Source organism: Roseiconus nitratireducens (assembly GCF_008629675.1).
GTDB lineage: Bacteria > Planctomycetota > Planctomycetia > Pirellulales > Pirellulaceae > Stieleria > Stieleria nitratireducens.
This window is the reverse complement of the sequence record NZ_VWOX01000001.1, coordinates 634387-814056: the sequence shown is the minus strand read 5'-3', so window position 1 is coordinate 814056 and position 179670 is coordinate 634387. Positions and strand designations below refer to the sequence as shown.

At 59.3% G+C, this 179670-nt stretch carries 120 protein-coding genes, 3 tRNA genes and 1 riboswitch (1 of these 124 only partly in view); of the genes, 71 read left to right on the top strand and 52 right to left on the bottom strand.

Annotation, left to right across the window (positions count from 1 at the left end; all coding sequences use genetic code 11):
* Positions 1-101: 101 nt before the first annotated feature.
* Both FYK55_RS02680 and FYK55_RS02675 read right to left on the bottom strand, forming a co-directional pair.
* A complete protein-coding gene (locus tag FYK55_RS02680; protein WP_150074541.1) occupies positions 102-941 on the bottom strand; it encodes an MBL fold metallo-hydrolase in 840 nt (279 codons plus the stop codon).
* A 195-nt stretch (positions 942-1136) separates the two neighbouring features.
* Positions 1137-2306 (bottom strand): hypothetical protein, encoded by a 1170-nt coding sequence (locus FYK55_RS02675; RefSeq protein ID WP_150074539.1) that lies wholly within the window; start codon positions 2304-2306, stop codon positions 1137-1139.
* A gap of 283 nt (positions 2307-2589) precedes the next feature.
* Here FYK55_RS02675 and FYK55_RS02670 point away from each other — a divergent pair, with 283 nt between their 5' ends.
* Positions 2590-3258, top strand: a complete 669-nt coding sequence (locus FYK55_RS02670) for a HEAT repeat domain-containing protein (RefSeq protein WP_235908368.1) — start codon at positions 2590-2592, stop codon at positions 3256-3258.
* Positions 3259-3356: 98 nt separating this feature from the next.
* Entirely contained in the window at positions 3357-3620 is a 264-nt protein-coding gene (locus tag FYK55_RS02665; RefSeq protein ID WP_150074536.1) for a hypothetical protein, read from the top strand.
* A gap of 125 nt (positions 3621-3745) precedes the next feature.
* On the opposite strand, the gene FYK55_RS02660 is transcribed toward FYK55_RS02665, so the two are convergent.
* On the bottom strand, positions 3746-4981 hold the full coding sequence (locus FYK55_RS02660) for a thioredoxin family protein (protein ID WP_150074535.1): 1236 nt from the start codon (positions 4979-4981) through the stop codon (positions 3746-3748).
* 1247 nt (positions 4982-6228) lie between these two features.
* Between FYK55_RS02660 and rho the strand changes: the two genes are divergently transcribed.
* The 3 genes from rho to FYK55_RS02645 all read left to right on the top strand — a co-directional run bounded on the left by rho (position 6229) and on the right by FYK55_RS02645 (position 8995).
* Complete coding sequence (gene rho / locus FYK55_RS02655; protein WP_150074533.1) at positions 6229-7527, top strand: transcription termination factor Rho; 1299 nt, start codon at positions 6229-6231, stop codon at positions 7525-7527.
* 163 nt (positions 7528-7690) lie between these two features.
* Positions 7691-7773: transfer RNA gene (locus FYK55_RS02650), tRNA-Ser, on the top strand.
* A gap of 313 nt (positions 7774-8086) precedes the next feature.
* Positions 8087-8995 carry a 3-methyl-2-oxobutanoate hydroxymethyltransferase gene (locus FYK55_RS02645; RefSeq protein WP_150074531.1) on the top strand — a complete coding sequence of 303 codons (909 nt, stop codon included), beginning with the start codon at positions 8087-8089 and terminating at the stop codon, positions 8993-8995.
* Between the two features lie 77 nt (positions 8996-9072).
* On the opposite strand, the gene FYK55_RS02640 is transcribed toward FYK55_RS02645, so the two are convergent.
* The 3 genes from FYK55_RS02640 to FYK55_RS02630 form a co-directional block, all read right to left on the bottom strand.
* Entirely contained in the window at positions 9073-12078 is a 3006-nt protein-coding gene (locus FYK55_RS02640; protein WP_150074529.1) for an FG-GAP-like repeat-containing protein, read from the bottom strand.
* Positions 12079-12432: 354 nt separating this feature from the next.
* Positions 12433-15420: a carboxypeptidase regulatory-like domain-containing protein gene (locus tag FYK55_RS02635; RefSeq protein WP_161604264.1), complete on the bottom strand. Its 2988-nt coding sequence runs from the start codon at positions 15418-15420 to the stop codon at positions 12433-12435.
* A 296-nt stretch (positions 15421-15716) separates the two neighbouring features.
* Positions 15717-17177: an RNA polymerase sigma factor RpoD/SigA gene (locus tag FYK55_RS02630; RefSeq protein WP_150074525.1), complete on the bottom strand. Its 1461-nt coding sequence runs from the start codon at positions 17175-17177 to the stop codon at positions 15717-15719.
* Positions 17178-18065: 888 nt separating this feature from the next.
* Between FYK55_RS02630 and FYK55_RS02625 the strand changes: the two genes are divergently transcribed.
* Positions 18066-18326 carry a hypothetical protein gene (locus tag FYK55_RS02625; protein ID WP_150074523.1) on the top strand — a complete coding sequence of 87 codons (261 nt, stop codon included), beginning with the start codon at positions 18066-18068 and terminating at the stop codon, positions 18324-18326.
* A 26-nt stretch (positions 18327-18352) separates the two neighbouring features.
* Here the strand turns inward: FYK55_RS02625 and FYK55_RS02620 are convergent, their stop codons facing one another.
* The 5 genes from FYK55_RS02620 to FYK55_RS02600 form a co-directional block, all read right to left on the bottom strand.
* Complete coding sequence (locus FYK55_RS02620; RefSeq protein ID WP_150074521.1) at positions 18353-19015, bottom strand: hypothetical protein; 663 nt, start codon at positions 19013-19015, stop codon at positions 18353-18355.
* Positions 19016-19039: 24 nt separating this feature from the next.
* Entirely contained in the window at positions 19040-20488 is a 1449-nt protein-coding gene (locus FYK55_RS02615) for an aldehyde dehydrogenase family protein (protein WP_150074645.1), read from the bottom strand.
* Positions 20489-20515: 27 nt separating this feature from the next.
* Entirely contained in the window at positions 20516-21361 is an 846-nt protein-coding gene (locus FYK55_RS02610) for a hypothetical protein (RefSeq protein WP_150074519.1), read from the bottom strand.
* 28 nt (positions 21362-21389) lie between these two features.
* The gene (locus FYK55_RS02605) at positions 21390-22256 is read right to left on the bottom strand and encodes a ThuA domain-containing protein (protein ID WP_161604263.1); all 867 of its coding nucleotides are present in this window, start codon (positions 22254-22256) and stop codon (positions 21390-21392) included.
* A gap of 125 nt (positions 22257-22381) precedes the next feature.
* Positions 22382-22870: a bacterioferritin gene (locus tag FYK55_RS02600; protein ID WP_150074516.1), complete on the bottom strand. Its 489-nt coding sequence runs from the start codon at positions 22868-22870 to the stop codon at positions 22382-22384.
* 206 nt (positions 22871-23076) lie between these two features.
* Here FYK55_RS02600 and FYK55_RS02595 point away from each other — a divergent pair, with 206 nt between their 5' ends.
* The 4 genes from FYK55_RS02595 to FYK55_RS02580 all read left to right on the top strand — a co-directional run bounded on the left by FYK55_RS02595 (position 23077) and on the right by FYK55_RS02580 (position 27025).
* On the top strand, positions 23077-24207 hold the full coding sequence (locus FYK55_RS02595) for an alkaline phosphatase family protein (RefSeq protein ID WP_235908367.1): 1131 nt from the start codon (positions 23077-23079) through the stop codon (positions 24205-24207).
* A gap of 279 nt (positions 24208-24486) precedes the next feature.
* Positions 24487-24720 carry a hypothetical protein gene (locus FYK55_RS02590; RefSeq protein WP_150074515.1) on the top strand — a complete coding sequence of 78 codons (234 nt, stop codon included), beginning with the start codon at positions 24487-24489 and terminating at the stop codon, positions 24718-24720.
* 244 nt (positions 24721-24964) lie between these two features.
* Positions 24965-26485 (top strand): DUF2252 family protein, encoded by a 1521-nt coding sequence (locus FYK55_RS02585; protein ID WP_150074513.1) that lies wholly within the window; start codon positions 24965-24967, stop codon positions 26483-26485.
* 39 nt (positions 26486-26524) lie between these two features.
* The gene (locus tag FYK55_RS02580; RefSeq protein WP_150074511.1) at positions 26525-27025 is read left to right on the top strand and encodes an MgtC/SapB family protein; all 501 of its coding nucleotides are present in this window, start codon (positions 26525-26527) and stop codon (positions 27023-27025) included.
* A 270-nt stretch (positions 27026-27295) separates the two neighbouring features.
* Here FYK55_RS02580 and FYK55_RS02575 read toward each other — a convergent pair whose 3' ends face one another.
* Positions 27296-29584: a glycoside hydrolase family 2 protein gene (locus FYK55_RS02575; RefSeq protein ID WP_150074509.1), complete on the bottom strand. Its 2289-nt coding sequence runs from the start codon at positions 29582-29584 to the stop codon at positions 27296-27298.
* Positions 29585-30055: 471 nt separating this feature from the next.
* Between FYK55_RS02575 and FYK55_RS28885 the strand changes: the two genes are divergently transcribed.
* The 3 genes from FYK55_RS28885 to FYK55_RS02560 all read left to right on the top strand — a co-directional run bounded on the left by FYK55_RS28885 (position 30056) and on the right by FYK55_RS02560 (position 34115).
* Positions 30056-30322, top strand: coding sequence for a DNA-directed RNA polymerase subunit alpha C-terminal domain-containing protein (locus FYK55_RS28885; protein WP_161604262.1), 267 nt, complete (start codon positions 30056-30058; stop codon positions 30320-30322).
* Between the two features lie 312 nt (positions 30323-30634).
* The gene (locus FYK55_RS02565; protein WP_150074504.1) at positions 30635-32077 is read left to right on the top strand and encodes a Gfo/Idh/MocA family protein; all 1443 of its coding nucleotides are present in this window, start codon (positions 30635-30637) and stop codon (positions 32075-32077) included.
* Positions 32078-32180: 103 nt separating this feature from the next.
* Complete coding sequence (locus FYK55_RS02560; protein ID WP_150074502.1) at positions 32181-34115, top strand: sulfatase family protein; 1935 nt, start codon at positions 32181-32183, stop codon at positions 34113-34115.
* A 293-nt stretch (positions 34116-34408) separates the two neighbouring features.
* Here the strand turns inward: FYK55_RS02560 and FYK55_RS02555 are convergent, their stop codons facing one another.
* The 3 genes from FYK55_RS02555 to FYK55_RS02545 form a co-directional block, all read right to left on the bottom strand.
* Positions 34409-35773, bottom strand: coding sequence for a Gfo/Idh/MocA family protein (locus FYK55_RS02555; protein WP_150074500.1), 1365 nt, complete (start codon positions 35771-35773; stop codon positions 34409-34411).
* Positions 35774-35956: 183 nt separating this feature from the next.
* Positions 35957-36853, bottom strand: a complete 897-nt coding sequence (locus FYK55_RS02550) for a sugar phosphate isomerase/epimerase family protein (protein ID WP_150074498.1) — start codon at positions 36851-36853, stop codon at positions 35957-35959.
* Between the two features lie 109 nt (positions 36854-36962).
* The gene (locus tag FYK55_RS02545; RefSeq protein ID WP_150074496.1) at positions 36963-37370 is read right to left on the bottom strand and encodes a hypothetical protein; all 408 of its coding nucleotides are present in this window, start codon (positions 37368-37370) and stop codon (positions 36963-36965) included.
* Positions 37371-37678: 308 nt separating this feature from the next.
* Between FYK55_RS02545 and FYK55_RS02540 the strand changes: the two genes are divergently transcribed.
* The gene (locus FYK55_RS02540; RefSeq protein WP_150074494.1) at positions 37679-38242 is read left to right on the top strand and encodes a hypothetical protein; all 564 of its coding nucleotides are present in this window, start codon (positions 37679-37681) and stop codon (positions 38240-38242) included.
* 70 nt (positions 38243-38312) lie between these two features.
* On the opposite strand, the gene FYK55_RS02535 is transcribed toward FYK55_RS02540, so the two are convergent.
* Positions 38313-39251, bottom strand: coding sequence for a LysR family transcriptional regulator (locus FYK55_RS02535; RefSeq protein WP_161604261.1), 939 nt, complete (start codon positions 39249-39251; stop codon positions 38313-38315).
* Between the two features lie 213 nt (positions 39252-39464).
* Between FYK55_RS02535 and FYK55_RS02530 the strand changes: the two genes are divergently transcribed.
* From FYK55_RS02530 to FYK55_RS02490, 9 genes are all read left to right on the top strand, one after another.
* On the top strand, positions 39465-41021 hold the full coding sequence (locus tag FYK55_RS02530) for an arylsulfatase (RefSeq protein ID WP_150074491.1): 1557 nt from the start codon (positions 39465-39467) through the stop codon (positions 41019-41021).
* 605 nt (positions 41022-41626) lie between these two features.
* Positions 41627-42586 carry an AAA family ATPase gene (locus FYK55_RS02525; RefSeq protein WP_150074489.1) on the top strand — a complete coding sequence of 320 codons (960 nt, stop codon included), beginning with the start codon at positions 41627-41629 and terminating at the stop codon, positions 42584-42586.
* A gap of 74 nt (positions 42587-42660) precedes the next feature.
* Positions 42661-43575 (top strand): DUF58 domain-containing protein, encoded by a 915-nt coding sequence (locus FYK55_RS02520; protein ID WP_150074487.1) that lies wholly within the window; start codon positions 42661-42663, stop codon positions 43573-43575.
* Position 43576: 1 nt separating this feature from the next.
* Positions 43577-44119, top strand: coding sequence for a DUF4381 domain-containing protein (locus FYK55_RS02515; protein WP_150074485.1), 543 nt, complete (start codon positions 43577-43579; stop codon positions 44117-44119).
* Positions 44106-45149 (top strand): VWA domain-containing protein, encoded by a 1044-nt coding sequence (locus tag FYK55_RS02510; protein ID WP_150074483.1) that lies wholly within the window; start codon positions 44106-44108, stop codon positions 45147-45149. Before FYK55_RS02515 ends, FYK55_RS02510 begins: the two co-directional genes overlap by 14 nt.
* Positions 45146-46084: a vWA domain-containing protein gene (locus FYK55_RS02505; protein WP_150074481.1), complete on the top strand. Its 939-nt coding sequence runs from the start codon at positions 45146-45148 to the stop codon at positions 46082-46084. Before FYK55_RS02510 ends, FYK55_RS02505 begins: the two co-directional genes overlap by 4 nt.
* Positions 46081-46692 (top strand): tetratricopeptide repeat protein, encoded by a 612-nt coding sequence (locus FYK55_RS02500; protein WP_150074479.1) that lies wholly within the window; start codon positions 46081-46083, stop codon positions 46690-46692. Before FYK55_RS02505 ends, FYK55_RS02500 begins: the two co-directional genes overlap by 4 nt.
* 86 nt (positions 46693-46778) lie before the next feature.
* Positions 46779-47939 (top strand): BatD family protein, encoded by a 1161-nt coding sequence (locus FYK55_RS02495; protein WP_161604260.1) that lies wholly within the window; start codon positions 46779-46781, stop codon positions 47937-47939.
* Positions 47940-47968: 29 nt separating this feature from the next.
* On the top strand, positions 47969-49039 hold the full coding sequence (locus FYK55_RS02490; protein ID WP_235908366.1) for a transporter: 1071 nt from the start codon (positions 47969-47971) through the stop codon (positions 49037-49039).
* Between the two features lie 166 nt (positions 49040-49205).
* Here the strand turns inward: FYK55_RS02490 and FYK55_RS02485 are convergent, their stop codons facing one another.
* Positions 49206-50318, bottom strand: coding sequence for a DUF4185 domain-containing protein (locus FYK55_RS02485; RefSeq protein ID WP_161604259.1), 1113 nt, complete (start codon positions 50316-50318; stop codon positions 49206-49208).
* Between the two features lie 118 nt (positions 50319-50436).
* Positions 50437-51843 carry a putative collagen-binding domain-containing protein gene (locus FYK55_RS02480; RefSeq protein ID WP_150074474.1) on the bottom strand — a complete coding sequence of 469 codons (1407 nt, stop codon included), beginning with the start codon at positions 51841-51843 and terminating at the stop codon, positions 50437-50439.
* Between the two features lie 298 nt (positions 51844-52141).
* Here FYK55_RS02480 and FYK55_RS02475 point away from each other — a divergent pair, with 298 nt between their 5' ends.
* The 4 genes from FYK55_RS02475 (at position 52142) to FYK55_RS02460 (ending at position 57093) form a co-directional block, all read left to right on the top strand.
* Complete coding sequence (locus FYK55_RS02475) at positions 52142-52990, top strand: hypothetical protein (protein WP_150074472.1); 849 nt, start codon at positions 52142-52144, stop codon at positions 52988-52990.
* Positions 52991-53016: 26 nt separating this feature from the next.
* Positions 53017-54576 (top strand): sulfatase family protein, encoded by a 1560-nt coding sequence (locus FYK55_RS02470; RefSeq protein WP_150074470.1) that lies wholly within the window; start codon positions 53017-53019, stop codon positions 54574-54576.
* A 370-nt stretch (positions 54577-54946) separates the two neighbouring features.
* Positions 54947-56323: an NAD-dependent succinate-semialdehyde dehydrogenase gene (locus FYK55_RS02465; RefSeq protein ID WP_150074468.1), complete on the top strand. Its 1377-nt coding sequence runs from the start codon at positions 54947-54949 to the stop codon at positions 56321-56323.
* The gene (locus FYK55_RS02460; RefSeq protein WP_150074466.1) at positions 56320-57093 is read left to right on the top strand and encodes an SDR family NAD(P)-dependent oxidoreductase; all 774 of its coding nucleotides are present in this window, start codon (positions 56320-56322) and stop codon (positions 57091-57093) included. Before FYK55_RS02465 ends, FYK55_RS02460 begins: the two co-directional genes overlap by 4 nt.
* A gap of 564 nt (positions 57094-57657) precedes the next feature.
* Here FYK55_RS02460 and FYK55_RS29575 read toward each other — a convergent pair.
* Entirely contained in the window at positions 57658-57870 is a 213-nt protein-coding gene (locus FYK55_RS29575) for a hypothetical protein (protein WP_150074465.1), read from the bottom strand.
* A gap of 90 nt (positions 57871-57960) precedes the next feature.
* Here FYK55_RS29575 and FYK55_RS02450 point away from each other — a divergent pair, with 90 nt between their 5' ends.
* The 3 genes from FYK55_RS02450 (at position 57961) to FYK55_RS02440 (ending at position 62297) form a co-directional block, all read left to right on the top strand.
* Positions 57961-59592 carry an FMN-binding glutamate synthase family protein gene (locus FYK55_RS02450; RefSeq protein WP_235908365.1) on the top strand — a complete coding sequence of 544 codons (1632 nt, stop codon included), beginning with the start codon at positions 57961-57963 and terminating at the stop codon, positions 59590-59592.
* A 9-nt stretch (positions 59593-59601) separates the two neighbouring features.
* Positions 59602-61356 (top strand): thiamine pyrophosphate-dependent enzyme, encoded by a 1755-nt coding sequence (locus tag FYK55_RS02445; protein ID WP_150074463.1) that lies wholly within the window; start codon positions 59602-59604, stop codon positions 61354-61356.
* A gap of 125 nt (positions 61357-61481) precedes the next feature.
* A complete protein-coding gene (locus FYK55_RS02440) occupies positions 61482-62297 on the top strand; it encodes a class II glutamine amidotransferase (protein ID WP_150074461.1) in 816 nt (271 codons plus the stop codon).
* Between the two features lie 297 nt (positions 62298-62594).
* On the opposite strand, the gene FYK55_RS02435 is transcribed toward FYK55_RS02440, so the two are convergent.
* The 3 genes from FYK55_RS02435 to FYK55_RS02425 all read right to left on the bottom strand — a co-directional run bounded on the left by FYK55_RS02435 (position 62595) and on the right by FYK55_RS02425 (position 65110).
* The gene (locus FYK55_RS02435; protein ID WP_150074459.1) at positions 62595-63965 is read right to left on the bottom strand and encodes a Gfo/Idh/MocA family protein; all 1371 of its coding nucleotides are present in this window, start codon (positions 63963-63965) and stop codon (positions 62595-62597) included.
* Positions 63966-64026: 61 nt separating this feature from the next.
* Positions 64027-64590: a flavodoxin family protein gene (locus FYK55_RS02430; RefSeq protein WP_150074457.1), complete on the bottom strand. Its 564-nt coding sequence runs from the start codon at positions 64588-64590 to the stop codon at positions 64027-64029.
* A gap of 70 nt (positions 64591-64660) precedes the next feature.
* Positions 64661-65110 (bottom strand): MarR family winged helix-turn-helix transcriptional regulator, encoded by a 450-nt coding sequence (locus tag FYK55_RS02425; protein WP_235908364.1) that lies wholly within the window; start codon positions 65108-65110, stop codon positions 64661-64663.
* Positions 65111-65906: 796 nt separating this feature from the next.
* Between FYK55_RS02425 and FYK55_RS02420 the strand changes: the two genes are divergently transcribed.
* The 6 genes from FYK55_RS02420 to FYK55_RS02395 all read left to right on the top strand — a co-directional run bounded on the left by FYK55_RS02420 (position 65907) and on the right by FYK55_RS02395 (position 79532).
* Positions 65907-70511, top strand: coding sequence for a PVC-type heme-binding CxxCH protein (locus tag FYK55_RS02420; protein WP_150074455.1), 4605 nt, complete (start codon positions 65907-65909; stop codon positions 70509-70511).
* A gap of 154 nt (positions 70512-70665) precedes the next feature.
* On the top strand, positions 70666-73131 hold the full coding sequence (locus FYK55_RS02415; protein WP_150074453.1) for an alpha/beta hydrolase: 2466 nt from the start codon (positions 70666-70668) through the stop codon (positions 73129-73131).
* Between the two features lie 156 nt (positions 73132-73287).
* Positions 73288-74802, top strand: a complete 1515-nt coding sequence (locus FYK55_RS02410; RefSeq protein ID WP_235908363.1) for an endo-1,4-beta-xylanase — start codon at positions 73288-73290, stop codon at positions 74800-74802.
* A 161-nt stretch (positions 74803-74963) separates the two neighbouring features.
* A riboswitch (guanidine-III (ykkC-III) riboswitch) is annotated at positions 74964-75023 on the top strand.
* A gap of 16 nt (positions 75024-75039) precedes the next feature.
* Positions 75040-75357, top strand: a complete 318-nt coding sequence (locus FYK55_RS02405) for a DMT family transporter (protein WP_150074449.1) — start codon at positions 75040-75042, stop codon at positions 75355-75357.
* Positions 75358-75719: 362 nt separating this feature from the next.
* Positions 75720-77999, top strand: a complete 2280-nt coding sequence (locus tag FYK55_RS02400; RefSeq protein WP_150074447.1) for a PSD1 and planctomycete cytochrome C domain-containing protein — start codon at positions 75720-75722, stop codon at positions 77997-77999.
* A gap of 93 nt (positions 78000-78092) precedes the next feature.
* The gene (locus FYK55_RS02395; protein WP_150074445.1) at positions 78093-79532 is read left to right on the top strand and encodes a DUF1501 domain-containing protein; all 1440 of its coding nucleotides are present in this window, start codon (positions 78093-78095) and stop codon (positions 79530-79532) included.
* Positions 79533-79695: 163 nt separating this feature from the next.
* On the opposite strand, the gene FYK55_RS02390 is transcribed toward FYK55_RS02395, so the two are convergent.
* Positions 79696-80301, bottom strand: a complete 606-nt coding sequence (locus tag FYK55_RS02390; RefSeq protein ID WP_150074443.1) for a hypothetical protein — start codon at positions 80299-80301, stop codon at positions 79696-79698.
* A gap of 353 nt (positions 80302-80654) precedes the next feature.
* Between FYK55_RS02390 and FYK55_RS02385 the strand changes: the two genes are divergently transcribed.
* The gene (locus tag FYK55_RS02385; protein ID WP_161604258.1) at positions 80655-82811 is read left to right on the top strand and encodes a carboxypeptidase regulatory-like domain-containing protein; all 2157 of its coding nucleotides are present in this window, start codon (positions 80655-80657) and stop codon (positions 82809-82811) included.
* Positions 82812-83342: 531 nt separating this feature from the next.
* Complete coding sequence (locus FYK55_RS02380; RefSeq protein WP_150074439.1) at positions 83343-86201, top strand: M16 family metallopeptidase; 2859 nt, start codon at positions 83343-83345, stop codon at positions 86199-86201.
* Between the two features lie 942 nt (positions 86202-87143).
* Here FYK55_RS02380 and FYK55_RS02370 read toward each other — a convergent pair.
* Entirely contained in the window at positions 87144-87917 is a 774-nt protein-coding gene (locus tag FYK55_RS02370) for a helix-turn-helix domain-containing protein (RefSeq protein ID WP_235908362.1), read from the bottom strand.
* Positions 87918-88075: 158 nt separating this feature from the next.
* Here FYK55_RS02370 and FYK55_RS02365 point away from each other — a divergent pair, with 158 nt between their 5' ends.
* From FYK55_RS02365 to FYK55_RS02300, 14 genes are all read left to right on the top strand, one after another.
* On the top strand, positions 88076-89557 hold the full coding sequence (locus FYK55_RS02365; RefSeq protein WP_201743589.1) for a pectate lyase family protein: 1482 nt from the start codon (positions 88076-88078) through the stop codon (positions 89555-89557).
* A 13-nt stretch (positions 89558-89570) separates the two neighbouring features.
* Positions 89571-90977, top strand: a complete 1407-nt coding sequence (locus FYK55_RS02360; RefSeq protein WP_150074635.1) for a DUF1593 domain-containing protein — start codon at positions 89571-89573, stop codon at positions 90975-90977.
* 81 nt (positions 90978-91058) lie between these two features.
* Positions 91059-92138, top strand: a complete 1080-nt coding sequence (locus tag FYK55_RS02355; protein WP_150074433.1) for a DUF1593 domain-containing protein — start codon at positions 91059-91061, stop codon at positions 92136-92138.
* On the top strand, positions 92135-93064 hold the full coding sequence (gene rbsK / locus FYK55_RS02350; protein ID WP_150074432.1) for a ribokinase: 930 nt from the start codon (positions 92135-92137) through the stop codon (positions 93062-93064). The genes FYK55_RS02355 and rbsK overlap by 4 nt, the downstream gene beginning before the upstream one ends.
* A 58-nt stretch (positions 93065-93122) precedes the next feature.
* Complete coding sequence (locus FYK55_RS02345; RefSeq protein WP_150074430.1) at positions 93123-94508, top strand: DUF1593 domain-containing protein; 1386 nt, start codon at positions 93123-93125, stop codon at positions 94506-94508.
* A gap of 371 nt (positions 94509-94879) precedes the next feature.
* Positions 94880-95962, top strand: coding sequence for a zinc-dependent alcohol dehydrogenase (locus tag FYK55_RS02340; RefSeq protein ID WP_235908360.1), 1083 nt, complete (start codon positions 94880-94882; stop codon positions 95960-95962).
* A gap of 80 nt (positions 95963-96042) precedes the next feature.
* The gene (gene rbsD, locus FYK55_RS02335) at positions 96043-96450 is read left to right on the top strand and encodes a D-ribose pyranase (protein ID WP_150074426.1); all 408 of its coding nucleotides are present in this window, start codon (positions 96043-96045) and stop codon (positions 96448-96450) included.
* A 51-nt stretch (positions 96451-96501) separates the two neighbouring features.
* Positions 96502-97497 (top strand): D-ribose ABC transporter substrate-binding protein, encoded by a 996-nt coding sequence (locus tag FYK55_RS02330; RefSeq protein ID WP_150074634.1) that lies wholly within the window; start codon positions 96502-96504, stop codon positions 97495-97497.
* A gap of 2 nt (positions 97498-97499) precedes the next feature.
* Complete coding sequence (locus FYK55_RS02325) at positions 97500-98195, top strand: DUF2291 family protein (protein WP_150074424.1); 696 nt, start codon at positions 97500-97502, stop codon at positions 98193-98195.
* Entirely contained in the window at positions 98192-99748 is a 1557-nt protein-coding gene (locus FYK55_RS02320) for a sugar ABC transporter ATP-binding protein (RefSeq protein ID WP_150074422.1), read from the top strand. The genes FYK55_RS02325 and FYK55_RS02320 overlap by 4 nt, the downstream gene beginning before the upstream one ends.
* Before the next feature lie 27 nt (positions 99749-99775).
* Positions 99776-100753, top strand: coding sequence for an ABC transporter permease (locus FYK55_RS02315; RefSeq protein ID WP_150074421.1), 978 nt, complete (start codon positions 99776-99778; stop codon positions 100751-100753).
* Between the two features lie 17 nt (positions 100754-100770).
* On the top strand, positions 100771-102222 hold the full coding sequence (locus tag FYK55_RS02310) for a nucleoside hydrolase-like domain-containing protein (protein WP_235908359.1): 1452 nt from the start codon (positions 100771-100773) through the stop codon (positions 102220-102222).
* A 1-nt stretch (position 102223) separates the two neighbouring features.
* Positions 102224-104236, top strand: coding sequence for an aceric acid hydrolase (locus tag FYK55_RS02305; protein ID WP_235908358.1), 2013 nt, complete (start codon positions 102224-102226; stop codon positions 104234-104236).
* Positions 104237-104349: 113 nt separating this feature from the next.
* Positions 104350-105606, top strand: coding sequence for a DUF1593 domain-containing protein (locus FYK55_RS02300; protein ID WP_235908376.1), 1257 nt, complete (start codon positions 104350-104352; stop codon positions 105604-105606).
* Positions 105607-106504: 898 nt separating this feature from the next.
* On the opposite strand, the gene FYK55_RS02295 is transcribed toward FYK55_RS02300, so the two are convergent.
* The 8 genes from FYK55_RS02295 to FYK55_RS02265 form a co-directional block, all read right to left on the bottom strand.
* On the bottom strand, positions 106505-107512 hold the full coding sequence (locus FYK55_RS02295) for a TIGR03067 domain-containing protein (protein ID WP_150074415.1): 1008 nt from the start codon (positions 107510-107512) through the stop codon (positions 106505-106507).
* Between the two features lie 64 nt (positions 107513-107576).
* Complete coding sequence (locus tag FYK55_RS02290; protein WP_150074413.1) at positions 107577-107762, bottom strand: hypothetical protein; 186 nt, start codon at positions 107760-107762, stop codon at positions 107577-107579.
* Positions 107759-112444, bottom strand: coding sequence for a M56 family metallopeptidase (locus FYK55_RS02285; RefSeq protein ID WP_150074412.1), 4686 nt, complete (start codon positions 112442-112444; stop codon positions 107759-107761). Before FYK55_RS02285 ends, FYK55_RS02290 begins: the two co-directional genes overlap by 4 nt.
* Positions 112441-112842, bottom strand: coding sequence for a BlaI/MecI/CopY family transcriptional regulator (locus FYK55_RS02280; protein WP_150074409.1), 402 nt, complete (start codon positions 112840-112842; stop codon positions 112441-112443). Before FYK55_RS02280 ends, FYK55_RS02285 begins: the two co-directional genes overlap by 4 nt.
* A gap of 776 nt (positions 112843-113618) precedes the next feature.
* Positions 113619-115085, bottom strand: a complete 1467-nt coding sequence (locus tag FYK55_RS02275) for an arylsulfatase B (protein WP_150074407.1) — start codon at positions 115083-115085, stop codon at positions 113619-113621.
* Positions 115086-115358: 273 nt separating this feature from the next.
* Entirely contained in the window at positions 115359-117056 is a 1698-nt protein-coding gene (locus tag FYK55_RS02270) for an aryl-sulfate sulfotransferase (protein WP_150074404.1), read from the bottom strand.
* Positions 117057-117334: 278 nt separating this feature from the next.
* The gene (locus tag FYK55_RS29965) at positions 117335-117457 is read right to left on the bottom strand and encodes a hypothetical protein (RefSeq protein WP_261344939.1); all 123 of its coding nucleotides are present in this window, start codon (positions 117455-117457) and stop codon (positions 117335-117337) included.
* Positions 117458-117676: 219 nt separating this feature from the next.
* Positions 117677-117751 (bottom strand) — tRNA-Pro (locus tag FYK55_RS02265).
* A gap of 352 nt (positions 117752-118103) precedes the next feature.
* Between FYK55_RS02265 and pyrF the strand changes: the two genes are divergently transcribed.
* From pyrF to FYK55_RS02230, 7 genes are all read left to right on the top strand, one after another.
* Positions 118104-119003, top strand: a complete 900-nt coding sequence (gene pyrF / locus FYK55_RS02260; protein ID WP_150074402.1) for an orotidine-5'-phosphate decarboxylase — start codon at positions 118104-118106, stop codon at positions 119001-119003.
* Positions 119004-119301: 298 nt separating this feature from the next.
* The gene (gene rpmI / locus FYK55_RS02255; RefSeq protein WP_150074400.1) at positions 119302-119508 is read left to right on the top strand and encodes a 50S ribosomal protein L35; all 207 of its coding nucleotides are present in this window, start codon (positions 119302-119304) and stop codon (positions 119506-119508) included.
* A gap of 312 nt (positions 119509-119820) precedes the next feature.
* On the top strand, positions 119821-120177 hold the full coding sequence (rplT, locus tag FYK55_RS02250; RefSeq protein ID WP_150074399.1) for a 50S ribosomal protein L20: 357 nt from the start codon (positions 119821-119823) through the stop codon (positions 120175-120177).
* A 10-nt stretch (positions 120178-120187) separates the two neighbouring features.
* Positions 120188-121219: a phenylalanine--tRNA ligase subunit alpha gene (gene pheS / locus FYK55_RS02245; RefSeq protein WP_150074397.1), complete on the top strand. Its 1032-nt coding sequence runs from the start codon at positions 120188-120190 to the stop codon at positions 121217-121219.
* Between the two features lie 386 nt (positions 121220-121605).
* The gene (gene pheT / locus FYK55_RS02240; RefSeq protein WP_150074395.1) at positions 121606-123684 is read left to right on the top strand and encodes a phenylalanine--tRNA ligase subunit beta; all 2079 of its coding nucleotides are present in this window, start codon (positions 121606-121608) and stop codon (positions 123682-123684) included.
* Positions 123685-123842: 158 nt separating this feature from the next.
* Positions 123843-124871: a DUF4272 domain-containing protein gene (locus FYK55_RS02235; RefSeq protein ID WP_150074393.1), complete on the top strand. Its 1029-nt coding sequence runs from the start codon at positions 123843-123845 to the stop codon at positions 124869-124871.
* A gap of 221 nt (positions 124872-125092) precedes the next feature.
* Entirely contained in the window at positions 125093-126022 is a 930-nt protein-coding gene (locus FYK55_RS02230; protein WP_150074391.1) for a CDP-alcohol phosphatidyltransferase family protein, read from the top strand.
* 69 nt (positions 126023-126091) lie between these two features.
* Here FYK55_RS02230 and FYK55_RS02225 read toward each other — a convergent pair whose 3' ends face one another.
* From FYK55_RS02225 to FYK55_RS02205, 5 genes are read right to left on the bottom strand one after another with little or no spacing between them, the layout of a single operon-like run.
* Positions 126092-126577 carry a putative molybdenum carrier protein gene (locus tag FYK55_RS02225; RefSeq protein WP_150074389.1) on the bottom strand — a complete coding sequence of 162 codons (486 nt, stop codon included), beginning with the start codon at positions 126575-126577 and terminating at the stop codon, positions 126092-126094.
* Entirely contained in the window at positions 126570-127370 is an 801-nt protein-coding gene (locus FYK55_RS02220) for an RluA family pseudouridine synthase (RefSeq protein ID WP_150074387.1), read from the bottom strand. The genes FYK55_RS02225 and FYK55_RS02220 overlap by 8 nt, the downstream gene beginning before the upstream one ends.
* Positions 127367-128656, bottom strand: a complete 1290-nt coding sequence (locus FYK55_RS02215; protein ID WP_235908357.1) for a competence/damage-inducible protein A — start codon at positions 128654-128656, stop codon at positions 127367-127369. Before FYK55_RS02215 ends, FYK55_RS02220 begins: the two co-directional genes overlap by 4 nt.
* A 9-nt stretch (positions 128657-128665) precedes the next feature.
* Complete coding sequence (locus FYK55_RS02210) at positions 128666-129199, bottom strand: DUF6702 family protein (protein ID WP_150074385.1); 534 nt, start codon at positions 129197-129199, stop codon at positions 128666-128668.
* A gap of 11 nt (positions 129200-129210) precedes the next feature.
* A complete protein-coding gene (locus tag FYK55_RS02205; protein ID WP_390621700.1) occupies positions 129211-131631 on the bottom strand; it encodes a M1 family metallopeptidase in 2421 nt (806 codons plus the stop codon).
* A 222-nt stretch (positions 131632-131853) separates the two neighbouring features.
* Between FYK55_RS02205 and eboE the strand changes: the two genes are divergently transcribed.
* Complete coding sequence (gene eboE, locus FYK55_RS02200) at positions 131854-133044, top strand: metabolite traffic protein EboE (protein ID WP_235908356.1); 1191 nt, start codon at positions 131854-131856, stop codon at positions 133042-133044.
* 146 nt (positions 133045-133190) lie between these two features.
* Here eboE and FYK55_RS02195 read toward each other — a convergent pair whose 3' ends face one another.
* Complete coding sequence (locus FYK55_RS02195; protein ID WP_150074381.1) at positions 133191-134471, bottom strand: 6-phosphofructokinase; 1281 nt, start codon at positions 134469-134471, stop codon at positions 133191-133193.
* A 455-nt stretch (positions 134472-134926) separates the two neighbouring features.
* Here FYK55_RS02195 and FYK55_RS02190 point away from each other — a divergent pair, with 455 nt between their 5' ends.
* Together FYK55_RS02190 and FYK55_RS02185 are read left to right on the top strand one after the other, a co-directional pair.
* Positions 134927-135625 carry a hypothetical protein gene (locus tag FYK55_RS02190; RefSeq protein ID WP_150074379.1) on the top strand — a complete coding sequence of 233 codons (699 nt, stop codon included), beginning with the start codon at positions 134927-134929 and terminating at the stop codon, positions 135623-135625.
* Positions 135626-135875: 250 nt separating this feature from the next.
* Positions 135876-137762, top strand: a complete 1887-nt coding sequence (locus FYK55_RS02185; RefSeq protein ID WP_150074377.1) for an alkaline phosphatase D family protein — start codon at positions 135876-135878, stop codon at positions 137760-137762.
* A 177-nt stretch (positions 137763-137939) separates the two neighbouring features.
* Here the strand turns inward: FYK55_RS02185 and gap are convergent, their stop codons facing one another.
* A complete protein-coding gene (gap, locus tag FYK55_RS02180) occupies positions 137940-138962 on the bottom strand; it encodes a type I glyceraldehyde-3-phosphate dehydrogenase (RefSeq protein WP_150074375.1) in 1023 nt (340 codons plus the stop codon).
* 196 nt (positions 138963-139158) lie between these two features.
* On the opposite strand from gap, the gene FYK55_RS02175 reads away from it, so the two are divergent.
* Complete coding sequence (locus tag FYK55_RS02175) at positions 139159-140064, top strand: class I SAM-dependent methyltransferase (protein WP_150074373.1); 906 nt, start codon at positions 139159-139161, stop codon at positions 140062-140064.
* Positions 140065-140262: 198 nt separating this feature from the next.
* Here FYK55_RS02175 and cmk read toward each other — a convergent pair whose 3' ends face one another.
* Positions 140263-140916: a (d)CMP kinase gene (cmk, locus tag FYK55_RS02170; protein ID WP_150074628.1), complete on the bottom strand. Its 654-nt coding sequence runs from the start codon at positions 140914-140916 to the stop codon at positions 140263-140265.
* 340 nt (positions 140917-141256) lie between these two features.
* Here cmk and FYK55_RS02165 point away from each other — a divergent pair, with 340 nt between their 5' ends.
* Positions 141257-142183 (top strand): DMT family transporter, encoded by a 927-nt coding sequence (locus FYK55_RS02165; RefSeq protein ID WP_150074371.1) that lies wholly within the window; start codon positions 141257-141259, stop codon positions 142181-142183.
* A gap of 229 nt (positions 142184-142412) precedes the next feature.
* Here the strand turns inward: FYK55_RS02165 and FYK55_RS02160 are convergent, their stop codons facing one another.
* The 4 genes from FYK55_RS02160 to FYK55_RS02145 form a co-directional block, all read right to left on the bottom strand.
* Positions 142413-143951, bottom strand: a complete 1539-nt coding sequence (locus FYK55_RS02160) for a sulfatase-like hydrolase/transferase (protein WP_150074369.1) — start codon at positions 143949-143951, stop codon at positions 142413-142415.
* 138 nt (positions 143952-144089) lie between these two features.
* Positions 144090-145901, bottom strand: a complete 1812-nt coding sequence (locus FYK55_RS02155; RefSeq protein WP_150074367.1) for a sulfatase family protein — start codon at positions 145899-145901, stop codon at positions 144090-144092.
* A 237-nt stretch (positions 145902-146138) separates the two neighbouring features.
* Positions 146139-146639: a hypothetical protein gene (locus FYK55_RS02150; RefSeq protein WP_150074365.1), complete on the bottom strand. Its 501-nt coding sequence runs from the start codon at positions 146637-146639 to the stop codon at positions 146139-146141.
* Between the two features lie 305 nt (positions 146640-146944).
* Positions 146945-150571 carry a hypothetical protein gene (locus FYK55_RS02145; protein WP_150074363.1) on the bottom strand — a complete coding sequence of 1209 codons (3627 nt, stop codon included), beginning with the start codon at positions 150569-150571 and terminating at the stop codon, positions 146945-146947.
* Between the two features lie 288 nt (positions 150572-150859).
* On the opposite strand from FYK55_RS02145, the gene FYK55_RS02140 reads away from it, so the two are divergent.
* The 6 genes from FYK55_RS02140 to FYK55_RS02115 all read left to right on the top strand — a co-directional run bounded on the left by FYK55_RS02140 (position 150860) and on the right by FYK55_RS02115 (position 169566).
* Positions 150860-151279, top strand: a complete 420-nt coding sequence (locus FYK55_RS02140; protein ID WP_150074361.1) for a hypothetical protein — start codon at positions 150860-150862, stop codon at positions 151277-151279.
* 112 nt (positions 151280-151391) lie between these two features.
* The gene (locus tag FYK55_RS02135; protein ID WP_150074359.1) at positions 151392-153071 is read left to right on the top strand and encodes an efflux RND transporter periplasmic adaptor subunit; all 1680 of its coding nucleotides are present in this window, start codon (positions 151392-151394) and stop codon (positions 153069-153071) included.
* A 30-nt stretch (positions 153072-153101) separates the two neighbouring features.
* Positions 153102-156329, top strand: a complete 3228-nt coding sequence (locus FYK55_RS02130; protein ID WP_150074357.1) for an efflux RND transporter permease subunit — start codon at positions 153102-153104, stop codon at positions 156327-156329.
* Positions 156330-156357: 28 nt separating this feature from the next.
* Positions 156358-156726, top strand: a complete 369-nt coding sequence (locus FYK55_RS29570; protein WP_235908355.1) for an RND transporter — start codon at positions 156358-156360, stop codon at positions 156724-156726.
* A 565-nt stretch (positions 156727-157291) separates the two neighbouring features.
* Positions 157292-167863: a Calx-beta domain-containing protein gene (locus FYK55_RS02120; protein WP_161604257.1), complete on the top strand. Its 10572-nt coding sequence runs from the start codon at positions 157292-157294 to the stop codon at positions 167861-167863.
* 176 nt (positions 167864-168039) lie between these two features.
* Positions 168040-169566: a sulfatase-like hydrolase/transferase gene (locus FYK55_RS02115; RefSeq protein WP_150074353.1), complete on the top strand. Its 1527-nt coding sequence runs from the start codon at positions 168040-168042 to the stop codon at positions 169564-169566.
* A gap of 15 nt (positions 169567-169581) precedes the next feature.
* Here FYK55_RS02115 and FYK55_RS02110 read toward each other — a convergent pair whose 3' ends face one another.
* Positions 169582-170637 (bottom strand): MauE/DoxX family redox-associated membrane protein, encoded by a 1056-nt coding sequence (locus tag FYK55_RS02110; RefSeq protein ID WP_150074351.1) that lies wholly within the window; start codon positions 170635-170637, stop codon positions 169582-169584.
* Between the two features lie 505 nt (positions 170638-171142).
* Between FYK55_RS02110 and FYK55_RS02105 the strand changes: the two genes are divergently transcribed.
* Positions 171143-171215: transfer RNA gene (locus FYK55_RS02105), tRNA-Arg, on the top strand.
* On the opposite strand, the gene FYK55_RS02100 is transcribed toward FYK55_RS02105, so the two are convergent.
* From FYK55_RS02100 to FYK55_RS02070, 7 genes are all read right to left on the bottom strand, one after another.
* The gene (locus tag FYK55_RS02100) at positions 171184-171432 is read right to left on the bottom strand and encodes a hypothetical protein (protein ID WP_150074349.1); all 249 of its coding nucleotides are present in this window, start codon (positions 171430-171432) and stop codon (positions 171184-171186) included. The genes FYK55_RS02105 and FYK55_RS02100 overlap by 32 nt on opposite strands.
* Before the next feature lie 149 nt (positions 171433-171581).
* On the bottom strand, positions 171582-172811 hold the full coding sequence (locus FYK55_RS02095; RefSeq protein ID WP_150074347.1) for a DUF1559 domain-containing protein: 1230 nt from the start codon (positions 172809-172811) through the stop codon (positions 171582-171584).
* Positions 172812-172989: 178 nt separating this feature from the next.
* On the bottom strand, positions 172990-173223 hold the full coding sequence (locus FYK55_RS02090) for a hypothetical protein (RefSeq protein ID WP_150074346.1): 234 nt from the start codon (positions 173221-173223) through the stop codon (positions 172990-172992).
* Between the two features lie 324 nt (positions 173224-173547).
* Positions 173548-175260: a Na+/H+ antiporter NhaC family protein gene (locus FYK55_RS02085; protein ID WP_150074344.1), complete on the bottom strand. Its 1713-nt coding sequence runs from the start codon at positions 175258-175260 to the stop codon at positions 173548-173550.
* A gap of 33 nt (positions 175261-175293) precedes the next feature.
* Complete coding sequence (locus FYK55_RS02080) at positions 175294-177432, bottom strand: serine hydrolase (RefSeq protein WP_150074343.1); 2139 nt, start codon at positions 177430-177432, stop codon at positions 175294-175296.
* A 73-nt stretch (positions 177433-177505) separates the two neighbouring features.
* The gene (locus tag FYK55_RS02075) at positions 177506-179158 is read right to left on the bottom strand and encodes an N-acyl-D-amino-acid deacylase family protein (protein WP_150074342.1); all 1653 of its coding nucleotides are present in this window, start codon (positions 179156-179158) and stop codon (positions 177506-177508) included.
* A 118-nt stretch (positions 179159-179276) separates the two neighbouring features.
* Positions 179277-179670 carry the 3' end of a dihydrodipicolinate synthase family protein gene (locus FYK55_RS02070; protein WP_150074340.1) on the bottom strand. Its footprint extends 704 nt past the window's final position, so only the last 394 of its 1098 coding nucleotides appear in the window; its start codon lies off the right edge, out of view — the gene reads right to left on this strand; it ends in the stop codon at positions 179277-179279.

The following is a 179670-nucleotide window of genomic DNA, read 5'->3' as shown; positions in this document are numbered from 1 at the left end:
GGGACGGGGGTCAATAGCCGGAACGGCCCTCCGGGTGCTTTGCACTATTGACCCCCGTCCCCTTTTCCAGGCACCCTCTTCAAAGCAGCTTGTTTGCCTCGCTAGATCCAGAGCTTCAAGCGGTTGTCCAACATGCCGGGCAACCCCCGGCGAGCCAGCGTTTTGACTTGCTTGTCGTGATAACGCGTGCTGAGATGGCCGCCGATGATCAACTCATTCTTAAATCGATCCTGGCGGTCACGGTAGTCGTCGATGTGCATGTGTCCGTGCTTGTGAATCTTCTCCTTGCGGTGCTCGGGCGCGACGAACGTCAATTCACTGACCAGAATCTTGGCATCAAAGAATTCCGGATTGTTGTCCAACCCGGGCGGCGACGTGTCCCCGGTGTAAGCGAACACGGGGACCCGCTTTTCCGTCGTGATTTCCGTCCCGGCAAGCTTCAGATCCCGGATCTCGTCGCCGGACAGCCCGACATATTCCGACTTCAACTTGTGGCGTCGTTGCCAAACAACGAAGCCCAACGAAGCGATGGTGTGGCGGGTCGGGACCGCCGTCACCAGGTACTCACGGCCGCAGGGAATCTCGTCGCCCGGATTCAGCCCGATCAATTCGCATGGCATCGCCCCGCGGTCCAACCGGCGAAACATCTGCAACATGTCCCAAGCGTCATCGACGGCGGAATCGGGAAGGTAGATCACCGGCGGATCCATCTTCATCATCCGCCGACGCGAAACGTAAGACGGCAGCGAAGCGATGTGGTCCAGATGGGAATGGGTAATGAACAGGGTGGGCGTCCCCATGAAGTCCCATGGCTGGGCCCCCACATCAAACAACAGTTTCAACTCATTGACCCGCCAACATGTTTGCACGGCCGCGCGCGAAAATCCCTCGATGGTTAGACCGTCGTGGTGATGGCTCAGCAGGGGAATGTTCTCAACCATGTCGCGCAAGTCGAAGTCGGCAGGCGGGGGAAGCGGGCGCAAACGCCGACAATACCCCGGCAGCGTCCTTCTTTGTAGTCCCGACACTCGCCGGAATGGTTCGCCCGAAACGCGCCGATCGGCCCCTCTGACGGATCGCCGCAACGCTTGCCAACTCGCCGCGATGGTCTCCGCCGGGTCCCTCCAACCGATCCATCACTGCGGCGAGAACAGGATCCCGTTCGGGGTAACGTCCAGTTGCAGCGACGCCTGCTTGGAAGCCAGCTCCAACAGCTGCATCAGTGTCTGGTCGACCGCCGAAAACGAAACCAACAAACCGCGATGCGGTTCCGCCGCCGGCGAAAACCGGACCGGCACTTGCACCGTTCCAGCCAGTTCTTTCAAGACCGCACCGACCGGCTTGTTTTGAACCTTCAACGTGAACGTCCGCTGGTCCTCCCGCAGCCGCTTGATCGCATTGCGGGCGCCGGCCGGAGCCGGCGCACCGCCAACGCCCTGATTGCCATCGGCCGGAACTTCCAACCCACGACGCCACACCCAACGCTGTGTCGCCGGCTTGGCGGTGACGGCAATCGCGTCCTGCAGCCATTGGACCTGCGCCTCCGGATCCGCCTGGGCGATGGACGAAGCAAATTGCTCCGGGGCGGGGACCGGCAGTGAACAGCGAATGGGCGCAGACCGCAAAGACACATCGTGCGCTGGCTCGAATTGGGCCAACACCAGATCTTCCGCCACGTCCCGTCGAATCTGCTGCCAATGCGTCTCGGGCCACAGGTCATGCGGCAGGCGGCGACGAAGTTCCTCCGGTAATCGTTCGACAGACCGGACGCCTCGGATCCGCGCCAGCGCCTCGGAGGGAGTCGTCAAATCGGGCCACTGCACGTCCACGCGAGCCGGCGTCCGGCTCCGCGATTGGGCTGCTCGACCCACGGTGGCGGAGGATTCGTTGTCAGATTCAGCAGTGTTGAGAAAGAATTTTGCCGCCAATTGGTCAACCCATTCGGCCCGCCCAATGACCACGCAGTTGTCCACGGGAAAGCAAACCGCTCCGGCAGCTTCGGCAATGGAACAGAGCGATGCGTACCGCGTCGGCCCGAGTGCACCTGGGGAAACTGCGCGGTCTGGGTTAACTTTGCGATCGATCCAATAATTGATGACACCATCGGGCGACGGATCGCTTTGGGCGACCATCCTGACCGCATCGCGCAAGGATTGGCCATCAAGCAGTCCCGTGTGGGATTCGCGTAACCGTTGCGCCATCGACTTGGAGATCGACAAGGATTGCGCGGACAGCTTGGTGGACCAGGCGAACGACAAACTGATCAATCCACAAATCAGCAATCTCGCCAGCGGGTGTGCGATCATGGCTCGGTTCCATGGTAATTGCCGACAGCAATAAGGTTGCACTGTTTTCCCCATTCTCACAGGCGACGGTCAACGGGCGGGCGAAGGGAACGCCGGGCATGCGTCCCCGCCCGCCATGCTGGTTAGTTGTGAAGCAGTCGAGTGCCAACTAGACTCGCCCGCAGTCCCGACGGCGAAGCCGCTACTTGCCAGTTTCTGCGACTCGGCGGTTGCCCCGAGATCGGTGCTGCCTAGTATACACGCGGCCCGCACCACGATTTCTCCACCTTTGACGGATGCTTCTGTGACTTCACCGCTCGTGAGAACGACACGTCTGGCCACCGCGTACCGCCGCCTGTTGGCCACGGCCGACGCGCCCCAGTACGCGGCCGAGGTCGATGAGCACTATTCGCCGGCGACACTGGCCAGCCTGCTCTGCCGAGGCGACGTGGAATTGCGTCGTGCCGCCGCGATGGCCCTGGGGTTGCTCGGAAATTCTCGTTCGATTGAGCCGCTGGGACGTGCCCTCTGCGATGTCGACCGCGGCGTGCGACTGGTCGCCGACGATTCGTTCCGCGGATTGTTGCTTCGGGATGCCGCACCCACGCATCATCAGCAACTGTTGAAGGTCATGCATTTGACGGATGGTGGTGAATTTGCTGCGGCGCTTGCCCCCGCCATGATTGTCGCCGATCAGGCACCGCGATACGCCGAAGCGCATTTCCAATTGGCTTGCTGCTGGCACGGTTTGGAAGAACCGGAAAAGGCGAGTGAAGCCTATGCAGCATGTTTGTGGCGTTGCCGTTTTCACTACACCGCCTGGCAGGGCTGGGCGCGATGCCAAATCATCGCGGGCGACTTCCGTTCCGCCGCCGCGGCGCTGCAGCGTTGCCTGGACATCAATCCGGATTTGGAATGTGCGCGGGCCCAATTGCGCGCCGTCCGGCGACGCATGCGACGCAGCGACGTCTGAACTCCATGCACCCGGTGTCGAAGAGCCCTGTGTCGAACTCCAGCGTGCCAGCGCCTCGATACTCCTTGGCTGATGCAGCTTGTTGGTGACTTGAATTCGTGAATAGCTACAACGATCTTTTCGTTGCAACGGTCGCATTCGTTTGCGCTGGCGGCTCGCTGGCGGTCAGCCTCGGGCCATGGGTCGCCCCCTATCAACTGCGATCCATTGCCCACATTCGGCAACGGTTTGGAGAGTCGGCCGCGCGGTTGACCTGGTTGGTCGTCGCCATCGTCTCATTGCTGGCCGGCCTGGCGATTGCTGGCGGAATTCGCCCCGGCTATGCACAGCCCCAACCGGGCACGATTCAAACGGCCCGCTGATCAAACGGGCCGATGACCAAACGGCCCGATGACGGAGGCTCATCGCGCTCCGGCCTCCGCGTGTCAGACCGGCAATGCGTCACGGTATTCCATGCGGACGCCGAACCCCATGGATGTCGCGGTGATCAAGCACCCGGATTTGATTCTTCGATGGCGTGATCCATGACGTCGATCGCGGCATCCAAGTAGCGTTCGAAGTGTTCTTCGAAATGCTCCATTGCGGCTTCATCGGCAAAGAAGAACATCCGGTTGTGGACCGGATCGATCACACCCCATTCGCGGCGGCCGGGAACGATCTTCTTTTGTTCGAAGAACCGCACCACATCAATTTCGTTCAGCATCGGGGTGTAGGGAACTGGATCAGCCAAAAACGTTTCCATCGCCTGCTGGTTGGCGAACAGGTACAGCTTGCCCAAGTGCACCACGCCGAACTCCGGCTTCCCTTCAACCCATTGTTCGTCGCGAATCACCGACACGGCACAGTACCCTTCGATGGCCAGTTCCGGCTTTGCCGAGGCATCGCGGTCAGCGCTGTCGTCTGCCACTGGTTCGGCCTGGGAAATGTCGCTGTTGCCGGCGAGCCCGGGTTCCGACAGCGACATGCCTTCGGTCCGGACACCGGTCAATGAGGCCGGGACACCGCCGAGGGGCGCCGACGGCATGGCGAACTGGTTGACCTGCGCCGCACCACCACCGGTGGCGCCGGATGCGGGCGTCTGCACCTGTTGAGGCAAGTCTTCTTCGGGCGTCATCGGAACTTGAGTCGGCATCCCCAGTCCGCCGGCATTGGCCGCTTGAGCCACGGCGGTCTGCGTGGCCGCAGCCTGCGCCGCGGCGACCTGGGAGGCGGAAGGATCGGCCGTCGCGTATTCGGGAGCCGACGAATCGACATCCGGAGTCGTGGCGGTGCGGGGCGGCTGCTTGCCGCCAGCCAACATCGTTTGGCCTTTCAGATACGTTTGTCGCGCCGTGGTCAACATGGCGATGAAGCGATCGGGCTGCTGCGGACTGACCGAGTGCGCCAGCGCCTTGCCGTCGGTCGTCACGATCACGTCGGTGGGAAACTTGGTGACCTTGAACATCTTGGTCAGGTTCGGATTCTCGGTGCCGTGAATCTTCACCGGAATGAAATTGTCATTGATCGACTGCACGACGGAATGACTGCGGAACGCCCCGGCTTCCAGCCGGTCACACCACACGCAATTGTCACTGTAAAAGTGCAACAGCATCAGCTTGCCTTGCTGCTTGGCTTTGGCATGGGCCTCGCGAAGCTTTCCTTCCCAGGCGATTTCGGCTTGGCACAAACCTGCGCCGGCGAGGGTGACTGTCAGGGCAACAAGTGAGATCGCGGCGTTTCGCATCCTGCGTTCCTGTATCGATCCGTGAAAAAAGGGCTGAGCAAAGGCGTCGAAGGCCGGCTATCGTTGGTTGTCGGATTTGCCGGTGGGGCGGCTTGAAGGGAAAGTACAAAATGGGCTGACTTTGACGCCAGGGCGGTCATCGGCCCCGAGCAACCGCAGCGAGCAGCCAGGCGGGCGGGAGCCCGCTTGCAGTGGGTTCCAAGGCGGGAGCCTTGGAACCAGGACGCGGCAGCCTCCCCAGCTCTCGTTCCCGGGCTCCCGCCCGGGAACGCGCGGCCGGCGTGGCTCCGCCACGCGACGGCGGTTTTTCGCCCTCCGCCGCGATTTCCCAGATCCCCTTGGCGACCGGCCGGCAGCCTCGACTTGACAGCCGCCAGGAAGCGTCTATATTTTCCGATAGTCTACGAGCGGTGATTTCACCCACAGGGTCCACCGCGAATGAAAAATTCACTGCGTCGCTCCACGACGATTCTGACGTTCGACCCGCTGGGCGAGCGAGGTGATTGCCTGACCCGCTAAGTCGCATGGCTTAACTTGGTGAGATTCCCGAGAACGGATTTCCCGCGGCGGCAGTTGCTGATCAGAACGTGTGGTGGCGAAAGAAAAAAGGAATGGTTGTCCCGAAGCAGACGTTGCTTCTTCGGACTCCCCCGCGATCTCACGCCCGCATCGAGTGCCACCGACTCGGCGAATCAGATGTGGGCCCGTTGGAACTCGCAGGAACGCCTCCGGATCGTCCCGGTGTTGCGGTTGCTTGGGTTCGTTCAGAACGAATCGGGGGGAGAGCCAGATTGGCCGCCAGAATGGCCGGTTGAGCAATACCGGCACAGGCCTTGCATAGCACCTTGGAAATGACTTCCCGGTAAGTCGTTCGGATCAAACTCCGTTGCGCTCGTCCCGATTGCTACCGAGTCCCCGTGGTGACTTGGCGGTTCCGGCCGTGTCGCCCTCCGCGTCACCATCACGCACGACCAAACGATCGAAAATCGGAACGCCCGCGGCCTGTGGCTCGCCCCACCGGCTTCGGCCCCCTGCCTTTTCGGCACATCACTCACTTAGGCTAGACCCCCGTGGAAATGTCACCGCAGTTTCGCGACCGGGTCCTTCATTTTTTTGACCTGCGGTTTCTCAACACGACTGCCGACCGAACCGCTCAGGTGACGTCCCTCGGGGCTGAACCGGTTGCGAGTCTTGCCAGCATTGGCGAGGCCCTTTGACGGAGCGTCGGCACTCTCTCTGGACAACAAATGGCGAAAAAGAAACGGTCTTCTCGTCGCGGCCCGAACTCCAACGGTCAATCCGGTGGCGGAGGCGGCAAGCAGCGGTCTCGGCGGCGACGACGTGGCGGTGGCGGACCCGGCGGAAATGGTTCGAGCCAGGAGCGCGAGCCCATGGACGTCGCCAGCGACGCGCCGATGGAAGAGTGCGACGGCATTCTGGAACTGCACCCCAACGGGTACGGCTTCCTCCGCAGCCGCGACAACAATTACTCCCGCGAACGGAGCGATCCGTTCGTTCCCGGCACCATGATCGAACGCTTCGGGCTCCGCCAGGGCGTGCACATCAAAGCCATGATGCAGCAGGCCAAACGCCAGCAGGGCCCCCGGGTCCGCGAAATCATGGACGTGGACGGCCTGTCACCGGAGGCTTACCCGGACGTCAAGACGTTCGATTCGCTGACGCCGATCAACCCCGAGGAGTGGTTGCGACTGGAGTGCGGACGTCGCCCCCTGACCAACCGCGTGATCGATCTGCTGGCGCCCCTCGGGAAAGGCCAACGCGCCTTGATCGTCGCGCCTCCGCGGAGCGGTAAAACCGTGATGCTGCAGGACATCGCCAGTGGGATCTCCACCAACCACCCTGATCTGAAATTGATCGTCCTGTTGATCGACGAACGTCCCGAGGAAGTCACCGACATGCGACGCAGCGTCGTCGGCGGGGAAGTCGTCGCCAGCAGCCTGGACATGGACGTCGAAAGTCACGTCCGGCTCAGCCAGTTGGTGATCGACCGTGCCCGACGCTTGGCCGAGATGGGTCAAGACGTCTTCCTGATGCTTGATTCCATCACACGCCTGGCCCGTGCGTTCAACAAATGGGTCGGACGCGGCGGACGCGGTGGCGCCACCATGTCCGGTGGTCTGGACATCAAAGCGATGGACATCCCCAAGAAGCTGTTCGCCACCGCACGTGCCTTCCAGGAAGGCGGTTCGCTGACCATCGTCGGGACCGCGCTGATCGACACCAACAGTCGAATGGATGAGGCGATCTTCCAGGAGTTCAAAGGCACCGGGAATATGGAATTGGTGCTCGACCGACGCCTGGCCGACCGCCGCGTGTGGCCCGCCATCGATATCAGCCAATCCGGAACGCGTCGCGAAGAATTGCTGCACGACGAGGAAACCTACGAAGCGGTGACCATGCTTCGGCGAACCCTCTCCAGCATGCATCCCTGTGATGCGATGGAACAGCTGACCAAACAGCTGGGCCGCTTCGAAAGCAACGATGAATTCATCAAGCTGATCAGCGGTGCCAAAACCGCACTTTAGGCGCTCTCCGATGGACGCCCGCGGCGAGCCTCGGTTCGCCGCCGGGAAGACCGACCCAACGGAGGCCGAATGTTGGACGCGGCCGCTGACACCGGCGGCTTGTCCGCCACGGCCGAAGATGAGTAAACTGTGCGCTGGCAGCCTGCCTGCCCGATCACCACTCGGAGGATAAGCGAATTGGTGAGCAGCCTCACTGGAACTGAGGTACCCCGTAAGGGGCTGCGGGTTCGAGTCCCGTGTCCTCCGCTGTGAATCAGACGCCCTCAAGAACCGTGTGTTTTTGGGGGCGTTTTTTCTAGCCGGCCGGCGCCACCTTGAGATTGCCACGCTCGCCGGCGCGTCGAACATGCCCCCGTCTGGCTTGCTCGACAAACGTGATATCCTTCACGATGTCACGAAGCCGGTCGATGTTCTTGCCAGTCCCCTCTGACGCCCTCGTGCGTGATTGGTGGCACTTGAAAGTTCGCTCCGCGGCGATCGTGGTCCCGGGCTTCATTGGTAGCGCACGGGAATCCTGCTGCCTCGCAGTCTCCTTGCTCTGGAACCGAAAACCAAACCGATGAAATCTGACGGAACCCCTGCCAACGCATTGCCGCCCAGAGACGCTCACAAGCGAGGACTGCACCGGACCATGACCCTCGGTGGCGCCTACGCAACGCGCAACCACACCGTCAAGCATCTGCAGGATCTGAAAGGGAAAACCGTCCTCACGGAGACGATGCCGTTTACGCCCCGCGAGGCGGCGGCGGCCGAAGAGGCGGGGATCGATACGCTGAAGGTCAAGTTTGATCCAGGCGATCCGGCTGCCGCGATTGCAATCCGAAACGCGGCGCCCCACACATTCATGACGTTCTGCATCGGCCTGACAAAGATCGCGACCCCGGCGGAAGCGGTCCGCGCCGGCTTCGACGCGATGGAGCTTGGGGCTGATGGAATCATGTGCCAGTGGGGACCAGAATTCATCCGCGCTGTCGCCGACGTGGGGATCCCTGTCGAAGCTCACGCCGGTCTCGTGCCCCGCCTGAGCACCTGGACGGGAGGCCTCAGGGCCGTGGGCAAAACCGTTGAAGAAGCCATGCGGGTCTTCCAGCAGATTCGGTCGTTCGAAGAAGCAGGAGCGTGGGCGGTTGAAGTGGAAGTTGTACCGGCCGAGCTGCTTGCGCAAATCTCCCGCCGCACCCGCCTGGTGACCTCGTCAATCGGCGCAGGCAGCGGCGGTGACATTCAATTCATGTTTGCCGAAGACATTCTGGGCAACCACGCGCCTCCCTATCCGAGACACACCAAGCAGTACCGAAACCTGTTCAAGATGGAGCAGGCACTGCAGGCGGAGCGTGTCGGAGGCTTTCGGGACTACATCGACGATGTCAAGAATGGAGGGTTTCCGGGGCCCGAACATATCGTTCAGGCACCAGCAGGGCTTGTCGATCAGTTCCTTGCCGCCGTCGATGGCGACCAAAACAAATAGATTTCACAGACCATTAGGCGATCGCGGTCAGGAAAGGTACGACAAAACTTCCGTCCGCAGCGAAATCGTTTCGCCCTTCAGCCAGACTCCAACGTCACCTGGTGCTGGTTTTCGATGATCAGCAGGCGCGCGTTGACGGGGAGTCCGCTAAAGGTCTGCGTTTTTCCAGACGGCCAGCGCACCGTCAATTCATCCACTGCCTTTGCCTGGTCCAATCCGATGTGCAGGATCGATTCGTTTCCCACCATGTAACCACCACTACTCTGCCAGACGGTTCGAACGCGACCGCCGAACTGCGCCCTGACAATTGCTCCGACCGCATCACGCTCACTTTCAACTCCCACCAGTCGCAGCTGAAGCCAATTGCCAGATTGCGAGTCGTTTTTCAAAACGGCGATGGGCCGATCCAAGTGGTTGCCCACCAGGTCCATTCGTCCATCGCGATTGAAATCGAGTTGGGCGAGCGTTCGGCCAAGCGATTTCTTTTCCCAGTATCCGCCGGCAGATTCCGGTGCCTGGGCCACGAAGCCTTTCTGATCGCGCCGGAACAGTTGAGGTCGCATTCGATACGGTTCACCGGAATCGCGATTGTCGTAGATGTGTCCGTTCAACAGGGCCAGGTCAAGCCAGCCGTCATTGTCGAAGTCGGCGGCTTGGATCCCAAAGCCGAGTGTCGGTTCGGTCGGCTTGGCCAAACGGTAACGCCTGGCCGAATCCAAAAAAATCGACTGCCGCGATTGCAAAAACAGGTTGATCGCTTCGTTGTGGAAATTGGTGATCGCCAGATCCAAGGTGCCGTTGGTATCGACGTCACCGATCGCGATTCCCATGCACGCTTGCTGGCGACCATTGATTCCCACGCTGCATCCGGCGAGGACAGCGTTCTCGACCAGGCGATAGCCACCCGTCTCGGCCCGGCTTTGGCTGGTGAAATAATGATTGACCTTTCCGTCGGCGGAGACAAACACGTCATTGCCATGGACCCCGTCAAAGTTCGCGATGACAGCGCCCAGGCTGTAGTTCGGCAGTTCCGGGATCACGGGGGAATCGCGATCGATCTCGAAAGTGCCGTCACCCCGATTGAGGAACGCCTGGTCCACGGCGGGTGAAAAATGATGCGGATGGCAGTCGGTTCTTGACCCCACGCAGGGAATGCGGAACACCTGGGGATCATCTACGTAATTGGCGGCCACGATTTCGGGCAAGTGGTCCCCGTTGAGATCCGCTGCCGCGATACTGGAGGTCCACATCCTGTCATCGGGGAGCGATTCCGACGCGTCAACAAACGTTCCGTCCCCCTGATTAAGCAACAGGCAATTGCGACCGATGTTTCCGACCAGGAGATCCGGGAAGCCGTCTTGATTCAGATCGCAAACGCACACGCCTTGGCCAAAGCCACGATCGGAGGAGCACGAAGCGTCGCTGACGGTTTGAAATTGCTCCCCGGAGATGATCTGGCGATAAAGTTCGTTGGGAGTGGATCCCTGAGATACTTCGGGGTTCCCTCCGGATTGCACGACATACAGATCGCAAAGCCCGTCCAGGTCATAGTCCAGCGCAGCCAACCCACCGCCGTTGGCTTGGTACAGGTAGAACTTGGAACTCTCCAACGGATAGTCGCTGATGAACTGAGTTTCGATCCCTAGCTGGTTGGCGACGTTTTCGAAGGTCAACGCATTGGCACCTCGCGCGTCAGGCAACTCTCCGCCCCTTTCAACCATGCAATCTTGCAATCGGTCTGCGCTGGCTGGAGCAATGATTGGGAATTCATCCAGCGAAAACCCCAACAATTTCTTCAACCGAGCGTCTCGGATTTTCGCTTCGCCGCTGGATTCTTCCCACTGTGCGATTTTCTCGCGACGCTGGGCGAACACATCTTTTGCGGCAAGGGCATTTCCCTGAAGTCCCAGGGCATACAGAGACCATCCGAGTGATTCCCAAGGGCGAATCATTTCCTGCATCCGCGACGCGATCCACTTGGCGTTCTGCACCGTCAGCGTGGCTCGATCGGATCGACGATAGAGTTCATCCAAAACCGCAATCGTTTGATGAATCGACTCAGCTTTTGAGTCTTCGCCCAAGCGGATGAGCGCCGACTCGATCTCGCGCATGGCAACGCGATCGGTGGGATCACGACGAATGGCCTCGGCAAACGAGCGAACGGCGGACCGATCTTCTCCCGCATCGCGTTGCCAAATCCCGATCGCAACCCAATACTCGGGATGCTCTTCAATTCCACCGGGCAACGAGCGATGCCATTCATGAAGAGCTTCGGAGTTGCCGGTTCGTAACGCCAGCAGTTTTCCCCGGTACGCTTCGACGGCCGGATGGGCGGGCACCGATCTGGAAACCGCCTGCACCTTCGCCAGCGCGGCGTCATGATCTTGCTTGACCGCGTCAAGGACTCGGGCCTGGCCGAGATCAAAGAGTGTGATCCCTTCGCTTGGGAGGAATTCTGAAAAGGAGACCAGTTGGAACGGGCCCGAACGCTCTAGCAAACTGTGCAATTCTTCCGGTTGCAACGGTCTCATTCGAGCCAACTGTAGAGCCTGCTGGCACGCTTCGTATCGTCTTCCCTGTGAGTTGTAGAGCTGACACAAGACCTGGGCCGCGCGAGAATCATCGATCCCCCATTCGATCGCACGAATCATGTCCGTCTCGCCCACATCGAAGCGGCCGGCGCGGACATTCCATTCGAACGCTTGCAGCAACAGGTTCAGTCGTTCGGGAATCTCCCGGCTGGCCAGCTGGCGGTGCATGTTGGCGGCAGTCGCGTCATCCCCCGTCGCGGCGTGGATCTGCGCAAGCAGTTTTAGCGTGTCGACGTCACCCGGAGACTCCAGGAGAGCTTTCTGTGCGGCTGCCCTGGCGGAGTCGAAGTCTCCCTCGCCGAAGGCTTGTTGAGCGAGAATGAAATTGTTTTCGGACGAATGCTCGGCGAATCCGCTTTCGGAAAGGCCAACGCCCTGAGACGAGTTTGATGGATTGTCCGTCGTGGGGCCGCCGGCAGGACGACAGCCACAGAAACCCAGGAACAACGCGATGGGAAGAACCCACCGTAAGCATCGTGGTGTGTCTCGCATCAATTCGAGCAATGATTCAGGCGCGATGAAAAACCCTTCCAGTGATGACGGGTGCCCGCCACAGCCCGTGCTCCGGACTCGTGATGAGATCGTCCACGATACGACGAGCACGGTCCGGGACGATGGGGCGTATCAGACCGCTGCTTCGGATCGTCGTGAAGTGAATCTCGAAGACACTCAATGGTCCTTCGGTTCATCGAACGAGAATTTTCACAAACGAGCGGCAACGATTGAGTTTATTCAATGGTTCGGATCCCATGGGCGTTCGATGAAAAACATTGCCCCACAACGCTGGAATCCCCCCGGCGGCCGATTCATCGGAACCGATAGCGACGCGACACCGCCAAGCCCCCGCTAATTCGCGGAGGCGTCTTTCTGTAGTTCGGCGACGAACGCCTCGATTTCCTCGTCCGTCATGGTAAGCCGAGTTTCGAGGAGCATCTTTTTGAAATGCGATCTTCCTTCGTCGCTGGAAGGGAATCCGATATTGTTCCCCGACTCGAAATGGTTCGACGTGGCCAGCTTGTCACCGCTGGCATCAAGAATGGCGAACCACGGAATGCCGCCACTGGCGCCATCCCGAAATTCTGACATGATCTCACGCGCCCCGGTGAAGCGATGGTCCATCTTGATCCACAGGTAATCCGCCTCCCAGTCGCGATGCTCGTTCAGGAAGTTCGACAACAGGTGGCAGGGCCCGCACCACGTAGCCGTTTCCTGAACAATCACACGTTTGTTTTCTTTCTCGGCCTGGACGAGAGCCTCCTCAAGAAGTTTTCTGGCGTCGACAGGATCACCAATGTGTGACCGCAACCACTGGACCACGGCATCCTTGGAAAGTTCTTCGTCGACCATCAGGTCGTCTCCCGACTTTTGCGCGATCAGCTTGCCATCTTGGCCGACGACGACCAGCGAAAACGCCAAGGCTCGCTGGCTTGAGTCGGCCTGCAGCTCGTGCAGCCATTGCTCGGCATCTCCGCGATCTTTCGGATCCTTGGTGGATACCACCATGGTCAAAAAATCGTCGCGAACTTTTCGATAGTCCTTGTCCTCGTAACGCAGCTGCATGAACCGGCGCAATCGTGGCGAATCCGCAGCCCCCAGAACCACGAGCAGTTTCTGTTTGGACAATTGGCAACGTGGAATGGCACGGTGGAAACGTTCGCTGACGGAACCGGCCACCCCCATGGCTTGGGCAATCCGTTCGTCCAACGTGGGAGGCACGTAAGGCTTGCGAGGGGCGGGAATCCTCATTCGTCCCATGTCGACATCTTCGCCCGGTTCAACCTTGACGCTTCCAAGGCCGGGAATCGTTCCGTCGGGTCGTGACTCCAGATTCAATTCGTACTCCCATCCGGGAACCAAACCTTCCAGCACAAACTTTCCATTCGAATCCGTGACCGCCGTGTCACCGAAGCGATTGCTCCAGGTGCGATTCTTTTCGTCGGGCACTCGGATCCCGTAGTGAATCTTGATGCTTGCTGCCGGTGCTTCAGAATCGGTTTGAAGCACGACGCCGGTCGCACGACCGGTGGGTTCCAAACGCATCTCAATCTTGTTCTGATCCGCAGCCAACACGGCAACCGCACCAAGAGTTTGATCGGCGTTCACCGCATGCACGTAGGTCGGTTCCGCCAAGCGCTCCACGGCGAACGCCCCTTCGTCGTCGGTGCCAGCCTGCCAATCGTCGCCACTGAATCGCTGTGAAGCGCCCGTCAGTCGAATCTGCGGCAGCGGGCGATTGTCTTCGTGATGTCGCGTCACGCCGATCAGCTTGACCTTCTTCTGGATTTCGGTCGTGACATCGATCGCGAGCTGATCTTGTCCGGAGATCTGAAACTCCTCAGCCTTCTCCTGGCGCGGAGGTCGAATGTCGTAGGATCCGTCCCCCAGCAGGAACTCAAACCGCCCGTCCTGGTCGGTTTCAGTCGCTTTCACGATCGTCGGACGCACATAGCGACGTGAGTTTTCGGGGTTTTTGAGGGATGCTCCGGCAATCGAATCCAAGTCGTCTCCGTATTGATAGACCAGCACACGTTCGGCCGCGATCGGATCTCCGGAGGGCTCTGCCGTCAGCCGTCCCGTCAAACGAGTCGGTTTTCGCAGCCGCAACTCAATCTTCTCGACGGGCTGCCCCGCATGAACGGCGAATCCGGGGACGGCATCTGCGACCCAATCCTCGTCGACAACCGTCACCATGTAGATTTGTTCTGGGGGAACATGCAGTTCATACGATCCATCGTCGGCGGACTCGGTTTGGTCGCGTCCCGCATCCCACCCATAGCCCGCACCCGTTGCGTGGACCGTGATCCCCGCCGCGGGATTCCCCGTTTCGTCCAATACTCGACCGCGAACCGGAACGAGTCGATCGAGCGTGACCTCTAGCGGCCCGTCGTCCGTTGCCGGATCGTAATTCGCCCGCGTTCGCGTGTAGCCTTCGGCGGTGGGCCAGATGGTGACCATCGATTTCTGCCAATTCGGCATCCACGAAAACGTCGTCGTTCCATTTTCATCGGACGTCTTCGAAAAGAAGTCAGTGAAGAAACTGAGATTCAGTTCGCGGTTCGCCGACTCCTTTCGCAGCAACCACGGGTACAGACGAACGCCTTCGATCGGCGCGCCGGAATCGTCCAACACTTTCAACGTGACCGGAGTTGCTCCCTCAAGCCGAAGTGTTTCGCCTGCGACAGGAAACTCGGGAACGGGAGTCTTCAAATCCGACTGTTGATCTCTACCCAGCGAATAGACTTCGTAGTCAAGACCGACGCCATCTTTCCACGCGACGACCGTGTTGATGCGTTCTGAACTCGGGGCGACCACCGTCACCCGACCTGCGGCATCGGTCTTCAATTCGTCCGACAAATGTGGGTAGGCGAATTGAGCGACCACACTGGCGTCCGCGACGGGTTCGGAATCGGCATCCACGATCTGCACGGTGGCTGACTTCGCCGGCTCGACTCGGATTTCAATCTCGCTGTCGACGGTCACCTTTTCCGACCGTTCGTACCGAAAAAAACCGATTTGATCGCCTTGGGGATCCTTTGCGACGACCTGCCATTGTTGAAAAGCGATCGGATTGCCAGCCACTTCGACGACAAAGCTGCCAGCATCATCTGCCTCCGTCCGCGCGGTCGCCGTCCGTGATTGCCCCGTTCGGTATTGAACCACGACGCTCGCGTGGGCAACGCCCTGCTGATGCGAATCGACCACGCGCCCGGTGAGCGACGTCGGTTTGGTCTCGCTCTCCGCACCGCCTTGACCGAACGCGGACGTTGCCCCCACCACCAGCCCAATCAGAACCATGCCAAACGCATTGCAGCGAAACAGGTGCGATCGTCGCATCACCAACCCCCCTCGGAAAAGACGCTCTTCGATAGAGCGATCCATTCTATCCCGCTTGGAGACCAGCCGCAGGCCGCGATGAGGGGACGGGGGCGCAGCGGCTGCGGGAGGGTGCGTGGAGCGACGTTCGCTTGCGCGCCGATTTCCGCCGTCTGGCGACGGCGGCTACGTGGTTTTGTCGCTCAGCCGTCTGGTGGCGGCGGCTACGAGGGCTGTCGCTCTGCCGTCTGGTGACGGCGGCTACGAGGTTTTGCGACTTTTCAGATGGAGCCGGGTCGGACGGTGTCGATCGCAGCTCAGTCGACGAACTCACCCAGTCGGCCGGACGAGTGCGCCTCGTACAGCTTGTGCAGGGCACGTTTTTCGATCTGCCGAATGCGTTCTCGAGTGACTTTGAACACGTGGGCCACCTGCTCCAGGGTGTAATCGAAGCCATCGCCGAGCCCGAATCGCATCCGGAGGATTTCCCGTTCACGCCAGCTCAAGCGTTTGTCCATCAACTCACGCAGACGGTCCCGGAGCATTTCCTGGGCAAGACGGTCCTCGGGCGATCGCTCTTCCTCACTGCCCAAGAAATCGGAAATCTTAAAATCATCCTGCTTGCCGGCCGGCGCCTGCAAACTGGTGGGAACCCGTGTCATTCGCAGGATGGTCCGAGCCTCCTGAATCGACGTTCCGGCAGCCTCGGCGGTTTCTTCCGTCGACGGCTCGCGTCCGAGCTGGTGCGTCAGTGCGGTCCGCACCTGCTGCACCCGACGAATCTCCGGGGCCATGTGAACGGGGACGCGGATGGTCCGGCTCTTGTCCGACACGGCGCGGGTGATCGCTTGACGGATCCACCACGTTGCGTAGGTGCAGAATTTGAAGCCGCGTTCGTGCTCGAATTTCTCCGCCGCCCGCATCAGGCCGGCGTTGCCCTCTTGGATCAAATCCAGGAGCGAAAGGTTGCTGTGCCGATACTTTTTAGCGATTGAGACGACCAGTCGCAGGTTGCCCTCGCACAACTCGTGCTTCGCCCGATGGTAGGCCGCGTCGGCACGCTCAATCCGCTCCATCCGACGGAAAAATCCCTGCGAGGTCTGTTGGACACTTCGCAGGATTTCGTCCCGCTGATGACGCAACGGTTGCAGCTTGCCCCCGCCGGCACGCCCCAATGCGGCCAGCTCGCGATCAATCCGCTGGAGTCGTTGCTGCAGCAGCGCGGCACTTTGCCAATGCGGGCGGAGCAGCTCCAGCCGCAGCCCGAGCTCCTCGACCAACCGCACCGCACGCCGACGACGGGCGATCAGCCGCTGCCAAATGGCACGTCGCTGCCGGCGCGATGACACGTCCATCATGGCCTGGAAATCCAGTCGGTTCTGCTCGACCAACGCTTCCAGGGTCCGCAAGTTATGGGGCATGCGTCCCAGAATCTGGTGCTTTTCCAACCGCGCACTCACCGCCACCTGCAGCGTTCGGTCAAAGCTGCGTTCCCCGCGGTGGACCTCGGTGAGCTGCTCGATGGCCGCCCGCAGGACAAAATCAAAACTCAGCAGCCCACGTCGAAAGGCCCGTCGTGACTGTTCGATCCGGCGAGCAATGCGGACCTCCTGTTGAGGGGTCAGCAGCGGAATGGCCCCGATTTGAGCCAGGTACGTTTGCAGACTGTCCTCGGTTGCCGACGCCATGCGGTCCGTCCGCGAGCCGGCTTCCTGAACCGGAGCCGCCGCCGACAAATCGAGATTCCCAGTGAAATAATCGTTGTGTGCAATCATCATCGAATCGGGGTTCAAGGCGCCCCGCCGCCGCTACAGAGGACCAAGCAATCGAAACACATGCCGCGCTGAACATCGCGACGACTTTAGAACCGAGGAAGTTGGGGCTTACGCATTCGACCACGTGATTGGTCGGCGATCAGATTCGCTCACTCGGGTGCTGCGCCACCGCCCGCGTTCGCCTGCTGCGGGCCTTGTGACTTTCCCAGCTGGAACACCTTGCGGTGCTTCCACGTTCCCGGACTGACCCCCGTGCTGCACCGTGCCCCCCCTTTCCGTTCAGTTTCCAGACGATTCCACGGTTCCCCGACCGTGAGGTCCAAGGTTACGAACCGCGAGGTCGAAGGTTACGAACCGTGAGGTCCAAGGTTCTTCAACCGCCAGGCCGGCCGCGGGGGCGAGCGCACGACATGCTACGAGTGATCGTATGCCTGCCGACGCGGCCGTCAATGTTTTGCCGCCACCATCTCCGCCGCCGTTGCTGCTTCGGACGCGGCAAGGCGAGGGCCCGAAACGCGCGACCACGGTCGGACACGCCCACGGTCAATTTCGTGGGGACAGCGTTAGGTTTACGTTTGGCTGCGGGCCGCAGTTCATTTTTTGCCCCGTGGCCAGATCCATGACGGCACACCCTTGGCTTGATCAGCCGCAGCACTTCTCGACGGCTGAGACGCCTGGACGGTTCGGTGCCGCCTGCGGCGCGGCGTTGGATCGGAAAATGAGCTGCAGGAAGCTGCACCTGGAACGAATTCCGAAGCTTTCTCTGGCGGCGGCGTCAACGGTGAGCCAGGATTCTTGTACCGAAGGCGCGGGAATTGCGGTTAAGCTGGAGGGAACCTTCGCGGTACCCGAGCAGCCCGAATTTCAACTTCTGACATGATGGAGAATGCGATGCCGAAGAAGACCTGCACGGGCATTGAATTCATTGGCGGACCATTTGATGGCCATGTGGAGGCTCTGGTCAGAAGCCCGGAGGAACTTCCGGAGTTGTTGGTGACCCACGTCAACCAGAACGTGTTTCGCCTGTTCGAGGGAGCCGATCCGGTTTCTTGCCGCTGCCCGACCAGTGTGGTGTTCTATCGACGACAACAAACCGACGACGGTTGGGTGTTTCGATTTGGCGGCGCCGTGGCACCGCGCGAATTGAAATAGCCCTCGGCGGACACCACGTCGCGACGCTATTCCTGTCTCTTCTTCCGCGTGTCTTTCCAGGCCGCGATGGCCAGGGCGGTGAAGCCGAATGCCGATGCCCATCGCACCGTCCCCGGCTCGAAGACGATGGTTGCGAAAAATACGATCATCGCCGTGAAACCGAACACCCATCGGTCCCACCCGGGAAGTGCTCCGCGGTGACGAATCATGGCAGTCGAATAGCCAAGCCAGATCAGGGCGAATGCAAAGTTCACATAGACGCCCCAGGCGGCCCGGATGCCAGTCACCCGCTGGGATTCATCCGCGGTCGCGGCCAACACCTCGGCATGACTCCAATGGTGAACATGGCCATAGCTGGCGACAATGTGCAAGCACACCAACAGCGATCCGGCCAACCAACTGGCCTGGTAGATTCGTCGGGCGACCGAACGTTGCGGCCAGCGGCGAGCCCAAGCGCCAACGAACCAGGCGGTGATCGCTAACCAGATCGGCGGGTAAACCAGCAGATCGCCGAGGGGCCAGCTTGCTGCAAGCCCCAGCCCCGCATCCTCCAAGGTTGAACCCGCAATCGCATCTCCATGAGACCCAGCCTGGAAGTTCAACGGCGCCGCCATCGCCAGATGGTGGCGAAGCCGCGACTTCCACGCTCGGACCCGCATCGCTACTTGAAAATGTCGCTGTGTGGACAAGGCTGCTCGGTCGGGTCTGCTCGGTCAAGAATGCGGGCTCAACCGGGCACCGCCGTCGCGAATCACCAGAAGCCGGCGCTCGGTCATGTCTTCGATGGCGTAGCGAATGCCCTCGCGGCCAAACCCGCTGTCCTTCACGCCGCCGTAAGGCATGTTGTCGACGCGCCACGAGGGGACATCGCCGATCACGACACCGCCGACAACCAGCTCATCCCAGGCCCGCAGCATTTTGTGCAGGTCACGGGTAAACACGCCGGCCTGCAATCCGAACACGCTGTCATTGACCTGCCGGAGTGCCTGGTCGAAATCGCGGAATGCCGACAGCACGGCGACCGGTCCGAAGGCTTCCTGAGCGCAGATCGGTTGATCTTCGGGAACGTTTTCCAGCAAGGTCGCTTGGACCATCGCTCCTTCCCGCTGTCCGCCACACAGCAACCTTCCCCCGGACGCGACCGCCGCATCGATCCAATCCTTCAGCCGCTGCCCGTCCTGGTCAGAGATGACCGGACCGATAAACGTGTCTTCTTGCTTTGGATCCCCCATCTTCAGCGCGCGAGTTTTCTCCACCAACCGTTCACGAAACTCCTCGTAGATGCGTTGATGGACCAGAATCCGTTGAACGCCGATGCAGCTTTGCCCCGATTGATAAAACGCTCCGACGATCATTCGGTCGGCAGCGTCCTCCAGGTCGGCGTCTTCGTCCACGATGCAGGCCGCATTGCCACCGAGTTCCAACACCACCTTTTTCTTGCTAGCCCGAGACTTCAAGTCCCAACCGACCTCAGGAGACCCGGTGAAACTGAGCAGTTTCAGCCGCGGATCGGTGGTGAACGAATCCGCCCCCTCGCGACGGCAGGGAAGGATCGAAAACGCTCCCGCAGGAAGATCGGTTTCCGAGAGCACTTCGCCGATCAGCAGCGCCCCCACCGGCGTGCGACTGGCCGGTTTGAGGACAAAGGGGCATCCCGCCGCGATTGCCGGTGCGACTTTGTGGGCAGCCAGGTTCAACGGAAAGTTGAACGGTGAAATGAACGAGCACGGACCGATCGGTACGCGCTGATCCATCCCCCGATATCCACGGGCCCGTGCTGAGATTTCCAGGTTCAGCACATCGCCCTCGATCCGCACCGCTTCCTCGGCGGCCAGACGAAAGGTGTCGACCAGACGAGCCACTTCGCCGCGGGCGTCTTTGATCGGTTTGCCGGCTTCGATGCACAACGCCATCGCCAGCTCGTCGGTCCGCCGCTCGAACTGATTGACGCAGTGATTCAAAATCGCCTGACGTTCATAGGGAGGCAAGCGCCGCATCGGCTCGGCGGCAGCCTCGGTCGCCGCAATGGCTTGATCGATCGCTTCGGCGTCGGCCAGGGCGACCCGCGTGGCAACCTGGCCGGTGTACTTGTCCAGGACATCCAAATCGGTGTTGGGCTGTCGAGGTTCGTTTGCCAGATAGTAAGGATGCTCAGGTTTCATGGTGCCGGTTTTCATGATGCCGGTGCCTCAGGGGGAAATCGGCGGATCCAGGGGAAACAAACAAAGCCGTTCTCGTTTGCCCTCGCTGATCGTCCAGTATCCCTTCCCGTCGGCGGTGAACCCGATCGCTTCCCCATTGCGGGCCTGCTTTTTGCCGCGGACGGCAACGCATCTCGGGGGTTCCGCGAGTGTTGCCGCCAGCGTTGACCCACGACGGCGTCGCCAAAGCCATCCACAGTCTTCGCTGCGGAGAAGAATGTGTGTGCCGTCCGCGGAAATATCTCCGGCCGAAATCGGTGAAACCGAAAGCGATGTGACCCATCGCATCGGATCACCGGTGGGGATGTCCGACTCGTTCAGTGGAACCTGGTACACCAAAGCGCCCTCATCTGCCTTGGTCACGATGTAGATGCCGCCATCGACAGGATCGACCAACAGCGTTTCCGCGTCGTGGGCCCGATCGGGATAGACCACTGAGATGCATTCCAGGTAGTCGGCGAGGATCGTCTTCGGTTCGTCGTCGGGATCGTCCTGCGAAAGCGAAGGCTCCGGTGTGCGCAGCAGGGTCACGCAATCACGTTCGCAATCGTTGTCGCCGATGTCCGCCAGATAGAGCATCGGAGGCCGACTTCCCCGCTGGCCGACCGTGGCAATGTCCTCCACATCGTCCGGCTGAACCGGCAAAACCAGCCTCGCCAACGTGTCACCGTCGGGACGAATGGCGTACACGCATTCTGCATCACCGTCGTTGTGAACCCATAACACGTCGGCCACCAACCGGCTGGCGGCACAGCCCGAGATTTCCCGCAACTTTTTCTCGTCGATGCGGCCGCAGTCGCGAATCGATCCACGCCGCGTGCTTGGCGGACCCATCTGTAAAACTCCTGGTTCGATCGCCGGATCAATCGCCGGGCTTCGGGGGCAACGCCAATGACGTTTCGCTGAGCCGGACATCGGCTCCGTTGGCGGGAACCTCCACGTCGGCGGCCCACAGGATTCCGTTGACGACCATTTTTCGAAACGGTTCGCGTTGGAAATTACGGTAGAAGTGTCCCAAGGTGGTTGCGAAAGAACGCCCCCCGTCGGCACGCTGGTGGGTCCACGCGACCGTGACCGGCTGGCCCTGAACGGACACTTCCAACAGCGGTTGGGCGGCATCAATCGTCGGGTTCAAATAGTACTCGTCATGCAGTTCATACGACGTCCAGCCACGACAAATCGGGTGCGTCTGCTGGAGTTGCCGCAGCTCCGCATCGCCGGTATGCAACCCGACATTGCTGACCCAGGTTCCGCCCAGGTAGTTCAGCCAGCGCGGTCCCAGGCGGTCGAGATCCTGCTGAAAAATGGATGAGGCCCAGTGCAAGGTCACCAGCCCAACGCCTTGTTGCATCATTGAGTCGAACGCTTCACGGTGGGGACCATCAAGCAACAGTTCCGCCGCGGGGCTGGTGTAGACGACGATCGCGTCCACGTCCTCGAGCAACGACGCTTGTTCGGGCCACTGGTCCGAGACGACCGTTTCCAGTCCTTCATTCTTGAGAGCTTCGGCCAACACACCGCCGGTGTGCAGGTACATGTGCGAACCGTACGGATGGTCGGGCTGTTTTCCGATGAACAACACCTTCGCCTTCGGCACCGCCGATGGCGTCACGTCGGCACTGGATGACCGGTCGGTGTTCTCCTGGCCGCAAACGATTCCGGCAATCAAGACCATCGCAACCGCGGCGGTCACCGGACGTTGAATGCCGAACAACTTGTGAATCCACATTGCCATGTTCCAAGGGATGGTTGCAATCGAACAGCCGACGCGGAACGCTGCGATCAGCGGACCCGCGACCAGGATTCTCGAACGGGACCCTGCGACCGATCTGTTAAAGGCATGCCGCGACCAGGTCACCCCTGTTCGTGTTCACCGGGCGCCGAAATGTGCTTGGCGATGTAGGCCGGTTCGCCCATCCGTTTCAGCAAATCCAGCTGCAGCTCCAACCAACCGATGTGTCCTTCCTCGTCCAACGCAATGCGTTCGAACAACACGCGAGAACCCAGATCCCCGGCCTCGGCCGCCTGTTTGGCGGCGGTCGTGTAGAAGCCGATCGCCTCCTGTTCGTCTGCCAGATCCAGTTGAAACATTTCCTTCAGCGAATCGGCGCGAACGGGCGTCTTTTGCAGCTTCAGCTCGGGCTGGCCTTTTAAAAAGATGATCCGGGCCAGGTATTCTTGCGAATGCCCGAGTTCCTCCTGCATCTCGTCACGCATTTTCGACGCCAGCCGATTCATGCCCCAATCGTCCAAGACCGCTGCGTGCAATTGGTACTGGTGGACCGCCGTCAGCTCCATCGACAGGGCTGATTGCAGGTTCTTCAATGTTTCTTTGCGTCCCATCGCGTCCGTCCTCGCTTGGAGAGTGTATTGATGATGTGTGTCGGACCACCTGTAAGATACCGCCAATTCCGTCAACGTGGGGCTTAGGCGGGTGTGGGAAAAGGTTGTCGTTGCTCTTGACCCCAACCCCGTGTGACGCCACCCCCGTCATCCGGCCTGCGTTAGGATGTCGGTTTCACCCGCTCCCGCTCACCATGCGTCGTGACATGCGTTCCAAGGTTATTCGTCTGATTTGTCCCCGCTTCACAAAGTTGACCATCGCCAAAGCCATTCCCCGGATCCAGTTGGCCACGTTTCTGCTGATGGGGTTGCTGCTCATCGCCGGTGCGTCGGCGGCGCAGGAAGCGGTGTCAGAGTCCGCATCGGGAAAGACTCGCGACGGCGCAGCGGTTCCGCCAAGACGCGTGTTGGTGATCGGAATCGATGGGACTCGCACCGACGCATTGCAAGCGGCGAACACGCCGCATTTGGATCGGCTGATCCAGGACGGGCAACTGTGGACCAACACCCAAATCCTGGGCGATCGTCCGACCCAAAACGATACGGTCAGCGGTCCCGGATGGACAAGTTTCTTGACGGGAGTTTGGGCCGATAAACATGGTGTCAACGACAACCGATTTGAAGGCCGGAACGTGGATGCCTACCCGCATTTCTTCGCCCGCGTTCGCCATGCCTATCCGGCGGCACGCATGGGATCGTTCGTGGACTGGAAACCGATCGACGACTACCTGGTCCGCGATGCCGACGTTCGCGTCTGCCACGAATCGCATGGTGCCTCAGAATACGAACAAAACGACGGCAAGCTGGCAACAGCCGCCGCGGCGTTCTTGCGCGATGATGATCCGCACGTGGTGATGGTCTATTTCGGCATGGCGGATGAATCTGGTCACGCCCACGGGTTTCACCCCAGCGTCCGACCCTATGTGGACGCCATCGCGCGCGTCGATGAGCGGGTCGGCCAAGTCCTCAACGCGATGCAAGAACGACCAAACTACGCCCAGGAACAGTGGTTGGTCGTGGTGTCGACCGATCACGGGGGTCAGGGCACCGGCCACGGTTCTGGGCATGAGATTCCCGCGATCCGTCAGACTTGGTTGATCGTCAGCGGTGATCGCCGATCGCCCAACCCGCCGGCCAGTTCGGTCGCGACATCCACCGAACCAAGCCCCTCTTACCTGGTCGACGTTTCCGTGACCGCTCTGGAGCACTTGGGAATTCCCCTGGATCCCGCATGGCAGTTGGACGGCAAGGCGTTGCGATTCGACTCCCCGCCGCATCCTCCTGCTGCGGACGAACCCGTGTCCCATTCCCGCAAAGCTTTGTCTGAAAACGAGTAGCGACGCTCGCCACTTGCGTGGCTTCCGCCGCGATCGCGACGGCAGCGACGCAGTGATCCGGGTGCACAGGCCTCATGGAGCGTTCCTGGCCCCATCAGCACTCTTGGCGAGCAGCATTCTTGGCGAGTGAAGCCCCAAACCGGTTCCCCATTGTGTGTACGGAGGGGGGGAATGGACCGCATGAGTGATCCGAAACCGCGGAACGGCACACAATTCGCATCCATGGCGAGAACGGTTCCAGGAAGTTGTCAGTTCCTTTCCTCTCATCTGCAAGCAATCATGGATCGATCACCAATGCAACTGAGCCCGGAAGAGATCGCGGACATTGAAAAACACAAGTATTTCTTGAGCGAAAAGGCCGGCCACGATGTGGGCTGGGATGCCGCCCGGAAGGACTGGGAGAAGCGTTTCGCCAACCAGCTTCGCGTCGATCGTCCTGAATCAAAGGCACCCGCTGCCAGCGGAATGAGCAGGTGGCTCGATCGACTGCTCGTCAAAGCAGGCATGAAATAGGCCACGAGCCGCGGCCCGGAATGCTGCCTTCCGCGGCAGCCGGTACAGGATTTGCACCCCTCGATGGATCTCATCAGCTCGACAGCGCCACATTCATTCGTGGTTGGCAGTGCAATGAGCGGCTAGGCAATAGCCGTCGGTTGAGGTGAGAAAACCTGCGGCGATAGGCGTGCGGCTCACCCAAGGTAACGCTGTCCCAGCAAGGTAACGCTGTCCAGCTCGTCATCCACCTTCGGTAGGGATCATGACCCAGCGGTCCACGACTGAGCATCGGCATCCGGATCAGTGGCAATCGCTAGCCGAGCTTTCGAAAGACGAGCTGTACGAACGCGCGAAAGAGAACCAGATTGATGGCCGATCGGGCATGACCAAGTCCGAACTCCTGGAGGCGTTGAGTCGTAGCCAACCGCACGCAGGCTCACGGCTGGGGACGTTCCGACGTCTGGCGGAGTCGGCGGCCGCGGGCGAGTTTTTGCTGACGCCACGTCAGTTGTCCGGAAATGACCGCCGGATGCACGTGCGGCAAACGTTGCGGGAAGATCACCGGGCAAGAATCACGGCGCATTCCGACGGCGCCCGAGCCAAGTTCGCGAAACTGGCAGGATCGCTGTTCTCTTTCTTTCGCGGAACCGCTCTGTTGTTCTACCGGGACATGGCCGGCGACGACGCTTGGATGCCGACGGTGCTAAACCTGGGCGACGTTCATCCCGGCAATTTCGGCGTGATGCCGAACGCTGACTTTGTTCCGATCTTCGCGGTCAACGATTTTGACGAAGCGTTCTACGCGCCGTTCACGTGGGATCTGAAACGCGGTGCAACGGGCTTCATGTTGGCCGCAGAATGCATCCGGGGATACTCTCGCAAACGGCAACGAAAGATCGCCCGTAAATTCTTGCGAGGCTACGCCTGCGGGATTCGACGGTTCGCCGATGAACGTTCGGAGATGGATCAAGAGTTCCGGCTGGATAATGCTCCAGAGTTGATCCGTGGTTTGATCGAGAATGCCCAGACGACACGCGACGAATGGCTGCGGGAGGACTACCAGGATGAGCACCGTCGTGGTTTTCGCAGTGATGAGGATTTGATCCCCGTCAGCACGCGGCGCGACGAGTTTCAACAGTTGGTTCACGACCTGGTCGGCACGATGGAGATCGACGCACCGGCACGCGCCGGCGCGATGCGGGTCAAGGACGTCGCCATCCGAAAGAATCAGGGAACGGCGTCGCTGGGACTGGATCGCTACTACGTGATGGTCGAAGGCCCGCGAGAAGACGGGACGGACGACCTGATCCTGGAATTCAAACGCGCCCGACGATCGGCGTTGGCCGATCTGGTTCCACCTTCCGATCGCCATTTCGATGTCCCCGGCGACCGCGTTAAACATGCCCAGTCATCGCAACTGGTTCGCGGTGACGTGTTCTACGGAAGCATCGAAGTCGACGGCCAAAGCTTCATGACACGTGAGCGCGCTCCGTATCGAGATGACATCGACCTGGACGATCTGTCCAAATCCGAATGGAAAGACTACGCGGGCATCTGCGGCCAGGCTCTCGCGCACGCGCATTCGCTCTCGGACGAAATCGGAGCGATCGAACACGACATCGAACCGAGGATCATTGAGGCAATGCAGCCGGTCGATCTGTTCGTCAAAGATGTCTTGCGGTTCGCTGACGAGGCCGTGCAGCGTTGTCGCAAAGACCATCGCTACTTCAGAAGCGACTACAAAGATGGTGCTTTTGAGCGTGTCGACCACGTTTACCAATAGCATCCATTCTGACATCCACCTCCCCCAACCCCGTTACCCATGTTTGAATCGCTGGACCTGGAAAGTTTTCGCACCGTCGCCATCGCCGCGGGCCTGGGATCCGTCCTGGGCGTTGAACGCGAGATCGCCGGCAAACCGGCGGGCATCCGCACGCACATTTTCGTCTGCGCCGGATCCGCCCTGATGATGGTTTTGGGCCAGGGAATCATCGATCAGTTTCAACAACAACAATCCGGTTCGGTCTTGAATGTCGATCCGATTCGGGTACTGCAGGCGATCGTGGTGGGGATCAGCTTCCTGGGCGCCGGTACCATCGTGCATGACAAGCAAGAAGGCGTGGAAGGTTTGACGACGGCAGCCAACATTTACATGACGGCCGGAATCGGCGTGGCGGTGGCGGTCGAACGCGTCGCTCTCGCTTCGGTGCTGACCGTATTTGCGGCACTCATCCTGGTCGCCGTCGGCTGGGTCGAGAACTATTTCGGCCGCGGACACTCCGATGATGACGAGCCAGAATCAGAGCGGAACGACAAGTCGTAACAGCCTCGACGGGCGGTAATTGTGGAAGCGGTCTGGCCCGGCAAGTAGTGGTCCATCTAGCAGAAAACGTCACACATTTACTACTTCACCCTCCCGTGCGCAGCAACGGGAGGGTCGAGCTGTAAGCTCGGGGAGGGTCTGTCGAAACCCTTGCCAGCCGATTAGACGGCCGATACTCCCGGAGGCAGAGTGAACTGCCTCGATGACATTTACCGATAGACGTCCGTCGTCGCACGGACGCATCAATTCGCGGCTCAATTCGCGGCGGGATCAATCTTCCAGCAGCGATCGATGCAGGTCGGCCAGCTCTTTCGCCGGGATCTTGATGACTTTGCGGTCATAGGTCATCAGTCCGTTGATTTCGCCTTCGACATCGGTGGTCTGCGTGTAGACGCCACCGGCGATTCCCTGATCTCGCAGCTCTTTCAACCGCTCCAAAGACGTCACGTAGCGCTGTTTGTACTCCGCCTCCGATTTGGGCAGCCCACCGTATCCCCAGTTGCGTCGATTCTGGTCCCACAGGTGCCCCTGGACCGGATAACCGTGCCCACCAAATTCGCCCATCACCTTGATAAAGTCATCAAAGCGCCCCTGTTTGCCCTGATCGAAGGGAAACCGTGGATGAGGGTACGCGTGGGCATCGACGATGTCGCCCACCGGCCAGAAATTCCCTCCGCTGGCGATGTTGACCAGGCGTGATGGATCGCGTTGCACGGTCCACTTCCCGACCTCCATCGTCCGGTGTTGGCCCCAAGCTTCATTGAATGGCACCCAAACCACGATCGAGGGATGGTTCTCCAGCGTGTCGATCATCTGTTCCAATTCGACCATGTACTGGTCGTGGGCATCCTGAGGCCACTCGGCATCTTGCGGATCCTGGGCCAACCGAGTCCACGCGGGTCCCTTGCCACCGCTGACCTGGTCTTGCCAAAGCATCATGCCCAGCCGATCACAGTGGTAGTAGTAGCGGCGCGGTTCGACCTTGATGTGCTTGCGGATCATGTTGAATCCGGCTTGCTTCAACCATTCGATGTCGAACAGCATCGCTTCATCGGACGGCGGCGTCAGCAGACCATCGGGCCACCATCCTTGGTCCAACGGCCCCCAGTGAAAGATCGTCTCTCCGTTCAACGTGAACCGCCAATTCCCGTCGGCGTCCTGCACCTTGCCAACCTGGCGGATCCCGGCGTAGGAACGGACGGAATCAATCGTTTCTCCGTCAGCGTTCTGGATCTTGATGTCCAGGTCATAAAGGTGCGGCACCTTCGGCGACCACAACGTCAACTGATCGCGCGGGATGCGAACGGCAAGCGTTTCGCCCACCGACCCATCGCCTTGCCAAACAACTTGGTCCCCATCGCGGACGGTCACTGCGAGACGCTGACCGGGTTCGTCACCCTGAACGTCGGCGCGAAAGTCAAATCCTCCCTCGTCCACTTGCATTGCCAGGTGGACATCGCGAATGAAACTGGCCGGCACGCTTTCCAACCAAACGGTCTGCCAGATTCCTGAGACCTGGGTGTACCAAATTCCATGGGCATCCAAGACCTGCTTGCCACGCAATTGCCAAGCCTCGGTTTCGTCCTCCACGCGCACGATCAGTTCGTTCGCCCCAGCCTTGGCAGCCGCCGTGATGTCCAGCGTGAAGGGTAGGTTGCCACCCCGGTGTTGGCCAACCGATTGACCGTTGACGAACACTTCGCAGCGGTAATCGACCGCTTCGAAATTCAGCAGCAGACGCTCACCGGGATTTGGGTCCGCTTGGAAAGTCCGCCGGTACCAGAGAGCTTCACGGGCGTCGAGTCGTCGTTGAACACCACCGAGCTTGGATTCCAACGAGAAGGGGACGAGGATCTCACCTGCCCATTCCGATGGAGCCTCCTGCTGTTTGGCCGGCGTGACTGCGTAGTCCCACATCCCGTTCAAGTTGCTCCAATCCTCGCGACGCAGTTGTGGTCGAGGGTACTCCGTCCATGCGTTCTGAGCCGTGACCTCTTCCCCCCAACGCGTCACCAATTCAGAAACGAACGGTTTTTCGCTCCGCGGGGGAGGCGGCAACGTGGGGACGTTGTCGCCATCGATCAGATGCACATCGATGAATTGGCCGCCGGTCGTTTGGCGACAATGCACGGCGATCTGATTCTTGCCGCGGCGAAGCTGGGCCTTCTTCTCGCCGGCAATTGGCAGCACCTGGTAGTCGTTGGTGTAACCGGTCACCGTCAGCACCAGCTGGCCATTGACGTACACCTCCGCCGCTTCATCGTGGTGGATCAGCAGCGCGGGATTGGTCGGTACTTCTTTCAACTCAACCGTTTTGCGAAGCCAGATGTCGTTGGTGGCCCAACGGGTTCCGATTCTCGCACCCGGCGTTCCACGCGTTCCAAACCCACCCGGCGCTTCTTTCCAATCTGAATCGTCAAAGGATTCCGCGTTCCAGTTCTCCGCCGGCTGCGTCAACGTGTATCGCCAGGAGTCAACGATCTCCTGTGCATTCCCGCAGCGGCACGGTGCCAACGCGGCAAACAAGGTGAGCAGAAAGTACAAGTTGCGGTGGGACATCTCGGTGAGCCATGGGGAGGAGGGAGCAGGAAACAGGCACCAATCAAACGTCACCTTGGTGAACGCAGGGCGTTGGCTACCCGTCTGGCGCCCTCAATCCCGGTGCGATTGCGGACGCCGGCGAGATTCCGCACAGCCGAGCACGTCAAATGATGCCATTGGTGACAGACACGGTTTTCACCTCGCGATTCAATTCCACGATCGCGACGGCTTCCAAATCTGGTCGTCATCATAGAGCTGATCGGCGCCGTAACAACGAAAGGGGCCGTCTGGCAATTGAGATTCTTTGCCAAGCGAAGACGGCAGAAAACGCGAGACGAAATGCGGGCCGCTCCCCCACGGGAACGGCCGACGTTTCAGCCACCCGCGACGATCCGGAAAAACGTTCAAAAACCTCTCCGACCCAACCTCCAAAGCTTTTACACTCTTGCCCGACCACGTTTTTTACCATTCGCAACGGAGGCAAACCCGATGGCAAAAACTCGTATCCCGCTGAACCAGGACTGGGTGAAACAGCAGCAACGCCAACAATGGCTGGATTCCGCCGTCGCCGAGTTGGACCTGGATGTCCGCACGATCAACGGGTTGGAAGAAGACGGCATCCTGTACGTGCGAGAGTTGGTTCAGTGCACTCGGCAGGATTTGATGAAGGTCACCAACTTTGGGCAGACCACGGTGACGCGCGTGGTCAAGGTGTTGGACAATCTGGGGTTGCACCTGCGCGGCGATGCGCCGTGACGACCGATCGTCGGGGCTAGATTCGATCGCGGCAGCTGCAGGTTGATGTTCAATCGTCGTCTTTCACTCGGTGAAAGTCGGGTTCATTCCCGCGGCTTTTGCCGAGCAGAAGGCGAGTTCGCCGAGCCGAGGGCGCTCAGCAGAAGACGCGTTTGCGGAGCGCCCGGCCGAAGAATCAACGGACCGTCAGGCGGGTCGTCCGGCCAATTTTTGGCAGCGACGACGCCCAGCCGATACGCTGTTGGCGGGACGTCTGTCCCCGCGGCGACCTGATCCCCGGTTCTTCTGGCCCCGTTCCCACGAGCGTTCTCCATGCCAAATCTTCCCGCCCGAACATGCTGCATCTCACGGCGTCGTTTCGCCAAGTCCATGGGCACCGCGCTGGGCGCCGCCGCCGGATTCCACTTCTTTCCCAGTCTGGCACAAAAGCGACTGGAAAAGCCCACCCTGGCCGGGATCGGCGCCGGCGGGAAAGGTCGCACCGATATCGAACAAGCGAAGAAAGCAGGTTTCGAAGTCGTTGCCCTGGTCGACGTGATCGATGCCAAGAAGCTTGACAAGATCGAAGGCCGGTTGCGTTCCATGGCCCAAGTTCGAGAAAGCTTTCCCGACGCCGCTTTCTACTCCGACTACCGAGAAATGCTCGATGAGCTCGGCGACCGAGTTGACGCCGTGACGGTGTCCACGCCCGACCACCACCACTTCCACGCCTCCGTGCTGGCCATGCAAGCCGGCAAGCACGTGTACTGTCAGAAGCCACTGAGTCACGGCATCTGGGAGGCGCGAACGATGAACGCGGTTGCCAAACAAACGGGGATGAAAACGCAGATGGGCAATCAGGCTCATGCGAACGATCACCTGCGACGCTGCGTGGAATTGATTCGATCCGGTGTGATCGGCAAGGTGAAAGAAATTCACGCCTGGACGAATCGCCCCATCTGGCCACAGGGTTTTCATTCACCTCCGCCCAAGGTGCCCACGCCGGCGGGAATCGATTGGAACCAGTGGGTCGGTCCCGCACCCTGGGTGGACTACAGCCCGCGAATCGCGCCCTTCGCGTGGCGCGGCTGGTGGGACTACGGCACCGGAGCCCTGGGCGACATGGCGTGCCACATCATGGATCTGGGCTTCTGGGCCATGAATCCGGAAGCTCCGCGTAGCGTGCGCGCCCAACAACAGGGCGCGACCGAGATTTCACCGCCCATCAATTCCATCATCACCTGGGAATTCGGACCGACGCCATACAGCGCCGCCGAGGGATTCACCTTCCAGTGGTACGATGGCTACATCGACGCCACCTTCGACCGGGATTCATGGAGCCTGAAAAAGAACGGTGACCAATACAATCATCCCGACGACGACGTCTTGGAGGGCATGAGTTTCCGCGACTACGGCAGTGTGATCGTGGGAAGTGAAGGCAAGCTGTTCTTTCACCGCGCGAAGAACAATTGGCAGTTCAAGCCGAACGTCCCCACCAGCGAAATCGACGCGATCCCGACATCGCTGCCGAGAGCCCCGCAACAAAATAGCTACCTGGAATGGTTGGCCGCGATCGAAGGCCACATCGATCAGGCGGCATCCAACTTTTCACTGGCATCGCCGATGACCGAAACCATCCTGTTGGGAGTACTCGCACAGCGATTCCCCGACACCCGGCTCTCGTGGGACGCCCAGAAGATGGAGGTGCCGGGCCGGCCTGAGCTGAACCCGTTCATCCGGCGCGAGTACCGCGACGGCTGGCAGATCCAGGTTTAGCAGTCGCGTATCAACGCCGCCTCCAAGGCCAAACGGGAACCTTGGTGGCATACGTTCAATCCCCGCCGTTTATGTCGTTGTCATCCATCCCCCCGGGTTGTTCATGAGTCTGCGATCCCGTTTCATGTGCTCGGTCATCGGTTTGTTGGTCGGATTGCTGGTGCACCCATCACCACTTCGCGGACAACCACCAGACTCTCCGAACCATCCCGACTCCGACCAACCCAACATCTTGTGGATCACGGCGGAAGATCTGAGTCCGGTGCTGGGATGTTATGGCGACGCCTTCGCAACGACGCCCCACCTGGACGCATTCGCGACGCAGAGCACACGCTACTCGCACGCGTTTGCCACCGCACCGGTCTGTTCCCCGTCGCGCGCCTGTTTGATCAACGGTTGTATCGCAACCACCCAAGGCACGCACCCGATGCGTTCGCGGTTTCCATCACCGGACGACATGAACGGCTTCCCCGCGCTGCTGCGCGACGCCGGCTACTTCACCACGAACAACGTCAAAACGGACTACAACACCGCCTCGGAAGATCGAATCATCGCCGCGTCCTGGGACGAAAACAGCAGCACCGCGCATTGGCGTCACCGCCAGCCGGGCCAACCGTTCTTCAGCGTCTTCAACCTGATGACGACCCATCAATCTCGGACCATGGTGTGGCCCTACGAACAATTTCAGGAGGAGATCCAAAGCCAGCTTTCTGGCGATCAGATTCACGACCCCCAATCGGTGCCGGTTCCGCCGTACTACCCCGATACCCCGGTCGTCCGAAAGACACTGGCACGATTCTACGACTGCATCTCCGTGCTGGACCAACAGGTTGGCACGCTGTTGGAGCAGCTTGAAGCAGATGGCCTGGCCGACGACACGGTCGTGTTCTTTTATTCCGATCACGGGTCCGGGCTGCCGCGTCACAAGCGGGCGTTGCTGGACAGCGGCATGCGGATTCCTCTGCTGATCCGTTTCCCCGACAAGCAGAGAAACTGGGCGCCCACGCGACCGGGCGAGTGGACCGACCGCCTGGTCTGCTTCCAAGATTTTGCTCCGACGGTGCTGCGTTTAGCAGGAATCCATTCGGTTCCAGATCACGTTCGCGGCTCCGCCTTCTTGAGCCTTGGCGATGATTCTGGCCCCGAGGCTGTCCCGGCGGCCCAGTTGTTCGGCCACCGGGATCGCGTGGATGAGGCGATCGACATGGCCCGTTCGGTGCGAGGGCGCGACTTCCTGTACATCCGCAACTTCATGCCTTTTCTGGGCTACCATCAACCCAGCGCCTGGGCCGACCAGGGCAGCATCCGGCACGAGTTCGAGGGGCTGTCGGAATCGGACAACGCTTCGCCCGCCCAACGACAGTACGTGCGTCCCTCGCGGCCGGTCGAGGAACTGTACGACTGCCGCCGCGATCCGCTGAATTTGCACAACCTGGCGAGTTCTGAGGAGCATCACGCTACGTTGCAAAAGATGCGTGATGCGCTGCAGCAGCACATGGTCCAGTCAGGCGACCTGGGCTTGGTGCCGGAGATCGAACTGGGCCGCCACCTCTCGTCGACGACACCCATGCAGTGGGCGCAGTCGGGCCAGGTTCCATTCGACGAGCTCTTCGCCGCAGCCTCCCTGGTCGGCACGAACGATCCGAAACCGATCGCGGCCACTCTCGCGGCAGCGGATCCGTCGCTTCGATATTGGGGTGCGATCGCCTGCGCCGCCATCAGCGATCTGCCCGCGTCGCTCCGCGGACCACTGCACGACGCATTGGACGATCCCAGCGCAGCGGTCCAGATTGCCGCGGCCGATGCGCTGGCACGTCACGGTGACTCGGGATCGGCGGGCGAAGCATTGGCCGCGCTGGTCGAAAGCTCCGACCAAACCGTCGTGCTTCATGCCGCCAGGGCAATCGAGTTGATGGCCGATCCCCGGCACCGTGAGCTGATGCAGGACCTGTTCGATCGGTTCGAGGAGGCGCCGGGCGACATGGCCTGGTTCATCCGGTTCACGACATCCGGGTACCTCAACAGGGTCCCGAACTAGCCTGCCTGGAGTTAGCAGGTGGTTCCGCAGGTGATTCGAATCACGGCGTGAAGCAGAAACCCGATCGCCGGCACAGCCAAGTTGGACACCGTCACTTTCAACCAAGAACACCGTGATCTGCAGTGCAGTGAGCGGCAAGGCGTTAGCCGCCGGTTGATGCGAGAAAACCCGCGGCTAGCGTCGTGCGGCTCATGCAAAATGTCACTATTCGGCTATGAACCGCCGCCATCAAAAGATCGCCGTTCCGGAGGTGCCACTCGGTCTTGCCGGTCGATACGGACGATCTTGTCCGTTCAGACGGTCACCCAGTCGGGCTCCCAACCGGCAACGTACTCCTTGCTCAAGTACCGGGTTGCCTCCGTTGAATTACTGATCCGCATGGCTTCGGCATCCCATTGCAAGGTTTCTCCGGGAAAGCGAATGGCCACGGTGCCCAGCAACACGGCCTCGCTGAGCGGGCCCGAGTAATCGAAGGATGACGTCGTCGTTCCCAAACCGCGGCAGGCGTCGGCCCATTGCACGTAATGATCGACGCCTTCAACGACCGGCAACGGGGATTCGCCGTCGCCCTCGGATGGAAACAAGTGTGGCATCGCCACGTGTGGAATCACCAGTGTTCCCTTCTCTCCGATCAGCAGCGAACCGGCAGAAGGCAGATCAAAGGAGCCGGGGAGATGTTCGGTCACCTCGTGCGGCGGTCGAACGCCGACCGCGTCGTACCACGTGACCGCGATGGATTCGCCGCTGGTTCGGGCGGTGCCGGGAAAGCGGTAGCGGACCGTGGCCCGATCGGTCCACGTTTCCGGCTTCAGGGGCGGCGCTTCGGCGACCAGTTCGATCGGCGCGGTCAGCTGCAGAGCCTGAAAGACCGGATCCAGCAAGTGGCATCCGAAGTCGCCGAGTTGCCCGGTTCCGTAGGCCTGCCATCCGCGCCAGTTGAACGGGTGATACAGACCCTTTTTGTACGGGCGTCGCGGTGCCACCCCCTGCCACAAGTCCCAGCGGACATGCGCCGGCACGGGATCGGAACCTTCCGGACGCAACAAGTGACGGGGCCAACGTGGCGAACCGGCTTGCCAGGTGTGTACCTCCTTGACCTTGCCGATGGCACCGTCATGGACGGCTCGCACCGCGGTTCGGTAGGCCGTGTGAGACTGAATTTGGTTGCCCATCTGCGTGATCACGCCCTGACGCTTGGCGGCAAGACGCATCTGTCGCGATTCGAAAACCGTATGGGTCAGCGGCTTCTGGCAAAACACATGTTTGCCCAACTGCATCGATGCCAACGCCACCGGGGCATGCATGAAGTCCGGTGTGGAGACAATGACCGCATCGACGTCCGCGGGTTGTGAAAGCATCTCGCGCCAATCGGCGAACCGTTTCGCTGAGGAATACTTTTCCGCGGCTCGTCCCAAATGTTGCTCGGAATCGTCGATGTCGCAGAGCGCCACCACCTGGACAACCGGGCTGGCAGCAACGCCATTCAGATCGCTCCACCCTTTGCCGCCGGTCCCGACGCTGGCAACCCGCAGCCGTTCGTTGGCTCCCCACACACGTCGGTAGCTGAGGGCCGAAAGCGACGTCGCACCTCCGGCGATGGCAAGACGTTGGATCCATCCACGTCGCGACAATGGTTGCTCAATTTCCGATGGGGACATCACAAACCTCAAGGGCTGGGAAGGGCATTGGAATTCTCACAAGTCACTTCACCCTCCCACGAGGAAGTCGCGAAGCGACCACAGCAATCCGCTCCAGCGAGAGGCGAGGCAATCCGCCCCTCGCTGCGGTCGCCCCTCCTTGGTGAAGCAAAGCTGCATGACCTCCTTGCTGAAGCGTGTGCTTCAAAGACGTTCGCGGGCCTGTTCGAGGGCCAAGCGGGACGCATTCAGATTCGCGTAGCCGCCGAACTCGATACCGCAATAGCCGTGATACCCCGCGGCGAGAACGATCTTGAGCATGCGTTCGAAATCCAATGGCATCCGATTGCCTTGGTCATCCCAGACCTGATCCTTGACGGACACGCCCTTGGCCCAGGGCATCAACTTTTCGACGCCCCGGTAGGAATCGTAGGACTCGCCTTCACGGATCCTAAAGTTGCCGAAATCCGGCAAGGTCCCGCAGCGTTCATGGGCGACCCGTTCGATGACTTGGGCCAGCCAATCGGCGTTGCTGGACAATCCGCCGTGGTTTTCCACGATCACATTGATCTGTTGTTGAGCACCAAACTCGGTCAACTGGGACAGGCCATCGGCGGCAAGCCGAACCTGCTCATCCCAGGGTCCTTCGCTGGCCGCGTTGACGCGAATCGAATGACAGCCCAGATACTTAGCCGCGTCGATCCACTTGCGGTGATTCTCCACGGTCTTGTTTCGCTGCTCGCGATTCGGATCACCGATGCGGCCCTCATGGTCGCACATCAGGATCAAACTCTTCACGCCCAGATCGTCGGCCCGTTTCTTCATTTCCGCCAGGTAGGCCTGGTCGCGAGCCTTGTCCATGAAGAACTGATTGACGTACTCGACCGCGAAGATACCGTGGTCGCTGGCGACCTTCGCGAAATCCAAATGATCGATCTCGCCGGATTTCAGTTCCCGGTTGATGGTCCATTCGGCCAACGAGATCCGGAACTTGCCGGAATCTGCTTGTTGCCCGCACAGCGAACGTGTGCCGCTCAGCGACACTGCCGCGGCGACGCCTGAAAGAAAGGTTCGTCGCCGCAAAACGGAAGGTTGATTCATCAGGCCTGCTCGTCCTGTCCGGTGGGAATCAAATCAGAAAGTCCGCACCATCATAGACGACGCGCGTCGGGCGTGCCGCCTTCCAACCACCGTTTCGTTTGACCACCGTTTAGTGCGAATGCTTGTGGCGATGCCCCGGGAAGCGGCTTTCGTAGCGATGCCGTTCTCGAAAGTAGGGGTCGTTGAGCAGATCCGGCGCTCGAAACCGACCGGTGATGTAGGGATCGTGAACGTAGTTGTCGAATCGATAGGGATCGAATTGCCCCGGCCGCGGATAGTTGTAGTAGGGGTAGCTGCCGATGCCGATGCTGATCCCCGATGACGCCGTGGGGTAAGGCGTACGGTAGCGGTTCGGCACGGCGGCGCGGGCATGTTGGTGGCCGTGGTGCCCGTGGCCGCCCAAGAATTTCCCGGCGAATTCACGGTTCAACAGCCCGTCCTTGAAGAAGATTTGTGCATTCGCCTGGGCGCAATCAAACGCAACCACGGCGACCACGATAGCGATCAGTCGGACCATTCCAAATTCTCCATTGGCATCACGAGTACTTGTCCAACGAACGCTACCTCCCTGCGGACCGCTTCGGCGTGACATTGCCCCGATAAACCGCCAGGAAGCCTTTACCCGATCGCTGAATCGGCTACAGACGCGACCACATGATTTTTTCCAATTCCATTCAATTTCGCCGCGGTTTCTGCCGCGAACCCTGACAGGTTTGCCCCGCTCGTTTTCTTCCGCAGCGCTGATAGCGATTTGATAGACTGCAAGCGAGGAGCGTGCGTGCTCCCGAACCGAAACCGATCACTCGTTGCGAAAGGGTAAAGGCCATGTGTGGAGCATTCCGATTGATGCGGACAACCTTGGGGATTGCCGCCCTGTCGATGATCTCGCTAAGCGGTTGCAATCGAGACGAAGCCGTCGACGCGATGCGGAGCGCCGAGGAAACCGCAAAGTCGACCGCCGATGCCGTCGCGCAGGGTGCCGGAGAGACCTTGAAAGAGGGCGAAGCGATGGCCAGTCAGGCGGCCGAAGAAGGCAAGAAGCAAGCCGACCAGGCCGTTGAAAAGGGCAAACAAATGGCCAGCGACCTGAGCGACAAAGCCATGGCCTTCCTGAATCCGCTGAAAGAGAAATTGAGCAACCTGGACGAACTGAAAGATTCACCGGAAAAGCTCAAGACCGCCGTCGACGACTTGATCGAAACGATTGAGAGCAAGGCGGAAGGCATCACGCTGCCGGAGTCGATGAGCAACGCGGTGGCGACGATCAAGGAGAAATTGGTTGCCTTGAAGGAATACCTGGAAGGCGAAGTCGAGCAGGCGAAGATCGACGAAAAGATTGCGGAGATCACCGACACGGTGAAGAACAAGCTGTCCATGTCCGACAAGTGACATTGGCGATCAACCGTCGCCAGACCGTTGCGGCGGATCTGGGCGAATCTGATTGTTGCGACTGATCCGTTCAATGCAGCGGATCGGACCGTCGCGCGGCAAGGTCTTGGATTGCGGCTATGACTTTGTTCGCCAACGGCGAGGCCCGATGCGTCTGGCGCTGCACGATCCCGGCATTGGTTCTCAGCGTCGGTGCATCCACCGGCAGGACAACCACGTCGCCCCGCGACAGTTCCTCGCGAATGGTTGCTGCCAGCGCAACGCTGATGCAGTTGCCGGACATCACCATTTGCTTCAGCATGGAATAGTTCTCACACTGCACCGTGGGCAAGGATGAACCTCGCTGGGAGTCCTCCTCGGAACCGACCTGCGAGAACCAGTCAATCGCCCACGCTGGCATCTTTGGTGTGACCAGAGGGAAGGATCGCAAATCGCTTCGCCCAACCGTCCCGCGACGGGCCAGCGGATGATTGGCGCGACAAAACCAGACAAACTCCTCCACCGGAAGTGGTGTGCAGGAAAGCGCGTCATCAAGATCGGCTCGTGTCATGTCCGCGACGAAGAAGTCGACCTCTCCGGACACCAACCATTCGGTCAGTTGGCCCCAGTGGTCGACGCGAACACTGATCTGGGTGGCCGGATGCTGCTCGGCCACGGCTGCCAACGCCTGCGTCACGTAGGATTCGGCCATCGCCGGACCGACTCCCACACTGACGCTGCCGATCTCAACGCCACGGAGCAAATCGACCGAGCGGTGCAAGTCTTGGACGCCGGCGATGATTCGCGCCGCGTGAGCGACGACGGCGGCACCGATCTCCGTCGGCTCCACCCCGATCGCACCACGATGAAAAAGTGGGGCGTCGATTTTGGCCTCCAATTTTTGAATGGACTTGCTGAGCGCCGACTGGCTGATTTCCAGAGCGCCGGCGGCACGTCCGAAATGGCGGTGCTCGTCAAGTGCCAACAGATTTCTCAATTCGCGTAGCTCGACCATCAGAACCCCGTGCACCGATTCGAATCCGGAATCAACCGATTCCCATGAGGAATGCCTTTTTGGAGATTTCTCCTGCGAAAAGCTTGCTCGGCTCATGGCCCTGCGTAAAGGTCCCCCATAATGACGGAGGCCCGACAAGATGTAGCCGGTCTGGTGTTTCCAACCGCGTTTGAGGGCCCTTTCAACTTTCGACTCATCAAACCAAATCGCTCGCTACGAGGTTGCAACATGTCACGATTTGCTGCGTTTCTCACCTGCCTGTGTCTCTTGCCAACGGCAAGCCTGCTCCAGGCTCAGGATAAGCCCAACATTGTGGTCATCTGGGGTGACGACATCGGTGTTCATAATATCAGTGCCTACAACCACGGGATCATGGGCTACAAAACGCCCAATATTGACAGCCTGGCGCGGGAGGGCGCGATGTTCACCGACGCCTACGCACAACAAAGTTGCACGGCCGGTCGCGCGTCCTTCATCCTGGGGCAACACCCCTTTCGAACCGGACTGCTGACCATCGGCATGCCCGGCAGCGACCACGGGATCCCCGATTGGACGCCCACCATTGCCGACCTGCTGAAGGAACAGGGCTACACAACCGGTCAGTTCGGAAAGAATCACCTGGGTGACCAGGACAAGCACCTGCCGACCAACCACGGATTCGATGAGTTCTACGGCAACCTCTATCACCTGAACGCTGAAGAAGAGCCGGAGACGTATTACTATCCCAAGGATCCCGAGTTCCGAAAGAAGTACGGCCCCCGTGGTGTGATCCACTCCTTTGCCGACGGGCGGATCGAAGACACCGGACCGTTGACACGTGAGCGGATGGAAACGATCGATGAAGAAGTCCACACCAAAGCGATGGACTTCCTGGAGCGAGGCGTCAAAGCCGATAAGCCGACGTTCGTCTGGTACAACTCCACCCGGATGCACGTCTGGACACACCTGAAGAAAGAATCGCAAGGCAAAACCGGCATCGGTTTGTACCCCGACGGGATGGTCGAACACGACGACTACGTCGGCAAGGTCCTGAAGAAGATCGACGACCTGGGCATCAAAGACAACACCATCGTGATCTACAGCACCGACAACGGTGCGGAAACTTTCTCCTGGCCCGACGGCGGAATCACTCCGTTTCATGGGGAGAAAGGAACGACCTGGGAGGGAGGCTTCCGTGTCCCGTTGCTGGTTCGGTGGCCGGGCGTGATCAAACCGGGAACCACCTACAACGACATCATCTCCCAGGAAGATTGGATGCCGACGCTGGTAGCCGCAGCGGGAGAACCCAATGTGGTCTCGAAACTGAAAGAGGGTTACACCGCCAACGGCAAGGAATTCAAGGTTCACCCGGATGGCTACAACTTCATGCCGTTCTTCAAGGGCGAGGCAAAGGAGAGCCCGCGCAACGAGATTTATTATTTCAGTCAGGGCGGAGAACTGAACGCGATCCGGGTCAAGAATTGGAAGATCCACTTTGCGATCATCAAAGGAAACATTGCAACCGGCGTGCGCGAGACTCCGGGTTGGCCGCTGATCATCAATCTCCGAGCCGACCCTTACGAAAAGATGTGGAAGGAAGGTGAATTGGGATACTTCCGCTGGTACGCCGACAACATGTGGACCTTCGTTCCGGCGCAGCAATACATCCAGAAGTTTCTCGCCACCATCCCGAACTACCCCTATCAGACCGGCTCCAGCTTGAATGCGGCGGGAATCAATTACCAATCGTTGAAGGCTCAGGAAGCCCTCAAGAAGCTTGAGACGTTGGAGTACCCACGGAACTAGGCTTTGTCTGAGAACGAGTAGCTACGCTCGCCAGAGCGTGGCTTTCTGCCGCGTGGCGCGACAGCACTGACGGTGTTACATCACGGTGTTTTTGATTGAAAGTGGCGCTGTCAAGCTAGTGGTTCATCCAGCCAGGATTAGTGACCAGCATTTCGCCACTTCACCCTCCCGCTTGCGGGAGGGTCGGAGGCGAGGCACGAGACTCCGGGGAGGGCAGAACCTGAAGCGAATGTCAGCAACGCATGGCTCAGCAATCACCCTCCCCGCGTCGTCGCAAGCTCCTCCGCGACCCTCCCGCTCGCGGGAGGGTGAACCAGAGAACGCCTGACATTGATCGCTAGATGGACCTCTGCGGAATTGCCCCAAATCTGCAGAGCAGTTGATCCGCTCGGCTTTGTCCGACAACCATGACCAAGGCCGTGCCGATCATCTCGGCACGACCTTGGTTTCGTTTTCCGAATCCGGCGTGGTTCCGATGATCCTGCGATGCGAAGCCGCGGGGATTGCCGGCCGCGGTGCGGGTTCTCATGTCAGATGATGCTACACTGCGTGTCCTTTCCGCCAGAGAGGAATGCGTTTTCACCACACACGCCAAGAGTTGAAGGATGGGGCCACGCGAATCGGTTCTGGAAATCTCCGCTCAGATGAACGCCGCCGTCATCGGACAGCAGCAGGTGGTCGATCGAATCCTGATCGCCTTGCTGGCCGACGGTCACGTTTTGATGGAAGGATTGCCCGGCACCGCAAAGACCCGGAGCGTTAAAACGCTTTCGCGTCTGGTTGAGAGCGAATTTGGACGCGTCCAGTTCACGCCGGACCTGCTGCCGTCGGACGTGACCGGTTCTGAAATCTACCGCGAGCAGACGGCCACCTTCGATTTCCAGCCGGGTCCGATTTTTGGCAACTTGATTTTGGCGGACGAGATCAATCGCGCCCCCGCCAAGGTTCAATCGTCCTTGTTGGAAGCGATGGAAGAGCGGCAAGTCACCGTCGCTTCACAAACTCACAAGCTGCCGGACCTGTTCCTGGTGATGGCCACCCAGAACCCGATCGAGCAGGAGGGCACTTACCCGCTGCCGGAAGCCCAGATGGACCGGTTCCTGTTGTACGTCCGCGTCGATTACCCCGACGGCGACGATGAATCGGCGATCCTGCGGCTGGTCCGCGGCGAGAAATCCGGGTCGGGCCCCGAAGCACCACCCCCGGTGCCCCAGGAAGTCATCTTCCAGGCGCGCAAGGAGGTCCAGGGGATCCACGTCGCCGAGGCCGCGGAGCAGTACATGGTCGACCTGGTGCTGGCGACTCGTCACCCTCAACGGTACGAAGGCGAATTGCCCAATTGGATCCGATTGGGCGCCAGCCCACGTGGCACCTTGGCCCTCGACGCGGCCGCGCGGGCGCACGCCTGGCTGCAAGGCCAAGACTTCGTTTCCCCGGACGACATTCGCGCGGTCGCCCCGGCCTGCCTGGCCCATCGCGTCCACCTGACCTATCAAGCCGAGGCGGCCGGTGTGACACGCACCGACGTGATCGACGAATTGCTCCGTCAGGTGGTCCCGGTGTAGGCGAACACCCTCCGGCGGGGTCTCCGACCGATGCCGCCGAACGCCCATTTTCAATGCAAACCGAGACGGCATCGATGACTGGCCGCGTAACCGTCCAATTCCATGAAATGCTGCTACTGAAGGCCGATGCCCGCGGCTTTTCGCTGCTACCCCGGCAACCGGTCGGTTCCCTGTTGGCCGGTCGGCACGCTTCCAGGTTGCGCGGGCGCGGGCTCAGCTTCGAAGAACTGCGGCATTACCATCAAGGAGACGACATCCGATCGATGGATTGGAAGGCAACGGCCCGTTTGCGTTCCCCACACGTCCGCGTCTATACCGAAGAGCGAGAGCGGCCGGTGTTGCTGATCGTTGACCAGCGTGAATCGATGTTCTTTGGAAGCCGTCGCGCGATGAAGTCCGTTGCCGCCGCCGAACTGGCAGCCCTGGCGGCTTGGCGGGCACTCGACGCCGGCGATCGCGTCGGTGGGCTGGTGTTCAACAATGAAGTCATCGCGGAGGTCCGTCCCCATCGCAGCCAATCCCGCGTGTTGGAATTGTTTCACGAAATCGAACGGCTCAATCACCGACTTGCCGACTCGGAACCGATCGGCGGTGAGGTGTCGATCAACGCCTCGCTGGAATCAGCCGTCCGGATCGCCAAACACGATCATCTGGTGATCCTGATCAGCGACCTGACCGGCGCCGACGAACAAACACAACGCTTGGCAACGCAATTGGCCGCACACAATGATGTCTTGGTCGCCGCAATCTATGATCCTTTGGGAATCTCGCTCAGCGGCGCCCCCGGGATGTTGGCAAGTGATCGCGGGCAAATCTGGGAGATCTCCGACCACCCCGACTTTGAAAAGGACTTTCAAACGGCGTTTCAAAATCGATTGGATACCTGGCGTGAGATCTTTCGGCGGTTACGCGTTCCCGTGATGCCCGTCTCGGCCGCCCGCCCGGTTCCCGATCAAATTCGTTTGCTGTTCGGAAGTCGTGCCCATTGAAATGAACGACGAATCAACCAGCCTGGATCGCTTGAACGACATTGTCATGCCGCCGGACGTTCCCTGGTGGCCACCGGCACCGGGATGGTACGTCGTCATGATGATCGTCCTCGCGATCGTGATTGCCCTGCTGCTGAAACAGTGGCAACGATGGCGCGGCAACGCGTACCGCCGATCCGCTCTGAAACACTTGGAAACGACACGCTCTGCGGCGGGGATTTCCGAACTGCTGCGGCGCACGGCACTGGTGATCGCGTCGCGTTCGACCGTGGCGGGTTTGACCGGATCGGATTGGCCGAACTGGTTGGCGCGCCAGTGTCCCGATCCGATGCCCGAGGGCGTGAAATCCATCTTGGCCGGCCAGGTCTACCGGAGTCACGTGTACCGGAGTTCCGACGCCGATCCGGAGGTTTCGTCCACCGAGGTCCAGCTCCGCGACTACGCGGCAGCCTGGATCCGCCACCACCGGTCACCGCAGGACCCCGACAAGTCGTCGGACGGGAATCCGACTTTGCGTCCGGGGGCCGAACATGTTGGTGTTTGAATTCCCCTGGGTGTTCCTGCTGCTTCCCCTGCCCTGGGTGCTGCGAGCGGTCTTGCCGGCGCGACAGCGGCAGCGGGTTGCGGTGCGTGTTCCGTTCGGAGACCGAATCGCGCAAGCCCAGGGGGGAAAACGCTCTTCTCGCCCGCTCAATCGAGTCAGCCACCGTCGGTGGTTGCCGGCCTTGCTTTGGCTGCTGGTTTTGACATCGCTGGCGCGTCCGCAACGGATCCAGCCACCGCTGACAAAGGAGTTCCCCACCCGCGATCTGCTGCTGCTGGTTGATTTGTCCAGTTCGATGCAACAGGAAGACTTCACCAATGCCGCGGGTCAAAAGGTCGACCGCTTGGCTGCGGTCAAAGAGGTGCTCGGCGACTTCCTGGTCAAACGCGACGGCGACCGTGTCGGGCTGGTCGTGTTCGGCGACGCCCCCTACCTGCAAGCTCCCTTCTCGACGGACCTGCAACTTTCACGACGCCTGCTGGATGAATGTCAGGTCGGGATGGCCGGCCCCCGAACGTCCCTGGGCGATGCGATCGGATTGGGAGTCAATCTGTTCGACCAGAGCGACGCACCGGCAAAGACCATCATCGCTTTGACCGATGGGAACGACACGAAGAGTCAGGTCCCACCGGTGGAAGCGGCACGCGTTGCCAACCAACGTGACATCCACATCTACACCGTCGCCATCGGAGACCCGACCACCGTTGGCGAAGACAAGTTGGACGAACAAACCCTCCGCGACGTCGCGGAGGCCGCTGACGGTGACTACTTCTTCGCGGGTGATCGCGATACGCTGCAGGGGATCTACGACAAACTGGACCAGATCGAAACGCGACAGATCAAGACGGCGAGCTATCGACCGCGAAACGATCTTTTTTACGTCCCGTTGGCCGCCGGACTGCTGCTGTCATTGGTTGGTCGCGCGATCAGTATCGTCGCTTCTCACTCAGACCAAAAACGAGAATCGGTTCGGCAACGCCAGACCGTGGAGGTCAACCCGATCACGGGCGAGTTGGAGGTCAGCGGATGAAAGAGGTCCTGGCAGATTTTCATTTCCTTCGTCCTGCCTGGCTGCTGCTGTTGCCGCTGGTGATCGGTCTGTGGTGGCTGTGGCAACGCCGTTCCGATCCGCTCCACGGTTGGCGCCGACAAATGGACGCCACGCTGCTAAACGCCCTGTCGGTGGGCCGAGACCGCTTGCACGATCGAGACGCTCGCTGGCTGTTGGTGGGTTGGATTCTGGCCACCATTGCAATCGCCGGTCCCACTTGGCGACCGGAACCCAACCCGTTTGTCGAGGACGCGCAACCGTTGATGGTGCTGCTGAAAGCCGACCAGAGCATGAATCGGACACCGCCGGAACCGAATCGGTTGGAACGCGCCCAGCTGAAAATCAAAGACCTGGCAGCGTTGCGTCGCGGCCAGCCACTGGGACTGATCGCGTACGCGGGCTCGGCCCACTTGGTGCTGCCTCCCACCCGTGACACCGAGATCGTCGCCCAGATGGCCGCGGAGATCGGTCCCTCGGTGATGCCGGTCCCCGGCGATCGATTGGACCTTGCAATCCGCAAAGCCGCCGAAGTCCTGGATGGTTCCGACGGCGACGGTTCCCTGCTGGTGATCACCGACTCGGTGGAACAGGCTCCCAACCAGGTCGCCCAGGCGGTCTCGACCGGAACGCGACGGCCGATTCTGTTTCTGGCTGTGACTGGGCAGGAATCTCCCGAAACCGACTCCATCCGGCAAGCCGCTGCAGAAATCGACGCGAGAATCCAACCGCTGACGGTCGACGACACCGACCTGGAAGCCATCCGCGATTTCGCCGAACGCCGCGCCGCCGGTGGGGTGGCGGGAGAAAGCAGCCGCTGGCAGGAAGCCGGATATTGGCTGACGCCACTGCTGGCCTTGATTGTCGCGCTCTCATTTCGCCGCGAACAGTTGCAAACGGAGGTGAAGGAAACATGACCCAAACGCTCATTGGCATCGCGCTGTTGGCGATCGTTCCTCTGGCAAGCAACACCTGGATCGATTGGTGGTTGACGCCGGATCAACAGGGTGAACGTCTGATGCGTCGCCAAGAATACGAGCTTGCGGCGGAGGCCTACACCGATCCGTATCGCCAGGGTGTGGCGTGGTTCCGCGCGGGTGAATTTGAACGCGCCGCCCAGTCCTTCGCTCGGGTTTCAACCGCAGAGGCAAAGTACAACCTGGGCAATTGCTGGGTCATGCTGGGCAAGTACGACAAGGCCGTCGATGATTACGAGCAATCACTCCGGCTGCGCCCCGACTGGAAAGAGGCTCAAGAGAATCGAGACTTGGCGGCGGCGCGGGCCAAATTGGTCGAGCAGAAAGGCGGCGACATGGGCGACCAACAGATCGGCGCCGACGAAGTGGTGTTTGACAAAGACGCGAAAAAGGGCGGCCAGGAAACGGAAGTCGCAGGTTCCGAGGCGATGTCCGACGCCGCGATCCAGGCGATTTGGCTGCGACAAGTCCAAACCAAACCCGCCGATTTCCTGAAAGCGAAATTCGCGTTTCAGAACGCCCAAAGCAACGAAGGCGGCGAAGAATGAATCGAACAGCAAGCCAACGGTTCGGTCTTTGCCTCGCGTGTTTTCTTTCGCTCGCAGCCCAGACCGCCACAGCGGAAGTCGACCTTGTGAAAACCATCGTTGACCAACCACAGGTCTGGCAGGGCCAGCGGGCCTCTTTCGTCGTCCAACTTCGTTCACCGGGCCCGTTTGCCGGGGCCGCCAGCTTTACCATTCCCCAGGTCGCCAGAACGGTGATCGTCAAGATCGGAACCCCGGTCGTTTCATCCGAGCAAATCGAGGGTGACACCTGGTTCACCCAGGACCACGAGTTTGTCTTGTTCACGCAACAATCCGGTCGCGTCGAAGTCCCCGAGTTTGAAGTCCGTTTCGGTAGCCGGGACGGATTCACCGGACCGGTCAGCGAACAAATCCAGAAAGTGCCTCCGGTGACGTTTGACGTCCAGGCGCCACCCGGTGCGGACGAACTCGGGTTCCTGGTGACCACCGATCAGATCCAGGTGAGTCAATCCTGGGATCCGCAACCGGGCAAGGCGAAAGTCGGAGACGTTTACCATCGAACCATCACTCAAAGTGCCGACCAGGTGACGGGGATGGCCCTGGCACCACCGCCCACGACGGTGCCCGACGGGTTGCGAATCTACGCAGATTCCCCCGAGGTGAGCGACCGGACGGAGCGTGGTGCGTTCAGCGGTACCCGCCGCGACCGGTTGACCTACGTGATTCAAGAACCAGGAACGCTGACGCTTCCCGCAATCAAGTACGTTTGGTGGAACCCGAAAACAAAGCAGTATGGATCCCAAACCTTGCCAGCCGCCACCTTTGAAGTCGCCCCACCACCTCCGGTGGGATCGACGCCGGCGACCCGATCCACGTTTCCCTGGCAGATTCGCATCGGATTGGCCGTTGCAGCGGCCGCGCTGTTGGTCTGGCAACGGCGACGGATTCAAATGGCCGCACGGCGGTGGTGGCAAAGATTGAACCCGCCCACGCGTGCTGCTCGGCGAGCCGTGCTCCGCGCCGCCGCGGCAAATGACCCGGTCGCAGCCGAAACCGCGTGGCTCCGTTGGCAGAACTTGCAACCCCAACCGGTGCGGACCTCCGCAACGTTGCAACAGGCCGTCAGCGAACTTCATCGCCAACGTTATGGCGGGAACGCCGCTGGCACCTGGAACGGCCAACCGCTGCAACAGGCCTTCCGCGATCACCTCACCCGCCAGGAACGTGACATCGACCAACCGGATCCGCTTCCGCAGCTGAACCATTAGCAGCGCATTGATTCTCAGATGCAGCGGTGGTGAAACGCCACGCGGACCGTCGCAAGTTCACTGATCATTCCAACCCGCACGAACAGATTCTGTTCCACAGCGTGATCATCCGGCCGTGGCAGTGGCGTGCCGAAGCCCCACAGATGCGGACTGTGACGGCGGCGTTGAATTGCTCCATGAATGACTCGGCAACGACCGACGCTAATGAGGATGCCGCATTGAGGTGCGCATCCACTTCACGGCCTGCCGTCCAGCGAGGGATCGACGTGACCCGACCATCATTTACCGCATTCGCCTTCTGCGTCGCGTTCCTGTCCGCGATGTTGCCATCGGCCAACGCACAATTCCTGTTCCTGGGAAGCGAGTCCTCCGAGGAAGACGAAATCGAGACGGATCGAGACTCCTTCACGCCGTCGACCACCGTTGTCGGCGAGGGACGATTCGTCTTTGAGTCGGCGTATTCGTTCATCGACAACCGCGACGTTTCGGAAACACACAGCTACCCCGAAATCGTCGGTCGCTATGGGATCAGCGAGAACATCGAGCTGCGTTTCGGCTGGAACTACGAAGTCGGTGGCGCCGGCAATCCGATTTCGGGCAACGTCCCGGAAGAATTCGAGGAGGGCGCCGGCCTGGAGCGGGAAAGCCGAGTGCTGTACGGAGCCAAATTCTTCCTGGCCGAACAAGAAGGTTGGATGCCTGAGAGCTCGGTGATCTTGCAAGGCTACACGCCGACCAGCGGTGAGGCGAATGACAGCAGCGTCTCGGCCAGCTATGTCTTCGGGTGGGAACTGGCCAATTCCTGGGTCTGGGATTCCGCCCTCCGCTACAGCACCGGAAGCTTGGACGAAGACGATTTCAACGTCTGGTCGCCATCAACGGTCATCAAGATTCCGATCGGCGAACGCTGGAAAGCACACGCGGAATACTTCGGGGTCTACACCGAGGGCCGGGAAAGCGAGAGCAGCCAGTACTTTTTCAGCCCCGGGATCCACTACCTGGTCACGCCAAACTTTGAAGTCGGGACTCGAGTCGGCTGGGGACTCAACAACCAAGCGCCGAACTTCTTCAGCAACGTCGGTGTGGGACTACGCTACTAGGCTTTGTCTGAAAACGATTAGCTCTGGGGTCGACCATTTCTCCCTGCTGGAGAATTGTGGCATGTCGCCTAAAGGCTCCACACCAGCGCGTTGTTGGTGTGGAGCCTTTAGGCGACATGCATTGAAACGGACGGAAGTTCGGGTCCGAGGCTCCGGGACCGCCCGGCTATTCTGGCGAATGAAGCACGAACTTACCCTGAACGGTGTTCCAGGAATCATTGGTATTCTTTCCTGTGAAGATCATCGTGAACCTGGCGCCGTCATCGCTGATCCACTTTTGCGTGAAGTTCCAAAAGAACGTTGAGACTTCGACTTGGCCGTCTCCCCAGGCGTCTTCGTAGGCGATCGTCGTCCAGGGTCCCCACGGCTGGGGCGCGTCGAAGATCCCCAGCTTTCCGGCGTGCGACTGCGAATGCTCGGTGCACAGGAGGTAGCGGTTCAACCCCGCGTTGTAGATCACGCTCACGTTCCAGCCGACCCCCTCGGGATCCTCAAACACCGGTCGCTTTTTTCCAATGTCAGGTGACCATTGGGCCGATCCGTCGGCCGCAAAACCGCTGAAGAACTCGTAGCGTTCGCGTTGCAGGATCGACTGTCGGGGGACCCGCGCCAGATGGATCCGTCCCGGTTGGTGGACATCAAATCCGTGTGCGGTCTGCGGAAGTGAATCCGGCCCCCAAGTCGGCTCAATCAGGTAGCTGTAGACGAAATCGTCTCTCGCCCCCGCGTAGTCCTGGCCAAAGTTTAGAAAGGTCGGCACCGACAAACCGTCTTCAAAGGCGAACGTCCAACCGGCGCGCTCCCAGGTCGCTGCATGATCCGTTGATTTGGCGATCGCGCAGGATTTCATGTGCCTTGCCGGTTGCCCGGCGACCCACATCCACAGCACGCCGTCGATGCAAAGCATCCCGTAACTCTTTCCATCAAATTGGGCGGGGTGCCGAGGTTGGAATCCGCCCCAGACGTTCACTCCCACGTAGCCATCCGCGTCGCCTTCGATTCTCGCCACACCCAGCTTCACACGGCCCTTGCTGTTCGACCCGCCGAATCCGCCGCCATCGCCCCAAGCGGCATACAGGTGACCATCATCTGCCCAAGTCACCGGCCAATTGTCGCTGCCGGTAGCAAGTCGGCGATGCGTCGTGAAATCGAACTCCACCCCCGCAATCACCGCACTGGGCGGGTAGGGCGGTTGCTGTGCGTCGGCGGAGCACGGAGCCAGAATTCCACTGGCGACCAGAACAAGCAAGCTGCCAATGACACACGCAATTCGTTTCATTGATGTCTCCCCGCCGAAGTAATCAAGTTGGCCAACAGGTTCACGACACAAGGTCACTCGTGATCCTTCAGAGTTCAGACTGCCGGCGACCGTCTTCCGCGCCGTCATCGCCGCCCCGCTATTCCGGTGTTTCCGCAATCAGCACGGCCGCCCAATTCCCTTTTCCGGGAGGTGCCAGTGGCGTCTTTTGCTGGCCAGGAAGCGATTGCTGCGGCCCAAATTCGCCGGTATCAATGTCGATCCACTGCGTCTGGATCACGTTGTCCGAATCGGTCAAATCCAGCGTCACCTCGCCACCGGCCGGAAAGTAAACGGCGTAGGCGCGGCCCGTATCGGCAGCGCAATAGGCTTCGTTCGCCTGACGGTCCGACAGCAGATCATTGGCCGGCTGGATGGACCAGAGCGGAACGAGTGATTCCAACTTGCGAGCGGCACGGATGCAGGCAACGGCCTTGTCACTCAGCCCCAGTCCGGATTCGGGCCGATGGAATCGCATCGAAGCAGCGCCAGCTAGCAGGTGCCGCCAGAACCGCTCGATCCCATCCTGGTCGCTGTGACCAAACTTGTTGCCGCTGGCACCGTAGGTCTTTGTCGTGTTAATCGGCCGCGGGTGCTTTGACAAGTAGTCACGCACGAAAAGAAAATTATCCCAGTGCTTTTGTCCGCTGTTGTGATTGTTCTGGGAGACGTCGACAAAGTCGTATAGCTCCGGATGGTCGAACGTTTGCTTGTGGCGATCGGCGTGCAAATTCCAGTCATCCCACATTTCGGTGACGAACACCGTCTGGTTTTCACGCTGGGCCCGCTGTTTGATGAATCGAGCCCAATACCGTCCCCACTGCTCGTCGGCACGAGTTTCGTTGTCAATGCAATACAGCACGTGCCCGTAACGCAGTGTGTGATCGAGCAACTTGTTGACGAACCGTTGCTGGTACTTCAACAAAACCTCGTTGTTGCGCTGCTGGGGCGTGGTGAAAAAGAACGGCTGCCGATTCGTCCCCGGATGATCGGGATACGCCTTCGCCAAGCCAGATTCCTGAAACGTGTAGTTGACGTTGTTGGCGGGATTGTAGGGATGGATCTGCCAACGGTCGCCGCCGTTGTCAGAGTAATCGAATCGATCCCAGATCTCGATCTGCACGTAGATCCTTCGCTTGGCCGTCTCTCGCAGCAGTCTTTCCAAGCGAACCCAATATTCGTTGTTCCACTGGTCCAGGTCATATTTGCCGTCTTCAAGTTTTCGAAAGGGATAGACCTCGAATCCCTTGTCCTTGCGATCGCTCATCGTGTTGCGGATCACGTTGCCGCCGGAATCGGCCAGCCGATCAAGTTGAGCCAACAATGGCTGTTCCGGCCACTGAAACAGGTTGTCATCGTCACTGCCGCCCAGTAGCAATACCGGTTCGCCATCATCGCTCCAGTACCACGGATTATCACTCCAGGGGCGGATACTTGGCTGCCCGAAGGCAACCGCGGCGATCAACAGCTGCAAAAGAACCGAGACGGACCCAAGAAAGCATTTCATCGGTTGCGCTCATGTGCCTGGGAGATCAGAAAACGGCTTCGAAATCCGTCAGACTTTCGGTGAACGACGGTGCCACGAATGGGAGTCGCATCCCGAGCACCGATAGCGATTCGGCTCGGAGGATTCTGAGGGATCGTTGCCTGGGGATACTCGGCTGAATTTTATCAAATGATTCGCACGAGCATTGGTGTCGGAGATGGAACACGGTGGGTGCTCGCGGACGGAATCCTTTCCGCATTTGGCTTTGGGCGAATGGTCAAGACCGCGCGGGGGAGAGGATGCGATAGACTGGGGATCGGTGAAAGCATCTTCACCTCCGCCGCCAACCGTTCCGCGCGTCAACGAATCAGGGACTCCGCCGGTCATGGTCAAACCGATCTGCGTTTTCTTTGCACCGTTTGGTGCCCTGCTGATGGTTTCCTGCATCGCGTTGATCCCCTACCGGATGCTTTCGCTGGTCGCAGACAAACTGCAGCCCACCGCTGCCGCCATTGAATTCACTTCGTTGGAAGCGTACGGCGGCCTTGGTGCGGTGCTGTTTGGTTTGGGAATGGTCAGCTTGATGGTACTCCGACGCTTGCCAACAGAACTTGCTCGCAGGCTGTTGTTAGCCGCAGCGTTGCTGATGGTGGTTGCGGCCGTGTCCAATCTCTTCGGCGACTGGCTGATGTTTTCGGCCTTCCGTGATCTCGCGACGGCCTCATCGGTCGATCCCGATGGATTCCTCGATTCGTTTGAATCAGCCAAGTACCCGATGCTTGCCGGATACGGACTGCTTTTTTTGGCGACGTTGCTGATCGTCGCTGCCGCAATCTACACGAGTGACCTCCGAACACCGCTGCCCCGACTGTCAACGCTGGCCAGCATCATCAGTTTTGTCGTCCTGCTGCTGGCCGTTTTCTGGACTCAAACGGCGGCGTCCGCCTTTGGAGACGCGATCGCCGGGGAGAGCGTCGAGCCGAGTCGATTGGCAAGCAGCGTGAGTGGAGCGCTCAATGCGGACTTCCTGATCCAAGTCTCGGTCATTGGTTTCGCGCTGGCAACGTTGATCTTGGCAGTCAAGCGTCCCCCGGCATTGGAAACCAGCCCCATCGATTCTGGTCGAAACGCCCCCGTCGATCGCGCCGGTAACGACCCGACAAACTGAATCCCTCATCCAAGCAACAAAGCACCATGAGAATTGTTCGATGCATCGCGGCGGTTTTGGTCTGCACGCAACTGCACTCGCGGACATTGGCGGCTGATCCGACAGCGCGCCCGAACGTCCTGATCTTGTACGCAGACGACCTCGGCTATGGCGACCTGTCCATCCAAAACCCGGACTCCAAGATACCGACGCCGAATTTGGATCAATTGGCTCGGTCATCAATGCGGTTTACCGACGGGCATTCCTCGTCCGGCATTTGCACGCCCAGCCGCTACGCGTTGCTGACCGGACGCTACCACTGGCGAGATTTCCATGGGATCGTTGGCCCGATGGGAGCTTCAGTGTTCCAACCGGGACGGTTGACGCTGGCGGAGTTGTTTCAGCGTCATGGGTACACGACCGCATGCATCGGCAAATGGCATTTGGGCTGGGACTGGTCGGCGATCCGCAAACCGGACGCGGAACTTCAAGGCGACGGCAAGAAAAGATTCTTCGGCCCCGAAGCGTATGACTGGAGCAAGTCGATTCCCGACGGCCCGTTGGACCATGGGTTTGACGCCTACTTTGGGGATACGGTGATCAATTTCCCGCCCTACGCTTGGATCGAGAACGATCGATTGGTCAAACCGCCGGACACCATTCTGGATACGGACCAGTGGAAACCGATCAAGGAAGGCAACTGGGAATGCCGGCCGGGCCCCATGTGTTCGGACTGGGACCCTTACCAGGTTCTGCCAACGCTGGCCGAAAAAGGTGTGCAATACATTCGTTCGCACGCGTCGGCCAAGCAGCCGTTCTTCCTGTATTTCGCATTCCCCTCTCCCCACGCGCCCATCATTCCGAACGACCGTTTTGATGGAAAGTCCCAGGCGGGAGCTTACGGCGATTGCGTGGTCGAAACCGACGACGTGGCGGGCCGGTTGTTGCGAGCACTGAAAGATGCGGGCATCGACAATGACACCATCGTCTTCTTCTCCGCCGACAACGGACCAGAACATTACGCCTATCAACGCGACGCATCGTTCGACCACTGGTCTTCCTTTCCCTTTCGCGGGCTGAAACGCGACATCTACGAAGGCGGTCACCATGTGCCTTTCTTGATCCGCTGGCCGGGAATCACCAAATCGGGGAGCGTCTCGGAAGCTCTGGTCTCCCAAATCGATCTATTTGCAACGTTTGCCGAATTCTTGTCTGCCGATCTTCCCGACGATGCAGCCGAAGATTCGCATTCGCTGATGCCCCTGCTGCACGGTCAGTCGGACTCCGTTCGCGACTCCCACGTCCACAACACCCGGCAGGGGCACTACGCGTTTCGACAGGGAAACTGGGTGTTGATCGACACCAAGTCCGGCTACACCAGTCGACGATCCGAAGCGTGGGAGAAAAAGCATCACTACCCGCCGGGAGATGACGCACGGGTCCAGCTTTACAACTTGCGGAACGACATCGGCCAGCGCGAGAATGTTGCCGACCACCACGCCGACCGGGTCGCGGAGCTTCAAACAGAACTGCAGCGAATTCGGCAACAGGGACACTCCGCACCCCGTTTGAGCGGCACGTCCGAGTCGAGGGACTCCGGACGTTAGACCATTTTTTCGATGACGGTCGTCGCTCGACGGCAGAACGCGACGCTCCGGTGGGCGTCGCTACAGGTCGTCACACAAATCCCGGCTTCGCGTCCACTGGCTGGTCTTTGACCGCCGTGGCACTTCTCGACGCAGCACAGGGGCACGCGGAAGTCCCGATCTTTCCTCGCGGCGAATCAGACGGTTGCTGACACGGCTAACCCGTCGCGATAAACGACAAGCAGCGGGAGTGGCTCAGGAATTGCTCCACTGGAAGACTGGCCGCGGAAAGCCAAGCGGAGCAGTGCCGCCTTCGAACGGCTTGCCCTGCGTACCGGCCGGCTCCCCTGGACAGCTTCCCCCACAAGACGCCGCAACCCAAAGCAATTCCATGACCATTGTCAGCATCAACCCGGCAACCAACGAAACGCTTGAAACCTTTTCCCCCATCAACAAAGACGCGGTCATGGCGGCGATCGGGTCCGCCCACGACGCCTACCAGTCCTGGCGATGCCGTTCATTTGAGGACCGTAAAGACAAACTTTTGAAATTCGCTCAGCTGCTCCGCGCCGATGCCGACACCTATGCCCGGTTGATCACACAGGATATGGGCAAACGGATCAGCGAGAGCCACTACGAGATCGAGTATTGCGCCAACATTGCCGAGTTCTACGCGAACGGTGCCGAGCGATTCCTGGCGGACCAGCCCATGGAGGTGGAAGGCACCGACGCCTACCTGCACTATGAACCGCTGGGTGTCCTGCTGGGTGTGATGCCGTGGAACTTCCCGTTTTATCAGGTGGTCCGCTTCGCGACGCCCAACATCATGGCGGGAAACACGGTGTTGATAAAGCACGCCAGCAACGTTCCGCAGTGCGCGAAAGCGCTGGAAGACCTGTTCGCCGAATGCGGGCTACCCGCGGGCGTCTACACCAATCTGTTCATCCCCTCGGAATTCGTTGAAACCATCGTGTCAGATCGACGCGTTCAAGGCGTCTCCCTGACCGGCAGCGAACCAGCCGGCGCGGCCGTCGCAGCCATCGCGGGCAAAAACCTCAAACGCAGCGTCCTGGAACTGGGCGGCAACGACCCCTTCATCGTTCTGGAAGACGCCGATCTGGAATCCACGGTCGAACAGGCTGTCAAAGGTCGCATCGTCAATGCCGGACAGTCGTGTGTTGCATCCAAACGCTTCATCGTTGTGGAAGCTGTCGCCGAATCCTTCTTGTCAGCATTCAAGGAACAAATGGCTGCGTTGAAGCTGGGGGACCCGATGGATGACGACACGACACTTGCACCCCTGTCGACGGAGCAGGCCGCCGTCAAATTGCTGGAACAGGTTCAGTCGACGATTGACGCCGGTGCGACGGTCATCCTCGGTGGCGATCGTCCGAATCGTGACGGCGCGTACTTCAACCCAACCATCCTGACCGACATCACACCAGAGATGCCAACCTACGACCAGGAGCTTTTCGGGCCGGTGGCCAGCGTCTACGTCGTGGAGGATGAAGCCGCTGCGATCAAGCTTGCCAACGATTCTTCCTTCGGGCTGGGCGGAAGCGTGTTCACATCGAACATCGACCGCGGACGTCGCGTCGCCGAACAGATTGAAACCGGCATGATGTTCATCAATCAACCGACTCGGTCTCAGGCGGAGCTACCGTTCGGGGGCATCAAACACTCCGGCTACGGACGGGAGCTCTCGCATCTCGGCATCCTGGAGTTCGTCAACAAGAAACTGATCCACGTGGGGAAGAAAGATTCATGAGCCAAACTGTTCTCATCACGGGTGCCTCATCCGGAATCGGAAAGGATCTTGCGATTCAGTTTGCCAAAGGTGGCAACGATGTCGTGCTGGTTGCTCGTAGCGAAAGCAAGCTGCAGGATCTTGCCGAACAGATCCGTCAAGACTTTCATGTCGCTGCCACCGTGATCCGCAGCGACCTCGCAACCTCCGATGGAGTGGACCAACTCTGCAATCAACTGCGGGAGCAAGCGATTCATGTCGACACCCTGGTCAACAATGCGGGCTTCGGAGCATTGGGTCGGTTTTCCGAATTGTCCATCGATCGACAGACGGCCATGTTGATGGTCAACGTCGTTGCGTTGACCCGGCTGACGCGTGCCCTCCTGCCGGCGATGATCCGCCGCGGCGAGGGTGGCATTCTGAACGTGGGCTCCATCGCCGGTTACCAGGCCGGACCGAACATGTCCGTTTACTATGCGAGCAAGGCCTATGTGCTGTCGTTTACCGAGGGACTGCGCGAAGAGCTTGCCGGAACGGGCCTGCATGTCTGCTGTCTGGCACCGGGTGCCACGGAGTCGAATTTCGGTGACGATTCCGGAATGAGCAAGCTGGACATGTTCTCGTCGGCGACCATGTCGTCCGAAGCTGTCGCCAAGGCGGGCTACGAAGGGTACTGCGATAACGAAGACATCATCATCCCCGGCTGGAAAAACCGGTTGATGGTGAAATCGACCGCCCTGCTGCCCCGATCCGCGATGCGAAAACTGGTCGGAAAGATGCAGCGAGTTTAGTTCGGCATCGACGCGTTGAGGTCCTCACGCTCTTCAGCGTGGGTGGTATTGAGCATGCTGCCGTCTGGCGACGGCAGCTACGACGCACACTCGCTGGACGCGTTTCGATCAAAAGCATCATGAGCTGCGATGCAATGAGCGGCGAGGCGCTCGCCGCCGGTCGAAGCAAGAGAACCCGCGGCTAGCGCCACGCGGCTCACAAAAAGTCGTGCTGTCCACCAATCCATAACCGAAAGAGCGTCGATTGCCGCCGGCTGGCGACGGCAGCTACGACGCACACTCGCTGGACGCGTTTCGATCAAAAGCATCATGAGCTGCGATGCAATGAGCGGCGAGGCGCTCGCCGCCGGTCGAAGCAAGAGACCCCGCGGCTGGCGCCACGCGGCTCACAGGAAGTCGTGCTGTCCACCAATCCATAATCGAAAGAGCGTCGATTGCCGCCGTCTGGCGACGGCAGCTACCTGGACGCGTTTCGATCAAAAGCACCGTGATTTGCGATGCAAGGAGCGGCGAGGCGCTAGCCGCCGGTGGAAGCAAGAGAACCCGCGGCTGGCGCCACGCGGCTCACAAAAAGTCGTGCTGTCCACCAATCAATAGTCGAAAGAGCGTGGATTGCTGCCGGCTGGCGACGGCAGCTGCGTCGGTTTCGCGAAACGCCAGGCGGCAGGTGAGCAATTTCTTGCACGTTTTGACGATCGCCGCTGCCTCGTAGTAAAACGCATCACTTGCATCCCGACGCGACCGACTCTTCGGCGCCGCCCGGGAGTCACCGTTCACGAGACCCGATGGATGGCTGCCGGAAAGCTGCACAACGGCTATCCTGAGGAAGTCGACTCCGTGATCCGATGCCGATAAGGAAGTAAGCCGATGGCCAGTGGCTTGTTACGATACGCTCCGCTCGTCTTGGTGATTGTCGCGACGTTCATTGGCGGCGTGCTGACGATGACGGTTTCACTGCACTGGCTCTGGTTTGCGATTCCGGCATTTTGCCTGGCCGTCCTGGGACTGTACGACCTGTTCCATCCCACCAGCAACCTGTTGCGAATCTACCCCTTGCTCGCCTATGGCCGATTCGCCTCCGAAGAGATCCGTCCTGAGATTCATCAATATTTCGTCGAAGACGACATCAGTGGGACGCCTCTCAGCCGCAACGATCGGCAAATGGTTTACGAGCGGGCGGCGAAGAGCCACGAGGAAAAATCTTTTGGGACCGAATTGGATGTCTACGCGGCCGGATACGAATGGTTGAACCACACGATCGCACCGAAACAGGCGAACAAGGATCAGTTTCGCGTGCGGATCGGCGGAAAGGACTGCCGACACCCGTATGACATGGCCCTGCTGAATGTTTCCTCGATGAGCTTCGGTTCGCTTAGCGCCAATGCGGTGCTGGCGCTCAACGGCGGCGCCAAACTTGGGAATTTTGCACACGCGACCGGCGAAGGCGGTCTGAGCCAATATCACTTGCGGCCCGGAGGTGACCTGGTCTGGGAGATCGGAACAGCCTACTTCGGATGCCGCACCAAAGAAGGCCGGTTTGATCCAGACCTTTTCAAAGAGAAAGCGGCCGAGCCGGCGGTAAAGTGCGTGACGATCAAACTTTCCCAGGGGGCCAAACCGGGACTCGGCGGCGTGATGCCGGCTTCAAAAATGACGGAGGAAATCGCGGATGTCCGCGGCGTCCCCGCCCACCAAAAGTGTGAATCGCCCCCCGGACACTCCGAGTTTGAGACGCCGATCGGTTTGCTAGAATTCGTTCAGAGACTACGAGATCTTTGCGATGCAAAACCTGTCGGGTTCAAGCTGTGCATCGGCCATCGCAGTGAATTCCTGGCGATCTGCAAGGCGATGTTGGAAACGAACATTTTGCCCGACTACATCATCGTCGACGGCGGTGAGGGAGGAACGGGCGCCGCGCCGTTGGAATTTGAAGATCACGTGGGTGTCCCATTGACCGAGGGGCTGCATTTCGTTCATCAGGCATTGGTCGCCTGCGGCTTGCGCGACCAAATCAGGATCGGCTGCAGCGGTAAGGTCACGTCCGCCTTTGAAATGGCCCGTCGAATCATCCAGGGGGCCGACTATTGCAATGCCGCCCGCGCGATGATGCTGGCTCTGGGATGCATCCAAGCCCAACGGTGCGAGACCAACCGCTGTCCGACCGGCATCACGACTCAGGACCCCTCACGCACACGCGGACTGAAGCCGGACGTGAAACAGCACTTGGTTCGCAACTTTCAATACGCGACGGTGATGGAGTTCAATCGGCTGATCGCCTCGATGGGCTTGCTGTCACCCGATCAGCTGCACGCCAGCATGCTGATGCGCCGAGTCGGACCGACCCGGGTGAAATCTTACGAAGATCTTTACTATCAAGCGAAACCAAACGAACTGCTCGACGGCGACGTTGACCCGTTTTGGGGCCGGGACTGGCAGGATGCCCGCAGTGATACCTTTGGCCCGCGTTCGGTACGCGAACGTCATGGCACACCAACCTGAGAATTCCTGATGTCGAAAACCGTCTCGGAACAGCTTCTTGAAATCTTGGTCGAAGCGGGGGTGTCCCAGGTCTTCGGCGTGATCGGCGATGCCCTTAACGCGTTTGCCCAGGCAATTCATCGACACGAAGCGGTGGAATGGATCGGTGTTCGCCACGAAGGCAACGGGAGCTATGCGGCTTTCGCGCAAGCCGAATTGAGCGGTGAATTGGCGGTGTGCGCCGGCACGGTCGGCCCGGGTGCCCTGCACCTGATCAACGGACTCTACAACGCGAAACGAGAACGCTGCCCGGTCATTGCGGTGACCGGGCAAGTTCCGCTGGCTCAAATCGGGACCAATTTTCACCAGGAAGTGGATCTGGAGAAAACCTATGCCGACGTTTGCGCCTACCAGGCAATCATCCGCTCCGCCGAGGAAGCTCCGCGGTTGATTTTGCGTGCGATCAAGATCGCCCTGAGTGAGCGAACCGTTTGCCGGATCGAGCTACCGGCAGACATTGCCGAAGCGCCCGCCGCGGGGGACCAATTCATTCATCCGATCATTCCCTCCCAGGCCCGTCTGGTGCCTTCGGACGACCAGGTCCAAGCGTTTGCAGACTTGGTTTCCGATCATGAAAAGATCACCATCCTGGGTGGAGCGGGGTGTCGCGAGTGCCGCGAGCAGGTTCTCACCCTGGCGAACAAACTGAAGGCACCGATCACACACTCCCTGCGGGCGTGCGACATCTTCGATCACGACTGTCCGCACGTGGCCGGTCTGACGGGGTTGATCGGTAATCCGTCAGGTTATCACGCGGTGATGAATTGCGACCTGCTGATCATGCTGGGAACCGACTTTCCCTACACGCAGTTCCTGCCGCAGGGAACGAAAACCATTCAAGTCGACACGCGGTTCCCCAATATCGGCAATCGCATCGCGGTGAACCTTGGGATCCACGCGGACGTTGGTCAGACGCTGGACAGATTACTGCCGCTGATCAAGCCGCGATCATCCAACCGATTTCACGAGAAGATTTGCGAAAACTTTGCCTCATGGCGTCAGGCGATGGCCGACGCCGGGTCACCCTCTCGCGATCACGAACCGCTGCATCCGCAGATCTTCGCTTCGATGATCGACAAGCACGCATCCGACGACGCCATCTTTGTGGTCGACACCGGCACCGCCACCGTTTGGGCCTCGCGACACATCTCGTTTCACTCCGGTCGCCGCATGATCGGATCCTTCAATCACGGTTCCATGGCCGTGGGATTGCCGGCGGCGCTCGGAGCACAGCTTCGCTACCCCGATCGCGAAGTCTGGGCCGTGGTCGGTGACGGAGCGTTCACCATGGCGATGCAGGATTGGCTGACGGTGGCCAATCGCAAGCTGCCGATCAAGATGCTGGTGTTGCACAACAACAGTTTGGCATTCGTAAAATTGGAAATGGAAGTTGCCGGCATTGTTCCAGAATCGGACGTGCTGGGCGTCGACGTGCCGGATTTGTCTCAGTACTCCCGGTGGTGCGGAGCCGATGGGATACGCGTCCAGCACGCTCGTGACGTCGAAGCGGCGATCGTGCAAGCCAAGAACTCCGATCGCCCGTTTTTGATCGATGCCGTTGTCAGTCAAGGGGAACTGATGATGCCGCCAAGTATCGGGATCGGTCAAGCCACGGGAATGGCCGAGAGCAAAATCAAGCAGACGATGATGGCCCTCAGCGGCGACAAAGAGCAGTGGAACAACGTGAAAGAGGAAATCGCAACGTATTTTGATTCGTCCGACTGACCTGCGACGATCGCCGCAACCGGGTGCTCCCCCATGCTCGAAAATGAGCATGAATCGAAATGGCAAAACCCTTCGGGCCGAAAAACCAGAAGATCCATGCCGCAAAGAAACACGAGTAACCAACCATGTGCCGTTGGCTAGCCTACCTTGGCGACCCGATCCGATTGGACAAACTGCTGTACACCGCTGAAGACGCCTTCGTGGGGCAAAGCCTGCACTCTCGCCAGTCCACCCACCCCGTCAACGGCGACGGCAGCGGCTTGGGCTGGTACAGCTGCGGTCCGCAGCCGGGTCTCTTCCGGACGACGCGTCCCGCGTGGAACAGCGGCAATCTGCGTGATCTTTCCGACCAGTTGGAAAGCCATTTATTCTTTGCCCACGTCCGGGCAACAAGCGGAACCGCCATCCAGGAATCGAATTGTCATCCGTTCCGCTATCGGGATCGGCTGTTTCAACACAACGGTGTCATCCAGGGATACGACAAGCTGAAGAAGCCGATGGACATGGCCGTGCGGGACGATCTCTATCCATTGATGGAGGGGTCCACCGACACGGAGCGTCTGTTCTATCTGGCCCTGACCTTTGGATTACTGGAGGATGTCGGCGGTGGGCTTTCGCGGATGGTGCGTTTTGTCGAAGAAACCGCAAGCAACCTCGGCATCGACAACCCCATCACGATGACGGCTGCGGTCGGCGCACCGAACGGCATTCACGCCGTTCGGTACTCGTCCGACGGGGAATCTCCGACACTGTACCACAGCCATGACCTGCACTCGCTGAGAGTGGCCGACGGTGACGTCGAAACGCTGCCCGACGCTTGCGTCCTCCTGCTCTCCGAACCCCTCGATGACGTTCCCAGTCACTGGCAGGAAGTGCCAGAATCCAGTCTGTTGACCGTGACCACCGACCACGTGGACTCAACCCCGTTCCCGCTTGAATAGCATTCCTGCCGTCGCCGTGGCGAACGGCACGACCTCCAGTCGCGAAGCGACGACAGCCCCCTGCCGTCGGCGTAAGCCGACGGGCACGGCGCCCCAAAACACCACCAGCCGCGAAGCGGCGACAGCAACGCCGTCTCACCGAGCAAAGCGACCCTACTCACCTCGCTGGCGTTCGACCCTGCTGATAAAAGGAGGGTGAAGGGTGGCATTTCGATGCTAAAGTCCGCTCCGTGAACGCTTCATTACCGTTCCTTTTGCGGAGCAAAAGGCGACATTGCAGAATGCCCTGACGCGTTGCTACATGTCGATCTCGTATCCCTTTCGGTTCTCGCGCGACAAGAACGAGTTGGCCTCGGGGTCCCCGACGATTTCACGCTTTTGCGGATCCCAATTCAGTTCGCGTCCCAGTCGGATGGCGATGTTCGCCAAGTGACACGTCTCCAGCATTCGGTTGTGAGTCCACACGTCGGAGATCGGCTGCTGGCGCGACTGCATTGCGGCAATGAAGTTAGCCGTGTGATTCTCGCTGACCGGTCCGCCGTACACCTCTTCAACCGCTCCTTCCGGCAACGGGTTGCTCTCCAAGTCTTCGACCGGTTTGCCCGACAACCTGCCGCGGTTCACAAAGAAACGTCCCTTGGTCCCTTCAAACAAGATCCCGTTGTCACCTTCGCTGGTGATCACCAGCGGGATGTCGCCGGGCATGTTCGCGTGGATCTCGAACTTCGTCGGTGTGTTGTACTGATCGTCGACGGTGGGATAACCGTCCTTGTACTCGACCGGTAGCGAATAGCTTACCGGCGTGATTTTGTTTGGCCCGGTCTCGCCGGCTCCCAGAGCCCAGGTCGCGATGTCCACGTGGTGGGCCCCCCAGTCGTTCATCTGTCCGCCGGAGTACTCGTACCAGTTCCGCCACGCGTAGTGGCAATTGGTGTAGAGCGGAACACCGCCGCCATAACCTTGGCGAATCTCCGGCAAGGCACGATACGACGCCTTGGGTGCTGGCCCCAGCCACATGTCCCAGTCGAGCCCCTCGGGAACATCAATCGCTGGGATGACCGGTGATCCGGTGGCGCCGTTGATCCCGCATGTCACCTTGCGGATGTCACCGATGCGTCCCGCGCGGATCAGCGCGATGGCCTTCAAGAAGCGATGGTCGTTCTCGGTCCGCTGCATCGTTCCGACCTGGAAGACGCGTCCGGTTTGTTTGACGATCTTTTCGATCAGCTTTCCTTCGGCGATCGTCAGCGTCAGCGGTTTCTCACAGTAAACATCCTTCCCCGCCAGCATCGCTTCGACGGAGACCTTGGTGTGCCAATGATCGGGCGTCGCGATCATGACCGCATCGATGTCATCGCGTTCCAGGACTTTGCGGTAGTCATCGTACCCGTCAGCCGCTTTGCCAGTCTTTTCCTTGAGCTTTTCGTTCGTTGCTCCAAGCACATTCGCATCAACGTCGGCGAACGCGGCAAAGTCCGCGAACTTGGTCGACTTGTTGGTGATGGTCCAACCCTGGTTTCGCAGCCCAATGGTGGCGAACACGGGGCGCTCATTCGGCGAATCCGCAGCGAGCGAAAAACGGCTCGATCCGGCAAACACCCCGGCGGCAGCAGCCGCTGAGGTCGTTCGCAGGAAATGACGCCGGTTCAAACGATTTAGGTCGGTCATGAAGAGCCTCTCGGGTAGATGTCACAAAAAGGAAATCGTTGGATTAAGTTTCAAGCTGGGGCTATTTGCCCAAGTCTTTGAATCGTTCATACGTTTGGTTCAGCGGATGCGCGTCTTCACGCCCATGGATCATCGTAGCGGTCCATTCCGACAATCGTCGTCCGAGCCGTCGACAGGCCTCCCGCTCACGTTCCTCGGCGGGCATGCCAGCGGAGATCGCTCCGTAATGGGCAGAGAATTTAACACCTGAATAGTCGGTCAAACCAAAAACAAGAAAGCCATAGTTGATCAGGATCGACATCAACGCCATGCAGGTCCATTCTTGCCCACCTCCCCACGCTCCGGCGGACGAGAAGACGCATCCGATCTTGCCATCCCGCTTCCCCCAGTTTTCGATCGGCTGCTGGTCCCACCACTGTTTCATCTGCCAACTGACACATCCATAGTTTGTCGGAGATCCGAGCGCCATTCCATCGCACCAGTCCAAATCTGAATCATCGGCCTCATCAATACTTCGCAGCCTGACTTCGGTCCGCTCCAGTTGCCTGGCGCCTTCGGCAATCAACTCTGCCATCCGCTGCGTGTTCTTGGTGTTGGAATGATACAGAACAAGGATCTTCGTCATTGTGGGATTCTCGGGGGCGTATGATCCGACCCGGCGTCAGCAAGCATTTTTCGATCGTGGTTTGAATGGATCAAGCGAATGACTTCTCGTAATCAAGCGTGCTCGCAACTCTTCGTAGCAAATGGATCAACGTCGTGGCTTCGTCCGGCGTCATGGCCCCGTACATCTCGTCCCGAATCGGCTGACCGACCTTCCAAAGTTTTCTCAACTTTCGCTTGCCACCCGTCGTCAGGGACACCGTTCTCGCCCGGGAATCGGTGGGGTGGGATCCTCGATGGACCAAGCCGTTCTTTTCCAACAACACTAGCATTGCCCGAACGGTGCTCGGGTCTGACGAAATGCGGTCGGCCAATTCTCGCTGGGTCACGGCTTGCCCCTCGGCCAAGGCCAACAACAGGACAAACTGGTCCGCTGTGACGCCGTGCTCGGCGAACTTCGCATCCGTACTGCGGTGGAGCGCCATGTAAGCGGCTCGCAACGCCAACGGCAATTGTCGTTCTTGATCCGTTGGTGCTTTCATCGACTCGTTCATTCAGTTTGCACGGAATTCCTGTTGGACGCTCCACCGCGTCCGCCGCGGTCGGCGGTTGGAACACCTCGGGAAAGGCGGGATGCAGCACGAAGCCGTGCGTCCCCGATGGAATGCCATCTCCGATGACTCCAAGTCGAGCTGCGCTGCGGCCGGTTCCTGGTCTCCCGACAGTGCGGTCAGACGACTGACGTGAAATTCCTCAATCGCCCACCAGTGTACCTGGGTGGGAACGAAACACGCACCCCCGAGTCAGCGAGTTTTCATCCGCTCTCTCGACCATGCCACGCGATTCACGTGGATCGACGCCCCCGATCCCGGCGGTCCGCCGACCGGCGGTTCGGCCGAAAATCCACTCAGCGGCTCAACGGAGACGACCCTGCCATTAACGCGAACTGATCGGAACGGAAATCGACGTCGCAGCCGCGATTGACCCGTTCGGGACGCGACGGGCACGACGTTCGCCGTCGCGTGGTCACCGTCTTGCGGATAATTTTCCGGAACTTCCAGACTCCTGTCCGGTTTATGCGTGTACGCATGAGTCTGGTTTAGGCCGGACCACGGTGCCCATGTAAAATACCTCTGCACGGTTGCGCAATTCCTCCATGGATTGGCCGCACGAACGAGCTATAACCAGCGTTGAGTCGGTCGCCGACTCCATCGATTGCTGCACTTTCCTCGGAACGCTCGGATTCCCGGTCTGCCTTTACGGCGGGCCCCGGACGTTTCGACCGATGCACCGGCAGCGACCAAGAACGACAAACCAACCGCTCCACCGGAATCCCACATGAAGGCTCTGCTGAAACCGCTCCTGGCGACCACCGTTGCCATCGCTTCGCTTCTCATTGGCCGCGCCGCGCCGGCCGAGGAATCGCAGGTCTCGGTATTGATGCTCGGCGACTCCGGCTTTCACAAGCCGTCCGAGTTTTTTCGGCACGTGGCCCCGCCGTTTCGCGAACAGGGAATCGACCTTCGCTACACCGAAAACCTGGACGACCTGAACCGCGAAAACCTTTCCAAGTATGACGGACTGCTGATCTTCGCAAACGTCGAGCGGATCACTCCGCAGGCAGAATCCGCGTTGCTCGATTTCGTCCACGAGGGTGGAGGGCTGATTCCCGTTCATTGCGCATCGTTCTGCTTTCTGAACTCTGACAAGTACATCGAACTGGTCGGTGGGCAGTTCCAAAGTCACGGATTCACCCGCTTCCAGACAAAGATTGTTGCCCCGGATCACCCGATCATGCAGGGGCTGAAGCCGGTCGACTCCATGGACGAGAGCTATCGCCACAGCCGGCTCAACCCCGACAAGACCGTGCTGGAGACTCGCAGCGACGACTCCGGTCCGGTCAGCAATCCGGATGGCGAGCCCTACACGTGGGTGCGAACCAGTGGCGAAGGACGCGTGTTTTACACGGCCTGGGGACACGATCATCGCACCTGGTCGAACATCGACTTCCAGCGTTTACTGGCACGCGGCGTCCTCTGGGCTTGTGGCCAAACGCTGACCGCGGCTTCCGCGGACGGCGAATCAAGCGATCCGATGGCACAGGCGGTGACGGCGGCGAACCGGCCGTTTTCTGCTCCTGAAATGCAGTCGCCATCCGTTGACGACGATGAATTCTCAGCAAGCGATGTCGGCGCCAAGATCCCGAACTATACGCCGGGAGCGCAGTGGGGAACGCAAGCGGAGCCGTTCTCGATGATGCAAGATCCGCTGCAAGCAGAACAGTCGATCAAAGCCTACGCGACACCGAAGGGAATGCGGCTTTCGATTTGGGCGAAAGAGTCCGGTGACAATTGGCCCGAAGAATCCACGGCCAATGCTGAGACCGCCGGCTTGAAGGGAAAACCGATTGCAATGAACTGGGACGAGAACGGCCGTCTCTGGATTTGCGAAACGGTCGACTATCCGAATGAGCTGCAAGAACAGTCGGCCGTCGGACGCGACCGGATTAAGATCTGCGAAGACACCGACAACGACGGCCAGGCAGACAAGTTCACGGTCTTTGCGGAGAACCTGAGCATTCCGTCTGCCGTTGTTTGCTACCGCGGTGGTGTGATCGTTCAGGACGGCCAAACGACGGTCTATCTAAAGGACATCGATGGGGACGGCCGAGCCGATTTTCGTCAATCGCTGATCACCGGATGGGCGATGGGCGATACGCACGGGGGCGTCAGCAACTTCCAATACGGCCCGGACAATTGGATCTGGGGAATGCAGGGCTACAACAACTCACAGCCCGTCATCAATGGTGAAGCTCAAATGCGGTTTCGCCAGGGATTCTGGCGATTCAAAGTGCGAATGGGAGCATCGGATAACACCGCGCCGGCCTTCGCGATCGACTCGCAATCCGGCAAGGTCGCAGACACTTCGTCGGACCAATTCGACAATCACACGATCCGCGTCGATGCCCTTGAATTCATGCGCGGCACCAACAACAACACCTGGGGACTCGGTTTCAGCGAAGAGGGCTACGTCTTTGGTTCAACCGCCAACGGTTGTCCAAGCGTTCATCTGCCGATCCCCAATCGCTACTACGACCAAGTATCCGGCTGGTCGCCCGAGACGCTCGGACCGATTTCGGAATCTTTCAAATTCAATCCGATCGACGATCGCATTCGACAGGTCGACTATCACGGCGGCTACACCGCGGCGTGCGGGTCCGGAATCTACACGGCCCGAAACTATCCGCAGACGTGGTGGAACCGAATTCAAATGGTTTGCGGTCCCACCGGACACCTCGTCGGTTCCTTCGTTCTGGAGAAAGATGGAGCCGGCTATCGCAGCCGAAACGCGTTCAACACCGTTGCCAGTATCGACGATTGGTCCGCACCCATCATGTCGGAGGTGGGCCCTGACGGAAACGTTTGGTTACTCGACTGGTACAATTACATCGTCCAACACAATCCCACACCCAACGGATTCCAGACCGGCAAGGGCGCCGCGTATGAGAGTGACCTGAGAGACAAGCGATTCGCCCGCGTTTATCGGCTGGTCATGGAAGATTCTGCCGACCGATCTCCGTCGCGAACGTTGCGGCTAGCCGACGCCAGTCCGGCGAAACTGGTCAAAGCGCTCGAGAGCGACAATTTCTTTTGGCGACGCGCCGCCCAGCGACTTTTGATCGAACGCGAGGCGACCGACCCGTCCACGTTGCAAGCGTTGGTCGCCCTGGTCAACGGCGAAAAGGTCGACTCGATCGGTTTGAATCCGGCCGCCATGCATGCCATCTGGACGCTGGCCGGATTGGCCGATTCCGGAAGCGAGGCTGCAAACGAGGCACTCGCACAAGCCTGTGCGTCGGGTTTCCAACACGTCTCCAGCCCCGTGCGTCACGCGGCCGTGGGCTATTGCGACAACGCGCAACTTTCTAAATCGATCGAATTGGGACTGCAAAACGATGTCGATCCAAAAGTACGTCTGACATTGCTGTTGCGGATCGCCGATGGCGACGCAAAAGATGCGATCGACGGAAAGGAACTCGCGGCGTTGGTTCCCTCCCTGCAAAACGACACGATCTTGCTTGATGCCTGGACGTCCGCGGCGTCAACGGATCCGGCCTCCGCAATCGTGGCGATGAGCGAACTGGACCAAGATTCTCTGGCCGCGATCAATGAACGGGTCGCCGTGCTGGCAGAACACCTTGCACGAAATCAGCCCACGGCCGACCAGATTGGCCAACTACTTCAAATCGCGCCGGACTCGCCGGTGGCGGTGACGGTCTGGGAAGGGCTGGCGAAGGGTTGGCCCCGGGACCTGACGATCAAGCTTTCGGATGAATCGCAGCAACGCGTCCGCGACCGTTTCTTGGCCGACCAAGCCCCCATCGAGGGCAAAGCCGCGATCTTGGCAGTTGCCGACAAATGGTCCGTCGAGAATCTGAGCGATATCGTTGTAGAGATTCAGGACCAACTGCTGACGAAGGCAATGGATTTGGACGCCGAACCGGAAGAGCGGCTTGCGGCCTGGGACCAGTCGATCCGGCTGGCCCCCGCGAGCCCCAGGATCCTGGAAGCGGTGGAAGAGTTTTTCACGCCTCAGCTTTCCCCGGAAACCGGAATTCAAGCGGTAAACGCGCTGCAAGTCGCCCGCGTGGAGGGACTGTCACAAACCCTTTTGCAGCTCAGGACGACGCTGGGCCCCAAGCTGGGAAGCCAGATCCTGACGTTGCTGCTCTCGCGAGCGGAAAGCACGGAAGATTTGCTGGACGCCATTTCCGAAGGGAAAGTTCAATTCAACGACCTGCAATTGGATCAACGCCAGGCTTTGCTGAACCATCCCACGGCATCCATCGCCGACCGCGCGCAAAAACTGATGGAAACGCGGGGAGCCATGGTGACCTCCAACCGACAGGCTCTGGTCGATGAGTGGATGCCGGTCACGGCGCAGGACGGCGACGTCACGAACGGTTTGGCCATGTTCAAGAAGCACTGTGCCGCCTGTCACATTCACGGTGAAACCGGAAACGAAATCGGCCCCAACTTGACGGGCATGTCCGTGCACCCCAAGGAAGAAATCCTGATCAATGTGCTTGATCCGTCACGCAGCGTTGAGAACAACTTCCGCACGTATCAAATCCTGACCATCGATGGAAACGTGCTGGCGGGGATGTTGGCGGGCGAGTCCGCAAATTCACTGCGGATCATCGACACGCAGGGCAAGGAAAAGCTGGTCCTTCGAGAAGACATTGAACGGCTGACGTCATCGCCCAAATCTCTGATGCCCGAGGGTTTCGAGAGCTTGATGAACAAGGGCGAAATGGCTGATCTTCTTTCGTTCTTGGCCAAGCGTGGCAAGTACGCTCCGCTTAGCATTTCCAGCGTTGCGACCATCAACAGCAGTAAGGGACTCCCGGGCTTTCGTGGTCGCCCCGGCGACAAATTCGAACTGGATTCCTACGGACGTGTGGAAATCCAGAAGGTGCCTTTCGAACTGATCGATCCTCAGGGGGATCGGATTGCCAACATCATCGGTCTGCAGCAACGTTCATCGCGAAGACCGAGCACACTTCCGGAATCGGTCCGTATCGACTGCGCCGGAAAGGTTGACACGATCCATTTGCTGGGAGGAGTCGCGTGGGCCGCCTATCCGCGTTTCAAGAACGAGTCGACCAGCATGATCGTTCGCAGACACTACACCGACGGGTCGAGTAGTGATTTTGAACTGATCAACGGTCAGCACATCGTCACGTACGAAGCCGGTGAGGACGTGGAAGAATCGACCAAGGCGATTGAGGCGAACGGCAAGCAGATTCGTTATTTGAAGATCCCCGCGGATGCCAGCAAGGAACTCAAGCAGATTGAATTCTTGAAAGGCGACGACTTTTCGATCCCGCTCGTTTTCGCCGTCACGATTGAATTTTCGGGCGACGACCACCCGACGCAGTGACACCGCCCTCGGCGGTCGCCGGGGGACGACGATCGCTAACCCGACTCGGCTTCCTTGGGTGTTGCGCCCCGCCGCCAGCCAATCGACCGCTTGTTCACTCAACCAGCAACCGCTCCGGTTTTCTTCTCCCCCGTCATCCTCGAGACCGATTCCCATGAAAGAACGCCTTGTCGTGCTTGCGTTATGCCTCGTGCAGATTGCGTGCGTCTCAGCCCAAGAAGCATCGCCGGAACAGCCACAGCGTGGTCGGCCTCGCGGCGGCTTCGGCGGTCCAATCGAACTTGGCCCAAACGACATACAAACCTACCCGGATCCGCCGGAAAACATCGTTGAAGAACGCGACGGCATCCCGCACGGCAAGCTGGAGATGATCGACTACGAGTCGAAAACCGTCGGCACGACTCGAAAGATGAACGTCTACACCCCGCCAGGTTACTCGCCCGACAAGGAGTATCCGGTTCTCTACCTGCTGCACGGGATCGGTGGTGACGAAACCGAATGGCAGCGTTTCGCTTCTCCCAACGTCATGCTGGACAACCTGATCGCAGATGACAAGGCGGTCCCAATGATCGTGGTCATGCCCAACGGCCGGGCCCAGAAGAATGACCGGGCGGAGGGCAATGTGTTCGAGTCTGCACCCGCATTCGCGGCATTCGAACAGGACTTGTTTGAAGATGTGATCCCCGCGATCGAATCTCGCTACTCGGTGCGGGAGGATCGAAAACACCGAGCCCTTGCGGGGCTCTCGATGGGAGGCGGTCAGTCACTGAATTTTGGCCTGTCGCATCTGGACAAGTTTGCCTGGATCGGCGGGTTCTCTTCGGCCCCCAACACGAAAGCCCCCGAGGAATTGGTCCCAAATCCCGCGGAAACCAAACAACAGCTTGACCTGCTCTGGTTGTCCTGCGGAAACCAGGACGGCTTGATTCGAGTCAGCCAAAGGTTGCAACGCTATCTGAAAGAAAATGAGGTGCCACACGTCTGGAACGTCGATTCACACGGGCATGATCCAACTCACTGGCGAAACAATCTGTACCATTTCGTCCAGTTGCTGTTCCAGGAGCCATCAGACGAATCGTCGGATGCCAAAGAAACTTCGGTCGAACCTAGCGAGGCGTCAGAAAAGACCGCCGACGAGGCATCGTCGAACACTCCCGAAGGCATCACGGAAGACTTCCAACCAGCCCCGACCAACCAGCCGGGCAGGGACTATCCACAAGTCAATTCGCAGGGCCGCATCAAGTTCAAAGTGGTCGCGCCGGAAGCGAACAGCGTTAGCACGACTTTTCGGGATAGCACGGAATTCGTCAAAGACGACGACGGCGCTTGGATCGGTTATTCGCGGCCACTGGACGAAGGCTTCCACTACTACGAATTGGTCATCGATGGCGCGCATGTACCAGACCCCAATAGCAAGTATTACTTTGGTGCGATGCGGTGGGGAAGCGGCATTGAGATCCCCGCGCAAGACCGCGAATTCTACGCCCTCAAGCAGGTGCCGCACGGTCAGGTCCGCGAGATCTTCTTCCATTCCGACAGCACGGATACCGAACGTCGCGCCTTCGTCTACACTCCGCCGGGTTATGACAGCGACCAGAGCAAACGCTACCCGGTTCTGTACCTGCAACACGGCTGGGGCGAAAACGAATACGGCTGGAGCGTTCAGGGACACGCCGGGCTGATCATGGATAACTTGATCGCGAAGGGACAAATCGAACCATTCCTGATCGTGATGACTTACGGGATGACCAATGAAGTGCGTTTCGGAGGTCTGCGCAATTTCGATATCAGTGATTTCGAAACGGTGCTCGTCGATGAACTGATTCCCTACGTCGACACAAACTTCCGCACGCTGGACGATCAGCCCAACCGGGCGATGGCCGGCCTGTCGATGGGCAGCATGGAAACGAAGTTGATCACGCTTCGAAACCTCGACAAGTTTTCACATATCGGGCTCTTCAGTGGCGCCACGATCGGCAAAGAAGACGTCGAAGAGACGGAGGACTTTGCAAACAAGGTGAAACTTGTTTTTGTCAGCTACGGCAGCAAGGAGGTCGACGGTGGACGCACCCGTCGCGGTGGTGACCCCGCAGCGACCGTCGAGCAGTTGAAGGAGCTTGGCATCAATGCCCACTACTACCTCAGTCCCGAGACGGCTCACGAATGGCAGACGTGGCGGCGCAGCCTGAAGGAATTCGCGCCGATGCTGTTCCGATCCGAGGACGAGCTCTCGGGAACTTGGAACGTCGATTTCGAGACGCGCATCGGCTTGCAGCGATACGCAATCAGTTTCAAACGACAGGCCGGTACGCTTTCGGCAACGGCAAAAGCAGAAGTCAATGGTCGCTCCAGAGACGTGGAGTTTCAGGAGGTCCAGTCCGATGGCGAAACCGTCTCGTTCGTGGAGAACTTGACATTCGGTGACAACCAGATCCGCATCGAGTACGAAGGCCATGTCGCTGGTGATACGATGCAGGTGTCCCGGAAGGTTGGCCAATTCGCCACCGAGCAAGGCAAGGCGACACGTGTGTCCTCCGTCGGCGAACCGAACGAGGGGAATGCAAAGGCAACCTCTGAGACCCGTTCGGATGCGCGGCAACAGGCCGCGGCCGAGGGGTGAGACGGTCGCCCCGAATCCGGTCACGATTGATGACGATGTGCGACCGTGAGGAACTGAACGACTAGGTTCTCTGGCAACAACGCACACCTTCCTTGACGCTGCTGACACGCCCCTGACGGGCGCCCTCCCCCATCCTCCGGAGATCCTCGAATGTTGATGAGAACCCTCGCATGGATGCAATGCTGCTTGCTCTGCGTGACCGTCGCCATGGCGCAGGATCGGTCCGCGAGCGATCCTCAAGAATCCCCCGAAAAGCTCGCGGGGACCTGGCATTGCCAGTTTGAGACTCCATTCGGCGTGCAAACCTACCATCTGCACTTCACGGAAGATGACCGGGGCGGCACGACGGCAAACGCGGAAGTGGAATCGGGCGACCAAACGCGGGAGGTCCAGTTCTCCGACGTCAAGCGGCGGGGCGATTCGATTTCGTTCGCCGAAGTGCGTCAGTTTGGAGAGCGCGAGTTCCGCATCGACTACCAGGCGGAACTGCAAGGAAGGGATTTGTTGGTGAGCCGTTCCTTCGGTGAACGAGGCGGTCAGGAATCCACGGCCACCCGCGAGCCACCCAAGCCGGTGCCGGCGGCCTCCACCGAACCGGTGGTCGAAGTCGAAATCGATCGTCTGATCAAGGATGCTTTCAAGGACTCTTTTCTGATCGGCATGGCCGGCGATTTGCCAACACGTTACTCCGACGCGGAATTGAAACTGGCAGCCGAACACTTCGGCTCGATCACGCCCGAGAATTGCATGAAGCCGGAGCGAATTCATCCGGCGGAGAACCGGTGGCAGTTTGAGCAGTCCGACGCGTTGGTGAATTGGGCCCGGAAGAATGGCATGACTGTTCACGGTCACACCCTGGTCTGGCACGCGCAGACTCCGAATTGGTTCTTCGAAGGAGACGACAGCGAAACGATCAAACAGCGGATGAAGAACCACATCGAAACGCTGGTCGGACACTACAAGGGCCAAGTGCAGAGCTGGGACGTCGTCAATGAGGCGATCAGCGACGGCGGCGACGCCAAGACCGCAGAGACAGAGCATTTGCGGGATTCAAACTGGTTGCGGGCACTCGGCCCCGATTTTCTCACCTTGGCGTTCAAGTACGCCCGCCAGGCAGACCCCGACGCCGTCCTGTATTACAACGATTACAACATCGAATCGGGACCGAAACACGCAAGCTCCCTGGTGCTCTTGAAGAGGCTTCTCGATCAGGGGGCTCCCATCGACGCGGTGGGCATCCAGGGTCACTGGAGAAGCGGCCGCGTTCCCTTTGACGACATCGAGAAAGCGATCACCGATTATGCGTCATTGGGTTTGAAGGTAAGCATCACCGAACTTGACGTCACCATCCGGGGTGAGTCGGGCGGCCAGTTCGGAAGGCGACGTTTTCGGAGCAGTGCCCCGCCCTCGCTGGAAGACCTGAATGCTCAAGCCGAAGACTACGCCAAGCTGTTTGCGATTTTCGAAAAGCACCAGAACGTGATCGAACGCGTCAGCTTTTGGGGGCTGAATGATCGCCGAACCTGGCGAAGGGGTCAGCACCCGCTGCTCTTCGACGCCAACAACCACCCCAAGCCAGCCTACGCAGCTATCGTCCGTGAATCCGGACCGAGTGGTGGCGACGAAGCGTCCGTTCCGTCCGGGCAAATCGAGGTGGAAGACGGCGAGTGACGACAAGGCTTGCCACTTCCAGGTATTCGGGTTTGACAAGACAGCGACCGCGGCTTCGACATCACGCCCCGGGGGTCATTTTGATGCCACGCGTGACAGGTTTCGCCGAAGTTCAAGTAGGCCTTGCCCGGGTGCCAGTTGCGGATAAGATTGGTTCATCGTAACTGCCACTCTGGCCCGGACGATGTGCGACGTACCCGGTTAAGACAAGACGACGCGTTCTACAGGAGCGTCGTCATGCCGTGGATTCTTCTTGTCATCGCAGGTCTTTTGGAAACGGGCTGGGCCATCGGTCTGAAATACACCGAAGGCTTCACGAAGCCTGTGCCCAGCGTTCTCACCATTGCCGGGATTGTCGCGAGCATGTACCTGCTCGCGCTGGCCGCGCGAACGCTTCCGATCGGCACGGCCTATGCCGTTTGGGTCGGCATCGGGACCTTCGGAGCAATGGTGTTGGGAATGTTATTCCTCGACGAGCCGGTGAACGCGGGTCGAATCTTTTTCTTGATCCTGCTGATGGTCGCCATCATCGGCTTGAAGCTTACGGCTCACTAACCGGACAGCGCCCCTTTTAATCAAAAACACCGTGATTTGCAGTGCAATGAGCGGCAAGGCGCTAGCCGCCGGTTGAGGCGAGAAAACCCGCGGCTAGCGCCACGCGGCTCACCCAAATTGGCTTGCGGTGTCCGTCGGCTTACGCCAACGGCAGCGGGCTGCCGAAGCTTCGCGACGGGAGGTTGAACGCGGGCTGGGTCTACGTCCCGAATCCAGTGCCGACGACGAATTGTCGTTAGAATGCAGGAAGTCTGTGCCCCGGAAATGTAAACCAGCATTAACGCGGTCTCCGATCTCCCAGGCAGCAAAAACGTTTGAAGGTGCTTCCGTTGACTTATCCGATTGATCCCCGCTCCACCCTCATGGCAGTTTGGGTTGGACTGTTCGGCGGGATGGCGTTCGCGCAAACGGAACCGGCCGGCCGCAAATCCGTTGACTTCGTGCGTGAGATTCAACCGATTTTGCGAGACCATTGTTACGAGTGCCACGCCGGAACCACGGAAGAAGCCGGTTTGAATCTGGGTGTCAAAGCCAAAGCCATGCGGGGAGGCGAAAGTGAGAAGGCAATCGTTGCGGGAAACGCCAAAGAGAGTCTGCTGTTCCAATTGGTATCCGGAGCCGACGAAAACCGCTTGATGCCGCCGGACGGAAACGAACCGCTCTCGGAAGAACAGATCCGTCTGCTGCGAAATTGGATCGATCAAGGCGCGACGTGGCCCGACCAGACGGACATCGTCGACCCGAAGCTGCAACGAGCCAGAAAGCATTGGGCCTTCCAACGACTCGCGCAGACGACCGTGCCCACGCCGCAGTCCAAGGACCACTGGTCACGGGGACCGATCGACCGGTTTGTGCGGCGGAAACAGCAAGACGCCGGGCTCAGTCCTTCGAAACCCGCCGATGCGCGCACACTGGTGCGACGACTGTACTTTGACCTGATCGGATTGCCCCCGGCTCCACAACAGATCGATCAATTCACCCTCGCCCACTCGAAAGACCCCGATTCGGCGGTTCGGAACCTGGTGGACCGGCTTTTGGATTCGCCTCGATATGGCGAGCGTTGGGGGCGGCACTGGTTGGACGTGGCGCGCTACGCGGATAGCGACGGGCAGGAAGCCGACATGGACCGTCCGCACGCGTACGTCTATCGCGATTTTGTGATTCAGGCGTTCAACGACAACATGCCCTACGACCAGTTTGTGCGCTGGCAGATCGCCGGTGACGAGTTCGAGCCGGAAAACGACGATGCGATCTCCGCCACCGGATTCCTAACGGCTGGACCGGCCTTCAAATTGCCCGATTCGTTCCTTGAAAGTGAACGGCTGTTGAATCGCTACAACGAGCTGGACGACGTGATTTCGACGCTGGGATCGGGACTCTTAGGAATCACGGTCGCGTGCGCCCGCTGTCACGATCACAAGTACGACGCGTTCTCGGCAAAAGAGTATTACCAATTGCTGGGCGTGTTCCACAGTGGCGATCGCGTGACCGCGAAACTGCCAAGCGGGAAAGAAGGCTTTTTCTTTCGGGACTTTGACCACAAGCGTCGCACGACCTGGTTGTTTCGCCGAAGCGATTTTTACGATCGAGAAATCGAAGTCCCAATCGGTTTCCCCGCGATGCTATCCTCCGGCGCGGACGCCGATGAATACTGGCAGAGGGCAAAGGATGCTTATGCCCAGATCGGAGAGGCAAAGAGCACCTTGCAGCGTCGTGCCCTTGCCGATTGGATTACCGACACGCAGCAAGGCGGCGGAGCGCTGCTGGCGCGAGTGTTCGTCAACCGAGTGTGGCACCATCACTTCGGCAAGGGACTCGTGGGCACGACCAGCGACTTTGGCGTTCGCGGTGACGCGCCCATCCACCCCGAGCTGTTGGAATACTTGGCCAAGGAGTTCGTTGACGGCGGATGGAATCTCAAAGCGTTGCACCGCGAAATCCTGACCAGTGCGGTTTGGCGACAGGGCAGCACACGCGAAGCGTCCGATCAACGGGGGCCGGAAATTGACTCCGCCAACCACCTGCTTTGGCGGATGACCCCACAACGGCTGGAGGCCGAAGTCATCCGCGACGCCATGCTGGCAGCCAGCGACACCCTCAACCTGCAAGCCGGCGGCCCCGGATTCAAACCTTACATTGCTCCGGAAGCCAATCTGGCGAGGAACATCAAGGGCGAAGGCTATCCCAAAGACGCCCCGGACGACGCAACCACACGGCGCCGCAGCGTTTACATGTTCCACAAGCGTCTGATTCCCTATCCCATGTTCCAGGCATTCGATCGCCCGGACCTGATGACCAGTTGTGCTGCCAGACAAAACACGACCGTGGCCCCCCAAGCCATGGTGATCTTGAACGACCGCTTTGTGCGTTCGGTGGCGCGCGACTTCGCGGAGAGGCTGGTCCAGAGCCCGCCGGATGATTCGCTTCCAGCGAAAAACGATTTGCGGCCGATGATTGAGACCGCTTTTGAGATCTCCTTCGCCCGATTGCCCACGGAAACCGAAATCGAGACTTCGATTCAATTCATCGAATCACAGACCCGGGCACGGACCGAACGGGAGACTCCCGATCCGCGACTCCAAGCGTTAACCGATTTTTGCCAGACGCTGTTCGGACTGAACGAATTCATCTACGTCGACTGACTGCGTTGGATCGACGTCCCCTCCGCATGGATCGCAGTCGCAACTGCGAATTGACCGAAAGCCAAGATTCACTTTTGATCGAGTCCACCTGACATGACGAAGAACACCCCGTTATTCCCCTGCGGTCGCATCGGGAAGGTGACCAGCCGCCGCGAGTGGCTTTGCCGAGCGGGTGCCGGGGCGGGAATGATTGGCCTGGCCAACCTGTTTTCAGAGCAGGGCCTCTTGGCCGCAACGCCGCCGGACGGTTCGTCTGATCCGGTGACTTCGCTGCGTCCGCGCCAGGGTCACTTTCCCGCCAAGGCAAAGTCGGTCATTTGGCTGTTCATGGAAGGCGCCCCCAGCGCCGTCGACATGTTCGACCGCAAGCCAGAACTGGACAAGCGAGACGGTCAGACGACGGACATCCAGGCGTTCTTTGGCAACCCGGGACCGTTGATGAAGTCGCCGTTTTCGTTCAAGCAGTATGGCGAATGCGGGCAGTGGGTCTGTGACAAGTACACCCATGTCGCCAAGCATGTCGACAAGCTGGCGTTCATCAAGTCTTGCTACAGCGAATCGAATGACCACGTGCCCGCGATCTACCAAATCAACAGCGGACTGCCTCGGCCCGGCTTTCCAACCGCCGGAGCATGGGTGACGTACGGCCTGGGGAGTGAAAACCAAAACTTGCCGGGTTACGTGGTGATGGGCAACACGCAGGGTGCCAAGGGTGGCCCGCACAACTGGGGTGCCGGCTTCCTGCCGTCAACGTTTCAAGGCGCGCTGTTCCGATCGCAGGGAGCGCCCGTGCTGAATCTGACCCGGCAACCGCAAGTCAGCAAGCAAGACCAACTCGCGCAACTTGACTTGATGGCCAAATTGAATGACGAACACCTGCGGCGGCACATGCGTGATGCCGAGTTCGCCAACCGCATGGACTCGTTCGAATTGGCGTTTCGGATGCAGAAAGAGGCCACCGACGTGGTGGACCTTTCGCGAGAGACCCGGCAAATCCACGAGCTGTACGGAATCGACAACCCGCGTTCCAAATCATTTGGTTCCAAGTGCCTGATGGCGAGGAGACTCGTCGAAAGTGGCGTGCGATTTGTGCAGGTCTACAGCGATGGTGAGTGGGACGCGCACGACAACCTGGATGAAAACCACACCCACCATTGTGCAGCCACCGACGTTCCGGTTGCCGGCCTGCTCACCGATCTGGAGCAGCGTGGACTTCTCGATTCCACGCTCGTGATCTGGGGCGGCGAATTCGGCCGCATGCCGATTTCGCAAAACGGAAAGGGACGTGATCACAATCCGAAAGGATTTCTGCAATGGATGGCCGGTGCGGGGATCAAGGGAGGTGTCAGTTACGGTGCGACGGACGAGATCGGCTACGAAGCCGTCGAGAACCGAGTCAGCGTGAACGACCTTCACGCCACGATTCTCCACCTGCTCGGACTGGACCACGAGCGGCTGACGTACTTCCACAACGGCCGCAGCTACCGGTTAACCGACGTCGCCGGCGAAGTGATTCAGGAGATCCTTTCCTAATCCCGCTGAACGCGGTGCGACGGCTCACGTGCGGGGATTCGGGCGGCTTGCCGGCCCAAACCCTCTGAATCGGCACCAGCGAGTCCCGCTCGGATGAGAATGGCAACCGGCCCCCGTCGGGACGAACGCCGACGGGAACTTTGGTCGCTTGTTGCCTGGACCGTTAGAAGTTGAAAGTCCGTACGGTCGGCGAAAAGATCAATCTGCCATCGTAGCCGCCATACTTGTCGTCCAGATGCCGATCCCCGGTTCCGAAATCCATCATCTTGGGGGTGGAGTAAAATTTGTAGCTTCCCCATTGCCAATAGGCGCGAAAGAGATCATCTCCTCCGCCTTCGCCGTAAACGAACAAGTTGGCATTGAGTCCCGTGTCGCCAGGATAGATATCATCACCTCCGCCACCCGCCAAGATGGCGACAACCAGATTCGGCTTGGCATCAAACAGCCCCTTTCCCTGAAAATTCTCTTCGAGATGGATGACCTCGCCGAAATCACCTCCGTAGATTTCAATTTGTGTCACCGCATTGAGGTCGATACTCGGAACTGGATTCTTTGAGGTCGCCGTTCTGATATTCGTTGCCGTCCCATTCACCAGCGCGATGACTGTGTCACCGTTGGGCCCCAGACCCGCTCCAAGGCTTGAATTCCCGTTGCCCTGCTCAATCGTGAGCACGCCGTTGGCGAAACTCGCGGTTTGTGCGTGGGCGGTGGATACGCTGAAAAGCGCGAGTCCCAAAACCAATGCGGGTAATGTCTTCAAAATCTTCATGTCGTCACCTTGTTCTGTTTGCGGGATACTGAAGTGCACCAGTTGCACGGACTGCCAAGCGCGACAACGACGGATCTGTTACTCGAATGTCTGGTCTCTAAGGTTGCAAAACCTCGCGGCGTCCGTATCCGCTGACCGGTAAATTGATCTCGAAATCCAGCGGAACCTACCGGATTGCAATCTTGTCGTGACGGCTACAGCTCTTCGCATGGATGCCGGGCGGCGTGTTACAATCGCCGGGTCGATTCCGACTTTGACTTATTGGGGGTAGCACAATGGTCGGCAAATGTTTTGGCACGGCGGATTCCGCCGCCGCGTCTTCCGGTTGCGTCCGGTCGGTGTTTTCAACAGGAATGGGATCCGTTCGGAATCGGTCCCTGTTTTCTCCTGGGGTCGTCGGTGCACTCGCCTTCACCGCTTTCACCATTGCGCTCGGAACACCGCTTCACGCGGCAGACGACAAACGCCAAGAAAAGCAAGAACGGACGTTGGTCGCCGGGACGGTCGTCGATGTTGGTGGGAAGCAGAGCGTCGGAGCCCGCGTTTGGTTGATCGATGGAGGCAAAGGTCTGACACTTGCCGAAGCAGCTTGCGACGCGTCGGGGCGTTTTGAACTGTCACCACAGAAATCTTCGTCCTACCTGGCCATGGTTTGCTTCTTACGTGCCGAGTCAACCGATGGAAAGGCGATGAGCCTGGCGCCGATCGGCACCGTCAAAGACGGGCAATTTGTCTTTCCCGAATCGCAATTCGAGTTGAAGTTGTCTCCGATCATTCGGCCGAAGATTGCCATCCAGAATGCCGGCGGGAAGCCGGTAAAAGACTGCCCGGTCATCCTGCAGGCCGGCTTTTTCAAACTTTTACTCAGACAAACCACCGGACCGGATGGGATTGCAACTTTCAAAATTCCCACCGCGGCAACCGTTTCGCAATTGTACGCCTGGAAAGACCGCGTCGGGTTTGCCTTTCGATCTTACACGCCCGACCCCAGAGGTAACGCTGCAAATTCGGAAGCTCCCCCAGACTTCGATCCAGAGCGAACGACATTGCGGCTTTCGGGATTTCGGAGCGTGAAAATTCGATTGGTTGACGGCGACAACCAACCGCTTGAAGGACACACTATTTACCCCTGGTTGATAAACTCGCCCGAACGAGTTTCCGCGATCAATCTGTCCCTGATGCAGCATGATTTCACATCGACGACCGATGAAGATGGAGTGGCCCAGTTCGACTGGATTCCGGACTGGCAGACGCGAATGATGACCTTTTGGAATTCCGGGCAGCCCGGATGGACACATCGGCGCGTCACCGTTGATCCGAATGCCGTCCCGGCCGGTGGCGGCATTCACGCAACTTTAAAAATCGAAAAGCTCATCCCGTTCTCCGGACGTGTCATGGATCAACAGGGGAACCCGGTTCCCGACGCGACCGTGACGCTCGCCGGAGAGCATGGCGAACGCCACTCTTCAACGCCTCGGACGGACGCTCAGGGTCGATACGAAATCAAGGTTCCGCCCAGGATGAACTTCCTGATCACGGCGAAGCAGATGTCCGGCGACAGGACCGTTGCGATCGCCGACACGATGGTCGGATTGGTGATAGACAAGCCGGTTCAAGCTCCCGACCTGGTGCTACGCAAACCGACGATTGTTTCCGGTGTCCTGAGGTCCTCGGATGGCGATCCGGTGCCGGGCGAGAGAATCATTTCTTATCACTATGGCATGACGTATTCCGAACTGCCCGCCCAGTTGCAGCAACAACTCTCCCGACCTCGCGGCCAAATGCAGCCGATCGCATTTAACGACGCCACGACCGATGAACAGGGACGGTTCGAGTTTGCTCTCGGCAACGGCAGTTACGATTTTCGCCCGCCCAACCAGAAGTCTGCCAAAAAACTGGACATCACCGATGGCGAGCCGCAATCGATTGAGCTGACGTACGAAAAAGAAGAAGCCCCCCAAAACACATTTGAGGGGCAAATCGTTCTGCCCGATGGCACGCCGGTGGAAGGGATTGTCGTCGAAGCGGTGACCGAGAACTATCGCCACGGATGGAAAACCACCACGGACAAAAACGGCGAATTCTCCGTCCAGGAATATGGTGGCCGAAAGTCAATCCGAGCGGTCACCAAGGACCAGACGCATGGGGCAATCGTGTCGGTGGCAGAGAACGAGTCGAGCCAAACCGTGACGTTGCAGCCCACCTGCGGCGCGCGTTTGACGCTGTTGGACAAGCAAGGCGATCCTGTCGCGTTCCGGATGATCAAGCTTTCCGAAACAGTCTACCGATCGCCACGTGGGAGCTTTCGGACTCGGTCATTTGGCACGGCCAAAACCGATGGCGAGGGCGTGGTCGAGTTCACCCGGTTGATCCCCAACGTCACGTACCGCTGCTACTTTGCCGATCACGAGCGTCTGGGACGTCGTCAGATTCTGGCCCGCTTCGAGGTTCAGCCCGGCGATGTCTATGAGGCCACTGCGAATGTCACCGTGGATCGGCCGGAGCCCTAGCCGCCTGTCAATCGCGACCGTTCGGCCGTGGAGCCGTCACGCCCGGATGCTGCAGAAAACGGTTGTTTCCCTGGTGAACCATAGAAACGACCCCCAGGCGAGGCGAACGGAGGGTCAAGTTTTAGAAAGGCTTGTCTACTAACACGGCAGCGCCACTTTGCGTGAGCCGCGTGTTGCTAGCCGCGGGTCTTCTCGCACCAACCGGCGGCTAGCGCCTTGCCGCTCATTGCACTGCAAATCTCGGTGGTTTGATTGAAAGTGGCGCTGTCGAGCTAAGCACTGCTTAGGCAGGTTCAGTGAGCCAGATTCGCGCTTGAAGGTCAACCAAAAGGAACACCGCGGTATCACCCTTCCACAGGAATCGGGAAACGATTGAAGGCTGCTTAAGAGCGACAAACACGACCGTAGCCGCGAAAATGTCGTCCAGTTGCTCAAGTTGCTTTCATCCGATGTCGGCCACCGGAGTGGTAATACACGGTTCCCAATTTCCGTCAAAAAAAAGAGGCAAATTTCAGGATCTCGAGACAAAACTTGAGCTTGGCGGCATCCTCCCTGTGGAGTCAAACCACAGAAACTTCGCGCACGAAACTCACGCTCGAGTCGGTGTCGCCTTTGCGATACCCTGCACGTCTTGGATATCTACTGAAGGAGAAGGTTTTGCGGATCAACAACCTCGGCACTGCAGGTGTTCTTTCCACACGCCTGATGCTTTCCATCGCATGTTTATTGACCGTTCATGCGAGACTCGCAGGCGAGATACCGGAACCGGCATACGAAATCGAGGGAGTATCGGAATACCAGTTGGACAACGGACTGAAGGTGCTTTTTGTGCCGGATTCCTCGATTCCTACCCTTACCGTCAATGTCATCATTCGCGCTGGCTCGCGTCATGAGCCGTATGGGAAAAAAGGTATCGCCCATCTCTTAGAGCACATGATGTTTAAGGGGACGGTCGCCTTTCCCGACGTCCGAAACGTCATCCGACGAAACGGTTGGTCGATGCAAGCTTCGACGTGGAATGACTTCACGAACTACGAATCAACCATGCCCGGCACACGCGAGAATTTAGAAAAAATCATCCACTTTGAGGCGGATCGCTTCGCCAATCTCCGGTTGACGCCGAGTCAGCTCACCGAGGAACTGAAGATCGTCTTGAACGAAAACACCAACGCGAAAGCGAGTCCAGAAAACGTTCTGACTGAACAGATGCTTTCTGTGGCGTTCCCTTGGCACAACTATGGCCGAGCGACGATTGGAAATCAGGGCGACCTCAGCAAGATGACGGTGGACTCTCTGGAAGCATTTCGTCGGACGTACTATCGGGCCGACAATGCAACGATTGTACTGGCAGGAAGATTCGAACCACAGTTGGCGATGGACAACATCCAGACGCACTTCGGTGGACTCAAGTACCCTGAACGCGCACCCCCAATCGAATCGACGGTTGATCCTCCACAGTCCGGTGAACGTCGAATCACGGTGAGAGGGATGGCCGGAAAACCGGTCGCAGCGATTCTTTACCACGGGCCGGCGGGAGCTCATGAAGACTTTGCCGCATTCGAGATCTTTCTCAGTGCAATGATGGACACGACACCTGGCTACCTTTGGGCGCAAGAGCGGTTTCGATCGGCTGCCCTAGTTTCACCCGAGATCCTGGGAGATGGACAGCTCTGGGGACGAATCTCAGGTTTGAAGCAACGCGGATTCGTCGAGCTGTATGGGACGATGCCGACCGATTCGGCTCCGGAACCGTTGTTGGACGAGCTTGTCGCTGCCACCGAGCACTTTGCCGAGAAAGTGACACGCGCACAAGTGCGATCAGCGAAACGCCGAGTTCTTGCCAGAATGCAGAGTCAGCTGCTTGATCTTAGAGAGTTCGCGGTTGAGCTTCGCTACTGGGAATCCCTTGGCGATTGGCGTTTGTACTTTCTGCATCGCGACCGAGTCAAAAACGTTCGCGTCGAAGATGTGCAGCGGGTCGCCAAGCGATATCTGCATCGCGACAACCGAACGGAAGGACTTTACTTTGCCCGGAGCGAGCCCGTATTGACGACAATTCAAGAGCCGCATGTACCACCGGAGTCTTTCGATGGTTTTCATCGCGAGAGCACGATTTCGGTTGGCGAATGGATTGAGCCGGAGCCGCTAGCGGTTGAAAGCCGGGTGATTCGCCGTTCGTTTCCCAACGGAGTGAAGGTAGCGTTGTTGCAAAAAAGGACACGCGGGTCGATGGTGCACGCGAGACTAACATTCCGACTCGATAGCACCGTAATGCCAGTGGTAAACACGGGCGCACTGTTGTTGCTCCCAAAGCTGATCACTTCAACGAACGCGAAAGCGGCCGCGCGCCTACGCGTCCCCGGATCGGTCGGACATGGAACTACTTTTGGCAGTACGACGGTTGATGGACTCAGCATCACCATTCGCTCACAGAAGGAGCATTTCTTGACGATGCTCAAACGACTCGATCATTTGCTTAGCGAGCCTTGTTTTACGCAGGAGGAATTTGAAACGCTCAAACGAACGAACGTCGCCTCGTTGGAGCGTCGCTCGAGACTTCCCTACCCCTCAGCCAATGAACACCTGCGCCGAATCGGAGCGAAATCGCTACAGGAGGAGTTGGACTCGCTGAAGTCTCTCAGATTCGCTGAGATTCTTGACTGTTACCAGCAATTGACCGGTAGCGTGCATGGTGAGTTTGTAGCAGTCGGTGAATTCGAGCCGGAAACAGTTATCGCGAAAGTCGCACCACCACTGGACCGTTGGCAGTCGGAACGTGAGTTTGGGCCTCCCGATTCATATCAAGTTGAACCCGAGTCCACGGAACTGCAAATTGACGGGAGTCCGTCGGCATGCATTGCGGGTGATCTCTATATCCAAGTCGGCCGGGACCACCCAGACTACGTCGCGCTGTTAGTTGCGCATCGAGTTTGGATGCTGCGTCGATTGATTCCTCGGATCAGCCAGGATGTCGGTTTGTCATACTATTACTCGAACTCCCTCCAGCCGCTGCCGGGCACGAATCAGTCCCGAGTAAGCTTGCGAGCTACCTGCGACTCAGTAAGACTCTTGGAGTTGAAACGAGCGATTGCCGATTCATTTGATTCTCTGCATTCAACCGAGATCACCGTCGACGAACTTAGTCTCGCAAAGGAGCAATTGGCGAATTCATCGCGGATGAAATTTTGGAGCGACAAATCACTGCTTTCTAGCCTCGCAGAAACAACGAGCGAAGATCGAAGCTTTATCTACGAATCTAACCTGACGCGGCGAATCAATGAGGCAGGGTTGGCCGATGTGCAACAGGCAGGCCAAAACTACTTGAATTTCGATCAAATGGTCATCGCTGTAGCTGGGGACGTCGCGCTGACAGCAGACCTAGATCAATAAGGACGCCATCTTTTCGTCATGTCGGCTGCATCACGGACGGTGTCGAGGGCGTCCCCACATGCACGTCAGTCGGATCAGGAAATCGTACCGCGAATCTTCGACATCCATCTGATGGCGGTCGCCGACACGCCTCCAGTCGCGGCCCGAAATCGACGCTCCGGTTGCATCGACCGGATGATCCAACGGAGAGCAACCCGGATTCGGTCACCGGAGCGTGCTGGCGGCATGCCAAAACTCGCGTCGGTCTACATCACCTCCGCGCCGAAGCAGAATCGCATCGTGCTGGAGGTTGGTCCACCCGAAGCGTCCAAGACGCGTCTCAATCTCGCTATGTTTACGGCAGCTAAATCCCCCTACTCATTTCTCTGTTTGCCAAGCTGCGGAGTACTCAATGATGACAATCTCTCGTTTCAAATCCTGTCACCACGACTTGAAATCAAAACGGCTCGTCGCATAGGTTTGCGGCGAGCTGTTTCTCTTTGAATTGCAACGGCTTACACGGTTTCCTCTTTCCGCGTTGACGGTTCAAACGGACCCCGCAAAAGTCGCCACTCTAGGCAGTCGTCCTTTGTAACTTGCTGGCTCGGAACCATTTAGCGAGTTCAAATCCCGTCGCCATCGTCGCCGTTTGTTACTCGGATTAGAGCCCTGATTGGGGAGCTTGACCGGGGTTTGGTCTCAACTCGATTCGCGAACCCTCGACCGCAAGATTGGTTTGGGTGAAGGTTTCGCGTTTTTTCGGTCGCTGCTGTTGACTCCACAAGAAATGGTTCGAGTCCAGTCAAACGGCTGCACCAGTCTCACTACGATCCAACGGCTAGGTGCTGCCACGATTCGAAAGCGCCAAGCAAGCAAACGGCGTTTGAATCGCGTTGCCTCCATACACGCATTCATGCCGCAGCCAGTGATGCGTCCACCTCAGATTCGGATCTATGTTCTCGGCTAATCGTCGATCGACAGCGTCTGAACGGTTGGATGGTGGGACTTGCGATAGTCCCTTGGCGAGCAGCCGCATTCCGCCTTGAAGGCCTCGTTGAATCGGCTGAGGCTTTGAAAGCCCGAATTCATGGCCACGTTCAGGATCGTATCCTCAGTCGTGACCAGCAATCGTTGTGCATGCGAGATACGGTGTTGAACGATGAACGCCGTCATCGTTGTTCCGAACGCTTTGCGGAACAGGTTCATGGCGTAATTGGGATGCACTCCGTGGGCTTCAGCGATGATTTGCGACGTCAGAGGTTCCTGATAGTTTTTCGCGATATAGCAGGCCAACTGATCGGCCCGGGACAGTCTGGACGTTGTGCCCGCGACGGCTGCGGGACTCATCCCACGGGCGAATCTCAGGAGGCGAGCCTGCACTTCTAGGCGTGCTGCGCGTTCCAGCACCGGGTCAGCACTCATCAGGTCTTCTTCCCATCTCTCAAATGCGATGCGATCCGAGCCATCCTCAGCTGAATCGGTCAAGAGCTCTCCCTCGAGAACTCGGTGCACCAGGCTGGAGTCGACGCCAGCTCGCAGGAACTCACTGAGCGGCAGCGTCACGACAAAGTAAGGAGCATCCCCGTCGAATGCCACGATCTGGTGCGGGATGGCCGCCCAGAAGATGGCGAGATTCGCTGCACGAATGGTGGTCCGGCTGCCGCCCAGGAGGTACGTCAGCGACCCGGACATCATGAAATTCATCTCAATCTCGTTGTGACGATCCGGTCGGGGCATGCGACTCGGCTTCCACCGTTCACAGGTGAACCCGTAAGGTGAGAACTCGGAGCGAGAAGTGTCGAATCGTTTCATCCCTATTAGAATACCGTGAGTTACGCATCGAAAACAGGAGGAACTGCGGTCAAGTCAGGATTACCATTCCACTCACTACCCATTTGCCGATCGCAACCATCGAGGATTTTGGAAAACATCCCCGGCGGTTCCGCGTTGGTGCTAAGTCAGAGAGAACCAAGATGATGCTCAACAACTCACGATTGCACTTTCCCCTGACGTGGATTTTCGCCATCGCCCTTTCGTTGATGGTGTCGCAACCGATTCATGCCAACGGTGTGCCAGCGTTTCCAGGTGCGGAAGGGTATGGCGCGCTGACCACCGGTGGTCGCGGCGGCCGAGTGATTGCGGTCACCAACTTGAATGCCTCGGGTCCAGGCAGCCTTCGAGCCGCGTGCGAAGCTGAGGGGCCGCGAATCGTTACCTTCACGGTTGGAGGAACGATTGATGGCGACATTAGGATCAGGAACGATCACATCACGATCGCGGGTCAGACATCTCCTGGTGACGGGATCACGATCAAAGGCAGTCTCGGCATCGACGCCAGCGATGTCGTCATTCGGTACATCCGCGTGCGGACAGACCACGAGGGTGACGCAATCGGCGGACGATACCGGAAAAGCATCATCATCGATCATGTGTCGGCCAGTTGGAGCACGGACGAGGTGTTTTCTCTGTATCACAACGAAAACGTCACGCTTCAATGGTGCATGATCACAGAAGCTTGTGCGAAGGCGGATGGATCACATCGCTTCGGAGGCATCTGGGGCAATCAGTACGGCACGTATCACCACAACCTCTTCGCTCACAACGACAGTCGCAATCCACGTTGGGCATCGGGTTGTGGGTACAACGATTACCGCAACAACGTGCTGTTCAACTGGGGCTATCAAACCGCTTACGGCGGCGAAGCGAAGCAAAAAGGTGATCGGCGCCAACCACCTGTCGAGTTTTCGACAATTAACTTGGTAGCCAACTACTACAGACCCGGGCCCGCCACACGATCCAATGTACGAGACCGCATTGCCAATCCCTCGGCCCGTGACGACGGCGATTTCGGAAGTTGGTATGTGGCGAAAAACTATGTCGACGGTTCTCCCGGAGTGACCGCCAACAATTGGTTGGGCGTTGACGGCAAATCCTTTACGAAGCTGGCATCGCCGTGGGAGGCGATGCCCATTCGTGAGCAAACTGCTAAGGATGCGTATCTGGCTGTCCTTGAACATGCAGGCTGCTCGTTGCCCAAGCGTGATTCGATCGATGCCCGCATCATTGAAGAAGTTCGCAATGGCACAGCGACCCGCGGCAATAACGGAATCATCACTACGCCGAATGAAGTGGGGGGCTGGCCCACACTGCAATCTGCGGAGGCGCCACAGGATTCGGACAACGACGGCATGCCCGACGAATGGGAAAGGAAGCACGGCTTCAATGCGAACAATGCGGGTGATAACTCGTCGGACAAAGATGGCGATGGCTACACGAACGTCGAGGAGTATCTCAACGGTACCGATCCAACTCAGTTCGTCGACTACATGAAGCCCGAAAACAACATTAACGCTCTGGAGATGTCGCGTGACAAATAGTGTGCAACTCATCATGAAGGTTCGTCTGGGACTCGTGGTGCTGGCATCGATAGTAGTCGGACAGACCGCTAATCTGATCGCTGCGGAAAAACCGCGCGTCATTGTCACCACCGACGGGGAGATCGACGACCGATGCTCGATGGTCCGGTTTCTCCTCTATGCCAACGAATGGGACGTCGAAGGCATCATCCTATCCAGCTCCCAATACCACTGGAAAGGTAAAAGTAGCTGGGCGGGCGATGGCTGGGTCCAGCCGTACCTGAATGCCTACGCAAAGGTCTATCCAAACTTGATCAAGCACGACCCGCGTTATCCCACACCCGAGCTTCTTCAGAGCCGGACTCTGCTCGGAAACGTGAAGGCAGAGGGGGAAATGGACGAGATCACCCCTGGTTCGCAGCGGATCGTCGAGGTCCTGCTGGATGAGTCAGACCCTCGTCCAATCTGGATTCAGGCGTGGGGCGGGACGAACACCATCGCACGGGCACTGAAGATGATCGAAGAGCAGCACCTTGAACGAATGGCCGAGGTGGCGAGAAAGATCCGCTTCTATTTAATCTGGGAGCAGGATGAGACTTACCAAAAGTACATTCGGCCGCGCTGGGGCAAATACGGCATCCAGACCATCATCTCCGATCAGTTCCTCGCCATGGCGTACGACAAGCAGAGAAAGGCCATACCTCGGGACATGGAGCGTTACTTTTCGGCGGAATGGATGAACCAGAATTTACTGCGGAGCCGCGGTCCTCTGCTTGCGCTATACGAAGCGCACGAAGACGGACGTTTCCGGTCTGAGGGGGATACGCCCTCGTTCCTGCACACGATCCCGAACGGACTGCGCAGCGATGAATCACCGGTATGGGGCGGCTGGGGTGGGCGATTCGTGAGGGTCCGCGAGAACACCTGGCTCGATCCTGTATCGGAGCCGGGCTACCAATATCCCGAAGGCCGGTGGTATACCGGTTCAGCATGGGGACGCAGCAGGTTGAAGAAGGAAATCCCCAACGATGCGGAACTGACCGCGTATCTCAAACCTCAGTGGCGTTGGATTGATGCCATCCAGAACGACTTTGCCGCCCGAGCAGACTGGTGCGTCAAGGATTTCCAAGCCGCCAATCACCATCCCGTGGTCATGGTTGCTGGCGAGTTGACGCGCGACGTGAAGCCAGGCGAACCGGTCGAACTCACCGTCAAAGCATCAGATCCCGACGGCGACAGATTGAACTTTCTCTGGTGGCAATACGTTGAAGCTGACTCCGCGCAGTCCGCTGTTTCCATCGCTAGCAGTGAGTCCGAGGATCAGGCAAGCTTCGTAGTTCCGAACGAGCCCGGCAAACAGATCCATATCATTCTCGAAGTGACCGACAGCGGCACGCCGTCGCTCGTTGCCTATCAACGGATCATCTGCAATATCCAATAACGTGGGGTAGGCATCCTGCCTGCCAGTTCAATTTATTCTGCAACACAAGCTGGAATTTCACGTCACAGTGAGTTTCGCATCATGAAAAGATTCCTGATCCTATTGATGTTGGTCGCAGCTGTAATGGTCGGAGTAGCAATCGCAGCGGACGAGCGGATAGCCAAGACAAATACGAATCACGTCAGCAACACGAAGCGACTCCGAGTCGTTGTCACCACCGACTTTCCCCCAATCGGAGTCGTGAAAGAGAGTGACGTCCCCAACGATCAGAAGAGCGATCCGGATGACATGCAGTCGATGGTCCGCTTTCTGCTTTACGCCAATGAGTTTGACATTGAAGCACTGATCGCCTCAGCGGGGACTTTCGCCAATATCGCCCGAAAACAGAACATCCTGGATGTGATTGATCGTTACGCACTGGTCTATGAGAACCTGACACAGCACGATCCGCTGTACCCAACTCCAGACAAATTACGCGGTGTCACATTCGAGGGACGCAGTGGCACGTGGGGGAAGAAGGGGATCGCAAACATCGGCGAGGGACAAGATAGCGAAGCGTCCGATGCCCTCATTGCAATCGTCGACAAGCCGGATTCCCGACCGGTCTACGTCAGTGTCTGGGGTGATTGCAGCGTCGTGGCGCAAGCGGTCTGGAAGGTTCAGCAAACGCGCACCCCTGCCGAGTTGACAACGTTTTTGAGCAAGCTTCGTATCCATCAGATCGCGACACAGGATGGCACTATCGACTGGCTGCGGGACAACTTCCCGCGCCTGTTCATCATTCATTCGGCGAAGACTTACCAGGGGATGTTCGGCGGTCGTGACCCGGTTTCTGATCTGTCCTGGCTGAATGAGCACGTGCGCAGGGGACACGGTCCACTGTGTGATGTGTATCCCCACGAAGGGATCGGCTGCACCGGCGTCTGCGAAGGTGACTCACCGGCGTTCCTGTGGCTCGTTAGTGCTAACCGTGGTTTGAACGATCCCGACGATCCGACTCAGGAAAGCTGGGGTGGGCAGTTCAAGAAGGATGGTGAGAAGAATCACTTCGTCGATGGTCCAGGTCCGCCGTCGATTTCCAAATGGCGCGCAGAATTCCAGAAGGAGTTTGCCGAGCGTGCTGACTGGTGCGTGAGCAATTCAGGAGCGAAGTTGAAATGAGGCCCAGCATCTGTGTCATCGGTTCGGCCAACATTGATCTGACGTTTCGCACGCCGCGATTTCCGCAGGGGGGCGAAACGCTGACGGGTCACTCCCTGCATCAGGGAATGGGTGGTAAGGGAGCGAATCAGGCGGTGGCGGCGGCCAGGCTGGGTGCGGACGTCACTTTCGTGGCCTGCGTCGGCAATGATGCGTTTGGAACCGAAGCCATTCGCCAGTATCAGGCGGATGGCATCAACACAGACTATACCCGACAGGACAACGACAACCCGACCGGCACAGCGGCCATCGTCGTCGATGATCAGGCAGAGAACTGCATCATCGTGATCCCCGGCGCAAACGCTTCATTGTCAGCTGCGGACGTGAGGAAGGCTGCGAAAGCGATCGAGCGGGCTGACGCTGTGGTCTGTCAGTTGGAGACACCACTGGATGCCACGCTGGAAGCGTTCCGCATCGGTCGGGCTGCGGGCAAGTTGACGGTCCTCACACCGGCCCCAGTCGTCCCACTTCCCGATGAACTGTTGGAACTGTGTGACGTATGCGTTCCCAACAGGACCGAGATCGAAGTTCTGGCGGGCCGAGCGGTGAACAGTCACGACGATGCGCACGCAGCGGCCAAAGTGCTAATCGCTCGCGGAGTAAAGTCGGTTGCGCTCACGATGGGAGGCGGAGGCGCATACGTCGTGGACGGCTCAGAGGCAGTGCATATTCCCGCAGTGAACGTCGACGCAGTTGACACGACGGGGGCTGGCGACGCGTTCGCTGCCGCGTTGGCTGTTTCATTGTGCGAAGGCCGATCACTCCGCGAATCTGCTCACCGAGCCAGCGTGGTCGCAGCACTGACCGTCACGCGGATTGGCACGCATGCCGCTTTTCCCCGTCGCACTGAAGTCGACAAAGTGGGACAAGCTTCCAGCTTGCCGTAACCCATAGAAACCATACTCATCGCAAGCTGGAAGCTTACGCCACGAAGGTCAAAACCCCATGAAAAACTTCACTCTCACAATTCTGACGATCGTGATTCTGTCCTCCAATTCAGCAGATTGCCATGCGGAACAACTCAAGCCGCGCGTTGTGGTTCTGACGGATGTGTCGACCTGGGAAACTGATGACAGCGAGTCCCTTGTGCGACTGATGGTCCATGCAGACCTCGTCGAGATCGAAGGACTTATATTTACAACGGGTTGGAGTCTCGACAAGACGCGTGATGACTTCATGCAGTTGATCCACAACGCCACCGATGCCTATGAAAAAGACCTGACCAATCTTGCCAAACGATCTGAGCAAACCAAACACTTGGAGGACGAAACGCGGCAGTCAATTGGTTATTGGCCTAGCCCGGAGTACCTGCGCAAGCAGACGATGTTCGGTAGCAAGAAACGTGGGGCGGAGCACATTGGCGAAGGGAACGATTCACCGGGCAGTGAATGGATCATCCAACTAGCCGATGAAGACGATGAGCGTCCTTTGTGGATCACGGTGTGGGGCGGAGGCAACACGCTGGCACAGGCGATCTGGCGAGTCAAACAGGATCGAAGCGAAGCCGAACTGAAAAGGTTCCTCAGCAAACTGCGGGTCTACACGATCACGGATCAGGATCGCGAACAGAAGACGCCATTTAGCGACAGTTCCCATCAATGGCTGCGACGTGAGTTTGAAAGAGATCTCTTCTTCATCTGGGACGAATCTGCCTGGAAGTACCAGAATGGAACCGGCAAGAAGAACTGGTCGGAGTATGAGACGCACATCCAAGGTCACGGACACCTGGGCAGCGTCTACCCGAAATACAAGTACGGTGTCGAAGGCGATACTCCCGCCTTCCTGCACCTGCTGCCCACCGGACTAAATGATCCGAACGTGCCGACTCACGGCGGCTGGGGCGGTTACTTTGCCTGGGGGAAAGGCGAAGACAACGAGACGTCCTGCTTCACCAACTGCCGCGACCCACAGTACAGCATCTGCCGCAAGCTTGAAGACCATTTCTATGCGGCCACGTTCAACAACTTCGCCGCGCGTATGGACTGGGCCAAATACGGAACGGGCAATCGGAACCCGGTCGTCGTCATCGACGGTGATGTGTCGCTGAGCATCCTGACCAGAAAGTCTCCATCGGGGACGATGGTCACACTCGATGCCTCTGGTTCGTCTGATCCCGATGGCGACCAGTTGACCTTCCACTGGTGGGTTCTGTCGGCTGCCGGGACGTACGACAAGCCAGTGGAAATCTCGGGTGGCAATTCCCGCAAAGCCACAATCACGATACCGCCCGATTCAGCCGGAAAGACATTTCATGTGATCTGCGAGGTCCGCGATGACGGCACGCACAACCTTTCTGGCTACCGCAGAATCGTGTTCGAACCTGTCGAGTGATGTCGGTGGGGTAAGTATCCTGCTTGCCGGGCTTTCGTCATCAGCATGGTTGCAATCTAGGAGTTCGCGCCGCCAGTGAGCGGCATTTCCCAGTCCTACTCACCTTATGATTCCGTGATTACTAATCAGTATTCAGGAAGATTTTCCGAAAAACTACTGTCACAATTGCAACCGTACATCCCAATTGGCGAGGGTCCGAGCCACAACGACGGACCGCAGTACCGACCGAAACGAACGAGGCTCAACACATGGCTCAAGTAACTGAAGAACGACCTGTCACGATGTCAACTCCGGGGAAAACGACTCAAGTCCGTGCCGTTTGTATGACCGCACCCGGTAAAACCGAGATGCGGACTTATCCATACCCGAAGATGGATCACGACTCGGCGATCGTGAAGGTCGACATGTCGGGGATCTGCGGCACTGACAGGCACATCTTCAAGGGCGAAGCGACTGAACTGCGCGGCAAGTCGATTTATCCGTACATCGGCGGTCACGAAGTCATCGCGACGATCGAGGAGATCGGCGATAACGCTGCTCGCGTCATGGACTATGACGGTCAAGTACTCAAGCCCGGTGACCGTGTGGCAATCGCGGTCGAAGTGAACTGTGGCGAGTGCTGGTACTGTCGCAATCAGTACAACAACAAAACCTGCGAGAACCAACTACAGGCTTACGGTCTGCATCCGAACGCTGATGTAGCACCTCACGTTCGCGGCGGCTTTGGCGAGTACATGTTTCTTCGTCCGCGGACACATCTGTTCAAGATTCCTGAAACCATGGCGACAGATGTCGCGGTTTTCGTTGAAGAGATGGCGGTAGCCTTCCATGCTTTGGCTCGCGCAAGCGTTCCATTTGCGCCGGTCAACGAGGGTTTTGGACCGGGTATGTCGGTCGCCGTGCTGGGCAACGGACCGCTGGGAATTCTTCACGGCGTAATGGCTCGGATTCAGGGTGCCGGATTGTCGATTGCCACGGATCTGTCTGATCTGCGGCTCGGCATCGCCAAGGGGTTGTACGCTGACGTAACGATCAACGCGGCTAAGGTCGACGTTGAAGAGCGGATTCAGCGCGTGAAAGACATGACGGAAGGCGTGGGGCCGGACCTCGTTATCGAATCAGCCGGGGAACCAGAAGCGTTCGTCGAAGCGCTGCGAATGGTTCGCAAAGGCGGGACCGTGATCGAAGTCGGCAACTGGGTCGACCTCGGGAAAACGGTTCCACTGGACGTGATGCGTCACATCAACTCGAAGAACCTGCACATTCATTCGGTCTTCCATTGTGGAACGAATTGGCGCCCAGTGTTGAAGGTGCTGGAGCAGCAATCAGATCGCTACGACTTCACTTCGTTAATCACACATCGATTCAGCCTAGACGAGTTGGTCAAGGACTTTGGATTGGTCACCGACTTCGATAAGTGCTGCAAGATCGAAGTCGTTCCGCATAAGAAGTGAACCCGTGGGGCAAGCATCCTGCTTGCCGTTCAGGTCCGTGTTCTTAATAGCAAGCTGGAAGCTTACGCCACGAGACGCCAATGAAACGAACCAGATTACTCAACAGTGAACTCAGCTACGCGATCAGCCGCGTCGGGCACACAGCGTCCATCACGGTGTGTGATGCCGGACTACCGATCCCGGCCGATGTGAAACGGATTGATCTGGCGATCGAGCGTGGATATCCGTCCTTCGTCAAAACGCTGGATGTGATCCTGAGCGAAATGATGGTGGAAGAAATCATCGTAGCCAGCGAAATCCATCTGAAGAACCCGGAAGTGTTTCAGGCGATGATGGACATTTGTCAGCAACATGAGATGCAGCCCGTGGTCACAGAGGTTCCGCACGAAGAGTTCAAGCGGCTGACACAAGACTCGGAGGTGATCGTCCGGACTGGCGAATGTACTCCCTATGCGAACGTGATTCTTAAGTCAGGTGTGGTATTCTGAGGCACAATAAGTGCTACCGTTAATAGATACAGAGTGAAACTCATGAATCGAATGCCAGTTTTTCCGCGAGTGATCGCTTCAATCGCGGTGCTGTTGCTTGTGGTGACTTCCGGTTGCGGCGGCAATACTTCGAATACCGGAACATCTCCAAAATCAGAAAACTTGGGCACAGGGAACAAGCCGCGTCGCGTCGCAGTGATCATCTCGACGCTGAACAATCCTTGGTTTGTCGTCCTGGGTGAGACAGCTCGTGATCGCGCCATCGAACTTGGGGACGAAGCCACGTTGTTCGATTCGCAGAATGACACGGCAAAGGAAGCCGCGCATTTCGACAACGTCATTGCTGCGGGCTACACGGCGATCATCTTCAATCCGACCGATGCCGATGGATCGATCGCCAACGTCAAACGCGCCAAAGAGGCAGGCATTCCGGTCTTCTGCATTGATCGCGAGATCAACTCCACGGATGCCGCAACGGCACAACTACTGTCAGACAACTACTCCGGCTGCGTTGAACTTGGCAAGTACTTCGTCGAATCGGTTGGCGAGGAAGGAAGCTACGTCGAACTCCTGGGACTGGTCGGAGACAACAACACGTGGAATCGGTCGAAAGGATTCCACAGCGTTGTGGATCGGTATCCGGGCCTGAAGATGGTAGCCCAACAGAGTGCGGACTTTGATCGCAACAAGGCAATGGAAGTCATGGAATCGATCCTGCAGTCTCAGGACGACCTTGACGCAGTCTTCTGCGGCAACGATGCGATGGCAATGGGGGCGTATCAGGCCCTGCTGGCAGCGGGCAAGGCGGATCAGGTCAGAGTCTTCGGCTATGACGGTTCCGACGATGTGGTGACGTCGATCAGCCAAGGGAAGATTGCTGCGACGGTGATGCAGTATCCGAAAGTGATGGCTCGAACAGCGGCAGAGTACGCGCACGAATACCTGGCAAACGGCAAGCGAGACTTTGAGCAAAAGATTCCGGTCAATGTGGACCTCGTCACGCGGGAAAACATCGGCGACTTCACCGGCTTTGGCAGGAAGGAGTAGGTGTGGCTCGCAGGCGGTTATTCCTGTACGGGGGACTCCTTATCGCCAGCGGCATTGCTTGCTGCTTCTTTCCGCTGTTTCACATCCGTCCTCTGGGTGGAGAACGATCGGCGACTGGTCATCAATCCAGAGTTGCTGATGAGTCCGCTCCTGCCAATCCAGCCGAGTTCGCGGAGAGTTTCTGGGCCGGACCACTGCGAGAAGGCGAAGTGGCTACCGACGTCACAGCTCTATGGAAAGCGTTCGAAGCAGATACTTCCAGAGCACGCAGCGAGTACGGGAACCAGGCGGGACTGGGAGGAGCGTGGTACTTTTGTGTGCGCGGGCGCGGCATCGTTGAGACTGTGGAGAAGAACTGGTTAATCCTCGCAGTCGCCGGGGATTCGCGCCACGTGCGTCTTGATCTGGGTGTCGTTGTCGACAACACCGTGCGGGAATCCCTCGGCGTAAAAGCCAGCTCCTTCGCCAACTCCCAGGATTTCAATGCGGTCTCTGCCGAGCTAAATCGCCGAGTTGAGCAGAAAGTCATTGCACCGAACCGGCCTCTGCTCAAGCCGGGTGTTGAAGTGGAGTTCGTCGGTTGCGCCAGGATTGGAGGACAATCTGATCTCGATCCAATCCGTTTGATTCCGATTCGTTTGAGTGTAATTGCCAACGGACATTCCACGGGAGCCGACGATGGGGGACCGGCCCCATGATTCGCCCTTCGACCGCAAACCAAGTCGTGTTGGCTGCGGAGGGAATCGTCAAGCGATATCCCGGCGTGCTGGCATTGAATCAGGTTGACTTTGCAATCAGGTCTGGAGAAGTCCACGGCCTGATCGGCGAAAACGGGGCCGGCAAATCGACGTTGATGCACATTCTCGCAGGAGTGGCGCAACCTGATGAGGGCATCATTCGTCTGGACGATGAACCTGTTCGTTTCGCAAATCCGCGTGAGGCGATGGATCGGGGCATCTCCCTGGTTCACCAGGAATTGAACCTCGTGCCCTGGCTGTCGGTGGCAGAGAACATCTTCCTGGGACGCGAACTGGTCTCCGGTCTGGGACTGATCCGGTCTAGCGAACAAAACCGACAATGCCGAACACTGCTTGCCGATCTGGACGCGACGATCGATCCTCGCAGCGAAGTGCACCGTCTGCGCGTGGGACAGCAACAGGTCGTTGAGATCGCCAAAGCCCTCAGTTCACGTGCCCGCGTGATCTTTATGGACGAGCCGACTTCGGCCATCAGCGATCAGGAGGTTGAATCTCTCTTCCGCCTGATCCGCTCGCTCCGAGCCGCCGGGATTTCGATCGTCTACGTCTCGCACAAGCTGGATGAACTCCTGAGGGTCAGTGATCGCATTACGGTGCTGCGTGACGGTCGACTTGTGGAGACGCTGGAGGCCGCAACGGCTGACCGGGAAACGATTGTGCGACTCATGGTTGGACGCAAACTCGAAGATCTCTACGTTCATTCCCCCGCCATTCCTGCTCGCAGCGAACGTCTGCGAGTCAACCGTCTGACGATGATTTCGAGGAAAGCACGGCGACCGGCAGTGGACGGCGTCTCCTTTTCCGTCCGTGGCGGAGAAGTCTTCGGCATCTTTGGGCTGATGGGTGCGGGCCGTACTGAACTATTGGAATCGATCTTCGGCCTCCATCCTACGCGGACGACAGGCACAGTCACGATTGACGGCCAGCCAAGCGACATTTGCTCGCCGGAGCAGGCATTGAACAGTGGCCTGGGACTGGTTCCGGAAGACCGTAAGCATCAGGGTTTGATCCTGGGAATGAGCGTGGAGCAGAACATCAGCCTGTCCAGTCTGGCGGAGATCGAGTCCGTGGGACTGCTGAATGCGCGGCGGGAACGAGAACACGCACAACGTTACGTGGAACAGTTTTCGATCAAGACGCCAACAGTCAAGCAGCCTGTCCGTACGCTCAGCGGGGGCAATCAGCAGAAGGTTGTGCTCTCAAAAGTTCTGTCGCGACAGCCGGGAGTCCTGATGCTCGATGAGCCAACACGCGGCATCGACGTCGGCGCAAAACGTGAGGTCTACTCCCTGGTCGATCGCTTGAAGCGCGAGGGGATGGCGATTGTCGTTGTGTCTTCCGAACTGCCCGAACTGCTGGGCATCGCCGATAGGGTCATGGTGATGTGCGAAGGACGTAAGACCGCTGAATTCGACTGCTCGGTCGCTAACGAGGAGGTTCTGATGCAAGCCGCTGTTCCAGGAGCGGACGCGGAGGTGGAAAGAGGGAAATGAGTTTTATGTACTGGTCGAGCACTCATCATGTCTGACAAACTTACCATCTGGCAGCATGCCAGCCGGCTTCAACCGCTGCTCGTCCTGATCCTCATGATCGTGGCGATGAGTCTGTTGTCGGATCGCTTTCTGACGGCGGCCAACGGCTGGAACATCATGCGGCAGATTTCGGTCAACGTTTGCCTGTCGATTGGCATGACGATGGTCATTCTGTCCGGGGGAATCGATTTGTCTGTAGGATCAGTGTTGGCGCTTGCCGGCGCAATCACCGCCGGATTGATCAAGTCTGCTGTGCCCATGCCGTGGCTGGGCGTCGAACTGCAATTCACCACTTGGGGAGCGATCGTCTGTGGATTGATCGTGGGCTGGTTCCTGGGCTGGTTCAACGGGCAGATGATCACTCGCCTGAAGATCCCTCCGTTCGTGGCCACACTCGGGATGCTCAGTATCGCACGCGGGCTGACCATGCTGTGGACGAAAGGATTTCCCATCACCGGCCTGGGAGAAGGATTTGCGATCCTGGGGACACGGACGGCGTTGGGAGCTCCCACTCCGGTGTGGATCGCTGCCGGGCTGGTGGGTCTGTTTGTTGTGATCACGAAAAAGACGCGACTGGGGCGTTCCATCTATGCCGTTGGCGGCAATGAACAGACAGCACGATTGTCCGGACTGAACGTGAATCGCATCAAAGTGATCGTCTATTCACTCGCGGGCGTTCTGTCGGCTGTGGCCGGGCTGATCATGACATCGCGGTTGGACTCTGCTCAACCGAACGCTGGGATGGGGTACGAGCTGGACAGCATCGCTGCGGTTGTGATTGGGGGAACATCGCTTTCCGGTGGACGTGGTTCCGTCCTGGGTACTGTCATCGGTTGTCTCATCATTGGTGTGCTCAATAGTGGATTGGTTTTATTGGATGTCTCGCCGTTCTGGCAACAGGTGGTCAAGGGGAGCGTGATCCTCGTGGCTGTCGCTATCGACCGCATGCGTGAGTCCGGCGAGTGAACTCGGAAAGATGAAACATGAAAATGTTGAATAGGACTGGACTAACAAGATTGCTCTGGAGATGTGCGTTGCTCTTCGTTTGCGGTCAGTTCGCTATCGCTTCAGCCGCAGAAAAGCCGCGCGTGTTTGTCCTCACGGACATTGAAAACGAACCTGATGATGCCATGTCGATGGTTCGCTTCCTGACTTACGCGAACCACTTCGAGATCGAAGGTCTGGCGGCCACGACGTCCATTCATCAGCAGCATCGCGTCGCGCCACAGCGAATTCGCAGCATTGTCGAGGCCTATGAAAAAGTCTGCGATCATCTGGAACGGCATGAGCCAGGCTTTCCTTCGGGTGCGTCGTTGCTCGATCGCGTCACCGAAGGACTTCCGGTGTACGGTATGAACGGGGTCGGCGATGGCAAAGACTCCCCTGCCTCCGAGATGCTGATCAGGGCGGTCGACAAAGATGACCCGCGACCTCTGTGGGTCACAGTTTGGGGCGGCCCGAACGTGCTGGCGCAGGCTCTCTGGAAAGTGCGGAAGACGCGATCGCAGGCAGATCTGAAGAGCTTCGTCTCGAAGTTGCGGGTCTACACGATTTCGGACCAGGATGACAGCGGGCCGTGGCTGCGCGAACAGTTTCCGGATTTGTTCTACATTGCCAGCCCGGGCCTTCACGCAGGGGGTGCATACCACCATGCCACCTGGAGCGGCATCAGCGGCGACTACTTTCACGGGCGCTTCGTCGGGGCCGACTTCACGCTCGTGACCAACGAATGGCTCGATGAGAACGTCCGACAAAAAGGCCAACTCGGAGCCGAGTATCCACATTGGGAATATTTGATGGAGGGCGACACACCATCGTTCCTAAATCTTATCACGAACGGCTTGAGCGATCCCGAGCATCCGGACTGGGGCGGTTGGGGAGGTCGCTATGAGTTTTACACACCGCGAATGCAGAAGTGGTTCCTGCAGGAGGAAACGCGGCCCTTCTGGACCAACGCAGCTGATGAGGTGCTAGGGATCGACAACCGCTGGCATACGGACAATCACGCCACGATCTGGCGCTGGCGCGAAGCGTACCAGAACGACTTCGCGGCACGGATGGACTGGACGATCAAGCCGTACGAGGAAGCCAACCATCCGCCAGTGCCGAAACTCGGCCACGCCGATCGGCTGACTGCAAGGCCGGGCGAGGAAGTCCAACTGAGTGCCGAAGGTTCAACTGACCCTGACGGAGACGCACTGTCCTTCAACTGGTTCTACTACGGCGAAGCAGGCTCGCTGCAGACCTCCAGCGGGACAACCGGCCAGCCCGTCGCCATCAAAAACTTCGACCACGTCAAAGCTTCGTTCATCGTTCCGTCAAAGCGCGTGATGCCGCCGGGCACGGGCACGATGCATGTCATCCTCGCGGTCACAGACCATGGAACTCCGAGATTGACGCGTTACCGCCGCGTGATCGTCGATGTGGAGAACTAGCATGTCGAAACTCATGGCACTCGCGCTGTTCATCTGTTGCTGGCTCAGCTCTGGCAAGCTCCAAGCTCAGGAGCGTTCGACAATTTCCCATCGCACCGTTGAACTCGTTCGGTTGTCAAACGTGAAATGGACGGATGGATTCTGGCAAGAACGGTTCGCGATATGTCGCGACCAGACGCTCCCCGCACTTTGGGAAATCATGAGCGGAACGAAACACAAGCCATACCTCGAGCACTTTCGGATCGCGGCTGGTTTGTCGGAGGGAAGTTACCATGGAGCACCATTCAACGATGGGGATTTCTATAAATGGATGGAAGCCGTTTGTGCCGCGCATGCGGTTGATCGCGATCCGGAATGGGACGCGAAGTTGGATGAAATCATCGAGATCATCAGTAAAGCGCAGCGGGCAGACGGCTATATTCACACGCCGGTGCTCATTGCAAATCGTAACGGAAATATGGAAGTGAAACCCTTCGGCGATCGCTTTAACTTTGAGATGTACAACATGGGCCATCTCATGACGGCTGCCTCTGTGCATCATCAGGTAACTGGTAAAGTTCAGTTTCTCACCATCGCTCGTAAAGCGGCGGACTTTCTCGATGAAGTGTTCCGCAACCCAACTCCGCAGCAAGCCGGGCACGCGATCTGCCCGTCACACTACATGGGCCTGATCGACCTGTATCGCGAGACCGGTGAACGCCGCTACCTGATTCTTGCAGAGCGGCTCATCCACATGCGAGACCGAATCGTCGATGGCAGCGATGACAATCAGGATCGAGTGCCGTTTGGGCAGCAGGATGAGGCTGTAGGGCATGCCGTCCGTGCGACATATTTGTACGCAGGGATCGCCGACCTGTATGCCGAGACCGGGGATGAGGAACTTTGGGAGTCACTGACTGCAATTTGGGACAATCTCGTCAAGAAGAAGATGTACATCACTGGCGGCTGCGGAGCGCTCTACGACGGTGCCTCGCCCGACGGATCGAAGAATCAAAGCGAGATCACGCGCGTGCATCAGGCATTCGGACGCAACTATCAGCTGCCCAACGCTACCGCCCACAATGAGACGTGCGCGAACATCGGCAACGTGCTTTGGAGCTGGCGAATGTTCCTGGCCAGCGGTGATGCGCAGCATGTCGATGTGATGGAACTCGCACTCTACAACTCCGTTTTATCGGGCGTCAGCCTGAACGGAACAGACTTCTTTTATACCAACCCGCTACGGCAGCATAATGTGGCTCCGGTTGAAATGCGCTGGTCGCGCACGCGGGTACCCTACATGACGTCGTTCTGTTGTCCGCCTAACGTCGCCCGCACAATCGCCCAAGTCGGTAGGTACGCCTACAGCCGATCGGAACGCGGCGTGTGGGTAAACATTTTCGGGAGCAATACACTCGACACCTCACTCGATGACGGCTACAGAATCAAGTTGAATCAAGCGACGGATTATCCATGGGGCGGACTTGTGAATATCACCGTCGACACTGCTCCGACGACCGAGATGTCACTGTTCGTGCGAATTCCCGGCTGGGCCTATGGCGCTAAGCTGGTTGTGAATGGCGAGCCACGCGAGGTCACGCCCGGCAGCTACGCCGAGATTCGCCGCAAGTGGAATCGCGGCGACGAAATTGAGTTGACGCTACCGATGGAGGCGCAACTGGTCGAGGCACATCCGCTTGTCGAAGAGACACGCAACCAGATCGCAGTCAAACGTGGACCGCTGGTGTACTGTCTCGAATCATCTGACTTGCCGCACGATGTGAACATACAAGACGTGGCGATCCCTTACGATGCAAGTTTCACGCCAAGGTTCGACAAGAGCCTGCTAGGCGGCGTTACCGTGCTCGAAGGGAAGGCCGAAGTTGTGGATGCGAAGCCTTGGGGTGAAGAACTTTACCGTCCCTTCAAGCCTCGCGAGTCGAAAGAGATCGACGTGAAACTGATTCCATACTTTGCTTGGGCCAACCGCGGAAAGTCAGAAATGACAGTATGGTGCCCACAGAGAGATGAATGATGCAGCAGAACTTATCGTGTCGTGTCCGCCACATTGTTCGCGGCAAGCTGGCGTTGATCTTCTTGAGTTGCGTCCTCGCTGTCACTAGTGGAACGACCAACGCACAAGAAAAAGTGAATCGCGCTGCCGAAGCGGGTGATCGCGGTGGCCTGGATGGCCAGCGGTATCGAGTCATCGTTTCGACCGACATCGGTGGAACCGATCCGGATGACTTTCAGTCAATGGTGCATCTACTGGTCTACGCAGATGTCCTGGACATCGAAGGGTTGGTCTCCTCGCCGTTTGGGCCTGGACGAAAACAGCATATTTTGGACGTCATCAAGTGCTACGAGAAAGACTACCGCAACCTGAGAACGTACTCGGAGAGTTACCCAACTCCAGGCCAACTACGGGCGATTACGAAGCAAGGTGAAACCGAATCCGCTCCCTATGCAGGCGTGCGGGAATCGACCGAAGGCTCGCGGTGGATTGTCGAGTGCGCACGTCGCGCTGATCCGCGTCCGCTACATGTGCTGGTCTGGGGAGGGATCGAAGATTTGGCGCAGGCCCTCCATGATGCTCCCGAGATCCTACCGAAGCTCCGTGTCTACTACATCGGCGGTCCCAACAAGAAGTGGGGGCCAGATGCGTATCAGTACATCGCCGATCACCATCCAAAGCTCTGGATCATTGAAGCCAATTCGACCTATCGTGGCTGGTTCAACGGTGGTGATCAGTCCGGCGAGTGGGACAACAAGGAGTTCGTGAAGCAGCACATTGCCGGCCACGGAGCGCTGGGTGAGTTCTTCAACTCGAAACTCGACGCGATCAAGATGGGTGACACGCCTTCCGTTGGCTGGCTGCTGAAGGGATCACCCGATGACCCCACGAAGCCGGGCTGGGGCGGCCAGTTCGTCCGAGCCTGGGACCGCCCCTATTCCGTGTTCAACCGCCTCACGACCGAGGATGATCAGATGGAAGTTTTCGGTGTTCTCGAACTCGTGCTCCCTTTGGGTGACGAAGCGTCAGGCAAGCCAACCGCGCAACTTACCGTCGAGAATCAGATGTTGGTCGGTCACGCACCGGGGGACGGCACAATGCGGTTCCGGTTTTGTCCGAAGGCCATTGCAACCTACCGATACGCGATCCACAGTAACGTCGCCGCGCTTGACCACAAGACGGGTGTGATAACCGCCATCGCCCCGCGACCGGAGATCGCTTGGAAACCTTCCTCGCGATTTCCCAATTGGTGGACTGACGATCCCCTGCCGGACTTCGCCACCGGCGAGCATTTCGGAGCCCAGACAGTGAGCAGGTGGCGACTCGACTATTTGCGAGACTTCGAAGAGCGCCTGAATTGTACTGCTGCTCCAAACAATGCTGCGCGATAAAGCCGCTTGAGAGCGTAGTAGTACATCACGACCGATCTACCGCCGGAATAACTCGACGAGATGAGTCATCCAACTGTATTGGCCGACGCACTAACGAGGGCCAGTGAAATCCTGTAGGGGCAAATCGATTCGTGTACTGCACGTTATATCGACGCGTGACACAGGCTTACGGGCCAAAGAGGATGATGCACCCGCAATACACATGGCCCCAGAATGACCCCGGTCACTTTCGAGCTTTCCCGGCTCCTCTGGCGTCAGAAACTCATGCCGTAGTCGCCGTAAGTGCTTTTGTGGCGATGATTAATGAGTCCGGCATCGTGCCGAGCCCTTGAGCAAAAAGTTCTATTGGCGTCCTGTCGCCCCGACTACAGCTCAAAACAGCTCGTCGCGTCGATTCGCGGCGAGCTGTTTTTCTGTCAACGGCAAGGGTTTACGCTGATTTCTTGACGTTTACTGCCAGTTCAAACCACCTTCCGAATTTGCGTCGTCTTTGACGTCCATTTCCGTAACGCGTCGAATCGAAAGCAGTTAGCGAGCTTAAATCCAATCGCCACTTACCAGAGACTTGGGCGGCAATGATCCGCGCCTACCCAAGTCGTCAACGCTGCTCAGCCCTGTGTCGGCGGGGATCGCCGAGAACCCCACTCTGTTGGCCGGGGGGCATTGGCAGCAGCGCGATGGGGGGCGATACCGGGCCGCTGCTCGCCATGATCGGCGCGACCGGCACTCGTGATTGAACTCGCTCTTCACTGCACGCTGAGAAACTGTTGCGGGAAAGCAAAATTTTACCCGACAGCAGTTAAACACACGATTTGGAGATCCTTACACAAAAAGGGAAAAGATAATTTTCCGCGTCAGTCAGTATCCATTGAATGCGGGGGCAGCCTATTGGCGACCTTCAGTGGCATTCGACTGGCTCAACCTGCCGATCCGCGAGCAGACGTGCGATGCGGAGCTTGTGCCGAGCAATAACGGATCGATTTGCGACTCCATGGGAAGATAGCGATTCCAGTCGCTGCAAGTGTTGTTGTTCAATCTCGAAGGCTCGACGCAATACTTCGTCAGCTTTCGCTTGATCTTTTTCGTGAAGCGCATGCTGCTGTTGCACGCTGAGCAACCGCAACTCACCCCCGCGTAGCTTTTCGCCGCCGACGTAGCCTTGGGAAGTCAGTTCTTTCAATCGTTCGAATCGCGCCTTTTCAAGCTTGATTTCACCTTGCAGGAGCATGGCGATTCCCGCTTCATCTCCCTGAAGCCGAAGCAGAATAAGCCGGGCATCGAACAATTCGGATCGAAGCTCGTCGATTCGCGTCTTTGAGACGTGCCCCGCTTTCGCGCCTGCTTCCATACTCAACCTTTCAGCTTCAAGTGCGGCAACGGCCTGATTGGCGAATTGCAGTGCCTTGGCACCTCCGTCTGCGATCGGTTTCGCAGCAACAGCCGTGGTTGCGGTATCGCGAGCCAAGACAAGGAATGTCAGACGAGATCCTTCAGGGGCGTTAAACTCCTTCGGAGGATCAACAGAGGAGTCGGCTGGCATGCAGAGAATCAACTCATTGCCATCGATCTTATAGATGCATCGAAGCTTCGCCCCCTTCGGTGCTTTGCCGCGAGTCTCAATCGTGACAATTTGCATCGATTTCGGATCCGTAGCTGGATCGAGCGTAAACTGATAGGTGTGATCAGGGCTGCCACCACCAGACATGGTCATGATGTCATCGGAGAAGGTGATCTGAAGATCTCCAACGCCCTCCTTAAGAAATTGTTGTTTTAGAGTCTTCCCACTGAAGACTCCATGCGAAAGCACCCATGTACCTTGCAACATCGTCGTATCTTTCGGAGCATCCTCCGCAATTGCGACGGAACATACAAACATTGAAATTGCAACTCTAAGCAGGACATTCATTGTGGTTCCTTTTCTGTTGGTTACCCGAGTGGCAGGACAGCAAGCGAGCCGAAGCGTGAGGACGTCACTTGGAATCGTCAACACGCTTCGTCGTTCGCAATGTCATCAACCAGCCAGCAATCCCGAAAATGCCGACAATACAGCCGACAACTTGGATAAAAAGAGCCGTGTCGTCGTGAGCAATCACCGCACTTCCCAACAATAAGGCAGCGGCGATGACAACAATGATGGCAGCACTGATGCTTTTCATTTCAGTCTCATTGAATTCTTTGTTTGGCTGGGGTGAGTCGGGCGTGGGCGCTGGTAGACGACCCCCGCAGAGTCTGTGTCCAAATCCAAGGGGCTGTCGCTACACGAGGAAGTCCACTGGATTGCGAGGGAATCAACGGAAGTTCTGTCGGCACCGCCGCGCAGGAAGATGCGTGGATTGCCACCGGTGACAACTCCGTACCAGAGATAAAGCTCACCGTCTTTCCTGGCTATCATCAGTTCCGATTCGCCACCGTAATCGAACTTAATCGTTCCCGACACAACGGCAGCATGTCCTTTTTGCTCAAGGAATTCCCGATACTGATTCTCGTATGTGTCCGACGTTTTGCGATAAGACTCGCCGAACTGCTTGTCGATCGCGATCGCGAAACCCGTCTGGTTCGCTTCGACCAATTTTGAATCAAGCAAATGGTGCGATGCCTCGGTTGCCTCCCACTTGCCAGTGAGTGCCTGAAAGCTATCGGTCGTCGAAGTTTCGTCAACGTGGGGTTTTGCAGATTGAATCGCCTCGCGTTGCGTTGTGGGCATGCCATTGCCACACAGCAAGCGATGTGCCGTGGATTCTTCCCACGTGACGGGGAAGGTGAGAAGTTTTGCATTGCGGTCCACGACGATCTTTGATTCTTGTCCGGGACGCTGCGTAAGCATCGCCGCGTTGTATGCGTCGCGAGACTCGGACTTGGGCCAACGGAACGGACCAATTCCCACGATCACGTCATCGACATGCAATCCGATCTCTCGCGCCGGTGAACCGAGGTCAGAAACTCGCAGTATTTTGCGTTCGCTTTCATCGCCGGAGACGGTGGCGACGATGTTCAACCAAACGGCCGCCATGCGACGAACGTGCGATTCGGGCAGCAATAAGTGAAATTGCCGAAACTGATCGTCCGTAATGACGGGGCCGAAGAAGACGATTTCTGACTTTGGGCTAAAGCTCACGCAGTACTGCAACAAATCGTCAATTGCATACCCGCCCAGAAAATCGCTGGGGACGACATACCGATGGCTCGCACCACCGATCCCGCCGGGAGTCACGAGGATGCCGTGAGACTGCAAACGCTTGAATTGTTCCGACCGTTGCAACTGTCGAAGCAACTGCTGTACTTGTTTGGCATTCTCTGCAGGCATAACCTTGCCAATGCCTTTCAGATACGCAGTTAGCTCATCGCGAGGTCGGGTCAGCAGCACCCGAAATCCGAAGTCATTGATTCGCTTTTGGGGACCTTTGGCGGTGTAGGTCGCCAGTTCGATGCCGATCAGGACAACCGCCTCGAAGTCGTCGGAGTCAGTGAGTGTTTGCCATGCGTCTCGGACATCATTGGGATCGGTTCGCTCAGCAATGATCGTTTGCTTCGCCCCGATTAACTTGTATTCGATGGGCTTGCCTTCCAATTCACGACGTGCGGGAATCGTCCACGACAACTCGCGCAGGCTTTCGGGACGCGAGGTCAAATGGACCAGACTCGGCAATGCTTCCTTCCACCTGAAATGAACGGCGTCTGCACAAGCGACATCGACATGCCGATGCTTCAAAAGCATGTCCAAGTACGCGGACTTTGCCGCCGGACGCAACGGTCGATGAACTAAGGCAAAGTCGGCTGCTGCGCTGATGTCTTTGTAGTCAGACTCGTGCAGCCTCATCAGCAGCTTGGTGGCAGCATCGGTACGAATGGAAGCGAGTGATCCGATCAGCCCACGAAGTGCGGTGGGCTCCTGCGTTTGCTCGATCGCTATTTCAATTCGTCCGAGTGCTTCATCGCCAAACCGTTCCATCAGTCGTGCGCATGAGTTGGCAGTGATTTTGCCCTCGTCTTCAATCTGCGTTCCAACGATCAACAAGTCAATTCGATCGTCGCCTCCGGTGAGTTTGAGTTTCTCGCGGATCGTCTCCTGGCGGAAAAGCGTTCCGAGCGAGTACCAGACGAAACCATGGCCCTCGCCCATGCAAACGGCCTGTGTGTGGTAAGGGCTGGAAGCGGTTTTCCAGAGGATTTTTAATCCTAGAACCGCCAGCGACGACTGCGTAAGCCGCGAGCCGCTATCCGCGGGTGTTGACGCATCGGACCGGCGGCTAGCGTCTTGCCGCTCACGGGGGAATAGCACGAATTCCCAGTCCTCATGCTTGCGTTCAAACGGTCCAGGCTCATCCGGTGGCGCTTCTTTTTGTTGCGGCAGACTCGAGTATTCCTCCCACGTTCGGCGAAGCGTGATTCGGTAGCCGAGCGAGTCGTCTGCCAGCACCGTTGGTAGTTTGTCGACATGATGAAGCTTCCATGTTGATGAACCAGCAGCAGCCACGACGCGATCTGCGAGTCTTTTGAGAGCTGCATCGCGCAACATTGGGCGGTCTTCTTTCGCAGCTGCCATCGCTGCGCGGGCGGCCACACTCTCGCGAGCATTGGCGAGTTCCTTGGTGAGGTACTCCGCCTTTTCGGCTTCTGTCTGCAAGTTCATGCCGCCGGGCATCAAGCGTCCATCGATGCCATAGCCGTTGTGATTGACCAGCCATGCGCTCTGCACAACCATCGCCTCGGTTCGCATTGTCAGCCACTGTTTGGCAAACTCAATGCGACTGGCTTGATCTTCTCGCGTGCCTCCGCCGAGTGTTGCATACACAGTGGCGGCGCCCAGTGTTTCTCGACAAACCAGATCATTTCCGATGGAAAGGACCTTTCGAAACGCTTTGGCAGCCAGATCGTTGTCCGCCGTTTCACCCTGGCCAGCGTTAAAGTTGTATGCCGCCAGCGACCCGATGCGCCACCACGCGAAGATTTGTTGCTCGCGAGTCAGACCGTCTTGCTGCAGTACTCGATTCCAATTTGCGATTTTTTGCCGTTGCCCTGCGTGTTTGATAGAGGCGCGTCCGAAAGACGGATCACTGTCATAGGCGGCTTGAAAAAGCCGCCTTGTTTCGTCCGATATCGGTCCATCGTTTATAGCTTCGTCTCCATATGGTTTCGACTCCGTGACTTTTTCTATCAATGGGGAACTTAGCAATTCCGGAAGGCTTAGCCGCTTGATCTTCATGTTGGCTGGCAGGTGTCTCGCGCGGAACACCAGAACGCGATCTGATTTCTGCTCACCTGCCGTATCGAGTTGCATTGACGCAAGCGATTCAAATTCATCGCCGAACCACGATGACTGGGGAGCGATCTGTCGACCGCCGATGCCACCGAGCGAAACCCCGTCACGTCGATCGATAGGATTGTCGATCGACCAGTTGAACCTATCGAACTGAAGTCCGCCGTTGTATCGCCGAACTGCCTGCCACTCGATTCGCAGGATCGCACCGTCGACTTCGGAGATGACGCTTCCAGCACCACCTTCAGTTCGAATCGGTACTTTCCAATCGACCGCCACTCGCCAGCTTCCTGAGTTGACATCTTCTTCCGATTTTGGGCCGGGCGTCAGAACCGCCATTTGCACCTGAAGGGTACCGGTTACGGTGTCCGTATCCTCGGTTTCCTTCGCCTGAACAAGGCCCACAATCAGCGGCGGCACGGTCATTAGCGGAATGAGCAGCGATCCCAACAGAACGGCGCCGACGCGTGTCAATCGGAGTTGCGTTCGTTGTGTCATTGTCATCAACCTTGTTACCCGAGACTCGAATTGCGAACGGTCAGTCCCCGTCGCGGTCGCTGCAATGGCTCCGGTTGGTTCAACGGCCACACACAATTCAGCCATGCGCAACAAGGCTCCGGCATACTCCATCGGTCCATGCCCGGTTGAAACCACCAGATCGTCACAGCACACTTCGCGATGGCGACTGATCCGCCGACTTAGATACCAAACAACCGGGTGAAAAAAGAAAAACGATTCAATGGTGCGTTGAAGCAATGTCGCCAGCAGGTCATAGCGTCGAATATGTGCCAGCTCATGGCTGATGATTGTGGCGAACTGTTCCGGAGTAAGCCCCGTGATGATCGAAGCTGGTATCAACACCATCGGTCGTACGACACCGACAACGGTTGGCACGGCAACTCTTTCGCATAGAGCAACAACGGGCACGATTCGCAATCCAACACGGCGTGCTTGTTCGGCCACGATGTTGAGCAGATGCGAATCATCAAGCGGCTGCGAGGTCGATCGCAATCGATGCCCGCCCCAGACGGCCAGCGTCAGCCGAATGAGAAAAACAGCTACACCAAGCAAGTAGGCTACGACAATTATCGGAGCCAGATTCGGCAGCCACGCGTGTTCATTTCGAGCGACATCGAGATCTTCAAAGACGATGTTATTTCCCTCGACGGTTGACGGTGAGTCTACCGCAACTTGAGACTTTTGCGGTTCGGCTGCTATCGTGGTTTGGACCATCGAGTTGCCCGAAAGCTCATACACTCCGGCCGGCGGTCCTGCAGGTGGACCATTGATTTGTTCCGGAGCGGACTCGGGCTCGTCTGATACAACTTCACTCGCCACGGCAACCTGCATTGGTGTGGTGACATCCACGTTGCCCATCGTCAACACAAAGCATACTGGCAAACCGGCCAGCGCGACCAAATGCAAAACGTACCGAGAACTTGCCGACGCCTTTCTCAGCAACCGATCGAGGCTCGCAACAACCAAGCCAATCAACACGCCCTGCCACAATAAATGGGCGAGCGAAAGTGCTATGACATGCGTCCAACTTCCAGCGAACCAGTGATGCCAGAGATCGTTCATTGCTGCTTCTCCCGCATCTTCTGATTGAACACGTGGCGAAGTCGCTTCAACGAGTCCGCGTCCAGGTCCGTCACGTCAAACAGATTCAGCAGAACGGCCTCGGCAGACCCATCAAACACCCGATCCACCAGGTTGCCCAGCATACTTTTTGACACAGCATCGACGGAAACCAGCGGCTCGAACCGAAACGCCTTACCCTCGACCGGATCGAGCTGCTTTAATTGCCCCTTGGCAACCATCTTTTGCAGCGTGGTAATCACGGACGTGTGAGCCAGATCGCGTCCATGCGAAGCCAACGCATCACGGATTTCGCGAGCTGTTTTCGGTGAATTGGCCCACAGCACTTTGAGCATTTGCAGCTCTAGTTCGGTCGGCTGCGGTGTCGTCGATCGGGTCATGGTCGTGCTCCCGGCTAGCCATTCTTTTTCTATCCCTGTAGAAATCTTACGCAATCGAGAACAGGGGGGTAAGTCCTATTTCTATGTTGATAGAAAAAAACTGGCCAAGGCCATAAATGTCTTGACTGTCAGCAGCAAACGCTTTACCAGAAAGCTTCTCGTGACCTGGTGCGTGTGACCGGACAAGAGCCGCTTAACGCGCGTGTGCACACAATGCAACCGCTTCGTTGTCACCTGTGTGCCAACGTATTCACGGCCAGTCCGACAGCCAACATCGGCCAGGCCCTGAGAAAGTCTACCGACGCCACGGCAGCTAGCGCGATCGCGCTGCTGAAATACCACACCGCGTTTTAGGACATAGTAGAAATCGCGAACACCGATTCGGCTTGAACGCGATTGCAGTCTGCATAAGTTGGACAATCCGGCCCCTAGTCGAGAATTGTGTGCCTGTAGGTGGAATTGAACACCTCTGCAGTCTGCGCCATCAGCATGAAATCCAGTATATGGACGGCCTAAGCTCCGTGTTGCTGGTACCGTAATTGCTCAATGAGGGCGTGTCTTTGGTCAGCGTGTGCATGCCAGTCTTGAAATCGGGGGGTCGAGATCCGGTTAGAGCTTTCTTTGCTCCGCTCGCTCTGACCTGCAATCATCAAATCCAGTGAGTTTTGCATCGCAGAGTCTCTAATCGGACACCCCCCCAAACGCAGGAAGTAAGACGACCTCCGCAACGTGCTCGTTGGCCAATCGCACCAACGAGTCTTTCAAGCCCATGGCGTTCAGGGTCGATCGGGATCGCCAAAACGTTCGTCCGTGATTGACGGACCGTGCGCATCGAGTGGGGCCGGGTCTTTATTCTCTTCGCTGGCGATGAGCGGCTTACCATGTGCCAAACCAACGCGAGTTACGTAGATCAACGCCAGCGGTTTGGCCGACTCACCTCCCAAAAAATTGAGGCGATCTTGCATGGCCGCTACCCTTTCGGGATGTGCGGAGGCCACGTTGTCTTGCTCGTAAGGGTCGGTGGCCAGGTTGTAGAGATCGACGCTGGTTGGAATGAGTGAACGCCAGATCAGTTTCCAGTCTCCCTGTCGCAACGCCCCCCGGAAAGGTTCGACATTGTAGACGACCTCGGTTCTTGGCGATGGGCTGCCATTGGCAATCGTCTCCCAGACATTCACGCCGTCCAATGGCTTGCACTTGGCAGTCGACGCACCAGCGAGTGCGGCGAACGTTGGATAGAGGTCCACCGCGTGGATGATCCCTTCCACCGCTTGCGGCTTGATCTTCCCAGGCCAGTTCGCGCATGCCACGACGCGGTTGCCCCCCTCAAACAGTGATCCCTTGCCATCGCGATAGGGACCATTATCGCAAGGGAGGACGGTCTTCGACAGGTCGGTCATCTGCCCGGCAAACATCGCGTTTTTGGTGCCGCCGTTGTCGCTATGCAGCAGAATCAGCGTGTTTTTACGGAGCCCCTTCTTCTCAAGTGCAGAAACAACCTTGCCGATCTCGTCATCGAGGCAAGCGATCATGCCCGCATAAATGCGACGCGTTGGCACCGTGATGTCTGCGAACCGCTCGATGTATTCCTGGGGGGCTTGATAAGGTGTGTGCGGCGCATTGAACGCCAGATAGAGATAAAAAGGTCGGTCGGCAGCCTGCCGGTGGATGAAGTCCACCGCGTCGGCACCGAGCAGTTGCGTGGTGTAGCCTTTCTCTTTCACCGGCTTGTTGTTGCGGAACCAATCCAGCACGCCAGCGTCACTGTGCGTGAAGTAGTCCAACTCGCCTATCATCGCGCCGTACTGATAGTCGAAACCCCGTTGCTTCGGCCAATACTTCATGTGGGCATGCCCGAGATGCCACTTGCCGATGATCGCGGTGCGGTAGCCCGCATCCTTCAGGCACTGCGGCAACAGATACTCGGTCGTGTCGAGGCCATAATCGGCGGGGCCAGGGATCACAATGGTTTGCAACCCATAGCGAAACGGATAACGCCCGGTCATCAACGCCGCACGAGTGGGCGTGCACATCGACTGAGTGTAGAACTGCGTGAGTTTCGCACCACCACTGGCGAGTGCGTCGATGTTTGGGGTTCGAACATCAGTCGCCCCGTTAAAGCCAACGTCCTTCCAGCCGAGATCGTCGGCGACGATGTGGACGATGTTTGGCCGATCCGCCGCATGAGCAACAACAGCCAAAAGAAACCATACCGCACAACAAGCCAACCAAATCTGTTTCATTCGAGTACTGATCTTTCGATACGAACGTGTCTTGTGGCACCGACAATGTGAGCACTGATCGATAACAGAACGAAACTTCGAGTATCTGCTCGTATTGCGTCAGTCGATTGCCAAGTGCGACAGGTGGACGACCGCTGAAGCCGAGAAAGCCGCTGAGAATTACGACCCGACATCACGGAGCGAGTTTAATCAAAGCGGCTAGAGCAGGCAACGCTTGACGCAGGAGCTGGAACGCTTTCGTCCGACACTCACACGACGCACCCCATCCACCCATCACGGCTGAAGTGACGAAACAGGGATACAACCAAAAATATTCCAGCCGATCTTGGGGTTGCCACCAGTCGGTTCGAGTCGCAAATCCCATACGATCTTCGCTGGCGTCGTATGTGTGTATTCTCGGCAGCGAGTCATCTGACCAATTTGCGAGCGAGTCTTCCATGAGACTTTATGGACCTGTGACGGATCGAGGATTGCTCCATAGCCGACGAGAATATTTCCTTTCTCTGGTGTCTCTGACGCGCTGCCCATTGCAATCGTGACGACCTTTTCTTCGTCCGCGGTCTCGGAAGTCCAAACCTGTTTCGCCGTCAGGGTCTTTTCGTCAAGTTCGTATTCGACCGCCCGACTCCACGTCTTCGCCAACGACGTTGGCTCATTAAATGGTCTTGCACGATAGTTTCCATTGTCGAACAAAAGAAGCGTTCCACGAGATGTGAACGTGGGAGCGTGTTGATGCCAACTCCATCGCGCATCTCCCTGCAATTGAATGAGTTTCGATTGAAGTTCTTTTGACCAGCCGGATGGCTCACCGAAAATCCAGAGAATTTCTCCGGTCTTTCGGTCAACTTTGACAACGGCGCTCAAGTAACGAAAGTTGATAAGAACCGAATCGTCATCGAGCTTGGTGATTTCGTTTGCGTGCGACCAATCAATCGTGTCTGGAAATCCCCTACGCTGCCAATAATGCGAGAACGTCTCGTAGCCAATACGACGTGAAGAAAGATGATCAAAGGCTTTCCAACTCCATACGATCTTACCGCCGGGAGTGAACTCGACAGCGCGGTCGCCCATCACCCACTGGTCTTGTCGAGGAGCGTCTGCTTCATACTCACTGGTGTAGTAATTCTCGATCTTTCGCCGCTCACTTGAGAGAGCTAACACATTGCCGTTGTCGAGCAAATCGGCATCGTGGTGAAAGGTCAGAGTCTCCACGGGGGTCGCTGTTGATTTTCCCTGTGGACGCTGTGAGGCATACCACGACCGTATCTCGTTGCCGAGCATGTCTATTTCAACAAGCCGGTAGTCGGCAGTGACATATAAAATGTGCCCGTTGTCCATGTAGTTGAATCCGGCAATGCGAGAGTCCGTCTTGTAGAACCAGACAGGCGTGCCAGCTTGGTCAACCATCAGCAACATCCCAAAGCTCTCGCCGAACTCTCGCTCTTGTTCGTTTCCGGCTTGGGTCTGGCGTGGTATTCTCCTTCTCGGGTTGAACAGTCGAAATCCCGGTTCGGCCATCTTTGAGTCGCTGGTGGCAATTGCAATCTTGGGAAACTCGGCAGGGTCACTTGGTAGCTTCGGAGATTGGAACGTAAGCGGTTCAGATGAAGCTATCTCGCCCCCAGCATTCTTGATGGAAACCACGAGTTCGTGTTTGCGATCCGGTCGGAAACCGATGACTGGAAGCCCCTTCTCCGCCTTGCGAGCAGCATCGTAGGTGAACTCCCAACGATGCTCGCCCTCCGTGAGAGTAATCGTCGTTTCAACAGGCTGGTTTGCCTTGAACGTGACGACCGCTGCTAGTGGCACACTCTGGTTGGGGTTGTTGGAAACCACAGGGTCTTCCACGAATTGAGGAAGTTTCTCTTCAGCGTTCGTTCGTGAGTGCACCGCTCCGCTGACCGCTATCGCGAGCACCAGAATCCACTTGAATCTCGACATTGCTCTTCTTGCTCTGACTTCTTTCAGCATGGGAGATGATCGGCTTCATTCTACCCAGGGCCTTCGCACGTCGATGCCGTTTCGGCCTAAGGGCTGCGTTGACTCCGTTGAAGTCAAGTCGATCACGCCGACTGTCTGATTGCTGTCATGGAGATTCAAGGGATGGAAGGACAATACCAAGCCGCTGTGTTGACTCAGTGACCACGGCGAATTTGCCAAGGCGCTTCTTGGCTGTCAGAATGCGTCCTTTCGTAGATGCGGGCGGGGATAAGGCGGCTTATCCTGCGTCCAACCAAGCACGTAACAGCCTATTCGAACCAGCCCCGCCTGTAGAGCAAACCTCCCGTGACCAAAGCTGAAAGCCCCAGCAGGGCGAGCACGACGAGGTAGCCGTGAGAGGCTCCCATCGCCGGCAAGTCGTTGAAGTTCATGCCGTAGATCGCCGTTTGCGGTCGGGCGCGTTCAGACCCGGGTGATCCTGACAAGCACCCACCGCAGTGATAAATGCATTCGCTCTGAAGGCATCGGCGGCAGGTGAGACACCGGGATCGACCGGCCTTGACGGCTCAGGACGAACCCGCCTGCGGAGCATCTGAGAACCCGAAACAGGAAAAACCCTGCAAGACGCAGGGTTTCAGGTCTGACGGTAGTCGGGATGACAAGATTCGAACTTGCGACCTCTGCACCCCCAGTGCAGCGCTCTAACCAGGCTGAGCCACATCCCGTCGGCCCGCTAGATTAGCGAACGCGTCCCTGGTTTTCTAGAGCGCCCTCGTCACCAATGATGAAGCGCCGTGTCCGTCGGCTCGCGCCGACGGTGGGGACTGTCGCCGCTTCGCGGCTGGGGGTGGTGTGGCCAGCCGTGTCCGTCGGCTCGCGCCGACGGCGACGGACAGATTGCCCCGCTTTTCTCTGACGGGCGAAGCTGCCGCACAGAAGGCGAAGAACGCCCGTGTTTTTGTTAGGCGACGGGCCCCGTGTTCTGCAGCACGGGGGCTTCGCCGGATGCCGAAATGCGTTTGCGGATGGTACGATCAGGCCCGCATTGCCCTTTCCACTTCCAGGAGACCTTTCCCGATGACCTTTGCTTCGCGTCTGGCCGCCGCGGTTCGCCGCACCCGTTCGGTGACCTGCGTCGGACTCGATCCCCGCAAAGCCAATCTGCCCGCCGGACTCCGCGAGACGGTCCAGGGAGACCGGCCCGAGGAATGGGCCGCAGCATACACCCAGTTTTGCTGCGAAATCCTGGATGCCGTCGCCGACCTGGTCCCTTGCGTGAAACCCCAGGCGGCGTTCTTTGAACAACTGGGACCGGCCGGAATGATTTCCCTGGGTGAGGTCATCGCCTACGCCCGAAAGAAGGACGTCCTGGTGATCCTGGACGGCAAGCGCAACGACATCGGCAGCACGGCGACCGCGTACGCCGATGCCTACCTGGGCGGGGAGAGTCCCTGGGGCAGCGACGCCCTGACGGTCAGCCCGTACCTGGGTCGCGATTCGATCGAACCCTTCGTGGAGGTCTGCGATGCCCGCCGAGCCGGGATCTTTGTGCTGGTGAAAACCTCCAACCCCGGCGGCGGGCTACTGCAGAACCGCCAGACCGACGGCCAAACGGTGTACGCCCGCGTGGCGGAACTGCTGACCGAATTGAATGCCCCGCGGACCGATTCCGATGGCTACGGCCCGCTGGGAGCCGTCGTCGGTGCCACGTATCCTCAAGAATTGGCCGAAATGCGATCGGCGATGCCCCACAGCTGGATCCTGATCCCGGGGTTCGGGGCTCAGGGCGGAGCGGCCGAGGACGTCAAAGCCGGATTCCATCCTGGGGGCCTGGGCGCCGTCGTCAACAGCTCGCGGCACATCATCTTTGCCCATGCCCGCCCCGAATTTGCCGAAACCTACGGTGACGCCCGCTGGCAGGACGCGGTCCGCGCGGCGACCGAGCAAATGAACCAGCAGCTGAACGTCGTGGACTGACCCAAACGCCGTTTTTCTCGGGATTCAGCGGTCCGAACCCTCTTCCGCATCCCCGCGGCAGTTGCTACCCTTCGCGGTCCCTCAGCGTCGACGAAAAGCCGTTGCGGCCGCCGACAAGCGGATGTCGCACGCCACCAGTCGGACACGAAAAGGCTCGCGTCGGACCCTTCGGTCAGCCGATCAATCGGCAGGCCCTATCCAAATCACGCGAATTGGGCCCAATCACGCGAATTGCGTCACGCCACCCGGCGTTTCGCCCGGCAACTAATCAAAGCACCCTCAACCCAATCATTGGACCATGGGCACAAAAGTTAAAACGCACAAAGGCACGAAAAAACGCTTCCGCTTGACCGCGACCGGCAAAGCCATGCACCGTCAAAGCGGTACCAGCCACCTGGCACAGGGGCTGACCAAGAAACGTCGCCGCAACCTCCGTGGAACCACCGCCGTGGATCCCTGCATGGAGAAGACCATCCAGGCGTCGCTGAACGGTTACAGCTACTAAGCGGAACGCGTTGTCGCGTCGTAGGTCATGCTGTGCATGACATTCGATTCGTGTTTACCGGCATGCACATTCGCCGGCATGCGTTACCGAAGTTCACCGGCATGCACAGCATGCCCTACCGAGGCTCGAGTTGTGTTGGCATGCACAGCATGCCCTACCACTGCAGTCTGCATGCACAGCATGCTCTACCACTGCAGCTAGACATTCAAAATCATTTTCCATTCCCATTTGGATGGGCGAAACGCCGGTGCGTCGGCTGGACCGATGACGCCGGGGCCTGATTCCAGAGCAACCTGAGAAGGATCCGCACCAATGCGTGCCACCAAAGGAGCCGCCCGTCGGCAATCAAAGAAACGTCTGTTCAAACGTGCCAAGGGTTACCGCGGCGGACGTGGAAAGCTGACACGAACCGTCAAGGAAACGCTGGTTCGCAGCGGTGCGTACGCGTTTCGCGACCGACGCGTCCGCAAACGTGAATTCCGACGTCTGTGGATCACCCGACTGAATGCCGCCTGCCGGATGAACGACATCCGCTACAGCGAGTTCATCCACGGCCTGAAGAAGGCTGGCATCGAGATGGACCGCAAGACGCTGTCGGAAATGGCGATTCACGACGAAGCCAGCTTCAAGACCGTCGTCGACAAGGTCAAAGAAGCTTTGGCCGCGTAACATCTGTTCGATGTCACTGCAAAACTTTCTATCCGCCCTCGACTCGTTGAAGAGCGAGGCGATTTCGACACTTGATTCCGTCAAGGATGCCGACGCGTTCGAGGCTGCGCGGGTCAAGTACGTCGGACAGAAAAAAGGCGCCCTCCGCGACATCCAAAAGCAGATGGGCAGCGTCGCCGCCGAAGATCGCAAGTCGGCAGGCATGCGTTTGAACGAAGTCAAACAGGCAATTGAGGCCGCGGTCAACGATGCCCAGAATCGACTGGGCGGTGGCGGCGGCAGCGATTCCGACCCCACCTTCGATCCCACCCTGCCCGGCGTTCGGCCCAACATCGGGCACGTCCATCCGATCACCCAGACGATTTCGCACCTGACCGAAATCATGGGACGGATGGGGTTCGAAGCGGCCGAGGGTCCCGAGGTTGAGGATCCCTGGCACAACTTCGTGGCCCTGAACATTCCCGAGGACCATCCGGCCCGGGATCCGCTGGACAACTTTTACCTGGCGACGGCCCAGACCGGCGACGAGCGTCGTAACGAAGAAGGCAGCCGGCTGTTACGCAGCCAGACCAGCACGGTCCAGATCCGGGTGATGGAAAACCGGCAGCCGCCGATCCGGGTCATTTCGCTCGGGCGCGTTTATCGGCCCGACGATCCCGACGCGACCCACTTTCCGATGTTTCATCAGATGGAAGGGCTGTTGGTCGACACGCACGTGACGATGGCCAACTTGAAGACCGTGCTGCGAGTCTTCGCCACCAACTACCTGGGCGGCGACGTGGAGATACGTTTCCGTCCGTCGTTCTTTCCGTTCACCGAACCCAGCGTCGAAGTCGACTTTCTGTGGGACGGCCAATGGATCGAATTCGGTGGCGCCGGGATGGTCGACCCCAATGTCTTTCGCGCCGTCGGCTATGACCCGGAAGAAGTGTCAGGTTTCGCATTCGGGCTGGGTGTCGAACGCTTGTGCATGCGTCGTCACGGGATCAAAGACATCCGTGATCTGTACAGCGGCGACATGCGTTTTTTAAGCCAGTTTTAGGTCGCGGATTATTCCGGAGTGCCTGTCGATCGGATTCCTTCGGTAAACCGTGACGATCGGAAAGGGCGGGTCAACATGGCCCAATTCACGGCATGTATCACGCGCCCCGTAAAGCATGCGGTCCCGTCTTCCAAAACCCTTTCACCCTCCCGCTTGCGGGAGGGTCGGAGGCGAGGAACGAGGCTCCGGGGAGGGCAGAATCGGAAATGACTCTGAAGCAAGACTCAGTGACAACCCTCCCCGCGTCGTCGCAAGCTCCTCCGCGACCCTCCCGCAAGCGGGAGGGTGAAAGCGGAAATTTGAACCCATGTGTCAGGCAACCCCTGACCGACGATCCCATCGACGGGCCCACCGATTCAAACCGGATCCATCACTAGGAACATCGAATGCTTGTCTCTTGGAATTGGCTCTCACGCTATGTCGACCTTTCGATGGATCGCGAAGAGCTGGAACAACGACTCAGCCTGAGTGGCTTGAATCACGAGGGCACCGAAACGTCGGACCAGAATCCCTCCCTGGCACCGGGCGATGTGTGCATCGACCTGGAAGTCACCAGCAACCGCGGCGACTGTTTGGGGCACATCGGCGTCGCCCGGGAAATCGCGGTGCTGTACGACCAGACGCTCAAAACGCCGACACCCCAACTGCGTCCCGGAACGACAACCGCCCAGTCGTTGCTGTCGGTGGAGAATCGATTCCCGGAAGCCTGTCCGCGATACACGGCGCGGGTGATCCAGGGCGTCACGATCGGTCCCAGCCCGGATTGGATGATCGAGGCTTTGCAGGCCGTGTTCTGGAAGCGTCGCCGCGACGGCAAGATTGAACCCTACCAGCCGATCAACAACGTCGTCGACGCAACCAACTATGTGCTGATGGAATGCGGCCAGCCGCTGCACGCGTTTGACTTGGCCAAAGTCGAAGGACAACAAATCATCGTGCGGCCAGCCGAGGCCGAAGAAATCATCACCGCCATCGACCACCGCCAATACGAACTGGATCGGTCGATGTGCGTGATCGCCGATGCTAAGCGTGCCCAGGCGGTCGCCGGAGTCATGGGCGGGGCGGACAGCGAGGTGACCGATTCGACCCGCGACGTGGTGATCGAATCCGCCATCTTCACGCCGTTGTCGGTTCGCCGCACCGCCCGTGCTCTGAAGCTGCACAGCCCCTCGTCCTACCGATTCGAAAGACGCGTCGATCCGGTGGGAATCGACTGGGCCAGCCAACGGGTCTGTGAGTTGATCGTCGAATCCGCTGGCGGGACCGTGGCCGAGGGCGTTTTGGACACCGCCCCGGAAATCGAGCGTCCCGAACCGATCGTGTTGCGGCTCTCGCAATTGGAACGGATCCTGGGGATTTCGATTTCGCCTCAAGAGGTCGACAGAATCCTGACGGCATTGGGTTGTGAAAGCGACGGCAAGATCAAGGCCGGCAGCGGGAGTTTTGTCGCCCCCTCCTGGCGACACGATCTGACACGGGAGGCCGATTTGGTGGAGGAAGTCGCACGCGTTCACGGGTACGACCAGATTCCCGAAGACAGCCCGATCCCGGTCACCCCCAGCAGCAAACGAACTTTCGACACCGCGACGGAAAAAGTGCGCGGCGTGTTGACCGCCGCGGGCCTGAGCGAAGCGATGACGCCCAGCGTGGTGACCAAGAAATTGGACGCGTCGTTGTCGCCATGGACCGATCGGCCGGCCCTGAGCACGCAAACCGCGATGCTCAAGGGCGCCAAAAAACTGCGTCGCACCCTGCTCCCCAGCCTGATCCAGGCCCGCGCGGACAACTGGGCCGCGGCTTCCATCGAAGCCAACCTGTTCGAACTGGCGCACCTGTACCTTCCGGGTAAAACCGCAGAGGATTTGCCGGAAGAACTGTACGCGGTCGGCATGGTCACCGGGGCCGACTTTTTCGCGGTCAAGGGCATGGTCGAATCGCTTTGCCGATCACTGGGTACCGCCGCGGCGTTGACCGTCAAGCAAACGGACGCCGACGGATTCGTTGCCGGCCAGTTGGTCCAACTGTCGCTGGGCGATGCCCGGCTGGGATACCTGGGTGTGGTTTCCCCCAAGACGTTGAAGCAATGGAAGCTGCCCAGCCCCGTCGTCGTGGCCGAGCTATCACTTCCGCAATTGCTTTCCGATGCCCAATTGGTTCCACAGCAAACCATCGTCAGCACGTTCCCGACCGTGCAACGCGACCTGAACTTTATCGTTGCCGAATCGGTGCGTTGGAACGAACTGGAGAGTGTGGTTCGGTCGGCAGTCGGTGATCGGTTGAAAGAGGTGACGTACCTGGAAACGTATCGTGACCCCGACAAGGATGGCCAAGACCGCAAACGCGTTTTGCTGTCGGTTCAATTGCAACGCGATGATGCCACCCTGAGCGGCGAAGAGGCCGACAGCCTGGTGCAAAACGTGATCGGGGATTGCAAACGCAAGCTGAACGCCGAATTGCTCGGATGAAAACCGACGCGCGAGGTCGCCTGAAGGCTCCACACCAACACTCCCAGTCGCCTAAAGGCTCCACACCAACACTCCCAGTCGCCTGAAGGCTCCACACCAGCGCGGTGGACGACGCGCTGGTGTGGAGCCTTTAGGCGACCTCATCTGGTAGGTAAGTCATGCCTGTTGAAATCTTTGCCTACTGCACCCATCGGCAACCGCCGCCGATCGAGTTCCCCCACGAACCGGTGTTCATCCGTGACGATGCGACGCCGGGGTTTTCCGATCACCTGATCAAGTTGGTGACGGACTTGTTTGAATCCGCGGGGGAATCGATTTCTCCGGCACTGTACGCGCTGTGCCGACACGTCCAGCGAACCAACGTGCTGGTGGCATTCAAGGTCGACGGAGAGCATCTGGAAGCGATTGCCCCCTGGGCCTGGGACAGCAACGCGATCTTGTTCTTGCCCGACCGCAGCATCCGCGACCCCAACGGTGCCAAGCTTTACGACCCCGACTCGCAGGGCCCGGATCCGGACGCGCAGATTCCATTCCTGCCCGACGCCCGACAGCGAAAAGCACAATCGGAACTGCAGCTACGCAATCGTCTGATCAATACTCCGGAGACATTGCCGCCGGTCGTCAGCGAGTTGGAAGTCACAATGCGTCCGCCCGATGAAGTCGCCTGGCGGATGCTCGCGTTGTTCATTGTGGCGGTCCGCGCCGAATCCCTGGCCAGTGGCAAACCGATTCCCACCGAGGCGCTGCGAGAGAAATCACCGCTGGCTTTTCAAGGGCTGTCACCCTGGGAGCAACAGTTCCTGCAAAGCGAGTCACCGGATTCCCAGGACGTCGTCGCAGCCGGCTGGCGCTACGAAGCCTTGGCGGCGTTGCAATGGGCTTGCCAGTTGCAACCGACCCTGCCCTTTCCGGACGCCATCTGCGACGTCCCGGAAACGGCACGGCGGATGATCGCGCAAAGCGAACGCGAATTGATCGAGTCCATCCAACTTCGCCCGACCGACCAGATACTGGACGGGTTGGATTTGAATTTCCGCCTGCTGTGGGCGGCCCGCGAAGCGATCCAAAAGCAACAAACGCCTCCGGCGGGCTTGGAGGGGGGCGTGATCACGGAACGGCAACACGCCTTGAATTGGCTGACCTGTTTCGAACACGCGGACTGGGACGACGTCGACATCCCGTCATGACGCCGGGCAGCGGTAAGCAACCATTCGCAGAATTCCGCCGATTCCCGCACCACCAAGCACCTGATACGGGCACCAATGCCTTGTCCGAGCTAGGTTTTGCAAGAGAATGTCTCGCGACGCTCGCCACGGCGTGGACCGCCGGCCAAGTTTCCGCCGGCCGGGCGTCTGCTACAGTGGGATGGGCGGACCCGGCTGTTCATCGATCCCCATAGAACCCTCTGATGAGTGAACTGAAACGACGCTTGTTTTCCGAAGAAGAACCCACCTGGAAGGACGGCGAGACGATCGAGGATGAAGGTCGGAACGTTGCCCAGTCGGGTCGGGAACGTCGTCATCACAAGCGGAAGCGACGTCGAAAACTGATGCTGGCCGTGTTGCCCACCATGCTGACGCTCGGCAACGGGATGTGTGGTTTGGGCGCCATTGCGGTAGCGGTCAGCGGTGCGGAATTGGGATGGCCGCTGGAGCAGAAACTGTTCACGTCGGGGATGCTGATTTTTGGTGGCATGCTGTTCGATGCCCTGGACGGATCGGCGGCCCGGATGGCAGGTCAAGAAACGCAGTTTGGAGCGGAATTGGACAGCCTGTGCGACGCCGTAACCTTTGGAACCGCTCCGGCAGTCATCATCTGGCGAATCAGCGATGCGATGCCCCAACGATTCCTGTGGGCGGTGGGCGTGCTGTTCACGCTGTGTGTGTTGATCCGGTTGGCCCGGTTCAATGTGGAAACCGACGAGGAAGATTCGCACGAAACGTTCGAAGGGCTGCCCAGCCCCGCGGCGGCCGGCACGTTGGCGGCCCTGGCGATCGCCATGCCCGATCTGAAAGCCATCGCCAGCGACCCGGTGTATCCGGCCAACGTTCAGTGGCTGGCGGATCGGGTGCTGGTCGGTTCGCACTACTTCATTCCGGCACTGGCCGGGGTGTTGGCGTACCTGATGGTTTCCCGCGTTCAGTACCCACACCTGGTGTCCCAATGGATTCGAGGTCGCCGATCCCCGCATCAGATCGGCCAGGCGCTGTTTGCCGTCGGCGGCGTGTTTCTGTTGCACTGGCTGGCGCTGCCGATCGCGTTCTGCTATTACGCCTTCGCCGCACCGATCCGATCGCTGCTGCGTCCCGCCAGCGAGATGGCCAAGGCCAAACCGTAGTGGGAAACGGGTCGGCTGTCACAACAGACGCGACTCCGGCCGTGTGGCCCATGCCATATGAGTCCCACGTCATGGAGACGTTGGCGGGGCCAATGCCTGCAGCAAGAATTCCAGTGACCGCTGCTGGATGCCGGGCGACGTGCTCTCACGGGGGCCCGCCACGTTCAACGTCGCCGGCCGCATCTGATCGATCCACGCCCGAAGTTCGGCGGGGTGGGCCGCTTCCAGCTTCAAACACAACAGCGGTTTCTGCCACCGCGATGCCAATCGGCGGGTCAGCAAGCTGCCTCCCTTCAATCGGCTCTCGTACAGAATCAGCGTCGCATCGCTGTCGATCACGTTCTGTTCGGTCCGAACGGGGTAGTCCGCCGAATCCGTTTCGACCAGGTCGTAGCGGCTGGGAATTGAACCGTCTTCCGACAGACGGCCTTTGGGACACCAGCCCCCGTGTTCGATGCCCACCGCGATGGCGGCCTCCAGGCCCGCACGATCGACACCGGTCTGTCCGCCGGAAACGATGCGACGTGGAAGGAAACGTGGCGTCGGTTCAGTCATCAACGGTCGATCGATCCGGCAATTCATCGTCGGGTGGTGACCAATCCAGTTCGTGACGAACCCGCGACTGGATGGTGGACTCCGGCGGCAGCGCCCCAAAGCTGCGTTGCCAATCAGCCGGTACCGGCGAGAGCAACCGCACCGGAACCGCCTGGGTCGGATGCGTTATTAAAAGCTGCCAGCTGTGCAAGGCAACCCCCGGAGCGAATTCAGACCGTGCTCCGTACTTTCGATCGCCCAGAATCGGATGGCCACGGTCGGCGAACTGCAACCGGATCTGGTGCTTGCGACCGGTCAGCAGCCGGACGGCGACCAAGGTCACTGTGTTGCGACTGTCAATCACACAGTATCGCAGTCGGGCCGGCTTGGATTCCCGACGGTGTTCTCCGTGGTCGACGCGCATCCGGTGCGCCGCGTCGTCTTTGAAAACGGCATCTTCCAATCGCCCGGAGTCCGACCAGGCGGGATCGCGTCGCAGATCGCCTTCGACCAACGCCAGATAAAGCTTGGCCGCCGGGGCACTGGCCTTCTTGCTTTTCCCCGGGCCGCCAAACTGGATTCCCAATCGAGACGCCGCCTTGCTGGTCCGCGCCAGCACCAGCACGCCGGTCGACATTGCGTCCAGACGGTGCACCACGCCGACAAACACGTTTCCGGGCTTGTGGTACCGACGCTTCAGGTAGTCGGCGGCCCAGGCATGCACCGACGAACTGCCGGGACGAGCACCCATCGTGGCCATTCCGGCCGGCTTGTCGACGACCAACAGATGGTTGTCCTCGTACAACACCTTCATGGTGTCGTGGCGGCGGCAGAGTCGGCGGTCGATGATTCGCGTGCCAAGACGGTACGGAACCAGGCCAAAGCCGCCTTGCCGATGCGGGCGTGCACGATTGCCGGATGCCCTCCCAGCCGGCTGGTGGTGCTGAACGTTCTTCCGTCGGGACCCACCACCACAAATCGGACCTCGGCGGCCGGCAAAGGTTCCTCGGCTTCAACTTCCAACGAGGGATACGCGTCGACCACCAGCAACCAATCCGCTCCCGTCTTCTCCAGCAGCGTCTGCGTTGCGGACGGGACCGCGACAGCAAACACGGCCGCCAACTCGGGCAGATCGGCAAAACAAAATCCGCCACGATAGGTGGCCGTCTTACCCAGGGATGCAAACCAGCCGGCAAGTTTTGCCGCGTTGCCCAGTTCCAGACTGACCAGGCTTTGCCCGCGCCGATCCAACTCGCGTCGAACCGCGTGGTACTGCTCGAAATCCTCGCCGTCGCCAAAGTGCAATTCGCCGACCCGATCCAGGATTTCCTGACGGGTCCCTCGGATCAGTTCCCGGCATTGCTCAGGTGAATCCGCCATGGCCGTGATTCGCAAGGAGATGGTGGCGGAACTGACCGTGATGCCGACTCGGGGAATCCGGTCTCGGGAAATCATCTCCCCCAGCCGATGCTCCATGTCGCTTTCACCGATCCCGAAGAACTTCATCACCAGGTGCTCGATGTGGCTGCGACGACCGACCGATTCCAGAATCCGCGGCGCGACGGTCTGGTCAAACATCCGCTTCATCTCGGCCGGGACGCCGGGCAGCGCGAACACGCGACTGGGGCGTTTCCCTTGGCGGTCAAAAGCGACATCGACACCTGGCGCGGTGCCCTGGGGATTGAAGATTTCCTGGCTGCCGACGGGGAACATCGCTTGCACCTCATTACGAGAGGGCATTTCGCGATTGCGTTTGGAGAACAGGGACGTGATGTGATCGAGCGCGGACTGGCGGAGTTCCAGCGGTTGGCCGACGACCGCCGCCAGTGCCTGGCGCGTCAAGTCGTCGCGTGTCGGTCCCAGGCCGCCCGTGGCCACGACAAAATCCACTCGCTCGGCCGCGGTGCGAAACACATCGATGTTGTGCTGCAGCGTATCGCCCACGGTGCTGTGGAACTGGACGTCGATTCCCAGATCACCGAGCCGCTGGCTGAGCCATTGGGCATTCGTGTCCAGCCTGGCACCGCTGGTCATTTCATCGCCAATCGAGACAACTTCGGCGGTCAGGTTGGTCACTGCCATCGGCTGGGACACGGCCATCGGCTGTCTCTAGGGAGCCACGGGGAACGTCAATGCTTGCTTCGGACGCTGCTCCGTCAAGACCACGGCTTTGGGAGCGGCCCCGCCCGGCAGCTTGTTCAGGATTTGAATTCGGTGGGTATAGTCGGAGTGCCGGTCAAAGAGCAACCGGGTCTGAATTGATTTTGGAGCTTCATCGGTCTGCTTTGCCGTTTCGAAAAACCACCAGACATGGGCTCCGTCCTCCTTGCGACCAATCCAACGATACGGCCGACCGGAAAGTTGTTTCTTCGAATCGCCTTCGCTGACCGGATCCAGCAGAAACTGTTTTTCCAGCAGCGGCACGTGCCAATCCTGCTCAGTCTCCTTGTCGGCACCCGCGGTGCGATACCGGTGCTCGATCCATTGCTCATCCAGACGATCCAGACGCAGCGCGATCTCCACTCGCCCGCGCTGCGGATCCCATTCCATCTCGCACACCGTTTCGTGCACCGGATGCATCAACAACAGGGCGGCCAAGTAAGTGCACACCGTCGACGCCGTCGAGAAACCGTGAACCATCATCGCCGCTCCCATCACTCGACCGGTTCGACCTTGTCGTCGTCATCCGACTTCTTTTCTTCGGCGCCGTTTTCCTTGTCGGCTTGCTTTTCGTCTTGGGCCGCCTTCTGCATCGCGTTCTTTTTCTTCTCGTCCTTGAACAGCTTGAAACGGCTGGGGACCAACTTCTCCGGCCAGTGATTGTTGCTTTCGTCGGTGTCCGCCGTTTGCCGGCGGGGATCAAGCTCCAGGCGGACGATTTCCTTGTCGGTCACAATCAGCTTGCCGACCTGCTTGCTGTTGTGCCGCCAGATTTGCGCCGGGAACTGCATCATCTCGCTGGTGCTGTCGGCGTAATGGACTCGCAGCACGATCGGCATCACCAAACCGCCGACGTTGCGAAAGTCGACCACGTAAAAGTTCGTGGTGCGGCGGAGCAGTGCCCGTTCGTCGCTGGTCAATCCGTCCAAAAACTTTTGGAAGGATTTGCGATCTTCTTCCTCGACTTTCAATTCGTCGTATTCGGGGCTGTTGTAAAAATCTTTCAAACCCGGCTGCCAATCGATGCGTCGCTTCAGCCCCTCGTTGCGGGTCTCGCTGAGCGTCGGTTCTCGGCGGTCTTTCTCCTGTCGCTCCCGTTCCGCTTTCTCGTCGGGATCACCGGAATCGATTTGATACAGTTCGACGTCATCAATCGCGATGTCCACGTGTTCGGTTCCGTAAAACCACCCCCGCCAGAACCAGTCCAAATCGATCGCGGAGGCATCCTCCATCGTGCGAAAGAAATCGCTGGGAGTCGGTCGTTTGAACTTCCAACGACGGGCGTATTCGCGGAAGGCGAAGTCGAACAGCTCTCTTCCCAAAATGGTTTCACGAAGGATGTTCAGCGCGGTTGCCGGTTTTCCGTAAGCGTTGTTACCGAACTGCAAGATCTCTTCACTGCCCGTCATGATCGGCCGCTGGTTGCCGCCACGCATGTAGGCGACGATTTTTTCGGGGTCCCCGCGACGCGACGGATACCCCTCCTCCCATTCCTGCTCGGCCAGGTACTGCAGGAACGTGTTCAGGCCTTCGTCCATCCACGTCCACTGGCGTTCGTCGCTGTTGACGATCATCGGGAAAAAATTGTGACCGACCTCGTGGATGACCACGGAGATCAGCCCGTATTTGGTGGCTTTGCTGTAGGTGCCATCATCTTCCGGTCGCGGCCCGTTGAAACAAATCATCGGGTACTCCATCCCGTAGACCGGGCCGTTCACGCTGATGGCAACTTCGTAGGGATACTCGAACGAATACCGTCCGTAGACATCCAACGTGTGGGCGATCGCTTCGGTCGAATACTTGCTCCACAGTGGCTCGGCTTCGTTGGGATAAAAGGACATCGCCATCACGGTGTCGGATCCGACTTCGGTCCCCATCGCATCCCAGATGAATTTGCGGCTGGCCGCGAACGCAAAGTCACGAACGTTCTTGGCGTCGAAGGTCCACGTCTTGGTCGTCTCGGTCCGGACACTTTCGTTGGCCTTCGCCTCTTCCGGCGTGACCACGAAGACGGGCTTGTCCGCGGTCTTCGCACGCTCCAGACGCTCACGCCACTGGGGCGTCAGCACCTCTTCGGAATTTGTCAGCGTCCCGGTTGCGGTGACGACCATCTCCGATGGTGCCGTGATGCGGACGCGATAGTCGCCGAGTTCCAGCGTGAATTCGCCGCGTCCCAAAAACGGCTTGTTCTGCCATCCGCCGAAATCGGTGTAGGAGGCAACGCGCGGAAACCACTGGGCGATTTCATAGATGTGATTCTTGTCCTCTTCGAAGAACTCGTATCCGGAACGCGCCCGAATCGTTTTGCCGTTGACGATGTTGTACGAGTAGTCGATGACGAACTGAGTCCCCGTCTCCGGTGCCAACGGCTCGGGCAAGTCGATCCGCATCATGGTGCCGGCGATCTTATGCGGCAGCGGCTTGCCCTGCGCGTCGGTGACGGATTTGATTCGGTAACCGCCGTCAAAGCTACGCCGGGCCAGAATCGACTTCATGTGCGAAAACGAAATCCTGGGCTGCAGCGAGGGGGCCGTCTCGGTCAGGGCATCGTCCGCATCGCTGCGAAACCGGTTCTGATCCAGCTGGACCCAAACGTAGGACAGCGTGTGGGGGGATTGGTTGTGGTAGTCGATCCGCGCCGACCCGATGATCCGCTGCGTCTGATCGTCCAGCGTCACGTCGATCTCGTAGTCGGCTCGCTGCTGCCAATAGGCTGGACCGGGCGCTCCCGAAGCGATGCGTTGGTCGCCGGGGGTCGGCCACCAGGGGTCCAATTGGGCAAACTTGTCGGACGGATCCTGGTGCTTGCGGTTGGGGGCTTCGGGCGATTGAGCGGTCGCCAGCGGCATCCAGCAGCAGGAACAAAACGAGACGCAGATCGCCGCCAGCAGCGGACGGGTGCAATTCAAAATCACGGCAAGGCGGGGTTTGGCGGCGGGTGTCAAACACGAAAACGCTGGCAATTCTAGTCTGCCAAAGCCGAAGCCGCACATGGCTCGGACAAAATTGCACACCCGACGAATGCCCCGGCCCGATCCGCACGCCGGCGGGCCGCGTCGCGGTTGGGGGCCGGCAGACGGTGCGGTATGGTAGGGAGACGCCCCGGTCACCGTTTCCCCCCAGCCCCTGCAGCTACCTTGGTTTCTTCGACCCCCTCCACCACCTTCGAAATCGGCTATTGCACCAACGTGCACGCCGGAACGGATCTGCCGGCGATTCGCAACAATTTGAGCCGCTACGCGGTGGCCGTCCGCCAGAAACTGGACACCCAGCGTTTGGGAGTCGGACTTTGGATTCCCGATCAAGCCTCACGAGAACTGATCGACGGCGGGCTGGCGGAGTTCCGAGAATTCCTGCAAACGAATCAGCTGACCGCGTTCACGATCAACGGATTCCCGTTCGCCAACTTTCATGGCGAAAGTGTCAAGCAACGGGTCTACCTACCCACCTGGCAATCGCGGGAACGACTGGAGTACACCGAGCGTCTGGCGACGATTCTGGCGGGGCTGCTTGATGAAGACCAATCCGTGGGATCGATCAGCACCCTGCCGATCGGCTGGCCGGAAAACCCGTTCACGGCCGCATCCGGCGACCGGGGAAACCGCGAACAGTCGGGCGAACACTTTCGCCAACTCGTCAAGTCGCTGCAACAGATCGAGCAAGACACCGGCAAACGCATTGTGGTGGCAATCGAACCCGAGCCCGGATGCCTGCTGGACACCGTCGAGGACATTGTCGAATTCTTCGACGCGGAACTGCCCGAGGCGGCACACCGCCGTTACCTGACCGTCTGCCACGACATCTGCCATAGCGTGGTAATGAATGAACCGCAGCGGGAGGTGATCGAGCGTTACGGACAAGCCGGGATTGGTATCGGGAAGGTTCAAGTCAGCAGCGCCATCGTGGCCGATTGGAGCGAGATTCCTGAAGAGCGGTACGCGGACGCGCTGACGCAATTGGGCGAGTTCGCTGAAGACCGTTACCTGCACCAAACCGGTCAGCTGGATGCGTCCGGGACCTTCCGGCTGGCGAATGACCTGCCCGAGCTGCTACGTGAGACAACACCGGAGCAGTTGGAATCGGCCCGGCAGTGGATGATTCACTTCCACGTCCCGATCTTTCTGGAAAGCCTTGGATACCTCTCGACCAGCCGCAACGACGTCTTGGAATGCCTGGAAGCCGTTCGCTCGGCGGACGCCCAGCTCGAATTCACCGGTCACCTGGAAGTCGAAACGTATGCCTGGACCGTCTTGCCCGAGTCGATGCGTCAACGCGGTCTGGCCGACGACATTGCCTCCGAACTGCAGTGGCTGACCGAGCAGTTGTAGCGAGCAGTTGTAGCGAGCTTTGGGTTTGATCCGCTGAGCAATGCGCGGATCCAGAACAACCCGCGGACCTTGCGTCGTTTTTGCCGCGTTGTGGCCGGCGTGGCGCCAGACCATGGAACCCTCCGCCTGGCGGCTCCGGTCAGGCGTCAGCTGTCGGTGCAGGTTTCCAGGAAGCGGGCCAGCCGGTGGAAATCACTGTTGGGCTCGATGAACCGCACCTTGGTCACCAGGGTCTGGGGATCGACCAGCTTTTCAAACGGGACGTAGTGCAAATCGAGCTGTCCGGAGACGGACACCATCACTCCGTTGAGTTTTTCTTCAACCAGGGCGCGATACGCCCCAACGCCCAATTGCGAGCCGAGCATCACGTCGTAGGCGTGCGGCGGAGCACAACGAGACTCGTATCCGAGCTGCAATCCGTTGACCTTCCGGGACTTTCCGGTCCGTGCGGCGTAAGCGTCCTTCAGCAGACCGCTCAGCAACGACGACAGGTTGATCGCGGAGATGTTGATGTGCCCGTGATCGTCCCGTGAGACACCTTCCAGATACTTCATCGGCAAGAACTCGGCCAAACCTTCGGCGACCACAATCGTGCCGTACTCACGTCCCTCGCGGTCGCGCGCCACCATCATGTCGACCATCTTGTCGATGACCTTCTCCAGCTTCATGATCTTGCGGTTCTTCCCGGTCTCCGGATCAACTTCTTCCCCCGCCAGATCACCGGCGATGTCTTCAACGCTCATCACCAAACTGGCTTCGCCGGCGATCGCCGCACCGTAGGCCAACCATCCGGCCGAACGCCCCATTGCCTCGCACAGGAAGTACGCTCTGCCGGCCGCCGCATCATAGTTCAGGTTGCGGATTTCCTCGGCCAGCGTTTCCACGGCGGTGAAGAAACCGAAAGTGAAATCGATTCCGCTGTAGTCGTTGTCGATGGTCTTGGGCAGGTGCACGACCGGGAAACGCCGGGCGTCACCGGGCAGGTTGTCCTGAAACATCTTCAGCTTGTTGGCCGTCTTGAGCGTGTCGTCGCCGCCGATCGAGATCAACGCATCGATCTCCAGCGAACACAGCCCCTCGTACACGCGGCGCAGCGGCGCGACCAGTTCCGGATCCTTCAAGTGCTCCGGGCTGCTGACGTGCTTGCCGGGGTTGGTCCGCGCCGTCCCGATCATGATCCCGCGGCTGCTGCGGGCGTTGGTCAGACAATCGTGGGTGAAACGGATGTAATCGTTGCCTTCTTGCAGCGGACCGGCGGCGGTGTAATCCGCCAGGCGACTGTAGCCGTGCTTGATCCCGAAAACCTGGGATCCCTCCTCCAGGAACGAAAAAGCCGCGGTCGAAATCACGGCATTGGCGGCCGGCGCGGGGCCACCGGCAAACAGGATGGCAACTCGTTTGATATCCAAGGAATGATGGTCTGGCATGTCAGTGGGGTTCTCGATGGAGGAGGGATTTTTGCGCGGGCTTGATCCTTCAAAGCCGCATTTGACCCGCGATGACAAATTCGGACGTCAGCGATCACGGTCAAGCTTCGAATCGGTGTTGACGCGACGGGCACCGGTCGAAAGGAAGATTCTAGGGAAGCGGCGCCGCCCGCCAAGCGGTTGCCGCGTTTCGGCGGCCCCCGACGCGACAAAGGTGGCGTTTGGGCGGAAAAAACAGCCCTGTTTCCCCCTTTTGCGCAGCATCCAACGGTTTCTGCCGCGGCAAATTGACATTGCAGCCCCCGTCGCTATGGCAACGCAATCGAAAAACTTGCAGTCCGGCAGCGGATCAATCAAGATCTGCAGCAGCACCGCAGGAACCATCGCGGGTGCAGGATGTACCGGGGCCTCGATGGGTACACATTTCCTTCCACGGCTGGCATGTTTCCGAACCGATGACCTGGCATACTCCCACCGGCGATCGATGCCTTGTTGGCGAAGAAGCAGAGCTGATTCGTGATTCACTGGCGACGATGGTTCAGGAACTGGCCAGCTGTCGTGAGACCGATGAACCGCCTTGGGAGTACGGCGTCACCCTGTTTGACGAATTGACCTGGCAGCAGCAATTGGCCGTGCTGGATCTGTTGGCCAAGAACCTGCTTTGCCCCACCGAGGACACGTTGGAACTCAGTGGCGTCAACGAAGCCGCCGTCGCAGCGGTGTATCAGAATGTTGCTCAGCAGATCGAACTGGAAATCGAACTGCACCCGGTGGCGCCCTCCGAGTTCCGGTGCCGCTGGCGTCAGGCCGCACTGGACGCCTACTACGAAAACGAAGACGACGAAATCGTCCGTCAAGAAGCATTGATTCAGGACATCGATGAAGCGTCGGCATTTGACATGGACGCCGGCTCCTGTGACGTCGATCGCTGGCGCTGGCTGATCGACCTGCTTGCCGATCGGGTGCTGTGGGACCGCGACTTTGAAATGGTCAATGAGGTCATCGACGCGCCGCCGGAACATGCTGCCGCACTGCGAGCGGCCCTCGGAATCGAAGCCGGATACTACACCGCCATCGCACCGGATCCGAGCGATTGCGAAGTGGATTCATTGTTTGAATCACTGGAACTGCTGACGCGTTCCAAACCTCGCTGAATCATCAACTCGCTGATCGTCAACCTCGCTGACCGCCAACCTCGGGACGGTCGATTCAGCGTGGCGTCCGTCGCTCACGACCACGCTCTGGCGAGCGTGGCTGCTTTAGGGTGGTGCCCTCAGGGTCGCGAGCGCACAGCGGTGCAGCGGATCCCTGTCCGGTGGTGATTCGCCCGATCTGGTAAAGTCCTGGTTGCCTGATGCGGCGCGCAGGCGCCGCTTTCTTCACCTCTCCCAGCCAGTGGTTCTCATGCGTTCGTTTTTTTTGACCGCGGTGTGTGTGTGCTGCAGCCCGTTGGTCGCGCAGACACCGCCGATTCACCACGCCGACGCCCCCGCCGATGCGTCGATCTTTATCAACGACAACCGCGACCCGATTCGCCTGACACATGGGCCGATGCTGGGCCAACCGCAATCGGACTCGATGCGAGTCTGGGCTCGAACCTCGGACCCTGGAGAGTTCCACGTACGTTACGGGCTTGCCGCCGACGACCTGAACCAGGTCAGCCAACCCGGCACGACATTCATCGGGCATGACAACACCGGCACCGTCGACCTGACAGGGCTGGAACCGGACACGCGTTACCACTACCAGGTTTGGGTCAACGGACGTCCGCACGGTTTGCCCGCCAGTTTTCGCACGTTGCCTGATGCGGAGTCGACACGCAATCCGACCCACAACCCCGAAGGCCTGTTCAACTTTCGTTTTCAGATCGGATCTTGCGCCAATCAGAACCCATTGCACGGCAATGGCCATCGCGAACCGACCTATGAAAACCTGAATCGCGATTGGGCGGACAAGGTTCATTTCCACATCATGAATGGAGACTGGCTGTACGAAGAATTGCGTCAGTATCCACCGGAAGCGTGGCGATTGGTGCAAGGTGCCAGCGCGATGCCGCGCGTGGTCGACATCGCGCCGACCATCGTCGGTGTCTGGGAGAACTACAAGCTGTACCTGGACCGCGGCGAATCGCTCGCGCGATGGCACCGCAACGTGCCCAGCTACTTCACCTTCGACGACCATGAACTGGTGAACGACATTTGGGGCTCCGCCGAAATCGGTAAGCGACACCGCAGAACGGTGTTTCGCGACATCGGAACACAAGCCTGGTTCGACTACCTGGGCTGGGCGAATCCCACCGAGTTCGATCATCCGATTCATTTCGGTAAAGCGAGCATGCGGGCCGGCAGTGACCTGCTGCAAGATGCGGAAGCCGATTTCACGAACCTGCCGTTGGACGAAATGACCAACCTGCACGTTCACTGGGGGACCCCGGAAGCCGGCGTCAACGACATGACCTACGACGACGACGCCGGACACAAGAACTCCTACGTGTACGAGATCAAAGAGGTGGTCGATCCGCACACGCTGCGTCTGCACATGCCGGCGAAAGTCAGCGACACCAACATCAGCTATTCGATCGGACGCCGCAGCTACGGCAAGAAACGCGTTGCCAATTGCGAGTTCTTCTTCCTCGATACGCGCGGCGACCGGCAAATGCATGACGTGACGGAGAGGGACAAGCCCGGTGTTTCCATGCTGGGTCGTCCGCAACGTGAGTGGTTGCTCCGCAGCATGCGCGACAGCGACGCCGATTTCTTCTTCGTCGTCTCCACCGTCCCTTTCATGATTCCCCACAGCGGCGCGGGCGGATTCGAAGCCGATGCCGCAAACAAGGAAGAAGCTTGGACCGGCTTTTTTGACGAACGAGAAACCTTGATTCGCGAGTGGGAGAAGATCGGTAAGCGGGTGTTCGTGATGACCGGGGACCTGCACAACAGCTTTGCGATCCGGGTCACCGACAACATTTGGGAGTTCTGCTGCGGACCACACAACAGCGTCAACCACGTTCCCAAGCTGGACGAAAGCGATCGACCGGCCACGGGGAAATTCAAGTTCGGCCCCCGCGAATGTGACATCCGTTGGAGCAGCTACATCCTTCCCGACCTGCCCCGTTTGCAACGCCTGTATCCGTACTACTGCGTGGTCCAGGTCAACAACGTGTTCAACATGCCGCAGGAACTTGGCGGCACACGATGGGTCGCCTACCCGCACCCGCAAGTCGTTTTCCAGTATTACGATGGCCGGACAGGCGAACTGGCGTACGCGGAAAGCATCTCGACGGCACGCTGAGCGTTTGAGTCGCTCACGTGAAAGGTCACGACTGTCCCGATCACGTGAGAGGTCACGACCGCCGTCCGCCGTGACTTGATGGGCGGACCTGCCGGGGGCATGAGACGAAAAAAGCTCAACACCGCCGGAGCGGCATCGAGCTTTTTCGATGGATGGACGATCTTGCGGGGAGGATGCTTACAGCATCGCGGCCAGCTTGGAACACAGGTCGGCGGTGCGGCAGCTGTAACCCCATTCGTTGTCATACCAGCTGACGACCTTGGCCATCTTGTCGCCGAGGGTCTGCGTGAAGTCAGCAGCAAAGATGCTGCTGTGCGGGTCGTGGATGATGTCGCTGCTGACCAGCGGGTCGGTCGCGTAGAACAGGATCCCCGACAACGGGCCTTCAGCAGCAGCCTTGATCGCGGAGTTGATTTCGTCGACGGATGCCTTTTTGGCCAGGTTGACGGTCAGGTCGACCACGCTGCCGGTGGGCACCGGAACACGCATCGCGATACCGGTCAGCTTGCCCTGCAATTCCGGAATCACCAATCCGACGGCTTTGGCAGCACCGGTGGAGGTGGGGATGATGTTCAGGGCGGCGGCACGGGCGCGGTACAGGTCCTTGTGCGGTTGGTCCTGGACGTTTTGGTCGTTCGTGTAGGCGTGAACGGTCGTCATCAATCCGGAATCGATCCCGAACGTTTCGTTCAAGACCTTGGCCACCGGTGCCAAACAGTTGGTCGTGCACGATGCGTTACTGATGCACTTCAGGTCCTTGGTCAACTTGTCATCGTTGACGCCCATCACGCAGGTCAGGTCGGCACCGTCTTTGGCGGGAGCACTCAACACGACCTTCTTGCACCCGGCTTCCAGGTGGCTGTCGTATCCGGGCTTGCCGTTGGCAGCACGAGCGGTGAAGAAACCGGTCGACTCGATCACGATGTCGATGTTGTTCTCGCTCCAGGGCAGCTTGGACGGGTCACGCTCGGCCAACGCCAGGATTTTCTTGCCATCGACCGTCAGCGACTCGTCGTCGAATTCGACGGTCCCGGGATAACGACCGTGGATGCTGTCGTACTTCAGCAGAGTTGCCAGTGTTTTGTTGTCGGTCAAGTCGTTGACTGCGACCACGTCGAACTCGTCGCTGCGTTCCATCAGATTTCGGAAGGTCAGGCGACCGATGCGGCCGAACCCGTTGATTGCAACTCGAATAGCCACGGTATTGATGACTCCTGTAGATGTCTCGGGGCGCCCCGCAGGTGGGTTGTGTCAGCAGCGCCCGACAATGGGAAAGGGATGTTTCGCGTCGAGACGTTTTGGATTCTGATTGATCAGCGGCAACCCGAGGGTCGTCGCTCGTCGCACAGGACTCACGCTTGGCCGCGAATTATAGGAACGCAACGCGGATCGCACCATGACCCAACCCTCGGCTTCACCACCGCCCTGGCGACGTCCCCCGGGGGTTGCCGCGGGGACGTGGCAATACCTGCATCAGCGGACGATCGCCCGCCATTACGACGACTTTGTGGCTGGCACACCGCTCTGTGAACTCGATTCCCAATACGTGTTGCAGCAGTTGGGTCCGCTGGCCGAAACCGCCGACGCATCAAACAGCGACGGATTTCACCATCGTCGCGTGAGCGTTTTGGACCTCGGTTGTGGTACCGGCCGGCTGGCCTGGCCGTTGGCCGAGTTGGGGTTTGACGTGCTGGCGGTGGATCTGAGTCATTCGATGCTGACGGAACTGCTGGCCAAGAATCACCACCCGTTGCCCCAGGAGACGGTCGACGATCCACCACGCACCGCGGCAGCCTCCGTCGTCACCGGACGCGTGCTGCCGATCCATGCCAACCTGGTCCAGCTGGATGGCCTCCGCGATGCAGTGGCCGACCACGCGATCTGCATGTTCAGCACGCTGGGAATGATTCAGGGCCGCGACAACCGGATCCATGCATTACGGCACGCCGCACGCGTGGTCCGCCCGGGTGGACGCCTGCTGTTGCATGTTCATCGCCGCTGGGCCTCACTCCGCGAGCGTCACGGCGTCGCCCGACTGGCCGGTTCGGCCTGGCGGTCACTGATCCGCAAGGGTTCCGAGTTTGGCGACTGGACGTACGCCTATCGCGGCCTGGACAACATGTTCATGCATCGGTTCACCGCCCGCGAATTGAAGCGGGACCTGGGAACCGCGGGATGGACGGTCGAAACCATCGACACGATCGATCTGCGAGGCGAATCGACCGGTGTGCCCTGGTGGAATGCCAGCGGCTTTTTCCTACGGTGCCGACGTGAACGCCCGCAGGACAGCAGCACGGCGTAGCGAAAGGCTCGTTCATCACGATGTCGATGTCGCTAGTGTCGCCAGACGGCGGCGGCGCTGCCTCCGACGCTCTGGCGAGCGTGGCTACCCCAACGTGGATGCGTTCCACGCTCTGGCGAGCGTGGCTACTCCACCGTGGCGCTGTTCCTCGCCGTTTGGCCTCCGCCGCAACGAGGCCTGCCTGCGACCGTCCAACCATCATTTACCCACTTTGGATCGAACCAAATGGACGATGTGGTCCAACACCTGCTCCGGACTCATCCCGTCGGTCTGCACGATGATGGCATCGTCGGCGGCCCGCAACCGTCCGACCTCGCGGGTCTGGTCTTCCAAGTCGCGTTGGTTCTGCGACCGCAACACTTCCTCCAATGACAGGTAGCGTCCCGAATCGGCCAACTGCCGCATGCGGCGTTTTGCACGTTCCTCCGCGGATGCGGTCAGAAAGATTTTGCACTCGGCGTTCGGAAACACTTCGGCGCCCTGATCGCGGCCTTCGGTGACAATGTCTCGACCGGTGGCGATGTTCCGCTGAAGTTCCGACAACCGCGCACGAACCGCCGGGACATCCGCCAGGTACCGAATCGCATCGGTCACGTCGGGTGTCCGAATCAACGCCGACACGTCTTCGGTCCCCAACCAAATTGCGCGATCCCGCCAGCGGAGGTCGATTCGGCTGACGAATTCGGCCAGCTTTTCGGAGTCCTGCAGGTCAACGCCGGCGCGCAAAGCCGCCAGCGTCGCCGCACGGTACATCGCCCCGGTGTCCAAGAACTCGAACCCCAACTCCGATGCGACTTGATGTGCGATGCTGCTCTTGCCCGCCCCGGCGGGGCCATCGATGGTGACGATCAAAACGGTGGATGCTCCTCGAACGAATCGGACGCAATCGTCCAAGACGCGATCGTTTGGGACGGGGACGCGGGGAACGGGAATGCGGGGGACGGCACGATGGTCGTCATGGTGACCGTGTCCCGGCGGAGATGCAATGCGGGGCGGGTGCGGCGAAGCGGTGCCGTTTGACAAGGCCCGGATTCGATGCCGCTCGATGAACGCCAGCCTGCCCGCTACGATCTGGTGTTTGCCGCGATGGGATCCCGCCGCGATCGGGTCTGCCCGATGATCACCGCCCGAGCGGCAGGCATCCCAACCTGACGCCCCCGTTGCCCCAACCATTCGCTAACGACACCGCTCCGTGCCCGATTTTCTGAAGCTGCATATCGTCGTTTTGCTGTGGGGCCTGACCGCCGTGCTGGGCAACTTGATCCACCTGAGCGCGACTCAGGTGGCGCTGTATCGAAGCGGGTTGTCGGCCCTGATTTTGTTCGTCGTCTTGCGACGCCAGGCGGCGTTGCCGATGCCCCTGATGGCCGGTCTGCTGGGCAACGGAATGCTGCTGGGGTTTCACTGGGTGCTGTTCTTCTTGGCCGTGAAAGTCGCCAACGTTTCGATCTGCATGGTCGGGATGGCAACGGTGTCGTTCTGGACGGCACTGTTGGAACCGGTCCTGGTACCCCGCTGCGTTTTCCAGCGGATCAATTTGGTGCTGGGACTGGTGGTGATGGCCGCCGTGTACGTCATCTTCCGCAGCGAGACTCAGTTCCACAGCGGATTGTTGGTGGCGCTCGGGTCGGCATTGTTGGCGTCATTGTTCTCGATCATCAACGGTCGCTTTTCCGGCCGGATCGCGGAACGAACCATCGTGATGTACGAGATGGCCGGCGCCGGATTGTTTTGTTCTCTGGCCATCATTGGATCGGATCTGGCCGGATCACCCTTGACGTCACCTCGCTGGTTGCCCACGGCAGCCGAATGGGTGTCGATCGCCATTCTCGTGATCGCCTGCACCATTTACACCTACCTGGTGTATGTCGAACTGTTGCGGCGGTTGTCGGTCTTCACGATCAACTTTGCCAACAATCTGGAACCGGTGTACGGCATCACGTTGGGGGCGATCTTTTTCGGCGACCAACAGCATGTCGGATGGGGATTCACTGTCGGCACCGCGATCATCCTTTTGGCAGTCATTGCCCAGCCGTACTTGACCAACGAACACTCCATCAAACCGGCTGCTGAAAACGACGCCGCTTCCGCGGAACATTCCGATCCGGGCATGCTGTGAGGCGGATTTTCCGGAGCGGCAGTTCACGGTGTGCCCACCGTCTGGCGACGGTGCTCCATTCATTGTTACGTCGGTACCTCCACCGCCTGGCGACGGTGGCGACATCCATTGTTGAGCGACCGTCCATATCTCCACCGTCTGGCGACGGTGGCTACATCCATGGTCGCGCGATAGTTCGTCTATCCACCGTCTGGCTACGTTGGATGTGGAGCACCGGAGCGATGCCTCTTTAGGGTCGCCCCTTTTTCCAGACCTGACTGCGGTGTTCAACCGGCCGATCCCAGGGCTGCTCCGGATTGGGTTGGTACAAGGGATCCTTGTCCTGCGAGAGCATTCCCGAAACGGTTGACTGCACCGTTTGCAGAAATGCCTGTGCATCGGCGTCGGCCTGGCCGATCAAGTTTTGCGTCTCGTCCAAGTCATTTCGCAGGTCCACCAGTTTTTCCGGTTTTCGATCGGGACCGATGAAGACCTTGTAGCGTTCGTTGCGAAACACGCGGTCGCGAAAATGCCACTGGTTCTCCACCCCGGCGGGTGTGACCGCGGCGTTGTTCTGGCCACCCATCGCCAGAATCCACTCTCTCCCCGAGCTTTCCTGATCGCCCACCAGCACCGAGGCGACCGAACGGCCATCGATTTGAGCCGACCGGTCGACGGGTCGCCCCGCCAGTTCGGCCAGCGTCGGTAAAAAATCCGTGAAGTCCACCAGTGCGTCACTGACCGTCTGAGCCGGAATGCGTCCCGGTCCCCAAACAATGGTCGGCGCGTTGACGCCATTCTCGGTGGTTTGCGCCTTGCCACCCCGCACCGTCCTGCCATCCAGCGTGCCGGTGATCGAACGCGACGTGCCATTGTCAGTCGTCCAGATCACAATCGTGTCACGATCCAACTTCAAATCTCGCAGGTGATCGATCAATCGGCCAACCAGATAGTCCATGTACCGCACCATCGCTCGGTGCCGCGGAAGCTTGCCCGTCGCCTCGGGATCGTGGGGCGTGGCGACCAGCGGACCGTGCACCAGCGCCATCGGGTAGTACACGAAGAACGGCTTCTCCTGGTGCTCGCTGATGAAGTCCAGCACAAACTGGTTGTAGACATCCGGACCGAACTTGCCTTTCAAGGTCTCGCTGGGTTTTCCGCGTCGGGCAACGTACGGATCCCAATATCGCTTGTCACTTGCGGGAACACCGGCTTCACCACCGGTCCACATGCACCAGTCGTCAAATCCGGCTTCGTCCAATGCGTTGGGTTCGACGCGAAAATCATCGATCTGCCACTTTCCGGCGATCGCGGTGGCGTACCCCGCATCGCGAATCGCTTTGCCCAACACATACGGATACTGGCTGGGGTCAAAATGGCAACCGGCGCCCCAACGTGGGACATCCCAATGATTGACCCATCCGTTGCGGTAGGGGTACTGCCCCGTGAGCAAGGCGACGCGACTGGGGGTGCACTGCGGCATGCTGTACACGTTGGTCATCCGCATGCCTTCGGCGGCCATCGCGTCCAACCGCGGCGTTTCGATCCCTTCGGCTCCGAAGCTACGAATCCATTCCTTGCCCAAATCGTCCACCAGGATGAAAACCAGGTTCGGCGACTTGACGGTCTCATTGCGTTCCTCGGCCGCCCCGGCGACGTCTTGGCCGTGACAATGGATGCCGGACAGGAGCAGCAATGCCAGGACGGAGCGCCAAATTGCCCGTCCGTCTCGCGCGGCGGTCCAAAATGCTGCGGGCCAAGACGCAGCGGACGAAGGGGCAATCACCATGGTCGGATCCAAGATTTGGGAAATGACGTCGCGGGCACGTCGGAAAGACTCATTTGCAGAACTTGATGCACACTTCTTGATGCACACTGCTTGATGCACACTGCTTGATGCATGCCGGCTTACGGTTGCCGACTGCCGTCACCAAAGGGTCACGGCCTGGTCGTTTGCCGAACGCAGTTGAAATCTCCGAATGGAGGTCGGTGCGGCATCCAGGTGGACACGGAGATGAATCAGCTTGCCTTGGACTGGCAAATCGACGCGAACCGTCTGCCAACCGATCTGCTGACGGACGGAGAACTCTGAACGCTGACCGGACGGAAACGTCCGGTCACCTGCCTTCCGCCAAGCGAACGTCCCCTCGAAATCGGAGTCCGATCGGATTTCCATTTCGGCGGTGACCGGGCCCTCAATCGACAGACCGTTTTTCACCAGGAAGGGGTGATCTTCATCTGCCTTGGGACTGATTTGCAAGTGGCCATCAACGACCGACATTTGCCCGTCGCGCAACAACCAGCCACGAAGCTCCGTCGCGGAAGATGCGTCCTTGCCGCGGGGACGAAACTTTTCCGGCAGTGGCGGCGCGGGTTTTCCATCCAGGTAGAAATCGAAATAGTCATTCCAGGTTTCGGACATCGGACCCACTTGCAACCCGGGCGGGGTCAGTTGATCACCCCAAGCGGCCAGTTGGCGACGAAGCCGCGCGGCGACATCGGCGTGTTCGGACGCCAGATTGTGATGCTCCTCCAAATCGTCGGCCAGATTGTACAGGTACTCCCGTTCGCCGCCGCGCAGCAACTTCCAATCGCCGGAACGGATCGCTGACTGCGCCGTCCACCGCCACATCAATTGCTGATGCGGAGGGCCTTGCTTTTCACCGGTCAAAAAGGGGACCAGATTGACCCCGTCCAACTTCTCCGGTGGAACGTCCAGCCCCGCCAAAGCGGCGGATGTCGCGGCGACGTCTAACGCGCTGACGGGATGGGGATAGGCTGGGTGCGTTGGGATCGTGCCCGGCCAGGCAACAACAAACGGCACATGCATCCCGCCCTCAGCCAACATGCCTTTCTCACCGTTCAACGGATCGTTCAGGGAACCGTCCCAACCCGGGCCACCGCCCGGAGCATCGACTTTGTGGATCTTGAGCGGGGCACCGTTGTCGCCGATGTAGAAGATCAACGTTTTTTCGGTCAGCCCGTGCCGCTTCAACGTGTCCGTGACCAACCCCACCCCATCGTCGACCGCCGACAACATCGCCAATGCCTGGCGACGGCGGTGCGGCATCGGATCGGGAAAGCGGTCCAGGTATTTCTGCGGCGCGTCGAGCGGAACGTGCGGCGCGCGATAAGCGATGTAAAGGAAAAATGGCTGATTTTTGTAACGATCGATGATCGACGCTGCGGCACGACTGCATCCGTCCACGTGATACATCGTCGGAGGCAGACTCCGCATCGGACGGTCTTCGCCATCCAGGGTGATGTTCGCCGAAAACGGTCGCTGAGCATTCTGGGCAAAGACATGCCGAAACCCGTGATCGGTGATGGCATCGGTCGGTCCGAGGTGCCACTTCCCGAATTGCGCCGTGACATAGCCGGCTTGCTGCAATCGCTCCGCGATCGTCGTCTCCGCATTGAACCCGTCCAAGGACGATCCGTTGGAATCCAAACCGAAGCGCCCCTGAAATCTGCCCACCAACAATCCGCCACGCGACGGCACGCATTGGGGCGCTGTGCTGTATCCGTGCACCATCCGAACGCCACTGGCAGCCAATGCATCGACATTGGGAGTGCGCACGTCGTCGACCACTTGCTGGCAGGAAAGGTCCGCGTGTCCGTGGTCGTCCGTGTAAAAGACGATGATGTTGGGACGTGTCGGCGCGGCAACCAGGCAACGCTGCGGCGCGGACCACAACAAGACGCCAAGCAGCAAGTGAAACGAGATCCGCAACGACATCCGACTGACCCTTGGATTCGGGACGAAGGCTTGGAGAAGGACAAGCCTTATCTTATCCGGATCCGATGGGGCCAGCGGCATGCCGAGAACGAAATGCTTTGCATCTGCGTTTCTTTCACCGGCCACTGTTTGAGAACGCTTTGCGACGCTCGATAGAACATCGTCACTCCGCCGGCTGGCGACAGCGGCGACAGCGGCGACAAGGATCGCATGCGATGCCCGGACGCGTCCGGACGTCTATTGCCAGAAGGTGTGGGTGGTCGATTGATGCGGCAGCACCGATTCGGTGACCGGCGCCGACGGCATCGTTTTGGGCTGAACCACGCGGGGCTGCACCTTTCGGACAGGCGCGGCCGACGTCGGGGGCACAGTCGTCGTGGGCACAGACGTCGGGCCATGCGACAAGGACGGCTGGACGACGACCGGAGCCGAATGCTGCGGTACTTGGCTCGGCACGCCCCAGGTTTGGGAGGTGCTTGGCACCGTGACGGGCGTCGACGAGTAAACCGGGACCGATTGGGTGCGAACGTGGCCGTAGTGGGAATAGTTCTGGGTTCGCTTGGTGCGGCTGAAGTTCGCATTGCGGTTGCTCGTGTAGAACAACCCCATTCGCTTGTTCATCGGCTTTTTCCACCCCCATCCACTGCCTCCGCCCGCCGACGCGGGAACGGCGCCCACGCCCAGCACGAGAGTCAAAGCCAAACTTGCGAAGATGCCGGATTGCAAGGGACGATACATGGGAATTCTCCGAGTGGACGTGGCGGCAATTCTGGTTTCGTCACCGCCGGATCGGCTCGCAGTGTCGCGTGCGGCAGCGGTGCTCAACGAGCCAAGCGAGGCCTGCTTGCAGGTGTTACCACCATTTTACCCCACAATCGCCGTTTTTTTTCCCATCCGTGGCTGTGGAGCCCGATTTCCAGTGCGGGTTCCAGTGCGGGAACCTGGTTTCCGACGCCGGTTCGCTCCCGCCGAAGCGTTCTTCTGATGGCGGCTGGCTTCTGAAGGGGGCTGGGCGATCGATCGAAGCGTGGCCCCGAGGTTGCTCACCGCACGAACGGCTTGACCACCCATTTGGTCTGACCGGCCGCCGGGACCGCCGGCCCGCCGCCGACCGCCAACGCCGCAGTCAATTCGATCTCCACCTCGCCCGCGATCACGGGAGTCACATCCTTGCCGGCGGTCTGCAGCGCATTGAGCCACCATGCCAGGTACCCGCCAAGACTTTTCGTCAGTGCACCGGTCTTGGCCACTTCATCCACAACCTGCGGCAAGCCGATCACGTAGCGGGCGTCACTGGCGCGCACGTTTTTCCAGGTGATCGGAGGAAGCTGATTCCCGGCGTGGCTCGGATACAGCGTGACCGTGGCCAAATCCCCCGCGCCGTCCAAGCCATTTCCTGGAGGAACGACCAACGTCGCCAGGGGCATTTCCGGAGTCAACAGCGGAGCGGTCGCCGCATAAACGCCGTTCTTGAATTCCAATGGCACCTGCAACCTGACGCTGGCGTCGGTGAGCGTCGGAACCAGAATCGGTGGTTCGCACGATTGATTCTGGTGTTTGATCACCGGCAGCAACAGATGGCCACTGACGCCGTAGGGTGTCGCCACGTGCACGTCGACAAATCCATCATAGCTCTCCAGGATCCGACACTGCTGATTCCGGTCGACGTAGCTGAGCCCCAGACGTTCGTCCTGAATGACCGGCAGGCCTTTGGGCAGCGTGACTTGCAGGATCTGCCGACTGAGCATCGTTCGTTCGTCGATCGCTTTGGTGCCCGCGATCACCTTGGTCTCATGGACGCTGAAGTTGTCGCCAACCAGAAAGAAGGTTTGATCGTCCACGGCGGGATCGTATCCCGGGCTGCCGTACCAACCCAGCAACTCGGGCGCCAACTCACGCGTCCCGCTGCTGAACATTTCGAAACCGCCCAACGTGTTCGATTCGGGGATTTGGCACTGCAACGTTTGCAGCGGCAACTCATTCTCCAGCTGGTCGACACGACGAAGCATCCGGTCGACGTCTCCCTGGCGGTACAGATCCGGACGAGCGATGCACCGCTGGGCCGCCCGTTTCATTTGCGTGATCGCCCGGCTCTGTTCGGCGACTTCCTGCATGGAAAGCGCCGAGTGCGAGGGTTTGACCAGCTTGAACCAGTTGGCCCGGGTATCCAGCGAGACGTCCTTGATGAACGACGGCGCCAGAATCACCGCCACGCATTCCCGCATCCCCGGCTCCAGTTCTCGCTGTCGCATCAGCTGCCGATCGGTCGGGCCGCCGCCGATCAGGTCACGGACCAGTGTGACGGCATTGTTTTGCACCGGGGCGGTTTGGAACCTGGGATAGAAACGCCAACCGAAGGTGTCTTCGCCGTGGACGAATCCCACGATCGTGCGATTGACGTCGATGGTCGCCATGTCACGCTGCAGTTGACGAACGAATTGCATCGCCCCGTTGGCGCTCATTTCACCGCTGGCGACGGCGATGGCTGCGGCGAACTGCATCTGCCGGTAGATCGACGCCGAATCCGCGATGTTCTGCTCGGTGACGACCGGATCGATGGTGAACACCCGCAGCGGCCAGCGCGCGGAGACATAGGCGCTGAACAGTTCGCGTGCCTGCGGTGACGGGTCGGGCCCGTAAAAGGTCAACCAGCCGCCATCCTCCACGCCGCCGATCTCAGTGATCTGGTAGCGGCGCATGTCTTCGATCAGACGTTCATTGAGCAAACGCGACAGCACATAAATCCCCCACACGAACGTTCCGGTGGCGCGGTGCTGCAGTTCGCCGCCCAACTGGCTCAACACGGCATCGCGACGTGCGTCGATTTGGTCGGTCCTGCGCAAGCGGACCAGGTCCACCAGCGACGTGGCGGGCATCGCTTCGGCAACCGAGACGGGATCGAACATGCCGTGGTCGCCGAGGATCAGTTCCGATTCGCTCGTCACCAGCTCCGGATCCCAGAAGGCACGCATCGCGGGACGGGACACCAATTCGTAAGCCGCTTGGATTTCCTCCCGCAGGAAGGCCTGCACATCGGTCAGGTGCACGACCTCGCGGTTGACCAAATCGTTGCGAAACGCCCGGTGGGATTCCAGGGCCAGATGTCCCAGCGATTCAAAACCATACAGCTCAGTCAGTTGGGTCGGTGGGACGGGAAGTCGAGAACGACGCGTCAGCGAGGTCGACAGCGAAACACCGCTAACGAGTTGGTCAAGCCTTGCGCCTAACTGTTGAATACTGGTGACCAGTTGCTCAAGTTGTCTGATGTCACCGTCAATGCCTTCGAATCGTTTGGAGATCGATTGTTGAGCGTCGGCCAAGTTCGATCGGACCTGGGACCAGAGAGCCAGTTCCTTTTCAGCAGCTTGAACCTGCAGCCTCATTTCCAAACCGGTCGCGGTACTTTCCTTCGGCCCCTTGTCTTGCGTTTGATTCGTTTTCGGCTTTGAGTTTCCCAGAGCATCGATCTGCTTTCGCTTCTGCGACACGATTGCATCGGCTTGGTTTTGCAACTGATCGAACAGCCATACTAAAGCCTCCAGTTCTCGCTTGAACTCCACCAAGTCCTGCTCACGCACCTTGCCCACCAATGCAAGACGTTCCTTGGTCAGGCTGACGAATCGCAGCCGCGACAGATCAATCTTGTCGGGCGTGGCGTACTCGATCAGTTCGATCAGTGTCTCCCGGTCTGTGACGAGTACCCCGTTTTGCGAGATTTCTCGGTTCAAGTCATTGATCAGGCGTTCCTTCGATTCGAACTGGCGAAACAACTGATCCAACTGACGTGGGTCGGTGTTCAGAAACCGGGTCAGCGGCAGGGCCAGATGATCGACCAGATCATTCACCACCAGGTCCCGGAACAGGGACGGCAGCAGGTCGTCTTCCAAGTGCATGTTTGCTGTGACCGTGATCTCCGCGCCGTAGCCGTGACGGCTGTGCGACCCGGGAAGCACCGAAACGGGCAAACGCACCAGGTTGATGCTGTAGCCCGGTGCGTCGGACGCGTCGTCGCCCTCGTTGATCCGCCGCAATTCCGACAAATGCTCCAGGTAGCGTTTGTGCTGGTCCAAGACCGCCGTCTGTTCCAACTTCAACGCATCTCCAAACAGCGTCGTCTCCTCGGTCGACAACCCGAAGCCGCCCAGCGCCGCGTTGTCGACAAAGTTCAACTCGATCGCGTTAGCTTCGCTGGGGCCCAACAGCGATTGCGCCTCGGGCGCCGCGGCCCCTCCGGTGCCGATCCCGATCGCCGCGGCCAACAGCGCCTGATCACGCACAAAAGACGCCCCGGTCAAACGGCCTTCGTCAAAGTTTTTGACCTGTGCGGAGAGTTGCTCTTCGATCTCGCGCCGGTACTTCGTCAATCGGGCTTCCCCCCACACGTCGGGGCTTTTGGCGACGATGGTTCCCCAATGGTCGATCTGGTGCTCCAGCCAATCAATGTTGGCCGCCAGCGTTTCCACCGCATCGTCCTCACAGGTCTCGGGCGGGTGCCCGTGCCGCCGGAACGGATGCACCAGATCTTGCAGCCAGGGCGGAGCCGCGATGGCGGTCCCGGAAACCGAAACGGCGATGACCATCAGATAAAAGCCCGCCAGCTTCCAAACCCGGCGGTCTACCCGCCACACCTGGCCTGCCAACGATTGGTTGTCCGTCGCCTCTCTGCCCATCGCCCCACTCCCTCTTTGATGCGGATGACCCCAAGATCGAGCTTCCCCTTCGACCGTCCCATCATTCCCTTGGGTGCCCATCGGAAATCGGATACCCGGACCCCCGACGGAGCGGTCACTTTCGGGTCAAGTCGCATGACTCACCGCCTAGAACCCCTACGACCGTTACAGATTCTGGAAAATCAAATTGCGCTCGTTCGCCCATTTTCCGGCCCCAAGCAGGCAACCGGCGGAATCCGGAGACAAGTTTGGATTGATTGATTCGGCTCCATCACCAATACTTAAGACATGTTCGACTGGTTTTTCCGAGCGCTGTTGATCACGTTGGTGCTGGCCTGCCCGGCATGGGGCGGTCGTTGCTGCGCGCACCCCGGTGACGTCGAACAGGTTTCTCCGCCCGCAAAGGTTTGTGGGACGTGTTGCTGCCAACAACCGGAATTCCAGCCGGCGACGCTGCCGACGGACACCCCGCCGCCGCAAGACGACTGCCCGAATCGTTGTCACGATTGCTTTTGCACGGGCGCGTTGCCGGTCGGGCCCAGTCCGACGCAATGTCTGGACGAAGTGGTTGTCGCCACCGTGACGCCACAGCCGTTGACGATCGACCGCTTGGAAGGACGTTCTCGGTCGTCCGTTCAGGACGCCCCCTGCCACTGGCCGCCGGAGATGGGGCGACGCCTGGCCACGCTTTGCACGCTGCTGATCTAGCAGAAAGTTTTTCGGATCCGGGATCGCGATCGGCTCGCATTCCCGTTGACGCCTGCGCACCTTCGTGATGCGCGGGGCCACACGCTGAAAAACTGTTCTCCAAGGCGCTACCATGGCTACCACTCTCGAATCCCCGCAGTCGGCTGCGGAGCCGACACATGACATTTCCCCCGGGAGCGCGACTCCCACCGAACCGGCGTCGGCACAGGACAAGTCGCCCCCGATCGGCGCACTGCTCAGCTGGCTGCCCTCGATCGCCGTCCTCGGACTGCTTGGAGCCATCGGCTGGTACGGTCACCATCACGATTGGCGGCCGCCAACGTTTGGATCAATGACGACCGCGGCGACGGAAGCTTCCACACCCTGGTGCGCCAGCCACGGCGTGCCGGAAGAGGAGTGCATTGTTTGTAACCCCGGATTGATCGACCCGCCGCCGGAGCTGACGTATTGCAACGAGCACGGCGTGCACGGCTGTGTGTTGCATCATCCCGAACTGGCGGAAACGAAACAGCCGGTTCAGCCAACGCCGGCGGACCTGCAGCGGGCGAGGGACGCGTTGGCGCTCATGCCGCGGGCGGAGAACATGCCTCTTAGCAGCACGGCCGGTGCTCGGATTCAGTTTGCATCGACCGATGCCCTGGTCAAAGCCGGCGTGGATGTGGAACCGGTGACCCGGGCCAGCCTGGCGGAAACCATCGAGGCGGCCGGCGAGATTCAGTACGACGCGACGAAGACTGCCGTCGTCTCGCCCCCAGCCGACGGCATCGTCCGCGAGGTGCATGCCAATGTCGGCGACTGGGTCCACAGCGGAGACGTGCTCGCCATCGTCGACTCTCAGGAACTGGGACGGCTGAAGGCGACGTTGGTCTCGGCGCTATTGGAAGAAAAGTTCAATCAAGACCAGATGGCTCGCTTCGCCAAGCTTGCGCCATCCGGTGCAATTTCGGGAAAGCGTTTGCTGCAAGGCGAAACGGAATTGCAACAAGCCACCGTCGCCGTGGAACAGGCCATTCGTTCGCTGACCAACTTGGGACTTGTCGTCGATCAGGACCGCTTGCGTTCGGCCGACCTGGACAGCGTGAAACGCTACGTCCGTTCGATCGGAACGGAACAGGATGCCGAACCAGCCGCAGCTGGCGAGGACGATGCACCCCGTGAGCGTGCGGCACGCAATGACAACATGATCGCGGTGCGGGCACCGATCGAAGGCCGCATCATCACGCGGGAAACCACGCTGGGCGAAGTCGTCGATCGTGGCAGCCGGATGTTTCGCATTGCCGACCCCCGCACGGTCTGGTTGGACCTGCGGGTGCCAGCGGAACAGGCGTCCTTGGCTGAAATCGGCACGCCGGTCACGTACCAGGCGGACGGGTCCCAGCAGGTCCATCGTGGCGAAGTGACATGGATCAGTACCGACGTCGACCCGCAAACCCGGACCGTGCGCGTGCGGGCGGAGTTGCCAAACCCGTCCGGCAGTTTGCGGAACGAGTCGTTCGGCCATGGCGAAATCGTGCTCCGCCAGGAAGACGACACGATTGTGGTTCCCGAACAATCGCTGCAGTGGGACGGGGCCAGTCACGTCGTGTTCGTTCGTGACGCGAAATACTTTGACGAAGATCGTCCAAAGTTCTTCGTCACGCGTTCGGTTCGCCCGGGTGCCCGCAGCGACGGCATGGTCGAAATTCTCGCCGGCGTCTTGCCCGGTGAGGTTGTCGTGTCCGATGGCAGCGACGTGTTGCGTGCCCAATTACTCCGCAGCAATTTGGGCGCGGGCTGCACCTGTGGTCATTGATCGCAAAGCAAGGAAGCTGGAGACCACGTCATGCTGGAAAAACTCATCGATCTATCGTTGCGGCACCGGGTCGCGGTGCTGCTGGGCGTTGGGGCGCTGATCGCGGGAGGGATCTTCGCCCTGTCGCACCTGGACATCGATGCATTCCCGGACACCACGCCGGTGATGGTGCAGGTCAACACGACCGCACCGGCGCTCGGACCGGAAGAAATCGAACGCCAGATCACCTATCCGATCGAACAGTCGCTGAGCGGATTGCCGGCGCTTGAAAACATCCGATCGGTGTCCAAGTTCGGATTCTCGCAGGTGGTCGTCACCTTCGAAGACGACACCGACATTTACTTCGGCCGTCAAGTCGTCGGTGAACGGTTGGCAACGGTCGAGTTGCCTCTGGGGGTCGGCCGCCCGGAGATGGGGCCGGTCGCAACGGGGCTGGGCGAAGTCTTCCACTACGTGCTGACCTACCCCGATGTCGACTTCACGAAGTTGCCACCCGACGAACGGACGCGTCTGCTGACTCAGTTGCGCACGACCCAGGACTGGGTGGTCGCGCCGCAGTTGAGGACGGTTGCCGGAACGGCCGAGATCAACAGTTGGGGCGGTTACGAAAAACAGTTTCAGGTGCGCATCGATCCTTCCGGACTGGTCTCGCGAGGATTGACCTTTGCCGAAGTCATCACGGCGTTGCAGCAGAACAATCGCAACGTGGGTGGCGGCAACATTGACCGGATGGGCGAGATGTTGCTGGTCCAGGGACTGGGACGCACCGTCGACCTGGAGCAAATCGGCAACATCGTCATCCGCTCGGTCGACGGCGTCCCCGTGCGGATCCGGGACGTGGCAACCGTCGACATCGGACACGAAATCCGTCGCGGAGCGGTTTCGGCCGACGGCCATGGGGAAGCCGTGATGGGGCTGGGATTCATGTTGATGGGTGAGAACACCCACCAGTACACCGCGGCGTTGAAACAAAAGGTCGATGAGATTCGGGCCAACCTGCCGGCCGGCATGGCGATGATCACCATGTACGACCGAACCGAGTTGGTCGACTCGGTGATCGATACCGTGCGAAAGAATCTGTTCGAAGGCGGCTTGCTGGTCGTGGCGGTGTTGTTCGTGTTTCTGGGAAACCTGCGAGCCGGGCTGATCGTCGGACTGGCCATTCCGCTTTCGATGCTGTTTGCCTTTACCGGCATGTGGCGGTTCGGGATCGCCGCCAGCCTGCTCAGTCTGGGGGCACTGGATTTCGGACTGGTGGTCGACAGTTCGGTGGTGATGATCGAGAACTGCGTTCGCCACTTGAGTGAAGCGAACCCGCTGGGCCGCAGCCGGTTAGAGCGGATCCGGGACGCAGCGGTGGAAGTGCGCGGACCGACCATGTTCGGCGAACTGATCATCATGATCGTCTACCTGCCGATCCTGACCCTGGAAGGGGTCGAGGGAAAGATGTTTCGCCCGATGGCGTTGACCGTCATCTTCGCACTGGCCGGATCGATGGTGCTGTCGATGACGCTGATGCCGGTGCTGGCCAGTCTGCTGCTGCCGAAAAAACTTTCGCACCGGGAACCCTTATTGGTCCGGGGGTTGAAACGGATCTACCGACCGATCCTGCAATTCACCATGCATCAACGACTGGCCGTGATCGGGTTCGCGCTCTGCGTCCTGGTCTTCGCCTTCGGGCTGATCGCACCCAACTTGGGAACGGAGTTCATGCCGCAGCTGTCGGAAGGGGCCGTGGCGATCAACGTGGTCCGTTTGGCGGGCACCGAGGTCGACGATTCAATCCGCTTCAACACGCAGATGGAGCGTGCCCTGCTGGAGCGGTTTCCCGACGAAATTGCGCACGTGTGGAGCCGCATCGGGGCCGCCGAAATTGCGACCGATCCGATGGGACTGGAATTGACCGACATCTTCATCACGCTGCGTCCACGCAATCAGTGGCAGCAAGCATCGACCCAAGCGGAGCTGACGCGACTATTCGAGGAAACCTTGCGCGACTTGCCGGGACAGCGACTCGCCTACACGCAGCCGATCAAGTTGCGGATGGATGAAATGGGCACCGGCAGTCGTGCGGATATCGCCGTGAAGCTTTACGGCGATGACTTGGACGTGCTGGCCGGGAAAGCGGCTGAAATCGAACGCGTCCTGTTGTCGGTGGAGGGATCCGCCGACGTGGGCGCGACGCAGCTGACCGGTCAGCCCATGCTGCAGATCAAGATCCGCCAGGACGAAATCGCCCGTTACGGCGTCCCCGCCTCCGCCGTCCTGGATCTGGTCGAAGCGATCGGCAATCGCCCCGTCGGTGACGTGTTCCAGGGACAACTGCGTTTCCCACTGACGGTGCGTCTGCCCGACAAGTATCGCGGCGATGTCGAAGCGATCGCCGCGGTCCCCGTGACCACCCCTCGCGGCGAACAAATACCGCTGGAACGTTTGGCCGATGTCCAATACGCGACCGGACCGTCGCAGATTGCTCGCGAATGGGGACAGCGGCGTGTGACCGTTTCGGTCAACGTCCGCGGACGGGACGTCGGCAGCTTTGTCACCGAAGCCCAACAACGGATTGCGGAACAGGTCACGATGCCCTCCTCGCGATACTACGTCGAGTTCGGGGGCCAATTCGAGCACATGATCCGCGCCCGTCAACGACTGCTGATCGTGGTTCCCGTGGCGCTCGTGCTGATTTTTTCGTTGCTTTACATCACCTACGGCAACCTGGTGGATTCGGTGCGGGTGTTCACCGGAATCCCCTTTGCCTGGACAGGCGGCATCATCGCTTTGTGGCTACGGGACATGCCTTTTTCGATTTCCGCCGCCGTCGGCTTTGTCGCGTTGTCCGGCGTCGCCGTGTTGGATGACATGCTGCTGGTGTCGACGATCCGGGGCTTGCGAAATCGCGGGTTGGATCTTGAAGACGCCGTTGAGCAAGCCGCGTTGACGCGATTACGCCCGGTGCTGATGACCACGCTGGTCGCCGCACTCGGTTTTGTCCCGATGGCATTGAGCACCGGAATGGGCGCCGAAGTTCAACGCCCCTTGGCGACCGTGGTAATCGGCGGGGTGATCAGCGCCATGGTGATGTCGCTGTTGGTGCTGCGTGTGCTGTACATGGTGTTTCAAAATCCTTTTCGAACGGCTTCAACCGCACCGGCCGACCATGGATCGGATGCGGCAATCGCCACGGTCGCGCGCAGCGAGCCTGGTGACACCACCCCCGTCGCTGCGGGCTCAAACCGCGGTGACAACCAATTCTTTTGATGATGTTTCTTTCCAAGGAGAATGTTTGATGCGTTTGCATGATGGATTTCTGATGACGACTTGTCTGTTGGGTGGGTTCGTGCTTTCCGGTTGCGGAAGTGAAGGTGAACCGGTCGCAACCGAACCGGTGGCGCACGAAGAGCATGATCACGCCGACGGAGCACACGCCGCACACGACCACAGCGGTTGGTGGTGCGTCGAACACGGCGTGCCGGAGGACGAGTGCGCCCTGTGCGACCCTTCCCTGGTTGCCGACTTCAAAGCTAAAGGGGATTGGTGCGAAGAGCACAATCGTCCCGATTCACAATGCTTCATTTGCCACCCCGAGAACTTTGACAAGTTCGCCATGCGTTACGAAGCCAAGTTCGGCGAGCAACCTCCGGCGCCGACCGAATAGAGCGGCGACCGCTTCCGCGAGGAGGTCGCGCAGCGTTGCTTCACCCTCCCTCCGGGAGGGTCGCGGAGGAGCTTGCGACGACGCGGGGAGGGCACATCCGGCGCCATGAATTTCAGCTGGTTTTTGAGCCACCCTCCCCAAAGGCTCGTGCCTCGCCTTTGACCCTCCCGGAGGGAGGATGAAGTCTATTTCCGAGTATTCGCACCGCCCATACTGGACACTGGTGCACACCCCTCGTCCGGGCCGCCTGGGTATGTTTTCGGACGTCCAGAAAGTCCATCACGGGACCATAATGAGGCTTAAACCGGGAAAAAACGGTTGCAAGGGTCCTGAGCTTTCCCCACCAGCAGTAGTGGTCAAATATACTCCGACGCGATGATCTTGGATCTCGCCTCCGGGGCACTGCGAGTAGAAGCACGTTTCCGGGTGCGAGAGCACACACCGACAACTCGGATACGAAACTTCTCTGCGAGGCGGTAAGGCGATGGCAATTCGGAAGTCTCTGTGGTCTTGGAACGCACCGACGAAACGAGCCAACAAGCGTCGGGCGACGAAACGGCGACGCGTGACTCAGCGACAACGCCGCTTGTCACTGACCGAAAAGCTTGAAGATCGTTGTCTGCTGGCCGGCGATTTGGACCCCGCCTTCGGCAACGGCGGGATCGTGTCCACCGAGTTCAATGCCAATCCAAACGCCTCCGAACAGTTCGAAGACGTCGCGGTCGACGCCCAAGGCCGGGTGATCGGCGTCGGGATCGGCAACAACGTCATCCGCTACAACGCCGACGGATCGATCGACACCACGTTCGGCGAGAACGGAATTGCCAAGGCCGGCGGCATCGCAACCGCGGTGGCCGTTCAGGACGACGGCAGGATCGTCGTCGCGGGAACACAGGTCGTTGCCAACACGGTACACGGCACGGTCACGCGTCTGCTCGCCGACGGATCTCCGGACCTGTCATTCGATGGCGACGGAACCTTGCTCATGGACGTCTCGCTCACGCGCGTGCGGACCGAAGCCGTCGTCGTCGGTGCAGACGGCAAGATCTCCGTGGTCGGCACGGGACGCGATTTCGCGACCAACGCCTACGAGTTTGTCGCGGGGCGTTATCTGTCCGACGGATCGCCCGACACGACCTTTGGTGGCGACGGCACCGTGGAAACGGATGTGTCCTCTGGGGCTGAAGCGGTCCGTGATGCGGCATTGCAAGCCGACGGACGCCTTGTGGTCGTCGGATACACCGGCGACTTCAATGCCGAAGACCTGGCGGTCGTCCGTTACGATACCGATGGTTCACTCGATTCGAGCTTCTCCGGTGATGGGATCTATGTCGACGACCTGAGCGGCTCTGGATTCCGGGACTGGGCCAACGGCGTCGCCATTCAAAACGATGGCAAGATCGTCGTCGCGGGGGAGACAATCATTGGCGGACAAAGTGACATCGCCGTGCTCCGCCTCAACGCGAACGGAACACTGGACTCGACTTTCGGCTCCTTCGGCTTGGTAACCACTGACGTCTCGTTCGACAATGACGCCGGAAATGACGTCGCGATTCAGAGCGATGGCACGATCGTGGTCGCTGGGTCTTCGCTGCCGAGCGGATCCTTTGCGAGCACACGCATGGCGGTCGCCCAATACAATAGTGCCGGATCGCTGCAGAGCACACAAACGATCGATATTCAGTTTCGCGATGACGAAGCACTGGCGGTCGCTCTGTCCGGTGACAAGATTGTTCTGGGCGGCCGGGCCAGCGAAGACGGAACCTCATTCGGCTTGGACTCGGACGCAGCCGTGGTTCGATTGAATGCCAATTTATCGCTCGACACCACCTTCGATTCCGACGGCATCGTCACCACCGCTTTAAATCATTCCAACGACCGCGGGCGAGACATTGAGGTTTTGCCTGACGGATCTATCGTGGCCGTCGGAACCAGCCAGGGTGATTTTGCGATCGCAAAGTATCTTCCCGACGGAACACCGGACCCAAGCTTTTCCGGTGACGGTCAGGCAATCACCGCGTTCCAGACCGAGGCTATTGCAACCGGTGTCGCGGTCGATGGCATCGGTCGGATCATCACCGTCGGAAGAGGCAATAACGCGATCGCGTTGACACGCCACAATCCCGACGGGTCGCTCGATACCACATTTCATTTTGACGGTCGCTTTACTTTTCCCGTCGGCAATTCCGAATCCATCGCCCAGGATGTCATCATCCAACCCGATGGAAAAATCGTCGTGTTGACCCACCCGCAGGAAAATGTCTCTGACATAAAGTTTGTTCTGACCCGGCACAACGAAGACGGATCTTTCGATACGACCTTTGGGGTAAACGGCCGCGTCGACATTGACTTCGGTGATCCGCTGACACATGGTGTTGACGACTTGGCGTACGACCTCCAACTGCAAAGCGATGGAAAAATCGTGGCCGTCGGCGCTACCGAGTACGGATTCACCCCATCCACAGCCCCGAACTTTGCCGTTGCGCGGGTCAATCCGGACGGGTCCCTGGATTCCCAATTCGGACTTGGGGGACTGGTCAGCACCGACTTCGCATTGACCATGGACTATGCGCAAGCGGTGCACGTTCAGGACGACGGAAAAATCCTTGTCGGTGGCGGTGCCCAGGATTCGCTCGGTTTTGATTATGCGATTGCCCGTTACAACAGCGATGGAACACTTGATGCGACCTTCGGCAGCGACGGCTTGGTTCTCACGGATCTCGGCGCTCAAGTTTCTGTGATCCAGGGAATCGCGCAACTTCCAAGTGGGAAGATCATCGCGACCGGCTATACGAACCCCGGCGGCGTCGTTAGCCTGGGCACCGTGCTCTACAACGCGGACGGCAGCGTCGATACGAACTTCGGCGACGCGGGCAGACACATCTCCAACTTCGGAGGCTCGGAAGCCTATGGCTACGGGCTGGCAGTACAGGGCGGCAATGCCGTCGTCACCGGCGAAATCATCGACGGCGGCACGTTCAACTTCCTGACCGCACGCTACGCGACCGCCGAGGCCGTATCGAAATTGACGGTGGAAATTGACAGCGGTCAGATCGTCGAATCGGCCGGCAGCAACGCCGCAACGGCGACCATCACCCGCAGTGGATCAACGGCAGGTGATCTTGAGGTCACGCTTTCGACCAGCGACGCGGGCGAAGCCACGCTCCCGGCAACGGTGACCATCCCCGACGGCCAATCGTCGACCACCGTTGCGATTTCCGCGGTGAATGACGACCTGTTTGATGGAATTCAGACCGTCACGTTCGGTGCAATAGCCGATGGCTACCTGGCCGGTTCGACGACCGTGGACGTGTTGGACGACGACGCGCCGGCGATCTCGCTATCCATCACCCCGGCCAGCATCGACGAAGATGCCGGACCCGCGGTCGGCACGCTACAACGCAACGACGAAGACCTGTCGCAACCGTTGGAAGTCGCCCTGACCAGCTCGGATCCTTCCAAAGCAACGGTCCCCGCCACGGTAACCATTCCAACCGGCCAGTCATCGGTCGACTTCTTCGTCACAGTGATTGATGACTCGATCGCCGACGGCGACGATGTGGTGACGATCTCGGCCGCCGAGTCCGTGAACGGATCGGTTGTCCTGGACACCACGTTTGACTCCGACGGGCGAAGGGACACGACGTTGCTAGCTCGCTCAAGCGCCTCGCGGCCGGACCTGTATATCCTTCCTGATGGCAGCGTTCTGGCGACCAGCGAGGACGGAACGTCCACGACCAACGCCTGGCAATTGGTCAAGCACAATGCCAACGGTTCCCGGGACACCACGTTCGGAACCAACGGCAGGGTCGTCCTCGACGTTGGAGTCGGCGGCTCGGGTGGAGCTGGTTTTTCGCGTTCGATCACGGTTCAAACGGATGGCAAGATTCTTGTCACCGGTCGCGGGAAGGGAACCAATGACATTCACGAGGATCTGCTGCTGGCGCGGTACAACGCCGACGGATCCCCGGATACGTCCTTCGCAACGGCGGGCGTCCTGCGAGTCGAAACGATCGGCGGTTTCGATGAAGGGGAGAACGTGTTGGTTCAGTCCAACGGCAAGATCGTGGTCGTCGGCATCTCCGACCAGCATGCCTACGTGGGCCGATTCCTATCGGACGGCACATCCGATCCATCGTTCGGCAGTGGCGGGCAAGCACTCTTTTCGTTTGACTCGATGGGAATCGCGCGTGACGCGTTATTGCTGAACGATGACAAGATCGTAATCTTCGGCTCCTCACCGACGTTTGACAGGAACCTGGTCATGGTCACGCAACTGACCAGCGACGGCGCCGCCGACTCGACGTTTGGAAACAATGGTCGCGCCACAATCAGTTTTCCGGGAGACCTGGTCACGCCGGCCGCGATCGAACGCCAGCCGGACGGTAAGCTCTTGGTCGGCGCAACGGTCTCGTTCGGCACCGGTTTTGATGAACAGTTTGCCGCGGCGAGATTCAATGCCGACGGAACGGTGGACGATACGTTTGGCGATGGCGGCACGTTCATTGACCTCGACCCGCAAACCCGTGGAACCGTCAAAGATCTGATCTACCAATCGCCCGGCCGCATTTTGCTAGCCGGCGAAGGCTGGATGGCGAATACAACAACCGGATCGTCGCACACCCTGCTCGGCTTGAAAATGGACGGTTCGGTCGATTCGTCCTTCGGAGACAATGGTTTTTGGTACGACGTTCCCCACTCGTCCACCTTCGAAGCCCTCGAGGTTGCAAAGTTTGACAATCGGGGGCGGCTGGTGGCCATCGGTGGCTACGCCAACGACGTGGATTTGATGCGAATGAACATCGCATCGGCACCCCGAACGGCAAGCGACACGTTAACGATCCTGGAGGATGACGCTCCTTCATTGACGGTCACCATCAATCGGGATTCTGTCTCGGAAGGTGCCGCACCGGGAACAGCCACCGCTACGGTGACTCGTGGCGGCGACACGTCCGGCGCCCTGACCGTCAACCTGGTCAGCAGCGACACGGGGGCCATCACGGTTCCGAGTTCCGTCACCATTGGTGCCGGTCAATCGTCCGCCACGATCGATCTGGGCGTCGTCGATGATTCGATCGTCGATGGGACTCAGAATGCCGTCATCACCGCTTCGGCGTCGGGGTTCCAGTCTGGCAACGACAACATCGATGTCACCGACGACGATTTCGCCGGCGTCACGATCGATCCCAAAGGAAGCCCGACGACATCAGAGTCGGGAGGACAGTCGATCTACGATGTGGTGCTGACCTCGCAGCCCACCCATCCGGTGACGATGCGGATCGCCACCAGCGACGGCACGGAAGGCGTGCCGCTGGTCTCGTCGATCACGTTCACGCCCGATGACTGGGACGTCCCTCAAACGGTCACGATCGAAGGTGTTGACGACCCACTGGTGGATGGCGACATCGTCTACACCATTTACAACGCCAACACGGTCAGTGACGACCCCAACTACTCCGGTATCGACCCGGTCGATCTGACGCTGACCAACCTGGACAACGACAGCTTGAGCCTGCAGCTGACACTTGCGCAGAATTCGATCGATGAAACCGGCAGCACGGTCGCCACCATCAGCCGCAATTCGGCCGACCTCAGCTCCGCCCTCGTGGTCTCGCTCAGTTCCAGTGACACCACCGAAGCGACGGTGCCAGACACCGTGACCATTCCCGTCGGCGAATCGTCGGTCGAGTTTATCGTTTCGGCCGTCAATGACTTTCTGTTCGACGGAAACCAGGTGGTCGACATCGAAGCAACGGCGACCGCCTACACGCCCGCCAGCGTGATGCTCACGGTCACCGACAACGACAGCTTGACGCTTGGGATCTCGTTCGACGCGGATTCGATCAGCGAGAACGGGGGCACCGCAACGGGAACCGTGTCACGAAACAACGCCGATCTGAGCGCCCCCTTGGAGGTGACGTTGTCATCCAGCGACACCACCGAGGCAACGGTCCCCGAAATCGTCACGATCCCAGCCGGTGCCGCATCGGTCGATTTCACGATCACGGGCGAGGATGACATGCTCGTCGACGGACTCCAGACGGTTGCCGTGACAGCCTCAGCGAACGGTTACATGAGCGGTGTCACCACATTGAGTGTCAGTGACGACGACCAATTGAAGTTGACGCTTGAAATTGACCCCGCCTCGATTTCCGAAAACGGTGGAACGGCAACGGTCACGGTGACCCGCAATGACGCCAACCTCAGCTCGCCGCTTGTTGTGACGCTGGTCTCGTCCGATACTTCCGAAGCGACCCTGCCCACGATCGTCACGATCCCGGCCGCCGAAACCTTCACGACCGCCACGGTCACCGGAATCAACGATGACTTGGTCGACGGCACCCAGATCGTCCAGTTGACCGCGTCGGCAAGCGGCTACTCCGACGCGACCGCCAATCTGGACGTCACCGACGACGACAGCTTGCAACTGACGCTGTCGATTTCCGCGGCGTCCATTTCTGAAAACGGCAGCACCACCGGAACCGTCACTCGCAACGATGCCGACTTGAGTTCGCCGCTGGTTGTCAACCTGTCCTCGAACGACACCGGCGAAGCGACCGTGCCGGGAAGCGTCACCATTGAAGCCGGACAGAGTTCCGCCGACTTTTCCATCATGGGTGTCAACGACAACCTGGTCGATGGGACGCAAAACGTCCGTGTGACCGCGACCGCCACGGGCTACACCGGCGCCTCCGGGAACCTGGATGTCACGGACAACGAAAGCCTGCAACTGACGCTCTCGATCGACGCCGCCTCAATCTCGGAAAACGGCGGCACGGCGACCGGAACCGTCTCGCGCAACGACGCCGACCTGAGCGAGGCCTTGGTCGTCACCCTGGCATCGAACGACACCGGTGAAGCCACCGTGCCAGCAACCGTGACCATCGAAGCTGGACAAAGTTCGGCCGACTTCGCCATCACCGGCGTCAACGACGACCTGGTAGATGGGACGCAAAACGTCGATCTGACCGCGACCGCCACCGGGTACGCTGGTGCCAGTGGCAACTTGGACGTCACGGACGACGACAGCTTGCAACTGACCCTCTCGATCGACGCCGCCTCGATCTCTGAGAACGGCGGCACCGCGACCGGAACGGTCTCACGCAACGATGCCGACCTAAGCTCTCCCTTGGTCGTCACCCTGGCATCGAACGACACCGGTGAAGCGACCGTGCCAGCAACCGTCACGATCGAAGCCGGGCAGAGATCGGCCGACTTCGCCATCACCGGCGTCAACGACGACTTGGTCGATGGAACGCAGAACGTTGATCTGACTGCAACGGCCACCGGGTATGCCAACGCCAGTGGCAACTTGGACGTCACCGACGACGACAGCTTGCAACTGACGCTCTCGATCGACGCCGCCTCAATCTCGGAAAACGGCGGCAACGCAACCGGAACCGTCTCACGCAACGACGCCGACCTGAGCTCTCCCCTGGTCGTCACCCTGGCATCGAACGACACCAGTGAAGCGACCGTGCCAGCGACCGTCACGATCGAAGCCGGGCAGAGTTCCGCCGACTTCACCATTGCCGGCGTCAACGACGACCTGGTCGATGGGACGCAGAACGTCAACCTGTCCGCGACCGCGGCGGGATACGCCGGCGCGAGTGGCAACGTGAGTGTCACCGACGACGACGGATTGCAATTGACACTGACCATCGCTCCCGAATCGATATCCGAGAATGGCGGCACGGCGACCGGAACGGTCTCGCGCAACGACTCGGACCTGAGCCTTCCCCTGACGGTCTTGTTGTCATCCAACGATACGACCGAAGCCACCGTCCCAACCATGGTGACGATCCCGGCCGACGCCGCATCGGTCGATTTCACGATCACCGGCGTCGATGACATGATCGTTGACGGAGATCAAAGCGTGGCGATCACCACCTCGGCAACCGGATACCAGAACGGCGCCGAGACGCTGAATGTCAGCGACGACGACCAGTTGAAACTGATGCTCAGCATTGATCCCAGCTCGATTTCCGAAGGTGGAGGCAACGCGACCGGCATCGTGACCCGCAACGATGGCGACCTGAGCGCACCGCTCGTCGTGACGCTAAGTTCTTCGGACGTCAGCGAGGCCACGGTACAAGCCACCGTGACCATTGAAGTCGGAAAGGCGTCGGCCAGCTTTGACATCCATGCGGTCGAGGACTTGCTGGCAGACGGAACACAAACCGTGACCGTCTCCGCGACGGCAGGCACACATGACTCCGCCAGCGCCGTGGTGGAAGTGACTGACAACGATCTTCCACAACTCCAGCTGAGTGTCACCCCCGGCTCGATTTCCGAGAACGGCGGGACTGCGACGGGAACCGTTTCCCGCAACGACGCCGACTTGAGCTCCGCGTTGGTGGTCACGCTGGTGTCCAACGACACGGGTGAAGCGACCGTCCCGGCAACGGTCACGATCGAAGCGGGACAAAGCTCCGCCGACTTCGCCATCACCGGAATCAACGACGACCTGGTCGATGGAACGCAAAACGTTGTCCTGACCGCCACGGCCACCGGGTATGCCGGTGCCAGCGGCGCGTTGGATGTCACCGACGACGACAGCTTGCAACTGACCCTGTCGATCGACCCCAGCACGATCTCTGAAAGCGGTGGAACAGCGACGGGGACCGTTTCACGCAACGATGCGGACTTGAGCTCCGCGTTGGTGGTCACCCTGGCTTCCAACGACACCGGTGAAGCGACCGTCCCGGCAACTGTCACCATCGAAGCGGGACAAAGCTCCGCCGATTTCGCCATCACCGGCATCAATGACGACTTAGTCGATGGGACGCAGAATGTGGGCCTGTCCGCCACGGCAACCGGGTATGCCGGTGCCAGCGGCAACCTGGACGTCACAGACGACGACAGCTTGCAACTGACCCTGTCGATCGATCCCGCTTCGATCTCCGAAAACGGCGGAACAGCGACGGGGACCGTTTCCCGCAACGACGGCGACTTGAGCTCCGCGTTGGTGGTCACGCTGGCTTCCAATGACACCGGTGAAGCGACCGTCCCCGCAACGGTCACGATCGAAGCCGGACAAAGTTCGGCCGATTTCGCCATCACCGGAGTCAACGACGACCTGGTCGACGGGACGCAAAACGTCGACCTGACCGCCACGGCCACTGGGTATGCCGGTGCCAGCGGCAACCTCGATGTCACCGATGACGACAGCTTGCAACTGACCCTGTCGATCGATCCCGCTTCGATTTCCGAAAATGGCGGGACTGCGACGGGGACCGTTTACCGCAACGACGGCGACTTGAGCTCCGCGTTGGTGGTCACGCTGGCTTCCAATGACACCGGTGAAGCGACCGTCCCGGCAACGGTCACGATCGAAGCCGGACAAAGTTCGGCGGACTTCTCTATCACCGGCATCAACGACGACCTGGTCGACGGAACGCAGAATGTTGAACTGACCGCAACGGCAACCGACTATGCCGGCAACACGGGCGCGTTGGACGTCACCGACGACGACAGCTTGCAGCTGACCCTTTCGATCGACGCCGCTTCGATTTCCGAAAATGGCGGGACTGCGACGGGGACCGTTTCCCGCAACGACGCCGACTTGAGCTCCGTGTTGGTGGTCACGCTGGTGTCCAACGACACGGGTGAAGCGACCGTCCCGGCAACGGTCACGATCGAAGCGGGACAAAGCTCCGCCGACTTCGCCATCACCGGAGTCAACGACGACCTGGTCGATGGAACGCAAAACGTTGACCTGACCGCCACGGCCACCGGGTATGCCGGTGCCAGCGGCGCGTTGGATGTCGCCGACGACGACAGCTTGCAACTGACGCTCTCGATCGCCCCCACCACGATCTCCGAAAACGGCGGAACAGCGACGGGGACCGTTTCCCGCAACGATGCCGACTTGAGCTCCGCGTTGGTGGTCACGCTGGTGTCCAACGACACCGGTGAAGCGACCGTCCCGGCAACGGTCACCATCGAAGCAGGACAAAGTTCGGCCGACTTCACCATCGACGGCGTCAACGATGACCTGGTCGACGGGACGCAAAGCGTCCAGTTGGCTGCCACGGCCACAGGATACGTCGGTGCCAGCAGCAACCTGGATGTCACCAACGACGATGTTCCGACGGGCAACACCGCTCCCGAGATTACTTCCCTCGATGCCGGCGGAATCAGTGAGAACGGAACACCGATTCAGCTGAGCGGCGAATTCTTCGATCCGGATCTCAACGACACCCACACGATCGTGGTTTCCTGGGGTGATGGGGTCACGGAGCAACTGGCCACGGCAGTGGTCCAGCAGCAGGACGATTCCTTCCTGGCCGGACACGTTTATGCGACCGGTGGCATTTACACCATCACCGTGACCGTCATCGACGCGCAAGGAGAAAGTGACACCGCAACGGCTCAGGGGATGGTCAGCGGTTATCAAGTGACAGAAGACGGACAATTGCAGTTCGTCGGAAGCGGCGAGACGGACCAGATCGTCGTCAGCCATCATCCTCGCAAGGGCATGAGCGTCAGCGCCCGGATGGGTCAAGGAAACGGTCAGCAAAAGTTCAATTTGGAACTGGACAACGTGACCGAAATCATCGCTATGCTCGGCGACGGAGATGACCACCTGATCGTCAATCCGAACGTCACGATTCCCGTGATTGGCTATGGCGGGGCGGGCGACGACCATCTTTGGGGTGGCCAGGGAGACGATTACTTGGTCGGCGGTCCGGGCAACGACAATTTGGATGGACGTACTGGAAACGACATCCTCTTGGGAGGTGAAGGCGACGACCAGATCAAGGGCGGAGCGGGACAGAACCTGTTGATCGGCGGACTGGGTTCCGACCTTCTGTTGGCCAACCGCAACGATCCCGGCGATATTCTGGTCGGCGGCTCCACGACCTTGGATCAAGATTCGACGCAACTGCGGCAGCTGCTCCAAACCGGCTGGATCGATCGATTCGCCGCATCCGACGACTACGATTCGATCGTCGACGACCTGGCTGACACGTGGCTGCGTGTCGGAGAAACAGTCTTTGATGACGGCGCGACGGATCAGTTGGGTGGTCACCACCGTGCCCAGGACGCTTTCTTTGCAACCTTGGACCCGGGAGCCCCCGCAGCGGATGAACTTTCCGGTGACCTGGATGACCGCGTGATCGAGTTATTCTGAAACGTTTGAATTCTTTTCGGGAACGCAGTTGCCGGTCCCGGCCGGCAATGCGTGCCGGGCGGAATCCGATTGGGGCATGAAGTCGAACTGCCCATTCAGAGGGGCGTGCCCGACACGGTGCGGCTCCGCTAAAGTCAGGCGGCAAACCTCAAACGTCCCGCAGAAGGAATTTCACCATGTCAGTGTTTCCGAATCGGATTCATCACCGCCGTCGGCCTCGGCCCCAAGATCGATCGCGACGGAACGTCTTGGCGATTGTCGTTGCGGCCATCGCGGTGATCTGGTTGCAGACGCTGCCGGTTCGGGCTGAACCAGCCGATCGGCCCAATATCCTGCTGATCCTGGCGGATGACATGGGGTACGGTGATCTGGGGTGCATGGGCAGCCAGACGTTGCGAACACCCCATCTGGATGCCTTGGCCGCCGACGGCGTGTTGTGCACGCGAGCCTACGTCGCCAGCGCCGTGTGTTCTCCGTCGCGGGCCGGGCTGCTGACCGGGCGAGACCCGCGCCGCTTCGGCTACGAAGGCAATTTGAATGCGTCGGCCAGCAACTATGCGACGCGTCCGGAACTGCTGGGACTTCCACCGAACGAACACACCCTTGGTGACCATCTTCGTGCCGCCGGCTATGCCACCGGAATCGTTGGCAAATGGCATCTGGGCGTGGGGCAGGGCTTTCACCCCAACGAGCGAGGCTTTGATTACTTTTGCGGGATGTTGGGCGGCAGCCATCATTACTTCCCCGCCACGATGAAGCATTCCATCGAGCGGAACGGGATACGTGTCAAAGAGTTCTCCAGTGACTACCTGACGGACTTCTTTACCGACGAAGGCATTCGATTCATCAATCAGCGGTCGAACGATGCACCCGATCAACCCTGGTTTCTGTACATGTCGTACAACGCGCCGCACACTCCCATGCAGGCGCTACCAGCGGACTTGGCAAAGTTTGAATCGATCGAAGACGAGAAACGTCGTACGTATGCTGCGATGATGTTTGCACTTGATCGCGGTGTCGGCCGTCTGATGGAACATCTGCGAGCGACCGACCAGGATCGCAACACCTTGGTCGTGTTCTTTTCCGACAATGGTGGTGCTACAAACAATGCCAGTTGGAACGGCCCCCTGCGAGGCGTGAAAGGATGCCTGCGTGAAGGAGGAATTCGGGTTCCGATGATCTGGAGTTGGCCCGACCGATTTCCCTCCGGCACCACCTCCGATGCCGTGATGAGTTCATTGGATTTGCTGCCGACCTTCTTGGCGGCCGCGGAACGAGACCCGCTGCCCTTGGCCGAGCCGATGTCTCACGAAGACGCGCGCAATCGGCGAAGGATGCTTGCCCTGATGGGCCCCTACGACGGAACAAATCTCTTGCCGCAGCTTGGCGGCCAGCCCGAGGGCACGTCACGCACGTTGTTCTGGCGATTGCAAGGCCAAGCCGCGGTGCTCCAGGGTTCGGAAAAACTGATTCGCCTGTCACATCGTCCGGCCCAATTGTTTCGCCTGGGCACGGATGCGGGGGAATCACAGGACTTGGCGGCCGCGCAACTTGACCGGACCAAGGCTCTGTTTGAATTGCTGGGCGAATGGGAATCGAAGCTTCCAACGGTTCCCCTGTGGGGCTCTTCGCCCTACTGGTCCGGCGATTCTGCCAAGCACTACGACGGCTGGGCGCCCCGAAAGGAACCTGAAACGGATTGATCAACGCCGATTCCGTCAGGGGCTGCCGATCCAATACTCTCGGTTCTGCCGCCAGAGTTCGTCGCGCCCCAGGGCAAAGGACTGCTGGCGATGACCGCTCCAGCGATCGGAGACGCCTTTGATCGTCGCGCGGATCGCGTCTTGCAATTTGTATCGGTCAGCGATTCTCAAACCGAGCTGAAGCTGGTATCGGGCCTGTGGATACACCGGTACCCAGCGCTGATCCAAGGACAGCGATTCCAAGTCGAACCGCTGCCAGCCGTCGCCATCTTCATCATCGCGAACGTAGGTTTGCCAGGCCGCTGGCAGACGTTGCAGTGCCGATCGGTGGACCTCGAAATCGATGCGACTGTTGTGGGGGGAGTACAGCGCCCACGATGGCCAGTGGTCCCAATAGCCACGACGCTCGGTCAGGGGAGCAATCAGGGCCAGACAAACGCCCGCGTTGACAGGCCATCGTGCCCAGGCGCTGGTGTGTTTTGGTTCCAGATCCCCGCTGCCTTGGCGACGGACGAACAGGATCCACGCCTGTCCCGCTAAAACCGTGTTCCAGGTTAAGACTCCGAAGCTGTGTCCGAGCATCCAGGGCCCGAGCAAACCGATCAACGCCACGTGCATGGCGATGGCCAGTCCGCCGCCCAACCGACGCGTTGGAGGCAGCGTCAACAGGAGCGCGATGACCATTTCACCGGCCGGCAGCAGGAATGCCAATCGAGTCGCCAGCGGATCGTCCAATCCGCCAAGCGGCCGGGCAAACGCTTGCACCATGTCCTTCCCAACCGTGTGCACAAACTGAAAGTCGATCTTTCCGGCCGAGCTGTAGAAGTACACGCTGACGGCGATTGCCATGACCCACGGCCGGGCCGAACGCCAGGGCCGCGTGGCAAACAACATGGCGTACAACAGACTCTGATACGCCCACGGCTGCAAACGCTGTTGGTCCATTGCGATGGCAGTGATCAAGCCGATGGCCGTAGCCGCCCACGCCAACCGGGATCGAGGCCACGTCGTGGCGGCAAGCAAAGCGATCAACAAACCCAAGACCGCCGCGGCATCGAATCCTCGGAGCATTCCTCGCGGCGGCGACAGAGGAATCCAAGGGATCGACGGAAACAAAGTCCCGCCGGGCAAAACGCTAGCGGTCCAAAGTGGCCAGGTGACTGCTAGCAGAAGCAAACACGCGATCGCCCAATATCGCGGAAAGAACGGAGCCACGAGAGATTTTTGCGTCGGTTCCATGGGGGCTTTGCGAGGCAGAAGACACATCAGCGATCGAGCTTTGTCCGAACACCCGGCGGGACATCCTGATTCCGTCCGCATTCCGGTTCGGAGACAGGCTTTTTCCCGCCCCCAACGCTGGCCCGAAACAGTCGACAGGAATCCCGCTGCACGCGGAATCGCCCGATGCCGCGTTTGCACGGATGTCGCGTCGGATCGAAGGTTCCTGCCGCCGCCGGCGGCGGCGCTGACCGGTCGCTTCGACGATCCCTCGAAGGTACACTGCGGACGCGTCCCCTGCATCGCCATCGACCGTGAGAAACTGTCGGCGGGCTGGAGGACAACTCAGACCCGAATTGCCCGCGTAGCTCAGGGGATAGAGCGGAGCTTTCCTAAAGCTTAGGTCGCTGGTTCGAATCCAGCCGTGGGTACTACTCTGGCAGCCTTCGCGCCGATCTTCCGCTGCACCAGGTGGAAAAAAAGATGCGCAAGCTCAGATGCGCCGAGCCGCTTTCCAATCCAAAACACCGTGATTTGCAGTGCAATCAGCGGCAAGGAGTTGGCCGCCGGTTGCGGCGCGAAACCCGCGGCTTCCGTCACGCGGCTCACCCGAAGTGGCGCTGCCAGCGAGGCCTTGTTTAAAAACAAGTAGCTACGCTCGCCAGAGCGTAGCTTTCCGCCGCAATCGCGACGGCAGCTACGGGGTTTGGCGAGTTTTCAGACAGGGCCTTTTTCAGACAGGGCCTTTTTTCAGCCCGCCGCCAAGCGACGGCGGTTACAGCATTCTCGGACCGGACCTAGTTCGGGAACTCGTCGATCTGCTCGCTGTTGGCCCGGGTGCCCAAAGCGCCCCAAAGACCATAGGGGCTGGGCGAACCGGGAGACCGAGCGCCACCGCCGTTCCACCAGATGTTGCCCGCCGTCTGATCACCCGCTTCGATCGAATCGGTGATGAACAACACCGCACCGTCGCCCATCAGGATATGAGCGCCGCCTTGGTGCCGGCTGCTGGGTGAGTAGATCCCCGGTCGCCACGTCCCGGCACCCCGGCTGCAGACCGGGCTGTTGGGCGGCGTGATGGTGGTGATCCCCGTGTGCACGGCGTACCCGCTGGCCCACTTGAAACCACGCTGCGTCTGGGCACCTCCGGTAAAGGCAGCCGTCGGCAACCAGAATCGGGGGCGATCCGGATCCACTTCATTACGGCAGGAGGAAGGATTGTTGGTCAGCTGCGACGCGATCACCGCCTGGGTGGTCACGTGACGATCGCCGAGGTCGGTGTTGAACTCGCCGCCCATGACCGTGTTGGAAAGCCCGTCCAGTGTATCCCGGAACTTCATCGTCCGACGCGGAAAGAACATGCCGCGACAGCTTGAGCGTGCACGCGGAGCATGCGTGTTATTGGGCGTCCCGTTCTGGTTGATTCCGCCGGTGTTCTGATAACCGGTCGCGTCCCCGATGCAAACGCCGTAGTTGGTCCGGCCCTGCGACGGCAACCCTTCACCGGGATCACTGGGGCAGCGATAGGTCGGAACCGAAGTCATCCAGGGGTCGTAGCGGTATTGTCCCTGCTGCGACAGGTTGATGTCAGGGTTCGGCCCCATCGCGCTGAAATAGTATTGCCCGGCGGCCGAGGCTGGATCCGTCACGGCAAACTGGTTGCTGATTTGCTCCCACAACCCCTGCTGTTCAATGAAGGGGGTCAGCGGAACAAGAGAACTGAGGTTATTGATGTTGTTCCCGCCGTATTCCCCGTTGAGCGTGGTGGGAACCCGCGACTGGGGATTGTTGTTTCCATGAACAAGCGAGGTACCGCCGCGAATCGTCGGCAGTTGCTTGTACGCAGAATGGTAATTGTGCATTCCCAAACCGACCTGTTTGAGATTGTTGCTGCAGCTCATCCGCCGAGCGGCTTCGCGAGCAGCCTGGACAGCTGGCAAGAGCAGCCCGACCAGGATTCCAATGATGGCGATGACGACGAGCAATTCCACCAAGGTGAAACCGCTCCTCCGCTTGATGCGATTCATGTGATCGACCCAACGATAAAAAGGAAAAAAACAAAAACATGCTGCCGGTGACCGACGCCGAACATTCGTCGTTTCAGTCGCAGACAGTCTCGTGGCAGACAGGACGATTGCGGACCAAACTGGGCTTCGCGACGGCAATCAATGGAAATAAGGAACCGTCACCACCCCGGCAGGTCGCTCATTCGGTGTCGCCGGCGCCCGCTTCGAAAGTCGCGCTTTCGTCGGTTGGCTGATCTTCCGGCTGCTCCAAAGCATCCGGGTTCTCAGCCAAATAAGACTGAATGTCATTCGTGCTCGCCCCGACTTCCGGCTCGGATTCTGCGCATCCAGACAGGGGCGACAGGCATAAGCACAGTACGGCCGTGTGAAGGCACCCGGCAGTCAAGGTTTTCAGGTTGATGGTTCGGTACATCGCTTCGAATTGATCGCAAAGAAGAAGAAGGAAAATGATGGCACAAAAGCCGTGGGGGCTCTGGCGGACGTCGCGGAGCGACAAACAACGCTCAGCGCCGGAAAGAAACCCGACGTAAAAAAACTCTGTCGGGCTACACTAAAGCCTCGCCATATGAGGAGCCCTGTCAACCCGCCGCCAGAGGGGCACCAGAATGGGTATCCAGATTCAAGTCCGTGACGGTCGAGGGTCGCCCCGCGAGGTCAGCGAGAGATGGATGGAGAAATCCTTCGGCCGCCGATGCGGCACGGTCAGCCAACGCGCGGTCAGCCAGAGCACCGCCTGCTACCGCACCGTCGCCGCGCTTCCAATCTCCGGCCGCTTCCCGGCAAGCAGGATCACTCCCACGACCAGCACCAACTGCACGCCGACCAGCCAAGCCCATCCGATGCCCCATCCGATCGGCACGGTCCCAGCCAGAACGGCGATCGTGCCGGCCGTCAGCGCGTACGGCATTTGGGTCAGCACGTGTGCCATGTGATCGCATCCGCAGGCCTGGGACGACAGGATGGTCGTATCAGAGATTGGCGAACAGTGGTCGCCGAACACCGCACCGGAGAGCACGCTGGCGATGGTGGCAAGGACCAACGGGTGCATCAGCACGTCACCAGAAACCCCCGCTGCGGTCGGCAACGCCGTCACCAGCGGAACCGCGAGCGTCAAGGACATGGGCATCAGCAACCCCATGGTGCCGAAACTGGTCCCGGTCGAAAATGAAAGCGCAGCGGCCAACAGGAAAACAATGGTTGGGAGCAAGCGGACCACCAAGGGCACCGTCTGGTCGTCTTCGGCGGCACCCTCCGAAGCAGTGGCTCCGGATAGAATCGTTTCGGCAACAAACTGACCTGTGTACAGACGATGGTCCTGAAACTCGTAGCCTTGGCCGGCTTGTCCCTCGACGGACTTGTTGCCGGTCATCCGCGAGAGAGCCGAAGCGGCCCACAGGATGACGATCGCCGGCAACACCACCCGGATGCCTCCCCAGCAGGCCTCTTGCACTTGGGAAAGCGTCAGCAGCTTGCCCACCAAACAGATCAGGGTGATGGCAAGCAAGCCAACCAGTGCGCCGTACTGTAGCGCCAAGCTGGAATCCGCTGCGCCCAGGATGTCGCGGAGCGCCGGCGACGCCTCGGTGGCCCCGGCAAGGGCGGACCTGCCGGTAACGTACAACAACGCGATCACGACCGCGAGTGTCAGCCCGATGGGGATCGCCGCGACCAGCCACGAGGCTGACTGGTCCGGTTGCGTCGCTCGCTCGGTGGACTCTCCCGGATGCGTCGCGTGCTGATCGTCACCGGAAAGGCAATCCTGTTCGGCCGTGTGCATCGGACCAAAATCGCGTCCCAACAACGCGAGCAGGGGAACCATGATCAACGCCAGGATGGCGTAGAAGCGATACGGAACGCTGGCGATGAACAACTCCATCGCCCGCGCGGGCGAGAGGCCCTCGACGCCTTCCAAGCCTTCGGCGATGTAGTCGATTTCGATCGCGACCCAGGTCGAAAGCACGGCCAGACTGGCCATCGGCGCCGCCGTGGAATCCACCACATAGGCGAGCTTCTGACGCGAAATCTTTAGCCGGTCGCACAATGGCCGCAGCGTTCCGCCAAGCAACATCGTGTTGGCGTAGTCATCAAAAAAAATCACCATCCCCAACATCCACGTCGTCAATTGTCCGCCACGGCGTGTCTTGGCGATCGGCGTGACCAGGCGGATCAACCCCAGCATGCCGCCGCTTCGACTGATCACGCCGATCATCGCGCCCATCAGGATTGTGAAGCAAAAGATCCGCAGCTTTCCCGGATCGACGACGGTCGGCCATAAGTGGACTTCGAAAAAATCAACGACCGCTCCGACCGGATTCCCACCGTTGGTGATCAACGCACCGCAAAAGATGCCCATCAACAGCGAGACCACGGCGCGACGGCTGACCATCGCCAGGACGATCGCCACCAGGGGCGGAAGCAGGCTGACCCAACCGTAGGGATGATCTGGCACCGGACTCGTTCCGCGGCGTGCGAGGGAAGGGACTCAGTGGTTGCCTGTGACCGGGTGCGTGTTCCAACCCCAGCGGAAAAGATTCCGCGTGTCGGCGTAACGCGCATCGGACGACGAAGATCCTAAAACGACGACCACCCGCGATTGGCCACCGCGGGTCTCGACCGCGATCAGGCAGGCACCGGCCGCATCGGTCGTTCCCGTTTTCACGCCTTGGAATCCTTCAATCTTCAGCAAACGATTGGTGTTGTACCATGCCACGTTCCGACGGTAACCGCCAGCCCCGTTGACGGCCACTCCGAATTGCGGCGTCGACACGACCCGCCGGATCCGTGGCTGTTTGAAAGCGGCGACGGTTAGCCGGGCGAGATCGGCGGCGCTCGCCTGGTGGTTCGGCTCAGTCAACCCATGCGGATTGACGAAATGCGATTGCTTCATCTCCAGCCGTTGGGCAAGCTCGTTCATCGCATGCACAAACCGCGCCTCGCCGTCGACGCCCTGGAAATCGGCCGTGGGAAAGGCGGTTCGCAATCGGTCGGCCTGGTCTCCAAAATGCTCGGCCAAGGCCACCGCCGCATCATTCCCGGATGGCAGCAACAGACCGTACAGCAAATCCCCTGCGCGTACCGATTCACCGACGCGCAGTCCCGACGTTGATCCACGGGTTGCATCGGCCTGACGCGAAAAGGTCACCGTCTGGTCCCAAACGCCCGGATCGTTTGCCGCCAACTCACAAAGCACCATGGCGGTCATCAACTTGGTCGTGCTGGCCATCGGCCGGGCGACGTCGTCGTGGTCTCCCGCCAATCGTTCCCCGCTCTCAACATCGACCAGCGTCCAAGCCTTCGCCGTGACGAACGGCACGCCCTGGGGTGGATCCGCCGGGCGTTTGTCCGGCCACTGATGGTTGATCACGTCGGGCGCCGGGACCGGCTGGGCGCGTTCGATCAGCGTCCCCAGCGCGGCATAAGTGGCGGCGTCAACGACGCCGCTGGGATCCAACTGTTGAGAACGCTGGAAGCTGATCACCGCGGACTCCGTCAGTGGTCCGAAGTCTCCGTCAATCGACAATTCCGGCGAAGGCTGCAGGCGTTCGTTCAACGTCCGCTGAACCGCTTCGACCAGTTGTCCGTGCGCCCCCAATCGCAACGGTGCGGACTCCTCCGGTTCCTCGACTGGAAGCGTTCGTCCATAGAGTGAATCGTAGGCGGCTCGCGCGATCTCGGAAATCAACTTGTCCGCCGCGTTGTCTTCGGTCCAACGACGGTCCTGGTTGTTCTCGGTCAGGACGCAAATCAAGAAGGCCTGACCGTCGCGAGGACCCTGCACGATCCCCGCGTCGGTTCGAACCGAGGAGACCGATCCCGTCTTGTGCGCAATGGGCGTTCCGGGGGGAAGCCCTGCCGCCAACTTGCTGCCATCATCACACGCCCGCAAATGAGCCTTCATGGCCTGGCAGGAAGCATCGCTGGCGAGCTCATCCCGGTACAACCGCTCCAACAGTGCGGCCATCTCCGCCGCCGTCGTGCTGCCCAACCCGAACCGCTTGCTCCGATCCAAATCGATCGAGGTGTCGCGACGAAACACCTTGGAATGCATCCTGGTTTGTTGCAGTCCCAAGGACGCCATCATTTCAGCCGTCCTCGCCAGACCAACCTCCTCCGCCACCAAATTGGTCGCGGTGTTGTCCGAATAGCGGATCATCAACCGAATCGCGTCCTGCAACGGCAATTGCAACCCACCGGAAAAGTGATCCGTCAGGATTCCGGACCCCGGCACTTTGTCAGCCTCTGTCAACACCAGTAGACGATTCGCCTCCAGTTCCCCCGCGTCGATCCGTCGATACGCGGTGACCATCAGGGGCAACTTGATCAAACTGGCCGTGGCCATCGGAGCATCCTGACGAAATTGAAACCGCCCCGCGCCATCGAGATTTTTGATCACCACGGCGACGTCACCGGCATGCTTGTCGACCAGGGGCTGGACGCGTTCGGCCAGTTCTTCGGAAACGGAGTCCGCAACCGAATCGGCCGCGAAACTTGTCGCCGGATGGACACCAGCCAGGATCAGCGTGATTGCCAGGATCAGCTTGGCTGCGCCCAGCAAGGATCTGGCACGGTTCCAACACCCGCGGGCCTTCGCAGAAGCATCACCGGGTTCGCTACATTTCATCGAGGGTGTCCGTCTGTGGTGGAGTGCGGATTGGTGGAGCACATGTTGGTGATGCACAGTACAGTTGCGCGCTTCAAGGAAGCGACGCCGAGGGCGTTTTTCGCACCGCCCGTCCGTTCAAGGCACCGGTTGCCCGCCCCCGCTCGATTGCCGGCATCCCGTTTACAAAAACATATTGCAATCCATCGCTGTACTGATGCGGCTGCACGAAGGTGGCCCGATCGATGAACTGCTGAGCGTCAAAAACGGCGACGTCAGCAAAGTAACCTGGACGCAGGTAGCCCCGATCTTCGATTCCCAGAATCTCCGCCGGCAACCCTGTGGCGCTGTGGATCGCGGCCGCCATCGAGATCACGTTTTCACGGTTGGCGTAGTAACCGATCCGTCTGGGAAAGGTTCCATAGTTCCTGGGATGGGGGACCGACGCGGTGGGCAGCTTTGCTGAACCGTCCGAGGCCGTGGCGACCCAAGGTTGCTGCATGACAAACCGCACGTCCGCCTCATTGATACTGTGGTTGACCACGGCAGCACCGCCGTCCCGTTCGATTTGCAGCACCAACGCCAACGGTTCGATCCCCAACTCGGCAGCGATCTCGTCCAGTCGACGTCCGGCCCACTCCGGGTGCTGCTCGCAAGCGGCGATCTGAATTCGGTGACCGTTGTCAGTGATGTCCAGTTTCCGCCGGATGGCGTCGGTAATCTGTGTCGATTGGTCGTCACCACGATCGATGCGGGCGATCATCTTGTCGCGTCCGCCGGACCGCGCCCACGCCGGGATACACGTCGCCCCCAGTGACGTGCTGGATGCCGTGTAAGGATACTGATCCGCGGTGATGATACGGCCTGCGGCGCGTTGTTCCTTGATGATCGCAACGGCTCTCCGCACCAGGCCCCAGGCATCTTGCCCGGACGATTTGAAATGCGAAATGTGCACCGGAAGGTTCGCCCGCTTGCCGATCTCGATCGCTTCACCAACCGATTGGAGCAACTCGGCCCCTTCGTTGCGGATGTGGCTGACATAGATTCCGCCGTGCAGCCCGACGACTTCAGCAATCGCAACCAGTTCGTCGGTGTCCGCGTAGGAACTTGGGACGTAGATCAACCCGGTCGACATCCCCCACGCGCCATCTTTCATCGCTTGCTCGGCAAGCCCACGCATTCGATCCAACTCCTCGGCCGTCGCCGGACGCTGCTCCGAACCGATGACCTGGTCACGCAGATTCCCCTGCGGCAACAAATGCATGATGTTCGTGCCCGCACCACCTTCGTCGATGCGATCGTAGTACGCACCGACGTCGATCGGCCCGCTGCCGCAGTTGCCCGTGACCAGGGTCGTGCATCCCTGCGTCAGGTAGTTCATCGCCGAACGCGTTTCCTTTTCCAAGACTTCATCGTCACTGTGATTATGCAGATCGATGAACCCCGGGCACACGACCAGCCCCGTGCAGTCGATCACACGCCGCGGTGGAAGTTCGGGTTCGACTTGTCCGACGGCAACAATTCGATCCCCGGAGATTGCAACATCACCGCGGATGGGCGGTTGGCCATCGCCCAGATGCAACTCTCCACCGCGCAACAGCAAGTCGATCGTGACCGGGTCCTCTGCGCGGGCAACACCAATCGCGAGCAGAATCCAGGCCGCGCAACCAACCGCCGCGCGCCACACAGCCGGTTGCCGGATATTCGGCGACACAACGCCTGATTGCCAATTTGATGATTCCAGCATTCGCTCATCCGTCATGGAACATGGTGAGACCGCGAGCCGTCCCTGGAGACTGACGTCGTTGGCCAAGCTTTTAAATTCAATCAATGGTTCGGATTTCAATACAGACCGTCTCCGTCTGTCATGCCAACCAACCCTCTCGATGGTTTTCCACGAAGGAGTCGTCGATCAGGTGGGGATAGATGCGGCGGACACGCTCGATGGCGTCCTGCTGTCCCGCGGACAAACCGATGTTGGGATCCAAACACCGTGGGCTGGAAAGCAGCCCCTGGCGGTACAGCACGTACTGGATCCCGGCAATGCAACCTGCAAATCCGTTTGCGGCGTCAAACAGAGCCGCGTTGCAATCGGTCACCTGTCCGCCAAGCGTTAACAGTTCGGGGCGCAATTGGTTCGATTGGATCGCCGTCTTGCACTGCGACAGCAACCAGTGCGCACGCTGTGTCCAGCACGCCCAGTGTCCCAGCAGGCCACCGACCATGCGAACGCGTGCGTCTTTGTCGGCAACGGGAATC

Bases quoted from the DNA above. Each gene is read 5' to 3' on its own strand.
- FYK55_RS02680 (WP_150074541.1), bottom strand. From the start codon at position 941: ATGGTTGAGAACATTCCCCTGCTGAGCCATCACCACGACGGTCTAACC.
- FYK55_RS02675 (WP_150074539.1), bottom strand. From the start codon at position 2,306: ATGATCGCACACCCGCTGGCGAGATTGCTGATTTGTGGATTGATCAGT.
- FYK55_RS02660 (WP_150074535.1), bottom strand. From the start codon at position 4,981: ATGCGAAACGCCGCGATCTCACTTGTTGCCCTGACAGTCACCCTCGCC.
- rho (WP_150074533.1), top strand. From the start codon at position 6,229: ATGGCGAAAAAGAAACGGTCTTCTCGTCGCGGCCCGAACTCCAACGGT.
- FYK55_RS02645 (WP_150074531.1), top strand. From the start codon at position 8,087: ATGAAATCTGACGGAACCCCTGCCAACGCATTGCCGCCCAGAGACGCT.
- FYK55_RS02640 (WP_150074529.1), bottom strand. From the start codon at position 12,078: ATGCGAGACACACCACGATGCTTACGGTGGGTTCTTCCCATCGCGTTG.
- FYK55_RS02635 (WP_161604264.1), bottom strand. From the start codon at position 15,420: ATGCGACGATCGCACCTGTTTCGCTGCAATGCGTTTGGCATGGTTCTG.
- FYK55_RS02630 (WP_150074525.1), bottom strand. From the start codon at position 17,177: ATGATGATTGCACACAACGATTATTTCACTGGGAATCTCGATTTGTCG.
- FYK55_RS02625 (WP_150074523.1), top strand. From the start codon at position 18,066: ATGCCGAAGAAGACCTGCACGGGCATTGAATTCATTGGCGGACCATTT.
- FYK55_RS02615 (WP_150074645.1), bottom strand. From the start codon at position 20,488: ATGAAACCTGAGCATCCTTACTATCTGGCAAACGAACCTCGACAGCCC.
- FYK55_RS02610 (WP_150074519.1), bottom strand. From the start codon at position 21,361: ATGGGTCCGCCAAGCACGCGGCGTGGATCGATTCGCGACTGCGGCCGC.
- FYK55_RS02605 (WP_161604263.1), bottom strand. From the start codon at position 22,256: ATGTGGATTCACAAGTTGTTCGGCATTCAACGTCCGGTGACCGCCGCG.
- FYK55_RS02600 (WP_150074516.1), bottom strand. From the start codon at position 22,870: ATGGGACGCAAAGAAACATTGAAGAACCTGCAATCAGCCCTGTCGATG.
- FYK55_RS02595 (WP_235908367.1), top strand. From the start codon at position 23,077: ATGCGTTCCAAGGTTATTCGTCTGATTTGTCCCCGCTTCACAAAGTTG.
- FYK55_RS02590 (WP_150074515.1), top strand. From the start codon at position 24,487: ATGGATCGATCACCAATGCAACTGAGCCCGGAAGAGATCGCGGACATT.
- FYK55_RS02585 (WP_150074513.1), top strand. From the start codon at position 24,965: ATGACCCAGCGGTCCACGACTGAGCATCGGCATCCGGATCAGTGGCAA.
- FYK55_RS02580 (WP_150074511.1), top strand. From the start codon at position 26,525: ATGTTTGAATCGCTGGACCTGGAAAGTTTTCGCACCGTCGCCATCGCC.
- FYK55_RS02575 (WP_150074509.1), bottom strand. From the start codon at position 29,584: ATGTCCCACCGCAACTTGTACTTTCTGCTCACCTTGTTTGCCGCGTTG.
- FYK55_RS28885 (WP_161604262.1), top strand. From the start codon at position 30,056: ATGGCAAAAACTCGTATCCCGCTGAACCAGGACTGGGTGAAACAGCAG.
- FYK55_RS02565 (WP_150074504.1), top strand. From the start codon at position 30,635: ATGCCAAATCTTCCCGCCCGAACATGCTGCATCTCACGGCGTCGTTTC.
- FYK55_RS02560 (WP_150074502.1), top strand. From the start codon at position 32,181: ATGAGTCTGCGATCCCGTTTCATGTGCTCGGTCATCGGTTTGTTGGTC.
- FYK55_RS02555 (WP_150074500.1), bottom strand. From the start codon at position 35,773: ATGTCCCCATCGGAAATTGAGCAACCATTGTCGCGACGTGGATGGATC.
- FYK55_RS02550 (WP_150074498.1), bottom strand. From the start codon at position 36,853: ATGAATCAACCTTCCGTTTTGCGGCGACGAACCTTTCTTTCAGGCGTC.
- FYK55_RS02545 (WP_150074496.1), bottom strand. From the start codon at position 37,370: ATGGTCCGACTGATCGCTATCGTGGTCGCCGTGGTTGCGTTTGATTGC.
- FYK55_RS02540 (WP_150074494.1), top strand. From the start codon at position 37,679: ATGTGTGGAGCATTCCGATTGATGCGGACAACCTTGGGGATTGCCGCC.
- FYK55_RS02530 (WP_150074491.1), top strand. From the start codon at position 39,465: ATGTCACGATTTGCTGCGTTTCTCACCTGCCTGTGTCTCTTGCCAACG.
- FYK55_RS02525 (WP_150074489.1), top strand. From the start codon at position 41,627: ATGGGGCCACGCGAATCGGTTCTGGAAATCTCCGCTCAGATGAACGCC.
- FYK55_RS02520 (WP_150074487.1), top strand. From the start codon at position 42,661: ATGACTGGCCGCGTAACCGTCCAATTCCATGAAATGCTGCTACTGAAG.
- FYK55_RS02515 (WP_150074485.1), top strand. From the start codon at position 43,577: ATGAACGACGAATCAACCAGCCTGGATCGCTTGAACGACATTGTCATG.
- FYK55_RS02510 (WP_150074483.1), top strand. From the start codon at position 44,106: ATGTTGGTGTTTGAATTCCCCTGGGTGTTCCTGCTGCTTCCCCTGCCC.
- FYK55_RS02505 (WP_150074481.1), top strand. From the start codon at position 45,146: ATGAAAGAGGTCCTGGCAGATTTTCATTTCCTTCGTCCTGCCTGGCTG.
- FYK55_RS02500 (WP_150074479.1), top strand. From the start codon at position 46,081: ATGACCCAAACGCTCATTGGCATCGCGCTGTTGGCGATCGTTCCTCTG.
- FYK55_RS02485 (WP_161604259.1), bottom strand. From the start codon at position 50,318: ATGAAACGAATTGCGTGTGTCATTGGCAGCTTGCTTGTTCTGGTCGCC.
- FYK55_RS02480 (WP_150074474.1), bottom strand. From the start codon at position 51,843: ATGAAATGCTTTCTTGGGTCCGTCTCGGTTCTTTTGCAGCTGTTGATC.
- FYK55_RS02470 (WP_150074470.1), top strand. From the start codon at position 53,017: ATGAGAATTGTTCGATGCATCGCGGCGGTTTTGGTCTGCACGCAACTG.
- FYK55_RS02465 (WP_150074468.1), top strand. From the start codon at position 54,947: ATGACCATTGTCAGCATCAACCCGGCAACCAACGAAACGCTTGAAACC.
- FYK55_RS02460 (WP_150074466.1), top strand. From the start codon at position 56,320: ATGAGCCAAACTGTTCTCATCACGGGTGCCTCATCCGGAATCGGAAAG.
- FYK55_RS02450 (WP_235908365.1), top strand. From the start codon at position 57,961: ATGGCCAGTGGCTTGTTACGATACGCTCCGCTCGTCTTGGTGATTGTC.
- FYK55_RS02445 (WP_150074463.1), top strand. From the start codon at position 59,602: ATGTCGAAAACCGTCTCGGAACAGCTTCTTGAAATCTTGGTCGAAGCG.
- FYK55_RS02440 (WP_150074461.1), top strand. From the start codon at position 61,482: ATGTGCCGTTGGCTAGCCTACCTTGGCGACCCGATCCGATTGGACAAA.
- FYK55_RS02435 (WP_150074459.1), bottom strand. From the start codon at position 63,965: ATGACCGACCTAAATCGTTTGAACCGGCGTCATTTCCTGCGAACGACC.
- FYK55_RS02430 (WP_150074457.1), bottom strand. From the start codon at position 64,590: ATGACGAAGATCCTTGTTCTGTATCATTCCAACACCAAGAACACGCAG.
- FYK55_RS02425 (WP_235908364.1), bottom strand. From the start codon at position 65,110: ATGAAAGCACCAACGGATCAAGAACGACAATTGCCGTTGGCGTTGCGA.
- FYK55_RS02420 (WP_150074455.1), top strand. From the start codon at position 65,907: ATGAAGGCTCTGCTGAAACCGCTCCTGGCGACCACCGTTGCCATCGCT.
- FYK55_RS02415 (WP_150074453.1), top strand. From the start codon at position 70,666: ATGAAAGAACGCCTTGTCGTGCTTGCGTTATGCCTCGTGCAGATTGCG.
- FYK55_RS02410 (WP_235908363.1), top strand. From the start codon at position 73,288: ATGAGAACCCTCGCATGGATGCAATGCTGCTTGCTCTGCGTGACCGTC.
- FYK55_RS02405 (WP_150074449.1), top strand. From the start codon at position 75,040: ATGCCGTGGATTCTTCTTGTCATCGCAGGTCTTTTGGAAACGGGCTGG.
- FYK55_RS02400 (WP_150074447.1), top strand. From the start codon at position 75,720: ATGGCAGTTTGGGTTGGACTGTTCGGCGGGATGGCGTTCGCGCAAACG.
- FYK55_RS02395 (WP_150074445.1), top strand. From the start codon at position 78,093: ATGACGAAGAACACCCCGTTATTCCCCTGCGGTCGCATCGGGAAGGTG.
- FYK55_RS02390 (WP_150074443.1), bottom strand. From the start codon at position 80,301: ATGAAGATTTTGAAGACATTACCCGCATTGGTTTTGGGACTCGCGCTT.
- FYK55_RS02385 (WP_161604258.1), top strand. From the start codon at position 80,655: ATGGGATCCGTTCGGAATCGGTCCCTGTTTTCTCCTGGGGTCGTCGGT.
- FYK55_RS02370 (WP_235908362.1), bottom strand. From the start codon at position 87,917: ATGCCCCGACCGGATCGTCACAACGAGATTGAGATGAATTTCATGATG.
- FYK55_RS02360 (WP_150074635.1), top strand. From the start codon at position 89,571: ATGAAGGTTCGTCTGGGACTCGTGGTGCTGGCATCGATAGTAGTCGGA.
- FYK55_RS02355 (WP_150074433.1), top strand. From the start codon at position 91,059: ATGAAAAGATTCCTGATCCTATTGATGTTGGTCGCAGCTGTAATGGTC.
- rbsK (WP_150074432.1), top strand. From the start codon at position 92,135: ATGAGGCCCAGCATCTGTGTCATCGGTTCGGCCAACATTGATCTGACG.
- FYK55_RS02345 (WP_150074430.1), top strand. From the start codon at position 93,123: ATGAAAAACTTCACTCTCACAATTCTGACGATCGTGATTCTGTCCTCC.
- FYK55_RS02340 (WP_235908360.1), top strand. From the start codon at position 94,880: ATGGATCACGACTCGGCGATCGTGAAGGTCGACATGTCGGGGATCTGC.
- rbsD (WP_150074426.1), top strand. From the start codon at position 96,043: ATGAAACGAACCAGATTACTCAACAGTGAACTCAGCTACGCGATCAGC.
- FYK55_RS02330 (WP_150074634.1), top strand. From the start codon at position 96,502: ATGCCAGTTTTTCCGCGAGTGATCGCTTCAATCGCGGTGCTGTTGCTT.
- FYK55_RS02320 (WP_150074422.1), top strand. From the start codon at position 98,192: ATGATTCGCCCTTCGACCGCAAACCAAGTCGTGTTGGCTGCGGAGGGA.
- FYK55_RS02315 (WP_150074421.1), top strand. From the start codon at position 99,776: ATGTCTGACAAACTTACCATCTGGCAGCATGCCAGCCGGCTTCAACCG.
- FYK55_RS02310 (WP_235908359.1), top strand. From the start codon at position 100,771: ATGAAAATGTTGAATAGGACTGGACTAACAAGATTGCTCTGGAGATGT.
- FYK55_RS02305 (WP_235908358.1), top strand. From the start codon at position 102,224: ATGTCGAAACTCATGGCACTCGCGCTGTTCATCTGTTGCTGGCTCAGC.
- FYK55_RS02295 (WP_150074415.1), bottom strand. From the start codon at position 107,512: ATGAATGTCCTGCTTAGAGTTGCAATTTCAATGTTTGTATGTTCCGTC.
- FYK55_RS02290 (WP_150074413.1), bottom strand. From the start codon at position 107,762: ATGAAAAGCATCAGTGCTGCCATCATTGTTGTCATCGCCGCTGCCTTA.
- FYK55_RS02285 (WP_150074412.1), bottom strand. From the start codon at position 112,444: ATGAACGATCTCTGGCATCACTGGTTCGCTGGAAGTTGGACGCATGTC.
- FYK55_RS02280 (WP_150074409.1), bottom strand. From the start codon at position 112,842: ATGACCCGATCGACGACACCGCAGCCGACCGAACTAGAGCTGCAAATG.
- FYK55_RS02275 (WP_150074407.1), bottom strand. From the start codon at position 115,085: ATGAAACAGATTTGGTTGGCTTGTTGTGCGGTATGGTTTCTTTTGGCT.
- FYK55_RS02270 (WP_150074404.1), bottom strand. From the start codon at position 117,056: ATGCTGAAAGAAGTCAGAGCAAGAAGAGCAATGTCGAGATTCAAGTGG.
- FYK55_RS29965 (WP_261344939.1), bottom strand. From the start codon at position 117,457: ATGAACTTCAACGACTTGCCGGCGATGGGAGCCTCTCACGGCTACCTC.
- pyrF (WP_150074402.1), top strand. From the start codon at position 118,104: ATGACCTTTGCTTCGCGTCTGGCCGCCGCGGTTCGCCGCACCCGTTCG.
- rpmI (WP_150074400.1), top strand. From the start codon at position 119,302: ATGGGCACAAAAGTTAAAACGCACAAAGGCACGAAAAAACGCTTCCGC.
- rplT (WP_150074399.1), top strand. From the start codon at position 119,821: ATGCGTGCCACCAAAGGAGCCGCCCGTCGGCAATCAAAGAAACGTCTG.
- pheS (WP_150074397.1), top strand. From the start codon at position 120,188: ATGTCACTGCAAAACTTTCTATCCGCCCTCGACTCGTTGAAGAGCGAG.
- pheT (WP_150074395.1), top strand. From the start codon at position 121,606: ATGCTTGTCTCTTGGAATTGGCTCTCACGCTATGTCGACCTTTCGATG.
- FYK55_RS02235 (WP_150074393.1), top strand. From the start codon at position 123,843: ATGCCTGTTGAAATCTTTGCCTACTGCACCCATCGGCAACCGCCGCCG.
- FYK55_RS02230 (WP_150074391.1), top strand. From the start codon at position 125,093: ATGAGTGAACTGAAACGACGCTTGTTTTCCGAAGAAGAACCCACCTGG.
- FYK55_RS02225 (WP_150074389.1), bottom strand. From the start codon at position 126,577: ATGACTGAACCGACGCCACGTTTCCTTCCACGTCGCATCGTTTCCGGC.
- FYK55_RS02220 (WP_150074387.1), bottom strand. From the start codon at position 127,370: ATGAAGGTGTTGTACGAGGACAACCATCTGTTGGTCGTCGACAAGCCG.
- FYK55_RS02215 (WP_235908357.1), bottom strand. From the start codon at position 128,656: ATGGCCGTGTCCCAGCCGATGGCAGTGACCAACCTGACCGCCGAAGTT.
- FYK55_RS02210 (WP_150074385.1), bottom strand. From the start codon at position 129,199: ATGATGGTTCACGGTTTCTCGACGGCGTCGACGGTGTGCACTTACTTG.
- FYK55_RS02195 (WP_150074381.1), bottom strand. From the start codon at position 134,471: ATGCCAGACCATCATTCCTTGGATATCAAACGAGTTGCCATCCTGTTT.
- FYK55_RS02190 (WP_150074379.1), top strand. From the start codon at position 134,927: ATGACCTGGCATACTCCCACCGGCGATCGATGCCTTGTTGGCGAAGAA.
- FYK55_RS02185 (WP_150074377.1), top strand. From the start codon at position 135,876: ATGCGTTCGTTTTTTTTGACCGCGGTGTGTGTGTGCTGCAGCCCGTTG.
- FYK55_RS02175 (WP_150074373.1), top strand. From the start codon at position 139,159: ATGACCCAACCCTCGGCTTCACCACCGCCCTGGCGACGTCCCCCGGGG.
- FYK55_RS02160 (WP_150074369.1), bottom strand. From the start codon at position 143,951: ATGGTGATTGCCCCTTCGTCCGCTGCGTCTTGGCCCGCAGCATTTTGG.
- FYK55_RS02155 (WP_150074367.1), bottom strand. From the start codon at position 145,901: ATGTCGTTGCGGATCTCGTTTCACTTGCTGCTTGGCGTCTTGTTGTGG.
- FYK55_RS02150 (WP_150074365.1), bottom strand. From the start codon at position 146,639: ATGTATCGTCCCTTGCAATCCGGCATCTTCGCAAGTTTGGCTTTGACT.
- FYK55_RS02145 (WP_150074363.1), bottom strand. From the start codon at position 150,571: ATGGGCAGAGAGGCGACGGACAACCAATCGTTGGCAGGCCAGGTGTGG.
- FYK55_RS02140 (WP_150074361.1), top strand. From the start codon at position 150,860: ATGTTCGACTGGTTTTTCCGAGCGCTGTTGATCACGTTGGTGCTGGCC.
- FYK55_RS02135 (WP_150074359.1), top strand. From the start codon at position 151,392: ATGGCTACCACTCTCGAATCCCCGCAGTCGGCTGCGGAGCCGACACAT.
- FYK55_RS02130 (WP_150074357.1), top strand. From the start codon at position 153,102: ATGCTGGAAAAACTCATCGATCTATCGTTGCGGCACCGGGTCGCGGTG.
- FYK55_RS29570 (WP_235908355.1), top strand. From the start codon at position 156,358: ATGCGTTTGCATGATGGATTTCTGATGACGACTTGTCTGTTGGGTGGG.
- FYK55_RS02115 (WP_150074353.1), top strand. From the start codon at position 168,040: ATGTCAGTGTTTCCGAATCGGATTCATCACCGCCGTCGGCCTCGGCCC.
- FYK55_RS02110 (WP_150074351.1), bottom strand. From the start codon at position 170,637: ATGCTCCGAGGATTCGATGCCGCGGCGGTCTTGGGTTTGTTGATCGCT.
- FYK55_RS02095 (WP_150074347.1), bottom strand. From the start codon at position 172,811: ATGAATCGCATCAAGCGGAGGAGCGGTTTCACCTTGGTGGAATTGCTC.
- FYK55_RS02090 (WP_150074346.1), bottom strand. From the start codon at position 173,223: ATGTACCGAACCATCAACCTGAAAACCTTGACTGCCGGGTGCCTTCAC.
- FYK55_RS02080 (WP_150074343.1), bottom strand. From the start codon at position 177,432: ATGAAATGTAGCGAACCCGGTGATGCTTCTGCGAAGGCCCGCGGGTGT.
- FYK55_RS02075 (WP_150074342.1), bottom strand. From the start codon at position 179,158: ATGCTGGAATCATCAAATTGGCAATCAGGCGTTGTGTCGCCGAATATC.